A 230,686-nucleotide genomic window follows, 5' to 3' on the forward strand; every position below is an offset into this window, starting at 1 on the left:
AGAAATCCGATTGCATCGCCAATGCCAAACGTCCGGCGTGTGATTGTGATTTGAGCTAGGTCGAGATCATCCTGCACAATCAAAAAGCCCCGCGGCCTGTGCCAGCGGGGCTTTGATGTTCTGGGATGCTTTTGCGTTTGCGTTACTGCGCCGTCCAGCCGCCATCCACGGAAAGGTGCGTGCCGGTCATTTGTGATGCCGCGTCCGAGCACAGGAACAGGGCGGTCTGGCCGATCTGTTCGGGGCTGACGAACTGTTTGGACGGGTGTTTGTCCGACACAAGGCGGGTTGCGGATTCTTCAACCGAGATGTTGTTTTCCTTGGCACGTGCCTCGATCTGGCGTTCGACCAGTTCGGTGCGCACCCAGCCCGGGCAGATGGCATTGGCCGTGATGCCGGTTTCGGCGGTTTCAAGGGCGGTGACCTTGGTCAATCCGATCACGCCATGCTTGGCCGCGACATAGGCGGCCTTCTGGACGGATGCGACAAGGCCGTGGGCCGATGCCGTGTTGATGATGCGGCCCCAGTTTTGTCTCCGCATATAGGGCACGGCAAGCCGCGTGGTGTGGAAGACCGATGACAGGTTGATCGCAATCACCGCGTCCCACTTTTCGGGCGGGAAATCTTCGACATTGGCGGTATATTGGATGCCGGCATTGTTGATCAGGATGTCAACACCGCCAAACTTGGCTTCGGCGTCTTTCATCATCGCTTCGATCTGATCGGGTTTGGACAGGTCAGCACCGTTATAGTGCGCAGTGACGCCATGTTCGGTTTCAAGAGCTTTGCGGGTCGCCTCGATTTCATCGGCGTCGCCAAAGCCATTGAGCATCACATCAGCACCAGCCCCCGCAAGGGCCTTGGCCATGGCAAGGCCGATCCCGCTGGTCGAGCCGGTGACGAGTGCGCGTTTACCTGTCAGCATTTTGTCTTCTCCCTGTGAAATGGGCTTTCTGCCCTTTGATTTAGGAAGATCATGCCGCAGTGCAATGTAAGTGGCAAGAAATGCTGTTGTCGGGTGGTTGGCTTTTTAGGTGCCGATACCGTATTTGCGCAGCTTGTTGGCGATCGAGGTGTGCGAAACGCCAAGCCGTTTGGCAAGTTTGCGCGAGCTGGGATAATCCGGATAGAGGCGGGCCAGCATTTCTCGTTCAAGCAATTCCATGCCGCTATTGAAATCACTTTGCGCCAAGGCGGTGGCGATCAGATCGGCCTGTTCGCTCTCGCCCGAAGGAGAAGCCTCGCCGCTATCCGGCGCGCCATGAGCCTGTTGGGTGTCTCGTTCGGGGGGCGTGGCCGTGCCGGTGGCGGCATCGGCCAAATCACGTGCGCCAAGGACATCGCCATCAAGGAGTGCGACGGCGCGAAACAGGGTGTTTTCAAGTTCACGTACATTGCCCGGCCAGTCGTGGCGGCATAGCCATTCAAGCCCATCGCGGGCGAGGCGCGGTGGTGTCCGCTCGGTCTGCTGGGCGGTGCGGTCGATGAAAAAGGCTGCCAGATCGGCAATGTCTTCGACCCGGTCGCGCAAGGGCGGCAGGGTGATGCCAAGAACATTGAGGCGGAAATAAAGATCTTCGCGAAACGAGCCGTCATGGGACATCGCCTCGAGGTCGCGGTTGGTCGCGCTGATAACCCGGACGTCGACGGTGATTTCATCGGTGCCGCCGACGCGCCGGAACCGGCCATCCTGCAGCACGCGCAAAAGCTTTGCCTGCAAATAGGGCGTCAGTTCGCCGATTTCATCGAGAAACAAGGTGCCGCCATCGGCCAGTTCCAGAAGCCCCGGCTTGCCGCCGCGCCGGGCACTGGTAAAGGCACCGGCGGCATAGCCAAACAGTTCGCTTTCAGCCAGGCCCTCGGGCATCGCCGCACAGTTAAGGGCCAGAAACGGTTGATCAGCGCGCGAACTTGCGCGGTGGCAGGCACGCGCAAACAGTTCCTTGCCGGTGCCGGTTTCGCCAAGGATCAGGATCGGGGCATCAATAGCAGCAAGCCGTTCAGCCTGTGATTTGACGCGCAGCATGGCCCGACTGGTGCCAATAATGTCGTCAAAGCCAGTGTGGCTGCGATCCTGAAGGGCGGTGATGACGCGGCCCAGCCGTGCCGGTCGGTGAAACACCATCACACCGCCCCAGGGCGCATCATCGCTGGCGTCTGAGCCATCATCAACATGGCCGATCGGTTCGACCTGCAAAAGATAGGTCTGGCCACCCAAAACCACTTCGCGTTCCGGCAGACGAAAACCACCTTGGCGCAAATCTTCAATAGATGGTTCACCAAGTATGCTCGATATATCCTGATCACGCAGAGGTTTTTCAGGGGTGGTTGAAATTGCCTGTGCTGCGGGATTGGCCTGGGCAATCAGGCCGTTGGCATCAACCGCGATCACCGGATCACCCAGGGCGGCAAGCGTTGCATGCAACTGTGCGCGACGGCGTTCGGTTGGCAGACGGTCGATTTCGGTAATGTCGAAAATGCCGGGGATTTTCTTCAAGGCGCTTGCCAGTGCCGGAAAGCGTTCCGGGCGGATGGCCGGGATATCTGCATAGATATGATGGGTGGTGACTTCGAATGTGCGGATGTCCAGGCCCTGATCGGTCAGGACGTTGATGACGTCACGCGTAATGCCGAGCCTGTTTTCACCGCGAATTTCGAACCGCATATCCGTACCGATAAGTTTACATTGTATCGATAAATGTACAGTCCTAAGCGACTGAAATCCAGCGTCTTTGCGCTTTCCGATGATGATAGCCGTCGAAGTGTAAGTTAATATTTACGCACAAAGAGCCGACCATTTCCGTAAGCCTTTGAAAACAAGAGATTTTCAAATCTGGCATGGCGATTGCGGTTATCGGGGCAGAATAAACGCATTTCAAGGAGCCTTCCGATGTCTGCCCATGACAAACATAACAGCGCCAAAACCGGCTTTGCCACCCGTGCGATCCATCACGGTTACGATCCGCAAAGCCACAATGGCGCGCTGAACCAGCCGGTTTACATGTCATCGACCTTTGCGTTCGAAACGGCCGAGCAGGGCGGGCGGTTCTTTGCTGGCGACGAGCAGGGCTTTATCTATTCCCGCATCGCCAACCCGACGCTGGATCTTCTCGAAAAGCGTCTTGCGGTGCTTGAAGGCGGTGAAGCTGCCGTTGCGACCGCATCGGGCATGGGTGCGATCACATCTGTCTTCTGGACCTTCATTGCGCCGGGCGACGAGATCATTGTCGATCGCACGCTTTATGGCTGCACGTTTGCCTATTTCCGCCACGGTCTGGAAAAATTCGGTATTAAGCACACCCATGTCGATCTGACCGATCCGAAAGAGCTGGAAAAGGCGATCTCGGACAAGACGAAGATTGTCTATTTCGAAACACCGGCCAACCCGAACATGCGTCTGGTTGATATCGAAGCCATTTCCGACATCGCGCACAAGCATGGTGCCAAGGTCGTTGTCGACAACACCTATTGCACGCCGTATCTGCAGCGCCCGATTGAACTCGGTGCCGATATCGTTGTGCATTCCGCAACCAAATATCTGGGTGGCCATGGCGATCTGATGGCTGGCGCGGTGATCGGAACACTTGAAGACATGACGCAGGTCCGTCTGGTCGGGCTTAAGGACATGACCGGTGCGGTGCTTTCCGCACAGGATGCCAACCTTGTGATGCGTGGCCTTAAAACGCTTGAGCTTCGCATGGAGCGCCATTGCGACAATGCTGAAAAGATCGCCGATTTCCTGGAGAAGCACCCGAAGGTCGAGAAGGTCTTCTATCCAGGGCTTGAAAGCGACCCGCATCATAAACTGGCCAAAAAACAGATGGACCGGTTTGGCGGCATGATCGCGTTCGAGCTTAAAGGCGGGATCGAGGAAGGCCGCAAACTGATGAACGGCCTTAACATGATTACGCGCGCGGTCAGTCTGGGCGATGCCGAAACCCTGATCCAGCATCCGGCATCCATGACCCATTCGACCTACACCGCCGAAGAACGTGCCGAATATCAGATCACCGATGGTCTGATCCGTCTGTCAGCCGGGCTTGAAAGCATTGATGATATTCTGGCTGATTTGTCTAACGCACTCGATGGCGATCAGATGGCGATTGCTGCCGAGTAACGGCAAATCAACTGTGGATCGGGGTGGCCTGGCGCCATTCCGGTCCACTGTTTTCACCCGCCACTAGTCAAACAGACTGTATTGAGCCATTGCTTCGCGCGATCGGTCTGACAGGTGTTTATTGTCGATCCGCATGACTTTCAGATCGTGCAAATCAATCTGCGAGAATGACGGTGCGGTATCGCGATGGGTTTTCAAAAGATTCAGCATCATGCCGTTTGAAAAGGCGCGCTTAAGGCCGGTTTCGATGATGTCGCGCAGATTGGGATTTTGCGGGCTGACAAAGAAATAGATCGGCTGCGGGTAATAAAGTGCTGTTTTATGGCCGATTTCGATACCGGGTGCTTCCCACTTCATCCAGTTCCATTCGCCGGCAATCTGCCAGTAGGCGCGCGGATAAAGATCAAATCGCCTTGCGTCGAGCATACGATGAAGCGTTCGATATCGTCCGCTAACGACGTCAAAGCCGTTATCAGTCAAAATCTCGTTGTCTGGCCATCCAAGTCCCTGACCCATGGAAAGTTTCCTGAGATCGTCAATCGTCTCAATCTGACTGAACGGTTCTTTGAGGTCTTTATGCAGCATGAACAGCCGCAAGCCGGTGGTGCCAAGATAAATCGGGATATAGACGGCAAGCAGCCTTTCTTCGCGCTCTGCATTGGTGCCAAAGAAAACCACATCAAACTGGTCGGCAGCTTCGAGCATGGGGATACGCCGGTCTTCTGTCGGGTAATCCATGCATACCGGCAAAAGGGTGGCGTTGTGCCCGCTCAGTCTCAGGGCCAGTCGCAACAGATCGATGTGATATTCCCGGTGTGCTTCCCAGGTGATCTCGCCGCGGCAAAATTCCGATGTTGTATCCATGGGGATGCGCACGAGGCGCGGATCATTGGCGGCTTCTGGCTGCGCATGGGCAGGGATGCCACCAAACAGGTACGCAGTGAAGACCATCAGCCAAAGAAATTGTCGAGCAACATCTTGGATGGCTGTGAACCGGTTGGCCACAGAGGATAATGCGCCTCGAATTGCTCCGATCCGGACTGTCATCAGAACAGAATAACTTCGGTCAGGGAAAGAGATCTTAACGAGAGAAAGTTTGGCAATTTAGACGTCACCGGAAGCGAACTTTAGGAGAGGCGGTATCTATATATCAGTATAAGATATTTCTGTGCAAAGAGTTTGAGCCGGGGTTGCACCCAAGCCGCAATCTTCCACCCGGCGCTGGTCGAATTTGGCGGTCTTCCGGGTTTGATCGACTCGCACGGGAATAAGTGCGGGGCAGCGATTTTCGGGATTTTTTGCTGGAACGGAAATTCGAGAGTTTCCCTGTGATCGTCGCAGCTGATTCCAACATTTCAGTGAAATTGCCGAATCTTGTGTGAATTGCCGGACCGCCATCTTGATTTCCGCGACGTGCCCCTAAAAATCGGCATTGTGGTGCCGAATTATTGAGACGCCAGACGACATCGCATGAAACCCGCAATATCGGATAAAAAAGAAAGCAATCAGGAAATGTCAGTACAGGAAAGCGCACCGGAAATCGGTGAAATCATCGAAGCAAGCAGCACGGCCGATATCAATGCCAAGGACCTTGAGATGCTGGGTCTGCTTGAAAAGAAAGTGCGCTGGCTGTCAAGCTGGACAATCCATAATGCCAACCATCTGCGCCCCAAGCGCGACGGCATCAAGGTTGGCGGCCATCAGGCCAGCTGTGCGTCGATGACGACCCTTATGACAGCGCTTTATTTCAATGTTCTGCGTCCGCAGGATCGGGTTGCGGTTAAGCCGCATGCAAGCCCGGTATTTCATGCGATCAATTATCTGTTTGGTCGTCAGACCAAGGAAAAGCTCGAAGCATTCCGCTCGTTCGGTGGTGCGCAATCCTATCCGTCACGGACCAAGGATGGCGATCAGGTCGATTTCTCCACCGGCTCCGTCGGCCTTGGCGCGGCAGTGACAAACTTTGCCGCCCTGACGCAAGATTACCTGCGCTACAAGGACATGCTGCCCAAGGATGAAACACCCGGTCGCATGGTCGCCCTTGTCGGGGATGCCGAACTTGATGAAGGCAACATCTATGAGGCGCTGCTTGATACCTGGAAACATGACATTCGCAATGTCTGGTGGGTGATCGACTATAACCGCCAAAGCCTTGATGGTATGATTGATGCCCATCTGTTCCGCGTGATTGGCCGTTTCTTCCGCGCGGTTGGCTGGAACGTCATTACCATCAAATATGGTCGCAAGCTGCATGATGCCTTTGCCAAGCCGGGCGGCAAGTCGCTGAAAAAATGGCTGAATGACGCGCCCAATGACATCTATTCCGCCCTTACCTTCCAGGGCGGGGCGGCATGGCGCAAACAGATCACATCAGACATGCCGGGCGACAATGCGCTGGCAAGCCTTTTGGGCGACTATGACGATGATCAGCTTCATGATCTGATGACCAATCTGGGCGGCCACTGCATGGAAGCGGTGCTAAGTGCCTTTGACGCCGTTCCCAATGACAAGCCGACCGTGTTTATTGCCTATACCGTCAAGGGCTATGGCACGCCGCTTCAGGGGCACAAGGACAACCATGCGGGCCTGATGAACGTCCCGCAAATGGATGCCTTCAAGCTGCAAAACAAGATCGCCGACGGGCAGGAATGGGATGTCGCGGCTGGCCTTGATATCAGTGCCGATGCGCTTCGGGACTACATCGCCAGGGCACCGTTTAACGATGATGCCCCGCGCAACAAGTCGGCCAAGCACATCACCATCCCCGAAATGCCCTATGCGCGTGCCGAAACGTCCAGCACGCAGGAAGTCTTTGGCAAGATTTTGAATGAACTGGCCAAGATGAAGAATAGCGACCTGTCGGACCGGATCGTCACCACATCGCCCGATGTGACGGTCTCGACCAACCTTGGCGGGTTTGTGAACCAGCGTGGTCTGTTTGGCCGCGAAGAACTGGCCGATGAGTTCAAGGAACGCAAGGTCCCCTCGGCCCAGAAATGGATCAGATCGCCGAGCGGACAGCATGTTGAGCTTGGCATTGCCGAAAACAACCTGTTCCTCAACCTTGCCGCCCTTGGCCTGTCGCACAGCCTGTTTGGCGAACGCCTGTTCCCGATTGGCACGCTGTATGATCCGTTCATTGCGCGCGGCCTCGATGCGCTGAATTACGCCTGCTATCAGGATGCGCGTTTCATGGTGGTGGCAACACCAAGCGGCATCACGCTGGCCCCCGAAGGCGGGGCGCACCAGTCGATCAGCACGCCCATGATCGGCATGGGTCAACCCGGCCTGACCAGTTTTGAGCCAAGCTTTGGCGATGAACTGGCTGCCATCATGGGCTGGTCGTTTGAACATATGCAGGACCCGGATGGTGGATCGATCTACCTGCGTTTGTCGACCAAACCGCTGTCACAGCCGGAACGTGACCTGTCACAAACTGAAAAGACCGAAATTATTTCGGGCGGCTATTGGCTGCGTCAGCCGGGCGACGATTGCAAGATGGCGATTGCCTATTGCGGTGCCATGGCACCCGAAGCAATTGCGGCCTGGGAAAAGCTGTCTGAAGATCATCCGGGGCTTGGCCTGTTGGCTGTCACCTCGACCGATCGTCTGTACAATGAATGGCAGGATCTTGAGCGCGCCCGCCTTGAAGGCAAGGCCGATGGTAAAATGGCCCATGTCGAAAATCTGCTGAAACCGCTGGCGGCGGATGCACGGCTTGTCACGGTGATTGACGGCCACCCGGCCGCGCTTGCGTGGCTTGGTGGGGTGCGTGGTCATGCGGTTGCCCCGCTTGGTGTGAATGCCTTTGGCCAGTGCGGCGACAGCATCGCGCTGTATGATCACTACCAGATCGGCACCGATGCGATCCTGCGCGCGGCAAAGCGTTGGGATTGAGTAAGCTGACCCATTGAATTTAGAAAGGGGCGACGTTGTTGATGTCGTCCCTTTTTTATTTTGAACTGGTGACCAAGCGCGCTTGCAAGTGATCGGTCGACGGAACAACTCTTCGCAAAGCATCTTGAAGATGTCGGTTGATGTTTATCGTGGTCTGAAAGGACGTTGGTCATGGAATATCTGATGTTGCTCGGCGGGTTGGCCGGGCTTTTCTTTGGGGGAGAATCTCTGGTGCGCGGTAGCGTCGGGATCGCCCGCAAACTTTCCATGTCATCGCTTCTGATTGGTTTGACCGTGGTCGGTTTCGGGACATCGACGCCGGAACTTCTTGTCTCCATGGATGCGGCATTGCGTGGTGTGCCGGATATCGCGCTTGGCAACGTTATCGGGTCCAACATTGCCAACATCTTGCTGATTGTTGGTGTTTCTGCCGTGGTTTGGCCAATCGCCGTATCTGGCCGCACGCTTGGTCGGGACACCGCTGTGATGCTTGGTGCTGCTGTCGTGCTGGTGCCGTTCTTTGCGCTTGGTGACCTTGGTCGTGTCGCCGGTGGGTTTATGTTTGCGGCGTTGATTGGTTATCTGGTGTTTGCCTATCGCCAGTCGCGTTCGGAACCCGCGTCATCGACGGATCTGCCTGAGGCAGTTTCAAATGTCTGGCTGTCAATTGTCTGGGTTGTTGCGGGGCTGGCCATGTTGATGGTTGGCGCCCATTACCTTGTCGAAGGGGCAGTGACCATCGCGCGCACCTTTGGGGTGTCCGAAGCCTTTATCGGGCTTACGATTGTTGCGGTTGGTACGTCCCTGCCAGAGCTTGCGACATCGCTGATTGCTGCATTGAAACAGCAATCCGAAATCGCGATTGGCAATATTATTGGGTCGAACATTTTCAACATCCTGGGGATTCTTGGCCTGACAGCGGTTGTGTCCCCGATTCCGGTCGCGGACCGGTTCCTGATGTTTGACCTTCCGGTGATGATTGCAGTTTCGATTGGCCTGACGCTGATGCTTCGCCGTCCACAGATTGGCCGGATACCCGGCATCATCATGCTGGTGCTGTATGCCGGTTACGTCTGGACGGCCCAGTAAGGATTGTTAGCGCAGGGCAGGCTGTTTGGCGGATTTTCTAGAAAAACGCCTGCTTTATGCCGTCAATAATGAACTGAACCGCGAGGGCGGCCAGGATCATGCCGAGCAGGCGTGATACCACGGTGGCGACGGTTGGGCCGAGGCGTTTGGCAACCACGTTTGCCAGCAGGAAAAAGACAAAGGCGATCACCATCACGACGGCGACCACGCCAATGACGCTGGCCTGCATGGCGATATTGTCTTCGAACTTGCCCATCAGAAGCATCACGGATGCGATGGCACCGGGGCCGGACAGGAACGGGATCGACATCGGGAAGATCGAGACATCATCGGCCTCGTCATCCGGGATGGTCGGGCCGTCCGCTGTTTTGGTGGCAGCGGGCTTGGTTTTGGCTTTGGCGGTCTTTCCGGCCTTGTCGGTGTCGTGATCTTCTTCAAGTTCCTGATGAACCTGTTCGGCGCGCTGGTTACGTTTCTGGCTGCGCTTTTCAAACAGCATTTCAAGCGCGATCAAAAACAGCAACGTGCCCCCGGCAATCCGGAAAGCAGGCATATGAATGCCAAACACGCCCAGCAATCCTTCGCCGATCAGCGCAAAGGCCGCAAGAATGAAGAAGCTCGTTAAGCAGGCACGGATCGCCATGCGCCGGCGGTGCGCAGCACTGGTGCCTTGCGTCAGGACGATGAAGACCGGCACCAGACCCAACGGGTCGATGATCACAAATAGTGTGACAAAGACCGGGATCAATTCGTTGAGCATATCAAGGCTTGGCATCGGTTCTTCCTGCTTTCGGCGATTGCGCGATGGATGCGTATATTGCGCCCATCTTCGCAGGTAAATGGTTAAATGGGCAGTTCTTTCGGGCGGTTTGCCAATGCTGGGCCTTATCGCCGTTTGCCACGATTGCGCCCATAGCGCCCGGCGCTTTCCGGCCAGTCGACATAATCAACCGGTTTCTTGCGCACCCATTTGACAAACTTGATGATATCGGGACGGGCAAGCAGCTTGTCAGAGCTGTTATAGTCGCGTGCAAGGGTGGCTTCATCAAACAGGCGATGGATCATGCGATGGCAAACGCGATGGAGCCATTCGGTTTCAGTCCCGCCCTGTGATTTCGGGTGCCAGTGATGGCGATCAACACTGGGACCTGCGATCATCGTCCGACCACAGATCGCACATTGTCCAAGATCAGAACGATCAGAATTGCCCGGTATTGCCATGGTCGATTATTGCGGCGGCATCCGCCGGTTTTCAAAGAATTTCTGCCAGGTACCGGGTTTGAGGGCGCGGAGCGCCTTGATCCGCGCGCCAACCGACGGATGGGTATCCAGCAGGCTGGGCGGCTGGGTGCTGCGATAAGGCACAAGACCCAGACGTTTGCGGTTGATCTGATCAATATGCAGCAGTGCATCAATCATGTCTTCCGGGCCATTGAGCAAATCACTTGCCCCGTGGTCGGCGGCAAATTCACGGTCGCGGATGACCGCGCGCTGGAACAGGAAGCTAATCGTCGGCACCGCACCAAACAGGATAATCATCCAGGCGGGTGGATTGAAATCGCCAAAGATGAAAATTGCCAGACCAAACAGCGCGATGGTCCATGTTGCGCGATAAAGCACATCGGTAATCAGCAAGATACGGGTATCGCCATGCCAGGCATGCGCCACTTCATGGGCCAAAATGGCGCGCATTTGACGTGGTGACAGGCCATGAACCGCATCGCTTGAAATCGCAATCGTGGTGTTGTCGTCCGTTCCGGTCGTGATGGCGTTAACACCCTTGCCGGGCAGCAGGAACAATTTTGGTTTGTGACCAAGTTCCGCGCGTTCGGAAAGCAGGCGGCTCATTTCATGAATGGCGGGATAATCTTCCCCCGAAAGCGGACTGGCGCGCAGCATCTTCATCAGGATTTCTGGCGAGATCATCGGTGAAAGTACGAGCATCAGGGCAACCGCAATACCAGCCGAAATCATCATCGATATCCCGCCCAGCATCCATGCACAGGCGGCAAGAACGCCGATCATGCACGCCATCAGCCCGCCCGCGTGGGAGACTCCACCGGGTTGAATGGCGAGAAAGCGTTGAATGAAGTCGGGAAGCTGCGGCGTGTTGTCAGCCATTCGCGATTTGCCTGTCAGGGTTCGGGTTGGGGCCTTATCCAAAGATAGGGATGATCACTGCATATACGCAAATGCAACCTTTGGGATGGTCGGAAAAATTTATGTCAAACAATCGGTTGTTTGCATTGATCCAGCACAGGTTGTTGCCCGCAAGTCGCGGTTGGGTTTCGAGGACGGGATTTGGGAAGAATTGCGCGATGAGATGACGCGGTAAGGCAATGAAATAAAGGGCTTTGCGGCGAAATCTTAACACATCCTTATATATTCGACTAGAATAGTGGGAGTATGCCATTGGCTAGGATACCCGTTGTGGCTTTGCCGCGCGGGTGGTTTGTCATGCGCAATTGCCAAATGGTCAACGGCAACAGATATAAGAGATCTGCCCTTGTTTCATGGGCGGTGGTAGTGGAAGGACTTGATGAGCCTGTTGGATAGAATCCGACCAACCCGCAAATCGGATGCGGGACGCGAAGGGGATCGTACCCCGCTGGAACGGTTGTTCTGGCGGTCGATTGCGCTTGTCGGCGGATTCTCGATGGTGATCAACCTGCTGAACATGGTGATCCCGATATATTCCATGCAGGTGTTTGACCGGGTTCTTTCCAGCCGGTCGGTGGATACGCTGGCCCTCCTTACCCTGGGCATTGGTCTTGTTCTGGTTTTCATCGCCTCAATGGAACAGCTGCGATCACGGGTTTTGATCCGGGTCGGGACGGCACTTGATCTGCGTTTGGGCGGGGAGCTGTTTGCCCACGTTGTGCAGCAATCGGCACGCGGCAGCCAGATGCGCCAGCGACCTTTGCGCGATCTATATGGTTTGCGCGGGTTCCTGACCGGTAGTGGGCCGTTTGCCCTGATCGATTTCATGTGGGCCCCGGTCTATATCGGGGTTGTGTTCATCTTTGATACCCGGCTTGGCATGGTGGCATGTGGTGGGGCGTTGCTTTTGATCGTGATTGCGATTGCCAACGAAGCCGCGGCCAAGATTTCCGTCGACCGGTCCGAAGAAAGCCAGAACCGCGGTATTGCGCAGGAAGAAACCTATGTCCGCAATGCCGAGGCGATGGAAGCGATGGGCATGACCCAGTCTGCCCGTCAGCGTTGGCAGGCGGACCAGTCAGACTCGCTTTATTGGGAAGGTCAGGCCAGCCGCCGTGTTGGCACATCGACCACGTTATCGCATTTTGTCCGCCTTGCCATGCAGGTCTGCTTTATCGGGGTTGGCGCCTATCTGGTTCTGTCCGAAAGCATTACGATCGGCATCATGGTGGCGTCCATGATCCTTGGCATGCGCGGTTTGGCGCCATTTGATGGCGCAGTGACCGCATGGCGCAGCTGGAATGCGGCCCGCAGTTCGTTCGAGCGTCTTAATAATATCCTGCTTGAAAAACGTCAGACGGTCCCGGCACCCATGCCGCGCGGACGCGGCATGTCGGTCAGTGTCGATCGTCTTGTCTTTGCGCCGCCCAACAGCCGCAATGTGCTTTTCAAGGGATTCTCGTTCAAGGCCGGACCGGGGCAGATCATTGCAATCGCCGGGTTCAACGGGGTCGGCAAGACCGCGCTTTTGAAGCTGATCATGGGCATCTGGTTGCCGGGTTCGGGGTCGGTCAAGCTTGACGACGTTGAAGCATCCCGCGCAGATCGCACCGAAATGGGCGCGCAGATAGGGTATCTGGCGCAAAACCCGTTCCTGTTCCCAGGCACAATTGCCGAAAACATTGCCCGTCTTGGCAATGCGGAAATGCGCGACATCATTCAGGCTGCTGAATTGGCAGGCGCGCATCAGTTCATTCTGGATTTGCCAGATGGCTATGACACGCGGGTTGATCGTGGCGGTCGCAATCTTTCGGGCGGGCAGCGACAATTGATCGCACTCGCTGCCGCCCTGTTTTCGCGTCCGCGTTTGTTGTTGCTTGATGAACCGACAACAGCCCTTGATGACAATGGCGTTACCCATATCAGCGAACTGATCGATGTTTTGCGCCGAAACGGCATCACGACCTTTATCGTCAGTCACGAACGCGAAATTCTGGCACGCGCCGATGCCATTCTGGCACTGGCCGACGGGCAAATTCAGGTTGTGCCGGTCAAGGGTGGCGCGAAATCAGCAGTATCAAAACCGGTTCCGGAAAGTGATCAAATTGCGCGTGGCCTGCCACCAATGTCCCGCCCGGCCGAGCCAATGGCCGACGCGTTGCCATATGATGGTCAAATGCGCATCACCCCCAAACAGATTGCCGTGCCCAATCCCGACGCACCGCGCCCGATTGTCGAGAAAAACACGGTCCCCAATACCCATCCGGCAGCAGCCATGAGCGCGCCGGAACCTGAGGTCGGGATCGAGGAAACACCTGAGATCGCGGATTTCGGTGCCACCGGTGAAGCAGGTTCTGGTCGCGCACAAGCTGCGAAGCAGGCGGCAGGTATCGCCAAGACAGAAATGAAGCCACAGCCGACCCCGGGTGGCACGATGATGACCATGCGCCCGGTCAGCAAGAAACAAGCTGCGACAAGGGACGCAGCCCGCAAGGATCCGCCAGCCCGTGCATCGCGTGAAGCCCGTCCGGCAAGTGCCGCCGATCTTGCGCCCAAGCGCGCCGCGACCAAACCAAAGGCCCAGCCGGAACGCACCGCACAACCGGCCCGCAAGCCTGCGCCACAGCGCAAAATAAGTGAAGCCGAGGCCATCGCCAAGGCCCGCGAAGAAGCCGCGATGCGCATGCGCAAAGTGCGTGAGGATGCCGAACGCGCGGCTGCAGCGCGGGCACCGCGCCGCAAACCGGCCGAGGCAGAAGACCGCCCGATGGATCGCGCACAACCAAGTGCACAAAATACCCGTCGCGGTCGTCCGCAATTGCGTGTGGTTGAAGGATCGGCTGAACGTCGACAGGGTGGTGCCTGATGTCTGGTGGTGTGCAACTTCCAACCGCGCGCGAGCTTAGTACCGATGTTAAGCCGTTGGTGCGGATCGGCTTTTTGATCCTGTTCTTGGGCTTTGGCTCGGTCCTTCTGTGGGCCGGTACTGCTGAGGTCAATTCGGCCGCGACGGCCAGTGGTGTGGTTGCGCCATTTTCGGGCCGACAAAGCGTTCAGCATCTTGAAGGCGGCATCATTCGCGACATTCTTGTGCGCAATGGTACGCGGGTCCAGGCGGGTGATGTCCTGATTAGGCTTGATGATACACGTTCACGGGCGAGTTATGATCTGCTCAATAACCGTTATCTCAATGCGCTGGCGACCCAGACGCGGCTGATTGCCGAACGGGCGCAGGATGATTATTTGTCATTCCCGCCGCCGCTTGAAGATCCGCGCTATTTTTCGATCACCGATGCACAACGCACCCTGTTTGACAGTCGCCGCAGTGCGTTTGCCGGTGAGCTTGCGCTCTATGACGAGCGCATCAAGGAATTGCGTCGCGAGATTGTTGGCACGCGCGAGCAAAAGACCGCTGCCGAACAGCAGGTCGGGATCGTCAAGGAAGAGCTCGCCATGGTCAAACCGATGGTTGATCTTGGCTATGCGCGGCGGACCCGGTTGCTGCAACTCGAAAGCCGGTTGGTTGAAACCCTTGGTAATATCGGGCGGTTTTCCGCAGATATTGCCCGGATCGAACAGCAAATCCAGCAGGTCAAGGCCAGCCAGTCACAACTGATGCGTGACCACCTGCAATCGATCAACACAGAATTGCGCGATATCCAAAGCGAGATTTCCGATCTGAACGAACGCCTGCGCTCGGCCGAGGATATCCTGGTGCGTTCCGACATCAAGGCGCCGCGCAATGGCACGGTGACCAACATGCAGTTCACCACGATCGGCGGGGTCATTCCGCCCGGTGCACAGGTGCTTGAAATCGTGCCGGCGGATGATCGGCTTGTGATCGAGGCCCGCGTTTCCCCGAACGATATTGACGTCGTTTCGGCCGGGCTTCCGGTCAATATCCGGGTGACATCGTTCAGTCAGCGCTGGTTTGCGCCGGTCAAGGGCACTGTAACCGATGTCTCGCCGGACCGGCTGACAGACTCCGAAGGCCGATCCTATTTCCAGGCCATGGTCGAGATCGATGCCGAGAGCCTGGCAGAGCATGAAGGCATGATTTTGTCGCCCGGCATGCCCGCCCAGTTGGAGATCGTAACGGGTGCCAGAACGATTCTTGCTTACCTGTTTTCACCGATCACCACCAGCTTTGATCGCGCATTCCGCGAACAATGATTTGGTAAATAACGTATAGGTCATGATGGCAGAATCTATACAACCTGACAGATTCTGACAGACCGGGCTTTTTCCTTCCAAAACGCCGGAAAATATGAGAAAAAACGCATCAACCATCCCCGGGCGAGTCATTTTCTATTGATGATTCGCATAAATCTAATTTATACTACGGTATAAGTCGATTCTGTGGCCGATTGTTCGCCGCAGTACTGGTAAAAATAATTCCCATGTAGGGAGTATGTGTTTTGGTCTCGCCCGCCAACCAAGACGACGGTGTTGGAATTACCGACACCGATATTGATCAGGTTCTTGATGACCGCGCAGAAGGGGATTCTGCTGCGGTCAAAAATGATTCTGGGGCAGGCTCTTCGGGCGAGGGCAACTCACAATCCGCTGCAACGCAGGTTTTCACCAACATCCAGAACGTGATCGGCACTGCCTATGATGATGTTCTGGTGGGCGATGGTGGTGACAACACCCTGATTGGCGGCGAAGGCGACGACATTTTCGAATCGGGCGAGGGTGAGGATGTTGTTACCGGCGGCGAAGGACGCGATACCTTCGTGCTCCAAAGTGGTTTCGAGCAAACCACCATCACCGACTTCAACATTGACAAAGATGTGTTGGCACTTGGCGACCTTGGCGTCGACAGTGTCAGCGAGCTCATGGCGCTGGCCAGCGAAGATGCGTCTGGCAATGCCTTCATCGTGTTTGCCACCGGCGACAAGGTGATTTTCGAGGGCGTGTCGAAGGCAGATCTTGCCAATGTGACGCTGGTGGATGTCCCGCAGATCAACGAAGTTTCTGTCGCGACGGAGGGCGGGGATGCTGCCTCCACCGATGGCGAAGCCAATGTGATTGAAGGTGGGTCAGGCGACGATATCATCATCGGTTCGGATGGCGATGATGTGATTTTGCCGGGCGGCGGCGTTGATAGCATTGATGGCGGTGCTGGCGAAGATACCCTGTCATTTGACGGGGCTTCTGACGGCGTGCGCGCCGATCTTTCGCAAGGTTCCTCGACCGATGCCACTGGTGCCAATCGGACGTCCTTTGAAAATATTGAAAATCTCCGTGGGACATCGGGCAATGATGTTCTGACGGGTGATTCCGGCAATAACAGCCTGTCGGGTGGTGATGGTGACGACACCTTTGCCGCAAGCGACGGTGCGGACGTTGTTGACGGTGGCGCGGGCGAAAATACCCTTGATTACAGCCAGTCTGATAAGGGTGTTGAAGTCAATCTGGAGTCCGGCGCTGGTCGCACAAATGACGCGCAAGATACGCCGTCGCAAAGCGATACCGGTACCGCAGCCGATGGTGCCGCAAGCGGTGATGCGACAGGCGATAGTGGCACAGGCGGTACGGAAGCCGGTGGTACGGAAACTGGTTCCGGCAGCACCGGGGAAGCGGGTTCGACAGATTCTGGTGAAACCTCTGGCGGGGCTTCTAATGAGGCTTCCGGTGATGGCGCGACCGATGCATCCGGCAGTGAAGAAACCACCCAGAGTGATGGCGGGACCGACAGTGATTCCAGCGGTTCCGGTGAAACCACGACTGGCGATGCGGTAACGGAAACCGGTTCAACGGGCAGTTCTGAAGCACAGGAAGATACCACCTCGGGCGAAGCCACATCTGGCGGTTCAGAAAGCACAGACGAAACGGGCAGCACCGGCGATAGCGCGTCGGAAACACCAACCGATGGCGGTTCAGGTGCTGCATCCGGTTCCGAAGCGACCGGTAACGAAACCGGTGCGTCTTCGGGCGAAACTTCCGGATCGACGGACGGTGGAAGCACGACAGGCGAAACCGCATCAGGTGAGACGGAACCTTCCACGGGTGGTTCCGATTCTGGTGACGCAACCGGCGGAGAAGAAGCTTCAGGCTCTGACGGCGGTGAAGTCGTCGACGGTTCTGATACGGGTTCTGGTGCAGGTTCAGAAGCTGGTGCGGGCACCGAAACCTCTGGTGAAGACACATCTGGCGGCGAAACCAGCGGAGAAACTAGTTCCGACAGTGCTTCTGCTGGCAGCGGTGAAGATACGCTGGGTTCCGGCGATACCGAAGGTGGTGCAACCGATACTGGCAGTGCGGATTCCGGTGATGCTGCGGGCGAAGGTACTGAGCAGCCGGTAGACGAAGCAACCGGTGAAACATCCGGCGCTGAGACGACTGAGCCACAAGCTGGTTCTGAAACCACTGGCGAAGGCAGCGACGAAACACCGGCAGAAGGCTCCGGCGAGGCAGGATCAGGTGATGTTGCCGCTGATGGCGATCAGGCGTCTGATGCAGGTTCAACTTCCGATGAGACCCTAGGCCAAGAAACCACATCGGGTGATACCACCGAAGGCGTCGAAGCAGGCGCAGCACCCGAAGGTGACGCCGGACAAGAAACCTCTGGCGATGCAACCTCGGGCGCGGACGCAACGGGTGGTGAAACAACCGGCGGCACCGACGCTGAAGCGGATGGCGACGTAACCGATGCTGATGATGGCGACTCCAACGCCTTTGACAATAATCCGTCAGGTGCGGCCGACATCGTTCAGGGCGACGACGAGCCAGATACCCTCGGGGGGGATAGCGGAAATGACACCCTTCAGGGCAATGACGGCGATGACACGCTTGAAGGCGGCGCTGGCAATGACCTTTTGCAGGGTGGTGGGGGCAATGATGTCCTGCGCGGTGAAAGCGGCAACGACATCCTGCAAGGCGGTGATGGCAGCGACAGCCTGTTTGGTGGCGATGACGACGACGTACTGCAGGGTGGGGCTGGCAACGACCTTCTGGTGGGTGGCTCCGGCAATGATGTTATGGCGGGTGGATCCGGTGACGACTTCCTGCGTGGGGGCCAAGGCGATGATCACATCCAGGGTGGCAGTGGTGTCGATACTGTAAGCTATAGCGATGCCGACAGTGCCGTCACGGTTGACCTTGCCAACGAAACCGCGACGGGCGGTGCGGGCAATGACGTCGTTCAGATGGTGGAAAACGTCGTCGGTTCCGACTTTGACGATCACATTGCGGGGGATGATGCCGACAACATCCTTGAGGGCGGTGCCGGTATCGATACGCTGACTGGTGGTGCGGGGGACGACACCCTGACTGGTGGTTCGGGTGCTGACGACTTTGAGCTGACCGAGAATTTCGGCAATGACACGATCACTGATTTTGCCGATTCGGAAGACATTATAGATCTTTCCAAACTCGGCATTCAGGACTTTGCAACCCTGCAAACCATGATGTCCGATGATGGCAACGGCAACACCGTTATCGATTTCGGGGATCAGGGCACGCTCACCCTTGAAGGTGTCAGCAGCGACAGCCTAAGTGCGGATGATTTCCGCGGTTTCGGTCGTATTTTTGAAACCGAAGACAATGACGTCGGTGCTGGCACTGATGGCAACGACGCGCTTTATGGTTATGGCGGCGACGATACGCTCAGCGGTGGGGGTGGTGACGATGTCATTTCCGGCGGTTATGGCGATGATACGGTTTCGGGCGGTGCGGGCAACGATACCCTGCGCGGTCAGGAAGGTATTGATACTGTCGACTATTCCGGCGCCAATGGCGGTGTTCAGGTTGACCTTGGTGCAGGAACGGCGACGGGTGCCGATGGCAACGATATTCTTGATCGTATCGAGAATGCGACCGGTTCAGCCTATGATGACGAACTTTACGGCGATAACGGTGCCAACGTTTTGCGCGGTGGTGCGGGTAATGACACGCTTGTTGGTCGTGGTGGCAATGACACCCTTGATGGCGGCGACGGCGACGACCTGTTCGTTGGCGAAGAAGGCAACGATACCCTCATTGGCGGTGAAGGCAGTGACACACTTGATCTGAGTGCGCGCGAAAGCGGTCAGGAAGTTAATCTCGAGGATGGATCCGCGCGTGACGGCCAAACCGGCGAAACTGATACACTGGTTAGTGTTGAGAACGTAATTACTGGTGCTGGCGATGACACTGTCATTGCGTCCAGTGACGCCAATGTCATTTCGACCGGCGCGGGGGATGACGTCATTCGCGGCGTTGGCGGTAACGACACCATCGATGGTGGCGATGGCAATGATACGGTTTCCTTTGGCAATGAGTCCGGGCTGAATGTCGATCTTGCGAACGGCACCGCCACGATGGGTTCCGGGACAGCGCAGCTTTCCAACATTGAAAATATTACCGGGTCTGCAAACAACGATGTCATTTCCGGTGACGATGGCGCGAATACGCTTTCGGGTATGGCTGGTGATGACACCATTTCCGGTGGCGGCGGTGATGACGTGCTGTCTGGTGGTGCTGGGAACGATACTGTTGATTATACCGACGTTGATGGCGGTGTGACGGTTGACCTCTCGACCGGCACGGCAACCGGTGACGGCAATGACACCCTTTCGGGCTTTGAAAACGTTGTGTCAGGTTCTGGTAACGACATCGTTTATGGCAACGCTGTCGACAACATCATTAATACCGGTGCTGGCGACGATACTGTCTTTGGCAGTGCCGGTGATGACACCCTGATTGGTGGCGATGGCAACGATACCCTAAGCTATAACGCTGGTGTGACAGGTCCTGGGTCGGCCGTGACGGTTGACCTCGAGGCTGGAACGGTTTCCGGAAACGACTTTACCGACGTTATCTCCGGTTTTGAGAAGATCGAGGGTTCATCGGCCAGCGACACCATGCTGGGCAGCGGTGGTGACGATATCTTCCTCGGTGGTGCGGGCAGCGATACCATTGATGGTCGCGGCGGTGACGATACGCTGACCGGTGGATCGGGTGCCGATACCTTCGTTGTCCGCGCGGACAGCGGTAATGATCTCGTCACCGATTTCGATCCTGTGAACGACGTCATTGATATTCAGGGTATTGACGGTCTTGAGCTGTTCTCCGATGTCGCCGACTTTATCGGCGAAGACGCGGCGGGCAATGCGACGATTTCGGTTGGCGATGCTGTCATTACCCTTGAAGGTGTTAATCCCGATAGCCTGACCTATGCCAACTTCAAGGGCATCCGTTCGCTGGAAGGTACCGAGGACAGGGACGTTCTGATTGGTACTGACCGAAGTGATGTGATTAGCGCCAAAGACGGCAACGATGTGGTTTCCGGCGGTGCCGGAAACGATACGATTGATGGTGGTGCTGGCAATGATTTCATAACCGGTGGAACCGGCACTGACACCATTACCGGCGGTACGGGTGACGATGCGATCAATGGCGGTGCCGGCAATGATGATCTTGATGGTGGCGATGGTAACGATACCCTGAGCTATCAGGGTACTGACGGTGGTGTTGTTGTCGACCTTGCGACCGGACAGGCAACTGTGTCTGACGGCACTGATACAATTGCCAACTTTGAAAATGTCACGGGCTCGTCCTTTAACGACACTCTGGCCGGCGATGACTCTGCGAACGTGCTTGATGGGGGCGCAGGTAACGATGTTCTTGATGGTCGTGCTGGCGATGATGTGCTCAATGGCGGTGCCGGTAACGACACAATTGCGGGTGGCGCCGGCAATGACCGGATTTCGGGTGGTCTTGGCTCCGATACCGTTACCTATGCCGATGCATCCGGTGGCGTAAATGTCGATCTTGCTGTGGGCACGGCATCGGGTGCGGATGGCAACGACACGCTAAGCTCTGTCGAAAATATTGTCGGCTCGGATTTCGATGATGTGCTGACTGGCGATCAGTTTAGTAACGTCATCGAAGGTGGCGCTGGCGATGACACCATCACTGCAGGTGGCGGCAACGATGTTGTTTCCGGCGGTGAAGGTGCTGATACCTTTGTCTTTGGTGCCGAGACTGGCCGGTCCGTCATCACAGATTTCAATCCGGCAGAAGACAAGATTGATCTTGCTGGCTTCAATGTTCCGAACTTTGAAGCACTCAAGAAAATGCTCGGTACGGACAATGCGGGTAATGCAGTCATTACTATAAATGACAGCACTATCGTCCTGAATGGTGTTTCACCCGAAAACCTGACTGCGGAAAACTTTATTGACATTGAAACCCTGGGCGCGACCGAGGGCAATGATGTTTTGCAAGGATCCTTGGCGGCCGAGGTGATTGATGGCCTTGCGGGCAATGATACGATTGCCGGCGGTGCAGGTGACGACACAATTTTCGGTAACAGCGGTGATGACACCATTTCCGGCGGCTTGGGTCGGGATGTCATCGACGGTGGTGACGGCGAAGATACTGTTGACTATTCGGCCGGCGGTGGCGTTTCAGTCAATCTCGAAGCTGGCATCGGCGGTTTCGGGAACGAAGACACACTGATTGATATCGAAAATGTTCTTGGTTCAAACCAGAACGACACGATCATCGGAAATGATGGTGCCAACACATTGTCCGGCGGTGCTGGTAATGACACCATTTCCGGCGGTGCCGGTGATGACGCATTGCTTGGTGGGACAGGCAATGACAGGCTTTCAGGCGGTGAAGGCAATGACACCGTATTGGGCGGTTCGGGCAACGACTTACTCGTCGGCGGCCTAGGCAACGACACCCTTGTCGGCGGTAATGGTACAGATACAGCTGACTACAGCGATGCCGACGGCTCTGTAACCGTTGATCTTTCCGAGGGGACTGCAAGTGGTGCCGCTGGCGACGATACCCTTGAAAGTATTGAGAGTGTTCTGGGTTCAGATCACGACGACACCCTGATTGGTGACGATGCCAACAACATCCTTTCCGGTGGTTCTGGTGACGACATCCTTGATGGTGGTGCCGGCGACGACCTTCTGATCGGTGGCGCAGGCAGTGACACCATCGAAGGTGGCGATGGCGACGACACTGTAACCTATGCGGATGGCGGTGCGGTCAACGTTGATCTGTCGGCAGGAACGGCGAGCAATGCCGGCGGTACTGACAGCATTAGTGGCGTTGAAAATGTCATCGGTTCTGGCCAGGCCGATATCATCACCGGCGATGACGGTAACAACGTTATCAATGCCGGGGCCGGTGCTGATACCATCACCGGTGGTGCGGGTGATGACACCCTGACCGGTGGGACGGGGGCGGATGTTTACGTTGTTGGTCCGGATGCCGGAACCGATACCATCACCGACTTTGCCGTTGGCGAGGACCAGATTGATATTCGTGCTCTTGGTGTTGATACCTACGGCGCGCTTTACGAGATGATGTCCGAAAACGAAAACGGTGACCTTGTCATCGATTTCGGCGAAGGCACATCGATGGTGCTTGAAGGTGTCAGCCTTGAAGATATCACCGCAGACAACTTCATCGGGGTGCGTGACATTGTCGGAACGTCTGGTGATGACACCATGTCGGGGACCGATGGTCGGGACACGATGTCGGGTCTTGATGGCAACGACATCATTGATGGTGTTCAAGGCGATGACAGCATCTTTGGCGGTGCTGGCGACGACACCCTGATTGGCGGTCAAGGTGATGATATCCTGGATGGTGGCACAGGCGTCGATACAGTTGATTATTCCGACGAAACTGCTGGTATCAATGTCAATCTCAACGCCGGGACGGCCACGGCACAAAGTGGCAATGATCAGATTCGGAATGTCGAAAACATCGTTGCCGGTGCGGGCAATGATGTCCTGATTGGTTCTGATGTCGATAACATCCTCGCAGGCGGCGAAGGTGACGACATCCTTGAAGGACTGGGCGGGGATGACACCCTGTCGGGCGGTGCGGGCAAAGATACCGCAAGTTACACCAATGCCGAGGGCGGGGTTACTGTTGACCTTGCTGCACAAACGGCAAGTGGTGCGGCGGGTGAAGACACGCTTGAAAGCATCGAAAACGTCACCGGTTCGGCCCACGACGATATTCTGATTGGCGATGCTGGTGCCAACACGATTGATGCTGGCGCAGGCAATGACTCCCTGATCGCAAGTGGCGGCGATGATGTGCTGCGCGGTGGTACCGGGGTTGATGGCGTTGATTACGGTAATGCGACCGGCGGTATTACGGCCGATCTGGGCGCGGGCACTGTAACCGGGCTTGGCAATGATACGCTTTCGGGTATCGAAAATCTCAGCGGCTCTGATTTTGATGACACCATCACGGGTGATCAGGGGAACAACGTCCTGTCCGGTGAGGGGGGTGATGACATTCTGTCAGGTGGCAAAGGTAACGACACCCTTCTTGGTGGTGTCGGTGACGACACCCTGATCGGTGGCCTTGGCAAAGACCTGATTGATGGTGGTGACGGGATTGATACGGTTGATTACTCCGGTGCAGAGCAGGGGATAACCCTCGACCTTGCGACGGGTAAAACCGACGAAGACACTGGTGATACGGTTCTTAATGTTGAAAATGTAATCGGTTCGAACCGGAACGACGTTATTACCGGTTCGGATAGTGATAACACCATTTTGACTGGCGGCGGGAACGACATTATCAACGGCAGTGCCGGTGATGACGTGATCGATGGTGGCGCCGGTCAGGACGTAATTGATTACAGCAACAGCGAAACCGGCGTTGATGTTGACCTTGAAGCCGGTTCGGCCGCCAAATCTGACGGTACCGATCTGCTGAGCAACATCGAAGACGTGATTGGCTCGGATGCCAATGACAGCATCGGTGGTTCGGATGCGGCAAACACCCTGTCGGGTGGGGCGGGTAATGACACGATTGAAGGTCGCGCTGGCAATGACGTGATTTCCGGTGGCTCGGGTGATGACACCCTGTCGGGTGGTGAAGGGACCGATACCCTTGATTATTCCGAGGCAACCGGGGCGCAGAACATTGATCTGTCTGCTGGAACTGCGACCGGCGCAGATGGCAATGACACGATTTCCGGTTTCGAAAACGTCACCGGTACAGAATTTAATGACACCATCACGGGCGACGAAGCCGATAACGTGATCAATGGCGGTGCCGGTAACGACATGCTGATCGGCGGTGCTGGAGACGACATCCTTGATGGCGGCGCAGGCGATGACAGCTTCGTCGGTGAACTTGGCGATGACACTTATATTGGTGGTTCGGGTGCCGATACGCTTGATTACTCGGATGCTGCGTCCGGCCTGAATATCAATCTGGGCACCAACACGGCAACCGGTGAAGATACCGGTACCGACACCTTTGGTGGCATCGAACAGATCATTGCATCTGACCATGATGACGTCATCACCGGTGGTGGCAACAACGACACCATTCTTGCCGGCGACGGCGATGACAGCATCACCGGTGGTGCCGGGAATGACGTTGTCGAAGGTGGCGCTGGCAACGATACTATTTCCGGCGGTGCGGGTAACGATACGCTTGACGGAGGCGAGGGCGAAGATACCCTCTCGTTTACCGGTGAGTCAGGTGTTTCAGTTGATCTTCAGACGGGCGCAACCAGCACCAGTGATACGATTTCGAACTTTGAAAACATCACTGGTAGCGTTGGCGCGGATACCCTTCGTGGGGATGGGGAACGAAACACACTGTCTGGTGAAGCGGGCAATGACATCCTTGATGGTCGTGCAGGCGATGACGTCCTTCTGGGCGGTGCTGGCAATGATGCGCTGCGCGGCGGTGTTGGTAGCGACACCATCGACGGTGGTGCAGGGAACGATACACTTGATCTGAGTGATCTCTCCGGCGACCAGACCGTTGATTTCACCGACGGCACAGCCACCAATGGCATTGATACCGACACCTTTACCAATATTGAAAATGTCACGACCGGCGACGGCGATGACCTGATCACTGGCGACGACAATGGCAACGTTATCAATGCAGGTGACGGCGACAACACTGTCAATGCCGGCGATGGTAGTGACGTCATCACCACCGGCGAGGGCGCTGATGTCGTCGATGGCGGTGCGGGTAATGACACCATCAATACCGGCGACGGCGCTGATACTATTTCTGGCGGCGAAGGTAACGATGTTATTTCGTCTGGCGGCGGCGATGACCTTGTCGAAGGTGGCGCGGGCAATGACATCATTTCAGGTGGTGCTGGCAGCGATACGCTTGATGGTGGCGCAGGCAACGACACATTGCTGTCGGGTGCCGGTGATGACCGCCTGATTGGTGGCGAAGGCTTTGATACTGCAAGCTATGTCGACTCCGAGGCTGCCGTCACAGTTGATACCAGCAACAATACCGTATCCGGCACAGCAACCGGTACCGATACCCTTGAAGGCATCGAGGCAATCCGTGGTTCCGAGTTCAGCGACACCTTCATCGGTGGCGCACAGAGCGATACCTTTATCGGTGGTGCAGGGGATGACATCTTTGATGCCGGTGCGGGTGATGACACGCTGACACTTGGAAGCGGTTCGGATCAGGTGATCTTCAATCCGGGCGACGGACAGGATACTGTTACCGATTTCAATCCGCTCGTCGATACTATTGACCTGACCAGCTTCAATATTGCCGGTTATGGTGCGCTTGAGAAAATGTTTGGCACGGACGCCAATGGTGATCTGACCATCACGTTTGACAGCGGCGATACCATCACCCTGCAAGGCGTCACCCCGTCAGAGCTGACTGCCGATAACTTCATCGGTGTTGAAGTTCAGCTTGGTTCAGAAAACGCCGATGAAATGATCGGCGGCAGTGGCGATGACATCATCAACGCCCTTGAAGGCGACGACACGATTGATGGTGGTGCCGGGAATGACCGCCTGATCGGTGGCGAAGGCAACGATACCGTCGATGGTGGTATCGGTGATGATACGCTGGTCGGCAATGCCGGATCGGATGTGCTGCGTGGTGGTGACGGTAATGATACCGCCGATTACTCGACCGAAGGCGCAGGTATCAATGCCGACCTTGAGGCGGGAACCGTTACCGGTGGTGATGGTGATGACGTCCTTGAAGGCATCGAAAACGTCACCGGTACCCTGTTTGACGATACTTTGTCCGGTAATGATGAAAACAATACCCTGACCGGCCTTGCCGGGGATGACACCTTTGTCGGAGGTGCTGGTGATGACGTGCTTGACGGTGGCGAAGGTTCCGATACCGCCGATTACAGCAGTGCCGATCAGGGCGTTGATGTTGATCTGGCCGCGGGCACCGCAACCGGTCAGGGCAATGATACGCTGATCGATATCGAAGATGTCGTTGGCTCCGACTTTAACGACAAGATTGCCGGTGACGAGAGCAACAACACCATTTCCGGCGGTGCCGGTGGCGACGCGATTAATGCTGGCGCCGGGAACGACGTTATTGATGGCGGCGAAGGCATCGACGAAATCAGCGGCGGTTCCGGCGACGACATCATCAACGGTGGCACCGGTGGCGACATCCTTCTGGGTGAAGCTGGCAACGACACCATCAGCGGTGGCGAAGGCGACGATATTGTCGAAGGCGGCGCTGGCAGCGACTGGGTCTATGGCGATGCCGGGGATGACATCCTTGATGGTGGCAACGGCGAAAATGATATCGACACCGTTGACTATTCCAATGTCGATGCGGGTGTCACAGTCGATCTGATCAAGGAATATGCGACCGGTGGCGGCGGGGACGATATCGTTCGGAATTTCGAACGCGTCATCGGGACCGATTACACCGATACCCTGATCGGCAGCGACGGGGTCAACACCCTTGATGGTGGTTCGGGCGACGATACCCTTGTTGGCGGTGCGGGTGATGACGTCCTGATCACCGGCGAAGGCGAAGACCTGATCGTGCTCGAGCCGGGCAGCGGCAATGACACCGTGACCGACTTTGACGTCGAAAAAGACATCATTGATCTGTCGGCTTACGGCATCGAGGATTATGCCACCCTTCGTGACCAGATGTCCGATGATGAAAACGGCAATGCCGTCATCACCCTTGGTGATGGCGACAGCATCACGCTTGAAGGTGTCTCGGTCGATGATCTTGGTCAGAAAAACTTCTTTGGCTATGACGCCATCTTTGGCACCGAGTTCGAAGATGACATCACCGGCAGCCAGATCAGTGACGAAATCCATGCCCTTGAAAGCGATGACATCGTCGACGGTCAGGCCGGTGACGATGATATCTATGGTGACGAAGGCAATGACACGCTGATCGGTGGCGCAGGTGACGATACCCTGCGTGGTGGCGATGGCAGTGATACCGCCGATTATTCCGACACGACCGAAGGCGTCACCGTTGACCTGGGTGCAGGCACAGCGACGGGTGAGGCTGGCAACGATACCCTTGAAAGCATCGAAAACGTCACCGGCGGTAATGGCGATGATGTTCTGATCGGTGATGAAAACGCCAACATTCTGGACGGTGGCGCAGGCAATGACACGGTCTTTGGCAAGGGCGGAGATGACACGCTGATCGGCGGCGAGGGCGAAGATGTCCTGTCCTACGAAGACGCAGACAGTGGCGTGAATGTCGACCTTGGTGCCGGTACTGCAACCGGTGGTGCAGGCAATGACACGATTGATGGTTTCGAGACTCTAATTGGCTCCGACCATGATGACACGTTGGCGGGTAACGAGTTCGACAACGTCATTGATGGTGGCGCAGGCAATGACACGCTTTCGGGCGGTGCGGGTAACGACACCCTGATCGGCGGCGACGGCGACGATATCGTCGATTATTCCGACCAGACCGATGATGTGGTTGTCGATCTTGAAAACGGCACGGGCACGACGACCGATGGCACCGATACCCTCGATGGTATCGAAGGTGCGACCGGTGGCGCGGGTGATGACACCCTGACCGGTTCGACGGGCGACAACATGCTTGCCGGTGGTGCTGGTAACGACACGCTTTCGGGCGATGCGGGCAATGATACGCTTGCCGGTGGCGAAGGTGCCGACCTGATTGATGGCGGTGCCGGTGATGACGTCCTGTCGTTTGAAGGTGACAATGTTGCCGCAGAAGGCGACACCACCGACCATGTCGGGAGCCCGACCACCGATGGGACTGGTGAAGTTGCCGATATCTCTGGCAAGAACCTGTCTGATGACAGCTTCGTTGGTGGCGAAGGCAATGACACGCTGGTTGCCGGTTCCGGTGATGATGCGATCATCCTTGATCGCGATCATGAGAACGGTGCGGCCAACCCGTCCATCGTTGATATCGAAAACATCGATGCTGGCGAAGGCAATGACGTTGTCGATCTGACCAGCAACACTCATTCCTATGGCGATGTCACGGTCGATGGCGGTGCGGGCGATGACACCATCTGGGCAAATGATGGTAATGACGTCCTGTTGGGCGGCGAGGGTGCTGATAACATCAATGGCGGTGCCGGCAACGACACCCTTGATGGTGGTGCGGGTGACGACGTCCTGGATGGCGGCGAAGGTTCTGACACCATTGACGGTGGTGTTGGTAATGACACCATTAAAGCCGGTGCTGGCGATGACGTCCTGCTGGGCGGCGACGGCGACGATACCCTTGATTTGTCGGATGCCAATGGCGCGACCATTGATCTTGGCGCAGGCACCGCAAGCAGCGGTGAAACCGGCAGCGACAGCATTTCGGGCTTCGAAAATGTCATCGCGACCGATGGTGATGACACCATTACCGGATCGTCTGGCAACAACACGATTGATGCCGGTGCGGGCAATGACACCGTTTCCCTTGATGGCGGCAATGACGACATCGATGGCGGCGACGGTATTGATACCCTTGATCTGTCTGGCACCACGGGTGGTGTGACGGTTGATCTGGCGGCCGGTACGGCAAGTGGTGCCAACACCGGATCGGACACCATTGCGAACTTCGAAAATGTCACCGGCTCGGATAGCGCTGACGTCATTACCGGTTCGGACGATGCCAACGTGATTGACGGTGGTGCTGGCAACGACACCCTTGATGGTAGTGCTGGTGACGACACGCTTTCGGGTGGTGACGGTGCGGATACGTTTGTCTTCGAAGACGGCACGGACACCGACCTTGTCACTGATTTCGATCTGACGTCGGATACGATTTCGCTGCCGGATCTGGGCATTTCGGCTTGGACCGATCTGCAACCCTTGCTGTCTGACGGCCCTGACGGTGCGGTTATTACCCTGCCAGCTGGCGGTACGGTGACCCTGTCCGGTGTGGCTGTGGGCGATCTGACCCCGGATCACTTCACGGGTATCGACAATGTCGGCACGCCGGGTGAAGACACCCTTGGCGGTGGCGACGGCGATGATTCGGTTGATGGCGGCGGCGGCAATGACAGCGTCGATGGTGGCGATGGCAACGATACCGTTGACGGTGGTGACGGTGATGACTCCGTCGGTGGCGGTAGCGGCAATGATTCTGTTGGCGGCGGCGGCGGTGATGACACGGTCGATGGTGGTGACGGCGACGATACCGTTGATGGTGGCGACGGCAATGACTCCGTTGGCGGTGGCAGTGGTAATGACTCTGTCGGCGGCGGTGCCGGGAATGACACAGTCGATGGTGGCGATGGGAACGATACCGTTGACGGCGGCGATGGTGATGACACTGTCGGTGGTGGTTCGGGCGATGACACCGTCATTGGCGGTGGTGGCAACGATACGCTTGGCGGTGGCGAAGGAACCGACACCCTTGATGGTGGCGACGGTAACGACGTTCTTCAGTTCGAAGCCGACCGTATCGGTCAGGCCGGCGATGAAACCGACCATGCCGGTAGCCCGGGTGTTGATGGCACCGGCGATGTTGCCGACCTTGAAGGCCTTGGTCTGAGCGATGATCAGTTCGATGGAGGCGAAGGTGTTGATACCCTTGTCGGCACGTCGGCCGGTGATGCCATCATTCTTGATAATGATCATGCCGATGGATCGAACGCACCGTCGATTTCTGGCGTCGAAGTCATCGACACAGGAGCCGGCGACGATGTTGTCGATCTGACCAGCCAGACGGAATCCTATGGCGATGTATCGGTTGATGCCGGAACGGGTGACGACACCGTCTGGACCAACGAAGGCAATGACAGCATCAGCGCCGGTGATGGCAATGACCACATCAATGCCGGTGCAGGAAATGACATCGTTGATGCCGGTGCGGGCAATGACACAGTGGTCGGCAGTGCTGGCAACGATACCCTTTCGGGGGGTGACGGCTTTGACACGCTCGATATGTCCGATGTCGACGCGGATGTCGCGGTCAATCTGCAGGATGGCACAGCCAACGGCAGCGAAACCGGTGCTGATGTTATTTCCGGCTTTGAAAATGTCGTTACGGGTGCCGGTGATGACACCATCACGGGAAGTAGCGCCGACGACACCATTTCGTCTGGTGCCGGTGCCGATACCATTGATGGTGGCGATGGCATCGATCTGATTGATGGTGGTGCGGGCAACGACGTCATTTCCGATGGCGCGGGCAGCGACCTTGTTCTGGCCGGTTCCGGTGATGATACGGTCATCGCCGGTGCAGGCAATGACAGCCTTGATGGTGGCGACGGCACTGACACCCTGAATATGTCGAACGCAACGGGTGGTGCTGTTGTTGATCTTGGTGCGGGTACGGCGAGCTCGGCTGAAACCGGCAATGATCAGTTCTCGAACTTCGAAAATGTCACGACCGGTGCTGGCGACGACCAGATTACCGGATCGAACGGAGATAACGTCATCAATGCAGGTGCCGGTGACGACACCATTGATGGCGGTGCTGGTGATGACACGGTTGCCGGTGGTGCCGGTGCGGATACCTTCATCTTTGCCGATGGCACCGATGATGATGTCGTAAGCGACTTCACTCCTGGCGAAGACAAAATCTCGATTGATGATCTTGGCCTCGAAAGCTGGGGTGATCTGGTTCCGCTGCTAAGTGAGAACGGCGACGGTAACGCAGTCCTGAACCTGCCGGCTGGCGGTACGGTGACCTTCGTCAATGTTGCTCTCAGCGACCTGAGTGCTGATGATTTCAACAACATCACTGATGGCGCGACCCCGTACGATGATACCCTGCAAGGGACCGATGATGATGACACCATCGATGCCCTTGCCGGTGACGATACGGTTACGGGTGGTGCGGGTGATGACACCTTGCTTGGCAATGACGGTGCCGACACCCTGGACGGTGGCACAGGCAATGACAGCCTCGATGGTGGTGCTGGCAACGATACCCTGACCGGTGGTGAAGGCGACGACGCCTTAACTGGTAGTGCCGATAACGACGAACTCAGCGGCGGCGCTGGTGACGATACCCTTGACGGCGGGGCTGGTGACGACGTTCTGAACTTCGAAGCCGACGGAACAGCCACCAGCGGTGATACCACCGAAAACACCGGCAGCCCGGGTGTTGATGGCACCGGCGATATTGCCGATATCAGCGGCAAGAATATCTCTGATGATACCTTCATTGGTGGCGAGGGTAATGACACCCTTGATATGACCGATGGCAGTGATGCACTGGTGCTTGATGGTTCCAAACTGGGTGATGGTCAGACCACCACGTCGACGACCGAAACCCGCACCCTTGGCCTGACAGAATCGGCGAGCTCTGCGGATGTCGAGGCGGCTTGGTCTGATGCCAATCTCTATGCCTTTGACTTTGGTACTTCCTATGTCGATGGCGATGGCAAACTGAACCTTGCGGCGGCGGATGACGCGGTCAACTTTGATGGCAATGGCATCGGTAATGACGGCGGCGGTATCGCTGGTGGTCAGATCAACCACGATGCCCAGTCCGGCGAAAGCGAAGCCATCGTTGTCGATCTTGGTGCAGATGCCTCGACCGCCACGGTTCAGGTTTCCAACCTGATGGCCGGTGAAGGCGGCGGCGAGATCGGGTCATGGAAGGCTTTTGATGCTGACGGCAACCTTGTCGCTTCGGGCACGCTTGATGACAGCACGATCGATTACACCAGCAATGGTGTCGGCACGGCAACCATCAACGCCACCGATGGCAGCGGCAATGCGGTCGAATTCCGCTATATCGCGTTTGAAAGCGAGCCCTACGCCAATGGCTCAACAGGTTCGGACAGCAGTGACTTCTTTGTTCGTTCGATCAGTTTTGAGACGACCGTTGATGAAACCACGACCGATGGCGCACGCCTTGACGGGGTTGAGGTCATCAATGCCGGTTCTGGCGATGACGTGGTCGATCTGACCAGCGACACCATTTCGTACGGCGATGTCACCATCAATGGTGGTGCGGGTAACGATACCCTTTGGGGCAATGCGGGTGACGACACCATCAATGGCGAACTTGGCCATGACAATCTGGATGGCGGTGCGGGTAACGATTACCTTGATGGCAGCTATGGCGACGACATCATCGATGGTGGTGTTGGCGATGACACGCTGCAGGGTGGTATCGGCGACGATACCCTGCGCGGTGGTGCGGGCAATGACATCATTGTCGGTGGTGCGGATGAAGACGTCGTCATGTATGACGATGCGACGTCGGCTGTTGATGTTGATCTGGCGAACTACACCGCAACCGGTGGTGCCGGCAATGACGCGATCTATCATGTCGAAAACGTCGTCGGCTCGGATCATGACGACACAATCGCTGGTGATGCGAAATCCAACATTCTTGATGGTGGTGCCGGTGACGATACGCTTTCGGGCGGTGCTGGCAACGACACCCTTGTTGGTGGCGACGGCAATGATACCGCCGATTACAGCAACGCAAGCAACCCGGTAAATGCCGATCTTGCGACCGGTACGGCCAAGGTCGGCACAACCGAAACCGACAAGCTTTCCAGCATCGAAAACCTCATTGGTTCGAACGGCAATGACAGGCTTTCCGGTTCGGACGATAACAACACCCTGACCGGCGGGCTGGGCAACGATACCCTTTCGGGTCGTGCGGGTGATGACCTGCTTGAAGGTGGTGCCGGTAACGACATCCTTGATGGCGGTGAAGGCAATGACACCATTAGTGGCGGTGAAGGCAGCGACGTGATCACTGCCGATGCAGGTGCCGATATCGTCGATGGTGGTGCGGGCAACGATACCGTCATGGCAGGTGCAGGTGATGACACCCTTGCCGGTGGCGAAGGTGACGACACCCTTGACCTCAGTGATGCCACCAGCGGTGCGACGGTTGATCTTGCGGCCGGTACGGCAAGCAGTGCTGAAACCGGCAATGACACCATTTCCGGCTTTGAAAATGTGATCGGCAGTGCCGCGGCAGACACCATTACCGGTGATGCGGCCAACAACACGATTGCTGCTGGTAATGGTGCAGACGTCATTGATGATGGCGCGGGCAACGACGTGGTCGATGCCGGTGCCGGTGACGATACCCTGATGGCAGCGGCAGGCGACGACACCCTTGATGGTGGCGCCGGCGAAGATACGCTTGATATGTCGGCTGCCAACGGTGCGACGGTGGATCTGTCGGCTGGTACTGCGACGTCGGCTGAAACCGGGACGGATGCGATCAGCAACATCGAAAACGTCATCGGTTCGGACGGCGAAGATGTCCTGACCGGATCAAGTGGTGCCAACACGCTGCTCGGTGGTGCCGGTGATGACACCATCGAAGGTGGTGCTGGTGGCGACTATCTTGATGGTGGTGATGGCCGCGACACCATCAGTTACGAAGGATCCGGCGAAGGCGTTGAAATCTTCCTCGGTGACACCGATGCCCATACCCATAATCCGGGTGAGGGCGGGCGTGCCTTTGGCGGCGATGCGGTTGGTGACATCCTTGCAAACTTCGAAAAAGTCATCGCATCCGCTCATGACGACTATGTCTACGGCAACAGCCAGAACAACGAAGTTGATCTGGGTGCGGGCAATGACACGTTTGACAATGTCGAAGCCGACATCAGCGAAGACACCGTCGATGGTGGTGCGGGCAACGACGTCATCTGGACCGGCGATGGTGCCGATACCCTGATCGGTGGCGAAGGCAACGATACGCTGCATGGCGAACGTGGCGACGACTACCTTGACGGTGGTGCGGGCAACGACACGCTTTATGGCGATCAGGGCAACGATACCATCGATGGTGGCGCCGGTGATGACGTCATCCATACCGGTTCGGGTGCCGACGTTGTTCAGGTCACCAGCCTGATCGGTGACAAGGTCGTCATGGACTTCAACACCAGCGTTGATCAAATCTCGCTCGATGCGCTTGATATCAGCACCTGGTCTGACCTGGCCCCGCTTCTGTCCGAAGTGAATGGCAACACGGTCATTGATCTTGGCGATCAGGGCTCTGTCACGCTGCGTGGTGTCCGCCTGAATGACGTTTCATCCGACATGTTTGTCGGTATCGAAAATGATGGTGGCCCGACCCAGTTTGATGATGTCCTGCTGGGCACCAGCGAGGATGATTATATCGATGCGCTTGCCGGTGATGACACCGTCGATGGCGGTGCTGGCAATGACACGCTGAATGGCATGGAAGGCAACGACACGCTTTCGGGTGGCGATGGGAATGACACCATCACCGGCGGCAGCGGCAATGATGTGATTTCCGGCGGGTCGGGTAATGACAGCCTCGAAGGCAACGAAGGCGACGACGTCATCGAAGGCAATGCCGGTGACGATACCCTGATCGGTCATGCCGGGAACGACGTCATGGATGGCGGCGGCGGCGATGATTACATCGACGGTATGGAAGGTGACGACACCATCACCGGTGGCGACGAAACCGACACCATTTACGGATCTGCCGGTAATGATTCGCTTGATGGCGAAGGCGGCGACGACGTTCTGTATGGCGGTGATGACAATGACAGCATCGCCGGTGGCGCAGGCAATGACCTGCTGTCGGGGGATGCTGGCAATGACACCCTTGATGGTGGCATCGGCAACGATACCCTGCTTGGCGGTGATGGTGACGATACGCTTCTCGGTGGTGACGGCGATGACGTTCTGTCGGGTGGCAATGGCAATGACCTTCTCGATGGGGGTACCGGCAACGACACCCTGACCGGAACCGATGGCACCGATACCCTGCTGGGTGGTTCGGGCAATGATACGCTTGATGGCGGTGCGGGTGATGACACCTACACCGGCGGTGCGGGTGCGGACGAAATCATCGTATCGAACAATTCCGGCAATAAGGTCGTTACCGACTTCAACACCAACGAAGACAAAATCAATCTGACGTCGCTCGACATTGATGACTGGGGTGATCTGCAAGGCCAGATGACCCAGGTCGGCAACGACACCGTGATCAATCTCAATGGTCAGGGGACGCTCACACTTGTTGGCATCTCAATGAGCCAGCTTAAGGCGGACATGTTTGTCGGTGTCGAACAGGCCTCCGGCCCGACGCCGTATGATGATCTGCTTTATGGCACCAGCAACAATGACACGATTGCCGCCCTTGCCGGCGATGACACGGTCTATGGCCTGAATGGTCAGGACACCATCAGTGGCATGGAAGGCAATGACAGCCTGTATGGTGGTGACGGCGATGACACGCTTTCGGGTGATGATGGCAACGACCTGATCGAAGGTGGCAGTGGTCAGGACAGCCTTACCGGCGGCACCGGCGACGATACCCTTGATGGCGGATCGGGTGATGACCGCGTCTGGGGTGGCGACGGTGCTGATACCATCACCGGTGGTCAGGGTCAGGACAAGCTGTATGGCGAAGCTGGCAATGACACCATCAATGGCGGTACCGGCGATGACAGCATCCTGGGTGGTGCGGGCAACGACGTGATTGATGGCGGCGAAAACAACGACCGTCTCTATGGCGGTGATGGTGACGACACCATCGAAGGCGGCAATGGCGACGACAAGCTTTATGGTGATGCCGGCAATGACACCCTGATGGGTGGTGCTGGTCATGACAGCCTTGTCGGGGGTGCCGGTCGCGATACTGCAAGCTATGCCAACTCGACCACGGCAGTTGCCGCAAACCTTGAAAGCGGCACCGCAAGCAGCAGCGTAGGCAATGACAAGCTAAGCTCGATCGAAGACCTGATTGGTTCGAACTTCAACGACTATCTGTTCGGTGACGATGGCGCGAACCTGCTGTCGGGCCTTGATGGCAATGACATCCTTGGCGGTGACGACGGGGATGACACCATCTGGGGTGGCGATGGCAATGACAGCATCAATGGTGGCCGCGGTTCGGACCTGATCGATGCCGGTGCTGGCGACGATTACATCGAATACCAGAAGGATGCGAGCTGGACCGGCAGTTATGCTGCCAAAAACGTTGGCGATCCGGGCATGGATGGCACCAACGAACAGATCAATCTTTCGGGCTATAATCGTTCCGAAGACATCATTGATGGCGGTTCGGGCACCGATACCCTGGCAATGACCAGCGGCAACGACGCCCTGTTCCTTGAAGATCGCCTGACCGATCCGGGCACCAGCCCGCGGATCTCCAATATCGAAGTCATTGATGCCGGTAACGGCGATGACATCATCGATCTGACCAGTGATACGCTGTCTTATGGTGATGTCACCATTCTTGGTGGCACCGGTGATGACATCGTCTGGAGCAACGCTGGCGACGACGTGATTGATGGCGGTGCAGGCAACGACACCCTGTGGGGTGGTTCGGGCGCTGATACGATCACGGGCGGTGCCGGTCAGGATGTTCTGAATGGCGGTGCGGGCGATGATGTCCTGCAATACAACGCCGATGGCGTTTGGGATAACAACTGGTACGCCGTCAACAATGGTTCGCCGGGCGAAGATGGTCATCAGAATGACAGTGGCTGGGGTCATCACCATTTCCATGGCAATGGCTGGGGCCATAACGAGGGTGGTGACACTGGCACTGGCGAGACCGTCAATCTGGGTGGCTATAACCAGTCGAACGATGTCTTCACTGGTGGCGAGGGTATCGACACCCTGAAAATGACCAGCGGCAATGACGCCCTGTTCCTCGATGATGACGTCAGCGACGGCGATGCCAATGTCCGCATCAGCGGCATCGAAGTGATCGAGGCCGGTGACGGTAACGACATCATTGATCTGACCAGCGACACCGAAAGCTATGGCGATGTCACCCTTGATGGCGGTGCCGGTAACGATACGCTTTGGGGCAATGCCGGTGATGACCTGTTGCTGGGTGGCTCGGGCGATGACCATCTTTATGGCAGCGCCGGTGATGACACCCTGACCGGCGGGACTGGCTGGGATACCTTCCAGATCGGCAAAGCCGATGGGCATGACATCATTACCGACTTCACGCCGGGCGAAGACATCATCGATCTGTCGGAATGGAACTACAACAACTTCAACCAGGTCCTGAATGACATGCATCTCGATACCGATGGCAATGTCGTCATTGAACTGGGCAACGATGCCTCTGTCACGCTGATGGGCGTCAATGATCCGGATGATTTGGATGCCGATGACTTCGGCTTTGGCAACTGATCAAGGATCAAAAGTCTGATCGAATAAAAACGGGCGGTCGTGATGACCGCCCGTTTTTATTTTTGGATATCTGGCTAGACTGACCGGCTACTCCGCAGCAATAAGGTCACTTGTCCGTTGATTTTCCGGCAAGGCCATATCGTGTTGCAGCTTGGCGCGCAGTTCGTCAATAGAACGGATACGTTTGATCTCGTCAAAACAGGCTTCACCCTGGGTGTGGCTTTTGCGGATCAGGGCCATCCATTGTTTGATACGCCCGGCCTGATGATTTTCCGACGCACCATCTGACGCCATCAGATCGCAATAGGCCAGCAACATGGACAGAACATCCGCCCAGCTTTCCTTGGGCAGGTGTGATCCGCCTTCAAATGCCTTGATCCGGTTGGCAAGGTCAGGGGCGGCAATGGCGCCCCTGCCGATCATAAAGCTGTCGCAGCCCGATATATCGCGGCATTTCTGATAATCCGCGACATCCCAAATCTCGCCATTGCCGGTCATGCCAATGGAAATGGCTTCGCGAATGCGCGCAAGATATTCCCAATGCGCCGGCGGTTTGTAGCCTTCCATCTTGGTACGCGCATGCACAGTCAGGTGCTGCGCGCCGCCGGCCTCAACCGCACGCGCAATATCAAGGAACATTTCCTTGTCGGAATAGCCAAGCCGGACCTTGGCACTGACCGGGATGTGATCCGGCACCGCACGGCGCACGGCCGAAACGATTTCATAAAGGTTTTCAGGACATTTCAAAAGCGACGCACCGGCTTCGCGCTTGTTCACGGTCTTGGACGGGCAGCCGAAATTGATATCAATGCCCGGCGCGCCAAGCTCAACCGCGACAACCGCGTTTTCGCCCATCAGTTCCGGGTCATGGCCCATTAGTTGAACCAGAACCGGCACACCCGAAAGGGTCTTGCCACCGTTCAAAAGTTCCGGGCAATAGCGATGAAACACATGTGCCGGAAACAGGTTCTGCGACACACGGATAAACTCGGTCACGCACAGGTCGAACCCGCCGGCAGCACTCAGCAATTGCCGAACCCGCCAGTCAACAAGTCCTTCCATCGGTGCCAGCACCAAGTGCGTCATCGGGTTTACCCAGTTTCAGAAAATCAGTTGGCGGGTTTTACCACAAACCGTCCAAACCTGTCGGTGAAAAATCACAGATCAGCCTTGCCGTCCTGCGAGGACCCTTGGTGAAATACGGCAGAAATAGCGCATTGCTGACACGGTTTCAGCGAAATTGGCGGCTAGCTTTGAACCATCAAAAACAACAATGAAAGGGCAACTTCATGCTCTATATCTTTGAAAGCGCGCTTGATGAAGTCGAAGCGGTCTCGCGCGAAGCCCGTGAAAAACTCTCCGGCCTTGAACAGGTTTTGCAATCAACCTCCGAAAGCATCCGGGTCCTTCAGGAACGTCTTGAACAGACAGCCGGTTGATAGTTTTGGATCATTCTTGATCCATGTCTTTGAAACGACACATCGGTTGGTCCATGCTGGGTGTTATGTTAACCAGCCTGAATGTTGCCGGTGCCCACGGTGCCGCAGTGACGTCGCCGATAGCAAAACAAGGAGGATTGCAGGATGCTGTATATCGTAGAAAAAGCCCTGGATGAGCTCGAGTCCGTGCCGACCGAAAAGCGCGAAGGCCTCAAGCATCTTGATCAGGAAATCAACGATGCGGTCGAGAAGCTCAAAATCCTGAAAGAAAAGCTGAAAGCGGCTGAAAACAAGTAAGCCAGCCACAGCGAAATGGTTTAAGAGGCCGCGCGTTTTGTGCGGCCTTTTGTTTTGCCTATTTCGCGGCGATCTTGATCAGGCCCAGCAATTCCTCGACCGCGGCGGTCGGGTTGGTAGTGCCCGATAAAACGTCAGCCTCAAGCGCCTGAATTCGGCTTGCCACGTCATCGCGCGCGGTAAAGGTTTCAAGCAACCGGTCACGCAGCATCGTCCACATCCAGTCATGTTGCTGGCGGGCACGCTTGGCGGTGAACTCGCCTTCCTTTTCCATCACAGCGCGGTGCTGGTTGATCAGATCCCAGATGTTATCAAGCCCGTCATTGATCAGCGCTGAAACCATCACCGATTGCGGCCGCCAATATTTGCTGGTGGGCTGCATGATTCGCAAAGCTGAGGAATACTCACGTTTTGCTTCACGCGCCTTTGCCGGGTCGGCATCGGCCTTGTTGACCGCAATCAGATCGGCAATTTCAAGCACACCCTTCTTGATGCCCTGAAGCTCATCCCCCGCACCGGGTAACATCAGGACAAGGAAGAAGTCGGTCATCTGCGCGACCATGGTTTCGCTTTGTCCGGCGCCAACGGTTTCGACCAGAACCACATCAAAACCGGCCGCCTCGCACAGAAGGATGGTTTCGCGCGTCATGCGATTGACCCCGCCCAGATACCCACTGCTGGGTGATGGGCGGATATAGGCATTGGGATCAATCGAAAGTTCGTTCATCCGGGTCTTGTCGCCCAAAATGGACCCGCCGGATCGTGCGCTGGTCGGATCAACCGCAAGCACGGCTACCTTTTTACCAGCCCTGGTCAGGTTTTTGCCAAACGCCTCGATAAAGGTCGATTTGCCAACACCGGGAACCCCGGTAATGCCGATGCGCTGCGATCCGCCCGTGTTGGGCATGAGTTCGGCCAGAACGGCTTGTGCCTGTTCGAAATGTTTGGGATTGCGGCTTTCAACCAGCGTAATCGCACGCGACAAAATGGTGCGATCACCGGCCAGAACACCCTTAACGATTTCATCGGTTGAAAGCACGCGTCTGCGCACGGCCTTGCGCGGGCTGACCGTGCCGCCCGAGCCTGCAGGTATGGTGCGCAGCGTTTCTTTCACCAGGCGTTCCTTGAATATGGCGCGTCTCACGCCAGCAAAGCGTTACGTCGGGTTGGAAGGAAGCGGCGATCAGGCCGCTTCCTCGCCAGACTGATTAAGCTTTTCTAGCAGGTCGCCAGCCGCTTCGGCAATGACCGTTCCGGGCGGGAAGATCGCCTCGGCCCCGGCTTCGAACAGTTTGTCGAAGTCCTGCGGCGGGATCACGCCGCCGGCAACAATCATGATGTCTTCACGGCCAAGCTTATCAAGTTCGGCCCGCAGCTGCGGCACAAGGGTCAGATGACCGGCGGCAAGCGAGCTTGCCCCCACGATATGAACATCGTTTTCCACTGCCTGTTTGGCGGCTTCTTCCGGGGTCTGGAACAGCGGGCCGATATCGACATCAAAGCCAAGATCGGCAAAGGCCGTTGCGATCACCTTCTGCCCACGATCATGACCATCCTGCCCCATCTTGGCGATCAGGATCCGCGGACGGCGGCCTTCATTGGCCTCAAACTGCGTGATCAGGCGATCAACCTTGGCCAGCGCTTCGTTATCAGCGCCGACCTCTGTTTTATAAACGCCGGAGATGGAGCGAATAACCGCCTGATGACGGCCATAGACCTTTTCAAGCGCATCGGAAATCTCGCCAACCGTACATTTGGCACGGGCCGCCTCGACAGCCAGTTCAAGCAGGTTACCATTGCCAGCATCGGCGGCATTGGTCAGCGCGGTCAGGGCACTTTCAACTGCTGCGTTGTCACGCTCCGCACGCAGACGTTCAAGCTTGGCGATCTGTTGACGACGGACTTCGGCGTTATCGACCTGAAGCACATCAACCGGGCGATCATCAGTCACACGGTATTTGTTCACACCGACCAAGGTTTGACGGCCGCTATCAATGCGGGCTTGCGTGCGGGCCGCAGCTTCTTCAATACGCATTTTAGGAATGCCGGCTTCAATCGCCTTGGCCATGCCGCCCTGTTCTTCGACCTCGGCGATATGGGCCCATGCCTTTTCCGCCAAATCTCGGGTCAGGCGTTCGACATAGTATGAACCACCCCACGGATCGATAACATTGGTGGTGCCGCTTTCCTGTTGCAGGAACAGCTGGGTGTTACGCGCAATCCGGGCCGAGAAATCGGTCGGCAGGGCCAATGCTTCGTCCAGTGCATTGGTATGCAGCGACTGGGTGTGGCCTTGGGTGGATGCCATGGCCTCAACACAGGTACGGATGACGTTGTTAAACACATCCTGTGCGGTCAATGACCAGCCCGACGTCTGGCTGTGGGTGCGCAGCGACAGCGATTTCGGGTTTTGCGGATCAAACTGTTTGATAAGCTTGGCCCAGATCATGCGGGCCGCGCGCATCTTGGCGATTTCCATGAAGAAGTTCATGCCAATCGCCCAGAAGAACGACAGACGCGGCGCGAATTTATCAATCGGAAGGCCTGCTGCCTGACCGGCACGGGCATATTCGATGCCATCGGCCAGGGTATAGGCGAGCTCAAGATCAGCCGTCGCACCGGCTTCCTGCATGTGATAGCCGGAAATCGAGATCGAGTTGAATTTCGGCATGTTTTGCGAGGTAAAGGCAAAGATGTCCGAAATGATCCGCATCGATGGTTTCGGCGGATAGATATAGGTGTTGCGCACCATGAACTCTTTCAGAATGTCATTCTGAATGGTGCCCGAAAGCTGTTCGTGCGCAACGCCCTGTTCTTCGGCTGCTGCGATATAAAGCGCCATCACCGGCAGAACCGCACCATTCATGGTCATGGAAACCGACATCTCATCAAGCGGGATGCCATCAAAAAGGGTGCGCATGTCATAGATGCTGTCAATCGCCACACCGGCCATGCCAACATCACCTGCGACGCGCGGATGATCGCTGTCATAGCCGCGATGGGTCGCCAGATCGAAGGCAATCGAAAGCCCCTTTTGCCCGGCGGCAAGGTTACGGCGATAAAACGCGTTCGATTCCTCGGCTGTCGAGAAACCGGCATATTGGCGGATTGTCCAGGGACGTTGCACATACATGGTCGGGTAGGGGCCGCGCAAAAACGGCGGCATGCCCGGCATGGTGTTCAGGTGATCAATGCCATCCAGATCCTTGGGCCCGTAGGATGATTTGACATCAATGCCTTCTGGCGTGGTCCAGGGCGTGCTTTCAAACGGGTCCTTGGCACCTGCGGACGCGCCATCAAACAGCGGAAGGTCGGAGAAATCAGGAATGCGGGTCATGGTTATTTCTCCCCCTGTTTGCCAAGAAGATGATCAAGTGCGGTACCGCAAATGGCAAGGACATCGGCCCCGACAAAAACAAACTCGTTAATGCCGGCTGCTTCGTAATCGGACCTGGCATCGCCCGGCTGGCCAGCAAGATAAACCATGCTTGCCCCCTTGGCTTTCAGCGCCTTGGCAACATCCGCTGCCATGTCGGCATATTGCGCGTCTGATCCGCAAATGATGGCGATTTTCGCCCCGCTGTTGCCAAAGGCGGTTGCAACATCATCGGCATTGGCAAAGCCGTTATTGGTGATCGCCTCGATCCCGCCTGCTTCAAAGAAGTTGCGCGCAAAGGTCGCGCGTGCCGTGTGCTGGGCAACCTTGCCAAGATTGGCCTGGAAGACCTGCGGGAAGGATCCGGTCTTTGCCTTATGCGCATCAGACCGTTTGCGAAGCGCTTCGTAACGTTCGGCAAGTCGATGGGCGGGCAGGGCGCCGATACATGTCGCGGCACTGGTGCCATAAAGATCGGTAAACATGTGCCCGATGGTGGCACCTGCGCGCGCGGCCTCAATCATGGCGCTCAGGCTTTTGCCGACCGTGCCATCAAATTTGGTCTGGCGGGCCTTGGCATCTGCAACGATTGCCTCAAGGTCCGGCTTTTCGCAGGTTACTTTGGCTTCTGTGATGTTGGGAAATTCCGACACACCGGTCAGCGGATTACGACGGGTCGACAGGCGGTTTTCACGCGCATTCCAAACGGTCTCGATCTCGGTCTTGAGACTGCCATTGGCAAGGGCACTTAGAATACCACCCGAAGATTCAAGCGACTGGAATTTCGTCCAGGCGGCCTTCGCCAGCTCCTTGGTCAGGTTTTCAATAAACCACGAACCACCAGCCGGATCGATGACCCGGTGCACGTTGCTTTCTTCCTGTAAAATCAGTTGGGTGTTGCGTGCAATACGGCGTGCAAAGCCATCTGGCAGGCCAATCAGATGATCATAAGGCAGGCAGGTCACACTGTCCGCACCACCCAGACCGGCGGCAAAGCTGGTGACCGTTGTGCGCAGCATATTGACCCACGGATCAACCTTGGTCAGGGCCATTTCGGCTGAAACCGCGTTGACCGTAATCGTCGCATCCTCGGCACCCGATGCCGAAAGGACGCGGCTCCACATCATGCGAAGGGCACGCAGCTTGGCGATCCCGGCAAAGAAGTCGGTGCCGATGGCAACGTTAAACACCATCGCACCCGCGGCCTGATCAACCGCCATCCCGGCATCGGTCAGGGCGCGCAAATAGGTCACCCCGCTTGCCAGCAGGCAGGCCAGTTCCTGACCATCGGTGGCCCCGGCATTGTAATAAGGTGCGCCATTCACTGAAATTGCGGTTGCCAGCGGGAACAGATCAATCAGCTCGACCGCAACGCTTGCCGCATGATCAACCGCATCCTGTGCGCCACAGGGCAGGGTGCCAGTGGACGCAAGGGTTCCGATCGGATCAATGTTAAAGGCCGGTGCGGCTTCGTCGGCACCATCGGTATTTGCGATATGGGCGGCCAGAAGTGCTGCGGCCGGAACACCTGCCGCCCCGGCATCAAGTCCGACGGTGGCAAGGTTGGTGTAAACATCCTCAAGCGCGGCATCGAGATCGGCCAGACAATGAATGGCAATACCGTCAACACCGACCTCGGCAGAACTGATTTCGCGCCCGGCACGGGCGGCGGCATCAAGTTTTAGCGTGATTGAGGTCGCCCCATTTTCAAGGTCCTCGAGGATCGCGGTATTGGTCGCCTTGGGATCGGGATGGGTATGAAGTTGACGGATGTCCCAACCGGTTACGGTTTCGCGCGGCTCGACCGTGGCATTAAGAACTTCGTGGATCAGCCGGGTCGCGTCATCCTGATCGTCATTTGTATAGATCGGCTGAACGGAAAAACCATCAAGCGTATTGGTGACAAGCTTCTTTTCGAACGGGGCCCCTTTAAGGGCCTCTTCGGCAAGCTTGCGCCAACTTGCGTAATCAGCAGATGGAAATTCGGATGCGAGCTTTAGCGGGTCGGACATGGTTTCTCCCGGCTTGGTGTGTCCCGTCCTTGATGCGACTCCATATGGGGTCTTCATATGGCGTCGGGCACGGAACGTTGCCAAATTCTATTCTACTACGGATTCCCAGTACCCGGTACACCCCGCCCGGCCCATTTCATGCCAAGAAAACACCATCGGTATTCTGACTCGCGAGAAAGCCTGCAAAAAGGCCGTCACGCTTACAGTTGCGGGGGCAGTTCCGGGCTTGGCCAAAGTGCGCTAAAGCACGGCCGCACCGGATTCCCGATCCTATTTTCCGGTCACATTCGCGACATGGCGGTTTATAGCACCTGTCCTTAATTCCGTAAATAGGCATGGAAATACCTATTTAGACGGATATCGACCCCGACAAATCAGGTTTCCGTAACGTTATGTCGGCGGAAACATTGGGGTTTTGCACGTCTGTTCGTGGTTTGCGCGCCGCATGGTTCCGATCCTTGCGGCCTTATACTTTCGCGGCACGGGTGCAAGATCAGGGTGAAGCCGGAACATTGCGTGGCAAAAATTTGGCGGGTTTAACCAATTTGACATTTTCGTCTGTCAGTTTGGACTTGTCCCAAAACTCGGAGTATCGCCATCCATGAACGCGCTCAGCGCCATGCCGTCGCAATTCTGTCCTGATGGACTGGTTGCGTTCGCCGACGACAGTCCCAGCGCCAAAGCAGCCCTTGAAACAGTGTTGCGTCGGGCAGGATATGACGTGGCCGGTTTTGATTGTGCCGATGATCTGATTGATCAGCTGGACGGGCTTTATCCCCGTGCCATCATCCTTGATATCGAAATGCCGGGTATGAGCGGCTTTGAAGCGTTCTGCGAAATTCGCCGCCGCTATCCCAACAGCCAAAACGTGCCGGTTTTCTTCTTCTCGGCCCATTATGATGCCGACACCCGCGCACAAGCCGATGCGCTTGGGGCGGCCGATTTCATCAGCAAGGACGCCAGCCCGAAAGTGGTGCTTGAGCAACTCAATCGGGTGCTGGGTCATTCCATCAGTGCCTGCTAGCGGTGCTGCCAGACCAGCCCTGCCTTGATCAATCCTGAACGGATCGCCACGCCCTGCCTTACGCAGGGCGTTGTTGTCTGTGGGTCCTGTGGGTCTCCTCGCCCAGGGAAATGATGCTGTCTGCAGCACCATGCACATGATAAAGCCGGTCTGTCGGCAAGGTGGTTGCCGGATCAATCGCAGGCTTCTTGGCGAGCCGATCATAGATCGGGGCGAGCGGCACATTCATCGCGTCAAACAACTGATCGTAACTTTCCAGAACGAAATAGGTTTTCTGGAAATCATCAATCGCATAATCCGTGCCCATGACGCGTTCAAGCTCGAACGCTACCCGGTTTGGTGTGGGATCGGTCACCGAATAGATGGTTTCGGTTTGCGATGACAACATGCCAGCCCCATAGGCGCGCAATCCATGCGGGGTCATGATCAGGCCAAACTCCACCATGTACCAATACATCCGCGCCAGCTGTTTCAGGCCGCCCATCGCAATGGCCTCTGGGCCCTTGGCGCCATAGGCTGCCAGATAGTCGGCAAAGGTCGGGTCATAGAGCATCGGCACATGACCAAAAAAGTCATGGAAGATGTCGGGTTCGACCAGATAATCCATTTCCTCGGGCTTGCGCAGCCACACCGTGACCGGGAACCGCCGATTGGCAAGATGGTCAAAAAACACATCATCAGGCACCAGCCCCGGAACAGCCACAAGATGCCAGCCGGTCGCCGCATGGAGCTTCTCGCTAACCCGGCCGAAATGCGGAATCTGATCCGCCGCATCAAGTTTCATCAGATTGCGAATGTAATCCTCGGCGGCATAACCGGCCAAAATGCGCGACTGGCGGTCATAAAGTTTGCGCCAAAGTTCGTGCTCGGCCTCGGTATATGTGCTCCAGTCCTGATCGATGGTGTAGTCGTCATTGATGTGGCTGTAATCACCACGCAGATCGTTTCCCTGATTCATGGCCGTCCTCTTTCGGGTTCTATTGCCGATTTACAAGGATCATTTTACATCAACTCTAATGTCATTTTCTGGCCAATAGGGCATCGAAATCGGCTATGATGTGCATATTGTGACCTTGTGTGTTTGATTTGGGGTTTAAAATGACCGACGTGACGCTAAGTGCGACCGATATCCGCATCCTGCAGGCCCTGCAAAAGGACGCCGCCATCAGCAATGTTCAACTGGCTGAAATGGTCGGCATGTCGCCATCGCCGTGTTTGCGTCGGGTCAAACAGCTTGAGGCATCCGGGGTGATCAAACGTCAGGTCGCCCTTCTGGATCGCAAGAAACTCGGCTTTGGGGTGCTGGCGACCATTCAGGTCCGCTTGCAAAGCCATACCGAACAAGGGGCGGAGGATTTCGCCCGCGCGATGAATGATCTTCCGGAAATCCTGTCCTGCTGGGCGATGACGGGACGGCAGGATTTTCTGCTGGTGTCTGTGGCACGCGATATCGAAAGCTTTGGCGATTTTGTTACCCATCAGTTGCTTTCAATGCCCAATGTGCGCGATGTGCAATCCAGTCTGGTTTTAAAGGAATACAAGAACCTGACAGCCATACCGTTGCCGAAAGGCGGTTAAAGGTATCGGAAAGACGTATGCGGGGCCGGGTGCAAATGCACCCGGCCCAGTCTTTGGTGGCAGTCGCAATCAGGTGCCGAGACCACCCGCGATATTGATGGTCTCGCCAGTGATGTACCCGGCATGCGGACCAGCAAAAAAGGCGATGGTTTCAGAAACTTCCTCCAACGTAGCAATACTTCGGATCGGATGCATATCGAGAAGCGCATCCGGGATGTCATCCCCAAGGACTTCAGTTGCCATCTCTGTTGGCATCACACCGGGCTGAATGACATTCACCGTGATGTTGCGTCCACCGAGATCGCGGGCAACACCCTTGGCATAGCCGACAAGGGCAGCTTTGGTTCCAGCATAATCAGCAGCGCCGGCAAATGGAACGTAACTACCAAGCAATGAGCCGATAAAGATGATGCGGCCACCGTTGGAAAGCCTGGGTGCGGCCGCACGGGTATTGGCGATCGTTCCCATGACATTGACCTGCCACTGACGGTTATAATTTTCGCCATCAAGTTCGGGATCATCCACCGACTGTCCCTGTATGGCGATGCCTGCATTATTCACAAGAATGTCGAGTTTGCCGAATTCGGCAATCACGGCGTCAATCAACGGCTTGGCAGAGGCCAGATCGGATTGATCGCTTTTGATGGCGATCGCGCGAACGCCTTTTGATCCGAGCCTATTGACGACGGCCTTGGCCTTTTCGTCAGAGGACGCATAGCTGATGGCAACATCTGCGCCAAGATCGGCAAGCTTTTCAGCTGTTGCCGCGCCGAGGCCACGAGAACCACCCGTGACAAGAGCAACTTTTCCGCTGAGAACTGCGGTCATGATAAAACCTTTCTGTGTGAGGAAACTGGTCGCAGAATTCGGCGACCAATATTTCATAACGATCATTACGATAATGCTAGTTATGAAAACTGGACATGACCTGTCAAGTGGTTTAGTAACGGTCGTTACGAAAAAGAAGGATCGGTTTGATGGGACGTCATCGCGAATTTGATGTGGAAAAGGTACTTGACGCTGCACTGCGCGTTTTCTGGCGTAAAGGCTACGAGGGCGCGTCTTATGCCGATCTGACAGAAGCGACCGGTGTGGAACGCCCGGCCCTTTATTCCGCGTTTGGTAATAAAGAAGCCCTGTTTCGTAAGGCGCTGGACCGCTACTACGAGCACTATCTTGATTTCATTCCGGTTGCGCTCGACCGCCCGACGGCGCGGGAAGTTGCCGCCCACATTCTTTATCAGGCCGCTGAGCTGCATACGCGCTATGCCGACCATACGGGCTGTCTTGGCATCAATGGTGTTCTTGCCGGATCAGACGATGCTGAGGCTGTGCGAAAAGCACTGATTGATGCCCGCGCAGAGGGCGAGGCAATGCTTCGCAAGCGATTCGAAAAGGCAAAGACCGAGGGTGACTTGCCAGCATCTACTGATGCTGCGGCGCTTGCGTCATTCGTTCTCACCGTCCTGCATGGCATGGCCGTGCAGGCCAAGGCAGGCTTCAGCCGCGAACGCCTCGAACGTATTGCCGATCAGGCACTTTGCGCCTGGCCGCAAGCATGACGCTACCTCTATTCATCGTGATCTTGCGACAATCAACGCTCTGCCCTGACAGGGTGTTTTTTATATCTGCGAAGGCTGGTCTTGCTTGCCTTCACGCCCATATTTCGGGCATAGCATGATCAGGGTTCATACCTCGGTCGACCCCAAGTCCATCCAGCCCCGGAGCTTCGCGAAATGCCTCAGTCCCCAGTGCCCCTTGCCGCCAACCCGATCCTTGCAGAAGCCACACGCGGCGATATGGTCGAAAGTTTCCATCGCGGGCGCTACGTCGTGATGACGTCTGACGGGACAGTGGTTGATCAGGGGGGCGATATTGATGCGCTGATGTATCCGCGATCGGCGATCAAACCGCTTCTGGCCATTCCGTTTGTTGAAAGCGGCGCGGTAGAGGCCTTCGGGCTTGAGGACAAACACATTGCCCTTGCCTGTTCATCGCATAATGGCGAGGAAGAACACGCCCAAACCGTAAAGGCGTGGTTGGAGAAGATCGGTCTTTCGGTCGATACGCTGGAATGCGCCCCGCATTATTCACTCAGCCTGAATGCAGCGATTAAACAGGCGTCTGATCATGTGAGCCTGACGAAGGCGCACAACAATTGCTCTGGCAAGCATTCCGGGTTCCTGTCGACCGCGCAGCAGTTGGGCGAAGATCCGAGCGGCTATATCGAAGAATCCCATCCGGTTCAGCAACGCCTGATCAAGGTGTTGGAAGAAATGGGGGATTGCGATCTGTCTTCGACCCCGCGCGGTATTGATGGATGTGGCATTCCGGTGATTGGCATGCGGTTGCGTGATCTGGGCCTTGCCATGGCGCGGATGGCAGATCCGGTGGGCCTTGATGCCAAACGTATTGATGCGATCAAGCGCATCCGCAAGGGCTGTGCAAATGCGCCCTTCATGGTTGCCGGAACCGGGCGTTTTTGCACCGGTATCATGGAAGAATGCGGTGAAGATGCACTGGTCAAGGTCGGCGCAGAGGGGGTCTATTGCGCGGCCTTCCCCAAACAGGGGCTTGGTGTGGCGCTTAAGATCGATGATGGCACCCAGCGCGGGGCAGAGGTTGCGATGGGCGCGATCCTGCGCAAACATGGCGTGATTGATGACGCCAAGGCAGAGGTCCTTAAAAAATACCTGACCCCGGTTCTGACCAACTGGGCGGGCAAATATGCCGGGGACTTGCGCCCGGCCTTCTGATCAAAACGGGGAATAGATGCAAAGCATTGCGGCCTATATCTTTGCGGCGATTGCCGAAATTGCCGGGTGTTTTGCCTTCTGGGCCTGGCTTCGGTCCGGGAAATCGATCCTTTGGGTCGTGCCGGGTGTGGCATCCCTGATTGTCTTTGCCTGGCTTCTGACCCGGGTTGAGGCCGACTTTGCCGGGCGGGCCTATGCGGCCTATGGCGGGGTTTACATCACGGCATCAATCTTCTGGATGTGGGTGGTTGAACGCACCACCCCCGACCGCTGGGATGTAACCGGATTGCTGGTTTGCCTTTTGGGGGCCGGGATCATCCTGTTTGCCCCGCGTTAGGTCTTGGTTTTTTCGGATTTTGCGTCGGACTTTTTGCCGGTGCGGTCTTCGGCGGGCAGAAGTACGCGGAAAGTCGTTCCCTTTCCCATGTCGGTTTCAAACCAGATGCGCCCGCCGTGACGCACCGTGACGATGTCATGGGTGATCGAAAGTCCCTGTCCTGTGCCCTTGCCAACTTCCTTGGTGGTAAAGAACGGGTTGAACACCTTTGACCTGTTTTCCTTGGCAATGCCGGTTCCGTTGTCGGAAATCGAAATCAGGATGCTGTCATCAAGCGACGTGGTCTTGACCGTGATGTGACCTTCATCGGGTTTGCGCCCGGCCGCCTGAATGGCCTGTGCCGCGTTGACGATCAGGTTGAGGAAGACCTGATTGACCTCGTTGATGTGGCAGGGAATATGCGGGATTTCCGGATCGAATTCTTCGGTGATGTCGGCATTGTGTTTCCATTCATTGCGTGAAATCACAATCACGTTCGACAGGACCCGGTTGATGTCGGTGGTGGTTTTTTCCGTCCCGCCGGGGTGGGAGAATTCCTTCATCGACAGGACAATTCGCGCCACCTGATTAATGCCATCAAGGGATTGTTGGGTGGCATGCGGGATTTCCTCAAGCAGGAATTCAAGATCGGAATCACGCATTTGTCGGGCGAAATCCTCAAACGTATTGGGCGGCAAATTTGCGCGGTTTTTCCACAGGGTCTGCAAGGCGAGACCAAGCATGCGTGACAGCGCCCCGTAACTGTCATTAAGGAACTTCAGGTTATCGCGGATATACTGGCTGGGCGTATTAATTTCATGGGCAATGCCGCCAGCAAGATGGCCAATCGCCTCAAGCTTAAGGGCCTCGCGCAGGTCTTCTTCAAGCTTCTTTTGCGCGACTTCCGCGTTCTTGCGTCGGGTGATGTCGCGGAAAATGTAAAGATAACTCATCTCGGAGGCGAAATTGGCCGGACTTACGATGATTTCCATCGGAAAGCTGTCGCCATCAAGGCGCTGCGCCATGGTTTCGGTATAGTCATATTTCAGCACACCACTGCTGATATTGATGCAGCGGTTCAAAAGCTTGTGGCGCACGGTTGCCTTGCGATCAATGAACATCACATCGACCGAAGTGCCCAACAGCTCATCGCCGGTTGCGCGCAGGATTTCGGCGGCTGATTTGTTGAAGTCCTGGATCATGCCGGTGGCATCAATGATCAGGATCCCCTCGACAACGCTATCAAGAATGGTCTTGAGCCGCTGCATGGTTTCGAGCTTGCGGCGCTTCTGTTCCCCCATCAGTGCCAGGAAGTGGGCGCGAACGTCTTCTGGCGCATCAATTTCCTTGGCTGCCTCAAGCAGATCCGCCCCAGATGTCAGATCGGATGTGCCACTCAGGATCTTGGTGTCGTGCAGGTTTTCAATCTTTTCAGACATCAGGCCCCTCCGCCCCCGGCAACCTGGTCATGCCCGCCGCGCCGGACACGAATGGGTTCATGAAACTGGTGAAGTTCCTGAAAAACGCGCAGCCGCTGGATCTGAATTTCGGAAACGTAATTGCCATGGGTCAGCAAGATATGCCCGTCGCGCGTTTCGATATCGGTCAGCAGGAAATCCCCGATCCGCAGGTTCTTGAGGTAAATGTCATGCTCCGTGCCGGTCGGATAGGCAACTTTGTCGTAGGACGGGTCTTCCTGGGCAAGGATCGCCTCGATCTGGTTTAGCAGTTCCGGGTCATAGCGTTCAGGCTTGTGGCGCAACTCGTCAAAGTGCTGTTTGACGACAAGATCACTTTCGACAATTTTGCCAAGGTCGTTGAAAATTCGAAGGACCCGCGCACCCAACGGAATTTCCGTGCCAAGCGGGCCTTCGGCCGGGAAGCCCGATCCGTCAAAATTGCGGTTTTGCAGATAGACAATACCGGCAACTTGTTCCAGCCGCGGGATATTGGAAATCAGTTTGCGTGCCACCTCGGGCGTGCGACGGACCACATCTCGTTCAAGCGGCTGAAGCGGCTTTTCATCGCCAAGACGGGCAAGGATTTCCGGCGGCAGGGAGACATAGCCAATGGGCGCCAGCAACGCGGCCAACCCCAACTCCCACGGATGCGGGTAGCCGATCTGTTTGGCAATGGTATCGCACCAAAGCTTGGCGCGCATGGCCTTGCCAAAAATCGCTGGATTTAGCTGTGCCAGCACTTCGGTCAGGACCTTCACACTGCCTGCCAGGGTCTGTTCGATCAGCGCCTTTTCTGCAGTGATCAACTGATATTGGCGCAAGCCCGCCTTAACACCGGCAATCAGGTCCTCGTCCTCGCACGGCTTGTTGAAAAAGCGGAAAATATGCCCCCGGTTGATTGCTTCGACCGCGGTATGCTGGTCGGCATTGCCGGTCAGCATCATGTTGACCGTGTCGGGGCTGAGTGTGGCAACCTCGGCCAGTAGCTTCACACCGTCCATGTCGGGCATGCGCATGTCGGCAACACAAACCGCATATTTGTTGCCCGCCTTGATTTTCTCAAGCGCCTGAAGCGGGCCGACCGCCGTGTCGAAATCGAACTTGCCGCGCAGCTTGCGCTTAAGTCCCATCAACAGGTTTTCATCGTCATCAACGAAGAGTACAGGGGGATTCTGTGTCATCATCTCTCTCCCTTACATGTCCATTTCGCGGTATTTTTCTTCGACCACGCGGGCAATTTCGCGCCAGACCGGCAACCGGTCGGCTTTTCCCAGACGTTCAAGGTATTCAAGGTCAATGCGGCTTTCGGGGGCCTGGCCGGTGCGGCTTTCAATGGCGACTTCGCGTGCCAGGTGCTGGGCGATATAGATTGCGCTAAGCGCGTTCATTTCGGTATGCCGCGTGTCTTGCGGGCGATGGTGATAGGCAACCGTTTGCACCATGGCGCTTGGAAAACCCCACAGACCCAAAAGGTACGCACCAATTTCCGGGTGGGCTGCGCCAAACTGATCACGTTCGGCAACGTTAATCGGAATATCTTCGGTTTCGACACGCTTGATGACCTCGGCCATTTCATTGGCGCGATAGGCATAAAGGATCAAACTACCCGTATGGCTCAGCATGCCTACAGCGGCCATGACACTGATCACTTCCTTCGAAAGCTTTTCCTGCTCGGCGATCAAGGTGGCGACAACGCCAAGTTGCTGGCTGCGTTTGCACAGTTGCATCATCCGCGTGACCGCCGGCTTGGGGCCGTCAAAACTGCGAAACAGACCGATAAACAGGGCAAGCGCCTTAAGTGTATCGACGCCAATCATGCGGATGGCTTGCGAGACAGATGTGATTTTCTGGCTAACCGCAAAATAGGCCGAGTTGGTCAGCTTCAGGATCTCGGCGGTTAACGCAATGTCCGAGGCCACGATGGCCGTAAGCTGCTCGTTGCTGGTCAGCGGATTTTCCAGTGCCTTGACAAGGTTGGTATAGGTTATCGGCGGGGAGGCAAGTGCATCAATCCCGCCAACAAGTGCACGCAGGTCCGGATTGGTCAGAAGGTTACGGAGATCAAGCGCATTCTCGATGGTTTCGACCAGCATCTGATCATCACACGGTTTGGCCAGATACTGATGCGCCGGGCCAACCGTGCGCAGGATTGCCTCTTCCTCGGCAAAACCCGACAGAATGATACGCGCGCTATGCGGGTGTTTTTCCTGCATCATGGTCAAAAGTTCTGCGCCATCGGTTCCGGGCATGCGCATGTCGGAAACGACGACATCCGGTTCCATTTCGGCAGCCTTCGCCAAGGCGCTTTCCGCGTCATGCGCGAAATGCAGCTCCCAGCCGGACCGGACCGAGCGTAACCGGCGACGCAAACCATCCAGAATATTTTTGTCATCATCGACAAAAAGGATGACGCTCATTTTCACCTCATGCGTGTGCTCCATGGTCTATACATGGGGCCTGCAAAGGATCTTTGATAGTCCGCATATGTGGAGGGTCGTGTCCTTTTTGCCCCTTTTTCCTGAAGACGGAGCACATCAGGACACGTGATCTAGTTGTTGGTCAGTTCGCGGTATTTGCCGGACACAACAGCCGCAATATTGGTCCATTCTTCGATGTGGCTCTGCTTGCCGATCTGGGCGAGATATTCCTGATCGATCGTGCTTTCGACCGTCCTTCCGGCATCACGATCGGCAATTTCACGTGTCAGATGTTGCGCAACATAGATCGCGGTCAAGGCGGTCATTTCCCGGTGCGGTAAATCCATTGGCCGATGATGATAGGCAACCGCCTGAATGACAGGTGCCGGGAAACCCCACAGTCCCAACAAATAGGCACCGATTTCGGCATGTCCGGCCCCGAATTGTTCGGCCTCCGCCTGATCAATTGAAATCCCTTCTTTTTCAACACGGTCAATGACCGCCTGCATCTCATCAGGGCGCTTGGTATAAAGGATCAACGTCCCAATGTGACTAAGCATCCCGATGGATGGCACAGCATGGCAAATTTCACGCGGAAGCCGTTCATATTCGGCAATCAGGGCCGCGGTAACGCCAATCTGCTGGGAGCGGTGGCACAGGCGTTTAAGATTGGCTGCCTGACTGGCCGGGCCGTCAAAGCCGCGATACAGCCCGACAAAAAGGGCAAGCGCCTTAAGCGTTTCCATCCCCAGCATCCTGACCGCATGCGCGACCGACGAAACATTCTGCGTCACTGCGAAATAGGACGAGTTGGTCAGTTTCAAAACTTCGGTGGTCAGCGCGATATCGGACTCAACAATTTTGCTGATGGTATCAAGCGCGTAATTCGGGTTCGAAAAGGCCGTTTCCAGACGCATATAGGTGTCGGGTGGCGAGGCGAGGCTCTTGGAACCAGCGACAAGGGTTCTAAGTTCGGGGCTTCGCAATAACTGACGCAGACCCAGTGCGTTTTCAATACTGTCGACCAGGGTTTCATGATCGCAGGGTTTGCTCAGAAACTGGTGTGCCGGGCCGATGGTGCGCAGATAAGATGCGTTGTCGGCATGACCGGTCAGAATGATACGTACGGCATCGGGATGGGTTTTCTGCAAGGTTTCAAGCAAGGTCACACCGTCCATGCCAGGCATCTGGATGTCTGAAACGATGACGTCGAGATCCTTGTTTTCGGCAAGTTCGATGGCCTCAGATCCGCTATTGGCGAAATAAAGGTTCCACTCGGGACGGGTGCTGCGCAGACGTCGGCGCAATCCGTTCAGGATGTTGGCATCATCATCAACAAACAGAATGTGGTGCATTTTACCCGCTTCTTCTTAAATACATTTTGCAGATGGGGGTGGGCGGAACCCCATACAAGATCGCAATATCACAGGCCGGTTCCCTGCGTGGTCCGGCCCATATATGGCGCTGCCGTTGCAAACACATTGCCCCGCAATATTGATCGCACGATTGTCAGATCCGCAACAGGGCGCAAGAAAACCATGCAACGCGATAAGTATTGTGTAATCATATATTTATGCCAGTGAACCAGGGGCTGAATTGTCATGTTTTGTCAGAATGTTCACTGTCATTGACGGGTATACTTTATAAGAATTCTTGGAACCGCGGCGTCCATGCGCTGTTTCCGATTGATCGGGGGTACCACCCACCAGATGACAACACGCACCGAACTGGTTGATGCAATCAAAAAGCATCAGCTCTTTGTCATGAAGCAGCCCGGCGGTCGGCGATTGCAGCTCCGCAATGGCAACCTGTCGCGCATCAAGATGAGCAAGATCAGTCTTGAAGATGCGGTGCTTCCCGGTGCCAATTTCATCCAGGCCCAGATTCAGGATGTCAAATTTGATTTCTGTGATCTGTTCGGAACCAACTTTGTCGAGGCCAATCTCGAAGGTTCAAGCTTCATGCGCGCCGACTTGCGCGGCGCCAACATGGCGCGTGCCAAACTGCGCAATGCCAACCTGACGGGGGCCGATCTTCGATCCGGTGTGATGGTGATTGTCGATGCCGGACGCGAAAAAAAGGTCAAACGACAAACAGATCTGACCAACGCAGACCTTCAGGGATCGGTGATGTCCGGAGCCAACCTGGCCGAAAGCAACATGTCGGGTGCCAGGCTTGCCGATGCGGATCTGAGCGACGCCAACATGTTTGCCGTTAACCTTGCCGGCGCGGATCTTTCGGGCTGCAACCTGTCGGGCGCAAAGCTCAAGAACGCGAACCTCAAGGGTGCAAAGCTCAAGGATACGCTTTTGCTTGGCACGGACTTGTCGGGTGCCAATCTGCGCAATGTTGATCTGGCGAATGTTGATCTGTCGCAGGCCAATACGTCAAACTCGATTGGCAGCAAGGCGGCAACGCCGTTGCCCGATGATATTCGCATCTTGCTCAATGCCCATACCGAGTGGCTGACAAGTGGCGGCATATCGGGCGCACGCCTTGATGTGACCGGTCGTGATCTGACCGAACTTGATTTCACCGGGTTTGATCTTTCGGCGGCATGTTTTGATGATTGCATCCTGCGCGGTGTTTTGCTGGTCGATACCATTCTGGTCATGGCATCGATGCGCAATGCCGATTTGTCCCGCGCCCGACTGAGCGGGTCGATCATGAACGGTGTACGGATGTCCTATGCCAACTGCACCAAGGCCGTGCTTCAGGGCGTCAAGTTCGGTGGCGTCGAACAACGTGATGCCAAGGGACAAAAAACGGGCGAGGTCTGGCGCGCAGACCTTCATGCAACGGACTTTTCACACGCTGACCTTCGAAACTCGGTTTTCGATGAGCCCCACATGAAGGGGGCCAAGCTTTGCAAGGCCAATATTTCCGGTGTTGCCTTTGGTGAAACGGACTTAAGCGACGTCGATCTTGACGGTACCAACACCGGCTCGATTCTGACCGGAATCATCCCCGGTAAGGTTTAGGATCCAACCCTGTCAGGGTGCGGATTCACTAAGCGTTCGGATAGTTTTTCCCACTTTTTAAAGACTTAAACCGTCCCAATGTCGAGCAATGTCTTAAACAAATTGCGTTGCGGGGAAAGTGCGTCATTCTATAATCCAGAATAATAAGAATCTAATTTAGAATCTCTGGGGTTTTCTACTGAATGTCATCGCGTTCGGAATTGATTGATTCAATCAAAAAGCATCAACTTTATCTCAATCAAAAGCCCGGCGGCGTGCGCATGCAAAAGCGCAACTGCAATCTTTCCCGCATCAAAATGAGCAAGATCAGCCTGAAAGAGGCGGTATTGCCCGGTGCAAACTTCATCCAGGCATCGGCACGCGACGTTTGTTTCGATTTCTGTGACCTGTTTGGCGCAAACTTTGTTGAGGCCGACCTCGAAAATTCGACCTTTGAACGCGCCGATCTGCGTGGGGCCAATATGGCACGGTCCAGTTTGCGCAATGCCAACCTGAACGGCATTGATCTGCGCGCAGGCATCATGGTGGTCCTTGAAGGGGCTCGTGAACGCACGGTCAAACGCGAAACCGACATGTCAAATACCGACCTCGAAGGTGCGATGATGTGGGGGGCCAATATGGCCGGTGCCAACATGTCCGGATCGCGCCTTGCACACACGGATATGAGTGACGCCAACATGTTTGCCGTCAACCTCGAAGGCGCTGATCTGACCGGGTGCAAGATGAATGGCGCAAAGCTTCGCAATGCCAACCTCAAGGGGGCGAAGCTTGCGGGGACGGAACTTGTCGGTGCGGATCTGAGCGGTGCGAACCTGCGCAATGTCGACTTGCAGGATGTCGATTTGTCGCAGGCTAATACATCCTACTCAATCGGTGGCGGTACACCGACGGCCCCGCTGGTTGATGATATTCGCGAACTTGTAAACGGCCATAGCACGTGGCTGGCAACCGGCGGCAAAACCGGCATGCCAATGATTGCTGCCGGTCGCGATTTGTCGGGCATGGACTTTTCGGGCATGGACCTGTCCGGGGCCGTCTTTGACAAATGCATCCTGCGCGGCACGCTTTTTGTCGATACCATTCTTGCCATGTGTTCGATGCGCGAAGCCGACATGCATAAAATCCGCATGAATGGTGCTGTGCTCGATGGTGTGCGCATGGCCGGATCGGACTGTAGCGAGGGCGTGTTTCAGGGCGTTCACTTTGGCGGTGTCGATCAGCGCGACAAGAAGGGTGAAAAGACCGGCGTCGTCTGGAACGCGGATCTTTCGGATGTCAATTTCGAACAGGCTGATTTGCGCAACTCGGTATTTGACGAAGCCAAGATGAAGGGCGCCAATCTGACCAAGGCAAACGTTGCCGGCGTCGCCTTTGGCGCCACGGATCTGAGCGAAACCGAACTTGAAGGTGCCAATGTTGGCCTGATCCTTAACGGCTATATTCCCGGCAAGAGATAACCTCTGCCGATCACGGCCCAAAACGCAAAACGCCGCCCTCAGTGAAGGCGGCGTTTTTTTAGTGCGCAGGACTATGATCGCCTAGCTGCGGTAATCCGCATTGATCGAGATATAGCCATGTGTCAGGTCACAGGTCCAAACCGTTGCCGCACCATCGCCAAAGCCAAGATCGGCATCAATGTCGATATACTGGCCCTTGATGTGGGCCTCGACCGGGCCCTCGTCATAATCGGCAACACGTTCACCGTTCTTGGCCAACGTAATGCCACCGATTGCAACGCTCAGCTTGTTCGGATCCGCGGTTACACCGCATTTGCCAACAGCCATGACGATACGGCCCCAGTTGGCGTCTTCACCGGCAATCGCGGTTTTGACAAGCGGGGAGTTGGCAATGGCCTTCGCGGCAGTTTTGGCTTCTTTTTCGTTCACGGCACCGGTGACTTTGACGGTGATGAATTTCGAAGCGCCCTCGCCATCGCGAACGATCTGATGGGCAAGATCACGCAGTACGTCTTCAAATGCCGCCTTGAACGCGGCAAGTTCCGGATCGTTGACGTCGCTAATCGTGGCATTGCCCGCCTTGCCGGTGGCAGCTACCAGAAGCGTGTCCGATGTCGACGTGTCGCTATCAACCGTGATCGCGTTGAAACTGCGATTGTTGCAATCGGCCAGAATGGCTTGCAGCACATTGTGCGGCAGGGCGGCATCGGTAAACACAAAGCTTAACATGGTTGCCATGTTCGGCTCGATCATGCCCGATCCCTTGGCGATACCGGCAATGGTCACGGTCTTGCCATTGATAGTCGCTTTGGCTGACGCGCCCTTGGGGAAGGTATCTGTTGTCATGATGGCCTTGGCGGCATCAAGCCAGCCAGCCTCATTGGCCAGAAGATCGCCCAGTGCATCGGTGATGCGGTTGGCCGTGGTCGGCTCGCCAATCACGCCGGTCGATGCGGTAAAGATTTCGGTTTTTGCACAGCCAAGCGCCTTGGACGCGGCTTCGACCTTGTCAGCAACGAACTTTTCGCCAGCCTTGCCGGTAAAGGCGACCGAGTTACCTGCATTGACAAAAAAGGCACGTGCCGTACCACCCTTAAGCGCCTCACGTCCCCAGCGGACCGCCGCCGAAGCGGTGGTCGACGTGGTGAAGACACCGGCAACCTGCGTGCCTGGCTCGAGTTCGGCCAGCAGCACATCCGGGCGCCCCTTATAGCGAATGCCAAGGGTTGCGGTATGCAGTTTAACGCCAGCAATCGCCGGAAGGTCTGGGAATGCCGCGGGGGCAAGCGGTGAAATGGCAGTCGCAACCATCAGTGCAGTTTCCTTTATTGGATAAGTCGGTCCATCCTGCCGCAATGGCGACGAAAAGCAAGCGGCAGAATGAATTTACGCGATCAAATGATGTGTAAAAAACGGGGCGAAGCCAATGGCTGCACCCCGTTTTCGAATTCTCTAAGGCCAGACGCGATCAATCGATGCTGACCGCGACGTTTGCGGGATTATTCCGCCGGCTTTTCCTTGGCGGCTTCTTCTGCTGCCTTCGCGGCTTCGATTTCGACATAGTTGACGATTTCGGCATCAGAACGCAGGTCTTCGACAAGTGCGTTAAACGCATCGCGGCTGATTTCGGCCACCAGCTGCTGACGGACTTCGTCAAGCGACGGCTGGGTGCCTTCTTTTTTCTCTTCAACCTTGATCACGTGCCAGCCGAACTGGGTCTGAACCGGCTCGCTCGAATAGGTGCCCGGTTCCATGGCAAAGGCTGCCTCGGCGAACGGTGCAACCATGTCGGCACGGTTAAAGAAGCCAAGATCACCACCGTTCGGGCCGGACGGGCCGGTCGATTTTTCTTTGGCGAGTTCGACGAAGTCCGCACCATCGTCAAGTTCTGCGATGATGGCTTTTGCGTCTTCTTCGCTTTCAAGCAGGATATGGCGGGCGTGAACCTGCGGCTCCGGCTCGTTGGTTTTGATGAATTCTTCGTATTTTGCTTCGATCGCATCATCGGTGATCGCATCACTGAGCGCACGATCCAGATAGGTTTCCGCGATCAGGCGGCGCTCAAGGGCTGCGATCTGTGCTTTGACTTCCTCGTCATCAGCCAGACCAGCTTCGCTACCGGCATCCATCAGCAGGCGCTGATTGATTTCACGGGTCAGAAGGTCCGCCTTAAGCATGTCAAACGGAAGCTGGCGATACTGTTGCGGCAGGCCCTGCTGGGTTGCGCGGACTTCTGATTCAAGAATGTCCTCACCATTGACCGTCGCCAGCACCGGGTCTTCTGCCGGTGCAGCGTCCTGTGCCATGGCAGGGGATGCGAAAATGACGGTTGCCAGGGACGCAGCAAGAAGGGATTTGCGCAGCATAGTTTCTCCAGACTTTGATTTCAGATGGGCTTATGCCCAATGCCTCTGCCCACGGGTAAAACACATAAGTTGTGCCTGCACAAGGCTTCGCCGTGGATGTCGCACCTTTTGGCAAAGCTTTCTGTCTAAAATGTGAAGAAGCTAAATTTGCGTGTCAGCATGTTGTGATGTGTATCTTTGCGCTGACGCGCGCATCACCCGCAAGGCGGGCAATGCTCGGACGACAGTTATGTGAAATTTTGACACGGTTGGGACTGTTCAGGCCCGAACGTCAAACAGCACTTCACCGACCATGCCTTGTGACCCGTCTGTGCGGGTGAAACCCGATTTGGCAACCAGATCCCCGCCGATCAGGCGTTCATCCAATGGTGTGATCAGGGTCAGCGAGATCGATTTGATTCCCTCGCTTGCCAAGCTGCTCTGGCTTCCATCGGCACGTAGTAGAACGAGCGAGCTGAACACAGCATCACTTTCGTCAATCACGCCATCCCGGTTGTCGTCATATTTGGCCAGCTCGGCAAAGCCGTCTTTGGCCCCGTTTTGATCGCCAAACAGTTCGGTACCGTCGTTGATTTCACCATCGCCATTGCGATCAAGCGCTAACAACGCATCCCCGCCACTGACCCAGGCGGTTTGATCAAGCGATCCATCACCATCAATGTCAAACTTTGCACCGTCTTCAAGACTGGTGATGTCGATGCCATTGCCATCCAGATCAAGGATCAACGGATCCTTCTGAAACGCTTGCGCGATTTCAACCCGGATCATTTCGATATGGGCTTTGAACTCGGAGACGGAAATATCGATTTTCCCGGCGGTCTTGGCAAACCGTGTTTCAATCGATGAGAAATCGATCGCGACCTGGCGGGAACTAACCGACACCTGCCCAAGATTAACCTTGGCTTTGCCGTGCGACATGCTGACCGCCAGATCATGAACGGAGTCAACACCGCCGGTGCCACCAGTATTGGCAAGTTTCAGGTCACCCGGATCACCACCCGTCATGGCGTTGGCCATCGCGCGCGCCTTGGCTGGCGGAATGCCCATCATCGCAAGAACGATGAAAGCCTCGCGGTTCAGGCGCGTCTGGGCATCATCTAATGCGGGTTTCAGCCCCTTATAGATTTCAAGCACATCGATCTCGAATTCCAGAACGGGATGCTGGAACGACCCCATTGCTTGTTCGATGCGTTGGTTGGCTTCGATACTGAGATCAATCTGGTCAATGATGGCGCGTTGCTGGGACAGTTCGCCATCGTGATTTCCAGCGGCATCCGAATTGACGGCACCATTTGTCGCGGCACGTGACGCGGCAAGGGCCGCTGCATTCTGGGCAGCGGTCGGATTTGAGAGTGTTGAGGAATCAAACATACAGCACCTCCTTCCTGAAGGGCTGCGGGATGCCGGTCACGACATCCCGTCGCAGTTAAATCAGAACATCCTGTTCCTGTGTCGGGTCAGTGACGGGCACGGTTTCACCATTCGGGAACGTGAAGGTGGCCTTGCCATCATCCTGACCAAAGAGACCCATCGGCATCATCATATCAACGGTAAGCTGAAGCGGACCGGCACCCTCGCCAGTACCGTCAACCGGCTGATTGATGCTGCGCACGATCAGGGTTGCCTGTTCCATGAACTGTTCGGTGATCTGGGCATTGAGGGCCGCCATCCGTTCCGCCGCAAGCGCCTGACCATTGGTCTGCGCAGCACCGGCTGAGTCGCCTTCTTCGGACGTATCGTCAGAACCGACTGTTGCATTCATCAGTTCACGAATGAATTCAGCGACTCCGTTGTCATTGATATCAAACAGAAGTCCGCCATTCTCGGCACTGGCCGGGTTGCCCAGCATATCCACAAGCGACCCGCCACCCAGTCCATCCATAACCGCGCCAAGTGCGCCAAGGGCTGCACCGGCACTGTTGCCAATTGCGATGGCTTCGGTGCGGACAACTTCGATCTTGGCAGCCTCGTAATTAAACGAGAACTCACCGGTTTCGTTGTTGATGCTGATATCAAGCGACTGGACCGCCATCATGGCGGATTCCGATACGCCAACCGCCGCACCATTGGCCCCGGCATATGAAATCGCGGTTTTGCTGTGGCTGGCGATTGCCTGATCAAAGGAAAACTCGAATTGATCCTGCCCGCTGGCAGCATCGCGAATGCCCGTGAACATGGCCTCGGTCGCGACAATCGCTTCTTGTTCGGACATGCCCGACAGTGCAAACATTTCCTCGACACTGCCGCGAATCATCTCAAGCGACGCATCAAGGGCGCGTTCAAACAGTTCTTCGGTTGTCAGGGACTTGTTCGACAGCGATTTGCCTGCCGCAGGGGCAAGCTTCTGGCTGTCATTATGTGCGGCAAGCGCATCGTCTGACAACGCAACCGGATCAACCTGATTGCGGGCATCAGTTCGCGCCTGTGCGGCTGTGTCACCGGCATCGGGATTGCTTTTTGAAATGGGCTGACGCGCATCCTGAAGGGCGGACTGACCCTGACGAAATGGATTAAGCGCTGAGAAATCGACCATAATCCTCCTCCTGAGGATGTGATTTGGCAGCGCTTTCGGGGCAACCCTGCGTGCCAAAACGAGCTACATGCTCTGTTAGGGTTTAAAACTATTAGGCGAATGGTACGCCGATTTCTCGCATTTCTCAAGCAAGAAGGGATCAACAGCAAAAAACGAAAACGTGAAACCGTCCGAATCTGTCCGGAGACTGCGGTGAAAACCGGTAATTTTCAGCCCAACATTAGCGATATTGGCTCGTTCCGTTGACAGATGGCAGGCAGGGTTCTATCTGTGATCGGGCTCCGCTTTCTGTCGGGCCTCATTGTGTCTTAATTTATTTGTTCAGGAACGTATTAATGCTCGGCGCTATTGCCCGGAAAATTTTCGGTTCAGCTAACGATCGTGAAGTCAAAGCCCTGCGGGCCACGGTCGAGCAAATCAATGCCCTGGAACCCGAAGTCGAAAAGCTTACTGATGACGAACTGCGCGCCCGGACCGATTGGCTGCGCGAACGTCTCAAGAATGGCGAGACTCTGACAGATATCCTTCCTGATACCTTTGCCACCATCCGCGAGGCGTCCAAACGCGTCCGTGGCGAACGTCATTATGATGTGCAGCTTCTGGGTGGCATGGTTCTGACATCTGGCAAAATCGCCGAGATGAAAACCGGTGAAGGTAAAACTCTCGTTTCGACCCTTCCGGTTTATCTGAACGCGCTTGAAGGCAAGGGCGTTCATGTTGTGACGGTCAACGACTATCTGGCAAGTCGTGACGCCGAATGGATGGGCGAGGTTTATGGCTTCCTTGGTTTGACCGTGGGCGTGATCATGCATGGCATGACCGATGATCAGCGCCGTGCGGCTTATGCCTGTGACATCACCTATGCCACCAATAACGAGCTCGGCTTTGATTATCTGCGCGATAACATGAAGTTCCGTCTCGAAGACATGGTGCAGCGCCCGTTCAACTTTGCGATCGTCGATGAAGTCGACTCGATCCTGATTGACGAAGCCCGTACCCCGCTGATCATATCCGGCCCTGCCGAAGACAGCTCCGAACTTTACCGCTCGATTGATGCGCTGATCCCGAAACTGATCGAAGAAGACTTCGAAAAGGACGAAAAGGCGCGCGCGGTTACCCTGACCGAAGAAGGCACCGAACACGCCGAACAGCTTCTGATGGAAATGGGCATCCTGACCGAAGGCACGCTTTACGACGTTGCCAACGTTCATCTGGTCCATCACGTCAATCAGGCGCTGCGTGCGCACAAGCTGTTCCAGAAAGACACCGACTATATCGTCAAGGACGACAAGGTCGTCATCATTGATGAATTTACCGGTCGTATGATGGAAGGCCGCCGCTATTCCGATGGCCTGCATCAGGCACTCGAAGCCAAGGAAAAGGTCAAGATCCAGAACGAAAACCAGACTCTGGCCTCGATCACTTTCCAGAACTATTTCCGTCTCTATCCGACCCTTGCCGGGATGACCGGTACGGCAATGACTGAGGCCGAAGAATTCGAGGAAATCTACAATCTTCAGGTTGTCGAAATCCCGACCCATCGCCCGATTGCCCGTAAAGATGCCGATGACGAGATCTATCGCACCGCCAATGAAAAGTGGATTGCGATCTCCGAACAGCTTGAGGATTGCCACAAGCGCGGCCAGCCGGCGCTTGTCGGGACGGTCTCGATCGAGAAATCGGAAATTCTGTCCGATCTTCTGAAAAAGAAGAAAATCCCGCACGAAGTTCTCAACGCCAAGCAGCATGAACGCGAAGCCTTGATCGTGGCCCAGGCCGGTGCGCCGGGTGCGATCACGATTGCAACCAACATGGCCGGTCGTGGTACTGACATCAAACTTGGTGGCAACGTTGAAATGCGCGTTGAACACGAACTGGCCAATGTCACTGACGAAGCCAAACGTGCCGCCGCGATCGAGAAAATCAAGGCAGAAGTCAAAGCCGATCAGGAAAAGGTTCTCGCCGCTGGTGGTCTGTTTGTGATCGGGACCGAACGCCATGAATCACGTCGTGTAGATAACCAGCTGCGTGGTCGTTCCGGCCGTCAGGGTGACCCGGGTGGATCGAAATTCTATCTTTCGCTTGAAGATGACCTGATGCGCATCTTCGGGTCCGAGCGCATGGACGGCATGCTGCAGAAACTTGGTTTGCAGGAAGGTGAAGCAATTTACCATCCGTGGATCAACAAGGCGCTTGAGAAAGCCCAGCAGAAGGTCGAGGCACGCAACTTCGACATTCGTAAGAACGTGCTGAAATTTGACGATGTCATGAATGACCAGCGTAAGGTCGTCTATGAACAGCGCCGCGATCTGATGCAGGCCAAGAACGTTGCCGAAGACGTTGCTGACATGCGCGCCGAAGTTATCGAAGACATGGTCGACAAATACTGCCCGGCCAAGGTCTATCCCGAGCAGTGGGAAGCCGCCAGCCTGCACGAAGAAGTTACCCGTCTTCTGGGCCTTGATCTGCCGATTTCTGATTGGGTCAAGGAAGAGGGCATCGATCAGGAAGTCATGCGCGAACGCCTTGAAAAGGCATCGGATGCGAAAATGGCGGCCAAGGTTGCCAACTATGGTGCTGACATCATGCGCCAGGTTGAAAAAAGCCTCGTGCTGCAGCTTCTTGATCAGTCGTGGAAAGAGCATCTTCTTGCCCTTGATCACCTCCGTCAGGGCATTGGTCTTCGCGCCTATGGTCAGCGCGACCCGCTCAATGAGTTCAAGCGCGAAGCCTTCAACATGTTTGAAGCCATGCTGGTTTCCTTGCGTGAACGCGTGACCCAGATGCTGTCGCATGTCGAACTGCAATCGACCCCGCGCCCCGAAGACCTCGAAGCACCCCGCCGTCCGCAACAGGAAATGCGCGAAAACCGCGACGAACTTGAAGCAACCGAGCAGGGTGTCGATACCGCAACCGTGCAGTCGCGTCAGCCGGGCAATTTCGATCCCAACGATCCGTCGACCTGGGGTCGTGTGGCGCGTAACCAGGCCTGCCCGTGCGGATCTGGCAAGAAATACAAACATTGCCACGGTCAGCTGAACTGATCGGATTGGCCATGGATTAAAGAAAAAGCGCGCTCCTTCGGGATGCGCGCTTTTTCTTTGTCAGTTGCTTGCCGTCAGGGCCTTGGTTGGCAGGTGGCTTTGCAGGAACTGTTTGACCGGACCCAACACCGCATCATCGGTTGTCAGATAAAACCCAAGCGCAATCAGGGTTCCGGCATGACCCGTTTCGGGAACTTCGACAAGTTTTGCATTCGGGGCCAGCTCGGCAAGCTTCCTCGAATTGCGCGGTAAAACCGTGTGATCACGGGTGCCCGTAATCAACAAAAGCGGTGGCATATGTGCAAGATCCATCTCGACTGGCTGGCTCTGATTGGCCGGTGTCTCGCCAAAAGCATTCCGGGTGGCCGCAACATCATAGGGATAAAAATCATACGGGCCAGACAACCCGATGATGCCGGAAATGTCATCGGCATCAAGCCCGACAGCTTGCAGATATTGCTGGTCTGCAACCAGCTGAACGGCGTTATAGGCCCCGGCGGAATGACCGGCCAACATAATCGGGACATCCTTGATCTCATTGGGGTTTTGCCCGGCATAGCTTTTCATAAAGGCAATCGCAGACGCCCCGTCCTCGATAAAGTCCGGAAAACGAACATCGGGGACCAATCGGTAATCATGGATCGCGACCGCATAGCCAAATTCGGTAAAACGTTTGGCAATAAAGGCGTACTTGCCGCGATCACCAGAATCCCATGACCCACCATAAAACCAGATCACAAGTGGGGCGGGCTGAAGGGACGGATCGGGCAGATAAAGATCCACAACCTGCCGCTCATCCGGCCCATAGGAAAGTGCCGCGATATCAGGTTCTAAATCACCCGCCTGCCAGTGATTATAAGCACCAAGTTTGTCACATCCGGCCAGAAGCACCATTGCGACAATGGAATTGGTCGTCATGCTCAGAAACTTTTTGGGAAACATTCGGGGTGCCGATCTATGCAAAAATTATCGTTTATATAGTCAATACGTTAGCGCACTGAATTCCGTTTAAAACAATCAAATGGATGTTTGCGCTGACGACACCGGCAATGTCCCCGGATTTTGACAATCCAGACCTATAAAGCAGCACGTCGCATGTGTATTGTTGGGATGTATTTATTAGTCCTTAATTGCCTGCTCCCTAGACTTTCCGGGCAAAGTTCAAATTCGGAGATCCCGTCAAAGTGTCCTCATTCGATCAACTGTCCAAACGCGCAAAAAAGCTCGAAAATCAGGGCCAGATTGACGAAGCGATCAAGCTGTACGAACAGTTTCTTCAGGATTTCCCGAAAAACACACGCGCAAAGGCGGCTCTTGAAAAGCTTCGTGATGCCGCTTCTGGGAAAGGTGTTTCTGCACAACAGGCTTTCATGAAAGCCTCGCAGCTGATTGAGCGGGGTGGGTTTGCAAGGGCGATTGAACTTGCAAAGCAACTTGTCGAAAGTGCTCCGGAAAATGCTCAGGTGTGGAACCTTTTGGGGTTTGCCTACGCTAAGGATCAAAAACCGGTAGAAGCAGAAAAATGCCTGCGCAAGGCTATTGAGCTCGACAAAAACTTTGCTGCCGCTTGGGTTAATATTGCAAACCTGTTTTCATCCCAAAAGAAATTTGGCCTAGCGCTGCAAGCCTTTCAAAACGCCAGCTATCTTCAGGCCCAAAACGCCAACATTTTGAATAGTTGCGCGACCGTTCTGATGGAAATGCAGCGTTTTGACGAAGCCGAAAGATTCTGCGTGCAGGCGATTACCAACGACCCAAATTTAGCGGATGCATACCATAATCTTGCCGTCATTCTATATCGAAACAAAAAACGTGCTGCTGCTAAACAAGCATTTGAAAAAGTTGCTAAACTTCATCCAAGTAGTATGTCGGCACTGTCTGACTTTTTGTATGCACGTGCGCAAATTTGTGACTGGTCTCTTCTTGCTCCCGAATTTCAAAACGTAAAGGCGATCGGCAATCCGGGGAACTGTGTTTCGCCGTTTTCCTTATTGCATTTTGAAGACGACCCATACGCGCAGAAAAAGCGTTCAGAGAACAGAGCAGGGGAACTGGCCGTACGCGATAGTTTCCCGCAATTCCGGCGACCGGGGTCCCGTCCGCAGAAACTGAAAATCGGTTATTTTTCGGCGGACTTTCACAATCATGCGACGCTTTCCCTGATGATGGGGCTTTTCAGGGACCACGATAAAAGCCGCTTTGAAATCCACACCTACAGTTATGGCGGTGTCACAGATGGCTGGCGTCGCGCTCAGTTGCAAAAACTGGTCGATAGAAACTGGGATGTCCGTAATTTTTCGGACCGGGAAATCGTTCAGCATGCGCGTGGCCAAGGGATCGATATTGCGATTGATCTAAAGGGCTACACACAATCAGGGCGGCCACAGCTATTTGCCTATCGGATGGCGCCAATTCAGATTAACTATGTTGGTTATCCGGGGACTCTGGGGGCCAATTACATCGACTATCTGATCGCAGACCACACCATCATCCCCGACGAATACAAGAATGCCTATTCCGAAAAAATCATCTACATGCCGCATTGCTATCAACCCAATGACGGCGGCCGGGAGTTCCCGGAAAACACGCAAACACGCACCGAGCTGGGCTTGCCCGAAGACGGCTTCGTCTTCTGTTCATTCAATGCCAACTACAAGATTTCGCCGCGTGAATTCGATATCTGGATGCGCTTGCTTAAGAAGGTAGATGGTTCTGTCCTGTGGCTGTTCGAAGGCAGCGAGGACGCAATGCTCAACCTTCGCAAGGAAGCCGGAAATCGCGGCGTGGATCCTGCCCGCCTTGTCTTTGCCGGTTTCTTGCCCGAGGAACAACACCTCGCCCGTCACAAGCATGCCGACCTGTTCCTGGATACCTTTAATGTGAATGCTCATACCACGGCAAGTGACGCGCTTTGGACCGGGTTGCCGCTTGTAACTCTTCCCGGAAAACAATTTGCCGCCCGGGTGGCCGCAAGTGTTCTAAAGGCGGCAAACCTGCCCGAACTGATTGCCAAATCCGGAGAAGAGTACGAGGCAATTGCCCTTGATCTGGCTTTGCACCCGGAAAAGACCGCTGCAATGAAGGCAAAGGTCAAAGAAAACGTCAAAGCCTGTCCGCTGTTTGATACCAAGTCATATACCCTTGATCTGGAGCGGGGCTATGACGCAGCCTATGAGCGCTATCTCCGCCAACAGGCGCCGTGGGACATTGACCTTGTCAGCCAATAACGTGATGGCGAATTTTGCACCGGGAATGAGGAAGCAGTTTTGAGCATTGCGGTGGAACAGGTGGTGTCACGTGCAAAAAAGGCGATGGCGAATAATCAGCCGGATCTGGCCATTTCCATGTGCGAAGAATTTCTGCAAACCCAACCCGACGCGTTTGTGCTCTGGGATGTTTTGGCAAACGCCCATTTCCTCAAAAAGGATAACGGGCAGGCAGCAATATGTTTCGAGAAGGTTGTCGAACTTGCGCCGCAAAACCCCAAGTCTCATCAAAATCTTGGCGTGTTTTATCAAAGCATCGGCAAGTTCAACGAAGCACTTCAATGCTATCAGCGCGCGGCAAGTTGCGACGCCAACTATGCCCCGGCCTATAATGGAGCCGGCATTGTCCTGATGACAGTTGGGCAGCTTGATACTGCCCAGCAGTATTTTGCCAAGGCGCTTCAGCTCGACCCGCAATTCGCCGACGCCTATAGCAACTTGGCCAATGTGTTTTTTAGCAAGGGACAATTACCCGCAGCAGCCCAAAGCTACGCCAAGGCCAATGCTCTGAACCCGGATCTGAAAAGTGCCGTGGCAAACCGGTTCTATAGTTTGGCGATGATGTGCGATTGGTCCTGGCTTGATGCCTTTTCGCGTGTCGCCAAGACACTGGGAATCGAGGGCGAAGAAGTAACACCATTTTCGCTGCTACCCCTTGAAGACGCGCCGGAAAGGCAATTGGCCCGATGTCAAAAATTTGTCTCGGCCAAATTCGGGCAAGGGGCGACGTGGCAAGGCGGCGTTCCATCAGCGCGCCCGGCGAAGTTGCGTATCGGCTATTTTTCAGCCGACTTCCATGACCATGCGACACTATCGCTGATGATGGGGCTTCTCCGAAATCATGATCACGACAAATTCGAAATTCATGGCTTCTCATATGGGGTGGTGAAGGAAAGCCGGAGCCTTGATGAGGCGATAAACTATTTTGATAGTTTCTCAGATGTCTCGGGTTCCTCGGACGAGGCGATTGTGCAGCTCGCGCGTGAAAAGAATATCGATATTGCCATCGACCTTAAGGGCCACACGCGGATGGGGCGGATTGGTATCTTTGCCCGGCGCATCGCCCCGGTTCAGATCAATTATCTTGGCAATCCGGGCTCCATCGGGGCTGACTTCATCGAATATATGATTATTGATAAGGTCACAGTGCCTGAAACGCACAAAAAGTATTTGTCTGAAAAGCCGATCTATCTGCCAAATTGCTATCAGCCCAATGATGACCAACGCCGCATCCCGGAGACGAACACAACGCGCAAGGATTTCGGCCTTCCAGAAACCGGCTTTGTATTCTGTAGTTTCAACAACACCTACAAGATAACCCCGCGGGAATTTGATATCTGGATGCGGCTTCTGAGTAAGGTTGAGGGCTCGGTTCTTTGGTTGTTCAAGGGCAACGATTACGCCGCCGAAAACCTGCGCAAGGAAGCGCAAAAGCGCGGCATTGATCCCGATCGTTTGGTCTTTGCCGACAAGATGCCGGAACCGGAACATCTCGCACGGCACAAGCATGCAGACCTGTTGCTTGATACCTTTAATGTCAACGCGCACACGACGGCGAGTGATGCGCTTTGGGCAGGCTTGCCACTTGTGACCTTGCCCGGAGAGCAATTTGCCGCTCGTGTGGCGGCCAGCATTTTGACGGCAGCCAATCTGTCTGAGCTGATTGCCAAGGATGAAGCGGACTATGAAGCCATTGCACTGGATCTGGCGCTTCATCCCGAAAAGACCGCAGCCTTGAAGCAGAAATTACAGGAACAGATCAAGACCTGTCCGCTGTTTGACACGGTTACCTACACACGAGACATCGAAGCTGCATTCGAAGCCGCATATGCCCGATACCTTAAGGGCCTTGCACCCGATGACATTGATCTGACCCGCGCAAAGTGACCCTCGATGTTTTCTGCACTTGGCGAAGGTTTGATGGCGCGATAAAACAGTGCCATGACAATACAACAACCAGATAAAGGCTGCATGTCGGTTGACCTGCGCCAGGGCAAAATCCCGGAAAAAACCGTGTTCGTCAGTGCGGTCGCGCTGGTCGATATCGATCACCGTGTGCTGATCGCCCAGCGTCCCGAAGGTAAATCTATGGCCGGTCTGTGGGAATTCCCCGGCGGCAAGGTCGAGGCGGGTGAAACCCCCGAAATGGCGCTGGTGCGTGAGCTCAAGGAAGAGCTTGGTATTGATATCACCGAAAGCTGCCTGGCACCCTTTACCTTTGCGTCCTTCACCTATGACGATTTCCATCTGATGATGCCACTTTATCTGTGTCGCGTCTGGAAGGGGGAAATCACCCCGATGGAAGGCCAGCAGGTGAAATGGGTGCGCCCGGTCCGTCTGGGGGATTATCCGATGCCGCCGGCCGATGTGCCGCTTGTTGCAATGCTACGTGATTTTCTGTGAGCCATCTGCGCGTTTGTGGCGTATGAGATCGCGCATTGAAGTTTGAATGATGTTGTGGGGATATGATGTCTGATCCGGTCCGTGCCTGTCTGATTATTATCGGCAATGAAATCCTGTCTGGCCGCACCCATGACAAGAACCTGCCCTATCTGGCAGAGGAACTGAATGCGCTTGGTGTCCGCCTGGCCGAAACCCGCGTCATTCCCGATATTGAAGCCACCATCATCCAAACCGTGAATGAATGCCGGGCAAAATTCGATTACGTCTTTACCACCGGCGGTATTGGCCCGACCCACGATGACATCACATCGGAATGTGTTGCCAAGGCATTCGGGGTGGCGATTGAACTCAATGCAGACGCCCATGACTTGCTTAAAAGCCATTATGAAAACCCCGAAGACCTCAATGAAGCGCGCCTGCGTATGGCACGCATTCCGGTCGGGGCGGAGCTGATCCAGAACCCGATTTCCAAGGCGCCGGGCTTCCGCATGGAAAACGTCTATGTCATGGCCGGTGTGCCGATGATCATGCAGGCCATGTTCCAGGGCATCAAACATCAGCTGATCGGCGGCAAACCGATGGTATCGCGCTCTGTCGGCGGCTATATCCCCGAAGGCACGATCGCCAAGGTGTTGGGCGAAATTCAGGCCGATTTCCCGGAAACCGACATCGGATCCTATCCGTTCCTGCGTGAAGGAAAGCTTGGCACTACGCTTGTCGTGCGCGGGGAGAGTGCCGATGACGTCAATCAGGCATCTGATCGCATTCGCCTTGCCATCATCGAAGGCGGCAAGGACGTGATCGAGGATACCGGTGCTGTCTGATTGCCTTGCCCAGTGGCCTTGAATTGCGTTTGATCAAGGTAATGTCTTCGGGGCTGTGTCTAGAATTGTTCTGACCTTTTACGGGAAGACAGCATGACCGATCAGAACCATGATCCGCAAAATGACGCGCGCAACAGTCAGGCCGCTCGCGAAGCCCGGTCGATTGTGAAATTCATGATCGAACACACAGCTTACGGCGGGTTTGGCGCGCTGGTGTTCGGGGCGTTGGTTCTGTATTTCGATATTGGCGGGATTTACAGTCTTGCGACGTCATCGCGTGATGCGCCGATTTTTATCTTCTTGTTGTTTTTCGGCCTGTTTGTGACCTTTGGCAGCATCAGTCTGGGCATCGGAATCATGACACTTGGCGGCTTTTCCGATGATGACCGCTATCGCGATGAACGGACGCGTAACCGCAATTCAGATGACAGAAAATAAAAAAGGCGCCGTTTTGTGGCGCCTTTCTGGAACGGTGAACACCTGCCTTATGGCCGGTCCGCACCGGATTTCTTGGCGATCACGCGCGCAACCAGCATCCCGATGATCCAGCCCGCCAACGGCACGATGAAAATGTAATCAAACAACGGGTGGCTCGAATCCCCGCCCGACGCCGCCAGAATGATCCCGACCCAACCCGCGGTCAGAAGATAACCCATGATCTTGAAATAGACCCCGTTCGACAGCCCCTTTTTTTGCGGTGGCTGTTCGGGATTGTTCGGTTGGCTTGGTTCGCCAGACATTCGGTATTCCTTGCGTTCTGAAATATGTTTTGGCAATCAGCGTTCAAGTGTCAGCGCATCGGGATCAATGCGATCCTGCCAGCCTTCGCGGACCAGTTCGGGCACGACGTGATCTTCTTCGGGATATCCGATACACAGATAGGCAATGAGGCGCCAATGGTCTGGCACATCAAGTGTCTTGCCAACCACATCGGGCTCAAGGATCGAAACCCAGCCAACCCCGATGCCCTTCACACGTGCCGCCAGCCACAGCAACTGCACGGCGGCGACCGCAGAATAATCAAGCATCTCAGGCATGGTCTTGCGCCCAAGGCCCATGCCTGCTTCGGTTTCTTCGTCGGCAAACACGGCCAACTGTACCGGGGCCTGATCCATGCCCTGAAGCTTCAGCGACGCATAAAGCTTGGCGCGTTCACCGTGATAGTCATTAAGTGCTTCATTGTTGGCGCGTTCGAAACTGTCGCGGATCGATTTGCGGCGTTTCGGGTCATTGACCTTCACAAAGCGCCATGGCTGGCAATTGCCGACTGAGGGCGCCAGACAGGCTTCCTTGATCAGATCGTCGATATCGCCTTTAGGGATCGGGTCGGTGCGAAAACGCCGGACATCGCGCCGCCAGAGCAAAAGATTGATGAACTGCTTTTGAAAGGCCTGGTCAAAAACCGGCGGCGTCAGGTCCGTTTCCGGGGCGCTGTTTGTGGCAATCTGATCTGGTTTGGTCATGGCGCGGGCCTGATGAAATGCGAGGTAAATCTCAATTGTTTTGCACCCTACCCGTCAGCGTCGCTATCGCCAATAGCAAGATGATCTCATCGATCCATCACAGCTGATTTTTGCGCACCATGCGCGTGCGTAAGCCTAGAACGGCACATCTATGGTCAGAAAACCGGTATAGTTGCCGTGCGAGACTTCATAACTCAGTTTTCGCCGCAACTCGAAACTGACACTGGCGGGGAAACTGCCCCATTGCTGGGTAATACCACCCCCAGTATCAAGATAAAGATTGGTGCTTTCAATGCTGACAAACGGCTCAAGCGTCATGGAGGACTGTGCGACATCATGGATCAGGGAAAACTCCGATCGAATGCCGGTAATGTCCTCAGACCCGGTGGCGATGTCGCGAAACCCCTGAATGCTGAGATCAAAACTCAGCGGGTCATAGGCATAATCCGCCCCGGCATAATAGCGCGTCGATCCGCTGCGCCCGTAATTCTGGTTCAGAAGCGATATGGTCTCGTCCTGCCCGGCAAACGGAATGATTTCATGATTGCCAAAGCCAAGGCGATAGCGCGCCTCGACCGAGGCATCAAAAAGTTGCGTGGTCGCAATGCTTCCAGGCACAAGTCCGCCACTGGTGGCGCGCGCCGCATCAACATATTCGCGCGCGGTGGTGATGTCGCCATCAAGCTGGATGCGCAGCGGCACCGCGCCAAACTCATAGTCGGTGCCAAAGCCGATGCTGTTTGAAATGCTGGTGCTGTCAAGCCGTTCGGCATAGCGCAGATTATCTGGCACCGGGCCAATCGGGGATTGGCGGATGGTGCTTTGGCCAAGGCTGATGCTGCCACGCAGGTTAAACCAGTCTGTTACCCGCGAGACGAAATAGGGCGACAGGGCAAGATTGTTCTCGCGATAACCCAATTGCCGGGTGCCGGATTCGCCAACCGTGCTGCCCCAGCCAACCCCGATGCCAAGCACAAGCCCGTCATCAATCAGATAATCCACACCGCTATCAATCGAGATGGTGTCGCCACTGAGGCCCGGATCATAGCCCGACCCGGTGATACGGTTTTCAAGTTCTGAATGATTACCCGCAAGCCAGATACTGATCGGTGCATGCACGCTGCGCGATTGGGTCGGGAACGTCCCCGCCGCACTATCAAGGTCAAGCTTGCGCGCAAGCGATGAAAGCGCATTGCGCCCGGCCAGAATTTCGCTGGGCGTTGGTGTGCCCATGCCAAATTGCAGATGTTCGGTGGCCTGTTGCGGCGGGGAGAGGAAGCCATCAAACAACAAGGGCGCGACCCGACTGTCATAAAGATCTTCGTCCATCTTGTCATACAGGCGGTTCATGTGGCGCTGCTGATTTGCGGTCCGGGTGGTTGTCTTGTTACGCAATACCGGTGCATCAGGCCGTGCGGCATCATCGCGGGCAAAGGCCTGCGGTATTATGGGCGGCTGGCTTATCTCCCGTCGAAGGATATAGGTAACGGCCGCCAGACAGACCGTGGCAATCACGGCAGCTTGAAAACGCCTGTGCATCTGACTTTAAACGTGACTGTTTGGGTCAGTGGTCCAGCATGACAGACGAAAATGCACGGAATATGGAGAAACACGGGCAGTTCTGCCCCATTGCTGTTTAGCTGCGCAAAGGTGCCGATTAGCGCCAATAGAATGTTGCGTCAAAAACCAAGCCGCGCTAGAACGCTTTGCACCGGCTTTGGCCGGTTCCAACGCGCGTCGCGGGCGTGGCGAAATTGGTAAACGCAGCGGACTTAAAATCCGTCAGCCCTAAGGCTTTGCCGGTTCAAGTCCGGCCGCCCGCACCAGCGCATCGGCAAACGGACCCTGTTTAAGGTCCCGGCATCAAATTGCCGAATTCCTGTCATCAAATCCTCTGCTTTGTATTTCATCCTGTGAGCATCCCGGCACAGGTTTGCTGTGGATGTTGTTTTATCCCCAATGCAGGAGAATGAAGATGGTTCACTTGATTGCCATTGGTGTCATTGCCGCCGCCGCACTGGTCGTAACGTGATGATCAACCGGTGACTTCTTGTATGAGATGCTGCAGTGCGATAGGATCTGTGATGTGCGTATTCACGCCATCAACAGGCCAGCATCGCCATGAACAAAGTCGCTGCCAAATCCACAGAACTTTCGGGCGTACCGATCCAGCAGGACGGCGCATGGCACGCACTACCCGCCGATCAGGCCCTTGAGGCTTTCCAAACAAGCCCGCAAGGCCTTGATGCAGGCCAAGCATCAGAACGTCTGGCGCAATATGGTCCCAACCGGCTTGATCCGCCGCGTCGGCGTGGGCCGCTGATCCGGTTTCTGGCCCAATTCAACAATGTGCTGATTTATGTCCTGCTGCTGGCGGCTGTCGTCACGGCGGCACTGGCGCATTGGGTCGACACGTCGGTCATTCTGGCGGTGGTGGTGATCAATGCCATCATCGGCTTTGTTCAGGAAGGCCGGGCCGAAAGCGCGCTTGAGGCAATCCGAAATATGCTGTCGCTTGCCGCCATCGTCGAGCGGGCCGGGCGTAAAATCGAAATCCCCGCCGAAGACGTCGTGCCCGGCGATATCATCCATCTGCAATCGGGTGACAAGGTCCCGGCTGATGTGCGTCTGATCCGGGTCAAGGGCCTGCAAATTCAGGAAGCCATCCTGACGGGCGAATCTATCCCCGTCGATAAGGCCGTGTCCCCCGTGGCCGCGGACGCGGCGCTTGGTGATCGTTTTTCCATGGCCTATTCCGGTACCATGGTCACCCACGGGCAGGGCTGCGGCGTGGTTGTTGCCACCGGGTCAAAAACCGAAATCGGCCGTATCAGCGCGCTTCTGTCCGAAGTCACCACCCTTACCACGCCGCTTCTGCGGCAAATGTCGACCTTCGGGCGTAAACTCAGTGCCGCCATCATGGCGGTCGCCTTTGTTACCTTTGCCATTGGTGTCTGGGTGCATGGGCGCGGGGCGGCTGAGATGTTTGTCGGTGCGGTCGCACTGGCCGTTGCCGCCATCCCCGAAGGCCTTCCGGCGATCATGACCATCGCCCTTGCCACCGGCGTGCAACGCATGGCCGCACGCCGCGCCATCATTCGCCGCCTGCCAGTGGTGGAGGCATTGGGATCGGTCAGCGTCATCTGCTCGGACAAGACCGGCACGCTGACGCGCAACGAAATGACGGTGCAGTCGCTCGCCACCGGCAAGCATCTTTATGCCGTCACCGGTACAGGATACCGCCCCGAAGGCGGCTTTGAACTTGATGGCAAGCCGGTCAAACTGGATGACCATCCGGGCCTGACCGAAATGGCGCGCGGGGCACTTTTGTGCAGTGACGCCGGTCTGCATGAAAGTGATGGTCAATGGTCGGTCGATGGCGATCCGACCGAAGGCGCGCTGGTTGCCCTTGCCATGAAGGCGGAACTGGAACCCGGCACCGAAAACCGTCAATTGCCGCGCCATGACGTCATCCCGTTTGAATCTGAACATCGTTTCATGGCGACCCTGCATCACCATGCAGAGGGGCATGGCTTTATCTATGTCAAAGGCGCGCCGGAACGCATTCTTGCCATGTGCAACTCTCAGGGCGGACCGGATTATCAGGAAGTCCTGGATCGTCCCTATTGGGAAGCCCGCATGCAGGAAATGGCAGAAAATGGCCAGCGGGTTCTCGCACTCGCCTTCCGCCCGACCCATAACGGCCATCACCAGCTGGTGTTTGATGACGTCAAACAGGATCTTGTGTTGATCGGCCTTTACGGATTGGTCGATCCACCGCGCGACGAAGCCATCGCCGCCGTTGCCAAATGTCGTGCAGCGGGCATCGCGGTTAAAATGATCACGGGCGATCATGCGATCACGGCGGGGGCCATTGCCCGGCAACTTGGCCTTGGTGATGGCGAACCTGTGGTAAGCGGCCACGAGCTTGACGGGCTTGATGATGACGCATTGCGCGCCGTCGCCCAAAAGTCCCATGTTTTCGCCCGCACCAGTCCCGAACACAAGCTGCGTCTCGTCAAGGCGCTGCAGGCAGAGGGTCACGTCGTTGCCATGACCGGCGACGGCGTTAATGATGCCCCGGCGCTCAAGCGCGCCGATGTTGGCGTTGCCATGGGCCAAAAGGGCAACGAGGCCGCCAAGGAAGCCGCCGAAATGGTTCTGGTCGATGACAATTTTGCATCGATCGCCGCCGCGGTCGAAGAAGGCCGAACGGTTTACGACAATCTGGTCAAATCGATCCTGTTCATCCTGCCCAGCAGCGGCGGGGAGGCGCTGACCATTGTCATGGCGCTGGCCTTGGGACAGTTGCTGCCCATCACCGCACCACAAATCCTGTGGGTTAATATGATCACGGCGGTGACGCTGGCCTTGGCTCTTGCGTTTGAGCCTTCTGAGCACAACGTCATGAAACGTCAACCGCGCCGACGCGATGCGCCGTTGCTATCGGGCTTTCTGATCTGGCGGACGATTTTTGTCTCGCTCATTCTCGTGGCCGGTGTGTACGGCGTGTTTGTCTGGTCCCAGAACCGTGGGGCGGACCTTGAAGTCTCGCGCACGGTCGCGGTCAACACGCTTGTGATGTTTGAACTGTTCTATCTGTTCAACGCGCGTTTCCTGACCGCATCGGCATTCAACAGACAAGGGCTTTTGGGCAGTCGGGCGGTGTTGATCGCGGTCGCACTGGTCGTGCTTTTCCAGCTGATCTACACCTATGCCCCGCCGATGCAGTATCTGTTTGAAAGCGTCGCCATCCCGCCGCTTGGCTGGGCGATGGCCGTCGGGGTCGGGTTCAGCGTCTTTGTGCTGGTCGAGATTGAAAAGGCTTGCCTGCGATACTGGCAGAAACGCAAGACAGGGTAATGTTTACCGGATGTAAAGCAGATGCCGCCTATCCATAACGCATCGCCGCAATCACGTGTCAGGCTGCCCTATGCCGTTACCAGACCAAGAAGACGAAGGCCCGCGCAAGAAGGAGCGGATTGGCAAATATGTCGCCCCCGAAGAGCGCGCAGCCAATATCGTCAAACAGCTTGATGAATTCCTCCGCAAGGGGCCGAGCAAGGGGCTGAAATATTCCCGTTGGCAGCAACTGGCCTGGTATGAGATCGTCGATGAAATCAAGCGCGCCGAAATGGCCCAGAAAAATCAGGACACCCTGACCAAGTCCGCCTTTCTCAGTCTGGCAATTGGCTTTGGGACGGTCGGCTTCTGGGGGCTGGTGCTGGTGGCGGGCAATGGCTTGGGCGCAATTGCCGCTGGCGTCATTGTGATTGCCGGTCTTGTTGTCTGGCGCGCCTTGTCCAAGGCAAAATGGTTCAAATAACAGCTCTATCACGCAGGCATTCGCACATATGAACAAGGAAGCTGCCGAAACTCTCGCCATTCGCGCCATCGCCCATATCGCCGGCGACGACGAATTGCTTCAGGGGTTGATCGCGCAAACCGGCATGGGGCTTGATGATCTCAAAGCCGGGATCGCCTCGAACGAGGTGCAGTGTGGTGCGCTTGAATTCCTGCTGTCGCACGAACCGTTTCTGATGCGCTTTGTCGAGGAGTCGGACTATGCCCCCGAAGATCCGGCGCGCGCCCAGATTGTGCTGTCCGGCGGTCCCATTTGGCAGGACTGACCCCGGCCCGGCAAAAGACCAGCCTAGGCGGTGATCAATTCAGGCGGATTGGCAATATCGGTCAGGTTGTCGGTGCGCAGAAGCCCGAAAATCACTGAATCACGAATGCCGATATGGGTTTTCCACTCGCCGCGCAAAACACCCTCGCGGGTGAAGCCCAGCTTTTCAAATGTTCTGATCGACGCGCGATTGTCCGGGTCGATATCGGCAAACACCCGGCGCGCAGTGGTATTTTCAAACAGATACCGGATCGCGGCATAAAGACCACGTGCGGCATAATTCCGACCGCGTGCGGCCGGGGCCACCATGCAGGCCGCTTCCCAGATATCCGCATCCCGCCCGGTGTTATAAAAGGCAATAACGCCAAGGGCCGGTCCATCGGGCGTTTCGCAAACGACCCATGAAGTATCTGCAAACCCGGCGTACCATTCCTTAAGCTTCGCGATGGTGGTTTCAATGTCCGGGGTAGCTGGTTCTGGGAGCCACAGGCAGCAATCCGGATCACCAAAAATGCGGTGCAATGCAGCGCCATCTGCCGCCGGGTCAAGGGGACGTAAAAACATGTGGGGCTCTTGGGTCTGCGTTGGACGGTGGTGGTTGATCAGCTCAGGAACGGAAGGGGCGCACCGCCATAGACGTAAATCCACACCAGAAGTCCGCCGCCCAGCAAAATGCGATAGATCGCAAACGGCGTGAAGCTGGATCGTTTCAGCCAGCTCATCAGAAGGGCGATGGCGATCAGGGCGGTGATAAACGACAGACCTGCTGCAAGAAGAACGTCTTCGGTCAGGTTGATGTCACCCGTCTGATGCAAATCGATCCCTGCCAGCAACCCGGCACCGAGAATGACCGGGATCGACATCAGCATCGAAAACTGCGCCGCGTCCGATCGTTCATACCCCATGAAGCGCGCAGCCGTCATGGTGATGCCCGACCGACTGGTACCCGGCACAAGGGCAAGAACCTGTGCAAGCCCGATAAACAGGGCACCGCCCCAGCGCATGTGTTCAAGACGGTTGATCGTCATACCGACCTTGTCGGCAAGCCAAAGCAATATCCCAAAGCCAAGTGTGGTCCAGGCAATGATTTCAACAGAGCGCAGCTGTTCCTCGATCCCGGAAACCTTGAAATAGAATCCGACGGCAATCACCGGGATGGTGGCAAGCACGATGTGAAGGGCAAGACGGGCACCGGGGTTGATTCGCCCGGTAAACAGCCGGACGAATCCGCCAAGCATGGCAAACACATCACGCCAGAAATAGATCAAAACAGCAGCCAAAGTACCGACATGCACCGCAACGTCTACCAACAAACCCTGATCCGCGCTTCCGGTAAGGGCAGGGGCCAGGACAAGGTGGCCAGATGAACTGATCGGGAGAAATTCGGTGATCCCTTGAACGATCGCCAGAAGAATAATGTGCTGTAGGGTCACGCCCGCCTCTGTGGCTGTTCGCTGCAAAAACTGATCGCTTATAGCAGTTTAGCCCATTTTGGCGAAACGCATAAATAGTACCATTATGGTACTATTGAAACAATGTTGCGGTCATTTTCCAAGGCTCTCTTTGAAAAACCGGAAAATTTGTCCGGATATTTAAGTCAGTAATATTGACCTAAATGATATTTTGTGCTGGATTCTTGCCTGTTCGACACGTATACAGAGCAAAACCCGCAACATAAAACCCTTCCAGAGGGCCGTCATGACAGAAAAGATGCTGACATTTGTTCATCTTGAACAAAAATATCCGCACAAAAGAGAAGCGTCCGAGCGCCGCACGGATTTCAACGAAATTTATGCACCGTTTGATGACAATAGTGCCGCCGATCAGTCATCGCGCTGCTCGCAGTGTGGTGTGCCATTCTGCCAGGCGCATTGCCCGCTTTATAATAACATCCCCGATTGGCTGCGCCTGACCACCGAAGGTCGCCTTGAAGAGGCTTATGCCATCTCGGCTGCAACCAACAACATGCCCGAAGTCACCGGTCGCATCTGCCCGCAGGATCGCCTGTGTGAAGGCAACTGTGTGATCGAACAGTCGACCCACGGCGCTGTTACCATCGGTTCTGTCGAAAAATACATCACCGACACCGCCTTTGCGAATGGCTGGGTGAAGCCGCCGAAACCGGCCAAGGAAAATGGCATGTCGGTTGGTATCATCGGCGGTGGCCCGGGCGGTATGGCCGCGGCCGAACAGCTGCGCCTCAAAGGATATGAAGTCCATATCTATGACCGTTATGACCGCATGGGCGGGCTGCTGGTTTATGGTATTCCGGGCTTCAAGCTTGAAAAGGATGTCGTCGAACGCCGTGTGAAGCTTCTCGAAGAAGGTGGTGTTGTCATGCACACCGAATTCGAGGTTGGCCGCGATGCGACCCTTGATGACCTGCGCAAGAAACATGACAGCGTTCTGATCGCGACCGGCGTTTACAAGGCCCGCGAGCTGAAGCTGCCCGGTGCCGGTCTTGGCAACGTCTATCCGGCACTTGAATATCTGACCACGTCCAACCGCCACGGCCTGGGCGACACGGTTCCGGCTTACGAAGACGGAACGCTGAATGCCAAGGACAAGAATGTTGTCGTGATCGGTGGTGGTGATACCGCCATGGACTGTGTCCGTACCGCGATCCGTCAGGGTGCCAAATCGGTTAAGTGTCTCTATCGCCGTGACCGTGCAAACATGCCGGGCTCGCAGCGCGAAGTCGCCAATGCCGAGGAAGAAGGTGTCGAGTTTGTCTGGCTGACCAACCCCGAAGCCTTTGTCGGCGATGACAAGGTAACCGGTGTGCGTGCGGTCAAGATGCGCCTTGGTGCCCCGGATGCCGGTGGCCGTCAGAGCCCGGAAATCATCGAAGGTTCCAGCTACACCATGGATGCCGACATGGTCATCCTGGCGCTTGGTTTCGAACCCGAAGATTTGCCGACCCTGTTTGATGCACCGGAACTGGGTGTGTCGCGCTGGGGGACGGTCAAGATCGACTTCCGCACCATGATGACCAATCTCGATGGCGTGTTTGCTGCGGGTGATATTGCCCGTGGTGCCTCGCTTGTGGTCTGGGCAATTCGCGATGGCCGTGATGCGGCTGACCGGATTGATGAGTATTTGCTGGCGCGCAAAGAAGCTGCTGCTTAAGCCCGCTGCCGCATTAGGAGAGAGACGATATGAACAAGATCGTTCAGGATAAAATGGATCAGAACCGTGGCGCTGCTGACATCGCCCGTTTTGAAAAGAACGCAGCACATCTTGAAGCCAGTGGGATGTACGACCCGGCCGAAGAACACGCCAACTGTGGTGTGGGGCTGGTCGGTGCCATTGACGGCAAACCGCGTCGCGAAGTTGTCGAAGCCGGTATCGAGGCGCTGAAAGCCATCTGGCACCGTGGTGCTGTTGATGCCGACGGCAAGACAGGTGATGGCGCAGGTATCCACCTTCAGATCCCGCAGGATTTCTTCAAGGCTTATTTGAAAGTCATCAACCAGGAAGCCCCGGACAGCCTGATCGCTGTTGGTCAAGTCTTCCTGCCGCGTATCGACATGGCCGCACAGGAACGTTGCCGTGCGATTGTTGAAACCGAAATCCTCAAACAGGGTTACGGCATTCTCGGCTGGCGTCAGGTGCCGGTTGATGTCTCGGTCATCGGCGAAAAAGCCAACCAGACCCGCCCGGAAATCGAACAGGTTCTGATCGGTGTCCGTGATGACGTCGACGAAGAAAAGTTCGAGATCGACCTTTATGCCATCCGTCGCCGCATCGAGAAGGCCGTGCTTTCCGAGGCGATCAAGGATTTCTACATCTGCTCGATGTCGTGCCGTTCGGTGATCTACAAGGGCATGTTCCTGGCCGAAGACGTCGATACCTTCTATCCCGACCTGCGCGATGATCGCTTCATCTCGAACTTCTGCGTCTATCATCAGCGCTACTCGACCAACACCTTCCCGAGCTGGCCGTTGGCACAGCCGTTCCGTGTTCTCGCCCATAACGGCGAAATCAACACGCTGCGCGGCAACGTCAACTGGATGAAAAGCCACGAAGCACGCATGGCACATGATGCCTATGCCGACAGCATCGATGATCTCAAACCGGTGATCCAGCCGGGCTCGTCTGACTCGGCCGCCCTTGATGCCGTGTTCGAACTGATGGTGCGTTCGGGTCGTGACCTTCCGATGGTCAAAACCATGATGGTGCCGGAAGCCTGGTCGAAAAAGGCATCCACGCCAGACAGCTATAAAAACCTCTATGCCTATTGCAACGCTGTGATGGAACCGTGGGACGGCCCGGCCGCCCTTGCGGCCTATGGCGGCAAATGGCTGATGGGTGGCACCGACCGTAACGGTCTGCGTCCGCTGCGTTATGCAGTAACGGGCAACGGTCTTCTGATCGCTGGTTCCGAGGCCGGTATGGTTCATATCGACGAGGAAGCCTGCGTTGAAAAAGGCCGCCTCGGCCCGGGCCAGATGATTGCGGTTAACCTCGCAGAAGGCAAACTGCTGCATGATGCCGAGCTGAAAGATCAGCTGGCAGCACGTCGCGACTGGTCGAAATGGGTTGGCCGCACCAAGGTGCTCGACGATCTGATTTCACCGGAACATGCCGAACCGGCACATTTCGAAAAAGAGCGCCTGCTGCGTATGCAAAAGGCGATGGGCCTGTCCCACGAAGACCTTGAACTGATCCTTCATCCGATGGGTGAGGACGGCAAGGAAGCCATCGGCTCGATGGGGGATGACACCCCGCTTGCGATCCTTTCGGACCGTTATCGCGGCTTGCATCACTTCTTCCGTCAGAACTTCTCGCAGGTCACCAACCCGCCGATCGACAGTCTTCGTGAAGCGCGCGTCATGAGCCTGAAAACCCGTCTGGGCAACCTTGGCAACATTCTGGATGAGGATGAAAGCCAGTGTGACTTGCTCCAGCTCGAAAGCCCCGTTCTGACCAACGCCGAATATGACGCCATGCGCGGCTATATGGGCGAAAGTGCTGTTGAAATCGACACCACCTTTGACATCAGTGGTGGGCAGACGGCCCTGCGTGATGCGATCACCCGCATTCAGCGCGAAGCCGAGGAAGCTGTGCGCGGCGGTGCCCTGCACATCATTCTGACCGACGAAGGCATTTCTGAAACCCGTGCCGCGATCCCGATGATACTTGCGACCGGTGGCGTTCACAGCTACCTCGTCAAGACGTCGCTGCGCACCTATATCTCGCTCAACGTTCGCTCGGCCGAATGCATGGATGTGCATTACTTTGCCGTTCTGATCGGTGTGGGGGCGACGACGGTCAACGCCTATCTCGCACAGGAAGGTCTGCTGGATCGTTATGCACGTGGCCTGTTCCCGAATGTGAACAGCACCGCCGAAGTCATGCAGCGCTTCAAGGCCGCAATTGATGCCGGTCTGCTCAAGATCATGTCGAAAATGGGCATCTCGATCATCAGCTCCTATCGTGGTGGCTACAACTTCGAAAGCATCGGTCTGTCGCGGTCGCTTGTGGCTGAATTCTTCCCGGGCATGCCGTCGCGCATTTCGGGGATCGGCCTTCAGGGTATTCAGCGCCGCACCATCGCCCAGCACAAAGAAGCCTTTAACGGCAATGTCGTGACGCTTCCGGTGGGTGGTCTTTATAAGTATCGTCGCAGTGGCGAACGTCACGTCTGGACCGGTCCGCTGATCCACACCTTGCAGTCCGCTGTGACGTCTGGCAGCTACAACACCTTCCGCAAATTCTCCGAAGGTCTGCGGTCGCGTGAACCGCTTCATCTGCGTGATCTTCTTGATTTCCGCAGTGACCATAGCCCTGTTCATCAGGACAAGGTCGAAAGCATCACCGAAATCCGCAAGCGTTTCGTAACCCCGGGCATGTCCCACGGCGCGCTCTCGACCGAGGCGCACGAAGCCTTGGCGATTGCCATGAACCGCATCGGTGCGAAATCGAACTCCGGTGAAGGTGGTGAATCGCGTGAACGTTTCCGTCCGCGTGCGAACGGTGACAATGCGCGTTCCTCGATCAAGCAGGTCGCATCGGGGCGTTTCGGTGTAACTGCCGAATACCTCAACAACTGCGAAGAAATCCAGATCAAGGTCGCCCAGGGTGCAAAACCGGGCGAAGGTGGTCAGCTGCCGGGCTTCAAGGTCACGGTGGAAATTGCCCAGCTTCGTCATGCAACGCCGGGTGTGACCCTGATTTCACCGCCGCCGCACCATGACATCTACTCTATCGAAGATCTGGCACAGCTGATCTATGACCTCAAACAGATCAACCCTCGCTGCCGCGTCTGCGTCAAGCTGGTGTCGCGTTCGGGTGTCGGGACGATTGCCGCTGGTGTTGCCAAGGCAAAAGCCGACGTGATCCTGATTTCCGGTTATGACGGTGGTACGGGTGCAAGCCCGCAGACCTCGATCAAATATGCCGGCGTTCCATGGGAAATGGGCCTGTCGGAAGTCAACCAGGTCCTGACGCTCAACAACCTGCGTGACAAGGTCAAGCTGCGCGTTGACGGTGGTTTCAAAACCGGCCGTGACGTGGTGATCGGTGCCATGCTCGGTGCCGAGGAATTCGGTATCGGCACGGCTTCCCTGATCGCACTTGGTTGCATCATGGTGCGTCAATGCCATTCGAACACTTGCCCGGTTGGTGTCTGTACCCAGGATCCGGCACTGCGTGCCAAGTTCGTCGGTACAGCAGACAAGCTGGTCAACCTGTTCACCTTCATGGCCGAGGAAGTCAAAGACGTTCTGGCCGAGCTTGGCTATACCCGCCTCGAAGAAGTTATTGGCCGCTCCGATCTGCTTCAGCAGGTTCACCGTGGTGCCAAGGACCTTGTTGACCTTGACCTTAACCCGCTTCTGGCACAGGCAGATGCAGGCGATCATGCCCGCTTCTGCACCATCGAAGGCCGTAACGAAGTACCGGATACCCTTGATGCCCAGATGATCAAGGATGCCCGTCCGCTTCTGGAAGACGGCGAAAAGATGCAGCTGCAGTACAACATCCAGAACACCCAGCGTGCGATTGGGACCCGGATGTCGTCACTGATCACGCAGAAATACGGCATGACCGGCCTGAAACCGGGCCACCTCCATGTCCGTCTGCGTGGCTCGGCTGGTCAGTCGCTTGGTGCCTTTGCCGTGCAGGGGCTCAAGATCGAAGTCCAGGGCGATGCCAACGACTATGTCGGCAAGGGCCTTTCGGGCGGAACGATCGTTCTGCGTCCGCGCCCAAGCAGCTCGCTTAAGACCAACGAAAACACCATCATCGGCAACACCATTTTGTATGGTGCGACCGCAGGCAAGCTGTTTGCCGCTGGTCAGGCCGGTGAGCGTTTCTGTGTGCGTAACTCCGGTGCGACCGTTGTGGTCGAAGGCTGTGGCTCGAACGGTTGTGAATATATGACCGGTGGCACGGCTGTCATTCTTGGCTCCGTTGGTGAAAACTTCGGTGCTGGCATGACCGGTGGCATGGCGTTCATCTATGACCGCGACAATACCTTTGCCGATGTCGTTAATGATGGCTCCATCCTGTATCAGCGCATTGAAACCCAGCATTGGGACGAACATTGCCGTTCTCTGATCGAAGAGCATGTGGCCGAAACCGAAAGTGGTTTTGCGCGCACCATCCTCGATAACTGGGACCGTGAACGCGGCAACTTCTGGCAGATCGTGCCAAAAGAAATCGTCGACAAGCTGGAACACCCCATTCGCTCCGAGAGCGAAAACCAGGCAACTGCGTGATCCCTCACGCTTTTGCGCAAGCTCCCTTGTCCAACACACCTGGACAAACGAACTCGCCCCGTACTTCGGTACGGGGCTTTTTTCTTTTAGGGAGTTGCCTTGCTTGAACCCACGAAAGCACGTCAAATGCCCGCGTTCCTTAAGGGAACGTCACGACGCAACGATCTGCTGGTTAAAGCACGATGTTCAGATAAGTCCCGCGCCGCGCATTATGGTCAATCTGATCGGTTGCGATCAGGTTGCGCAGGCGGGCAAGCTGGGATGCGATGAAACTGTCCGATGACGGCTGGTCTGAATTGGCACCAACGCGTCCCCGCGAAACCATACCGCCCTGCGGACGCGCGCGCGCATCCTGAAGGCCTGTATGGGAGGAGCCTGTGCCAATTCTGTTGGTGGTCATCTGATCGTCCACGATTGATGTTGGGCTTACCCTAGCACGTGGTCAGACGTTTGTCATGATCGCGTGATGCGCCGCATCAAAGCGCAATCCGTGGTCCAGACAGAAAGAAGGGTGGCCATAAAAGACCACCCCGGAGGAAGCTAACGAGAGGGAAAAATCACGTTAGGATATTAACCTTGGTGCCACGATTGCCGCTGGTTTCAAGCGGCTGGTGTTCGGTGACGATGGAGCCGATCACCTTGGCAAGACCGGTTGCCTTATTGATCGCGCCTTCTGCGGCTGCGAAAGGCAAAGACGGGTCTGCACCACCTTTGGGCGTAATTGCATCATTCACGGCCTGTGCCGCTGAACCAAGTCCTGAACCTTGAACTGAGCCGATCATCCTGACCTCTTTATCTGTCCGGGTGGGCGATGCCCATCAATCTTTACCGGGTTCTTCAAATCTGTCTGAAGTTCACGGTATGGGCTTGTTAGGTTCATATAAGTGATGGTTGTCACACTATCCAGTGCTGTCGTAATCCCAACCCCGCCAATTGCTTGGTTTGCAAGCATTTTAACTAATATAGCTGGGTAAGATTTTTTTAACCATTCGGCGAAAATTCCGTGATTTCGCGATGGTCAGGGTTGGGGACTCGATCCGTTGAGCAGCGATGTCAGCTCGACTGCGCCCGTTCGGATGCGAGTTTGAGCGCATCATGCACCGCTTTTTGCAACTTGCCGGGGCGGAACGGCTTTTTGACAAACACGTAATTACCCAAAAGATTGTCCAGTTCCTTGCGTGATCGCGCCGGATAACCGGACATGAACACCACGCCATAGCGCGGGTTCTGGCGCAATGCTTCGATGATCAGTTGCGGGCCACTGCGACCGGGCAAGACGACGTCGGTCAGAATCACATCAAATGCCGCATCACCCGTGTTGGTTTGCAGGATCACCAACGCTTCTTCGGTGCTTTTCGCGATCTCGGTGCGATAACCGGCATCATCCAGGATGATTTGGGCGGTGGTGCGCAGGGCCTGTTCATCATCAACAATCAGAACACGCTCGCCATTGCCGGGGAAGACGCCGATCTCGTCAACTTCGTCCTCGGGCTCCGCGCCGGGTTCCGAACGCGGCAGATAGATCGAGAACGTCGTTCCTTCGCCCTCGACACTTTCAAGATTGATAAAGCCGTGGGCCTCTTCGACCCAGCTATGAACAATCGAAAGCCCAAGTCCGGTGCCCTTGCCCGGCTCCTTGGTCGAGAAGAAGGGCTCGAAAATATGGTCGATCACATCTTCGGGAATCCCGGTGCCGGTATCCTGCACGGTGATGACAACAAACTGGCCTTCCACCTCAGGCGGATAGATATCCTCGTCTTCATCGGCTTCGCGCTGTGCCAGCGGCGGAATATCGGCACTGCTGCATGAAATCTGCAGCGTGCCGCCATCGGGCATCGCATCGCGCGCATTGATCGCAAGGTTGAGGATACAGGCCGACAATTGCGTCGGATCAACCCTTGTATGAAGGTCAGCCTCGTCGGCCCAGATTTGCAGATCAATCCGGTGCTCAAGCAAGGTCACCAGCAGTTTTTCCATCTCCGCAAAGATGCTTTCAACCCGGACATTTTTCGGCTGATCGATCCTGCGGCGCGAGAACATCAAAAGCTGGTCGGCAACACCGGTCGCCCGCTCGCCAAGCGAGATGACGTGATCAAGGTATTCCTTCACCCGATCGGGGTCATCAATCTTGGCACGTGCCACTTCGGCGAAACTCAGGATACCGGCAAGGCAATTGTTGAATTCATGGGCAACACCGCCGGCCATCTGGCCCACCGCCTCAAGCTTTTGCGATGTGGCAAGCTGGCGCTGCAGGGCTTGCTGTTCCTCCGCGGCACGATGCTGTTCGGTAATGTTGCTGCCCGTCCCGCGATAGCCGTTGAAACTGCCATCCAGCGCAAAGACCGGAACGCCATTGATCCGCCCGAACTGCTTTTCACCATCCCGCGATGTCCAGGAAAATTCGACGTTGTAGAACGCGGTATGTTCATCAAGATGGCGTTGCAGATATTGCCACCCCTCCGGGTGTTCCGGATGAAGCCCAAGTTTGTCAAACGACTGCCCCTGCGGGGAGCCGTTGATTTCCTCGATCAGCTGATAAAACTTGTAGGACGCAAAGGCGATTTTGAAATCACTGCCCATCTCCCAGTACCAGTCGGCGGAAGACAGGGTAAAGTCGCGGAAACGCTCTTCGCTGTCGCGCAAGGCGTTCTGGGCAGCCTGATGTTGCTGGGTGCGGCGTTCCAGACTTTCGGCCATGGCATTGAGCCCGCGCTCCAAAATGCCGATTTCGTCACGTCCCATCGGTGTCAGCCGCGAACTCAGCTTGCCGACCTGGATCTTGTTAACAAACTGTGCCGCTGTGATCAGTCGCTTAAGCACCGTGTGCTGGGTAAACAGGAAAATCAGTGCAGAGGTCAGCAACACACAAAGGATCGAGCCGATCACAAGCACCGACTGCATCTGGCGCTGGCTTTCTTCAAGGCCCTTGGTCGACACCTTGAGATAGACATACATGAAGGGCTGATTGGCATTCAGCGCAAAGATCGGCGTGATGCTGACCATGCTGGACCCGGTATCGTCATCGACCGTGAACAGGGTCTGCTCTCTCATGTCGGCGCGAAGCTGTTCGGTCGGGAAGTCCGGTAACGAGCTGATCGACGCACCGATCATCAACGGGTCGGTTGAATGATAGATGGTGCCGTCAAAACCGACAGCCAGCGCTTGCTGCAAATGCCGTCCAAGCAGAAGTTCCATCTGCTCGGGGTCGCTCAGAATAGAGACCTTGAGTTGTTCCTGCTGAATAAGCCGTCCGGGTGTGCTGATCTGTTCCGCAATCCTGCGGTCAATTTCGGCCCCGAAATAGTTCACATAATAACCGCCAAACAGACCAAAAAGGATGGTTTCCACGACAATGATCGCAAATGCGATCTTGAAAACCAGACTGCCGATCAGTCGGTCAAACAGCGTCCTCAAGTTAATTCTGCCCCCATTCAGAATGATGCGTGTTTGTCGTGGATTTTACTCGGGCTGAATAAAATACTGACTTGGATTGGTCGGCGCAGGTGTCGCATAACTCCAGGCGGCAGGCATGACCTTGGGAACGTTGTGGAAGTCCCGTGCCACCACGCCTTTTCTGTTTGGCGGTAATGCAATTCCCATAAGGTAAAACTGATTTGCACTGATGTCGAGAATATCGCGCATCAGTTGATTTTGTTTTTCCGCATTTGCTGTCGCTTTCAGTTGATCATAAAGCGCAAGCTGATCGCGAACATCTTGGGGCGGGGTGATGGCATCGGGGCTTTCCGGGTTCAGGTACCAGTTGGCCCATCCGGTTGCATACCAGGACGATTCAGAAGACATCGGCAGGTAATTGATCGGGGTGAGCATCGCATCAAGACCGCCATCACCACCCCACGCACTGGCATTGTGTTCATTGCGTTCGCGCAAAGCGACAAATTCGTCACGTGCAAGGTTCCGGGCTCTGACATCAATGCCAAGTTCACGCCAATAGCCCATGACCGCATCGAGCATCTGAAAGCGTTCCGCACCCTCGGTATCAATCGTGAATGAAAGCGGCTTGCCATCCGGACGCAACAGGATGCCGTCATCATTGATGGTGGTCAGTCCCGCTTTCGCAATATAGCTCCGCGCCAGTTCGACATTATATGCCATGAACTGTCGCGCCAGCACCGTGTGATATTGCGGGCTTTCCGGTCTTGGTGCCGCCTGATGGGGCAAGGCACCGGGAACAAAGCGATCAATGATGGTCTCGCGATCAATCGCATATGACAGGGCAACGCGAAAATCCTTGTTCTGGAAAATGTCGCGCAGCACCGGGTCCTTGTCATTGAGGTTAAGCGACAAGGTCAGGATATTCATATCGCTCTCGATCAGCGTGAAGGCCTGAAGATCCTTGTTTTGAGCCAGAACTTCGTTGGCGCGCGTGCCGATATGGCGTTCTTGCATATTGACCTTGCCGGCAATTGCCGCATCCCCAGCCGCACTTTTTGACGGCACCAGTGTCATGGAAACCGTGTCGATATAGGGAAGTTGCCGGCCGGTCGGATCAATTTTCCAGTAATAGGGATTGCGCTTGGCGATCAGTGGATCGTCCTTGCCATATACCCCGGTAAGCACCCAGGCATTCAGGGTCGGCACATCGGGATTGTTCCAGCGCGTCGGGTCATCAATCGTACCGGGCTGCCCAAATACGTCGATAAAACGCTCTTTCCAGCCGGCATAACCCATCTTCTGGGCGTCGGCATTGGCATTGGCATTATATTTCGGCAAAAGCGGCTTCAGAAAATGCGCCGGATAGCTTACCGGCTCAACACCTTCGGGGCGGGCAAGGGCGGTCGGGAAAAGGCCGTATGGCTTGCTGAAACGAAACGCAACGGTATAGGGATCAATCTCGTCGACTTGCACGGTATTGCCACCTGATGTCAACCATTCCGGCACCGCATCGGCAAAGGCCGGATTGTTCAGGATATCCTCGTACCAGAAAACGATGTCATCGGCCGTGAATGGCGTGCCATCCGACCACCGCATGCCTTGTCGCAGACGGAAAAAGAACTCGGTTGCATCGCTGCTGGGCTGGAATGACAGGGCGACATTGGGGATGGTCGAAGACCATTGCGGGGTCCAGCGCAGAAGTGGCTCATATCCAATCGTCCTGATCAGCAGGGCATGGTCACGGCTGTTACGCTGCGCCATTTTCCATGTGCCGCCATAGGTTCCGACCCGTTCATTGGGGGTGACGATCATCGGTGCGGTCGGCAAGCGATCCTTGACCGGCGGCAGATTTCCGTCCTCAACCAGTTTGGCAAGTTCGGGTGCTTCACCAAATTCAACGGCATGCGTTTTGGCAACGCCAGTCAGCATTGTGGTCAGTGCAACAATCAGGATAAGAGTATGGTGCCTCACAAAAACCTGGCCCCCCTTTTGGATTTGTGTGCTCTGGTCTAAAGTATTGCGACAACTACCCTAAAGTGGTGGTAAGTTGATCCTCCCAAACTAGATAGAGTGATCGAGTTGTGGAAGTACAAAATTTGCAATCACGCGTTTTTTTGTATCGATTCATTGCGCGGTGAAATTGCTATATGTGAAATGCGTTTCGGTTTTCAAACGCATTTTCATCGGTGATCAAATGATCAAACCGTCCGCTCGATTGGGAAAAATTTAGCGTCGCGCCCATCTTTTTTCTTCTTATTTTAACTCGACCCTAGCATCCGAAACGCCCGGAAATCAAAGTTTCTTTTAAACTAATATAACGATCTGAAGCGGCTGAGAGCCCCTTGCAAGATGGGATTGGATTTGCACTCTGTCGGGGCAGCCCAATATGATGACTGTGTCACAATGCGAACCGAAAGTTGTGCCAATGACGCAATCAGATAACAGCGATAAAACAGGGAATGGACCGTCATTTTTGCCCGGTCCAAAGCCTGCGGCACCGATCCCCCGTTACGAATCGGGTTCGGATTCGCGTTTGCGCGAAAGATTGCGCGCAACAACGGCGGGCGTATCGCCTGTTTCCGGATCCGACGATCAGGACCGGTTCAATCTGGCCGGCATTGAGGGCATGATTGATCGCAAAAAGGCCAATGTCGCCGCCAGGATCGTCGACACCGACCCCGAACAGGCATTGCGCGTGATCCGCAACTGGCTGCTGGGCAACTAGTTTCCACCACAACACACACCCGGCCTACCATCCCATGCTATCCCCTCGGCTGTTTGAAGCCATTTGTCGATAATGCTTTGGATCTGCACGGGTATTTGTCATGGTTTTACATGATCAATATCTTTTGAAATATCGGGGGCAGGGGTTTGACGGATTTTAGTAAACTGATCACGGTGCAGTTCTGCGTTTTTGATCCCGACTATGTCGCGCAGCAAAAAACATATGCCGCAAAGCTGGCCCCGCTGCAGGATAAACTGATCGCCGCCCAGCAAACCGGCAACAGCCTGGCGGCCTCCGATCAACAGATGATCGAATGCAAATGGCTGCTGCAATACACCGCCGACTGGAAGGCGCTTGATCAAAAGCTGGACGGCTTTGCCAGTTCGCTGAACAATCCTGATCAGGCCTGGGCGGAAAAACAGGTCGCAAGCGATGGCTCCTGGGGGCCGTGTTACGATCAATGGTTCCTCAAAGTCGATGCGATGATTGATGCGGTCAATACCCTGGCCGATGAAGGCAAGGCGCCTGAATACCCGCTTGCCTTTCTGGAGCCGATTTCAACACCCGCCAAAATGACGGCCTGGCTTGATGATCAAAAGACATCGCGGATTTTTGCCGATGGTCTGGATCGCCGTGATGCCCTTGGGGCTGTTACGGCGGCACTTTCACAGATGTGCTTTAAAAGCGAAATCCGCGATTATTTCAAAACCAACGTAAAGGGTTTTGATCTGACCGATGATTACATCTCGGCCTATAAGTCATGGCTTGATGACTGGCAGGATGGTCAAAGTGGTTATTGGGGCGGTTGGTTTGACACCACCGATCAGGGCGTTCTCAAAAGCAGCGACCTTAGCCTGACATTCCACAATATCTCTTACCAGCATGGCAAGGTCGATCTGTGGACGCAAATTTTCAACACCACGCTTGCGATCCGCGACGATGCCTATCCGTTCGGCTGGAAGCACAATGGTGATTTCAACAATCACAACAACTATGACGTGACCAAGATTTTCGATCTTGGCTGGTCAAAGGTTGATGGCGCGACACAAGATGCAGCATCCAAAGATATCGCCTTGGTGATTGATTGGTGCCTGACCAAATCCATGACGCCCGATGGCGGCTTTATCGATGACCCGACCTTCTATAACTCGGTCGGGGCCGCCTATTACTACGGCGTTTCGTTCCTGGATCAGGCGGGATATTTCGCCACAACCGCGCCCTTCTGGACTGACAAGCCGTTCCCGGATGGGCCCGCCCTTTGCTGCAAAATCCAGAAAAAGATCAAATCCGAAGGCCTTGATGATGACGAAGCCAAGGCAGCGCTTGAAAAACTCGTCGATGCCTGCGGCAATTGCACGTAATCGGCAAAATCTTTGAATAATTTGATCTATGCATTGGCGAAAGAGGGATCACTGCACCCATATTAATAGCTAAGAACAACAACGTATAATGAGGTTTCGGATGACGGATCGAACAGACATTGATCTTGCGAAATTGCGCACCCGGCTGGAGGAAAGACGCGCCGAGATTCTGGCTCATTCAACCCACTCGGAAGATTATCGCAAGCCGGTCGAACTGGATCAGCAGGCGGTCGGTCGTCTGTCGCGGATGGATGCCCTGCAAAATCAGGAAATGCATCTTGAACAGGAACGCCGCCGCGTGGTCGAGCTGGAGCAGATTGAAAAAACCCTCAAGCGCATGGATGATGACCAATACGGTCATTGCCACAATTGCGGCGAACCGATTGCCGCCAAGCGCCTCGAATTCGATCCGACCACACCGCTTTGCGTCGATTGCGCTGATCATGTGAGCCATGTCTGATCGTTGCGCGTAAAGGGAATATCGCAAACGCTGCGTGCGGGTGTTTCTGTGCGCAGCGTTTTCTTTAAAGCCAGGAGAAACGGTTTGCCAGCTTTCGGGCAACGCAATGATCAGATTGGAAAAGGCTGCATCTTGTGCGCGCTTTTGATCGTTCTGGCTGCGCTGCTGTTTCTTCCCAATTTGGCCCGTGCCCAAGGCATCTGTGCGCCGATCAGTGCGCCCGAAGCCTTCCTTGAATTCAATCACATGGATCCGATGCTTGATCGGCACCGCTCGGTGCGCTGGCTCAACAGCCGTGCCGGGGGCAGTCCGCGTTTTCTCGTGACGGGCCTCACCGAATATGAAGTTCAGGCATCTTTCGATATGCGCTTTGAACCGCGCCAAGTCGGCTTTGGCCGTTATTGCCTTGATCCGGTGCGGGTCAATCCCAAGGTCGATGTCGTCAAACATCTGGTCTATATCGCGTCCGAGCTTGAACGCGGTACCTGCGAATATGATGTGGTTTACGCCCACGAAGGCGAACATGTGAAGATCAATCAAGGCATGGAGGCCGACATTCGTGCCGCCCTTGATGATCTGGTCAATGATGTCGTCAGACAGGTCGGTGCCATGTTCCCGATGCCCGCGGACAATGCACAACGCGCCATGCGGCGGCTGATTTCGGAATATGGCCGGGATTTCAAAAGACGGCTGAACGATATTCGCAGGCGGAGTGCGGAAAAACACAAACGGATCGATACGCCGCAGGAATATGAAAAGCTGTCACTGGCCTGTGGGCCGAACTCGGCCTTTCAGACCGTCTTGCAGGATGCCGCAAGATAGGATTTGTCGGGGATCAGTCGGCGTAATTGCCGTCATCCGCGGCGTCCATTCCCGCAACTTCGCGTAAGCCCCCAAGATCAAGCCCAAAGACATTGCGTGATTTGAATTCCAGCAGGTCATGACGTCTGAAATCGGCGATGATCCGGCTGGCCGTTTCGGTGGTAATGCCAAGCATCGCACCAATATCTTCGCGCCCCGGAAGGGTGCAGGTTTCGGTCACATCATCATGTAAAAACAGGCAAAGCCGGGCGACCCGTTCTCGTGCCGTACCGGTCGACATCTGGGTCAGCCAGTTATCGGATTCCATTACCGCCTGATGCCAGCGATTAAGCACCTGCTTGTGCAAACGCGGGCTTTCGCGATCAAGCTTTTCAATCACCGCAATCGGAATGCGGCACAGCTTGCTGTCCTGAAGGGCCTCGGCGTGGTGGGTGAAACATTCGCTGACCAGGGACTCAAGTCCGATGGTGCCGCCGGGTTTGACAAGGCGCACCACCCGCTGATTGCCATCCGGCAGGTAATGGACAAGTTTGATCAAGCCACTGCGCAGCGTGAAAATCGATTGCGCCTGATCACCGGCATTATAAAGCGTATTGCGTTTGGGCAGGGTGATGTCTTCAACCGGCATATGGACAAGTTTGAAATCCTCATCCGTCAGGTTGTTGAACAGGGCAAATTTCCGCACACCACATTCGCGGCATCGCGCAAGTTCGGGTCGGAATGTATAGCTTGTTGTATGGTTCACGCGTGCCACCCATGACAACGGGCTGATCCGGTTGTCGGTCAGTCCCTGTTACGCAGGTATAAAGAATATAATGAGTCCAGTTTTCGAGCTAATCTACCGTATCAGAATGTGAAATCATTTCATAGTCATGCATGACCACGTCACATGCGCGGACCGTTTCTGATTTCAGCTCGCAGAATCCAGCGTTACCAGACCCTTTTCAATGGCATAGCGGACAAGACCGGCCGAACTGTCGATATCAAGTTTGCGCTTGATATTGCGGCGGTGCGTTTCCACCGTGCGTACACTGATATCAAGTTCGCGGGCAACGTGCTTGTTGCTCGCCCCTTTGGCCAACAGGCGCAAAACCGTGCGTTCGCGCGATGTCAACGGCACGCCGTCATTGTTGCTGTCTTCGCCATCACTGATGCGATCGAATGTGGAACTATACGCCTCACCGCCATTGGCGATGGTTTCAATCGCACGCACCATGTCATTGGATGACACATCTTTCAGGATAAAGCCCTTTGCACCGGCCTGCTGGGCGGTGCGCAGATATTCCGGGTTTTCGTGCATCGACAGGATGACAACCTTGGTATCAGGCAGGGTTTCACGGAACTTTTCGGCGGCCTCCAATCCGTTCATCACCGGCATCGAAATGTCCATCAGGACAATATCAGGATGCAGGTCACCGGCCATGGTCAATGCCTCGGCCCCGTTGCCGGCCTCGCCAACGATATTGATATGTTCAAAACATTCCAGTCGCGACCGGATGCCATCCATGACAAGCGCGTGATCGTCGCAAAGCAAAATCCGCAATGGCCGATGGGTGGAATAAACTTCGTTGGCAATGGTGGCATTGGTCATGGATCAAACGAGTTCCTGTCGCGTGACTGTCGGGTTGTGCGTCATCAGATTAACCGCTGATAGCGTCATGGGGTAGGGCATTCTGGCTGTTGGCGGGAATAAATGCAGTGATTTTCGTCCCGTCGTCCGGTTCGGAGCGCACCGAAAGCCCGCCACCATGGAATTCCATGCGTTCGCGCATGTTGCGCAAACCAATGCCCGCCCGCGGATCGCGGTTGCGGATATAGCGGTTGGTTTCAAACCCGACACCGTTATCGGCAATGCGCATGATGATGCTGCTGCCTTCGCGTTTGATCGAAATTTTCACCACCGTCGCATCGGCATGGCGTTCGATATTGGTCAGCGTCTCCTGCAACACGCGATACAGCGTTGTCTTCTTGTCGATATCAAGCTGCCCGTCAACATTGTCGCATTTCACCTCGATCAGGATGCCGGACCGGTCCTGAAGTTCGGCACACATGCTTTCGATCGCGGGCTTCAGGCCAAGATCATCAAGCACGGCCGGGCGCAAATCGCGCGAAATCCGCCGCACTTCATGGATGGCGTCCTGCAATCGGTTGGCGGCCTTTTCCATGGGCTCGATCGCGTTGTCACGTTTCTGGGTGATGCGTGCAATCGCGGTTTCAACCGCATATTTGACCGAAACCAATATCTGACTGATCCCGTCATGCAGCTCGCGCGACACGCGCAGGCGCTCCTGTTCCTGCACATCGACCACCCGGTGGGTCAGTTCCTTAAGCTTTGAGTCGGCAAGTTTGCGTTCGGACAATGTGACCACCGTGCCCGATATCCCCACCAGCAACACCGCAAGGATCGTCACCCCGATGATCGACATGGTGGTTTCGCGGATATGGGTGGAAACCTCGGCCTCGATCTCGGTGACCTGTTCGGCGATATCGTCGATATAAATGCCCGTACCGATCATCCAGTCCCATTTATCCAGCATCAGGGAATAGGTGATCTTTTCGGTCGGCTCCCCGGTCGATGGCTTTTCCCAGACATGGCGCATGAAATCGCCACCCTTTTCCGCATTGAAAATCAGGCCCTGAATGACTGTGTTGCCATTGATATCGCGCAGGTTCCAATAGGTCCGGCCAAGGCGCCAGGGCTGCGGCGGATCGACAAGGGCCGTGCCATCGCGGTCATAAATAAAGAAGTATCCATCCTCGCCATAAGACAGATCTTCGATGATCGCTTTCACACGTTCTTTTGACACCGCATCCAGCGGGCTTGCCACCGAATAGATGTGGTCGATCGATTTCATCGCCAGCTCAAGGTAGCTTTTCAGCTCGTCCTTTCTGGCCTGAAGAATGTTGCGTTCAAAGGTCCTGATCTCGGCCTCGGCCAGGCGTTCGGCCTGGGCAAACACCAGCCAGGAGATCGCAGATGCCGCCAGAACCAGCGGCAGGATCGAGAGCAGCAAAAACTTTAGTCGAAGATTGAGCTTCGGCATGGGCGTAACCGTTTCGGGAATTTCCGTTTTTCTGATCGCGGACAATAGCATATCCGCGCCAAAAGTCGCTGAAAGATCGCGGTTTTCCCATCGCCCTGATTGAGAAGGCCGGGCTGAGCTGTTCCGCATGGTGAAAAGAAACTGGTCGGGATTTCCAATAATTGGTAATACCAATTTACGAGATCATGCTTTGACAGGGAGAGGGCAATGCGCATATACCAGAACCGTCGCCTGCCCACCGGGCGCCAAAAGCTCTGGATGCATTGCACAAGATCTCAGCGTGCTGGCATCCCGTATCGCCACTATGGATATGGCGTTGCAGGCATCCCGCACCGCAACGCATTCCGGGACCATATCGTGGCGTTTCACTTGGTTTTGGCAGGCGCGCACAGGCACGTTCCTGCCAGGAAATTGTGGTAGGAGCCCGGTGTCCATGACGCGTTCAGCACCAAAGCGTATCCGTAAACTTCTGGTCGCCAACCGTGGCGAGATTGCGATTCGTGTTCTGCGAGCCGCCAACGAACTTGGCATTCGCACAGTTGCGATCTTCTCTGACGAGGACCGCTTCGCCCTTCACCGTTTCAAGGCGGATGAAAGCTACACGGTGGGGAAGGGCAACAAGCCCATTCGCGCCTATCTTGATATCGAAGACATCTTGCGTGTCGCACGCGATGCCGATGTCGATGCGATCCATCCCGGTTACGGCTTCCTGTCGGAAAATCCCGAATTCGCCGATGCCTGTGCCGAGGCCGGCATTCAGTTCATCGGCCCGGACTCAGAAGTCATGCGCACCCTTGGCAACAAGGTATCTGCACGTAATCTGGCCGAAAGTGCTGGTGTGCCGGTCATGCCCGCCTCAAGCGCGCTTCCCGAAGACATGGCAGAAGTCACCCGCATCGCCGAGAAAATCGGCTATCCCCTGATGCTCAAAGCCAGCTGGGGCGGCGGTGGCCGTGGCATGCGGGTTATCGAAAATGGCAAGGACCTGTCGGGTCAGGTGCTGGCAGCACGCCGCGAAGCCGAGGCCGCCTTTGGCAATGGCGAGGTTTACTTTGAAAAACTGATCCGCCGCGCCCGCCATGTCGAGGTCCAGCTGCTTGGCGATAATCACGGCACCCTCGTGCATCTTTATGAACGTGACTGTTCGGTTCAGCGCCGTAACCAAAAGGTGGTTGAACGCGCCCCTGCACCCTATCTCGATGATGATCAGCGTGCCGAGATTTGTGACGCCGCGATCCGCCTTGGCAAGGCGGCCAATTACGTCAATGCCGGCACGGTTGAATTCCTCATGGATGTCGATACATCCAAGTTCTACTTTATCGAGGTCAACCCGCGCATTCAGGTCGAACACACCGTTACCGAATGCGTCACCGGCTTTGATCTGGTCAAGGCACAGATCCTGATTGCCCAGGGGGGGCGCATCGGTTTCCCGTCCGAAACCGGTATCCCCTGGCAGGACAAGATCAAGCTGCGCGATCATGCGCTTCAATGCCGTATCACCACCGAAAACCCGGAAAACAACTTTGTCCCCGATTACGGGATCATCAAGGTGTATCGCGGGGCCAACGGGTTTGGCATTCGTCTGGATGGCGGCACGGCCTATTCCGGCGCAGTAATCACGCCGTTCTATGACAGTATGCTGGAAAAGGTCACCGCATGGGGCAGCACCCCGCGTGAGGCGGTGGATCGTATGGACCGCGCACTTCGCGAATTCCGTATTCGCGGTGTTGCCACCAACCTGGCCTTCCTTGAAAACCTGATCAATCACCCGAAATTCCGCGCCGGTGAATACACCACGCGGTTCATCGATGAAACGCCCGATCTGTTCAAGTTCGTACGCCGGCGCGACCGTGCCACCCGTCTGCTGCGCTTCATCGGCGAGGTTGCGGTCAACGGCAACCCCGAAGTCGAAGGCCGCGTGGTGCCGACCAATCTGCATGATCCGGTGATGCCAAAATCAATCGATCTTGGCGAAATCCGCCCGGGCACCAAGCAAAAGCTTGATCAGTTGGGGCCAGAGGGTTTCTCGCGCTGGATGAAGGATCAGGAACGCGTCCTGATGACCGACACCACCATGCGTGATGCCCATCAGTCGCTTCTGGCGACCCGCATGCGCACCTATGACATGCTCGAAATTGCGCCTTATTACGCGCATGGTCTGCCGGAACTGTTTTCAATCGAATGCTGGGGCGGGGCGACGTTTGACGTTGCCATGCGCTTCCTGAAAGAAGACCCTTGGGATCGTCTGGTCAAGCTGCGCGAACGCGTGCCAAATATCCTGACGCAAATGTTGCTGCGGGCCTCGAACGCGGTTGGCTATACCAACTATCCCGATAATGCAGTCGATTACTTCGTCAAGCAGGCGGCCGAACACGGCATGGATGTCTTCCGCGTGTTTGATAGCCTCAACTGGGTTGAAAACATGAAGGTCGCGATGGAATCGGTGCTTAAAACCGACAAACTTTGCGAAGCGACCATCTGTTACACCGGCGATATCTATGACAAGGACCGCCCGAAATATAACCTTGATTACTATGTGAATATGGCCCGCGAACTTGAGTCTGCCGGGGCCCATATTCTCGGTCTTAAGGATATGGCGGGTGTGCTGCGTCCGGCCGCTGCGACCGAGCTGATCACAGCGCTTAAGGACACCGTCAATATCCCGATCCATTTCCATACCCACGACACCAGCGGCATCTCGGCCGCGACTGTCATTGCCGCCATTGATGCCGGTGTTGATGCGGTCGATGCGGCGATGGATTCGATGTCGGGCCTGACGTCCCAGCCGAACCTTGGCTCAATCGCCAATAACTATATCGGCCAGCCGCGTGATCCTGGGCTCAAGACCGAGGCGCTCAAGGAAATCTCGACCTATTGGGAACAGATCCGTCGCTATTACGCTGGTTTCGAAAGCGATATCCGAAGCGGCACCTCGGACGTCTATGTCCATGAAATGCCGGGCGGCCAGTACACCAACCTGCGCCAACAGGCCCGTGCACTCGGGATCGAGGATCGTTGGCCCGAAGTGTCCAAGGCCTATGCCGCGGTCAACAAGATGTTTGGCGATGTCGTCAAGGTGACGCCAAGCTCCAAGGTTGTTGGCGATATGGCTTTGATGATGGTGACATCCGGTTTGTCTGAGGAAGACGTTCTTGATCCTAAAAAGGACATTACCTTCCCCGACAGCGTCATTTCCTTCTTCCGCGGTGAAATCGGTCAGCCGGTCGGTGGCTTCCCGCCCGCCCTGCAGCGCAAGGTGCTTAAGGGGGCCGAAGCGCTAACGGATCGTCCGGGCAAATCATTGCCGCCGATTGATTTCGAAGCGACCCGCAAGGAGATCGAAAAGAAAACCCATCGCAGCAATATCTCTGACGCCGAGGTTGCATCTTATGTGATGTATCCCAAGGTGTTCCTTGATTACGCCGAACACCGCAGCCACAACGCCGATGTTTCGGTTCTGCCAACCCCGGTCTTCTTCTACGGGATGAACCAGAACGACGAAATCTCGGTCGATCTTGAAAAGGGCAAAACCCTTGTCATCCGCTATCTGACCACGTCCGAGGCCGGTGACGAGGAGGGCAACCGCACCGTGTTCTTTGAACTCAACGGTCAGCCCCGCACCGTCAAGGTCGCCGATAAGACACTGGCGGGCACGGGCAAGACAAAACCAAAGGCCGAAGATGGCAACAAGCTGCATGTCGCAGCACCGATGCCGGGTCTGGTGGTCGAAGTCCACGTGTCCGAGGGCCAGAAGATCAAGTCGGGTGATGTGATGTGCTCGCTCGAAGCCATGAAAATGGAAACCGCGGTTCACGCCGAAAAGGATGGAACCGTGGCCAAAATCCACGCCCCGGCCGGGACACAGGTCGAAGCCAAGGACCTGCTGGTCGAATTAACGGAGTAACCCACCGATGCTTAGGATGCCTGAGCCTGATCAACACACACTTGCACGTCGCAAGGACATTATCGCCGCCATGCGCGATATCATCCCGTCACCGGGCGGGGTTATTGTCGATGATGATCAGCTCAGGCCCTATGAATGCGACGGGTTGATGGCCTATCGGCAATTGCCGATGATTGTGGTCCTGCCGGAAAATACCGCCCAGGTCGCAGCCATCCTGAAATATTGTCATACCAATAAAATCCGTGTCGTTCCGCGCGGTGCCGGTACCGGTTTGTCCGGTGGCGCGCTTCCGATGGCCGATGCGATCACCATTAGTATGATGAAATTCAATCGCGTGCTGGATATCGATTGGGACAACCGGGCGGCCGTCGTGCAGCCCGGTGTCACCAACCTTGGCATCACGCGCGCGGTCGAACACAAGGGGTTCTATTACGCCCCCGATCCATCCAGCCAGATCGCCTGTTCGATTGGCGGCAACATTGCCGAAAATTCCGGCGGGGTGCATTGCCTGAAATACGGGCTTACCACCAACAATGTGTTGGGGGTTGAAATGGCCACCATCGAAGGCGAAATCCTGCGCATTGGTGGCAAGGGCCTTGATCAGGTGGGCTATGATTTGCTTGGCATCATCACCGGGTCGGAAGGCCTTCTTGGCATCGTGACCGAAGTCACCGTGCGTATCCTGCGCAAACCCGAAACTGCGCGTGCGCTGTTGCTGGGCTTTAATTCATCCGAAGAAGGCGGCAATTGCGTTGCCGCCATCATTGCCGCCGGGATCATTCCGGGCGGTCTTGAAATGATGGATGCCCCGGCGATCAAGGCGACCGAGGAATTTGTTCAGGCCGGCTATCCGCTCGATGTCGAAGCCCTTCTTCTGGTCGAACTTGATGGCCCGCAGGTCGAAGTCGATTACCTGATCGACCGGGTTGGCAAAATCGCCAAGGATTGCGGTGCGGTCTATTCCCGCATTTCTGAAAACGAGGAAGAACGCCTGCTGTTCTGGTCGGGTCGCAAAAACGCCTTCCCGGCGATTGGCCGTATTTCACCCGATTATATGTGCATGGATGGCACCATCCCGCGCGGTCGCCTGTCCGAGGTCCTGACCGGCATGCAGGACCTGTCGAAAAAGCACGGGCTGGGCGTTGCCAACGTCTTCCATGCCGGTGATGGCAATTTGCATCCGCTGATCATGTTTGATGCCAACAAGGCGGGCGACCTTGAAAAGGCCGAGGCATTCGGGGCTGACATCCTTAGACTTTGTGTCGCGGTTGGCGGGGTGCTGTCGGGTGAACATGGCATCGGTGTCGAAAAGCGCGACCTGATGGGCGAGATGTTCTCAATCGATGACATGAAGCATCAGGAACGCATCAAGATGGCCTTTGACGAGGACCAGTTGCTCAACCCCGGCAAGGTATTCCCGACCTTGCATGGCTGTGGGGAGCTCAAAACCCTGCATGCCAAGGCGGTGGCCGACAAGTTCCCGGACATCCCGCGCTTCTAGGGTCCTGCCCCTTAAGGCGTGATCAAACGAAACAACAAACAAACACGATAAAACAAAGGTCGGTCAATCGGCTCCCGCAAATCCGATTGATTAGGCTCAGGAGAGGAAAAGAGAGAGTTATGGTGGACGTACTTTCCCCCACCACGCCAGATCAGCTGCGTGACGCGGTTGGTTGGGCGCTTGGATCAGAAACCCCGCTTGAAATCATCGGATCGGGCAGCAAGCGCGCCTTTGGCCATTCTGTTCGGACCAATGCAGTGCTTGATTGCTCCAAACTGTCGGGGATCTTGTTTTATCAGCCCGAAGAACTGGTGATCTCTGCGCGTGCCGGAACGCCGATTGCCGATATCAAGGTGGCATTGGCCGAGAAAAATCAGCAATTCCATTTTGAGCCCGGAAACTTCCCGGCCCTGCTGGATGGATCAAGTGGGCCGGATGCCGGAACCATCGGCGGGCTGGTCGCCTGCAACCTTGCCGGACCGCGCCGGATCAAGGTGGGCGCCGCACGCGATCACCTTCTGGGGTTCGAAGCCGTTTCTGGCCGGGCAGAGGATTTTAAATCCGGCGGCCGGGTGATGAAAAACGTCACCGGCTTTGATCTGTCAAAACTGATGGCGGGCTCCTTTGGCACGCTGGGTGTGATGCATACCGTAACGCTTAAGGTCATGCCAAATGACGAAACATCCGCCACCGTGATTGTCGCCTGCAGCGACCCGCGTGCGGCGGGCAAGGCGATGACCATTGCCATGGGCAGTGAAAACGAGGTCTCCGCCGCCGCCTGGATCGCCCCCGAAGATGCACCGCACCTTGATGTGCCGCTGGCCGGTGAATATGGCAGTGGCCTTGTGGCCCTGAGGGTCGAAGGTCCCAAGCCGTCTGTGGCATGGCGGGCCGATGCCCTGTGCCGGGCGCTTGCCGGTTTTGGCGAATGCCATGAAGTCCCCGAAAGTCACAGCCACAGCATCTGGAAGGTCGTCGCCAATGTCGCGCCGTTCGTGGCATCGGAAAATACCGGCAGCATTTTGTGGCGGGTATCGGTGCCCCCGGCAAGCGGGGGGGATATCTGTGCCCAACTGATCGAAAAAACCGGTGGTCGGGCGATGATGGATTGGGCCGGTGGCCTGATCTGGTTGCAGATTGCCGCATCTGACGCGGCGTGTGCGCCTGATGCAATGGCGGGCACGATCCGCGATATCGTCGCCAATGTCGGCGGGCAGGCCAATCTGGTGCGCGCATCCGATGAAATCCGTCAAGCCACCCCGGTCTTCCATCCCGAAGACCCGGCACTTGCCCGGATCAATGCCCGGATCAAGGAAAACCTCGATCCCAAGGGGATTCTCAATCCGGGGCGGATTGCGCCAGTGTCACTGAATGGGGAGGGCGCGTAATGCAAACCAACTTCACCGCTGCCCAACTTGAAAATCCGGCGATCGCCGAAAGCGAACAGATCCTGCGCAAATGCGTGCATTGTGGTTTCTGTACTGCGACCTGCCCGACATTCGTCACCCTTGGTGATGAACTCGACAGCCCGCGTGGCCGCATTTACCTGATCAAGGACATGCTGGAAAATGACAAACCGGCAACCGAAAAGGTGGTCAAACACCTTGATCGCTGCCTGTCATGTCTTTCCTGTACAACCACATGTCCCTCTGGTGTTGATTACATGCACCTGATCGACAATGCGCGCGCCCATATCGAACAAAACTATGAACGCCCGCTAGGTGATCGCTTGCTGCGCAAGTTGCTATCGATTGTTGTGCCCAATCCGACCCTGTTCCGGCTGTCATTGATCGGGGCGAAATTCGCCGGCCCCTTTGCGCGCCTGATGCCCGGTCGGCTCAAGGGCATGGTCAAGATGGGCGCACGCCCGATGCATCCGCCAAGCTGGGTCGATAAACCACAGGTGATCCCGGCGGTTGGCGAACGCAAAGGCCGGGTTGCCATCCTGATCGGCTGTGCCCAGCAGGTGCTTGAAACCGAAATCAACGAATCGACGGTTCGTCTACTCACCCGGCTCGGGATCGAGGTGGTTGTTGCCAAGGGTGCTGGCTGTTGCGGATCGCTTGTCCATCACATGGGCAAGGAAGAACAATCCCACGCGCAGGCCAAGGCCAACATTGATGCCTGGACGGCTGAGGCTGCGGGCGAAGGCCTTGACGCCATCGTAATCACCGCATCGGGCTGTGGCACCACGATCAAGGATTACGGCCATATGCTGCGCCATGATCCGGCCTATGCCGAAAGGGCCGCGACGGTGTCCGGTCTTGCCAAGGACATTACCGAATATCTGGCTGGCCTTGATATCGATGCCACGGTGTTTGCCGGGGCCAATCACGGGAATCCCCGTGTTGCCTATCATTCGGCCTGCTCGATGCAGCACGGTCAAAAGATCACCCGACCACCCCGTGATCTTCTCAAACAGGCCGGGTATGAAGTGGCTGAAATCGCCGAAGGCCATCTGTGCTGTGGTTCTGCCGGGGTCTATAACCTGTTGCAGCCTGAAATCGCCGGTCAGCTTCAGGAACGCAAACGCGGCAATATCCGCGCGACCCAGCCCGATCTGGTGGCGACGGGGAATATCGGCTGCATGGTCCAGATCGAAACCGACGATCTTAAAGTTCTGCACACGGTGCAGCTCCTTGATTGGGCGGCGGGTGGACCGGTGCCGGAAAAACTGCGGGGCCGGATGACGGCGACCGAACTGGCAGGCTAGGTTTTCTCAAACCCGCATCAGAAAACAAAAAGGACGGCAGAGAATAACCTCTGCCGTCCTTTTGATTTCGTAAGTCCGTGCGACTGGGCGCCTTACTCTTCCTTGCCAAGCAGGCTTTTTGTAATGCCTTCTGCGGCAGAGCTTTCGCTGCTGTCTTCGGCATAGGCCGCTGTCTTGTCACGAATCCACTTGATTGCTTCGGCTTCGTCAACCTCGACCTTCTGGGCCACCAGTGACAGAACGGCCTCGATCGCCAGAACGTGCGATGCGACGTTATTGACCGCAACATGCAGATCATCAATATGGCGCGACGCAGCCTCTGACATGTCTCCAAGTTCGCCAGACAGCTTCTGAATCAGTTCCTGAATTTCGTCGAGTGCAGCGTTGCTCATCAAGTGCTCCTGTTATGGCTGCGCACATTTGTGCGCGGCATTTTTTGGTCCCTACGCACAAGAGTTGCTTGGAAACGGGGTCATGTAAAGGGTTAGCTGGCAATTATCGTCAATTCACACCATTCCCCAACGCCCAAGGCCACCTTTGGGCGAAATGTGACAGTTTTTGTTACAGCCTTTCGCAAACAATCGCGATTTTGCCATGTTGAAGTGAAAAATCACCGTTTTCGGATGGTTATCGTAAAATACTAACTTATTGATTGTATTGGTAATAATTGGCTGTTTTTACTGCTCTGATACGTTGTCACATAACGTTAACAAAAGCGACACAATACCGTAAGCACCCAGCGGTAGAGTCCGCCTCGCAGATCGTTGCACCGTTCCGAAGTGGAACTACCATTGGGGAATTTATGATGAAGAAGACTCTTGCTGTTGCGGCGCTTATGAGCGTTGCCTTTGCTGGCGCTGCCGAAGCACGCGACCAGATTCGTATCGTTGGTTCGTCCACCGTCTTCCCGTTCGCAACCGCAGTTGCAGAAGAATTCGGTAAAACCACCTCCTTCAAAACGCCGGTTATCGAATCTACCGGTTCTGGCGGTGGTCTGAAGCTGTTCTGCGCCGGTGTTGGCGAACAGCATCCGGACATCACCAACGCTTCGCGTCGCATCAAGAAGTCCGAAGTTGAAACTTGCGCGAAGAACGGCATTTCGGAAGTTACCGAAGTTAAAGTTGGTTACGACGGTATCGTTCTGTCGAACTCCAACGCTGCGCCGCAGCTCGACCTGACCAAAGAGCAGATCTTCCTTGCTCTGGCAAAAACCGTTCCGTCCAAAGACGGCCAGTCGCTGATCGACAACCCGTACAGCACCTGGGCTGAAATCGATCCGAGCCTTCCGGACGTTAAAATCGAAGTTCTCGGCCCGCCGCCGACCTCCGGTACCCGTGATGCCTTCACCGAGCTGGTACTCGAAGAAGCTTGCGATGAGTTCCCGGCAATCGCCGCTCTTAAAGACACCAACAAAGACCAGCACAAAGCTGTCTGCGCTGGCGTTCGTGAAGACGGTGCCTATGTCGAAGCTGGCGAGAACGACAACCTGATCGTTCAGAAACTCGAAGCCAACCATGATGCACTTGGCATCTTCGGCTTCTCCTTCCTCGACCAGAACGGCGACAAGCTTCAGGGCTCGCTGATCGGTGGCGTTGCTCCGACCTTCGAAGCAATCTCTGCTGGTGACTATCCGGTTTCCCGTTCGCTCTTCTTCTACGTGAAGAACGCGCACGTTGGCACCATTCCGGGCATCAAGGAATATCTTGCTGAATTCACCGCTGACAAAGCTTGGGGTGACGAAGGTTACCTTGCTGACCGTGGCCTGATCCCGATGGATGCTGCTGAGCGTGAAGCTGTTCGTAACGCTGCGATGAACCTTTCGCCGCTGAGCATGTAACGCGATCTTTCAACCGGTGGCAGCAAATGCTGCCACCGGTTTCTTTGTTTCTTGTATTGATTTCTATATTGTTTCTGTCCTATTGGCCTCACGAACTGATCTTTGCAGGCTCATCTGGCGAACGGATCTCAAATAATGTCCCTGTCTTTCCTGTTGCTCGCGGTTGCCGCACTTTGCGCGCTGTCCTTTTATTTCGGACGCCAGCGGGCTGTTGCCCTTTCTGGTGGCCGGCACAGCAATCTTCATTCCTTGCCGGTTCACTACGGGGCTTACACAGCAGCATGGTGCGGGCTTCCCGCGCTGTTTTTGCTTTTGATCTGGTACATGTTCCAGGGCTCGGTGATTGAAGCCCTGATCGTGTCGGACCTGCCGCAGGAAGTAGTTAGTGACTCCGGTCGTCTGTCGCTGGCGCTCAACAGCATTTCCCAGATCGCCGCCGGTGGCGGTGAACATCTCACCGTGTCGCCGGAAATTGTTGATGCCGGGCGCAGACTTGCCAACTTGCAAACCATCGCCAATGCGGCGCTGGTGGTTGTCATGCTGTCGGTTGCGCTTGCCGGTCTTGTCCTGTCCTATCGACGGATTGAAGCGGATATGCGCGCGCGCAACAATGTTGAACGCATCTCGCGCGCGATCATGATTGTCTGTTCGGCGATTGCGATCCTTTCAACGGTCGGCATCGTGTTTTCACTGATGTTCGAAACCCTGCATTTCTTTAGCAAGATCAACCCGCTCGACTTCCTGTTTGGTCTGGAATGGAGCCCGCAAACCGCGATCCGTGCCGATCAGGTGGCGTCCGAGGGGGCGTTTGGCATGATTCCGCTGTTTGTCGGTACCTTGCTGATTACGCTGATTGCCATGTGTGTCGCGGTGCCGGTCGGCCTGTTTTCGGCCATTTATATGGGCGAATATGCCGCGCCTAAATTTCGTGCTGTTGCCAAACCCGCACTTGAAATTCTGGCGGGCGTGCCAACGGTTGTCTATGGCTTCTTTGCCGCGCTCACCGTGGCACCGTTCTTGCGCGACAATGGCGCGATGCTCGGCCTCGATGTCAGTTCGGAAAGTGCGCTGGCCGCCGGTCTTGTCATGGGCATCATGATCATTCCGTTTGTGTCCTCGCTGTCTGATGACGTGATGTCGCAGGTGCCGAAATCGCTGCGTGACGGGTCCTATGCATTGGGGGCGACCAAATCGGAAACCATCCGGCAGGTGATTTTCCCGGCCGCCTTGCCCGGTATTGTCGGGGCGGTTCTGTTGGCCGTTTCGCGGGCGATTGGTGAAACCATGATTGTTGTGATGGCCGCTGGTCTTGCCGCGAACATGACGGTGAACCCGCTTCAGGCGGTGACCACTGTTACCGTGCAGATCGTGACGCTTCTGGTCGGCGACCAGGAGTTCGACAGTGCAAAAACCCTCTCGGCCTTCGCGTTGGGGCTGGTTCTTTTCCTTGTCACCTTGGGGCTGAACGTATTTGCCCTTAAGGTTGTTCAGAAGTATCGCGAGAAATATGACTGATATGGCATCTCTTATGGAAGACAGAGCTGCGGCCAAAGTGATCTCTGACAATCTGCGCAAGCCGGTTGACTGGGACAGCCCGAAAATCGCCCGTAACATCAAGAAACGTTACGCGGCCGAACGCCGCTTTAAAAGCTATGGTCTGGTTGCGATCTGTTTGGCGCTGCTGGCGCTTTGCACGCTGGCACTTTCCATCGGCTCTAAAGGCTACAGCGCCTTTTACCAGACCTATGTCCAGCTCGAAGTGACCTTTGATCCGGCTGTGATCGATCCGGAACGGACCGGCGATCCCGACGTGATCGGGCGCGCGAACTTTGATGCTCTGATCAAACAGGCGCTGCGTGATCGGTTCCCGGATGTGACCTCGCGCAGTGACAAGCGTGATCTCTATGGCATCGTTTCAGGCGGCGCATCTTATGATCTGCGCGAACGGGTTCTCGAAAATCCGAGCCTGATTGGCCAAACGCGCACCATCTGGCTGATCTCGGGTGATGATTTCGACATGCTCAACAAGGGCTATATCGATCCCACCGTTGACGAAGGCGACCGTCGCCTCAATGACAAGGAAGTCGCTTGGTATAACGAACTGGTTGCTGACGGTGCGGTGGAAAAACAGTTCCACACCCGCTTCTTTACCAGTGGCGATTCCCGCGAACCGGAACTTGCCGGTATCTGGGGCGCGGCTGTCGGCTCGTTCTATACCCTGCTTGTGACCCTGGCATTGTCCTTCCCGATTGGCGTTCTGGCCGCGGTCTATCTTGAAGAATTCGCGCCCAAGAACCGCTTCACCCAGATTGTCGAGGTTAATATCAACAACCTGGCCGCGGTTCCATCCATCGTGTTTGGTCTGCTGGGGCTTGAGGTCTATCTCAATGTCATGCATTTGCCGCGCTCGGCCCCGGTTGTCGGTGGTTTGACGCTGGCGCTGATGACTTTGCCGACGATCATCATCGCATCGCGTGCGGCGATCAAGGCGGTGCCGCCATCGATCCGTCAGGCCGCTCTTGGCCTTGGCGCATCACCGGTTCAGACCGTGACCCACCATGTCTTGCCGCTCGCCATGCCGGGCATTCTGACCGGCACGATCATTGGTATGGCACAGGCATTGGGGGAAACTGCACCGCTTCTGATGATCGGGATGGTGGCCTTTATTGTTGATATTCCGGGCGGGGCGCTTGACCCGGCAACGGTTCTGCCGGTCCAGATCTATCTGTGGGCAGACAGCCCGGAACGTGCCTTTGTCGAGAAAACCTCGGCAGCGATTATGGTGTTGCTGGCCTTCCTTGTCCTGATGAATGGACTGGCTGTGTATCTGCGCAAAAAATTTGAACGGAAGTGGTAAAATGGCTGCTGTATCCCAGAGCGCAATGACGGCGGAGCCGTCGGTCGAAAACCCGAAAATGACCGCGCGCAAGCTCGATCTTTTCTATAGCGACAATCAGGCCCTCTATGAGGTCAACCTTGATATCCCCGAACAGCAGGTAACCGCACTGATTGGTCCGTCGGGCTGTGGTAAATCCACCTTCCTGCGCTGCCTGAACCGAATGAATGACACCATTGACGGTGTGACGATCAAAGGTGACGTTACCCTGGATGGTCGCGACATCTATGACAAGCGGATCGACGTGGTTCAGCTGCGCGCGCGCATCGGCATGGTGTTCCAGAAACCGAACCCGTTCCCGAAATCGATCTATGACAACGTGGCCTATGGCCCGCGTATTCATGGTCTGGTCAATTCGCGTGATGAGCTTGATGAAATCGTCATGACCTCGCTCGAACGTGCCGGTCTTCTGAAAGAAGTCAAAGATCGCCTGCAATCGCCGGCAACCGGTCTTTCCGGTGGTCAGCAGCAGCGCCTTTGCATTGCGCGTGCGGTTGCCGTCAGCCCGGAAGTCATCCTGATGGATGAGCCGTGCTCGGCCCTTGATCCGATTGCGACCGCCAAGGTCGAGGAACTGATAGACGAGTTGCGTTCGAACTACACGATCGTGATCGTGACCCACTCCATGCAGCAGGCCGCCCGTGTGTCGCAGCGCACCGCGTTCTTCCACCTTGGAAAGCTGGTTGAAGTCGGTGAAACCGATCAGATCTTTACCAACCCGAAGGACGAACGCACCAAGGGTTACATTACCGGCCGCTTCGGTTAAGCGACGCCAGGAGTACGCATAAATGGCTGATGAACATACCCATATCGTAAGTTCGTTCGACGAGGAACTGACCCGTCTGAACAACATCATTTCGCAAATGGGCGGGCTTGCTGAAAGCCAGCTTATTTCCTCGATCAGATCCATCGTCAAACGCGATTCCGAACTGGCCGAGAAAGTCATCCTGTCCGATCAGCGCATTGATGTGCTCGAACAGGAAGTCCAGGACTTTGCCGTCCGTCTTCTGGCCCTGCGTCAGCCGATGGCAGATGACCTGCGTCAGGTGGTGACGGCCCTTAAGCTGTCAAACGACCTTGAACGCATTGGCGACCTTGCCAAAAACATCGCCAAACGCGCGCAGGTGCTGAACCAGATCCCGCCGATCCGTCCGGTTCAGGCGATCCCGAACATGGCCAAGCTGGCCCAGGAAATCATCAAGGATGTCCTGGATGCCTATATCGAAAGCGACGCCGAAAAGGCCCACCGGGTCTGGGAACGCGATCAGGAAGTCGACGATATGTACAATTCGCTGTTCCGCGAATTGCTGACCTACATGATGGAAGATCCGCGCAACATTACCGCATCGACCCATCTGTTGTTCATTGCCAAGAACATCGAACGTATCGGTGATCACGCAACCAATATCGCCGAAACGATCTATTACCGGATCAAGGGCGAAGACCTGCCGGGGATTGACCGGCCAAAAAACGACGCAGCGAACTTCGCTGTTGTCGAACCGAATGACTGACACGGGAGCATAGGAAGATGGACCCAACGGTTCTTATCGTCGAGGACGAGGCAGCAATCGTAACCATGTTGCGCTACAACCTCGAACGCGAGGGGATGCAGGTTGTCGAAGCCGGTGACGGTGACGAAGCGTTGAAAATTCTGGCTGAAACCCATGTCGATCTGGTTTTGCTCGACTGGATGCTGCCGGTGATGTCGGGGATCGAGGTCTGCCGTCAGATCCGCCGCAAGCCTGAAAGCCGCGATTTGCCGGTGATCATGGTGACAGCACGTGGCGAAGAAGGCGACCGCATCCGCGGTCTTGATACCGGGGCTGATGACTATGTCACCAAGCCGTTTGCCATTGGCGAGCTGCTCGCCCGTATCCGCGCGCTTTTGCGCCGGTCCGGTCCGGCGCAACCACAAGGGCAGTTGATCTATTCCGACATCGAAATGGATCTCGCCGCCCACCGGGTCAGCCGCAATGGAAAATCGATCCATCTTGGCCCGACCGAGTTCCGTCTGCTGCGCTATTTCCTCGAACATCCGGGGCGGGTTTTCTCGCGCGAACAGTTGCTTAACGCGGTTTGGGGCCCGAATATCTATGTCGAAACCCGCACAGTCGACGTGCATATCCGCCGCCTGCGCAAGGCGCTCAATGACGTCAAGGGCACGCGCGATATCATCCGCACCGTCCGTGCGGCGGGCTATGCACTGGACTCTGAAACCGCTGCCTAAGCCGGTTTCGATACGCGATCTAATGAAAAACCCCCGCTGCAGCGTGCCGCGGGGGTTTTTGTTCTAAGGCCGTAACGTCTTCAGTTTTTTTTCTTCGCCGGTTTGTCCGCATTCTCCGAACCTGACGGTTTGCGCTGCGGGCGCGGCGCCAGTTCGTTCATCAACAGCATGTCCGCACGGCGGAATTTGGCGATTTCGGCATCAATATCTTCCTGCGGCACGTCGCACGCCGCCAAAACGTGATCGGATAACCGCAACCCGGTTTCGAGAACTTCCGGGATGGCGGCATCCGCCCCATGGCGCGACAGCGGCCCGATATGGGTGATGTCCTGCGCGCGGGCAAAGATCTTCAGATGCGGGTAATGCTGGCGCAAAAGGGCGACCGTCTTCTCGGTCGCATGCGGGTTCCCCATGGCAACAACCGCAATTTTTGCCTCATCCGTGTGTGCCGCCCGGAAAGTTTCCGGTCTGGACCCGTCGGCAAAGTAAACCGGAAGGCCTTCTGCCCGGCCGCGTGAAACCTGCTGTGCATCACTATCAAGCACCAGGAACGGAATGTTGCGCGTCTTGAGCAACCGGGCCAGAACCCGGCCAACACGGCCGCTTCCGATCACCAGAACATGCTGGTGGATGCCCTCGGACTCCTCGGCAATCTTGCCAAGCTGGTCTTCTTCCTTGGGATGAAGCTTTTCCTCGATCTTGTGACCAAGGCTGATAAGCGTCGGGGTCAGCGCCATCGAAATCGCCACCACCGGGATCAGCATGGCGGCCATTTCAAGCGGCACCGCGCCATTTTGCGCGGCCAGGGCAAACATCACAAAGGCAAATTCACCGCCGGCGGCCAAGCTCATGGCTACCCGGATGGCAAGGCCGGTTTCAAACCGGATCGCGCGTGCCAGAACGAACAAAACCGCCGTCTTGATCACCAGCAACAGCACCAGCCACATGACGATGGTGCCAAATTCGTTATAAACAACGTCGGCATCAACCGACATGCCCACCGACATAAAGAACAGCGACAGGAACACGCCGCGGAACGGCGAGATATCGGCTTCGATCTGATGACGGAATTCGGTTTCGGCCAACATCACCCCGGCGATAAACGCACCCAGCGCCATTGAAAGCCCGGAAACCTCGGTCAATGTGCTTGCGGCTAGCACAACAAAAAGCGTGCCGATGGCAAACAGTTCCGGGTTCTTGAGCGACGCGATATAGCGAAACAGACGCGGCAACACATACCGCCCGACGAGTAACAGCAACGCGACCGACCCGAAACCAAGCAGGATGCTCATCCACGGGCTGGTTTCCGTGCCGGCATCACCTGCCGCCTGCACCATGATCAGGAACGGACCAACCGCCACGTCCTGCAATAACAAAATGGCAAGGGCCGCACGGCCAAACCGGGTATTAAGCTGCTTGTCATCGGAAAGCTGTTTGAGGATGATCGCGGTCGATGAAAGCGCAAGGGCCCCTGCAATCACCAGGGCCGTCGGCAGCGGGAATTCCATGACAACCAGAAGCCCCAGAAGGGCTGCCATCGACACCAGAATTTGCAAAACGCCCAGACCGGCAAACCGCCCGCCAATCACCCGCAAACGATCCCGCGAAAGCTCCAGCCCGATCATGAACAGCAGGAAAACCACGCCCAGTTCGGCAACGGTGGAAATGTCTTCGCGTTCGGAAATCAGGCCAAAGCCGAACGGCCCGATAAAGAACCCGCCAATCAGAAAGCCGATGATCGAATTCGCACGCAGCTTGTGCGCAATCGGCACCGCAATGATTGCGGCAGTCAGAATAAGAAACAGCTCAAACAGGACGCTGTGATGCATGGCGAAATTCGTTCCGGAAGGCGGTCAAATAATCAATGGGTATCAGGACCTAAATGCCTGAAAATAACGAGATTACAACGATAACGAAAATAACCCTGCCAGTCGTGGGTAAATTTGTGGCATTTGCGAAATTCACGACCCAATCGGGCTATTAAGGGCTGTGGCGATTGTCACCGCCTGATGACTTGCCATTCGCGCTGCCAAATGCCATCTTCCGCGGGCCTGACACCGGGCCGGTTTAATCGCTTTTGAAACGAGCAGATATTTTGGAACAGCTTATCCCCTATCTTCAGATCATCGCGGGCCTTGTATTGCTGACAGCAGGTGGTGAATTCATCGTAAGGGGGGCGGTTGGTCTTGCACTTTTGCTGGGCGTTTCCAAGGTGATCGTCGGTCTGACGATTGTCGCCGCCGGAACGTCAGCACCGGAATTTGTCGTCTCGCTCAATGCATCGCTTAAGGGCACGGCCGATATCGCGATGGGCAACGTTGTTGGCTCCAACATTGCCAATATCCTGCTTATTTTGGGTGCCGTTGCCTTGCTCAAACCCGTGGCGGCCTCGCGGGTCACCGTGGTGCGTGATGGCGGCACCATGTTGCTGGGCACGGTCCTGTTTATTGCCTTTTGCATGTTTGGCGTGATCGAACGCTGGGCCGGGGCGGTGATGCTTTGTGTGTTGGCGGCCATCTGGTACTTCACCTATCAGCACGACAAAAATTCACCAAGCGAAGCCAGCCACCTGCATGAAGAAGAAGTCGACGAAGTCGGCGAAAAGCCCAAAGGCTGGACCAGGCCGATCATCGCGACTGTCGTCGGGATTGTGGCGCTGATGTTTGGTGCGGAATGGCTGGTTGAAGGCGGGGTCTCGGTCGCCCGTCAGTTTGGCGTATCCGAAGCCGTCATTGGCCTGACCCTTGTTGCCTTTGGCACGTCACTGCCGGAACTTGCCGCATCGGTGGTTGCCGCCTTCCGCGGGCATTCCGATGTGGCACTGGGCAATGTGTTTGGCTCGAACCTTCTGAACCTGCTTGTGATCATTGGTGGTGTGTCGCTGATCGCACCGATCCCGGTGCCTGAACAGATCATGAATTCCGACATCTGGATCATGCTGGCGGTAACCGTGGGCTTGCTCGGTGTTGCCTATGCCATGCGTAAGATTTCGCGCATCACCGGCATTGCATTCGTGATTGCCTATCTGGTCTATGTCTTCCAACTTGTCGTAGCATAGACAGTTCAATCAGTTCGCGCGCCGTCTCATGACGGTCCGCACACTTTGCGAAGGATCGAGGCAACAATGACAGGTCAATTCCCGAAATCCGTTCTGATCACCGGTGCGGCAAAACGCATCGGTCGTGCATTGACCCTGGATCTGGCGCGCAACGGCTATGACATCGCCCTTCATTGCAACAGCTCCAAACAAGACGCCGAAGCTGTCGCCGACGAGGTCCGCGACCTTGGCCGAAAGGCCTGCGTTGTTTCGGCCGATCTGACCAACGAAGATGCAACCCATCAATTGGTCGCCGACGCAACCAGGCAACTTGGCTCGATCGGGGTTCTGATCAATAACGCCTCGACCTTTGAATTTGATGATGTGCAAACCGCAACCCGCGAAAGCTGGGATTTGCATATGGAAACCAATTTGCGCGCGCCGTTTATCCTCTCGCAGCAATTTGCAAAGCATCTGCCAGATAACTGTCAGGGTATGATCCTCAACCTGATTGATCAGCGTGTCTGGAACCTGACCCCGCATTTCATGACCTATACCCTGTCCAAAGCCGGGCTTTGGACCCTGACCCAGACGCTGGCACTGGCCCTTGCGCCAAAAATTCGCGTCAATGCCATCGGGCCGGGGCCGGCACTGCCTAGTAGCCGACAAACACAGGAAGATTTCGACGCGCAGTGCGAAAAAACACCCCTGAAAATAGGGACAAACCCGCAAGAGATTTGCGACGCGGTTCGATTTTTCCTTGCCGCGCCGGCCATCACCGGGCAAATGTTAGCGCTTGACGGCGGGCAGCACCTCGATTGGGCGCCCAGTGGCGAAGAAGATGCGCCCAACGAATGATGCCCGGCAGTGATCGTTAAATCGCTGCCAGACATCGGGCCGGAATTGCGTGGTGATTTTTAAGGCACCCGCAACAAAGCAGCACAAGGAAGACCGGAATATGACCGCAGGCCTTAAACAGGATGCCAAAATTACGACATTGCCATTTGCCGATGTGCCCCATGCAGATCGTGCAGGCAACCTGCGCCGTGTCTTCGTGCGTGACATGATCATTCACACCTCCATCGGTGTTTACGAACACGAAAAAGAAGCCCCGCAACGCGTGCGCATCAACCTCGACCTTGCCGTGCTCGAAGGTGACGGTGTCCAGAATGATGATATCACCACCGTGCTGAGCTACGAGGATCTGGTCGTCGGCACGCGCCGCATCTGCCAGGATGGTCACACCAACCTTGTGGAAACCCTTGGGGAAAAACTCGCCGACATGTGTCTTGCCGACCCGCGTGTGCGCAAGGTGATCGTCAGGGTTGAAAAGCTCGACGTTTTTGAAGATGCCGCTGCGGTTGGTGTGGAAATCGAACGCCACAATATCGCGCGCTGATCGATACGCAATTTCCCGAAAAAATTTACTTTTTCAGACGGCCAATCCACGGGACTCTGTGATTCCTCTGGTGCGAATCGCATCCGTGCTTATTCACAAGCATCTGGCGAATGTGATTCAAAGGAAAATATTCATTTTTTACGACTCTATTACCGAATGATTTCACGTTGACAGTATTTTTATTGTTTAAAATCAATAACTTAACTGTTTTGCTCAATAATTGTGCACTTCATAGAACGTTAAGACTCTCAAGGGGTGCAGGAAGTCACCCCCCGATTACCCACATAGTTATCCACAGTCTTGGTGGACATCTTTTTTGGCATGGCGATTCCCCTCGGCGCGGTTGCGATGTTAATCTTTTCAGCTATGTTTCAATTCGCGTTTGCCTGTGACGGCTGTCACAACTTTGAATGTATTTTAGTGTCGATTGCAGCTCGCCTGACCAGCAGCAGCCTCACGTGATCTCGGAGTGCCTTGATGAAGCCACCTGTTTCCCCCGAAAACCCGACCGGGGATGATGCCCCGAAACGGGAAATCGGTTTGTCGCTTGATGGTGATAAAATCGACGGCGGGGCAGCACGCGGGGTGGAGGCGATCAAAAATGCGCTGAAAACCATGCCGGGCTCGGCGGGTGTCTATCGCATGATCGATGACAAGGAACGCGTGCTGTATGTCGGCAAGGCCAAGAACCTCAAGAAACGCGTGGTCTCCTATACCCGCATCATGCAATTGCCGATCCGCATTGCCCGCATGGTGGCCCAGACGGTGCGGATGGAAATCATCACCACCCATACCGAGGCCGAGGCACTCCTTCTTGAATCCAACCTGATCAAAAAGCTCAAACCGCGCTACAACATCCTGCTGCGCGATGACAAAAGCTTCCCCTATATCCTGATCACCGAGGATCACGACTATCCGCGCATCGTCAAACATCGTGGCGCACGCGCCAAGGATGGCAGTTGCTTTGGCCCGTTTGCCTCGGCCTGGGCGGTCAATAACACCATCAACCATCTGCAACGCGCCTTTTTGCTGCGCTCCTGCACCGACGGGGTGTTTTCCAACCGCTCGCGCCCCTGTTTGCTTTATCAAATCAAACGCTGTGCCGCCCCATGTGTCGATCGCATTTCCAAGCCGGAATATGACGAGCTTGTTGATATCTGCCGCGACTTTTTGACGGGGCGCAGCCAGAAAATCCTCAAGCAGCTCGAAGCCGACATGATGGATGCGTCTGAAAAGATGGAATTCGAACAGGCCGCGATGTATCGCGACCGCATCCGTGCGCTCAGCCAGATCCGATCCCATCAGGACATCAACCTCGAAGGTGTCGAAGAGGCCGATGTCATCGCCCTGCATCAGGAAGGCGGGCAAAGCTGTGTGCAGGTCTTCTTCTTCCGCTCGGGCTCGAACTATGGCAACCGGTCCTACTTCCCGCGCCATGAACAATCGGCCGAAATCCCTGAAATCCTCTCGGCTTTCGTCGGGCAGTTCTATGCCGATAAACCGGCCCCCAAACAGATCTTCCTGTCGCATGAAATCGAAGGCCAGGAACTGGTCGAAAACGCGCTTGGCATCAATAACGACCGCAAGATCGAATTGCTCGTGCCCAAGCGCGGCGGCAAACGCAAACTGGTCGAACATGCCCTGACCAACGCCAAGGATGCCTTGGGGCGTCGTCTGGCCGAAAGTGCGACACAGCGCAAATTGCTTGAAGACCTGGCTGACAAGCTTGATCTCGAAAGCACGCCGGAACGGATCGAGGTTTACGATAACTCTCACACCCAGGGGACCAACATGGTCGGTGGCATGATTGTCGCCGGACCCGAAGGCTTCATGAAAAACGCCTATCGCAAATTCAACATCAAGGGCGATATCGCACCGGGTGATGACTTTGCCATGATGCGCGAAGTCTTAACGCGCCGTTTTGCCCGGGCGCAAAAAGAAGACCCGGACCGCGAAAACGGCACTTGGCCGGACCTGTGTCTGATTGATGGCGGTTTGGGCCAGCTTGGCGTGGCACGTGAAGTGCTCGAAGACCTTGGTATCGAGGACGTCATGCTGGTCGGTGTCGCCAAGGGTGTTGATCGTAATGCCGGCAAGGAAGTGCTGCACATCCCCGGCAAGGCCCCGGTACGCCTCGATATGAAAGACCCGGTGCTCTATTTCATTCAGCGTCTGCGCGACGAGGCCCACCGCTGGGCGATTGGCACGCACCGCGCCAAACGCGGCAAACAGATGGGCAAAAGCGTGCTCGACTCAGTCCCCGGTGTCGGCGGTGCGCGTAAAAAGGCATTGCTCCACCATTTTGGCTCCGCCCGTGGGGTGGCCGACGCCGGGCTATCGGATCTCGAGGCCGTCGATGGCATCAGTGCCGCCTTGGCGCGCAAGATTTACGACCATTTCCACAGCAACGACTAAAAAAGCATCGGATGGCATCTTGCTTTTTGCTGCCCGTGGCGCGATACCCGGTACGCCCTGCCGCCCGGTGGGGCATTTTCGCGCGAAACGTCCATAAATAATCGGCTTGCCATAAATGCGATATTTTCCTTCCTGGTCTGTGACCCGGTCTTCCACAGTCATGCCTGATCAACGTCTGCCTTGGGGTGCGATGTTCCCGATGGGTTTGCAGCATCTTGTTGCCATGTCGGGTGCGACCATCCTTGGCCCGCTTCTGATGGGGTTTGACCCCAATCTGGCGATCCTGTTTTCCGGTATCGGTACCCTGATCTTCTTCATCTGCACGGCGGGCCGTGTGCCCAGTTATCTGGGCTCGTCCTTCGCCTTTATCGCGGTCGTCATTGCCGCCACCGGATATGCCGGATCGGGACCAAACCCCGATATTGGCGGGGCCCTTGGCGGGATCATTGCTGCCGGCGCGCTTTATGTCGTGATCGGCCTGATCGTCATGGCAACCGGCACCGGCTGGATCGAAAAACTGATGCCGCCTGCGGTGACGGGGGCGGTTGGTGCGGCGATTGGCCTGAACCTCGCCCCGGTCGGGATCAACGGTATCACGGGTGACAACATGCATATGCTCGTCGCCCTTCTGACCTTGCTGTCGGTGGCCTTAGTCTCGGTCTATGCGCCGATTGCGCTGCGTCGGATTTCCATTCTGGTCGGGATCCTGGCGGGCTATGTGCTGGTGTTGGTTTTGGGCAACGGCTTTGGCCTGATGCCGGCGATTGATTTTACCGAACTTTCCCAAGCCGCGTGGTTTGGCATGCCATCCTTTGTCGCGCCGCGTTTTGAAAGTTCGGCCATGTTCCTGATTGCCCCGGTGGCCTTCATTCTGGTGGCCGAAAACCTCGGCCATATCAAGGCGATTGGCGGCATGACCAAACAGAACATGGACCGTTATATCGGCCGTGGTTTTGTCGGCGACGGTTTGGCAACCATGCTGGCCGGATCGGGCGGCGGTACCGGTGTCACCACTTATGTTGAAAACATGGGTGTTATGGCCGTAACCCGCGTGTTTTCGACCCTGATCTTTGTCATCGCGGCGGTAATTGCCATCCTGCTTGGTTTCTCGCCGAAATTCGGCGCGTTGCTGCACACCATTCCGGGCCCGGTTCTGGGTGGGCTTGGTGTCGCGGTCTTTGGCCTGATTGCTGCTGCCATGATCCGTTTGTGGGTCGATAACCGCGTTGATTTCTCTGATCCGCGCAACCTGTTTACGGTGGGCATCACGCTGATCTTTGGCGCGGGCGACTTCACGGTCAATTTCGGTGGTTTCGCCATGGGCGGGATCGGCACGGCAACCTTGGCGGCCATCATCCTCTATCAGGCGCTCAGCATCGGACGCGGCAAGTCCGCCCATCCGGCCGAGGCAGATGTTGCCTGATCGCGTGCCAATTTGATCGATTTAGGGGCTGCATCCTTGTTTCGGGATGCGGCCCTTTTCTTTGCGTCAAATATGCAGATGCGCATCCATTGCATCATGCAGAACGCGCACGACAAAAACACCATCGCCTTCAATCAGGTAGTAAACCATATAGCGTTTATGATGGTGGCAATACATGCCCGGATGCAGAAAACTCACATCCCGGCCAATATGCGGGGAATTGGCCAGATTGTTCAGGCAATCACGCAAAGACAGGAAATACGCAATGGCCTGCTTTTCGCCAAAACTCTCGTGGGAATAAACGTATATCCCCTCAAGATCTTCATCCGCCTTTTGCGAAAGGATGTAGTTAGCCATCCGTCAGCTTCTTGCGGGTCTCCTGCAAAATGTCTTCTGCCGTGCGGGGGCTGCGGCCGCTGTTAAGCCCCTCATTAAGCGCCGCCTTCAGCAATTTTTGTCTGCGTTGGTCCTGCCGGATCAAATCGCGAATATAGTCGCTTGAACTTGCGTATTCGCCCTGTTCAATCTGGCTCTCGACCCATTCGCGCATAAGGTCAGGCAGGGATACATTCATCGTCGCCATGATGTGCTCCGTTATCAAGATATGGCAAATTATGTCAAATTTTGCCAATGCGGTCTATCACGGACGTGTGCTTGTTTCGCGATGCGGGCTTTTCCTTTGGCTCAGATACGCAGATCGCCCACAGCATCCTCAGCCCCTCAAACCCTCAATCCAGATACGGTGCCAGAACCTCCTCGATCCAGGCCATAAAGGCACGCAGCCGCCGAGACAGATTGCGACGGTGGGCAACGACAAGGTTGACGTCCAGCGGTTCCGGGCGGAGATCCGGCAGGATTTCCACCAAGGCGCCGCTTTCCAGATGCCGGTGGACACCGGTATATGCCGCTTGGATCAGGCCAAGGCCAGCAAGCCCGGCGGCCTCGTAGGCTTGCACGCTGTTTACTTGCAATGCGCCGGGCAGCGGTAATGTCGCATAGGCATCGCCATCGCCATCGACAACCGGATATTCCCAGCCATAGGGCTTTGCGCCCAAGGTCCGGCTGTAATGAACCGTGCGGTGGCCTTGCTTTTGCAGATCATCGAGCGAGAGCGGCGTGCCGTGCCGCGCCAGATAAGCAGGACTTGCCGCATTCACCATGCGCAGCCGCCCCACGGGGCGGGCAATCAGGTTTTCGTCTCCAACCGGGCCAATTCGCAGGACACAGTCAAAACCCTCTTCGACCAGATCTACCTGCCGGTCGGTGCTGGACAGTTCCAGCTCCAATTCCGGACAGGCGGCCATGAAGTCCGGCAAGGCAGGCACCAATGTTGTCCGTGCAAGCTCGGTTGGCAAATCCACCCGCAGCCTTCCGCGCAAAGTGCTGTTATCGCCAGCAAACATCGTACGCATGTCGTCGAAATCGCTCAGCAAGTCTCGCGCACGCTGATGGAACCTGCGGCCATCGTCGGTCAATTGCACGCTGCGTGTTGTCCTGTGCAGCAGCCTGGCACCCAGTTCCTCCTCCAACTGTCGCACAACGCTCGAAGCACGCCCTTTCTGTATGCCCAGGCTCTCTGCCGCGCGGCTAAAGCTGTGCATTTCGGCGATCCGCACAAAGATCATGAGGTGCTCAAGGTTCTGCATATGAAAAAGCTAATTGTTTCTTTTTGAGAAAACAATGCGTTTTTATTTGCATGATTTATCGCATTAATCCGGCGCGATAATTTGGCGGTGAAAACAAAGCTCAAACCGGAGACATCATGCCAGACAACAAGAAACCCAACTTTCTGCCTTGGCTTGGATATGCCGCCAGCGCCCTTGTTGTCTTTGCGCTGCTTGCCGATGGTGCCGTGCAGTTTTTTGTCCCCGCGCTGGCGGGGCCGATGCTGCGCGAAGGCGGATTTGACATCGGTCTGGCACCGCTGATGGGTGCGATCATGGTGTCTTGCGCGATCCTGTATGCCGTTCCGCCAACCGCCGTGTTTGGCGCGATCCTGACAACAGGCTTTCTTGGCGGGGCGATATGCACCCATGTTCGACTGGGCGAAATTGGCTCGCCGCCAGTGATTATCTCGCTTGGGCTGGGCCTGCTGACATGGGGCGGCCTTTACCTCCGTGATCCCCGGATCCGACTTTTGTTGCCGATCCGCCGCAAAGCATGACCTGCGGCATGCTCATTCCCGAAAGGACAAAGATATGACCAAAGACACCATTACAACTGCCATCGTTTATCATTCCGGCTATGGCCACACCCGGCGCGTCGCCGAAGCCGTCGCCGAAGGAGCCGGTGGCATCCTGATTGCCATCGACGCCGATGGCAATATTCCCGACAGTGCATGGGACACTCTGCTGGCCGCTGATGCAATCATCTTCGGTGCACCGACCTATATGGGGGCTCCCAGTTGGCAGTTCAAAAAGTTTGCCGATGCCTCGTCCAAAGCTTGGTTCGTGGATGCTTGGGAAGACAAGGTCATGGGCGGTTTTACCAATTCCGCCAGCCTCAACGGCGACAAGCTCAGTACATTGCAATATTTCATGCTTCTCGCCTGTCAGCACGGGGGACACTGGGTGTCGCTCGCGATCAAGCCTGCGAATACCAAGGCGGCCAAACGCGATGACCTTAATCGGATGGGCTCCCATGTCGGTCCGATGGCACAGGCTGATGCGGATGCCACCCCCGAAGAAATGTCGGTGGGCGATCTGGAAACCGCGCGCCTCTATGGCGTTCGTGTCGCAAGGATTGCCGCCCAGTTCGCTGCCACCCGAGTTGTACAGTAATCAAAGGCGCGCTCCATGATGGATACAAAAAAGTCCCTTCTCATCGGAGGGCACTGGTCTGGTGCCAGCCGTGGGGGAACTTATACCTGCCTTGATCCATACAGCGGTGAAACGGCGACCCTTGCTTCAGCAGCACGGGCGCATGACGTTGACCGCGCCGTTGACGCCGCCAAGCAGGCCTTTATTTCATGGGCAGCATTGGCGCCCAATGAGCGGGGTGATTACCTGATGGCAACGGCCAATGCGGTCGCGGCACGGGCCGATGACATCTCTGCCGCGATTACGGTCGAGATGGGCGGACCTGCTGCCTGGGGTGCTTACAATGTCAAGGTTCTGTGCGAAAAGCTTCGCTTTGCAGCGGGTGAGGTGTATCAGGGGTTGACTGGCGAACTTATCCCCTCGAACAGGCCTGACCGCACGATGATGGCGATCCGCAAACCTGTTGGCGTTGTCGCCAGCATCATTCCCTGGAATGCGCCAGCTTTGCTTGTTGGGGCCTCGGTTCCTGCCGCCTTGGCCGTTGGCAACACCGTGGTGATCAAAGCGTCCGAACAGACCCCGCTGACGCATGCGCTTGTTGCGCAATGCTTTTGCGATGCGGGGATCCCCGACGGTGTCGTCAACCTGATTACCAATGCGCCCAACGATGCGTCCGAAGTGGTCGATGCCCTGATCGCACATCGTGATGTCTGCCGTATTCATTTCACGGGGTCGACGCGGATTGGACGTCTCATCGCCGAAAAGGCAGGTGCGCACCTGAAACGCGCAGTGCTGGAACTGGGCGGCAAGGCACCCTGTATCGTATTGGCCGATGCCGATCTGGGGCGCGCGGTCAGCGCAGCAGCTTTTGGCTCTTTTGCCAATTCCGGTCAGGGCTGCCTTTCGACAGAGCGGATCATCGTCGACCGCGCAATCGCAGATGAATTTTGTGATCGCCTTGCCGCCGTGGCACGGCGGGTCCCACATGGGAACCCGCGCGAGGAAGGCATTGTTCTGGGGCCGGTCATCAATCAGGCTGCTGTGACGCGCTTGATGGAAATGACCGAGGACGCTGTTTCCAAGGGGGCCGAATGTCTTGCTGGTGGCACGGTGAATGGGCGTTGCGTTGCCCCGACGGTGCTAAAGGGCGTGACACCTGAAATGCGCGTCTATCAAGAGGAATCTTTCGGTCCAATCGCCGCTGTGGTGATTGTCGATGGCCCCGAAGAGGCGCTGCGTATTGCCAACGACAACGACTATGGCCTGTCTTCGGCGATCTTCAGTCGGGATGTGACACTGGCGCTCGATATGGCAAAACGCCTGAACGTTGGAATGTCCCACATCAACGGTGCGACGCTCGATGATGAGGCACAGATTCCCTTTGGCGGCGTGAAAGACAGTGGCTATGGGCGCTCCGGCGGCACCATCGGATTCGAGGAGTTCACCGAAATTCAGTGGATCACGATCGAAGGTCCCGCAGCAGGGGGGTACCCGATTTCCGAGTAGGCCAGGTTTTGCGCCTGATCACGATACCGAGGGTGCCACCCTGCCAGAGCAAGAATGGTATTTATCGCACGGGCCGTGTTCTGACGCTAATCCGTCATCAACACGGCCCTTGTGGTATGTGCTTCAAGTCTTTAATAATTGCGCGGCCTTGGGCGATTGCGCATCAGGGCCTTGATGTCATTGCCGTAAAATCCGTCAAACAGGCCCCGTTTATGAAGAACCAGATTCCCAATCTGCTGACCATGTCGCGCATATTCGTAATCCCGGCGCTGATCGCGTCGTTTTACATCAATGGTCCTGTCGGGAACTGGATCGGCTTTGCACTGTTTGCCTTTGCCGGGGTGACCGATTTCTTTGACGGCTATCTGGCGCGCTCGATGAATGTGGTCTCCCCACTTGGTCGGTTCCTCGATCCGATTGCCGACAAGCTGCTGGTGGCTGCCGCATTGATGATGATGGTGGCCTTTGAACGCATTTCTGGTTTGGCGGTATTGCCCGCCGTGATCATCATGTGCCGGGAAATCATGGTGTCGGGCCTGCGCGAACATCTGGCCGAGATTAAAGTGCCCTTGCCGGTCACGGTCCTTGCCAAATGGAAAACCACGGCCCAGATTCTTGCCATCGGGTTCCTTCTGGTTGGCGATGCATCACCCGATCTGATCCCCTCGATCCTGATTGGTGATATCCTGCTGTGGATTGCCGGGATCGTCACGGTTCAGACCGGCTATATCTATCTGCGCACCGGCCTGAAACATCTCGATTAATTCTTGCAATCCGGCAAACCGGGACGGCGACCATGTCACGCGTTTCTGTTCAGCAACATGATTTTGATCCCGGGGCCGAACTTGCGGCCCTGACCGATGGTCGTACCGATATCGGGGCTGCGGTCAGTTTTGTCGGGCTGGTGCGCGATATTCATGGCGGCGAAAATGTTTCGGCCCTGACGCTTGATCACTATCCGGGCATGACCGAACGCGAACTGGAAAAGATCGCCGATGAGGCCGCCAATCGCTGGCCGCTTGATGATATTCGCATCATTCATCGCTTTGGCCGCATGTTGCCTGGCGAACGCATCGTTCTGGTGATCGTGCTCTCCGCCCATCGCCGTGCCGCGTTCGAGGCCTGCGACTTCATCATGGATTTCCTCAAAACCCGCGCACCCTTCTGGAAACGCGAAGAAACCCCGGACGGTGGTGACACGTGGGTGACGGCAAAGGCATCCGATGATGCCGATGCCGATCGCTGGAAATGATGGTGGAAATGACGGTGGAAGTAACCCCAAAACCCGTCAGATAAATTTCGTCAGCACAGCAACCAGTGTCATCAGCCCGGTTTGCAGGGTCGCGGCATTGTTGACCTGCTGGCGCAATTGCTTCATCGCCGCTTCGTCCTCTGCATCGACTTGCTTGGCTTCATCAAGCTGCTTGGCCTGAAGGGCGACCAGTTGGCTGGCGGCCTTATCAAGGGCCGGTTTGGATTTGACCTTCTGGTCAATCGTCGCCCCCTGATAGGTCACAGCCGCAGTCGCATAGGCTTCCTGTGCATCGGCAATCAGGGCACCGAGTGTCTGGCTCATTGTGAAAACTCCCTCTTTTCTAGTTGGTTGCGGTTTCAAGCAGGCCGGTGCCTTGGGTGACGAGTTCCGCCGGGCTCAGCTTGCCGATCTGGCTCGAAAGTTTGATGCCGTCTTCGACTGCAGTAATCAGCGACCCGACATCAAGCTTGGCATAGTTATCGATCTGTCCCTGCAACCTGTTACCAAGGGCTGAGGCCGTGACAAAGGCGCGCAGGGTATCGGTCTGCATCGCGCGTTCGGCCGCGATCAGGCTGTTCCATTGCTGCCACCAGGCCTCGATCAGAAGGCTTTCGGCCTCGGGGTTGTTGTGGTCCTTGGTGCGGATCAGGTTCAATTCGGCAATCAGAGTGCTGCGCCGGGTCAGGAATTGCGGCGGGGTGCGCGCGAACTCATCGCTGATGGTGGCAAGCTGGGCGCGCAGTTTTTCCAATATCGGGCCGGATTCTGTGACCGCCGACGCACCGAATGCCGATCCGGCTTCGATATTATCGAAGATCGCAACAAACTGCTGATACTGGCTGCGCAGGCCCTTGAGCGTGTCCTGCCATTGGCGCGCGACGCTTGGATCGATTTTTACCGCATCGGGATCAAGCAATGTATCGATATTGGCCGGTGTGATCGTGCCGGTGAAATCGGTGATGTTGGTGACAAACGCGCTGCGCTTTGCCGTGTCGGATTTCGGGAAGGGGGCAAATTGTGTGCTATAGGCCGCGTCATAATGATCGAACGCCTGCTCGGTCGCGCTGCCAAACTGGGTGACCGAAAGTTTCAGCGTCTCGGCCTTCTGCGAACAGGCCGCAAGCAGGGTGATCGCGCCGATCAGAATGCTACGTCGAACAAATTGTATGAGGATTGAATTGGTCATATCGGCCCCGTCTGATGAAGTTGCCCGATCGGGCATCAGATTTCAGACGGGGGCGCGATCAGTTTGTGATCGGGTAGGGGGTATTGTTCAATGAAAACGAATAATCGATCTGATTATTTGCTTAACATGAAAAGTGCCTGATTGCCCAAAAAGTTGGAAAATCGGGTCTGGCTGCCGAGGCTGAGCTTCGAGCCCGCTTCATTGAGAACCATCGACCGTTCAATCGTCAAATCCATTTCCTTACACAGCGCAACGAAGTCCAAAACCGTACAGAAATGGATGTTTGGCGTTTCGTACCACATGATCGGAAGGTTGGGGTTCTGCGGCATACGGCCCCGGAACATCAGATCAAACCGTGCGCGCCAATGGCCGAAATTCGGAAACGACACAATCGCCTTGGTACCAATGCGCAGCAACTCCGACAGCACCTCTTTCGGGCGCTGGGTTGCCTGCAAGGTCTGGCTGAGGATGGCGTAATCAAACGCCCCGTCCGGGTAATCGCTCAGATCGCGATCCGCATCACCCTGCATCACCGGCAAACCCTGTGCGACACAGTTGCGCACCCCTTCGTTGGACAGCTCAAGGCCGCGGCCATCAACCTTTTTGGTGCGCGTGAGGTAGCCCAGAAGTTCACCGTCGCCACAGCCGATATCAAGCACGCGCGTGCCCGGCTCGATCATGTCGGCAATCAGTTGCAGGTCAACACGGATGCGGTCGCTATGCGCGACATTGGCTGCGCTGTTTGGGTTCAAAGTCTCATTCATGATTATTTCAGCCCCCGGCCTTCGGCGGCACCTTCGATGAAGCCACTCAGCACCATGTGGAAATCGGGTTCATCAAGCAGGAACGCATCATGGCCCTTGTCGCTTTCGATCTCGACGCAGCTGACATTGCACGACGCAGCATTGAGCGCATGGGCGACAATCCGGCTTTCAGCGGTGGTAAAGCACCAGTCGCTGGAAAACGAAATGACGCAGAACCGGGTCTTGCAGCCCTGAAAGGCCTCGGCCAGCCGCCCGTCATATTCAAGCGATAGATCGAAATAATCCATCGCACGGGTGATATAGAGATAGCTGTTGGCATCAAAGCGATCGACGAAGCTTTTACCCTGATGGCGCAGGTAACTTTCGACCTGGAAATCCTGATCGAAGCTATAGGTGATGGCACCACGGTTTTGCAGCTTGCGGCCGAATTTGCGGTGAAGGGCTGGTTGCGACAGATAGGTGATGTGCGCAGTCATGCGCGCCACAGCCAACCCGCGTGACGGTTTCTTGCCTTCCAGCAGGTAATTGCCCCCGCACCAGTCCGGGTCAGCCATGACGGCCTGACGCCCGACTTCGTGGAAGGCGATATTTTGCGCCGAATGCCGGAACGAGGTCGCAATCGGGGCGGCGGCATAAACCCGTTCGGGATAGCTTTTGCACCATTCAAGAACCTGCATGCCGCCCATCGAGCCACCGATAACGGCAAACAGCATGTCGATGCCAAGCGCGTCAATCAGCATGGTTTGCGCACGCACCATATCGGCAATGGTGATCACCGGGAAATCAAGACCCCACGGCTTGCCGGTTGCCGGATTGATTTCCTTGGGCCCGGTACTGCCAAGACAGCCGCCGATCACGTTGCTGCAGATGACGAAATACTTGTTGGTATCAATGATCTTGCCGGGGCCGACGATTTCAGACCACCAGCCTTCCTTGCCGGTGATCGGATGCACATCATCGGCAACATATTGATCCCCGGTCAGGGCGTGGCAGACCAGAATCGCGTTGGATTTGTCAGCATTAAGTTCGCCGTAGGTCTGATAGGCCAGGGTAAACGGACCGAATTCCACACCGCTATCAAGGCGCAGCTTTTCCGTTTCACCAAGCACCATGTGGTGGCCTGGAAGCGGGGGGCGCTTTTCCGTGTTGGTCGCGGTGGACATGAATTGCGGTTTCCTTGGTTATTCGTTGTTTCCGTGCGCAAACCGACAACGCGCCGTGCTTTCGTCGTCGGTTTTGCGGAAATTAGTTCTCTAGGGTCAGGACCCATTAATTTGATATCAATGGCAGACGTTATATTTGTGAAATCCAAGGAAAATGCCGTAGAGCGGGGTGGCTCCCCGCGCAAGGGATTTGACGCCGGAGTTTGCAAATATAACGTCTGTCCTTCGGATTCATCGGATTTGCACGGCCTACTTTGTCGCAAAGCCTTGAAAGATACATATCTTCCTGCGGCTTTGCTTCGCGTATCCGCACAAATCCGATGAACCATTGAAACCAAATTAATGAGTCCTGACCCTAGCTATGAAGCAGAGCCGGGGTTAGTCAATCTTTTCTTTGCATTTCTGCGGCCCTGTCCTAATACTGTGCGCCGTTCAAAAGAAGAGTAGATTATGGCGTCTGACGATAAAAATTTGGCAAATCTTGACCTGAATGAGCTGCGCGGAGAGATCGACGAGATCGATCAGGCTTTGCAGTCGCTGATCATTCGCCGGACAAAGGTTGTGCAGGCCGTCGGGGCCTACAAGGACCGGATGATCGCGGCGGGTGGCAAGGTCAAGGTGCCCTATCGCCCGGCCCGTGAAGCGCGCATCATGCGCACGCTTGTTGAACGTCATGAAGGGGCCTTTCCCAAAACCGCCCTGATCCAGATCTGGCGCGAAATGATCGCGGCCGGAACGCGGCTTGAAGCGCCGTACACGGTGGCACTTGGCCGCAATGCCGACGGGTTGGATTGCTGGGAACTGGCACGCCTGAATTTCGGGTGCCTTAACGAAATCATTGAATTTGATACCCCGCGCGAAGCGTTCAACGCCGTTGAAGACGGGCGGGCAGCAGTTGGTGTGTTTCCCAAACCGCAATTGGGCGAGGCCCAGCCATGGTGGGTCCATCTGAGCGAACAAAGCCCGGTGCGTGTGGTTTCAAAACTGCCCTTTGGCGGGCGCCCGGTTGGACGCGGCGAAGATACCGAAGGTTTCGTTCTGGCAGCCATTGAACTTGAAGACAGTGGCGATGACCGGACTCTGTTTGTGGTCAGCCTGTCAAAAGAGATTTCGATGGATACCGTGCGCAAAAAAATTGCGGATGGCATCGACGGATCGGTAATCCTTGGCTTTTCTGACGATGAGGCGACGGATCGGCGTTTTGTGCTTGTTGATGTGCCGGGATTCTTTTGTAATCGCACCAATGCGTTTCAGAGCACACTGGACGCGCAAGGCCTTCGCCCCGAGAGTTTGCGGGTTGTTGGGGCCTATGCCGTGCCGCTTGCCGAAGACGCACTGAGTTAAACATGCTTGGCAGCCGCGACTGGCTGCAATTTCCCCAGGGAGAATATACCTGATGTCTGCGCCCACCCCACGCCCCGGAATTCTTGATATCGCGCCGTACAAAGGCGGTAAATCCAGTGCTGACAGTGCTCAGCGCGTGATCAAATTGTCTTCGAACGAAGGCGCACTTGGCCCGAGCCCCAAGGCCATGGAAGCCCTGCGTAACACGGCAACCCGTTTGCATCGTTATCCGGATGGCGGTTGCGACGTTCTGCGTCACAAGCTGGCCGAAAAATACGGTCTGGAATTTGATCAGCTTATCTGCGGTAACGGTTCTGATGAACTTCTGACCCTGTTGATCCGTGCCTATGCCGGTCCGGGCGATGAAGTGCTGTATTCGCAGCACGGCTTTTTGATGTATCCGATTGCGACCATGGGCGTTGGTGCAACGCCGGTAACCGCGCCTGAAACCAACATGACGACCGATGTTGATGCGCTGCTGGCGGCGGTGACGGACAAAACCAAGATCGTGTTTGTTGCCAACCCGAACAACCCGACCGGCACCTATATTTCGGATGCGGAAATGAAGCGCCTGCGCGATGGTCTGCGTGAAGACATCGTTCTGGTGGTTGATGCGGCCTATGCCGAGTTCATGACCGGTCAGGAAGATTATTCGGCCGGTGAGGAGCTTGTGAAAGCAGGCAACAATACCGTGATGACCCGCACATTTTCCAAGATCTATGGTCTTGGTGGTATCCGTCTGGGTTGGTGCTATGCGCCGCCGGCGATTGCCGATGTGCTGCAACGCCTTCGCAATCCGTTCAACGTGCCGCTGCCGACACAGGAAGCCGGTGCCGCCGCCCTTGATGATGATGACTTCGTCAATGAATGCGTGCGCCACAATGCCGAAACGCTTTCGTGGTTCCGCGACGAGGTGAACGCGATTTCGGGCCTTAAGGCACATCCGAGCTATGGCAACTTCGTTCTCGTTGAATTCCCGGCAGAAGAAGGCAAGAACGCCGATGCTGCCAATGATTTCATGATGGCCCGTGGCGTGATCCCGCGCAAAATCGGTGCCTATGGCCTGCCGCAGATGCTTCGTATTTCCATCGGTACGAAGGAAGAAATGGAAATCTGCCTGCAGACCATCAAAGACTTTGTGAACGCATAAAATGACCAATACTGCATCCCAGCCGCTGTTTGAAACTGTCGCCTTTATCGGCATGGGCCTGATCGGCTCGTCCATGGCCCGTCGCATCAAGCGTGACGGCCTTGCCAACAAAATCACCTGCGCGGTCCGTTCTGAGGCGACCCGTGACCGGGTGCTTGAACTTGGCATTGCCGATGCGGCCTATTGCGACATCAAGCAGGCGGTTGGCGATGCGGATTTGGTTATGGTGTGTGCCCCGGTCGGTGCCAATGAAGCCATTGGGGCACAATTGACTGGTGCATTGAAAAAAGGTGCGATTGTTTCCGACGTTGGTTCGGTCAAACAATCGGTCATCCGCGACATTGCCCCGCATCTGGACGAAGGTGTGCATTTCGTGCCCGGTCACCCGTTGGCCGGTACGGAGCATTCCGGCCCGGATTCCGGTTTTCCGGAACTGTTCGAAGAACGCTGGTGCATCCTGACCCCGATCCCGGGCGAAAACGAAGCTGCCATTGCCAAGGTCAAAGCCCTTTGGGAAGCCTGCGGGATGTATGTTGAATGCATGGATGCCGATCATCATGACCGTATCCTTGGTATCACATCGCATCTACCGCACCTGATTGCTTACACGATTGTCGGAACGGCAACCGATCTTGAAGACGCACTGCGTCAGGAAGTGATCAAGTTTTCCGCAACCGGTTTCCGTGATTTTACCCGTATTGCTGCGTCTGATCCGACCATGTGGCGGGACGTGTTCCTGAACAACCGCGAAGCGGTGCTTGATGTGCTGGGACGTTTTCAGGAAGACCTGATGGCCCTGCAACGCGCCATTCGCTGGGGCGAGGGCGACAAGCTGTTTGAGCTGTTTTCGCGCACCCGTGAAATTCGCCGCGGCATTGTTGATGCCGGTCAGTATTTCGCCAATTTCTCGGCCGAAGGCGAAGACCGCAAAAGCGACGAAAAGAGCAAGAAAAAGCCTGCTGAGTAATTTGGGAGTGACCGGCATTCTGTCGGTTATCCTGTGCGGTCCATCAAGCAGCCCCACCACGCTTTACGGACCGACCTTAGGGGAATGAAATGTCTGCCACCGATCATCCGGCGTTCGCCCGGATCATGCCATTTGTGTTCGTGTTCCTGTGGAGCACGGGCTTTGTGGGCGCCAAGTTTGGCCTGCCCTATGCAGATCCGTTCGTTTTCCTTTTTGTCCGATTTGTCATCGTCCTGATCCTGATGATCCCGGTGATCTTCCTGATGGGCGCGAAATGGCCAAAAACCTGGCGTGAGGCGGCCCATATCGGCACCACCGGGGTGCTGGTGCATGGTGTGTATCTGGGCGGGGTGTTCTGGGCGATTGATACCGGGTTGCCGGCGGGGCTAGCCGCGCTGATCGTTGGCTTGCAGCCGGTTGTGACCGCATCGGTCGTTGGGTCCATTTTGGGCGAACGGGTTTCGATGCGGCAATGGGGCGGTTTGATCCTGGGGCTGATCGGGGTGGCGCTGGTTTTGCTGCCCAAGATTGGCGATGGTGTCGGCATTACCCCGTTTGGCATCGGGCTTGCGGTTTTTGCGCTGTTTGGCATGACCGCGGGCACCCTTTATCAGAAGCGTTTTTGCACCGGCATGGAACTGATGAGCGGCACAGTCGTTCAATATGTTGCTGCCAGTGTGTTTGTCGGCGTTGTCGCGCTGTTCAAGGAGCCGCTGCATGTTGAATGGAGCATGGACTTCATTCTGGCGATGGCGTGGCTGGTGCTGGTTTTATCCATCGGGGCGATCATGCTGTTGATGGTTCTGATCAAGCAGGGCGAAGCCACCCGTGTGGCCAGCATGTTCTACCTTGTGCCGCCGACAGCCGCGTTGTTTGCCTGGCTTCTGTTTGACGAGCAGCTTGGCGTGCTTGGCTTTGCCGGGTTTGCAATTGCCGCCCTTGGGGTGGCATTGGTGATCATGAAGCGTTAGTTTCGCGTAATTCTAAGAGATCAGAAAGCTAGTTAGCGGAGGAATGCGTGAGCGACGCGCGCGAAAAATGGGTGTTTGGATACGGGTCGCTGTTGTGGCGGCCGGGCTTTGAATTTGTCGAGTGCGCACGTGCGTTGCTGCCCGGCTATCACCGGTCGTTTTGTATCTATTCCCATCATTATCGCGGTACGCCGGAAAATCCGGGGTTGGTTCTTGGCCTGAACAAGGGCGGGGAATGTGTTGGCAACGCGTTTCGCATCGCGCACGAAAACTGGTCAAAGGTGAAAGCCTATCTGGATGAGCGCGAACTTGTGACCAACACCTATATCCCGGCCGATGTCGAGGTCGAGCTTGCAGACGGGCGCAAGGTGATTGCGCACACCTATGTTGCCGATCCGACCCACGAACAGTATGCCGGCAACTTGCCGGTCCGCACCGCGGTTGAAATCATTGTTGCGGCCCATGGCAATGTCGGGCCGAACCTTGAATATCTGGAAAATACGGTGCGCCATCTTGATGAAATGGGCATCATTGATCCGCCCCTGCACGATCTGATGGATCTGGTGCGGCGCGAATATGGCGAGATCAATATGGGGGCGGGAATCTGATGAGCCAGTCAAACGGAACGACTGTTTCTGCCACCCAGACCGGGTCGCAGACGCCACTGACGATGGCCTATCTGATGTTGGTGGCCTGTTCGTTGATGTGGGGTTCAAACCACGTGGTGGCGCGCGGCATCAATGAAACGGTCCCGTTCGAAGCACTTTCATTCTGGCGCTGGATCGTTGCGATCTGTTTGCTGTTGCCGTTCTGCTTTAAATATCTGCGTCGCGATCTGAAAATCATGGCGGACCACAAACTGTCGATGTTCCTGATCGGCTTTACGGGTGTGTTCCTGTTTTCGGTGGTGATTTATCTCGCGGCTTATAACACGACGGCGGTCAATACCGGGCTTTTGAATGCGACCACGCCGATCTGGGTGCTGCTGTTTGCAGCCCTTTTGACCGCAGACAAGCCACGGCTTGGTCAATGGCTGGGCGTGCTGGTGGCCGGGGCTGGTACCGCAACCATCATTGCCAAGGGCGACCCATCGGTTTTTGCCCGAATGGACTTCGTTCTGGGGGATGTGTTGGCAATGTTGTCGGCCATGGTTTGGGCGGCCTATTCGATGTTTCTCAAACGCGCGCCCAAGGGTGTGCATCCCCTAAGTTTGGTGTTTGTTTCAGCCCTGATCGGTTTGTGTTTCCTGACCCCGCTTTATATCTGGTCGCTGGTGGTCGATGGAAAGCCGTTCTTCACCAGTCTTGATCCGGTCTGGCCGGATATGCTGAAGATTTTCTATATCGGGGCGGGGCCGGCGTTTCTGGGATACATGTTCTGGAACCGGGGCGTTTCGATGGTTGGTCCGGCAAAGGCCGGGGTGTTCATGTATCTGATCCCGGTTTGCTCAAGCGGCCTTGCCATCGCCTTTCTGGGTGAGGCGCTGCATCTTTATCATCTGGCGGGGATTGTTTTGATCGTGTCGGGCATCTGGCTTGTCACGCGTAAAAAGACAGAGCGCGTTCGCGTCACAAAGCCTTAAAGCTTCTTAGCAATAAAAAGGCCCGCATACCAGATGGTGTTGCGGGCCTTTTTATTTGTTGTGACGCTACACGCAGGCGGTTTTAGGATACCTTGTCGCTGCTTGTGTCCTTCACAGGGGCGACGCTTAGTTGCGCGTCCTCTTTTTCCTGTTTCGCGTCAATGTCATCAGAGGTCAGCATCGGCAGATGGAATTCTGTTTGTGCCTCAGCCTCAAGCTCGCGCGTGCGGGTATCGATGCGGTGCTTGATTTCCTTCATGAAGGTCTTGCGATCAAGGCCCGGTTCCATGGGCGGCAAGAATTCCATGGTGACCCGACCGCCATATTTCATAAAGCTGTCGCGGCCCCAGAACATGCCGGAATTAAGTGCGACCGGAATGACCTTGGTGTCCGGGAAGGCCTTATACAGCGCGAAAATGCCCGGGTGATACGGACGGTTGGAGCCGGGCGGAGTGCGCGTACCTTCGGGGAAAATGATCACCTGACGGTTTTCCTCAAGCGCCTTGGACGCACCCTTGATCATATCTTTGAGGGCCTGACTACCCGCCGACCGATCAACGGCAATCTGGCCCGAGAGGATCAGGAACTGCCCGACGAGCGGAATGCGGGTGAGTTCCTTTTTCAGGATATAGGCCGGATCAGGAACCACCGTATGGAAGGTCAGGGTTTCCCATGCGGACTGATGTTTGGCGACAATGATGCACGAACCATCTGGCAGATTTTCCAGACCGGTGAAGCGTTTGCGCATGCCCACCGAGTAGCGCAGCATGAACTGAATGAGGCGACACCAGGCATGGCCGACAAACTGGTTGGCCTTGCGCCCAAACAGCATCAGCGGCAACAGAACAATGCACAAAAGTGCCGTTCCGCCGAAAAACAACACGTTAAACAGTAACGCGCGCAGGGTAATCATTCAGACAAATTCCTTCACAGGCCAAGTTGCTCGCTGTTTTGTAACAGCAATATGACGATCAGAAAATGCCGATTGTTCACCCATCCTTGCGCGCCGCGTTTGAGGCGGAATAGTCATCAAGGTCCGGTGCATCCTTCAAAGGACCACCGGGGCTGCGCAGTGCGGCGCGGTCACCGTTTGGCAACCAGTTGAGCAGCGCGTTGCGCAGGCTGGCAAAGACGTATTTGTTGTATTCACTGGCGATCAGGGCGCTGCTGCCGGGGAAGCGCCACCAATTGTCGACCTTGACGTTATCGGGAAATACCGGATGGGCGACGATTTCAACATCGGGCATCAGGCTTTTGAATTCCAGAAGTGACCTGGGCATATGGTAATTCGCGGTCACAATGCGCAGGCTTTTGAAACCTTCCTCATACATCCAGACGGCGGTTTCAATTGCATTGCCGCGGGTGTTTTCAGCAACATGGCCCAGAACAACACAGCAGGCAATCAGGCGCGGATCGGATTTGCCGACGGACAGAAGTTCGTCGACTTCAACCCCGCGATAGACACCCGATATGAACAGCTTGTCGGCAAGACCGCGCACCAGAAGACGGCGGCCTTCGGACAGACGTTCGCTGCCACCGGTCAGAACGACAATGGCGTCGGTGCGTTGGGTCGTGTTTTCAACCGTTTTGGGGATGTAATCGACATACCAGATAAAGCCCGCCGCCCAGACCAGCGCGCAGAAAATCAGTGTGGAAAGCAAAAAACGAAACCGCCGGAACCGGCGACGATGTTGCACACTCAGCGGGGGCTTGTTCATGAAGGCGTGCCTGAATAGCGGCGGTCTGGCATGAATTCGGATCTCCTCAAGGGGACAAAGAGGGCCAAGGCCATGATCCCAAAAGGGAAGTGGTAACAACCGACTATACGAAGACCGCGAGCGGGTTACAACATCCGGTGTAGGACACGAAGCACAGTTCGGTTGGCGGTGATGCCCGCCACCAATGCGACAATAAACGGAATGGCGACAATCAGACCAATAAAGGTCGGGCTGAGAACCAGTGATGGCACCGGCCAGCCCGCCCGCAATCCAAGCCAACCAATCAGGGCGGAAACCGGCAGCGCGATCAAAAGACCGATCAGTGCGCCAAAGAAGGCAAGGCGTCGATTATGGCGGCCGAACTGACTGGCGATATATCCATCCTGTGCGCCAATCAGATGCAGCAATTCAATGATGCGATGATGGATCGAAAGGCCTGATCTGGTGGCAAACACCACGGAGAGCATGGTCGCGCCAAACAGCACGACAATCAAAAGGGCCAATGCCAGTTCAACCGAAAAGGCGACATCGGCGATGCGTTCGATCCAGATGCGGTGATCATCAAGCACGGCCTCGGGCGCGATGACGCCAAGACGGCTTTCAAGCGCATCAAAGTTAAACCCGGTTTCAGGCGTGACTTCGATAATGCGCGGAATGGGCAGTTCGCTGATGACTTCGTCCGGACCCAGCCAGGGTTCAAGCAGGGCGGCCATGGTATCGGGGCTGAGTTCCTCGATCCGGGCGATGCCGGGCAGGGTGGAAATCTGTTCGATGATGCTGTCGACCGTGCCTTGCAGGGCGGCTTCACGTTCGGCGGGGGATCGGTTGGCAAGCTCGGTCGGGGGAACCTGGATCGACAGGCTGCCTTCGATCTGGCCGGACCATTGACCGACACTGTCATGCAGGGCGGCAAGCCCGACGATGGAAAAGGTCAGGAGCGCAACCATCAGGGCGACGATGCTCGGCAAAAAGCGCGAGGACGAATCGCTTTCAAGAGGGAGGTGCGATGGAGGTGCGCGAAATGCCATGATCGTGTGTTGGTCCTGTTGATCCCGTGTTTACGAAGCTTGGACTTGGTGTGTCGGATTTCAGCCGCTGTTGGTGACGTCGTGCAAGGTACCACCTTCGAGCAGCCATTGGGTATGGCCAAACCGCCGGACAAGTTGTCGGTTGTGGGTTGCGATCAGAACGGTGGTGCCGAGTTTGTTGAGCTCTTCAAACAGATAGAGCAACCGCATGGCGATTCGATCATCGACGTTCCCGGTCGGCTCATCGGCGAGAAGCAGGGCGGGGCGGCCAATGACGGCACGCGCGATGGCAACGCGCTGTTGCTGCCCGCCGGACAGTCGCGATGGCACTGCGTTGATGTGATCGCCAAGCCCGACCCATTCGAGAAGTTCGGTGACGTTTTTGCGAATCTGCAGGTCTTCGACACCGGCGACACGCAGCGGCAGGGCGACGTTTTCGAAGGTCGTCAGATGGTTGATCAGTCGGAAGTCCTGAAACACCACGCCGATCTTGCGGCGAATCGCCGGCAGTTCTTCGCGCGGGATGCGGATATTATCGCGTCCAAAGATCGAAATTTCGCCGCGTGTCTGGCGCAAGGCCAAAAATAAAAGTCGCATCAATGTCGACTTGCCCGCCCCCGATGCCCCGGTCAGGAAATGAAAACTGCCGCGACCGAGCGTAAAATTAAGGTCGCGCAGGATTTCCGGCCCGGATTCATACCGGACTCCGACATTCCTGAAACTGACAACGTCGGTCAAAATTCTTGCTCCATCTGGGCGAATGACGGTTGATACATCGGTGTTTATATCGGCTTTCGTCATGATCCGACAGGGTTGGAAAGTAGCCTTGTCGTGACAATATCGAAAATGAATTAACCGGTTTGGACGGTTTGTCGTCTATTTTGGATACCATTAACAGCCCGATCAGCCAGAGGTTTGATACCCAAATCCGGGCAGCTTCTGTTATCTCTGCTTAACAGTCTGTTAAATCGCCGCTATTTACATATAGTGTAAGGCTTCACTGACGGCACAGGGGGACCGTCAGTCGCAGACAGTTTCACGCCTTCCCCCGTGTTTGATGCCGCCGTCATCGATATGCCAGGTTTGCAATGATCATTACTTGCCCAGAGTGTTCAAAGAAATACTCAGTTAAAACAGAAGCAATCGGTCCGAAAGGCCGAACCGTGCGCTGTAAAAGCTGCGGCAATAGCTGGCATCAGGACCCGCCCGGCGCAAAGAAGCCAGCCCCGGCACCTGCACCGGAAAGTGATATTCCGGCCCCGTTCAATGAAGAGGGGTCGCTGGGTGCTGATTTCAATGCAGATCAGATGGGCGGTGGGCCGGTTGATCCGGGCTTTGAAGAAGCCGACAAGATCCCCGATCCGCCCCCGATTCCCCAGCAGCTGATTCGCAACAATCCAAAGCCGGAGCCCAAAAAGAAAAAGGGCATTGTCGGCTGGATCATCTTCCTGCTGGTGTTGGGCGGGATTGGTGCGGGCGGCTATTTCGCCAAGGATCAGATCATCGAACTGTGGCCGCCGATTGCCAAGGTTTATGACATGGTCGGGCTTGATGTGCCGCATGTCGGCGAAGGCCTTGATATCCGCGAATTGCCGCCGACCCGCGAAGAAGAGGACGGCGTTGACGTTCTTGTTGTTCGGGCCGAGATCGTCAATATCAGCGAAGAACCGCGTGCGCTTCCTTACCTTTTGATCGAGCTGCTTGATCCGCTTGATCGTGTGGTACAGCGCAAGAAGGTGCCGCTGATTTATGATGAATCTCTGGTTCAGTCCGGTGCGGAAATGCCAATGGTGCAACAGATGCTGCCGGTCGGCGAAAGCATGGAAGTCGAAACCAAGATCCGGCGTCCAAACCCGACGGCAACCCGATTGCAGGTCACTTTCCTTGACCCGCGCGAGGCGGTCGAGCCCTAAGCGGTTCGCGCAAACATTCTGATTATGAGAAAGGCAGCACAACGCGTGCTGCCTTTTTTGTTTTGGGGGGGCAGTGGCCTGGTCAGAACCGTTTGAGCAAGCGGTCGATATATTCCTGTTCGATTTCCGGGCGTTCGGGATCGCCGGACCGGCGGCGGAGTTCCTGCAAGATGCGCCAGGCCCGTTCAAGCGTGTTCACATCCGGGATGGTGGTGGTGCCATCGCCACCGACGGGCCGCCCCAGCGGATCGCGGCGCCCGGATCCTTCGAGGTCTTCGAGCATCGGGGCGAGCTGGCTGAGCCCTTCAAGTGCACGGCTGATTTCGCCAATGCCCTGTTGCAGGGCATCCATGGCCTGTCGCTGATATTGCAGGGCCTCGTGCGATCGGTTGTTGCCAAGCGCCTCTGCCGCGCCGTGCATGGCATCAATCACCGAATTCATGCCACTGACATCGCCAAACTGGCCAAGACCGGGATCGTTGAGGATTTCACCGGCATCGTCGGCAAGGCCCTGTTGCTGGTTTGCACGCGGACCATTGCCGTTCTGGGTGGATGCATTATCGCCTTCATTCATCAGGTCCTGCTGACGGCGCGACAGATCGCGCATGCCGTCCAGCATTTCACGCAGCGTCGATGTGATATCCATGCCGCCCTGACCGGTGGTGACCTGCATGTTTTCGACCAGTTCGCGCAGACGATCGATCAACTGGCGGGCCTGATCACGCGCACCTGCGCGCATCAAAGCATCGATCTGATCGATGATGCGTGACAGGTCCTGTTGTTCAAGTGTCGCACTGCCGGGCGGGAGTTCTTCTTCGGCCTGTTCGGGGCTTTCGCGCATCATGGCAGCAAGATATTCATTCAGCGCCTGACGATATTCTTCAATCAGGCGGGCAATTTCGCTTTCGGTGACATCGGGGTTGGCAAGGGCCTCCAGCAGGCGTTCCTCGGCCTCCATCAAATTACGCTCGGCAATGCCGTAGGAACCCCGTTCGATCTCCTCGGCGACATGCCACAGAAGGCCTGCGACATCCTGATGGGTGGCGCGGTTTTGCAGGTTGGACGCCAGCCTGCTTTCGGCGACCGAAAGGGTCAGGAACACACCGAGATGGCCGTTAAAGGCCTGCGGGGCGAACAGGATCGGCAACAGTGCCTGATGCATTTCAAGTGCGCGGTAGGGATAGCGCAGCAAACCACGCCGGATATCAATCAGCTTTTGCGCCACCGGATGGCTGAATTCCCGTTCGGGCAGCATCAGGGAGCGGATATCGCTCTCGCCGCGCTGATCGGCGTTATCGTTTGATACCATCTGGATATTGACCGGCAAACCCGCCCAGGGATGGGCGACAAGATCAATAAAGCGCGGGCCTTCGATGCGGGTCGGCATGGCGCCGGCGCTGCTTGTAACGCCAGCGGCGTCGCCCTTGAGATCAATTACCACCTGATCAATCGGGCCATATTGCTTGATGGTGCCTTCTTCGGCCGCAGGCGTGATCACCAGATCAAGACTGGCGAGGCCATAATCATCACTGGCGACGTAATCAAGGCGCACATGATCGCGTCGGGTGATGGTCGGCGGGCTGACGAAGGACAGGCTTGGCACATTATCGGCCAGCAATTCGATATCAAGGGTCAGGCGATCATTGCCCCAGACCGATATGCGCCACTGGCCGGGCTGATCAATGGCGGTGGAGAGCACATAGCTGTTCTCGGCACCCTCGGTAAAGGATTGCGTGCCGGTCGGCGTGGTCAGGGTCGGTTCCCAGATGCTTGTGATGCTGCCATCAAGGGTCGATCCCGCCGGGACCTGAACACGGATGACGTCACTGGTCTTGTCAGATGTCGTATTACCTGTGTTTTCGGATTGGCGGGCACCTGTGGCATCGGTATCGGACAGCGCACTGAACTGCAAGATGCGCGGTATTTGCCCGGTATAGGCCGGTGGGGTGACCCAAAGGGTGGCACTGAAGTCGGCGGCACCAAGGCGCTGAAGCGGGCTGAAGGCCTTTGAAAAGCGTTCCTCAGCATGGTCAAGGCCGGTCATCAGGCCGACAAACACCAGCAATACAGGAATGGCGGTCAGGCCAAAGCGGTCAACGCGGGTAATGGCGGGCAGGGGACGCGACAACCGGAGCTTTGCCAGTGCGGCTTCATGCAGGCCCAGTTGACGCTGCCAGAGGTAGCTGGTCAGTGGGTCGTCGGTTTCGGGGACGTGATCTTCAAGGCTTTGCAGCGGGTTGTTATCAAGCTGGTTGTCCACCTCGATCCGGTGCAGGACGTCCCGGCGCGTGGGCATTTTGAAATTGCGCCATGGCGCGACCACGGCAACCATGACCGCGACCGACAGGACGGACAGCAACATGATGTGCCCGGTGGCGGGGAGAAGTTCAAATGTTCCGGTCAGGGTCAGACCAACGACCAAGAGCCCGATCGAAAGGGCCGGGATCAGACAGGGCCAGACAGATTCCCACACCATCACCAAGCGCGTCTTGCGCACATGGCGTTCCATCTTGGGATAGGGTGGTATCAAGGACATGCCTTTGAGCCCTGCTTGCCGACATATTGCGCGTTGTATCCGGCATTCTGGCACAACCCGCTTCTTTAAAGCTTGGTCTTTTGGCGGGGCGGGTCAAGCAATTCGACGGGATTGGGCAAAATAAAAGGGCGGCTGACAAATGGCCAGCCGCCCCGAAAGCGTTAAAAACCGAAACGGAATGCCGGTCTTATGCGTTGCTGAGCCAGGAGGGTACCTGATCCATGTTGATCAGATCGTCAATTTCCTGACGCGGGCGGACGATGGCAAAGTTGTTGCCCTTAACCAACACTTCGGGTGTCAGCGCGCGGGTGTTGTAGGTTGAAGACATGACCGCGCCATAGGCCCCCGCCGACATGACGGCGACCAGATCGCCGGCCTTGAGATCATCGGGAAGGTCGCGGTCCTTGCCAAAGGTGTCACCGGTTTCGCAAACCGGGCCGACAACATCAACCTTGACCTGCTTGTCACCGTCAGTCTGTTCATCCACCGGGATGATTTCGTGATAGGCGCCATACAGCGTCGGGCGGATCAGGTCGTTCATCGCGGCATCAAGAATGACAAAGCGTTTGGCTTCGCCGTCTTTGATATACATGACGCGCGACACCATGATCCCGGCATTGCCGGCAATCAAACGACCCGGTTCCAGCGTGATGTGGCAGCCAAGATGGCCGACGGTTTCGCGCACCATCTGACCATAGGCATCGGGAAGCGGCGGCGTTTCGCCCTGATAGGCAATGCCAAGCCCGCCGCCGAGATCGAGATTGCGTATATCGATGCCCTCAGATCGCAGCTGTTCAACCAGCCCGGCCAGACGCGTAAACGCCTCGCGGAACGGGGCAAGGTCGGTCAACTGGGAGCCGATATGCATGGCGATCCCGGTGACCTCGATGCCATCCATGGCAGCGGCTTCGCGGTAAACCTCGATCGCGCGGGTCCAGTCGATGCCGAATTTGTTTTCGGCCTTGCCGGTCGCGATCTTTTCATGGGTTTTGGCATCGACATGCGGATTAACACGCAGCGCAATGCGCGCCTTCTTGCCCATGTCGATGGCAACACGGTTCAGCTCAACCAGTTCGGGGATGCTTTCGACATTGATCTGGGCAATGTCGGCGTCAAGGGCTTCGCGCATTTCGGCATCGGCCTTGCCAACCCCGGAAAAGATGATCTTGGCCGGGGGCATGCCCGCACGAAGCGCACGGCGCATTTCACCAACCGAAACAACGTCCGCACCCGCACCAAGATTGGCGAGTGTTTTCAGGACTGCCTGGTTGGAGTTTGCCTTAACGGCAAAGCACACGGTGGCATCAAGGCCGTCAAAGGCGTCGGCATAGACTTTGTAATGGCGTTCCAGGGTCGCAGTCGAATAGCAGAAGAACGGGGTTCCGACCTTGTCAGCCATTTCCCGGATCGCGACGCCTTCGGCGTAAAGTTCGCCGTTGATATATTCAAAATGGTTCATTGGGCCGGGTAATCCCTTGGATATTCATAACCTTTGTCGGTCGGCGGTTCGAGCGGGCCTTTTTTGCCACAGGCCGCAACTGAAAGCCCCAACATGATGGCCAGCGTGATGACGGTGCCGCGTTTCAACAGGCTGTTGTTCATTTCAGGAACCTTTCCTTTGCGGCCGCAACGGATTCCTTCACACGGACCGGGGCAGTGCCGCCAAAGCTTTGGCGGGCGGCAACCGATGCCTCGACCGTTAGTACATCATAAACCGCATTGGTGATTTTGGGTTCGATGCCTTGCAGGTCTTCAAGCGACAGCTGATCAAGATCGCAGCCCTTGGTTTCGGCGAGTTTCACGGTCGCGCCAACCACGTGATGGGCATCACGGAACGGCATGCCAAGTTCGGCAACCAGCCAGTCTGCAAGGTCGGTGGCGGTGGTGTAACCCGCACCGGCAGCCGCACGCATATTATCGGCAAACACCTTCATGTCGGCGATCATGCCGGTCATGGCGGCAACACACAGACCAAGATGGTCATGGGCCTGGAAAACCGGTTCCTTGTCTTCCTGCATGTCCTTGGAATAGGCCAGCGGAAGCCCCTTCATCGACAGCATCAAGCCGTTATAGCAACCGACAATGCGCCCGATCTTCGAGCGGATCAGTTCGGCCGCATCCGGGTTGCGTTTTTGCGGCATGATCGAAGAGCCGGTCGAGAATTTGTCAGACATGCCGATAAAGCGGAACTGGGCGGAGCACCAGATGACCATTTCTTCGGCCAGACGCGACAGATGCATGGCAGCAATCGATGCGGCATTAAGGTATTCAAGCGCAAAGTCACGATCCGATACCGCATCGAGTGAGTTCGCCGTCGGGCGATCAAAGCCAAGCGCACTTGCCGTCATGTGACGATCAATCGGATAGGGCGTACCGGCAAGGGCCGCAGAGCCCAGCGGGTTTTCGTTGATGCGTGTGCGGCAATCGGCAACGCGCCCGCGATCACGGCCAAACATTTCGACATAAGCCAGAAGATGATGACCAAAGGTGACCGGCTGGGCGGCCTGCAGGTGGGTGAAGCCCGGCATGATGGTCTCTGCGTGGGTTTCAGCCTGTGCGATCAGGGCTTCCTGAAGGCCTTTGAGGCCGACTTCAAGATCGGCAAGTGCAACGTCACGGACCCAGAGTTTGAAGTCGGTCGCGACCTGATCATTGCGTGAACGTGCAGTATGCAGGCGACCAGCCGCCGGGCCGATCAATTCGCGCAGGCGGCTTTCGACATTCATGTGGATGTCTTCAAGGGCGGCGGAGAATTTGAAAGCGCCGCTCTCGATTTCTTGAAGAATCTGGTCTAGACCGTTGGTGATCTTTTCGCCATCTTCAGCAGGAATGATGTTCTGCTTGACCAGCATGGCGCAGTGGGCCTTGGAGCCCTGAATGTCCTGGGCGTAAAGGCGCTTGTCAAAGCCGATGGAAGCGTTGATTTCTTCCATGATGGCTGACGGGCCCGCTTCGAAGCGGCCGCCCCAAAGGGAGTTTGCGTTTTTCTGGTCAGTGGCGTTTTGATCGGTCATCGTGATCCGCAGTCTTGGAAAGGTGGGTGTTGTGAAAGCATTGCTTCGTTACGTAAAACTTGGCGTGATTGTCGCCATCTCGGGCATTTATGCAACCCCTGCCTTTGCTGATACGCAATTCCCGCAAGAACTTTCAAAGATGGTTATGCCATCCGAAGGGGGTTCTTTGCCCGAAGATCTGGCGTTTGTCGATGAAAATGGCAACGAGGTCGCCTTTAACAGCCTGAAAGGACAGGTTGTTCTGGTCAATCTGTGGGCGACCTGGTGTGTGCCATGCGTCAAGGAAATGCCCGATCTGGATCGCCTGGCGGTCGAGATGGCCGATAAGCCGTTTCGTGTTCTGGCCCTTAGTCAGGACCGCGGCGGGGCGGATGCCGTCCGCGAATTCTTTGAAACCAATGGAATCGACAACCTTGATATCGTTCTGGATCCGCGTGGGGCGATTGCGCGTCAGATGGGGGCACGCGGCCTTCCGACCAGTTTTGTCTATGACGCCAAGGGTGATTTGCGCGGCAAGCTAGAAGGCATCGCGCGTTGGGATGCGCCAGAGGTCATTACTTATTTCGATCAGTTGATTGATCAGACGTCCTGAGCGCAAGTGACGCAGTCTTAGGCGTTGCCTTCGATCAGGGACAGAACATCAGCAAGGCGTGGTGCGGCCTCGGCTGCACCATTGTTGGTGGTGGAAAGCGCACCGGTGGCACAGGCAAAGCGCACGGCATCCTTGAGCGGCTGACCACCATGCAGGGCGACAGCCAACCCGGCATTGAAGCAATCGCCAGCGCCCACCGTATCAACCGTGTTGACCACAAAGCCCGGAACCATGCCGGTTTGCCCGCCCGATGAATAGAACGCACCATCACCGCCCATTTTGATGATGACGGTTTCCGGGCCCATGTCATGCAGCTTGATGCTGGCGCTACTTGCGGTGGCCTCATCGACCGGATCAATACCGGTGAGGGCCAAGCATTCGCTTTGGTTAGGGGTGACGATGTGGGTCAGGGCCAGCAGGTCGCGCATGACGACCAGATCGGCGACCGGGGCCGGGTCAAGAATGACCTTTGCATTGCCTTCGCGGGCATATTTGATCGCGCAGTCAATGGCTACCACCGGACATTCCAGCTGCAACAGCAGATAGTCGCAGTTGCGCAGGAGTTCCTGTTTTTCATGCAGGTCGTTTCGGGTCATGGTCATGTTGGCGCCACCCACGACCGTGATCATGTTTTCGCCCGCCTCATCGATCGAGATCAGGGCAATGCCGGTTTGTGCTTCGTCGGCGACGATCAGGTTGGTGGTATCCAACCCCTCGGTCGCAAGGGTTTCGATCAGTTGTTTGCCCAGCATGTCATCGCCAAGTTTGGAGATGAAGACAGGGGAAACACCAAGTCTGGCGACGGCAAGTGCCTGATTGCATCCTTTGCCGCCCGGTCCGGTCTTGTAAGCCCGGGAGGAAACCGTTTGTCCTCGAACAGGAAGCTTCGCCACACGGGCCGCAAAATCAAAGTTCGAGCTTCCAACAACTGCAATCGTCATAATCGTCCGCGTTTATAAATGAATTCCACTAAGTTAATGTTGTTCTCAGATCAGGGGTTTAAAGGGCGATGTCGCCAAAATCTATCGAGATCATCAAAATGTTATGGATCGACGCAACAGCCGGTCTGTCTGATCAGGCGATCAGACGGTCAGTCAGGGGTGAATTCGTCTGACAATGCAGCGTAAATGCGCTGGAATTTGGCAAAGCGCGGCTGGTAGGCATCATGGCGGGTTAGATCAGGTTCAATCACTTCTTCGATTGCGGGTTTGACGCAAACGTCGGCAACCGGTTCTTTGGTCAGGGCCAGACGGGCCAGTCGGGCGGCACCAAAGGCGGGGCCCTTGGTTGCGCCTTCATAGCGGGCAAGTGGCTTGCCAAGGATGTCGGCAATCATCTTGATCCAGTAGCGACTGCGGGCACCGCCGCCGATCACGCCGGGCAGGTCGCACTGGGTTCCGGCCTTGTGCAGACGGGACTTGGCATCGCGGAGTGCAAAGCCAACCCCTTCGAGTACCGACTGAACCATGGTTTCGCGGTCGGTGTCGCTGCCCAGACCAAAGAACACGCCACGGGCATGCGGATTGTTGTGCGGGGTGCGTTCCCCGTTGAGGTAGGGCAGGAACAGGATATCAGATGGGGCGTCGTGTTGGGCCTCTACCCGGTTAAGCAATGCGGTAATGTCGGCCTCGCCCAGAAGGTCAGCCGCCCATTTCAGGCAACTTGCCCCGTTAAGCAAAACCGCCATCTGGAACCAGTGGTTCGGGATGGCGTGGGCAAAGCTGTGTAGCAGTTCTTCGGGCTTGGGACGGTATTTGTCCGAGGCGACAAAGATCTGCGACGAGGTGCCGAGCGAAATGAAGCCATCGCCATGGGAAACCGCCCCGACCCCGATGCCACCGGTCGCCGCATCACCGCCACCCCCGGCAATGATGACGTCGCCCCGCATGCTCCAACGGTCGGCTAGTGTCGCGCGCAGCGTACCTGTGATGTCCGATCCTTCGACCAGATGTGGCAGTTGATCGCGGGTCAAACCACAGGCTTCGATCGCACTTTGGTTCCAGCTTCGGCTTTGTTCATCAAGCCAAAGCGTACCCGCCGCATCCGACATTTCGGTGGCCTTGTCGCCTGAGAGGCAAAAGCGGATGTAATCCTTGGGCAGCAGGATGGTTTTGATTTTGGCAAAAACATCCGGTTCGTGTTTTTGTAGCCAGATCAGTTTGGGTGCGGTCATGCCCGACATGGTGGCGACACCCGCGCGCTGGCCCAGATCGGGCAGGGCGGCATCAAGTTCGGCGCATTCGCGGGTTGCGCGACCATCATTCCACAGGATCGCCGGGCGAAGTGGCTTGTCATCCGCACCCAGCAATGTCGCGCCATGCATCTGACCCGACAGGCCAATTGCGCGGGTTGCGGCGATTGCCGACGGGTTTTGGCGGTGCAAGTCATCGATGGCGCGCAGGGTTGCGTCCCACCAGTCGGTGGGGTTTTGTTCGCTCCAGAACGGTTTGGGGCTGGACACGCGTAAAGGGACATCAGCCTCGGCAAGGGTGACCGAGTTTTCGTCAATCAGTAGTGCCTTGACTGCCGATGTGCCGACATCAATTCCGAGATACATGTTCGGACGGCCTCCAGAACCGTTTGATTTTTCCCGACATCATGATTGCGCGGGTTAGAGCAAGGTCTATTCCAGATGGTTGAAGCACGGAATGCAACAAAAAAAGCCGCTGCGGGGCAGCGGCTTTGATGTCGTAGCGCCAGTCCTGGCGTGCAACCGCTTAGCGGGTCGGGGTCGGTTCGTCGCCGCTATAGTCATAGAAGCCACGGCCAGCCTTGCGGCCAAGCCATCCGGCTTCGACATATTTGACCAGAAGCGGGCACGGGCGATACTTGGTATCGGCCAGACCATCATGCAGGACATGCATGATCGACAGGCAGGTATCGAGACCAATAAAGTCTGCCAGTTGCAGCGGGCCCATCGGATGGTTCGCACCCAGGCGCATCGCGGTATCGATGGACTCGACATTCCCCACGCCTTCGTAAAGGGTGTAGATCGCCTCGTTGATCATCGGAAGCAGGATGCGGTTGACGATAAAGGCCGGGAAGTCTTCGGCGCTTGCCGTGTCCTTGCCGAGCTTTTTGGTCAGTTCATGAATGGTGCGATAGGTGGTTTCGTCCGTGGCAATACCACGGATCAGTTCCACCAGTTTCATCAGCGGCACCGGGTTCATGAAGTGCATGCCCATGAACTTCGCCGGGCGGTCGGTATAGGACGCCAGACGGGTGACCGAAATCGAAGAGGTGTTGGTCGCGATGATCGCTTCCGGGCCGAGCACCGGGCACAGAGCCTTGAAGATCTGTTTCTTGATCTCTTCGTTCTCGGTGGCCGCTTCGATGACCAGGTCACAGTCAGACAGGAAGGTATATTCCGTTCCGGTTGAGATCAGTTTCAGTGCCGCATCTTTTTGCGCTGCGGTAATGATCTCTTTTTTGACCTGACGGTCCATGTTCTTTTCCATCACGCCGATGGCCTTATCAAGGGCATCTTGCGAGATGTCGAGAATTCGGACGTCGTAACCGGCCAGTGCGATCACATGTGCAATACCATTGCCCATCTGACCGGCGCCGATTACGCCAATGGTTTTGATATCTTCCAACGAAGCCATTTGTTCCCCACTCGTCCCCAAGGGTCAAAACAAGAGTATGCGTTGTCTTGACCCTAAAGGGGATCAGATTATTTGTCGAGTTCGCTCGCCAGAGCGGGAAGGGCCTCGAACAGGTCACCGACAAGTCCGTAATCCGCTACCGAGAAGATCGGCGCTTCTTCGTCCTTGTTGATCGCGACAATGACCTTACTGTCCTTCATGCCGGCAAGGTGCTGAATAGCACCCGAAATGCCTACAGCAATGTATAGCTGCGGTGCAACAACTTTGCCGGTCTGGCCGACCTGCCAGTCGTTGGGGGCATAGCCCGCATCAACCGCCGCGCGAGAAGCGCCAATCGCAGCGCCGAGTTTGTCGGCAATCGGTTCGATCAGGTGGAAGTTTTCACCCGAACCCATGCCACGACCGCCAGAGATGACGATGCTTGCAGCGGTGAGTTCCGGACGTTCCGACTCGGTCAGTTCCTGACCAACGAAGGTCGACTTGCCTGCATCAGATGCAACAGCAACGTCTTCGATGGATGCAGAACCGCCTTCGGCGGCGACCGGATCAAAGCCGGTGGTCCGGACAGTGATCAGCTTGAGGCTGTCGGCCGACTGCACGGTTGCCATGGCGTTACCGGCATAGATCGGACGGACAAACGTATCGGCATCGACAACATCGGTGATGTCGGAAATCTGGGCGACGTCTTTTTTGGCAGCAACGCGCGGCATGAAGTTTTTGCCCGACGAAGAAGCCGAGGTGAGAATGTGGCTGTAATCGCCCGCCAGTTCACCAACCAGACCCGCCATGTTTTCGGCAAGGAAGTGGCCATAGGCTGCGTTGTCTGCGAGGAGAACCTTGGAGACACCTTCGACCTTGGCAGCGGCTTCGGCAACGGCCTTGCAGCCCTCGCCAGCCACGAGAACGGTGATGTCGCCACCGATTTTCTGAGCAGCAGCAACGGTGTTAAGCGTGCCACCCTTCAGTTCGGTATTGTCGTGTTCGGCAATAACAAGAATGCTCATTTGATTGATCCCCGCTTAGATTACTTTTGCTTCGTTGCGGAGCTTGTCGACAAGCTCTGCGACGTCGGCAACTTTGACACCTGCCTGACGTGCTTCCGGTTCGGAAACTTTCAGGGTTTTCAGGCGCGGCGCGGTATCAACACCAAGGTCGGCCGGGCTCAGGGTATCGAGCGGCTTTTTCTTGGCTTTCATGATGTTCGGCAGCGACGCATAACGCGGCTCGTTGAGGCGCAGGTCGGTGGTAACGATTGCCGGAAGATCAATCTTGATGGTTTCAAGACCACCGTCGATTTCACGCGTGACATCAAGCTTGCCGTCAGCAACGACAACCTTGGACGCGAAGGTGCCCTGCGGCCAATCCAGCAGCGCGGCCAGCATCTGACCGGTCTGGTTGGCATCATCGTCAATTGCCTGTTTGCCGAGGATCACGAGATCCGGGCTTTCCTTGGCAACGACTTCTTTCAGAAGCTTTGCAACAGCCAGCGGCTGGAGTTCGTCCTCGGTTTCAACCAGAATGCCGCGATCGGCACCCATGGCGAGGGCCGTGCGCAGGGTTTCCTGGCACTGTTTAACGCCGAGCGACACAGCAACCACTTCGGTGGCGGTGCCCGCTTCCTTGAGGCGGATGGCCTCTTCAACGGCGATTTCGTCAAACGGGTTCATGGACATCTTAACGTTGTTCAACTCAACGCCAGACTGGTCCTGTTTGACACGGATCTTGACGTTGTAATCCACAACGCGCTTAACGGCGACAAGAACCTTCATGACAGACCTGTTCGTTTTTGTTGTCGAAACTGCGGGTTTGCTCCCTGCCAAGGCAGTTTGCGTTGGCCCGCATGGTAATGTTTTCCCCGCGACGCACAATAGGTAGTGCTACGCAGGTTGTCAATTTACGTAAAGGTGTTGACGTTAACGACAACTACTTCACGAAAATCTTGATGCCCTTCGCCGTCTTGATACGGCAAAAATCCGCAAGGGAACAAGGATTTTGTCCGATAATCTTGTTATCACGTCAGTTTATCGGGTCAGCCCAGGCTTCCAGAGAACATCATCCTTGCCGCCATTATTGGCGTGGCGGGCCAGAACAAACATGTGGTCTGATAGTCGGTTGATATAGCGCACGGCCTCGGGATTGATCGTCTCGATCCCGGCCAGCTCGACAATAAGGCGCTCCGCCCGGCGCGAAACGGTGCGCGCGACATGCAGTTGTGCCGAAAGCGCACTGCCGCCAGGCAGGACGAATGATTTCAGCGGATCAAGGGCTTCGTTGATCTGATCGATCTCGGCCTCAAGCCGTTCGGTTTGCTTGGCGGTAATGCGAAGGGCTGGCCGTTCGGGGTTATCGTCGCTGCCATCGCCCGGTGTGCACAGATCAGCCCCCAGATCAAATAGATCATTCTGGATTCGGGCCAGTATTTCATCAATGTTGCCGTCCGCATGCAGGCGGGCGACACCAATCACGGCATTGGTTTCATCAACGGTGCCATAGGCCTCCACGCGCACATCATTTTTGGCAACGCGCGTGCCATTGCCAAGGGCGGTTTTGCCCTTGTCACCGGATTTTGTATAGATACGAGTCAGTTGAACCATGTGCCGTCCGTAATCTTGGTTTGTGTGTTCAAGGCGTATGCCTGGCTTAGGAACCGACCGCCATCAGCGACAGGATGAAAAGCAGCAACAGGGCCAGGCCCTGCAAAAGGACGCGCATTTGCATCAGTTTGTTTTGTTTGCGTGCATCCTTGCCACGTGCCATCGAAACGATGCCCATGATCAGGACCCCGGCGACAGCTGCCATCGCAAGCAAAACACCAATCTGTAAAAAACCAGCCATTCCTGTTTCTTCCCTGTTTCTGCCTGCTGACTTATACCGCGTCCGGCGGTGACATGCTGCGCCAAACGGACGCAACAGGCAACCAGACGATGGCAATTTTGGCAATTAGTCGATGGTTTCGTTTGCCGCAAAGCTGCGACGGTCGATTTTGAATTTCTTGATACGCGAGGCCAGCGTGGTTGGTTTGATATCGAGAAGGGCCGCCGCACCATTTTCACCAAACACCTTGCCCTTGGTCATGGTGAGCGCATGGATGATGTTGTCATATTCGGTCTGGCGCAGCTCACCCCGGGTCAGAACCGTTTTTTCCGGTTTGCTGTCGGGCTCTGTCGCCGGCGCTGCTAATTTGCGGCTGTCGCGCCCGCCCTGTTCGGGCAAATCAAAATGCAGCTTGCCATCATGGGCCAGGATCGCAGCCCGTTCGATGACATTTTCCAGTTCGCGGGCATTCCCCGGCCAGCCATAGTTTTGCAGGGTGCGGACCTGCCCCTTGGTGAGTGTTGGCTGGGCGATATTCAGGCGCTGACAGATATTGCGCAGGAAGTGCGATGCCAGCGGCGGGATATCGTCGGGCCGTTCGCGGAGTGGTCGGCATTCGATGGGGAAAACGTTGAGGCGGAAATACAGGTCTTCACGGAAACGTCCCTGACGGACTTCTTCCTTTAGGTCGCGGTTGGTCGCGGCAATCAGACGGACATTGACCTCGCGGGTGCGTTCTTCGCCGATGCGTTCGAACTTCTGGTCCTGCAAAACGCGCAGCAACTTGCCCTGAAGTTCCAGCGGGATTTCCCCGACTTCATCGAGAAACAGCGTGCCACCATCGGCCAGTTCAAAGCGCCCGACACGATCACGCACAGCACCGGTAAAGGCGCCACGGACATGGCCGAAAAACTCGCTTTCAAACAGTTCGTGCGGGATTGCGGCACAGTTCACACGCACCAGAACGCGATCAGACCGCGCGCTGGCCTGATGGATGGCGCGCGCAATAAGTTCCTTGCCGGTCCCTGACTCGCCGGTGATCAGAACGTTGGCATCGGTGGGGGCAACAAGGTCGATCTGTTTGAGTGCACCCTGAATGGCATCGGATTGGCCGATGATTTCGTGGTGGTTGTTGGTTGAAAGGATTTCTTCCTGCAGATAGGCGTTTTCAAGCTCCAGCCGTTCACGCAGGCGATCAACCTCGGCAAGGGCGGCGTGCAGCTTTTCCTCGGCGATTTTACGTTCGGTGATGTCACGAAAAACAATCACCGCCCCGATCACCAGCCCATGGTCGCGGATCGGGGTCGAGGTATATTCCACCCGGATCGGTTTACCGTCGCTGCGCCAAAAGACCTCGTCATCAACCCGCCTGACGATGCCTTCGCGAAAGGCGTTGTAAATCGGGCATTGTTCGGCGTGATACGGGTCGCCATTGACGTGGGAATGGTGGATAATCGAATGGATTTCGCGGCCAACCAGTTCCTCGGCCGTCCAGCCCAGCATGCGTTCGGCCGCCGGATTGACGAATGTCGTGATGCCGTCGCTGTTGACCCCGTAAATGCCTTCGCCAGCGGCACCCAGGATCAGCTGGTTTTCGCGCTCAATCTCGCGGAAAAACCGTTCGGCACGGCGCCATTCGGCGATGCCTTCGCGTAAGTAATCATCGGCTTCCGAGTCCACATCTCGGCGATGGCGGGCATCAAGATCGGAAATCGTGACGGTCAGGTATTCTTCGCCGTCCAGGATCAGCGGCCGGGCTTCGTGCTCGAGTTTCAGTTCGGTGCCGTCGGGGCGGGTCAGGTCCAGTCCGCGGGTCCAGGCAAAACCGTGATAAAAGGCGGCCTCGCTAAACACGACCAGACTGGGCACCTGACCTTTGTGCAGCGCACTCATAGAGGTCGCCAGAAGCTCTTCAATGCTCCGCCCCAGCAGGTTCGCAGCGGCCTGATTGGCAAAGACAATCCGGTCCGTTTTGGGGTGAATCAGCAAAGTTGGATGGGTGTGGGCGAGCAATGCCTGCAAGCGCAGGTTTTCAATCATCACCGGTAGGGGATTGATTTCACTGATCCTCATCACATACTCCTACGAAATATCGTAATATTTACTACGATATTTCGTGAATTACGATTTTTCGTATGTGGTTAGCGTCTCACTCAAAGCCGCAAGAGTCCAGCGTTTTCAACGAAAAATGACGCATTGCACAAAATGGCACGCCCGTTGCTGTGGGGACTGTGAACATCTGGTGCTGCCTTTCTGGCGGCGTAACAACACAGGGGGTGATCACATGTCAGTCAAAAGTCTGGGCAATCCATTTAGTGGCGATACCGATCTGCGTCACAGCAAATCATGCGGCTGTGATGTCTGTTCGTCAAAAGATGGGCATACACATGCATCACATAAAGACCATGACCATGGCGTAAAACACGATTTGGCCAGCATGCAGGCCCATAGTGATATGGGCGATATGGACGCCAAAACGCCGGAAAGCAGCGAAGAAATGCTTGATCGTGCCATCGACAGCGCAATTGTGCGTTCGGTGTTTGGTCACAACGACATTTCGCGTCGATCGTTTGCCAAAATGGTCGGTGGCAGCACCATGATGGCAGCCCTTGCCTCGGTCCTGCCAATCGACAAGGTCAAGGCGGCCATCCTTGATGATCTGGGCACGCCGGAAAAATCCAAGCTTAATATCGGCTTTGTGCCGATCACCTGCGCAACGCCGATCATCATGGCCCAGCCGATGGGCTTTTATGAGAAATACGGCCTTGATGTTGATGTCATCAAGACAGCCGGTTGGGCAGTTGCCCGCGACAAGTCGCTGAACAATGAATATGACGCGTCGCACATGCTGACCCCGATGCCGCTGGCGATTTCGATGGGGGCGGGTTCGACCGCAACGCCGTTCCTGATGCCGGCCGTTGAAAACATCAATGGTCAGGCGATTGTCCTGCATAACGATCACCTTGATAAACGTGATCCCAAGCAGTGGAAGGGCTTCAAGTTCGGTGTGCCGTTCGAATATTCGATGCACAACTTCCTGCTGCGCTATTACGTCGCCGAGCATGGCCTGGACCCGGACAAAGACATCCAGATCCGTGTCGTTCCGCCGCCCGAGATGGTGGCAAACCTGCGTGCCGGTAACCTTGATGGTTATCTGTCACCCGATCCGTTTAACCAGCGTGCGGTTTGGGAAAAGATCGGCTTCCTGCACACGCTGACCAAGGATATCTGGGAAGGCCATCCGTGCTGTGCATTCGCATGTTCCAAAGCGTTTTCCGAAGAGCTGCCGAACACCTATGGCGCGCTTTTGAAATCCATCGTGGATGCGACCCAGTACGCCGCCAAGGCGGAAAACCGCAAGGAAATCTCGGTTGCGATCGCACCGGCGAACTATCTGAACCAGCCGGTTCCGGTGATCGAGCAAGTCCTGACCGGTCGTTACGCCGATGGTCTGGGCGAGGTCAAAAACGTGCCGGATCGCATCGATTTCGATCCGTTCCCGTGGCACTCGATGGGTGTCTGGATCCTGACCCAGATGAAGCGCTGGGGCTATATCGAGGGCGATGTCGATTACAAGAAGATCGCCGAAGAAGTCTATGTCGCGAGCGATTGCGCCAAGATCATGAAAGAGCTTGGCTATGAAGCGCCGACCGAGACTTACAAAAGCTATACCATCATGGGCAAGACGTTCGATCCCGATCAGCCTGAAGCCTATGTCAACAGCTTTGCCATCGGCAAAGGGGTAAGCTGATATGCTGGCATCGCTCAATGCCAGGGCGTTGGTGTTGTCACTTGTACTTCTGGCGGTCTTCCTTGGTCTTTGGGAGGCCGCCAGCCCAAAACAACAACTCGCTGGCGAACTTACGGAATATGAACTTCTGATGGGCGGGGCAGAGCCAAAGGCCGCTGTGCCGCCCCCTTCGGATGTGATCGCCAAGGCATGGGAGGAGCTCAGCAATCCGTTCTATGACGCCGGTCCCAACGACAAGGGCATTGGCATTCAGATCGGCTATTCGCTTTATCGCGTGTTGAGCGGTTATTTCCTTGCGGCGGCAATTGCCATTCCGGTCGGGTTCCTGATCGGGATGTCGCCCCTGATGTACAAGGCGCTTGATCCGTTTATTCAGGTCCTTCGCCCGATTTCCCCGCTGGCATGGATGCCACTTGCGCTGTTCGTCATTCAGGACAGTCAGGCATCGGCGATCTTTGTGATCTTCATCTGTTCGATCTGGCCGATGTTGATCAATACCGCCTTTGGTGTGGCGGGGGTTCGCAAGGACTGGGTCAATGTGGCGCGTACCCATGAACTGGGCCCACTCAAAACCGCCTGGATTGTCATCCTTCCGGCTGCGGCCCCGACCATCCTGACCGGCATGCGGATTTCAATCGGCATTGCGTGGCTTGTGATTGTTGCCGCCGAGATGCTCGTGGGTGGGACGGGGATTGGCTACTACGTCTGGAACGAATGGAACAACCTTGATCTGACCAGCGTGGTGTTCTCGATCCTGATGATCGGTGTTGTCGGCATGTTGCTTGATACCGCGTTTGCCTATTGCGCACGTCTTGTGCAGTACCAGGAATAAGGAGACCTGATATGTCGAAACCATTCCTGAGTTTGCAGAACCTGACCAAACGTTTTCAGGCGCCCAAGGGCGGTGAAGCCCTGACGGTGTTTGAAAACGTCAATCTGGGGATCGAGAAGGGGGAGTTTGTTTGCATCATCGGCCATTCCGGCTGTGGCAAATCGACGATCCTGAACATCCTGGCTGGTCTTGATGAACCGACCGAAGGGGCGGTCATCATGAATAGCAAGGAAGTGTCGGGTCCCAGCCTTGATCGCGGGATCGTGTTTCAGAACTATTCCCTGCTGCCGTGGTTATCAGCGCTTAAGAACGTCACCTTTGCCGTTCAGGCCCGATACAAATCCTGGAGCAAGAAACAGGTTCACGACCATTCGATGAAGTATCTGGAAATGGTCGGGCTGGCTGGCGGGGCGGAGCTTCGCAAGCCGTCGCAATTGTCGGGTGGTATGCGTCAACGTGTATCAATTGCGCGCGCCTTTGCGATCCAGCCGGAATTGTTGCTTTTGGATGAGCCGTTCGGGGCCCTTGATGCCCTGACACGCGGCAGCATTCAGGATGAATTGATCCGCATCTGGTCGGGGTCGGACCAGACGGTCTTTATGATCACCCATGATGTGGATGAAGCCATCCTGTTGGCGGATCGTATTTTGCTGATGACCAACGGGCCCTATGCCCGTGTGGCAGAATCGGTTCAGGTTGATATCCCGCGCCCGCGCGAACGGGCCAACATCATTCACCATTCCGACTATTACGACATCCGAAACCACTTGGTCGAATTCCTTGCCACCCGCTCAAAGGCGCTTGCCGGCAAGCAGGAGGAAGGCACGCCAAGCGAGCCATCCATCGTGCGTTTTGGCGCACATGGGGTGGTTTCAGATCCCAAAGACAACCGCAAACCGGCCACCAGCCCGGTGGAATAAATCACCTGCACGCTGATTACTTAGAAGGAGAAAAGCTGTGAAAAAAGCAGATGTCAAAGAAATGATCATCGAAGCCAAAAAGGCCAAAGGCCTTGGCTGGGAAGAAGTTGCCAGCAAGATCGGCATGTCGCCGGTGTGGACGACTTCGGTCTGTTTTGGCATGATTTCCGCGCCAAAGGACAAGGCCGACATGCTGGTCGCCCTGTTTGACCTGCCGCCCGAAGCATCGGCTGTCATGCAGGAATGCCCGATGAAGATCTGGGATCAGGCAGTGCCGACCGATCCCGCGATCTATCGCCTTTATGAAATCGTCGGTGTTTACGGCGAGACCATCAAGGAAATCATCCACGAGAAATTCGGCGACGGCATCATGAGCGCGATCGACTACGAAATGTATATCGAGCGCAAGGAAGACCCGAAGGGGGACCGCGTTGTCATTACCCTTGATGGTAAATTCCTGAAATACCGCGCCTGGTAATTCAAGCCAATCGGTGGTTCGCAGTCACCTGGTACGAGCAGTCGCAGAAGACGAAACCGGTCTGATTCACGCAGGCCGGTTTTGTTTTTTTGTAAGGTTCCAAAGCAGCGAGCACCGGACAGGAAACAATAAGTTGCCAGATTTCCGGTGGCGCATTTCGAAGGATCATCTAAATGTTATGGTCAACACTATAACGATTTCAAAAGGGCTTTATCATGGCTGATCTGTCGAGCTTCGAGATTACCAAACGCTGGCCTGCGCAAAATCCGGACGTTATCCAGCTTTATTCCCTGCCGACGCCCAACGGGGTGAAGGTTTCGATCATGCTGGAAGAAACCGGTCTGGACTATGAGCCGCATCTGATCAATATCGGCGAAGACGAAACCTGGACGGCGGAATTCCTGTCGCTGAACCCGAATGGCAAAATCCCGGCGATCATTGATCCGCATGGACCAAATGGCAAGCCGCTTGGTCTGTTTGAATCGGGTGCGATCATTCAGTATCTGGCGGAAAAAACCGGCAAGTTGCTGCCTGTCGATCCGACCAAGCGCATTGAGGCGATCCAGTGGGTGTATTTCCAGATGGGCGGGCTTGGTCCGATGTTTGGGCAGCTTGGCTTCTTCCACAAGTTTGCCGGCAAGGAGATCGAGGACAAGCGTCCGCTGGATCGGTATCGCAAGGAATCAAAGCGGCTTCTGGGTGTGCTTGAAACCCGCCTTGATGGCCGTGACTGGATCATGGGCGACGAATACAGCATTGCCGACATTGCTTCGCTTGGCTGGGTGCGCAACCTGATCGGTTTCTATGACGCGGGTAGTCTTGTTGATTATCACGAATTTAAAAACGTTCCGGCATGGCTGGAGCGCGGTCTTGATCGTCCGGCCGTTCAGCGTGGACTGAACATCCCGGCCCGCGATTAATCCCCGTTGATTTTGACCGGATGGAGACAAATGCTTTTCATCCGGTCAGGCTGGCCTTAATTAGGAGGGCATTCATTGTCCCACGAAGTTAAGAGACCAATTCATGACCAGCCGCATCAAGGACGCCGCCCTTGCCCAACAGATCACTGACGAGACCCTTGCCTGGCGCGAGGTAATTTGCCCGGTGACGGCAAAATACGGAAACTATGTCGCCAAGCGTGATCTGCGCGACAAAACCATCGTCAGTTTCCAGCACGTTCTTGAAGACACCATTCCCACATTGCTGCCGTTTGTGAAGGCCGGGGCCAAGGTCAAGGTTGGCGCATGTAACCCTGATAGTACTGATGATGCGGCCGCCGCCTACCTTGCCGCCCATGGGGTCGAGGTCCATGCCTTTTCCGGCATGACGCCCGATGAATATGCCCAAAGCATCGATATCCTGTCGTCCGAGCCCGCTGACATCATTGCCGATATGGGCGGGGAGCTGATTGAGGCGTTTGTCAAAAAAGGTCACAAGGTCGACGGCGCGCTTGAAGCGACCACGACTGGTGTGCATCGCGTTGAGAAGCTTGATTATTCCTTCCCGGTGTTTAACTGGAACGATATCGCCATCAAGGACCGCCTGCATAACCGCCACCACGTTGCACAGGAAATGTGGCCGGTCTTTTCGAATGTGACGGGGCTTGCGCTTTATGGCCGCTCCGTCCTTGTGATCGGGTTTGGCCCGGTCGGGCGCGGGGTGGCCGAACGCGCGCGCAATCTGGGGGCGGTGGTGTCGGTCGCCGAACGCGATCCGGTCCGCGCGCTTGAGGCGCAGCATCATGGCTGCCGGGTTGTCAGCCTTGAAGATGGCCTGAAAGAAAACGCGATCATTGTGACCGCCACCGGCCTTTCGGGCATTCTGGGTGCGGCGCAGATCAAACAGTGCCGCCGCGGCGCGATCCTGGTCAATGTCGGGCATTCCAATACAGAGATTGACGTCAAATGGCTGGATACCCAGACGCGCACGAAAATGCGCCGCCATATCGAACGGTTCGAGCTGGATAACAGCCGCGAGGTGTATCTTCTGAACCGCGGCAGCCTACTTAACCTTGCACCCGGCATGGGGGGATCGGGCAAGGATCTGTTTGATCCGTTCTCGGCCATTCTGATCCGCGGGATCGACTGGCTGGCATCGGGCGGGGCGGCATCATTCAAGCCGGGCTTTTATCCCTATCCGGAAGATGTCGAACGCGAAATTGCCCAAGCGATCCTGCAATCGCACAGCTGATCAATTTTGCTGAACTGACGAATCGCAACGAACCACCCGGTGCGGTCTGGTAACCTTAATGGGTTGATGTCGGGGCGCGCGCAAATATTTGCGCTCAATCGCCCACGGCATCACTCATTTGAGGATGGAGGCCGGTCATGAGAACGATTTCAAAGGTCTTTGTTGGGTTCGTTCTGGCGGTGACCGGTATCTGGCTGGTTTCAAATCCCGATCTTTTTGCGGCATCCAGTTTCATCAGCCTTCGCCATTTTATGGTTCAGTATTCAGGCTTCCTTGCGATCAGCATGATGAGCCTGATCTTGCTGTTATCGGTTCGGCCTGTGTGGCTGACGCGACGGTTGGGCGGGTTGGACAAGGCGTATCGCCTGCATAAGTGGCTTGGCATTGCTGTGCTGATCGTTGCGACCCTGCACTGGACCTGGCGGATGGCGCCGAAATGGGGTGTTGCGCTTGGCCTTCTGGAACGGGGCCGGCGTGGGTCAAGGCCGGATGGGGCGGGCCTGCATTGGGCGCAATCGCTGTTTAATGAGCAGCGCGGGATGGCGGAAACGGTCGGGGAATGGGCGTTTTATATTGCCGTTGCCTTGATCCTGATCGCGTTGATCAAGCGCATCCCGTATCGCTGGTTTGCCAGAACACACACGGTTCTGGCCGTGATCTATCTTGTGCTGGTTTATCACAGCATCGTTTTGCTTGATTTCACCAACTGGGCGACGCCGGTCGGCTATGTTTTGGCGGTGATGTTGCTGGTGGGCACGGTGTCATCCATCATTGTGCTGTTTGGCCAAATCGGGGCCGGGCGCCGATCCACCGGCGAGGTGATTGACGTCGATTATCTTCCGGAAATGAAATCGCTTCAGATCGCGATCAGATCGGATGGCGGGTGGAAAGGCCACCTTGCCGGGCAGTTCGCCTTTGTCCGGTTTGGCAATAGCAACGAAGCGCATCCGTTTACCATTGCGTCTGCCTGGCGCGACGGGGTTCCGGGCCTGACCATTATCGCCAAGAAGCTAGGCGACTATACCAGCAAGCTTTACGAAACATTGAAGCCGGACGACCGGGTGCGGCTTGAGGGGCCTTATGGCACCTTTGTTCTGGATCGGGAAAAACGCCATCAGATCTGGATTTCCGGCGGAATAGGACTGACGCCGTTTGTTGCCTGGCTTGAGGATCTGGTGGCCAATCCGGCAAAGCTTGAGATCGATTTTTATCAGGTTGCGCCGCATTGCGATCCTGAACTGATGGCGCGGATCAACGATCTTGCCCGGCGTGCCGGTGTTCGCTTGCACGAATGGCGCGATGCGCGTGACGGTTTCCTGACCGGCGAGAAAATCCGTTCGGATGTGGCTCATTGGCAAGAAGCCCAGGTCTGGTTCTGTGGGCCGCGCCAATTTGGCGAAGATGTCAAAAACGATCTGGTGGCCGCCGGGTTGCACAGCGATGCCTTCCATCAGGAGCTGTTTGATTTCAGATAGGAAAACCAGAGTTTGGCGCTGAATAGAGTGCGGGCGGTCCGTTATGGAACCGCCCGCTTTTCGTTTGCTCGTTATCCAGATTGGTTTGGCAATGCCTAGGATTTGTAACCGATCCGAAGGTTGCCCCACTGTTCGCCATTGACTATGATCGGCACGTCGCATTCCTTCATGAAGACGACGGTGTTGCCCATGTCACGGAAATAGGTCTGCAGCAGGTGGGGCTTGGTGTTGCGCCCGGCCATCAGACCGGCACGGTCATCAAAGATGCGCCGGTTGCGGCAGTTGCCCATATTCCAAGCGGGTTCGCCCGGTCTTTGCGGTTGGCTGTAAACCTTGTTGTGGGTCGGCAGATAGCCGTTGGTATCCACCCCGGCGGCAAAGACAATATGTTCGTCCTTTGCAAGAATGGCTTCTTGCAGCGGGGTGAAATTGCGGTCGGTAAAGGGTACGTAGGGTGTCATGAACTGTTTTGGATCGGTGCCGTCAATCGGCTCGTAGCGGGTGTTGAACAGATCATCATGGGTGAATTCATGACTGCGCAAACCGCCTTCAAGAACCTTGCCCAACTCGCCGGCCAATTGCTTGCCGAGATCGGCAATCTTGGCGTCATGTTCGTGGGTTTTCTTAAGCAGTCCCAAAATGACCTTGGTTGCTTCGTCGTCGATTTCGGTGAACTGGATGTGGGTTCCGAGTGTCGAGTACGCTTTGACCGTCCCCTTAAGCCGGGTGCCATCGGTCATCGTGATCGTGATTGCTTTGTTGCGGTCATCTTCGCTGGCATCAATACGCGCAAGCAGGCCGGCAAGCGACATGTCCGCGGTCACACCCTGGCGCACATCACCGTTGCCAAAGTCGACCTTGATATCAACCGCAATCGGAACCCGTTCTTCGTGACGGCGGTTGGTGTTGTCTGCACTGCGCAGAACCATGCGGAAGCGCGTTTCCATCTCGTTGATATCATTGCGGATATTCGAAGACAGAATGCGAAGGTTTTCCGCCGTCTGGCTGGCATTGTGCGATTTGTGGCTGGCCAGTTCGATGTCGCCGGAAATGCCCTGCATGTGGGTGGAGACTTCCTGCGCACTTGTCGAGATTTCGGCGATCGCCGCTGTTTGTTGCTCGACCGATGCCGAGATATCGCTTGAAAGCTGGCTGACTTCGTCAATCGCGCCACCGATGCCCTCAATCGCGGTAACCGCCTCGGATGTGGCGCCCTGAATGGCGGTGATCTGGGCGTTGATATCAAGGATGGCTTTTTCGGTCTGGGTGGCGAGGTTTTTGACCTCGTTGGCGACGACCGCAAAGCCCTTGCCAGCGTCGCCGGCGCGCGCGGCCTCGATCGTGGCGTTGAGTGCCAGCATCTTGGTCTGATCAGAAATGCGTTTGACGATATCAACAACCTTGCCGATTTCGGTCGCGGTTTCCGACAGGCTGCCCATGGTGGTGGATGTTTCCTGGGCGCGGGTGACGGCCTGACTGGCAATGTCATTGGTTTTGTGGATGCGTTCGGCAATTTCGTGGCTGGATGCCTGCAATTCCTCGGTCGCGGATGCCACGGTTGCGACATTGCTGCTGGCGACTTCCGTGGTGGCAGTGATGCGTTCGACCAGTTGGGACAGTTCACTGGCGTCACTTTCCATGGCCTGCGCCACGTCATTGGTGCGCCCGGCCTGGAAGCCGACCTCGGAAATGATATTGTCGGTTTCACGTTCGATGATTTCCGACATCGACTGGATTTCAGAGGCGGAGCGCTGGTTGGCCAAAACGGTCTGGCGCGCCGATATCAGGCTGCCCATATCGGCCATCAGCAGGCATCGCGCCGCATCAGCCGCCGCAGTGCCGCCCTTGGACCGCGCGGCAAGCGTTGCGCAAAGTGCCGAAACCTTGTGGTAGGCCAGTACAATATGATCGGGAGCCAGTCCGATGACCGCATTGGCCAGAACATGCTCGTTAAAGCATTGGTTGAATGCATCGGAGCTGTTTGCATTGATCAGTGTTGCAAAACGTCGGGACAGTTCGGCAACATGATGTTGCGGATCACTTGGCGCAGCACTGCTTTGGCCGGTCCCCAACAGTTCGGTGACCAGATTTTCTGCAAGCTGTTCTCCATGTTGCGCAAACAAATCCGTGGCGGCATTTATACGCGCATAGATTGTACTTTCTGGCATTGCAGAGCTGTGATTCATTTGCCATTCTCTCCCTTATTCCCGGCGGACCTTTTGGCCCGATTTTTTCACAGACTTTCAGTGGTCTGTGTGTGCTTTTGGGGAGTGTATCACTACTGGTAAGTCCAAAATATATCATACTTTAGGTTGATATGGAAAAAGGCCCGCCAGTGTTGGCGGGCCAAGTTTGCCCTCGTTGTTCACAGGGGCCACGGTTCGGATGAGAATTTCATCAGTATTTCAGAATGTTATGTCGTTCACCGGGTCAGAATGCCGCGCGTGACCACCTGTGCCTGAATTTCGGCAGCCCCTTCGAAAATGTTCAGAATGCGCGCATCACACAGCACGCGGCTGATCTGATATTCAAGCGCATAGCCGTTGCCGCCGTGAATCTGCAGGGCGTTATCAGCATTCGACCATGCGACGCGTGCGCCCAGAAGCTTGGCCATGCCGGCCTCAATGTCGCAGCGGATATCCTGATCCTTTTCAAAGGCCGAGAAATAGGTCAGCTGGCGGGCGATCATGGTTTCAACCACCATCCATGCGACTTTGCCGTACACCCGCGGGAAGGCGTAAAGCGGCTTGGAAAACTGGATGCGATCCTTGGCATAACGCATGCCGATCTCAAGCGCGTTCTGGGCGACGCCGACAGCACGGGCTGCGGTCTGGATACGGGCCGACTCAAAGGTCGCCATCAGTTGTTTGAAGCCCTGTCCTTCTTCGCCGCCCAAAAGGTTCTCGGTCGGGACTTCGAACCCGTCAAAGGAAAGCTCGTATTCCTTCATGCCGCGATAACCAAGCACCTCAATCTCGCCACCAGACATACCGTTGGCCGGGAACGGGTTATCATCGGTGCCACGTGGTTTTTCGGCCAACAGCATCGACAGGCCGCGATAACCGGACTCGTCGGGGTTGGTGCGGGTCAGAAGGGTCATCAGGTCAGACCGCGCGGCATGGGTGATCCATGTCTTGTTGCCAGTGACCTTATAGGTATCGCCATCCTTCACCGCACGCGTGCGCAGGTGTGCCAGATCCGATCCGTTATTGGGTTCGGTAAAGACGGCGGTCGGCAGGATTTCACCCGATGCCAGTTTGGGCAGGTAATGTTCCTTTTGCGCGTCGGTTCCGCCAAGGCGGATCAGTTCGGCGGCAATTTCAGAACGTGTCCCAAGCGACCCGACACCGATATAGCCACGTGATAGTTCCTCGGTGACAACGCACATCGCGGTTTTGCCCATGCCAAGGCCGCCGAATTCTTCGGGGATGGTCAGGCCGAAAACGCCGAGTTCGGACATTTCATTGACGATTTCAATCGGGATCAGCTCGTCACGTTCGTGCCAGCCATGGGCATGCGGCGATACCTTTTCCTCGACAAAGCGGCGGAACTGATCGCGCACCATATCAAGGGTTTCGTCTTCAAGACCGGTTTCGCCAAAGCGACCGGTATCAAGGCTGTCTTCGATTTCAGCGGCAATCGCCCGGCGTGCGGCATCGGAATTGCCACCACGTGCAAGGGTCGCGACCGATGGGTTGGCGGCAAGGGATGCAATCAGGTCATCAGAAACGCCAAGGGTCGAAAGACGGATGATCTCGCCCTGTGACATCGGAATGCCACCGATGATCTGCGCCAGATATTCCCCAAACGCCGATTGCAGGATCAGTTGTTCGAGATTGCCGAATTTGCCCTGGTCCTTAAGGCGATTTGCCCATGCCTTCATCTGGCCAAGGGCGGTGACATAGGTGGTAAACCAGGCAAAGCCGTGTGCGGCAAACTGGTTGTCATCAAAGGCATCGGCATTAACCCGGCCATCGACCGTTACAGCTGTCCGCAGCGCATATTCGGCCGCATCATAAACCGGGCTGAGTGCCGCAAGGGCGTCATCGCACAAACGTTCGAGGTCAGGCAAAAGGGCGTTGTTCGTCATTCTTCGGGTCCTCGGATCAGGTCCTCGTCGTGCAATCTTGTGGGGCGATTGCGCGGATCAGTTATGAGTGCATCAAAGCATCAAGGGTGGTGGCACCCCATGCGCAGATCGGGCGAGAATGCGCTCGGGGTGCCAGCTATCAGTCGAAGATTAATGTGGGACTAGCCTTCGACTGCTTCTTCAAGGGTGCGCATGCCCGGGCGCTTTGCCTGCACCAGAACGGCCATGTTGCCGGGTTTGTGTTCGTTGCGCATCATCTTCATGTGAGCGCGCGGAATGTCTTCCCAACTGAACACTTCAGACATGCTCGGATCCAGACGGCGTTCGATCACGAGCTTGTTGGCCTGCGCCGCCTGTTTCAGGTTGGCGAAGTGGCTGCCCTGAATACGTTTTTGGCGCATCCAGACAAAGCGCGCATCAAAGGTCAGGTTAAAGCCGGTGGTGCCGGCACAGAACACAACCATGCCGCCGCGTTTTACAACGTTGCACGATACCGGGAAGGTCTGTTCGCCGGGATGTTCAAAGACGATGTCGACGTCATTGCCCTTGCCGGTGATGTCCCAGATCGCCTTGCCGAATTTGCGGACTTCTTTCATGTAATCGCCAAATTCCGGGCCGTTGACGGTGGGAAGCTGTCCCCAGCAATTGAAATCCTTGCGGTTGATCACGGCCTTGGCACCCAGTCCCAGAACAAAGTCGCGCTTTGTTTCATCGGAAATGACACCAATCGCGTTGGCCCCGGCCGTTGTAATCAGCTGGATCGCCATCGAGCCCAAACCACCCGATGCGCCCCAGACCAGAACATTGTGCCCCGGACGCAGGATGTGCGGACGATGGCCAAACAGCATGCGATAAGCGGTGGCAAGGGTCAGCGTGTAGCACGCACTTTCTTCCCAGGTCAGATGTTTGGGACGCGGCATGAGCTGCTGTGCCTGAACACAGGTGAACTGCGCGAAGGATCCGTCCGGTGTTTCATAGCCCCAGATGCGCTGGGTCGGGGACAGCATCGGATCGCCGCCGTTACATTCTTCGTCGTCGCCGTCATCCTGGTTGCAGTGAATGACCACTTCGTCGCCGACTTTCCAACGGGTGACTTTCGATCCAACCGCCCAGACGATGCCCGATGCATCCGATCCGGCAATGTGGAACGGGCAATCATGGACGTTGAAGACCGAGATCGGTTTGCCAAGGGATGCCCAGACACCGTTATAGTTCACCCCGGCCGCCATCACGAGAACAAGCACTTCATGGCTGTCGGGTTGGGTCACCGGCAAAACTTCGCACTGCATGGCCGTATCGGGCTCGCCATGGCGTTCTTCGCGAATCGCCCATGCATACATATTCTTTGGCACATGGCCCAATGGCGGGATTTCGCCAATTTCATAAAGATCTTTTTCTTCCTGACCGCCACGGAAAGGCAGCACTTCAGCAGACGTATTCATGGCCTTCACTCCTTGTTCGGGGTCGATCCGGTTTGCAGGGTAATTAAATTACCAATGCTGCGTTGCGGTCGACGGATCCTCCAAGCCACGGAATTTATTTTATTTTCCCCGGGCATCTCCCGGTTTCCTGCGGAATTTCAGCAAGGATAACCTGGGCGATATTTGTTTTCGCTTTTATCGCGTTGCACAAATTGTTATATAATTACCCAAGTGATGTCTAGTAGATAATTTAATAACGTTCAGGCGTAATTATCGTAAAGACATTGAGTAATAAAAATACAAGAGGTCGCGATGTCGATGGAAAACAAGCGCAACGCAGCAAAGCCGGAACGCGATCGCCCGTGGCTGATCCGGACCTATGCCGGGCACAGCTCCGCACAGGCATCGAATGCGCTATATCGTCAGAACCTGGCAAAGGGGCAGACCGGGCTTTCGGTGGCCTTCGATCTGCCGACCCAGACGGGGTATGATTCTGACCATGTTCTGGCACGCGGCGAAGTCGGCAAGGTCGGCGTTCCGGTGTCCCATCTGGGTGACATGATGACGTTGTTTGACGGTATCCCGCTTGATCAGATGAACACGTCGATGACGATCAACGCACCAGCCGCCTGGCTTTTGTCGCTTTATATTGCGGTGGCCGAAAAGCAGGGCACCGCGCGCGCCAGCCTGCAGGGCACGACCCAGAACGACATCATCAAGGAATATCTGTCACGCGGGACGTATATTTTTCCGCCAGCGCCCAGCCTTAAGCTGATTACGGATGTCGCGGCCTTTACCTATCGCGAGGTTCCGAAATGGAACCCGATGAATGTGTGCTCCTACCATCTGCAGGAAGCCGGGGCGACGGCCGAGCAGGAGCTGGCCTATGCGCTGGCAACGGCGATTGCGGTTCTGGATGCGGTGCGCGATTCGGGTCAGGTGCCCGAAGAGGACTTTGCCAAGGTGGTCGGTCGCATTTCGTTCTTTGTGAATGCCGGGATTCGCTTTGTTACTGAAATCTGCAAGATGCGGGCATTCTGCGAACTTTGGGATGAAATCACCCGTGATCGTTACTGCATCGAAGACGCCAAATATCGCCGGTTCCGCTATGGCGTTCAGGTCAACTCGTTGGGCCTGACCGAACAGCAACCCGAAAATAACGTCTATCGTATTCTGATCGAGATGCTGGCAGTGGTTCTGTCAAAGAATGCGCGGGCGCGCGCCGTGCAGTTGCCCGCCTGGAACGAGGCCCTTGGCCTTCCGCGTCCATGGGATCAGCAATGGTCGCTGCGCCTGCAACAGATCATGGCCTATGAAACCGATCTTCTGGAATATGAAGACCTGTTTGATGGCAACCCGGCGATTGAACGCAAGGTCGGCGCGCTTAAGGAAGGTGCGCGGGCAGAACTTGCAAAGATTGATGAGATGGGCGGGGCGATTGCCGCAGTTGATCGCGGCTATATGAAACAGGAACTGGTGCGGTCCAACGCGCTGCGTCTGGCCGATATCGAAAGCGGGCTGACAAAGGTGATCGGTGTAAACGCCTTTACCGAAACCGAACCTTCGCCGCTGACATCGGGGGAAAAGTCGATCCTGACCGTCGATGACATGGCCGAACAGGACCAGATCGAAAAACTTAAAGCCTGGCGGTCAGAGCGCAATCAGGCCGAAGTCGATGCCACGCTGACCGATTTGAAGTCAGCCGCCAGCGAAGGTCGCAACATCATGGAAAGTTCCATTGCCTGCGCCCATGCCGGGGTCACCACCGGCGAGTGGTCGGAAACCCTGCGCGACGTGTTTGGCGAATACCGTGCGCCGACCGGGATTACATCGATGATCGTGACCGGGGATGCCGAAAACCTTCAGGATTTGCGCAAACGCGTTGATGAGGTTTCCGACAAGCTTGGCGAACGTATGAAGATGCTGGTCGGCAAGCCGGGTCTGGATGGTCATTCCAACGGCGCCGAACAGATTGCGGTCAAGGCGGGCGAAGCCGGGATCGAGGTTTTGTATGAAGGCATACGCTGGACGCCAGAGGAGCTGGTGCGCAATGCCATCGAAGACGGCGCGCATGTCATCGGTCTTTCGATCCTGTCCGGGTCGCATGTGCCGCTGGTGCGTGAAGTGGTCAACGGGCTGCGTGCCCAAGGGGCCGGTCATATTCCGGTCGTTGTCGGCGGGATTATCCCGGAATCTGATATGCTGGTGCTGCGCCAGATGGGCGTTTCCGCGGTCTATACCCCCAAGGATTATCAGTTGGCCAAGGTGATTTCCGAGATTGTTGATCTTGTGGATCGCAAGTCATCTGACAAAACAGCGGTTTCATCAAATGGTGCCAGCGATGCGCATGGGGATGCAGCGCTTTATTAACGTCCATGCGGGCAGAACCATCTGACAAAAAAACGGTCGGACCCAACAACGGGTGCGACCGGTTCTTTTTGGATGTGCCCGGATCAGGACTTGGCTGAAACAGTTTCCTGTTCGGTGCCATGGCGCTCGTTGACCCAGCTTTCAAAGGTCGAGGCGGGCAGTGGTTTGGAGAACAGGAAGCCCTGGATAAAGTCGCAGCCCTTTTCCTGCAGATAGACAAGCTGTTCGACTTCTTCCACGCCCTCGGCAACGACTTCGAGGTTAAGGCTGTGGCCAAGGCCGATGACGGCATCGACAATCGCCTTGTCATCGACATCGACATGAATGTCGTTCACGAAGGATCGGTCGATCTTGATCGAGGTCACCGGGAAACGTTTGAGATAGTTCAGCGACGAATAGCCGGTGCCAAAATCATCAATCGCGATCAGAACACCAAGTTCCTTGAGTTCCTTGAGCGTCGAGACGGCCTTTTCCGGGTTGTTCATCAGAATGGATTCGGTGATTTCAAGTTCCAGCGTGCCATGCGGCAGGGCAGTTTCCTTGACGATCTTGGTCACACTATCAACCAGTTCGGCATCCTGGAACTGTGCCGGGGACAGGTTGACGGCAATCCGAAGATCGGAAAGTGATGAGTCGCGCCAGATGCGTGTCTGACGGCAGGCCTTTTCAAGAACCCATGCACCCAGACGGTTGATCAGGCCGCATTCCTCGGCAACGGAAATGAATTCGCCGGGCAGGATCAGGCCGCGTTCCGGGTGATGCCAGCGTACAAGCGCCTCGGCACCGACGACGCGTTCGGTGCGGCAATCGATTTTCGGCTGATAGTAAAGTTCGAGTTGATCGTGTTCGAGCGCGTTGCGCAGATCTTCCTCGATGGTTTTGCGTTCCTTGACCCGTTCGTGCATCGACGGCAGGAAGAAGCGGTAATTATTGCGCCCTTCGGCCTTGGCGGCATACATCGCCATATCGGCGTTCTTGACCAGCTGTTCGGGGTTTTCGCCGTCTTCCGGGAACAGGGTGATACCGACACTGGCGGTCGAATGCAGGCGGATGCCGCGGCAATCAAATGGCTGGCACAGCTCGTCAATGATGCGTTGGGCAAGGGCGATGGTGTCTTCGATGTTCTGGACATCGGTCTGGATGATTGCGAATTCATCGCCACCAAGGCGGGCGGCGGTATCCGAATCCCGGATGATACGCGACAGACGCTGCCCCATTTCCTGGATCATCAGATCGCCAACATCGTGGCCGAAGTGGTCGTTGATATCCTTGAACCGGTCAAGGTCGACAAACAGAACCGTCACGCCGCGCTGGAAACGACGGGCCGACAGCAGCGCCTGACGCAGGCGGTCAAGGAACAGGGTGCGGTTCGGCAGGCTGGTCAGAACGTCATGGACCGCAAGGTGACGCATGCGGGCTTCGGTCTGTTTACGTTCGGTAATATCGGTGTAGGTCGCAACGTAACCGCCGCCCGGCATCGGGTTGTGATCAACCTGAATGACACGACCATTCGGGCGGGTCCGTTCCATGCGATAGGGTTCACGACGCCGGGCAATCGCAACGCGGTCGGAAATCAGTGCCTGAATGCTGACATCGCCGTATTCGCCGCGTTCGCCGTTATAGCGCAGGATATCGGAAAGCGGGGTGCCTTCCTTGACCAGATCGCGCGGCAGGTTCAGCAATTCGATATAGCGTTCGTTCCAGACCATCAGGTTCAGGTCCTGATCGAACAGACAGATGCCCTGACCGATATTGTGAAGGGTTGCTTCCAGCAGGGCCTGTTTGCGCTGGGCTTCTTCCTGCGCCTGCCCCTGAAGGGCGACCATTTCATTATATTCGCGGATCAGAAGCCCGAGTTCGTCCGAGCTGTTCCATTCCACCGGACGGCGCAGACGGCCGTGCTTGGTCATTCGAATGGAATGCAGCAATCGGTTGAGTGGTTCCTTGATCGAGCGTTTGTTGGCGATCAGAAGGCTTGCGGCCACGACCGAGATCAAAAGCCCGAACAGGATCATGTCGATCGCAATACGGCGGAACAGCAAATCCTGAACGCGGGCGTCGGTGAAGTAAATCACCAGTTCGCCAACGTCATGGCGGACGTTGTTGCGTTCGAAATAGACACGGCGCGAAAGTCGAAGCGTGTCGGTCAATTCGGATTGCGATACGCCGGTATGGGCAAATTCGGTGCCGTCTGCGCCCAGTGCCTGCACGGCAACGATGTCGCGATCGCGCGCCATGGCGTTTAGGGCAGATTCAATATTATCGACGTCGAGATACCAGAAAGGTGTGGCCAGAACGCGGGCGTTGATGTCGGCGGTCTGTTCGACTTTGCCATTCAGGTCGTCGCGCAGCACCTTGTAGCTGACATAGCCAAAGACGATGAAAAGCGCGAGCGAGAACAGCGAAACCAGCGGCAATGCGATAAACAGCAGCCGACTGCTCAAGGACTTTCGTTGTAAAAACCCGTACGATCCGCGTGACAAGCGTTCTCTCCCTGACACCCACTTTAGGCTAGTCGAATATAATGTACTCGACCTTTGTATGGGTGCCAACACCCCCTTGAATTAGTCTCAAGTCAAACCGCAACTTGATGAAAACGCAAGTTTGATTTCGTTAAACATTCAATTATCTGACACAAGCCAGCAAAGCTATTTATCTTGTAGCGAAGTCCCTCAGCTTCAAGCGGTTTTCCCGATAACCGCGAAAAATTCGTTATCGGGGCACGGCTTGGCGGGCCAATTCGTCGCATCTTTCGTTTTCCGGGTGACCGGCATGACCCTTGACCCAGTGCCACTCGACCTTATGCGGTTCAAGGGCTTGGAGCAAACGTTGCCATAGTTCCACATTCTTGACCGGCTTTTTATCGGCGGTTTTCCAGCCACGTTTCTGCCAGCCGAAAATCCATTTGGTAATGCCGTCGCGGACATAGCTGCTGTCGGTGTAGATATCGATGACACAGGGACGTTTCAGGGCTTCCAGCGCACTGATGGCCGCCATCATTTCCATACGATTGTTGGTGGTTTCCGGATCGCCGCCCGACATTTCCTTTTCGACACCCTTGAAGCGCAAAATAGCGCCCCAGCCACCGGGGCCGGGATTGCCGCTGCACGCGCCGTCCGTGTAAATCTCGACGCGGTTATCGTCACCGTTACTTGAAGTCATATTGTCGTGTTCCCCGCCTTTGTGCCTAATCCAGGCCATAGGCTGTTGCGTTTTCCACACGTTGGTGGAACCGCAATTTGTTGATGTATTCGCGCGGGTTCTTCGGGGTGACCAGCGCATCCTTGGGTGTATTCACCCAGTCATACAGCCGTGTCAGAAGGAACCGAAGACTTGCGCCGCGCGCCAGAATGGGCAGGGCGGCCTTTTCGACGTCCGAAAGCGGACGGACCTTGCTGTAATGCGACAGAAGGTTTTTGGCCTTGGTTACATTGAAGCTGTTGTCTGGTTCAAAGCACCAGGCATTCATGCAGATGGCAACGTCGTAGCAAAACAGGTCATTGCACGCGAAATAGAAGTCAATCAGCCCGGAAACGGCTTCCTTGTTTGGAAAGAAGAAGACGTTATCGGGGAACAGGTCCGCATGAATGACCCCTTTTGGAAGGGCGTGCGGCCAGTTTTCTTCAAGAAATGCGAGCTCTTCGCCAATCATCTTGCCAAGGCCGGGTTCGACATCGTCGGCATGTTCAGCGCAGCTGTCAAAAAGCGAACGCCATCCCTTGATGCTCAGCGCATTTGGCAGATGCATTTCGAAGTCCTGACCGGCTGAGTGCAACTCTGCCAGTGCGGCGCCAACCCCGGCACAGTGATGGGGTTGAATGCGCCTGGGCGACATGCCCTGCAGGAAAGACGTGATGGCAGCCGGGCGACCACAAAGGCGTCGCAGGGCAACACCGTCCTTGCCGTGGATCGGGGTCGGGCAATTCAGTCCCTTGGCCGACAAGTGATCCATCAGGCCAAGATAGAAGGGCAAATCATCGGGATTTACCCGCTTCTCATACAGGGTCAGGATATAAGGAGCCTTGGTCGTCTGAAGCAGGAAATTGGTGTTTTCGACGCCTTCTGCGATCCCCTTGAACGACACCACGTCACCGATATCGTATTCGGCCACAAAGCGGGAAATATCTTCGTCTGAAACGTCGGTATAGACGGCCATGAGTTCTATCGTCGTCCTGAGCTGAAAATAAGCATGTCCGCAGACCTAGCTGGCAAGCTGACGCGGCAGTTTGAAGGTGACATTCTCGTTGGTCAGCGTGATTGTTTCGACCGTCACGTCAAAGCGTTCGCGGCAGGCATCAATGACTTCCTCGACCAGGATTTCGGGCGCGGATGCGCCGGCCGTGATGCCAAGGCTTGAAATACCGTCAAGCTTGGACCAGTCGATATCCTTTGCCCGTTCGACCAGAACCGACCGTGTGCAGCCTTCGCGCTTGGCGACTTCGACCAGGCGGTTGGAGTTCGAAGAGTTCGGCGCGCCAAGGACCAGAATGGCATCGGCCTTTTCCGCGATCAGTTTGACCGCATGCTGGCGGTTGGTCGTGGCGTAGCAGATATCTTCCTTTTTCGGCACCGCGATTGACGGGAAACGCCGTTGCAGGATTTCAATGATCTTGGCGGTGTCATCAAGTGACAAGGTCGTCTGGGTCACGAAGGCCAGATTTTCCGGATCGCTGATTTCGATGGTTTCGGCGTCTTCCTCGGTCTCGACCAGGGTCATGCTGCCGGGCGGCAACTGGCCCATCGTGCCGATGACTTCGGGATGACCAGCGTGACCAATCAGAAGAATATGTTTGCCATCGGCGTGATGGCGTTCCGCCCCGCGATGGACTTTGGAGACCAGCGGGCAGGTCGCATCAAGATATTCAAGTTTGCGGGTTTCGGCCGCCTCGGGCACGGATTTCGGGACACCATGGGCCGAAAAGATCACCGGCACGCCATCGGGAACGGCATCAAGTTCGTCAACGAAAACGGCACCCATATCGCGCAGGCGATTGACCACGAATTTGTTATGCACGATTTCGTGGCGGACATAGACCGGTGCGCCATATTTTTCGAGTGCCTTTTCGACGATCTCGATGGCGCGATCAACCCCCGCGCAGAAACCGCGCGGATTGGCAAGAACGATCCGAAGGCTGGCTTTGTCAGACATGATACAGGTCCGGCTTTCCCAATTGCGTGCGGGCGTTGCCGACGCATTTTTCAAACATTCACGTTACATAACCTGCCTGATCATGCGGTGCAATGACTCTGGGGTAAATGGTCGGTGCGGGTTGGCCGAATTTTTGACGTTTTACACGGCCCAAGGCCTTTGAAGCGGGTTGTGCCGACATCCGCGACAGAATAGACTGCGCGCGGGCCGGTCGTCGCGATGCGGCCCGAAAACATTTGGTTTGATAGAGGCTTGGATGACAATCGGTAACGGACTTCGGCGCGTTTATGCATTGGGTATGGTCTCGCTTGGTGGATTGCTAAGCGCATGCGGCGGTGGCAACCCGTTCGAAGAACAGCCGGTCCCGGTTTGTCCGGCGGCCTATCTGCCAAAGGATACGGCAAAACTTGTCCAGTTCAGTGGTGCTGGCCGTGACCTGACCGATGTGATCGTCGAAGCCGAATTTACCGGATACCTCGGTGATTGCGGCTATGACCTTGATGACAAGGAACTTGATGTCATCATCAGCCCGATCATTACCGCCGAGCTTGGACCGGCAGCCCAGAACCGCAACGTTCAATTTAAATATTTCGTCGCCCTGCGCGACCCGAACGGCACCTTCATTCAGAAGTCGGTGTTTGACGTTAATATGGCGTTTGCCGACAATCTGAACATGGCACGCATCCGGGACGAACAGGTGACCCTGTCGGTGCCGCTGGACGATGTCTGGACCGGTCCGGATTACGAAATCTATCTTGGTTTCCAGCTGAGCGCGGACCAACTTGAGTATAATCGCCGCTTCGGAACCGATTGATTTTATTCGGGTTTGGTCATCTGAGACGCGGCAGGCCGATCGTGCCCGAAAAATAGGGGCTGGTCGGTTTGCGCGGAAACCCGTATAACAGAAACATACCCAAATGATGCACGTGGGAGAGGCCGCAGTCCTTATCGGATGAGCGGACGCCGAAGGAGCAACCACCCCGGAAACTCTCAGGCAACAGGACCGCGTGGAGATGGGACTCTGGAAAGCAGGTGACCTGAATTTCTGATCAGGAACACCTCGCCGAAGATGTAAGCAGACCGGCTTCCTACCCCGGATGTGATTCTTTCAGGCTCCAAAGACAGAGGGGGAATGTGGTTGGCCACTGGTCGGCTATATTTCGCAACGATTGTCCTGGAGAACCTGATGGCGGATCAAGAATCCGAACTTCTAAAAACTGCCCTTTATGATTTGCATGTGGAACTCGGTGCCAAAATGGTGCCGTTCGCTGGCTATGCCATGCCTGTGCAATATCCGCTTGGTGTGAAGGGCGAACATCTTCATACCCGTGCGAAGGCAGGCCTGTTTGATGTGTCCCATATGGGGCAGGTGCGTTTGACCGGCGAGAACCGCGTGGCGGAGCTTGAAAAGCTTGTGCCCGGTGATATCGCCATCCTCAAACCCGGTCGCACCCGCTATTCCGCGTTTACCCAGGACGACGGCACGATCCTTGATGATCTGATGATTACCAATGCGGGTGACAGCCTGTTTCTGGTGATCAATGCGGCCTGCAAGGACGATGATATCGTTCACATGCGTGCCAACCTTGGCGATGGTGTATCGCTTGAAGAAATCGATGACCGCGCGCTTCTGGCGCTTCAGGGCCCGGACGCGGCCAAGGTTCTGGCACGCTTTGCACCATCGGTTGCCGATCTGAAATTCATGAGCTTTGCCGAAGTCGACATCGCTGGCAGTCCGTGCTTTGTCACCCGTTCGGGTTACACTGGCGAAGACGGCTTTGAGATATCTGTACCCAACGCCGATGCCGAGGCGCTTGCACGCAAGCTGTTGGCCGAGGAAGAGGTCGAGGCGATTGGCCTTGGTGCACGTGATTCACTGCGCCTCGAAGCAGGTCTTTGCCTGTATGGTAACGACATTGATACCACCACGACCCCGGTTGAAGGGGATCTGAACTGGATCATTAATAAACGTCGCCGGGCCGAGGGTGGTTTCAAGGGCGCGGATGTGATCCTTGATCAGCTTGAACACGGTGCGGATCGCAAACGTGTCGGCATCAAGCCCGAAGGCAAGGCACCTGCACGCGAACACACCCAGATTTTGAACGCGGATGGCGAAGAAATCGGCGAGATTACATCGGGCGGGTTTGGCCCGACCGTCGATGGCCCGATTGCCATGGGGTATGTCGCAATTGAATTTGCCGAACCGGGTACCAAGGTCGATCTTATGGTGCGTGGCAAGGCGCGCCCGGCCGAGGTGGTCGAACTTCCGTTCGCGCCGCATCGTTATTTCCGCGGTTGAGAACCAGAATTTATCATAGAGAGAGCGGCGCTACGCTGCATTGGCACTGAATTGATCAACAGGGACAATGGAAGATGACTAAGAAATTTTCGCAGGAACATGAATGGATCGAGCTTGAAGACGGTGTGGCAACCGTTGGCATTACCGATTACGCGCAGCAGTCGCTGGGCGATATCGTCTATGTCGAGCTGCCGGAAGTTGGCAAGAAACTGACCAAGGATGGCGACGCCGCAGTTGTTGAATCGGTCAAGGCCGCCAGCGACGTTTACGCCCCGCTCGATGGTGAAATTGTCGAGGTTAACGAAGAGCTCGATGACAATCCTGCACTGGTCAATGAAGCCCCGGAATCGGATGGCTGGTTCTTTAGAATGACACTGACCGATGAATCCCAGCTTGATGAGCTGATGGATGAAGCTGCCTACAAAGACTTCGTCGAAGGCCTTTAAAACATGCGTTATCTCCCACTGACACGCGCTGATCGTGCTGCGATGCTTGATACCATCGGGGCATCATCGGTTGATGAACTTTACTGTGATGTGCCGGACGGCGCGTTGCTTGATGCACCTGTTGATTTGCCATCCCACCTTGGCGAAATGCAGGTCGAACGCGATATGATGGCCTTGGCCGCCAAAAACATGGGCGCATCAAGCGTGCCCAGTTTCCTGGGTGCCGGTGCCTATCGCCACCATGTTCCGGCGACGGTTGATTACGTGATCCAGCGCGGTGAGTTTCTGACCGCCTATACCCCGTATCAGCCGGAAATCGCGCAAGGCACGTTGCAATACCTGTTTGAATTCCAGACCCAGGTTGCCTCGATCACCGGGATGGATGTTGCCAACGCGTCGATGTGGGATGGTGCGACATCCTGTGCCGAAGCGGTGCTGATGGCCTGCCGTGCGACCCGTCGCAAGAAGGCAGTTCTTTCGGGTGGTTTGCATCCGCATTACCGCGAAGTGACCGAAACCTATTGCCAGTATAGCGACACCGAAGTTGCCGGACGTGATGGGCATCCGGAACATCAGGCAACTGCCGAAGAACTCAACGATCTGATTGATGATCAGACGGCTTGCGTTGTGGTGCAGTACCCGGACGTCTTTGGCCGCATTCAGGATCACACCCAGTTGGCCGATCTTTGCCATGCCAAGGGTGCGCTTCTGGTGGTGGTCTTTACCGAGGCGGTGGCGTTTGGTGCAGTGAAATCACCGGGCAGCTTTGGCGCAGACATCGTTTGCGGCGAAGGCCAGTCGATCGGTAATGCGCTGAATTATGGTGGGCCGTATGTTGGCCTGTTTGCCACCACGCAAAAGCTCGTGCGTCAGATGCCGGGCCGCCTGTGTGGTGAAACGGTCGATCAGGACGGCAAACGTGGCTTTGTTCTGACGCTGTCGACCCGCGAACAGCATATCCGCCGTGAAAAGGCGACCTCGAACATCTGCACCAACTCGGGCCTGTGTTCGTTGGCCTTTACGGTGCATATGAGCCTGCTGGGTGAAGATGGTTATCGCCGTCTGGCGACTTTGAACCATGAAAATGCCTGCAAGGCAGCCGATGCGATTGACGCCGTTGAAGGCGCATCTGTGGTCAATGACAGCTTCTTTAACGAATTCACCGTGAAGCTTTCCAAGCCGGCCGCCGAAGTGGTTGAAGCACTGGTTGCCAAGGGCGTCCTTGCCGGTGTGCCGCTGTCGCGCCTGTATCCGAACCGTTCGGATCTGGATAACTACCTGTTGGTTGCGGTCACCGAAACCAACACGGACGAGGATATCGCGGCCCTTGCGTCCGCATTGAAGGAGGCGCTGGCATGACCTTTACAACCCATACCGGCAACCGTGGACTTGTTCTTGAAGAACAGCTGATTTTCGAGCAGGGCCAGCCCGGCCGAACCGGCGTTGATTTGCCGGAACCAAAGGGCACCAAATCGCGCCTTGGCGGTCTTGACCGTGATAGCGACGTTGGTCTTCCGGGGCTTTCGGAGCCGCAAGTCGTGCGTCACTTCACGCGCCTGTCGCAAAAGAACTACGGCATTGATGCCGGTTTCTTCCCGCTTGGTTCGTGTACGATGAAGCATAACCCGCGCCTGAACGAAAAAGTCGCCCGTCTGCCCGGTCTTGCCGATCTGCATCCGATGCAGCCCGAAAGCACCGTTCAGGGTGCGCTGGAACTGATTGATCAGTGTGCGCATTGGCTTCTAGTCCTGACCGGCATGCCGGCGGTTTCCATGTCCCCGGCAGCGGGTGCGCAGGGCGAGCTTTGCGGCATGATGGCCATTCGCGCGGCCCTTGATGCACGCGGTGAAAACCGTCGTCGTGTTCTGGTGCCGGAATCAGCCCACGGGACCAACCCGGCAACCGCAGCCGCCTGTGGCTTTACAGTTGATTCGATCCCGGCGACCGAAGATGGCCGGGTTGATCTGGCGGCGTTTGAAGCCAAGCTTGGCGACGATGTGGCTGGCATCATGCTGACCAACCCGAACACCTGCGGTCTGTTTGAACGCGATGTGCGCAAGATTGCCGATCTGGTGCATGAAGCGGGTGGTTACTTCTATTGTGATGGTGCGAACTTCAACGCCATTGTCGGTCGGGTGCGCCCGGCAGACCTTGGCATTGATGCCATGCATATCAACCTGCACAAGACGTTCTCGACCCCGCATGGCGGCGGTGGACCGGGTTCAGGACCCGTTGTCTTTTCCGAGGCACTGGCACCGTTTGCCCCGATCCCGTATGTCGTGAAAAAGGGTGAGGGTTTCCATCTGGTCGAAACCGCAGACGAAGAAGACGGCATGAAGCCGTTTGGCCGTCTGAAGGGCTTCCATGGTCAGATGGGGATGTTCATTCGTGCCCTGACCTATATGAAAAGCCATGGTGCAGATGGCCTGCGTCAGGCATCGGGTGATGCGGTTCTGAATGCCAACTATTTGCTGGCGCGTCTTAAGGACAAGCTCAGTGTGGCCTTCCCGGGCTATTGCATGCATGAAGCCCTGTTTGACGACGGCTTCCTGAAAGATACCGGTGTTTCGACGCTGGATCTGGCCAAGGCAATCATCGACGAAGGGTTCCACCCGATGACGATGTATTTCCCGCTGGTGGTTCATGGGGCGTTGCTGATCGAACCGACCGAGACCGAAACCAAGGAATCGATCGATCAGTTCTGTGATGCGATTCTGTCGCTTGTGGCCAAGGCCGAGTCGGGCGATGCAGAATTCTTCAAGAATGCACCGTACCTGACCCCGCGCAGACGCCTTGATGAAACGGCGGCTGCCCGTAAGCCGGTTTTGCGCTGGAAGCCTGAAACAGCTTGATAACCAACGCAACCTGACCTTTTGGAGCACCCCGGTCTTTTGGCCGGGGTGTTCTTTTTCAAAGACTTGGACTTGAAACCCATTGGACTTGTCGCAATCTGCACCCTTATACTTGCCGTAATAGTAATGAACGCCGTCAAAAAGGTGCGTTTGGGGATTTAGTGATCGGACGCATGTCCGTTCCGGAGGGTTAAAGTCAGTTATGTCTCGTCGCGTGCAAAAAGTATTCACTGCCGAACGTCGTCTTAAAGAACGCACCGGTGGTGTTGTTGAGGATTGGTCTGACTCCTTTTTTGACCCGACGCTGGAAAGCGGCATGGGGGCAGGGGAACCGATGCAGGCATCCTTGCCGGCAGCGACGAATGCCCCGGAAACATCCGGTATTACCCAGGCTGTTCTTGATGAAATCAGAGCCCTGCGTGGTGAAGTTTCACAACTGCGTCAGGCGGTGGCAGCCGGTGGTGTTCCGGCCAGTGATGTCGCCGCCCCGTTTGCATCAAACGATGCGCCGATGGATGAATTGCCCGAACCGGTTTCAAGTAACCCAAGTCACTCCAATCGCCCGGGTGCGGCAGAGCCCGATCGTGACGATCTGGAACTGATCCGCACCCAGATCGCGGAAATGAACGAGCACATCCACCGTGCCAAGGTTCAGATTGCGTCGCTGCGCCATCCAAAGGCACAGGATGACCGATTGGTAAGTGCGACCTCGGAACTTGATGCCATCGTCAAAGATACCGAAATGGCGACCCACACCATTCTGGAATCCGCCGAGCAGATTGACGATCTGACGATGACGCTTAAAAACTCGGCGCCGAGCGATTTTGTCGCCGATCACGTCGAACAGATTGCCTTCATCGTGACCAAGATCTTTGAAGCCTGTAACTTCCAGGACATTACCGGCCAGCGCATCAACAAGGTGGTCAGCACGCTTGAGTTCGTTGAAGAGCGCGTCCACAACATGATCTCGATCTGGGGTGAAGATGCGTTTGCCGAACTGCCGGTTCCTGAGGTCGAGGAAGAATCACGGCCCGAGGATGCAGATCTTCTGAATGGTCCGCAGCTCGAAGGGGAAGGCATCAGTCAGGACGATATCGACAAGTTGTTCGAATAATTCGAAAAATGCTTGGTTTTGTGCTGTGATTTAAGGTAGTAGCGTGAGCTATATCTTCTTGGCAAAGAGCGCCTCGGGCGTTTTCGCCCAGTCTTTTGTCAATCAAAAGTTTACATATGTAAGGTAAGTTCTTACCTATAAGAATAAGAAGCTATGTTGGGATGCGTGTGACATACGGTTGCACGCGTTTTGGCGTGCTTGGAGGTTAATATGGGATTTTGGTCTCTCGGTGCTATTCGCCAGCCAAAGGCACAAGATATAAAATGGCGAAAAAGCCCACGTGGGGAGTACTACCGCCTGTTCATGATCGACGATATTTCAGAGCTTAGCCTGGATGGGGTCGGTGGCGTTTACTTGCTGTGGCATGGTGGCCTGAAGCCGTCTTGGCTGGTGGCTGGTGCAACAGAAGATCTTGGACACAGTTTTTCTGAACTGATGCGAGATCCGGATATTCGCGAATATGACACCCGTGGCGGGGTCTATATGAGCTGGTCACCGATCAAAGACAGTTTCCGGGAAGGTGTTGTGCATTTCATTGCCAAGCACACCAACCCGACCTTTGAATGCGATTATGACAGCAAGGAAGACCCGATACCGGTTCTGCTTCCGCGCTGATCAGGCAATAATATTCCCTACATTCAAAGCAAAAAGCTCCGCAAATGATTGCGGAGCTTTAAGCGCTTGTTCCGGGAAAGTTTCCGGTTTTAAAGCTTTTTCAGAACAGCTTCGGCACTTGAAACTTCAAACGCGCCCGGTTCTTCGATGGCAATGTCGGTGACTTTGCCGTCTTCGACAATCATGGCGAAACGGTTGGCACGCTTGCCAAGGCCGCGGCCGGTCAGATCAAGTCCAAGCCCGGTTGCGTCGACAAACGCCAGATCCCCGTCCGAAAGCATGGTGACGTCGTTGGCCTTTTCCGCATCGGCCCATGCCTGAAGGACAAAGGCATCGTTTGATGCAAGGCAGGCAATCTCATCGACACCTTTGGCTTTGATCTCATCGGATTTGGCAACAAAGCCCGGAAGGTGTTTGGCCGAGCAGGTCGGGGTAAAGGCGCCCGGTACGGCAAACAGGACAACTTTGCGACCTGCGAAGAATTCCTTGGAATTGACGGCTTCCGGACCGTCGCTGGTTGCGCGGAAAAGGGTAACTTCCGGGAGTTCGGAACCGACTGAAATGGTCATGGGTATCTCCGTTATTTGGCGCAATCCCGTTGACTGCGCGCTGGATCGCATGCCGGAATCAAACACCAAATCTGCTTGGCATTCAATGCTTTCACGCAGAGTTTTTAACAGGTTTCATCTGCCTGACTTCAATTGGCAGCAATTTTGGGCCTGTGTGTGCCTTAGCGCCTGCCTGCTGACCGGCGCCAAATCACTACGCGTTCTCAATCAGATGTGATCACTTTGCGGAACTGGCAAGGCTTGCCGAACCGTTTGCATCTTCAAGCGCACCAAGAACCTCGTCCACACCGAGCAATTCTGAAAGCAGGATGCCATCCGGTGCCCCCGGACCAAATACCGCATTGAACGGGATGCCAAACCGGCCATAAGAGGCAAGGTAGTCGGCAATCTTTTGATCCGGGCGGGTCCAGTCGGCCTGCATCAGAACCACATCATCCTGCATCAATGCATTTCGGACGTCGGGTTTTTCGAGAACCAGCTTTTTGTTGACCTGACAGGTCACACACCATTCGGCGGTAACATCGATCACGACCGTTTTTCCATCGGCAACCAAACCATCAATGGTTTCAGGTGCAAACGCCTGCCAGACAAGTGTGCCATTGTCCGATGATGCGCGCGGCGACGACGGCGGTTGTGAAAAGCCGGGCGCAAACAGTGCAACAAGGAAGCCCAACACGGCCAGTGACGTAAAGGCAAAGCGTGGACGCAGGTTTGATGTGCGTTTGCGGGCCCAGATAAAGACACCGCCCAAAATCAAACCAAGCCCGACAGCAATCGCACCACCCATGCCGATCTGGACCGACAGAATACCCAGAAGCCAGATCGCCGTGCCGATCAGGGCCAGACCCAGAACAACTTTGACACCATTCATCCAGCGTCCGGGTTTGGGCAGGATATGGGCGACACGCGGCTGGATGGCGATGGCAAAATACGGCAGGGCCAAGCCGATCCCCAGCAAGGTGAATATCCAGAAGATATCAAACACACTGCCCGCCAGTGCAAAACCAACCGCCGTGCCAAGGAACGGGGCAGAGCAGGGGGTTGCCAACAAGGTGGCAAACATACCGGTCAGGAAGTTGCTGCTGATATGGTGGCCGTGGCTTTCGCTGCGTGTGATGGCGTCATTTGCCGCGTTGCCAAGCTGATCCGGGCCGGAAATTTCAAACAGCCCCCACATATTCAGCGCAAACAGGGCGAGTATGATCGTCATAACCGTCAGGAACAGAGGTTGCTGGAACTGAATGCCCCAGCCAATGGTGCCCCCGGCCAGTTTGATGCCGACCAGAACAGCGGCAATCACCCAGAAGGATGTGATGATCCCGGCCGCACTGGCAAGGAAACCGATGCGCACCCGATTGATGTCCTGTTCGCGGGCTTTAAGGGCTGACATGACCTTGATCGACAGGACCGGCAACACACAGGGCATGACATTCAGGATCAGGCCGCCAAGCAGGGCAAACAATCCGATCATCGCGAAACTCATGCCCGCCGTTGCGCCCGCACTGGATGCTGTGCTTATGGCGGCTTTGCCATTACCGACAACAAGGTTTTGCTCAACAGAAAGCGGACCGGCGATGACGGTGACGGTGACCGGCTGATCTTTCAGTGTCTGGTCTTCGGCCAAGCCCATGACGGTCAGATCGAAATACTGAATATCCTCGTTGCTGCCCGTCGCGGTCGTTTGCGGTTCGGGCAGACCGAAACCCGCACGCAGGTCGCTTTCAATCAGGATGTCATCAATGTCGACCCCGGCATCATCAAGGCCGCGAACACCCAGACGCAGGCTGTGCGCATCGCCCTGACTGATGCTGGAAACGCTGGTGACTTCGATGGGAAGGCCGGTGCCACGCAGCGGCACCTTGGAAACAAATTTTTCGATCTGGTGGGCGTGATTGCTGGCGATCGAGGTGCCTGCACCTGCGGACGCGCCTGCCGGGACATCAAGATTAAAGCTGGCATTTGCCGGAATGCAGATGTCGCTGCACACCAGATAATCGACATCAAGGCGGATCGCGACCGGCTGGGCCGGATCGGGGATCGCAACATCAATCGGCAGAATGATGTGATCCTTGTAGCCGAATGTTTCGAGGCCAAAGATCGAAAAGCGGTAAGGGGCCGGCCAAAGGATGTTTGCGTCGCCGACATTTTCGGAACCGGTCCAGTCAAGTTGCGGCGGGAAACCGGCATCGCCTGCGCTGCGCCAATAAATCTTCCAGTCGGGTTGCAGTTCGTATTCAAGACCAAGACGGAGTGTCTGTTTGCCACCGGTTTCGGTTTGCGCACTGATCAGGCGGACTGATGTGAAGTCCTCATCGACCCAGTCGGTTGCCATATCCGATGCCGCCAGTGCAGCAGAACTTGCACCGATGGATGAAAGGCAGATGGCAATCAAAAGAGCCAAGCGGGTGATAAGGTGGCGGAGCACGTGTTGTTCCTTAAGCACGAAAAACCGATTTGCGCAGTGTTGGCCAAACTTGTGGCACAGAAGAGGCGTAATTCCAGTCCCCGTTCAAATCAAGCCACGACTGTGTGAACGCCCTATCACTAGCACATGCAGGCAGGGGCTTGTCCTGATCCAACGCAAAACGAGATGGATCCATTGCCATGGCAGTGCGTTCCTACCTACATGAGGTATATGGGAATCCGGAATGTCAAACGACAAAAAACACGGTTTTCCGGGTTCTTGATGGAAATGGGCAGGTATTCGCGCTAGGCTCTGTGAAACAGGATAAAGAGAGTTGCGACATGGCAGAAGGTATAGGCACGGGTGATTATCTCGGCGGCAAGCTGTTGGTAGCGATGCCGGGCATGCGTGATCCGCGCTTTTCGCAAAGTGTGGTCTATATCTGTGCGCATAACAAAGACGGTGCGATGGGGCTGGTGATCAACCGCCTGATCGACAGCATCACTTTCCCGGAATTGCTTGAACAGCTTGGCATTGCACGCCCGGCACCGACCATCGAAGACATTCAGGTCCATTTCGGTGGACCGGTTGAAAGCAGCCGTGGCTTTGTTCTGCACTCGACCGATTTCTCGAACGAGGCGACCCTTCATGTTGATCGTGGCGTGTCGGTGACAGCGACGGTTGATATTCTTGAACAGATTGCCGTCGGCGAAGGTCCGCAAAGCCGCATCCTTGCCCTTGGTTATGCCGGCTGGCGCAGCGGTCAGCTTGAAAGTGAAATCCTTGCCAATGGCTGGCTTCATGTCGATGCCGATGCGGATCTGCTGTTTGATACCGATTGCGAAGACAAGTGGGAACAGGCGTTTTCACGGCTTGGCTTTGCGCCGGAACTGCTTTCGGGGGAAGCCGGACACGCTTAAGGCGTTCTGTGCTGAAACCCGAGGAACCCGCCATAAGAAAAGCCTGCCAGATTGGCAGGCTTTTGCATTTCGTAGCGTCGTGATCGATCAATCAAACAGGGCGTCGATTTCTTCCTGTGAGAAGATCTGGTCGACTTCATCCTGGGACACGCGATTGGCATTCTGCGGTGCCTTGGTGACGGTTTTGTCCAGGTTGTCGAGGCCTTTGGGATCTGGCGGCAGATCAAAGTCGCCAAAGTCATCCTCACCCCAGATTTCGATCACGCGGTTCACGCGTTCCTCGATATACTTCATGGTATTGACGACTTTGGTAATCCGCTGCCCGGTCAGATCCTGGAAGTTACAGGATTCAAAGACTTTCACCACCAGTTCGACAATGTCATCGGCCAGCCCTTGCGTGTAGTCATCCGGGGCGGCGGACCGAATATTGTGGGCAACCGCGTCAATCTTTTCGACGGTTTCAAGGATGTTGGCAGTCGCATCCTCGGTGGCGGCGACGACGGAATCAAGTTCACCCTTTACGATATTAAGACGCGTGCCGCTGTCATCTTCGGGCGCGGTATAAAGGGCCGCGATTTCGCGTTTTGTTTCCTGAATGGAATTGGCAAGGGCGCGAACTTCGTTTTTGACCAGACGCAGCTCATTGCGGGCGTCGGCCTGTTCGTCGTCTTCCGGGTCGATTGCCTTGTTCGCCTTTTTCTGCTCCTCGATCATCACGCGGATGTCGGTAAGCAGTTCAAGCTTGAGATCCTCAATCGCGGTATGCAGGCTCGAAATGTCGGCCCCGCCGACAGAGCCATTCGCATCAGTCGGCATGTCGGTCGGCAAGGCGACCATGTCGCTCATGGTTTCGAGTTTGTTGAGCAACCGCATTTCCGCGGTAAATAGTCTTTTACTTCCTGAGCGTGCCATAGACGAACCTCTGTCTTTGAACCGTCTGCATCGGGCAGCAACCTGGCTGGTTGCGGTGCACGGAACATCGGGAATGCATACGTTTTGGTAGAATAGTCCGCAAAGCTGATATATCCAACCGAATTTCTATCCGTGATATTGGGGAAAAGTCCGCTCAATTAAAGGGTTCGGACAGTATTTTTGCATTTGGCTTTTTACGGCTTGCGTCAAGCCCGTGTCCGAATCGTTGGCAAAATCGATCCTGGAGCGGTCTGTTGCGAAAAATCAGCCCGGATCAGGACGCTGTCAGGATGACGTAACGTCGTGTTGATCCGGTAATGTGCGGATCGCGTAGGATTTGAAAAGAAACGGCTTTAGCCATTGGTTGAAGTGATTCTAACGAGTTTTGCGCATATATTGCAAAGCAGCATTCGTTGGGAAGGTGAAAATCGGCCATGCGGAATGGCGGTTTTTCTATCCAAGGGTGGGTGTTTAGAACGATTTCAGCCAAAACCACTGCGCTAATTTGATGGATTATCAAATACATTTTTTGTGCAACGCAGCGAGGTTTTTTCTGGAACAGGTGTCGAAGATACGCTATTTGCCTGCGTTACCAATGTACTTTCATGTGCAGGCTATTTAAGAATAAGATATGTCAGAGGAAATGCTCCGGCCCGTTGATTTTTAATCTTTGGTTGAAGCGGTGAAATGTCCCCCGCAGGGCACATGACGCCGGGTCAACAAAAGCACACGGGGGTGGGGAAGAGTGAGGCATATCGCCTTGAGATGTAATGCGAGGGGGCAGATTCGCATGTCGATCAAGAAGCTATTTCCCATTCTGTTGTTGGGATTGGCGGTACTTACCGGGTTAGACAGTGCAGCGATTGCTGCCGTTGGTCAGCCCGAGCCGTGGCAGCTTGGGCTGCAGGACCCGGTTTCACCGGTGGCTGTTGAAGGCCAGAAATTCTTTAATCTACTGATCTGGTTGATGACGATCATTACCGTGATCGTTTTGTTTTTGCTGCTGTATGTGCTTTTCCGCTTCAGTGCGAAACGCAATCCTGTGCCGTCGAAAACGACCCACCATACCCTTCTTGAAGTGGTCTGGACGGTTGTTCCGGTACTGATCCTCCTTGTTATCGCGATCCCGTCTTTCCGCCTTCTGTATTTTGCAGACCGCGTTGAGGATGCCGATCTTACGCTTAAGATCATTGGCAAGCAGTGGTACTGGACCTACGAATATCCCGATAACGGCAACTTCACCTTTGATTCTTTGATGATCGATGAAGAAACTGCCGTTGCCGAGGGCATGAACCGCCTTCTGGATGTGGATAATCCGGTCGTCTTGCCGGTGGATCAGAATATCCGCCTGATCATGACTTCTGACGACGTGATCCATAACTGGGCCATGCCATCGTTGTTCATCAAGCTTGATGCCGTTCCTGGCCGACTGAACGAAACCTGGACCCGCATTCCAGGCGAGTATGCCGGTACGACATTCTATGGTCAGTGTTCCGAGCTTTGCGGCGTAAACCACGCCTATATGCCGATCGCTGTCAAAGCTGTTACGATGGAAGAATACGAGGCCTGGGTAGCCAAGGCCCAAGAACAGTTCGCATCTGCTGATTTGCCGTCTGCGGTATCAGTGGCATCGGCAGAGTGAGGGAGAGATTGATGGCTCACGCTGACACACATGATCATACCCCCGGCTTCTTTGCCCGTTGGTTCCTGTCGACCAACCACAAGGATATCGGGACGCTTTATCTTATCTTCTCTGTGATCGCCGGTTTGATCGGTGGCGCTTTCTCGGTCTGGTTCCGTATGGAACTGGCTCAGCCGGGAACGCAGATCATTGAAGATCACCATTTCTTCAACGTGCTCGTGACCGCACACGGCATGATCATGGTGTTCTTTGTTGTCATGCCGGCCATGATTGGCGGTTTTGGCAACTGGTTCGTTCCGATCATGATTGGTGCGCCGGATATGGCGTTCCCGCGTTTGAACAACATTTCGTTCTGGCTGATTGTTCCGGCCTTCATCCTGCTGATGCTCTCTGCCGTTGTCGGCAGTGGTGCCGGGACCGGATGGACGGTTTACCCGCCGCTTTCGGGCGTGCTTGGGCATCCGGATGCGTCGGTTGACCTTGCGATCTTTGCGCTGCACCTTGCCGGTGCCAGCTCGATCCTTGGTGCGGTGAACTTCATCACCACCATTTTCAACATGCGTGCGCCGGGCATGACCCTGCACAAGATGCCGCTGTTTGCATGGTCGATGCTGGTGACAGCCTTCCTGCTTCTGCTGGCGGTGCCGGTTCTTGGTGGCGCGATCACCATGCTTCTGACCGACCGTAACTTTGGCACGGACTTCTTTAATCCGGCCGGCGGTGGTGACCCGATCCTGTATCAGCACCTGTTCTGGTTCTTCGGTCACCCGGAAGTTTACATCATGATCCTGCCGGGCTTTGGCATCATCAGTCACATCATCTCGACCTTCTCGCGCAAGCCGGTCTTCGGCTATCTCGGGATGGCCTATGCGATGGTAGCGATCGGTGTTGTCGGCTTTATCGTGTGGGCGCACCACATGTACACTGTGGGCATGGATGTTGACACCCGGGCATACTTCACCGCGGCAACGATGGTGATTGCGGTGCCGACCGGGGTTAAGATCTTTTCGTGGATTGCGACCATGTGGGGCGGCTCGATCTCGCTTCGCGCTCCGATGCTTTGGGCGATCGGCTTCATCTTCCTGTTCACTGTGGGCGGTGTGACAGGTGTGATGCTGGCGAACTCGGGCATGGATCTGCCGTTGCATGACACCTACTTTGTTGTGGCGCACTTCCACTACGTGCTGTCGCTTGGTGCGGTCTTCTCGATCTTTGCGGGCTTCTATTACTGGTTCAGCAAAATGTCGGGCTACGAGATTTCCGATCTCGGTGCGAAGATCCACTTCTGGCTGTTCTTCATCGGCGTTAACCTGACCTTCTTCCCGCAGCACTTCCTGGGTCTTGCTGGCATGCCCCGTCGCTATGCCGACTACCCGGATGCGTTTGCAGGCTGGAACATGGTTTCGTCCTATGGCGCTTACATCTCGTTTGCCGCGACCATCTTCTTCCTCGGTGTGGTGGCGCATGCCTTCATCCGTGGCAAGAAGGCCGAGGCAAATCCGTATGGTGAAGGTGCCGATACGCTGGAATGGACTGTGAGCTCTCCGCCGCCGTTCCATACCTTTGACGAACTGCCGCGTATCAAGTAAGTGATCCTGGTTTAAGTCCCCCGCAGACCCCGGTTTGCGGGGGACATCCTACCGCCCCGAAAGAGAAGACCAGAGTTCAAATGACCAAGCAGGCTGCCAACCAGACCATCGCACTCGAAAACGCAGTATCGCTGCCGGTTTCGGATGTGCGCGACTATATCGCATTGCTTAAGCCGGGCGTGATGACCCTTGTGGTTTTCACCGGTGCTGTTGGTCTGTTGATTGCCCCGGGTTCCATTCATCCGTTCCTTGGACTCGTCGCAATTGCCTGTATTGCAGTTGCCAGTGGTGCGGCTGCATCGATTAACATGTGGTATGATCGCGATATCGATATCCACATGAAACGTACCCAGAACCGACCGATCCCGGCCGGGCGGGTGCCCGCAGACGAGGCTTTGTCGCTTGGCATTGCCCTGTCGATCGTTTCGGTAACCGTCATGGCGGTTGCCATAAATTTTGCAGCTGCGGCTTTGCTTGCGGTGTCGATCGCGTTTTACGTGTTCGTTTACACCATGTGGCTTAAGCGCAGCACACCACAGAATATCGTCATTGGCGGTGCCGCCGGGGCCTTTCCCCCGATGATCGGCTGGGCGTCGGTGACCGGCGGGATTGATATCAATTCAATCGCGCTGTTCATGATTATCTTTATGTGGACACCGCCGCATTTCTGGGCGCTGGCACTGTTCCGTTGTGGCGATTACGCCAAGGTCGGCGTGCCGATGATGCCCGTAGTCGCCGGTGAAGCCGCAACCAAAAAGCAGATGCTGGTTTATACCATCCTGCTGTTGCCGGTGACGCTTGTGCCGGTTGCGACCGGATTGCTTGGTGTCTTTTACGCCGTGACCGCTGGCCTGACCGGGCTTTGGTTCCTGCGTCATGCGGTTCGTGTTCTGCGCAATGCCGAGGAACGCGCCCCGCACAAGATGTTTGGCTATTCGATCCTGTATCTGTTTGTCCTGTTCGGGGCGATGGTTGCAGACGTCTGGCTTGGCGGGTTGATCGCATGAGTGAGGAACCCAAAATGAACAAGGCGGAACTCGACGCGTTCTATGCCAAGCGCAAAAAGAAGAACTGGGCCTTTCTGGTTATCCTGACCAGCCTGATCGTCCTGTTCTTTGCGATCACGATTTTGAAGATGAGCTAGGAAACCATGGCTGATCAGAAACACACAGATAGTATCAAGGCACGCAACAAGCGCGTTTTGCTGAGCTGTGTTGTCGTCGTTGGCGGTATGATCGGTCTGTCCTATGCATCCGTGCCGCTTTATGAACTGTTCTGTCAGGTCACCGGCTTTGGCGGGACGCCGCAGGTGGGTAAAGACACCGGCGTTGAAGTCTCGGAAAAGACCATCAAGGTCCGGTTCAATGCCGATGTGAATTCCGGCCTGCCGTGGCAGTTCAAACCCGAACAGCGTGAAATCACGGTGCGTCTGGGCGAAGATAATCTGGCCCATTACGTGGCCGAAAATATGTCGGTCAAGCCGATCACCGGTCAGGCTGTCTATAATGTGACGCCGCTCAAAGCCGGGCAGTATTTCAGCAAGATCGCGTGTTTCTGTTTTGACGAGCAAACCCTTCAACCGGGCGAGCGCGTTGATATGCCAGTCAGTTTCTATGTCGATCCGGCAATTGCCGACGACATCAATACCCAGGACGTGAAGACGATTACCCTGTCATACACTTTCTTCAAATCCGAGGCATCGGTTGAAGCAAATGACGGGAACGAAGATCAGGGAGGCTGACAGAACACGGTTTCGTGGACTGGACGGTCTTTGGTTAACAAAGCGAACTTAGAGTTTCTTTTGTAAGGATTGAGGGGGGCAAGGAATGAGTGATCATGCACAAAAGCATCCGTTCCACCTGGTAGACCCGAGCCCGTGGCCGTTGGTGGCTGCGGCGTCCGCCGGTCTTTTCACCGGTGGTATGGTCATGTTCATGCATTCGGACCGTGCGCCGGCTGACTTCTGGCTGGCGGCGATCGGCATTGCAGGCATTCTGTTTGTGATGTTCCGTTGGTGGAGCAACGTGATCAGCGAATCACACATCTATCATAACAAGGTTGTTCAGATCGGCCTGCGCTATGGGATGTCGCTGTTCATCGCATCCGAGGTGATGTTCTTTGTCGCCTTCTTCTGGGCATTCTTCCACAACGCGTTTGTGATCTTCAGCCCCGGCGTGACCGAATGGCCGCCCGCAGGCGTTGAAGTGCTTGATCCGTGGGATCTGCCGTTCCTGAACACCCTGATCCTGCTGCTGTCGGGTTGTACCCTGACCTGGGCGCATCATGGCCTTCTGGAAGGCAAGAAAAAGGACCTTGTTCAGGGGCTGACACTGACGGTTGGTCTTGGCGTTATCTTCCTGTTCCTGCAGGCATATGAATACAGCCACGCGGCATTTGGCTTCTCTGACAACATCTATTCCTCGACCTTCTACATGGCGACCGGTTTCCATGGTTTCCACGTGTTTGTCGGAACGGTGTTCCTGGCGGTCTGCCTTGTGCGCGCGATCAAGGATGGCTTCACGCCGGATCATCATTTCGGCCTTGAGGCAGCAGCCTGGTACTGGCACTTTGTTGACGTTGTCTGGCTGTTCCTGTTCTTTGCCGTTTACATCTGGGGTGGCGAATAAGCCGTCGTCAGGTGACACAAAAGATCATGGATGATTATTATCCAAACCTTTCCCCCATTAGTACCGGGTTGTCATGCAAATGCCCCCGCTGCGGTGGGGGAAAGTTGTTTTCGGGCTATTTGACAGTGCGCGAAACCTGCGAGGTTTGCGGGCTGGATTTGTGCGGCCATGATTCCGGTGATGGTCCGGCTGTTTTCATCATCTTTATTCTCGGATTTCTGGTGGTGCCGATGGCGCTATGGGTCGAAATGACCTATATGCCTCCACTCTGGCTGCACGCGGTTGTGTGGGGACCGGTGATCATTGGTTTGACGCTGGTCTTGCTAAGGCCGCTTAAAGGCATCATGGTGGCGCTGCAATACCGCCACCGATCGACATCCGAACAGGACTGACCCTTCATGCCACTTCTTAAAACGCGTCCGAGTCTGGCGATGAAAATTTCCGCCGGACTGTCTCTGATCATTCTTTTGGGGCTTGGTTCCTGGCAGGTTGACAGACTGTTCTGGAAAAAAGACCTGATCGAAATGCGCCAGGCGCAGGCACAGATGCCACCAATTGCCGTGCCGACCGATACCACCCTTGATCCCGATATGGCATTTCGCGCGGCCTATGCCGAAGGTCGTTACCTGAACGATCAGGAAAAATACCTGATGGCGCGCACTCGGCGCGGCAATGTCGGTTTTCAGTTGATCACCCCGCTTGAACAGGAAGATGGCCGCATCATTCTGGTTAATCGCGGCTGGGTACCCCAGGATTACCGCGAGCCTGAAACCCGCCCCGAAAGCCTGATCGAGGGCCCGGTGCGTGTATCGGGTGTGTTGCGCCTGCCAAGCGAAAAGCATTGGGCGCAGCCGGAAAACGATGCGATCAAAAATCAGTGGTTCTATGTCGATGTCAATCACATGGCTGAAGATACCGGTGCCGACCTTGCAAGCCCGTATTATCTCGAACTCGACGATACGCCGATCCCGGGCGGATTGCCGATTGGCGGGCAGGCCAAGGTTGAGTTGCCCAACAACCATCTGGAATATGCCATCACCTGGTATAGCTTGGCACTTACCCTGATCGTGATGTTTGTCCTTTATCACCGCCGCCCAACCAGCGATGACGAAAAAGACGCGCAAGCCTGATTTTGTCGCCACCAGTTGAATGATAATTTGCGGACAGCGGCCGGACTGCCCGCGCAGGAGTTCCCATGACCGAAGCGTATAAAAAGCTCGAAGCCCGTTTTCATCGTATGAGTGTCCTGTCCGGTATTGGCGGGATGTTGCACTGGGATATGGCTGTGATCATGCCGGATGGCGGTGCAGATGCGCGTTCTGAACAGCTTGCGACATTGAGTGTTCTGGAAAACGAGCTGATCAATGCACCGGATCTGGGCGATTTGATCAGCAGTGCGGAAAGCGAGCAGCTTGACGATTGGCAGCAGGCAAATCTGGCGGAGATGAAGCGTGCATGGGTTCATGGCACGGCGGTGCCAGTCGACTTGGTGGAAAAGATGTCACGGGCGGAAACCCGCTGTGAAGTGGCATGGCGCAAGGCGCGCGCCGACAACGATTTCAAGGGGCTTCTGCCGCACTTGCAGGAAGTACTTGATCTGTCGATTGAGGCTGGCAAAGCCAAGGCAGAGGCATTGGGTACCTCGGTATACGATGCGCTGTTGGATCAGTATGATCCGATGATGCGCTCTGATCGGATTGATAGCCTGTTTGCCGAGCTGGAAAGCTTCCTGCCCGATTTTACCGCCGATGTGATTGAACGCCAGAAATCCGAAGACAAGCCGGTTAAACCAACCGGTCCGTTCGCGATTGAAACGCAGAACCGCATTGGCCTTGATCTGATGAAGGCGGTTGGTTTCGATTTTGATCATGGGCGGCTGGATATTTCCCATCATCCGTTCTGTGGCGGCATTCCGGAAGATGTGCGTTTGACCACGCGCTATGACGAGAATGATTTTACCTCGGCCATCATGGGGGTTCTTCACGAAACCGGTCATGCCATGTATGAGCGCGGATTGCCCGCCGATTGGCAAAACCAGCCGGTGGGCAAGGCGCGTGGCATGACCATGCATGAAAGCCAGTCGCTTCTGGTGGAAATGCAGGCCTGCCGGTCGGAAGAGTTCCTGACCTATGCTGGCCCCGTGTTCAAGGAAGCCTTTGGCGGTGACAACGCCGCGTGGGGGGCTGCAAACCTGCATCGCCTTTATACCCGCGTTGAGCCGGGCCTGATCCGTGTTGATGCTGACGAGGTGACCTATCCGGCGCATGTGATCTTGCGCTATCGGTTGGAGCGCGCGCTGATCGAAGGCGACATGAAGCTTGCCGATCTGCCCGGCGCCTGGAACGAGTTGATGCAGAAACTTCTGGGCATTGTCCCCGAAGATGACCGTAATGGCTGCATGCAGGATATCCACTGGCCATCGGGCGCATGGGGATATTTCCCGACCTATACGTTAGGGGCGATGGCCGCAGCGCAAATCTTTGCCGCAGCCAAGGAATCCAACCCTGAAATACCCAACGCATTGTCGCGTGGTGATTTCGCCCCCTTGATGGGCTGGCTTCGCACAAACATTCACAGTCAGGCCTCAAGCAAATCCACCGATGCCATCCTTGAGGCCGCGACCGGAAAGCCCCTTGGCGTGGATGCCTTCAGGACCCATCTTGAGAATAGGTACGGCCAGTAAATTCAATTGAATGGGCCCGGCAATCTGCTAGCATTGATTTATTGATCGGTGATACACGCGGCCATCGATCCTCGGGACAAGAAGTTCCCAAACCTTTCATGGGCTCTGCAAACACATGGGCATAACCGACGGCAACAAGAAGGTGATGGACCGACAGGTCTTTGCCATCGATCAGGTTATTTTCCGGGAAGGAAAGCCTGGAAACGCTGCCTATGTCGTGCAGGAAGGCAAAGTCGAAATCTTCAAGACGCTGGGCGAAGGCAAAGAGGTTATTCTCGGCTCGATCGAGGCCGGTGGTCTTTTTGGTGAACTTGCACTTGTCGATAATCAGCCGCGCATGGCCTCTGCCCGGGCAAAAGAACGTACCGTTTTGATCGCGATCAGCCGCCAGACGTTTGAAAAGAAAATGTCGGGGTCGGACCGGTTTATCAAAGCCGTGTTGCGAATCCTTCTGGGCAACTACCGTACGGTCGTGCGCCGGGCGGCATTGGCTGAGTCGAAGCTCAAGGAACATGGCATTCCGCTTGACGGTTAGGGTGGGCTTAATGCGGGGTGGGGCCGTGGCTTGCGCGATAATGCGTAAAGCACGGCAGGCTTGCTGCATTGTCCCTTGACTATATCTGCTCAAACCCTCACTAAATCAGGCTTTGGCGTGTTGTTTGGGGGCGATTTGCGCCCAAATGCACGCAACCGATATTCGCCTTATGCAGGAGCAGGTCTAGTGCGCTATGTCAGCACGCGGGGAAGCGCCCCCGTTTTGCAGTTCGATGAAGTTCTTCTTGCCGGTCTGGCCCGTGACGGGGGGCTTTATGTTCCCGAAACATGGCCGACCTTTTCCAAGGATGACATTCGTGCTCTGCGAACTCTGACTTATGCCGAAGTGGCCTTCAAAGTCATCCAGCCGTTTGTTGCCGGCACTGTTGATGACGACGCCCTTAAGACCATTCTCGAAGACACCTATCGCGGCTTTGATCACGAAGCGGTCGCACCGCTTAAACAGCTTGGCCCGAATGACTGGGTGATGGAGCTGTTCCATGGCCCGACGCTGGCGTTCAAGGATTATGCGCTTCAGGTGGTTGGCCGTCTGTTTGATCATGTTCTGGCCAAACGTGGCGAGCGCATCACCATTGTTGGTGCGACGTCGGGTGATACCGGATCGGCCGCGATCGAGGCCTGCCGCGATCGCGAAAATATCGACATCTTTATCCTGCATCCCAAAGGCCGCGTTTCGGAAGTTCAGCGTCGTCAGATGACGACGATCCTTTCGGACAATGTGCACAACGTTGCCGTCGAAGGATCGTTTGATGATTGCCAGGATCTGGTCAAGGCGCTGTTTAACGACCATGGCTTTCGCGATGAAGTTGGCCTGTCGGCGGTGAATTCGATCAACTGGGCGCGCATCATGTGCCAGATCGCCTATTACTTCTGGGCGGGGGTGCAGCTTGGCTCGCCGGAACGCGAAATTTCCTTCTCGGTGCCCTCGGGCAACTTCGGCAACGTTTATGCCGGTTATGCCGCCATGCAGATGGGGCTTCCGATCAAACAGTTCGTTGTCGGTGCCAACCGCAATGACATCCTTGCCCGTTTCTTTGAGACCGGGACCATGAAGATGGAAGGCGTTAAGCCGTCGCTCAGCCCGTCGATGGATATTCAGGTCAGCTCGAACTTTGAACGTTTGATGTTTGATCTTTATGACCGCGATGGGCTTGCGATTGCCGAGATGCTGACCAAGTTCCGTGAAACCGGTGTTATGGAAATGTCGCAGGGCCAGTTTGGCCGCGCGCGTGAACATTTCGATGGCTATCGACTGGATGACGAAGAAACGAAAGCCGCGATCAAGGATGTGTTGGCAACCAGCGGCGAACTGGTGGATCCGCATTCGGTGATTGGCATCGTGTCGGGCCGTCAGTGCAATCGGGACAAATCGGTACCGATGGTGGCACTGGCAACCGCACATCCGGCGAAGTTCCCCGATGCGGTCAAGCAGGCGTCGGGTATCTACCCGGACTTGCCGCCGCGTCTTTCTGATCTATATGACCGACCTGAAAAGGTCGAACCAATGTCCAACGATGTGGCTGCCTTGATGGCGCATGTCCGCAAGAACCGGCGTGCAGCCTGAAGACCAGCCATGGTTGGGAAAAGAATGCGAAACAGGAGTAATGCTATATGACAGTCGAGCTCACCCAGCTTGACAATGGAATGATTGTCGCGACTGACCGCCTTGATCATGTGCAGTCGGTTGCCTTGGGCACGTGGGTTGATGTCGGGGCGCGTAACGAGACGCCCGACATTAACGGCATTTCCCATATGCTTGAACATATGGCGTTCAAGGGCACGCGTCGTCGTTCCGCGCTTCAGATTTCCGAAGAAATCGAAGCAGTTGGCGGGCAGATGAATGCCTATACCTCGCGCGAGAACACGGCCTATTATTGCAAGGTCCTGCATGAAGATCAGGAACTGGCGATTGATGTGATTGCCGACATCCTTCAGCATTCCACATTGGATGCAAAGGAACTTGAACGCGAACGTCAGGTCATCCTGCAGGAAATCGGTCAGGCCAATGATACGCCTGACGACATCATTTTCGACTATTTCCAGGAAACCGCCCTGCCAAATCAGGCACTGGGGCGTTCGATCCTGGGCAGTCCGGAAAATGTATCGTCGCTCAGCCGTGACCATCTGTTTGATTTCATGTCGCGCCGCTATAGCCCGAAACGCATGGTGTTTTCGGCATCGGGCAAGGTCGAACATGACCGCGTTGTCGATATGGTCGCCAAGAAATTCGACAGCCTTCCGGCCCATGAAGATCACGATATGGAGCCGCTTAAATACGAAGGCGGCAGCCGGATCGAAAACCGCAAGCTTGAACAGGTGCATGTGATTTTTGGTCTGCCGACCGTGTCCTACACCGATGACAGTTTCTATGACCTGCAGGTGTTCAACACCCTGCTGGGCGGTGGCATGTCATCGCGCCTGTTCCAGGAAATCCGCGAAAAGCGCGGTCTGGTCTATTCGGTCTATAGCTTCTCGTCGCACTATGTTGATGGTGGCTTGTTCTCGATCTATGCCGGGACCGGTGCCAATGACGTTGGCGAATTGATGCCGGTCATGTGTGATGAACTGGTCCGCGCGACCGAGGATCTGACCGAAGAAGAAGTCGCGCGTGCACGTGCGCAGCTTAAGGCATCTGTGGTGATGGCGATGGAGAGCAATTCCGGCCGCTGTGAAACACTCGCCCGTCAGATCCAGATTTTCGGCCGCCCGCAAAGCATGGAAGAAATCGTTGAAAAGATCGACGGCGTCGACCTTGAAAGCGTGCGTCGTTCGGGCAAGGCATTGCTGGATGGGACACCGACGGTGACGGCCCTTGGTCCTGTCGATCAGATGCCGTCCTACGACGATCTGGCAGCACGCCTGCGTAGCTAGGCTCACGCGATCTTTGAACACATTAACGGCACCTGCCTGAACCGGCTGGTGCCGTTTCTTTTTGCGGCGGTGCTTCGGCTGGTGTATCCCGATAGCAGGACAGTTCGTGGAAAGTGCAGTATGCAATATGCCTTTGACATAGGGGGCTCGAATATCGAGTTCAGTGTTTTTGATGCGGGTGGGGCGATGGTGCTTCATCACAAGGCATCGACACCGCGTGATGACCGCGATGCCTTTGTCAAAATCCTGGCGGGCTTTGTGCACGAGGCTGACGAGCAATATGGCAGATGCGATGTTGGCATCAGCCTTGCCGGTGGGATGGATCCGCAAACCGGGTCGGTCATTTCTGCCAATATTCCGGCCATCAAGGATTGGCCGCTGGCGGCCGAGCTTTCAGCCATTCTGGACCGTCCTGTTCTGGTCGAAAATGACGCCGATTGTTTTGCCTTGGCCGAGGCAACAACAGGTGCCGCCCAAAACGCACGCACCGTCTTTGCCATAATCCTTGGCACTGGGGTGGGTGGCGGCATTGTGTTCAATGGCCAGTTTGTTGGCGGCAACAGCGGTATCCGAGGTGAATGGGGGCATGGCAATGATGTCACCGGTAGCCTCATCAAATATGGCCTGTCGGCGGTTGCCTGCGGCTGCGGGCGCACAGGGTGCCTTGATAGCTGGGGCGGGGCGCGCGGGCTTGAACGGATTTACGCGCAACTCCATGATCAGGCACCTGCAAGCCACGACATCACAACTGCATGGCTGGCCGGGGATGACAAGGCGGCGCGGGTTATCGACATCTATTGTGATCTGGTTGCCCGTGAATTGGCACTGATGGTCAATGTTCTCGATCCGGACTGTGTCCCGGTGGGCGGCGGATTGGCATCCGAGACGGCCTTGATCGCAGAGATCGACACCCGGGCGCGAAAGCATGCCCTGGGGCGCTATGACGCGCCGCTGGTGGTGCCCGGCGCCCATGCCCGCGATGGCGGTTTGCGAGGGGCGGCCCTGTTGCATCAGATGGCAGCACGACCGAAATCCGCATAACCGACCCGGTCATATCAGAAAAATATTATCCAATCAGAAGAATGGCCTATGCCTTGGTATGCTTACGGTTTAGAATTTGCCGTATGCGATTATCGGACTTAATTGTCGCACTATAACAAGGCTTTATGACTGGCGTTTTTGTGCACGGCGGTGCCAGTCAAAAAATGGGAAATCACATGACCACCGAGTTTGAGACCGATCATCAAGGCGAAATGGCCAAAATGTTCGAACAGCGTGTTGAGGCGATCCTGAAGCTCGGTATTGAGCAGTTCGGTCTGCCAGTCGGCATCTTTAGTGCGATTGGCGAACAGACCTATGAAATTCGACAGGTGTTTCATCCGGAAAATGCCCTGACCCCGGGCATGGAATTCGATCTTGATGAGACATTCTGCAGTCAGGTTATTTCGGCCAGCAAAGTCTTTGCCTTTCATGATGTCAGTGACAGCGAACTGGGATCGCATCCGGCCGGTGAAAAATTCGGGTTTGCCGCCTATCTTGGCGCACCGATTGTTGTCGAAGGCGAATGCATCGGGACCCTTGCATATGGCAGCCCGGTACCGGTGAAGGCCTTTACCAAGCATGATATCGATCTGGTGCAGCTTTTTGCCGACTCAATCGGGCAGGCGGTTGCCCATATCCATGATCGCAAGGCACTTGATCAGGCGCGCAAGGATATCGAGCTTTCGGCCAATACCGATCCGCTGACGGGGCTTTACAATCGCCATTACATGGAAGGTATTTTGCGCACGGAGCTTGAACGTTCAAACCGTTATGGCAATGCGGTTGTGATCGGGATGGTCTATTTCGACAATCTCAAGAACCTGAATGAGAAGTTTGGCTATGATGCCGGTGATGCCGCGCTAAAACTGTTTGCCAAGGTGGCCTCGGGCATGAAGCGCGAAACCGACGTCATCGCGCGCTGGAGCGACAAGGAATTCATCATCCTCATGCCTGAAACCGGGGCGGCGGGTGCGCTTAACTATCTGCAACGCCTGACAGAGCGCGTTGGTGTCGAGGATTTCGAGGCCGGGAGCGCACACCCGAAGCTTACACTCAGCGTCGGCCTTGGCATCGCCGAGGCGGGCGATACGCTTGATAAACTGGTGTCGCGCGCCAGCATTGCGATGCATCAGTCAAAGCAGTCCTGAACGGATAATATGTGGCCGCGCATTCGTGTGCGGCCATGTTGCATCAAGCGGGCAAAAGAAAACCGCTTTGAGGAAAACCTCAAAGCGGTTTGTCTTGGCTGGGGCGGTAGGATTCGAACCTACGGTACACGATACCAAAAACCGATGCCTTACCACTTGGCCACGCCCCATCAGCGTGCGTGGCGCGGAAAATAGCGCCCTCATGACAAGAGTGCAACCCTCTATTTGAAGGTTTTTTTATCTCGCGCTCAGTCGGGGAAGGCCGCGCCCATATCTGCCTGCTCGCGGCTCTTTTCCGTCAGGATATGGGTGGGCGAAATCCACCAGTCCGGGTTCTGTGCTGCAATGGCATTTGCCGCACATTCTGCCTGATCGTTTGTGTCGTAAATTCCGAAACACGTCGCCCCGCTGCCCGACATTCTGGCTAGCAAGCATCCCTCTTCGCGGGCAAGGGCATTTAGCACATCACAAATTTCCGGAAGGATACCGGTGGCCGGCAGGGTCAGGTCATTACCGCATTCCGACAATGCATCGGCAAGGGCCGCACCACTTTGAAAGGTTTGCTCGGTATCCCATGCGCCGGTCGCACTAAACCCCTCGTCCGCCCGGGCCTTGAAGATTTCTGGTGTTGAAACCGCCTTGCCGGGATTGATCAGTACCATTGGGACGGACGGCAGGTCGGGCAGTGCGGTGATTTCTTCGCCGATCCCCGACATCAGACAGGTTCGACCATGCAGGCAAACCGGGACATCTGCCCCAAGTGTTAGCGCCATGCGCGACAAGGTGTCTTCGTCGAGATCAAGTTTCCACATCTCGCACAACAACCGGATCGCCGCCGCCGCATCCGCCGATCCGCCACCGATCCCCGATGCAATTGGCAACCGCTTATCAAGAATCAGGTCAGCCCCCTGTGTCGTGCCACTTTCAGCCCGGAGCATCCGGGCGGCACGCATGACAAGGTTGTCACTGGTGTCTTCAAGGGCGAGGTTGGCGGCCATGGGGCCTGTGATCGAAAGGGTGATGGCGCCATCGTCGCGCAATTCACCACTCACCACGTCACCGGATGCGGTAAAGCAGACGAGGCTTTCAAGCAGGTGATAGCCGTCATCGCGTTTGCCGGTGACGTGCAAAAACAGGTTAACCTTGGCAGGTGCCTGCTGGCGATAGGTCGCAGACATGAACGTTTCTTCCCAAATGCGTCAGTTTACGACGGTCGGGGCCACGCTTGGTACCTGACCATTGATCTTGGCTTCGACGGTACTGCGCAGTTCTTCGGTCGGATTGAAGGACAGGGCACGGTGCCACTGGAAGCGGGCCTCGTGATAGCGCCCGATCTGCCAATAGGCATCCCCCAGATGATCATTGATGGTCGGATCGTCGGGTTTCAGTTCGACCGCCTTTTCAAGCTGTTCGACCGCATCTTCGAACCGGCCAAGCTTGTAGTAAACCCACCCCAGACTATCGACGATATAGCCATCATCAGGCTGCAATTCGACGGCGCGTTTAAGCATGTCTTCGGCCTGATCGAAATTCATGCCCATATCAACCCAGCTATAACCAAGATAGTTGAGCACATAGGGTTGTTCCGGTTCGATTTCGAGCGCCTGAAGGAAATCTGCCTCGGCCTTGGCCCAGTCCCCGGCACGTTCGTGGGCAATGCCGCGACGATACAGCAAACGCCAGCCAACCTGGGTCTGGCCACCAAGCCGTTCAATCGCCTTGTCATAGGCGTCTGCAGCCGGGCCATATTGCTGCTGAATGCGGAGGATATCGCCAAGCTGGATCAGCGCATCCGGGCGATCTCGGCGTTCGCTGACCATGTCTTTTAGGATATCAATCGCCTCATCCGCGCGACCGATCTGCTCAAGGCTTGAGGCGGTGCGAAGCCGCGCGTTCCAGCTATGCGGGGATGAGCGCGGGATCCCTTTGTAAACCTCAATTGCCGTTTCAAAACGGTTCTGAATTTCCATCACTTCGCCAACCAGAAGGCGGGTAATGTCATCATCGGGACGTAGCGACAGCGAATAGCGCGCCATCAGCAAGGATGGATCAACCGCGTTTTCCTGACTAAGCAGGGTGGCGATATCGAGATAGGCCTCTGCCAGACCCTCTGCCGGGGTCAGCATGGTGGCGATCGGCGGTTCTTTGCGATCAAGCCGCGCCAGATGGAACGGCATGGCAAGCGATTGCGGATGCCGATCCATATAGCTTTCATACAGAAGGGACGCCTTTTGCACTTGGCCTTTACGCTCATAGACGGCACCAAGGGCCTCGGCAGCGCGAAGCGGCGCGTCGGCCGGGTCGCCATAGGCACTGGCAAGGGCGCGTTCGGCAGCATCAAAATCACCAAAATGCGCCAGGATCAGACCGCGATGGTATTCCGACAGCGGGTTAAGCGCGCCATTGCCCTGCATGCCATCAAGGGCGGTCATTGCCGCGTCTTTTTGATCAAGGCCGGTGTAAAGCCAGGCCTTTGCCAGCGGCGCAATCAGGGCATTGATGCCCCGTTCGGGCAGGCTTGAGACAATATCAAGCGCATCCTGATAACGATCTTCGCGAATGGCGGCATCCATTACGGTCAGGGCGGCAAACAGGTCCTGATCGTTTTCGGTTTGCAAGCTGGTGGCAATGTCGACGGCATCGCTGATGCGCCCGTCGCTGATCAATGCCAGGAAGGCACGGCGGCGCAGCTCGGCATTGTCAGGGTCGAGTTGATGGGCGCGCAATAGATATTGCGCTGCGTAGTCCGACCGGCTTTCCATCTGGGCGGCCTTGCCAGCCAGGAAATTGCCCGAAAACCCGTTGGATTGCGGATACTCGAAAACGGCATCGTCGCTGTTCTGTGGCATGGTGCCACAGGCCGAAAGCGCAATAGCCGTCATCGGGATGAGGAGATGTAACAATTTACGTTTCAAAGGCTTTTCCTGCGTCCGCAATTCGGGTTCGGCGACGCCAGATCTGGCGCGTCGCCATAGTGAATTTCGGGATTAGCCTACTCAGTCGGCAATTATAAGGCAAAGCATTTGCAACAACGACAAACCGCTATCTTTGAATGGGATCACTCACACGGGAATGCGGCGCGCAGGATAATATGTCGTCAGTCCTGCGACAGGGCTTCTTTGACCAGTGCAATCCAATAGCTGACACCATGCGTGATTGCGTCATCATTGAAGTCATATGCGGCGTTATGAAGCAACCGGTCGCCATCCGTCGGGCCATTACCGAGCCAGATATAGCAACCCGGTTTGACATTCAGCATGAAGGCGAAATCTTCGCTGGCCATGGACGGTTCAGGATTGGTGTCCACCTGATCTGCGCCGACAATCTTCGATGCCACCGCAAGGGCGATTTCGGATTCTGCCTGGCTGTTGATTGTTGCCGGATAGCGGCGTTGATAATTCACGCGGGCATCGCAGCCCAAGGCCTGTGCGGTGTGTTTGGCTGTGTCGACCAGACGCGCTTCGATAACATCCTGAATATCAGGGTCGAATGTGCGCACAGTGCCGCGAATGGTCGCGCTGTTGGGGATTACGTTCCAGGTGTCACCGCCGAAAATCTGCGTGGGCGAAATCACAGCGCTTTTCAAAGGATTGATTTCGCGTGCGACGATGGTTTGCAGTGCTAGCAGAACCTGACCTGCTGTTGTAATCGGATCATGTCCGAGATGGGGCATGGCCGCGTGGCACCCTTTGCCCTCAATCACGATTTCAAACACGTCATAGCTTGCCATCATCGGGCCAGCCTTGACGGCCATGGTGCCGATATCGCGGCCCGGCCAGTTATGCATGCCATAAACCGTATCGACCGGATGGCTGTCAAACAGGCCCTCTTTGACCATTTCGCGTCCGCCGCCTTCGTTTTCTTCGGCAGGCTGGAAAATAAAATCAACCGTTCCGGCAAAATCCGGGTTTTCAGCAAGAATTTTGGCGGCACCAAGCAGCATGGTCATATGGCCATCATGACCACAGGCATGCATTTTCCCCGGATGCTTTGACGCGTAGGGCAGATTGGTTGTTTCATGGATATCAAGTGCATCCATGTCGGCGCGAAGCCCGATCCGCTTTCCAGCCCCTTTGTTGCCATGCAGGGTTGCGACAACGCCTGTCTTGGCGATGCCGGTTTTGACTTCCAAGCCAAAGGATTTCAGCTTTTCTGCGACAAAGGCACTGGTCAGGTTTTCTTCAAATGCGGTTTCAGGGTGAGCATGCAGATGGTGACGCCAACTGATGAATTCATCGACAAGTTCGGTGGCGCGAGGATGAAGGGAGCAAGAAGGGACAGACATCTGCATACTCGATTTTGGATGATATGTGCGGGCGTGAACCCGGTAACTTAACACCGGGATCACCATATTTCAGATGGTCCCGGTTACACGATGTGATCAGATACCCTGAAGTTTCAGGATCGCTTCGGCAACAAGAACCGAACCGGCATAGGTGCCAAGGAAGACAAGGCAGGCAACCAGTGCCAGTTTCCAGCCGGAATGTTTGGCAACTTCGATTTCCTTTTTGGCAATCGCAAAGCCGGCATAAGCAAGCGCCGGGGTGGCAAGGGCCAGGAAGTTAACCGACTTGGCCTGTGCGACGATCCATTCCGAACCCGGGGTCCAGGGAAGGGTCGCGACAATGCCGACCAACGAAATCCATGCAACGCTTGGCAGATAGAACGGCGCAAAGCGGGTCAGGATAAGGCCAACCATCGAGATCAAATAGATCACGATCATGCCCATAAATCCGTCCATCAACGGTATCGCCGGTCCGACTGTGTTCATCACCAGTCCGACAAGGCAGACAATGATCAGGACGACAGCATGATCGACAAGATCAATTTTCGGGCGGGTGGTTTCTTTTGCAACAACGCTATCAGACATGATCAAGCCCCCTTGTTGTCAGCAGCGGCAAGGTCACGCTTACCAGCCGTCGCGTTATAGAGTTTTTCAACGATCGGAAGAGCAATAAACAGTCCGGCATAAAGACCTGTTGCATAGGTTAAAAGGTTGCTCGCCCCGGCAAGTGCAAGGATTTCGTCCTTCATGGCCGGGACAACTTCGGTCAGCGCACCAGTGCAGGCCGCCATCATTGATCCGCTGCCGATCCCGCATGCCATTGCAAGCGCGCGCGGATCAAAAACATCAATGCTGGCAAACAGTGACGCCAGAATGGCGAAAATGAAGGTCCCGAAAAGCGTACCGATCACATAAACGCCCATGACACCCGCACCTTCCGGGCTTTTAAGCGTGTAACGGTCGGCAATGATGGCAAGGTTCGGTTCACGTGCGATCGAGAAGGTCGCACCAATGGCCTCACGGCCCATTTTCAGACCCCAAACCGCAAGCGGGAATGCCAGAACAATCGTGCCAAGGTTCCCAAGTTCCTGAAGCAACAGCGCAGGACCCGCTTCGATGATGGTTTCGATTGCAGGGCCGATGGTGGTTCCGAATTTGGCGATGAACGGCATGATCGCAATGACGATCAGCGGTGAGGCCGCCTTGACTTCTTTTTCACCGATGAACTTGCCAAATTTAGGCATGACATTCGGATTCATAAGGGCAGCCATGATAAAGGCATAAAGCAGCGGCAACAGAAGAATTGCCCCAATTCCCAACGGAATTTTGCGGATGCCGATCAGTTCGGCGATTGCCCCAATGATGATAACGGCTAAATGAAGCTTCCATAGCCCCATTTGTCCCCGAAGCGCATTCATTTCCCAGTCTCCTTGACAGACAGTGGCGTTTACGACGCAAGGACACCTTTCCCATTGTTGCGGGAAACCAAACGCGCCTTGTCATCCCTGTAAAATCCGGCGACGCAAAATTCATCGTTTTGCCATTTTTAGATCCGGAATTTCCGACCGAGAATGGGAACATGCCGATTCATGGGCAAGTGCCATTTTGGGATGCTTCTGTTGCCGAAATGGCAACAGGTCACGCAAGGTTATTCGTGTTCTTCGGGATACCATGCAGAGCCAAATGCCTCCATCCGATCCCGGATCATGCCTGTAACAGCCCGCACTGCGGCGGTTTTGGGGCGCTCCTTGCGCACCAGCAAGTGTGAAGGAACACGCGCGAGGAAGGGATCGGTCATCGGGATGGCGACGACTTCTCCTCTGCGTAGTTGTCGTGATACCGCAAACGCAGGCAGATAGGTAATACCGCCCCCCGACAGGACAAAGTGAATGGCAACATTGATCGAATCGGCGGTCAGAAAAGCATCCCGCGCAACGCGATTTCCCGGATCGGCATTTGCCAAAAGTTTGGACACCCCGAAATTCTGATCCAGCAAGGCGGCCGGATAATTCAGCGTTTCATTCAGTTTGCAGCTTTGCTTGGAGGCAAGGGCAAATTCCGGCGGGACCAGCACGCAAAGCGGGCTGTGGTTTTCTGCAAGTAATTCAAGCTCTGGCGTGCGCGGCGGGTTGAAAACCAGCCCCAGATCATAGTCATCGCGCAGAATGCCATGGGTGATCTTTTCGGTTCCGGCAACATCGACTTCAAGCCGAATATCGGGGAACTCGTCGCGCAGAGGGCGGATCACGTGATTAACAAGATCGACAACAAAGCCTTCCCCGGTTGCGATGCGCACCGTCCCGGCAATGGCGCCACGGGCGGCGGCAAGATCAACCGCAAATGCTTCGTCGATTTCAATGCGCTTGCGTGCATGCGCCGCAACCATATGCCCCGTTTCGGTAAAGATGATCCCGCGTTTGGTGCGTTCCATCAAAAGCGTATTCAGATGCGCCTCAAGGCTTGAGATCTGTCGACTGATTGCGGAGGGGGCAATACGCAAGTTCTCGGCAGCAGTCCGGATCGAGCCGGCTTCGAAAACAGCCAAAAAATAACGGAGAGGTTTGTCATCGATCTTCATATCGGGGCTTCGAATTGTGGGGCGATGTCGTAATCAGAGCATATCTGTTGCTGTTTCGGCAACAACATGTTCCGGCAATTGATCTTGAAACAGCGGTGCTTCCGCCGGAAGTTGATCAGGAAATCAAAACAGAAAAGGGCGGAAAAGGGCGTTCAAAGGTGAAGATTGTCACCTTTGATACAGCGCGTAACGACCCCAAAGCAGCAAAGAGGCAGCAATCGTGACACAAACACACATCAATGGCAGCGGAACCGTCGGGGTCATTGGGCTTGGAAATATGGGACTTGGTATGGCGCGCACACTTTTGCGCGAGGGCCACGCGGTAACCGGGTTTGACCTTTCCGTCGAACGCCAGGCGGATGCTGCGCGCGATGGTGTGACCATCGTTGCCACCCAACAGGAACTTTTTAGCGCCTGTGAGACCATAATTCTTTCCTTGCCGACAGCACGCCACGTGCAAACCGTTCTGACCGGGGATAATGGCCTTGCATCTTGTGATCTTGCGCCGCGCCTGATCATTGATACGACAACGTCTGAACCCGATGTAACCCGCGAACTTGACGCGGCTTTGCGTGTGATCGGTCATGTCCTGATTGATGCGCCGGTCAGTGGTGGCCCCGCTGGTGCCAATAGTGGGCAACTGACCATGATGGTTGGCGGCGATGATGCCGGCTTTGCCAAGGCGATGCCGATCCTTTCAGTTCTGGGTGGCAAGATTACCCATGTTGGCCCGGTGGGGGCTGGTCACGCCGTCAAGATTATCAACAACATGCTTGTTGCGACCCATCTTTTGACCATGCGCGAGGCTGTCGCACTGGGCAAGGCGGCCGGGGTGGATACCAACTACCTGATATCCGCACTTAATGCCGGTTCAGGGCGCAGTGCTGTCAGCGAAGTCAATTATCCGAAATGGGTTCTTACCGGGCAGTTTGACAGTGGCTTTAGCATGGGGTTGATGCGCAAGGATATGCGCCTTGCCATGGCCTTGGCATCGCAAAAGGACGTGGCGCTTCCGGTCAGTGAACTGGCGGGACAGATTTGGCAGGACAGTGCAGCGGCGCTTTCCGATGACATGGATTTCAATCGCATCACCGAATTGACTGCAAACACCAAGACCGCCAAGGCAGGAGAATGACAATGAGCAGCGCAGATAAACTGATGACGCGTGACTATGCCATGGCCATGGCACCGTTCTTTGCGGATGGTGTTGTTGGCAGTTGGGTCAATGGTGCGATCATGCCGGGCACAGGTGATGATGTCCAATTGATCGATCCTGCAACCGGCAAGGCTTTTATGACCTTCAAGGATGCTGGTGGCGATGTCGTGGACGCTGCTATGAAGGCGGCGGTTGCCGGACAGCGTGCCTGGTGGGCAATGACGGCAGCTGAACGTGGCCGTATTCTTTGGAAAATTGGTGCCCAGGTCCGCGATCATCTTGAACAGCTGGCACTTCTGGAATGCGTTTCTGCCGGTAAACCGATCCGCGATACGCGGGTCGAGGTGCTTAAAGTCGCTGAGATGTTTGAATATTATGCCGGTTGGGCGGACAAGCTTCATGGCGATGTCATTCCGGTGCCGACAAGCCATCTGAACTATACCCGCCCCGAGCCATATGGCGTTGTTACGCAAATAACGCCCTGGAACGCGCCGATCTTCACGGCCGGTTGGCAGTTGGCCCCGGCCTTGTGTGCGGGCAATGCAGCGGTTCTTAAACCGTCGGAAATGACGCCGCTGACCTCTGTTGCGCTTGGTGTTCTGTCGAAAAAGGCAGGTTTGCCTGATGGGGTGATTTCGGTGCTGGCAGGATTGGGCCATACCACGGGTGTTGCGGCGACAACCCACGATGCCACCCGTAAGGTTGTCTTTGTCGGATCCCCCAAAACCGGCTCTGTTATCGCGGCCCAAGCCGCCCAGAATATCGTGCCTTGTGTTCTTGAGCTTGGCGGGAAATCGGCAAACATCGTGTTCGAAGATGCCGATCTTAAGCGTGCCGTGACTGGCGCGCAGGCCGCGATCTTTAGCGGAGCCGGGCAAAGCTGTGTTGCCGGTTCGCGCCTGTTGGTTCAGCGTTCCGTGTTGGATCAGTTCCAGGAAATGCTGGTTACGGGTGCCAATCATATTCCGGTGGGCGATCCGCTTGATACCGCAACCCAGATTGGCCCGATCAACAATGATGCCCAGTATCAGACGGTAAATCGCCTGATCGCGGCGGGGCGTGCCGAAGGGGCCGAAATTCTTGCAGGTGGTGCCCGCCCGGATGGGGGCGCTTGTGCCGATGGGTATTTCTTGCGTCCGACGGTTCTTGGCAATGTCCGCAACGACATGTCGATTGCGCGTGACGAAATCTTTGGCCCGGTTGTTTCGGTCATTCCGTTTGAGGACGAGGCCGAAGCCATTGCCATCGCAAATGACAGCAAATTTGGCCTGGCCGGTGCGGTGTGGACTGGCGCGGTGGATCGCGCGCACCGGGTGGCAGCCAATGTGCGGGCCGGGACGTTCTGGATTAATAGCTATAAGACCATCAATGTCATGTCGCCATTTGGCGGGTTTGGACATAGTGGCTATGGCCGATCCAGCGGCAAGGAAGGTTTGATGGAATATATGCAGCCCAAAAGTGTCTGGACCGAAACCGCGGCAAATCCGCCGGTTGCCTTTGGCTATGCGCCGGAATGATCAAATGACCAAGTGATCAAATCATCAGACTAAATAATAAGGGCCGCAAGAAGCGGCCCTTATTTGTATGAGGAAAGCCAAAAAGGCTTACATATTCGGGTAGTTCGGGCCGCCGCCACCTTCGGGGACGACCCAAACGATGTTCTGGGTCGGGTCCTTGATGTCACAGGTTTTGCAATGCACGCAGTTCTGCGCGTTGATCTGCAGGCGCTTGCCACCATTGTCTTCGTCTTCGACGAATTCATAGACACCGGCCGGGCAGAAACGTGCCTCGGGCCCGTCATAGACGGCAAGGTTGGTGTTGACCGGAACACTTGCATCTTTCAGCGTCAGGTGGATCGGCTGATCTTCGCTGTGGTTGGTGTTGGACAGGAAGACCGATGACAGCTTGTCGAAGCTGATTTTCCCATCCGGTTTCGGATAGTCGATCTTTGGCATTTCTGCTGCTGGCTTCAGGCAGGCATGATCCGCATGGTTTTTAAAGGTCCATGGGGCCTTGCCGCCGAACAGGTAGGTATCAACCGCACTGTAGGCCATGCCACCCCAGAAGCCCCATTTGGCGAAGCTCGGGCGGATGTTACGCACCTTGTGCAGTTCCGGATAGACCCAGCTGTCTTTCAGACGCTGCGGGTAGCTGTCCATCTGTGCAGGCGTTTCGTCGGCAGTCAGGGCCTCAAACGCGGCCTCGGCGGCCAGCATGCCGGTCTTCATCGCGGTGTGCGAACCCTTGATTTTCGGCACGTTCATGAAGCCCGCCGAACAGCCGATCAGACAACCACCCGGGAAGACAAGATCGGGGATCGACTGGAAACCGCCTTCGTTCAGCGCACGTGCGCCGTACGAGATGCGACGACCGTTTTCGAAGATCTTGCGGATTTCAGGATGCGTCTTGAAACGCTGGAATTCATCAAACGGGCTGAGATGCGGGTTTTCGTAATCAAGACCGATCACGAAACCGACAACCACCTGATTGTTATCAAGGTGATAGAGGAACGACCCGCCATAGGTGTCCTTATCAAGCGGCCAGCCAACGGTGTGCTGGATCAGGCCTTCCTTGTGGACTTCGGGATCTACTTCCCAAAGTTCCTTGATGCCGATGCCATAGGTTTGCGGATCGGAATTTTTGCGCAGATCAAATTTCTTAATCAACTGTTCGGACAACGAACCACGGCACCCTTCGGCAAAGAAGGTGTATTTGGCATGCAGTTCCATACCCGGTTCATGGTTCGGGCCCGGCGTGCCATCACGCGAAAGGCCCATATCACCCGTGGCGATACCCTTGACCGATCCGTCTTCGTTAAACAGAACTTCGGCGGCGGCAAAGCCCGGATAAACTTCAACACCAAGGGCCTCGGCCTGTTCGCCAAGCCAGCGGCAAACATTGCCAAGGCTTACGATATAGTTGCCTTTATTGTGCATTTGCGGCGGGGTCGGCAGCTTTTTAGCGCCGGTTTCGCTCAGCATCATGAACTGGTCTTCGCCAGCCGGCACGTTCAGCGGTGCGCCGCGTTCTTTCCAGTCCGGGAAAAGTTCATTGATCGAGCGCGGCTCCATCACGGCCCCTGAAAGGGTGTGTGCGCCGACCTCGGAACCTTTTTCAACCACACAGACGGTGATTTCTTTTTCCTGTTCCTGGGCGAGTTGCATCAGCTTGATGGCCGCTGACAGACCGGATACACCGGCGCCAACAACGACCACGTCAAATTCCATGGATTCCCGTTCCATTTGGCCTCTCTCCTTTGGCTGGCGACCGTATCGAACTGTTTCCGTTCGTTGGCCGTGAGCCGGTATTCACCGTTCAGAGTCTCGCCCAAGCCCTGAATTCTCTCATAATTCTCTATGAATACAGCTATACCGATCATGGGATCAGTTGACAATCCATAGTCACGAACGGTGTCGCGTTTGTACTCTGGCACAAAGGACCCAAAATCGTATAAGGTCGTCCCAAGCAGCAGCTGCGATCCCGTTCGCGGTGCAACATACATCGCCTTAGTGTAGATGAGCAAACCAATTACAGACTTTGATGTAAATAATCTCGACCCGTTCGAGGCCCTTGTCTGGCAATTTGAAATGGGCGCGGACGAGGCCATCGCCGACGAGCCGCTTGACCGTTTCAAGGCGTCCGAAAGCCTGCGTCAGAACGCGGCGAACCGGCCCGGTTTTGGCGCGAATGCGGGCACCAACCCGCAGCGTCCGTCAGGGGCGTCGGCCCGTCCGGCACAGGCGGCTGGCAACGGTCCGGCACCAATCCCGGCTGGCGCGGATGGTGGTTTTTTACTGTCTGACACGCCGCATGAAGCACGCCAGTCCGCACGTGATGCGGCGGCCGCGGCAAACAGTCTTGAGGAACTCAAGGCAGCAATTGAAAAGTTTGAAGGCTGTGCCCTTAAGAAGTCCGCCAGCAATACCGTTTTTGGTACCGGCAATGTCGAGGCCAAGCTGGTTCTGGTCGGTGAAGCACCCGGTGCCGAAGAGGACCGACAGGGACTGCCGTTCGTCGGGCCAAGTGGCAAGTTGCTGGATGCCATGTTGCGATCCATCGGCTTGGCGCGCGAAGAAGTTTACATCACCAATATCCTGCCATGGCGGCCACCGGGAAACCGCCAGCCGACCACAGCCGAAGTCGCGGTGTGTGAACCGTTTGTGCGCCGTCATCTTGAATTGATCGGGCCAAAGGTTGTGGTGTGTCTTGGCGGTAGTTCGGCCAAAACCCTGATGGAAGAAGATCGCGGGATCACGCGTTTGCGCGGCACGTGGAAGGAAGTTTCCTTTGCCGATGGCAAAAAGGCTGACCTGACCGCGATGTTCCATCCGGCCTATCTTCTGCGCACGCCGGAACAGAAACGCCTTGCCTGGCGTGATTTGCGCGCGATTGCACAAAAGCTTTAAGGAATTGGCGATAAACTGACTGTATGCATGGGAGATATGCATGCGTTCGGGATGCATATTCTGGAGTGCGCCAAGTGCTTGATTCCAGATAAATGATTTCGCGGTTTGGCTGTTTGCTGCTATAAGGGACGCCGTTGCACGAGGGGGAACACCGCAGGCAACGGGTTGCGAGACCAAACTGCTTCGGGATAAACACGCGGCTTGAAAACAAGTCTCGTTGGGGAAACTAATTTTGATCGAAGCAATAAGAACACGCCTGCCGGGTGTCAAAAGCACCTTAAGGCAGGGCCTATTCTTCGCGTTTCTTGGCACCATGACCGTCATGGGGGCCACGTCACCTGCTGCTGCCAGCACGCAGGAACAGGCAGCCCTTGGCAGCCCGGTTCTGGATGACGCGCTTTCGACTGTAATCCCCAAGCCACTTTCCGAACGTGACGCCGAACTTTACGAACAGATTTTTGCCGTTCAGGAACAGGGCCGTTGGCAAGATGCCGACCGCCTGATTTCGCGCCTGTCTGATGATGTCCTGATGGGGCACGTGATGGCGCAGCGTTATCTGCATCCGACGGCCTACCGTTCGCGTTACAAGGAACTGAAAGACTGGCTTGCCAGTTATGCCGATCATCCGCAGGCACCGCGCATCTACAAACTTGCGCTGACACGTCGCGGATCGGCCAATTATCCGAAAAAGCCTGTGGGCAGCTATGTTTCGGGTGCCGGTTATGATTACGAGAACATCACGCCCTATTATCACAAGTCGTCTAAGAAGCTGTCATCCAAGCAACGTTCGCGCGTCGCGACCCTGAAAAGTCGCATTCGCCATCGCATCGGCAGTGGCTGGCCGACCGGCGCGCTGGAAGTTCTTGAAAGTGACGAAGCACAGCGTCTTTTTGATGCCTATGAGCAGGACCATGCCAAGGCGGCAATTGCCTCTGGTTACTATTACTTTGGTAAACCGGACCTTGCGTTGAAATATGCCGGTGAAGCGGCAAAGCGTTCGGGCAAGTATCTGCCGCAGGCGCATTGGACGGCGGGCCTGACCGCCTGGCGTCTGGGCAAGATGGATGAATCGCACGCCCATTTTGCAGCGCTGAGCACCAATAAATATGCATCCAGCTGGACCCGGACCGCCGGTGCGTTCTGGGCAGGGCGTATTGATCTGGCCGCAGGCCGGTTCGAAGAGGCCGATGCCATGTTGAACCGCGCGGCGGAATATCCGCGCTCGTTCTATGGTCAGTTGGCGATGCGCGCACTTGGCCGTGATGACGTCTTTGACTGGGATAGCCTGGAACTTGATGAAAACCGTGCCAACAAGCTGAAGCTTGATCCGCATGGGCGTCGTGCGCTTTCGCTGTTGCAGATCGGGCAGCGCGATGAAGCCGAACGTGAATTGCGCAAGGCCGCGGCAAAAGATGATGATTCGCTGCGCCGTGCTGTTCTGGCGCTGACCGATACCGCCAACTTTGCATCTCTGACCATGCGCCTTGGTAGTTACATCGCGCAGAAGACTGGGGATGTGTTTGTAAACGCGCTTTATCCGGTCCCGCCATGGGAGCCGGAAGGTGGTTACGAAGTTGACCGGGCGGTGATTTATGCCTTCATGCGTCAGGAATCAGGTTTCAACACCGACGCCCGCAGTCATGCCGGTGCGCGTGGTTTGATGCAACTGATGCCGGCAACGGCAAGCTATATCGGCAATACCCGTTACCGCGGTGAAAAGCGTGCCGAGCTGTATCAGCCGGAAATCAACCTGTCACTTGGGCAGAAATATGTTGATCACCTGCTTGAACAGAATGGCGTTGATAACGGCTTCTTGCAGTTGATGGCGGCCTATAACGGTGGCATTGGCAATCTTGGCCGTTGGCAGAAGGCGCTTAAGGATAATGTCGATCCGCTGTATTTCATCGAAAGCATTCCGTCGCGCGAAACCCGACTGTTCATCGAACGCGTGATGGCAAACCTTTGGATGTATCGTTCGCGGTTCGGTCAGGAAACGCCGTCGCTTGATCTTCTGGCGGCCGGTGAATGGCCAACCTATCAGCCGCAGGATCAGGAAAATGATCGCGGCCTGACAGCGCAGCGTTAAGCACAATCACCTGAGATGACAGCCAGTAACGGCGATACCCCGCAAAAGCACCCATCACATGACAAGGACCGTCGCCCCGATCAGGGGACGGTCCTTGATCGTATCAAGATGCCGCCCATGAGCGGCGAAGAAGCGTTGCGACGGTTTAACGAGGGGCAGTCATCGGCAAATGGCGTCGGGAATGCGCCGCAGCCGGGCGAACTTGATAATCTTCATCCGATCATAAAGCTGATGGCACTGGGCGGGACATTGGTTCTGATTGTCGCGGTGTTGCTTGGGGTGCTTTATCTGTTCGCGGCCTAGTTCCCGCAATTCAGACTAGTCGGCGCTGATGACGGCATCTGCCCTGGATTGCAGGGCCTTGATTTCGCTTTCGGTGGCGTTGCCAAGCGGGTCGTCCTTGGGAAGGTCGCGATAAAGGTCACTAAGCACGCGAAGCGCCTGATCGGATTTGCCATTTTGTTTCAGCATCATGCCGTAATAGTAGCGCGCCAACAGATGGTTGGGCATTTGCCCAAGGGCATGAAGCACAAGATCGCGTGATGTACTGTCGATCTGGCCATCTTGGGCGGTGATGCGGGTATCGGCATATTCGATGGCAAGCAACGGATTGTGACCCGAAAGGGCATAGGCCTGCGCAAAGGCGGCAACGGCCCGTTCAATATTGCCAAGGCGGAGCGATCCACGTGCGAGCGCGACCCAGCCTTGAAGATTGCGCGGGTTTACCTCAAGCGAGACGACAATCTGATTAAGCAAACGCCTGATCTGTTGATCGGTTTTGAAATCCGGGTCGGTGGCGTTGTCGGCAACGGCCGCGGCTGCGGCCAGGTTGCGTTCACCGGCACGGTCTGCATAGGGCCGCGATGGCAGGGTTGGGCTGCCAATGATCGCATAAAGACCCAGTGCCGCGATGACCGGCAGTGCGGCAAACGTCAGACGGCGCGCACGCGATCCGTGCCCGTCGGATTTCGGCAGGCTCGCATAGAGTGCAGAACCCGCCAGAACTGCCAGAACCGTCAAGCCAACCCAGATCACGCGAAACCTCCGACCGGTTGACGATATGTCAGGCGATCACGTTTCATCAGGACTTGCCGTCATCATTTGAAGTGCCAAGAAGTTCGTCCAGACGTTCCTGTTCGTCTTTTGACAGGGATGCAGATGCCGTTGAACCTTCGCGCTGCTTGCGGCGATAGAATGCAAAGACCGCCAGCAAAGCCAGCACCACCAGTACAGCCGGGCTTGCCCACAGAATATAGGTTTCCGGTTTTAGCGGCGGGTTCAAAAGGACATAGTCGCCATAGCGCGCAACGATATAGTCAATGACCTCTTCATTATCGTCGCCGGCAACAAGACGTTCACGCACCAGCACGCGCAGATCACGCGCCAGTTCGGCATCAGAATCATCAATCGACTGATTCTGACAGACAAGGCAACGCAGTTCCTTGCTGATTTCGCGCGCGCGTTCTTCAAGAACCGGGTTGGACAGCATTTCATCGGGGTTGACCGCAAATGCCGGGTTCGATGCAATGACCGGAACCAGAATGGCAAGTGCCCCAAAAACAAGTTTAAAGCGGCTTATCATCCCTTTAACTCCGCGATTTTCGGCAGCAGGACTTTTTCAAGGACTTCGACCGTAACAGGCCCGACATGTTTGTATCTGATTTGGCCGGTGCCATCGATGATGAAGGTTTCCGGAACGCCATAGACACCAAAATCAATGCCGGTCCGGCCCGACAGATCCATGCCGACAGCAGCATAGGGATCGCCAAGTTCGGCCAGCCATTTCACGCCGTCCTCGGGATCCTTTTCCTTGTAATTCAGGCCATAGACCGGAACGTCGGCTTCGCGTGACAATCGTTTGATCAGCGGATGTTCTGCGCGGCACGGGACGCACCAGCTTGCAAAGACGTTCAGAACCGATACCTCGCCCTTGGTTAGGTCAGCGCGCGACAGGCCCTTGTCCCGACCCGGTAGTGGCGGCAGCGAGAATTCCGGTGCCGGTTTATCGATCAGGACCGATGGCACAACCGATGCATCCTTGTCGATGTTTAACAAGAACACCCCGGCCAGTGCGGCAAACAAAACCAGCGGAATGACAGCGATCGAAAATCTCATGAAGCGGGAACTCCAGTCTTCTTGAAGCGCAGGATTACGCGCGTGAGGATGCTGAAACATCCACCGATCAACATCAATAACATGCCACCCCAGACCCAGGGCATCATGGGCAAATAATGAACCGTTACCACCCGGCCGCCGTCATCATCACGGTCACCGATCGAGACATGCAGATCGCCATCGCGACCATGCCAGATATCGGCTTCGCGGGTTTCAACGCCACGGATCGGGTAATAGCGAATTTCAGGGAAAAGTTCGGTGACCGGCAGGGAGTGCCGATACAGGATAAAGGTCGCCTGACGGGTGGCATAGTTTTCACCAGCCAGAAGCGAGACACCTTCATATTGCAGGTTATAGGGGCCTGCCTGAATGCTTTGTCCGGCACGGGCAGAGACAACAACCTGTTCTTCCCAGATGCTGCTGGCCGATCCACCTGCAATCAGGATTGCAAGGCCGATATGGGAAAGGGTCATGCTGATATAGCGCGGACCCAGAAGTTGCAGATTGCGATATTTGCTTTCGCCGTATTCAGGGTGACGCCAAAGCCGCGCCCACAGATCACTTAGCGACGCGGTCAGAACCCAACCGGCAAGACCGATACCGATCAGCGGTGCGGGGGACAGGTCGATAAAGCGGATGGAAACGAACAGCACCGTGATGAGCGACAGGATGGCTGCAAGCTTCATGCGCCGCCCGATCATCCAGACTTCATCCTGTCGCCAGCGCAGTGCTGGCGCAAAGGCCATCAGAAACAGCAAGGGCAGAACAATCGGGATCAGAGCTTTGACATAGAACGGCGCACCGACCGTGATCGGGTCGCCCGTAATCCATTGCAAAACCAGTGGATAAATCGTTCCGATCAGCACGACAGCAGCAACCAGCGACAGCATCACGCTGTTAAGGAACATCGCACTTTCGCGCGAAATGACATCAAAACCGCGACCATCGCCCATCTGATCGACAGATCGCCAGAACAGGTAATAGGCGACCGCAAACACCAGACAGAACGCGACCAGAAGTCCGGTACTGTCAATCGGCAGAAGCTGTGTTTCGGGCAGGGGCGCAAACAGATCTGATCGGGTCAGGTAGACCCCGAACCATCCCACCGCAAGCGTAGTGATGCCCAGAAAGGCTGTCCAGGCGCGCAGGGTTTCGGTTTTTTCCAAAACAGCCCGGCAATGCAAAAGGGCGGTTGCCAGCAACCATGGTAACAGAAGGCTGTTTTCCGCCGTATCCCAGTACCACCAGCCACCCCATGCCTGTTCGCTGTAGGAGCGATAGGCATTGATCGCAATCGCGGTGCCAAGGCAGACCCAGGAAATAATGGTCCAGGATCGCATGGTTTCGGCAAACCGGCGGTCAATCTTGCGGTCAAGCAACCCGGCCAGTGTCATGGCAAAGATACCGGCAAGCCCCGCCAGACCAAGATAAAGAAACGGTTCACGCAGAACTTTAAGAAGGTCCTGGCTTTGCGGGTTCATCCCACGACCGTCAAGTGGCGCAACAGTGACGCGCAGGAACGGGTCGGCATCAATCAGTGTCACGACACCAAGAATTGTGATCAGTGCGCCAAGAACGGAAAGGGCATTGCGCGCAAAGCGATCGGTACAGATGGCCGCAGAACTGCGCAGTTGGATGGCAATCAGAAGATTGACCAGTGAAAGGGCCAGAAGCCACAGCAGCATGGCCCCGCCATCGGGGGTAAAAGCCGCCCCAATGCGATAAAGCAATGGTGTCGATGAATGACTGACGTTCGAGACGATGGGCAGGGTGAAGTCACTAACGATAAAGGCATTGATCAACGCCCCCTCGGCCAGAAGGCCAAGTATCAGAATGACCGCAGGCAAAAGAAACAGACTGGCCGGTTTTACCGTAGTCTGCCCGAAAGCACCGTCATTATCATCGTCATCGGAAAAGGCGGGGCTGCCTGCCGGTGTGGCAGAAGCCCGTTGCGGGGAGAGCATGAGCAGCGATGCACGTAGCCAAAGCGGGCTGAACAGGATCGCCTGTCCAATTCCCGTGACCACCATCAGCAGCAGGGCAAAATGTCCTAACTCTGCAAACATGTGCGTCTATGACTTCCCCAATAGTTCCCCTGCGCCCTATTGCCCGATCGGTCGGGTACAGATCAAGGGGCAATGGTCGCGGCTATGTTTTTCTTGCGCGTATGGTCGGGCTTTATGGCGGCAGAATGTGGCTTAATTGCGCATTTGTTCGGCGTTCTTGGCTTCGATTTCTTCCCAATAACCGCTTTTCTTAAGCGATTCGGCGACTTCAGGCGGCATGTAGTTTTCATCATGCTTGGCCAGAACTTCGGATGCGACAAAGGTACCGTCGCTGTTCATATGGCCTTCGGCGACAACACCCTGACCTTCGCGAAACAGATCAGGCAAGATCCCGCGATAGGAAACCGGCACACTTTCGGCCATGTCAGTGACGACGAAGGCGATGGTTTGCCCATCATCCTGTTTTGCAACCGACCCTTCAACCACAAGGCCGCCAATCCGCAAACGCTGATCGGGGTCAATCGGTGATTTCTCGGCGATTTCGGTCGGGCTGAAGAAGAACACCACCGAATCTTCAAATGCCGTCAGCATCAGGGCCGCGGCACTGCCAACCGCGAGCAAGATCGCCCCGATGACATACATGCGTTGGCGTTTACGGATTTTTGCGCGGGAAAGTGACACAGTCGTTCTCCGTTCAGGATGCCTGTTGGGTCTTTTTGGTTCGGCGGGGGCGCCGTGATTGCAAAACCGCTTCAAGCTGTTCGCGTTCGATCCGGCTACTGCGTAAGCCGCGTAGCGTTGCAATCAGCAAAACGATCATGGCTAGGGCGGTAACGCCGTAACTTGCCCAGATATAGCCGCCATAGCCGCCCATTGAGAAGAATTCACTCATTGCTTGGCCTCCGCATTGTGACCCGCTTCATAGGCTTGTTCTTTTGCCGATGCCGGGGTTTCGGGATCTTCAAACATGCCTGACAAATGCAGGGCGCGAATGCGTCGTTCGTTCAGTTCCAGTCGAACCCTGAGGATCAGAACAACGAAGTAATAGCAGGTGAAACCAAGGATCATCAGGGCAAGCGGCAATTGCATGCTCGGATCGACGGCCGGGCCATCCATGCGCACGATCGAGGCTGGTTGATGCAGTGTATTCCACCAGTCGACCGAGAATTTGACAATCGGCACATTGACCGCCCCGACCAGTGCCAGCGCCGATCCGGCCTTTGATCCGCGTTCCGGATCGTCAAAGGCATTCACCAGCGCCATGTAACCGAGATACAGGAACAACAGGATCAGCATCGATGTCAGACGCGCATCCCACACCCACCAGGTGCCCCACATCGGTTCGCCCCACAGCGATCCGGTAATCAGGCAAAGGGCGGTAAAGGTCGCGCCGACCGGTGCGGTGGCGCGCGCGCAGATATCAGCCAACGGGTGTTTCCAGATCAGGCTCATCGCGCCGCAAATTGCCATACCGACATAGCAAAACAGCCCCATCCATGCGGCGGGGACATGGATATACATGATCCGCACGGTGTGGCCTTGCTGGTAATCAACCGGCGATCCGATCAGGGAAAAATAGAGGCCGGCCGCGATCAGGATCACGGTCAGAGCCGACAGCCACGGCAGGATCGGGGCTGTAAATTTCAAAAACACACTTGGTTTAGCAAAGCGATGCATTTTTCTTATCCTTGGTGCGGAAATCCGCAAAGGGTCATCCCGTCTCGTCGTCTTGTTGTTTTATTCCATGGCCTGGCGTACGGCATGGGCGGTGGCAAAGGGTGCGGCTGCCAATGTCAAAAGCAGGATGGCGGCCATGATCTGTAATTGCGCGGTCGCCGAAATTCCAAGCAGGGCGGCCTCAACTGCACCGGCCCCAAATATCAGTACCGGAATATATAGTGGTAAAACTAGAAGTGATACAAGAACTCCGCCACGTCGCGCGCCAAGTATGAGTGCTGCGCCAATCGCCCCGATCAGGCTAAGTGCCGGTGTACCAAGCAACATGGCGATCATTAAAGTGACAAAACCGTCCTGATCCATATTGAGCATCACCGCCATCAGTGGGGCCGCAATGATCAATGGAAGGCCGGTTGTCAGCCAATGTGCAAGCACCTTGCCCAGGATCAGAAGTTCGAGTGACACCGGTGACAAGGTCAGAAGTTCAAGCGTTCCGTCTTCGTAATCGGCCTGAAACACGCGTTCGAGCGACAGCATGGCTGCCAGCAGGGCAGAGACCCAAATCACCCCCGATGCGATACGTGCCAGAATATTGACTTCCGGGCCGACACCGAACGGGAACAGCGTGGTGGTAACGATAAAGAACGCCACGACCATCACGGAATCCGCGCCCTGTCGCAGGGCAAGGCGGAGATCACGTTGCAGAATGGCCAGAAAACCGTTCATTGCGCGGCCTCCTGCGATGAGCCTGCACGCTTTGTCGGCGCCATGTCTTCGAGGTCGTCCTGCTCGGCCAGCCATTCGACCATCGGGATGGCAAAATCATCAAGATCGAGAATGGTCGGGTTTTCGACATCAAGATCGATATGGGTTGAATAGACGACAATGCCACCGCGGCCACGAAATTCGGTGATCAGTTGGGCCAGCTCGGCACAGCTTTCGCGATCCAGCCCGACGGTGGGTTCATCCAGCAACCAAAGATCGCTTTGCCCGATCAGAACGCGGGCAAGGGCGGTGCGCCGTTTCTGGCCACTTGAAAGATACCGACCGGTAACCCGTGCAAGATGATGGATTTGAAGGGCTGTTAACGCCCGGTCAATTGCAGGTTCAAGATCACGAACACCGCGCAACTGGCCCCACAAACGCAAATTATCATGCACCGTCAGAACCGGTTTGATCGCATCCTGATGACCCAGATAATGGGTGCGCGCATGATGGGCGGTGCGATCCTCTGCGATGTCTTCACCGTTCCAGCGAAGGTCACCAGAACGCGGTGCCACAAGGCCTGCCATCAGGCGCAACAGGCTTGATTTCCCGGCACCATTTCGACCGCGCAGCATCACGGCGTCACCGGATCTGGCCGAAAAGGACAGGCCGCCAAATACCAGTCTTTCGCCGCGGAGGCAGGTCAGATCAGAACCGCTAAAATCAGCCATATAACCCGTTAGATTGTCTGAAATTCATTCTGTAACACGTCATGATATAACGCGTTACAGCGTATTATTCATGCAATAACCGACAATCGACGGGTTGGCATTGTTTCAAATCAATCCAAACTCACGATCAAACAGGGAATCAGTCGTCGAAACGGACCATGGACGCACCGATGATCGGGCCGCCACGCCCGTTCTGGATCAAGACGGCGATCCCCCCGTCATAGGCGGCTTTCATGGAAAACGGGATTTTCTGCTGACTGGTGCCATCCCATTGGCCAAGGCTGATCATGTCGCGTACGACATTGGCATTCACCAGTCGCTTGCCGGCGTTTTCGCCTGAAAGCACATCGCGCTGATGTTCGCGATCAAAGCCGATCAACCAGATCTGCGAAATCTGTCCCGGGTTTGGTTTGCCAACACCGTGCAAGGAAACAGTGCCCTTTGCCGGAAGCGTGTGATCAATGGTGCTTAGATGGATATCCGCAAGGTCGCGCAACGGGGCAACCGTGGTGCTGGTGGTTTCGATCTGCTGTCTGGCGGTGGCGCGTACCACGTGATCACCATTGATGATGACCTGCGGGGTATAGACGTAACGTTCACGCATGCGATTGGCATAGTCGCGTTGACGTTCGCTATATCGGGCGTCGGAGAACGGATCTTCCCAACCAAGATAGTTCCAGTAATCAACGTGATAGGACAGCAACAAAAGATCATCATGCTGATCTGCCAGATCATGCAGAACCTGATCGGCTGGCGGGCAGGAGTTACATCCTTGGGACGTGTAAAGTTCGACGACCGCGCGCGGCAAAACACTTTCAGCAGCCCTTGCGGGTGAAGATACGGTCATGAGCAACAGTGCAAGCGCACTTAAAAGGGGGCGAGGGTTTTTCATGACATTGATCATGCCTGAAAACCACCATCACCGACCAATCACAAGGCCTTGAAATCAGCAGTAGGTGTAAAGTGGAAGATATTTGCGCGTTTGCGTGGATCTTTGAAAGGAGATTTCCAAAGATTGATGCTATGAGCTGCGGACCAATCGGAACCAGTTCTGGGGAGCTGTCCATTGCAAAGGAACAAACGACCTTTGCGTTAAATGAAAAATGCGGAACTGATCTGCTGGTGGGAGCTTAATCTGGCAAGATCGGTCCAATACGAGGTTTGCAAGCGAATGATGAAACGCGAACACTGGGGCTCACGCCTTGGATTTATTCTGGCGGCCGCCGGGTCGGCTGTTGGACTGGGGAACATCTGGAAGTTCCCGTATATGGCTGGCGAGAATGGCGGTGGCGCATTCTTGGTGATCTATCTCGCGCTGGTCTTTACCATCGGTATTTCGGTCATGCTGGCCGAATTCGTGATCGGCCGCATGTCGGAAAAGAACGCGATTGGCGCATTTGCCAAACTTAAAGGTGGGCTTTGGCCGATCGTTGGTTTGTTTGGCGTTGCTGCCGCCTTCATGATTTTGTCGTTTTATTCGGTCGTTGCCGGCTGGACGCTGTCCTACATGATCAAGGCCGTCACCGGGGCGCTTTTGATCGAAGATCCGGCAGCCCTTGGCGATATCTTTGGCAGCTTCATCAGTGATACGACCTCGCCGTTGATTTTCCATGCGATCTTCATGGCACTGACCATTTTCGTTGTGCTTTCCGGTGTTGGCGCCGGTATTGAGCGCGCGTCGAAAATCCTGATGCCAGCCCTGTTTGCGCTTTTGATCGTTCTGATCGTACGGTCGGTTACGCTTCCGGGCGGCATGGAAGGTGTGGCCTTCCTGCTGTCGCCGGACTTTTCGAAAGTGACCTGGGCAACGGTTTCGGATGCACTGTCGCAGGCCTTCTTCTCGCTGTCGCTGGGGATGGGGGCAATGATCACTTATGGCTCTTACCTTGCTAAGAAAGAAAACCTTCCGGGCTCTGCCGGTTGGGTCACCCTGCTGGACTCGGCTGTTGCCGTTCTGGCCGGTCTTCTGGTTCTTCCGGCGGTGTTTGCCTTCGGCTTTGATCCGAGTGCCGGACCGGGCCTGACCTTTATCACTCTGCCAGCTGTGTTCGCGCAGATGCCGTTTGGTTCGTTCTTTGCCTTCCTGTTCTTCCTGTTGTTGGCGATTGCGGCTTTGACCTCTGCGGTTTCGATCCTTGAAGTGGTTGTTGCCTATTTCGTCGATGATCGTGGGATCAATCGCAAAACCGCGGCTGTGGTTCTTGGTTTCGTGATCTTCCTGCTTGGTATTCCGTCGTCGCTTTCGATGGGGGTCATGGCGGATGTCGAGATCCTGTGGGGCAAGAACTTCTTTGACCTGATGGACTTCGTCAGTTCGAGCCTGCTTTTGCCGATTGGCGGGTTGTTGATTTCGCTGTTTGTGGGCTGGATCGTCTGGGGCAAGGCCCAGGAAGAAATCGCAGCACATAACGGAATTGTACCGGTATGGATCGGTGCGTGGGGCTTGATCGTCAAGTTCGTCGCACCGCTGGCGATTGCCTTTATCTTGCTTAAAGGTCTTGGCGTTTTCTAAGTCAGGTTTGCTGATAGGCATATGCGAAAGGGCGGGGAAATTCCCCGCCCTTTTTTGTTGTTTGCTGGTCGTCTTGGTTCTACAGGGCGGCTTCCCTGGCAAGCTTGGAAACAGATTCTGCGCTCATCGGTTGACCCAGCAGATACCCCTGGATCAAGTCACATCCGGCCTTGCGCAGCACGTCAAGCTGATGCTGGTTTTCGACGCCTTCGGCAACGCAGGTTTTGCCAAGGTTACGCGCCATATTTATGATCGTAATCGGCAAGGTTTCACCATCCGGGCCGTCTTCGATGTCCCAGACAAAACTGCGATCAAGCTTGATCACATCAAAGGGCAATGTGCGCAGATAACTCAGGCTCGAAAATCCGGTCCCGAAATCATCAAGTGCGATGCGCACGCCAAGATCACGCAGGCGCTGCAATTTGGTCCGCATATCGTCGATATTGCGCATGAACAGGCTTTCGGTGACTTCGATTTCCAACCGGTCGGCAGCCACACCCTTGTCAACGATGATGGCGCGAAGCTGTTCGGCAAAATCCATCGATCCATAGAACTGCTGAACTGACACATTCACCGCAAGGCGCAGGTTGTGTAAGCCTTCCTGACGCCAGGCAACCAATTGCTTGCAGGCGGTGCGAATGACCCAGCGGCCCAACTCGCCGATTACACCCATTTCCTCAGCAATCGGGATGAAGGTCGAGGGCGGAATGGTTTTACCCTCGGCCGTCGTCCAGCGCAGCAAGGCTTCTACCCCGGCGATTTCACCGGTTTTTGCATCAAATTGCGGCTGATAGACAAGATGGAGTTCTTCATTGTCGATCGCGCGGCGCAAGGCAGTTTCAAGGGCAAGGTCCGCCCCCTTTTGACTGTGCAGATTGACGCTGTAAAGTCCGACCCGGTTACGTCCCTGTTCCTTGGCCTGAACCATTGCCAGTTCGGCACAGCGAATGATGTTGCTGGTGTCATTGGCATCTTCGGGGAAGGACGCAATGCCAATACTGGCCGAAAGGTAAACGTCTTCGCCCTTTCGGGTCAGATGGGCTTCGCCAAGGCGCATCAGAAGACTTTCTGCGATCCCGACGGCTTCCTGTTCGGTGTTCACATTTGGCAGGATTGCGGCGAATTCGTCGGCACCGATACGGGCGATGACAGCATCCTGGCCAAGTTCGCGGCTGATGCGACGTGATACTTCGACCAGCACATCGTCCCCGATATTATGACCAAGGGCATTGTTGACGCGCTGGAAGTTGTCGATATCGAGCATGGCAACCGTGAGCGGGCGTCCGACCCGGCGGGCGCGTCCGATATGAAGCGACAAAAGCTCCGAAAACCGGCGGCGGTTTGGCATGCCGGTCAACTCATCGGTAAAGGCAATCCGCAGGACATCTTCGCGGTTTTTCTCACGTCCACTGATGTCGGTGAAAATCGAAGCGTAGTGGGTGATTGTGCCTTCGCCATCCCGAACTGCCATGATCGAAAGCCATTCGGCATAAATCTCGCCCGACTTGCGTCGGTTCCAGATTTCGCCTTCCCATTTTCCGGTGCGTGCCAAATCCGCCCAGAGCTTGGCATAGAAAGCCTTGTTCTGGCGTCCCGACTTCAAAATCGCCGGTGTCTTGCCGATCACTTCTTCGGCCTGATAACCGGTGACGCGCGTGAAGGCCGGATTGACGGCCTCGATCTCTGACTGCGCATTGCAGATCATCACACAGTCCGGGGAATTTTCGATCAGTTTGTTGGCAAGGGCCAGGGACTGGCGCGCCTTGGTAATTTCGCTGCCACTGTCTTCGGCCAGACTGCTTAGATGGATCAGGTAATCCTGTTCGATAAATTCAAGCAGATCGGCAAAGGACAAAACCCCGATGGTTTCGCCGTTGTGGTTATGAACCACAAGATGACGGAAATTGTCGCGCATCATCATTCTGCGCGCGTCATCAAGGTTCATGTCCTGACGAATGAAGGTTACCGGGCGGGTGGCGATGTCACCTGCAGTCAAGTTTTCATGTTCTTCTGCCAGATGGCGCAAGATATCACGTTCGGTGATAATGCCGGTTTGCAGTTCTGCCGGTTGGTCGTTCGGGAAACCGGAAATGATCGCGCTGTCGCATTTTTCGGAATGCATGCGCTGACGCAGTTCCCAGACCCGAATGTCCTTGTGGGCAAACACGGTGGATTGGCGAACCGCATCGGCAACATCGTTGGCAATGAACGGCTTTTTGTCACCGACATGACGGATGAGGTCGGTCTGACTGATGATCCCTACAAGGCAGCCATGCGCATCAATGGTGACAAGATGGCGCACGCCACGATCGCGCATGCGCACGATTGCCGATTGCGGGGTGGCATGGACCGAAATTGTATGTACCGGTTGGGACATACGCGTTGAAACCGGTTCAGAAAGGGCGGCCGAGGTTGACGGTGGCAACGATAGCAAATCGTGTTCGGTCAGAATTCCCACAGGCTTGTTGTCCACCACAATAATGACGGAGCTGCTGTTGGCCT

The 230,686-nt window shown here is 55.8% G+C and carries 182 protein-coding genes, 2 tRNA genes and 3 riboswitches (2 of these 187 cut by a window edge); of the genes, 97 read left to right on the forward strand and 87 right to left on the reverse strand.

Going from position 1 to position 230,686, the window contains the following annotated elements; all coding sequences use genetic code 11:
* On the forward strand, positions 1 to 59 hold the 3' portion of the coding sequence (locus WBY09_RS03490) for a YegP family protein (protein ID WP_008888404.1). It extends 124 nt beyond the left edge of the window; only the last 59 of its 183 coding nucleotides appear in the window; the start codon falls outside the window, past its left edge; it ends in the stop codon at positions 57 to 59.
* An 83-nt stretch (positions 60 to 142) separates the two neighbouring features.
* On the opposite strand, the gene WBY09_RS03495 is transcribed toward WBY09_RS03490, so the two are convergent.
* On the reverse strand, positions 143 to 925 hold the full coding sequence (locus WBY09_RS03495; protein WP_336232000.1) for a 3-hydroxybutyrate dehydrogenase: 783 nt from the start codon (positions 923 to 925) through the stop codon (positions 143 to 145).
* 105 nt (positions 926 to 1,030) lie between these two features.
* Positions 1,031 to 2,665, reverse strand: a complete 1,635-nt coding sequence (locus WBY09_RS03500) for a sigma 54-interacting transcriptional regulator (RefSeq protein WP_336232001.1) — start codon at positions 2,663 to 2,665, stop codon at positions 1,031 to 1,033.
* A gap of 225 nt (positions 2,666 to 2,890) precedes the next feature.
* Between WBY09_RS03500 and WBY09_RS03505 the strand changes: the two genes are divergently transcribed.
* Positions 2,891 to 4,117: a methionine gamma-lyase gene (locus WBY09_RS03505; protein WP_296989541.1), complete on the forward strand. Its 1,227-nt coding sequence runs from the start codon at positions 2,891 to 2,893 to the stop codon at positions 4,115 to 4,117.
* Positions 4,118 to 4,180: 63 nt separating this feature from the next.
* Here WBY09_RS03505 and WBY09_RS03510 read toward each other — a convergent pair whose 3' ends face one another.
* A complete protein-coding gene (locus tag WBY09_RS03510) occupies positions 4,181 to 5,068 on the reverse strand; it encodes a hypothetical protein (RefSeq protein ID WP_336232002.1) in 888 nt (295 codons plus the stop codon).
* Between the two features lie 561 nt (positions 5,069 to 5,629).
* Between WBY09_RS03510 and WBY09_RS03515 the strand changes: the two genes are divergently transcribed.
* Together WBY09_RS03515 and WBY09_RS03520 are read left to right on the forward strand one after the other, a co-directional pair.
* Positions 5,630 to 8,014: a transketolase gene (locus WBY09_RS03515; protein ID WP_336232003.1), complete on the forward strand. Its 2,385-nt coding sequence runs from the start codon at positions 5,630 to 5,632 to the stop codon at positions 8,012 to 8,014.
* A gap of 171 nt (positions 8,015 to 8,185) precedes the next feature.
* Entirely contained in the window at positions 8,186 to 9,103 is a 918-nt protein-coding gene (locus tag WBY09_RS03520; RefSeq protein ID WP_336232004.1) for a calcium/sodium antiporter, read from the forward strand.
* Positions 9,104 to 9,140: 37 nt separating this feature from the next.
* On the opposite strand, the gene WBY09_RS03525 is transcribed toward WBY09_RS03520, so the two are convergent.
* From WBY09_RS03525 to WBY09_RS03535, 3 genes are all read right to left on the reverse strand, one after another.
* Positions 9,141 to 9,878: a MarC family protein gene (locus WBY09_RS03525; RefSeq protein ID WP_336232005.1), complete on the reverse strand. Its 738-nt coding sequence runs from the start codon at positions 9,876 to 9,878 to the stop codon at positions 9,141 to 9,143.
* Positions 9,879 to 9,988: 110 nt separating this feature from the next.
* Positions 9,989 to 10,261, reverse strand: coding sequence for an HNH endonuclease (locus tag WBY09_RS03530; RefSeq protein WP_336232006.1), 273 nt, complete (start codon positions 10,259 to 10,261; stop codon positions 9,989 to 9,991).
* 69 nt (positions 10,262 to 10,330) lie between these two features.
* A complete protein-coding gene (locus WBY09_RS03535; protein ID WP_286792819.1) occupies positions 10,331 to 11,224 on the reverse strand; it encodes a M48 family metalloprotease in 894 nt (297 codons plus the stop codon).
* 418 nt (positions 11,225 to 11,642) lie between these two features.
* Here WBY09_RS03535 and WBY09_RS03540 point away from each other — a divergent pair, with 418 nt between their 5' ends.
* The 3 genes from WBY09_RS03540 to WBY09_RS03550 all read left to right on the forward strand — a co-directional run bounded on the left by WBY09_RS03540 (position 11,643) and on the right by WBY09_RS03550 (position 37,575).
* A complete protein-coding gene (locus tag WBY09_RS03540; protein WP_336232007.1) occupies positions 11,643 to 14,129 on the forward strand; it encodes a type I secretion system permease/ATPase in 2,487 nt (828 codons plus the stop codon).
* Positions 14,129 to 15,436: an HlyD family type I secretion periplasmic adaptor subunit gene (locus WBY09_RS03545; RefSeq protein WP_197146101.1), complete on the forward strand. Its 1,308-nt coding sequence runs from the start codon at positions 14,129 to 14,131 to the stop codon at positions 15,434 to 15,436. The genes WBY09_RS03540 and WBY09_RS03545 overlap by 1 nt, the downstream gene beginning before the upstream one ends.
* Before the next feature lie 245 nt (positions 15,437 to 15,681).
* Positions 15,682 to 37,575, forward strand: a complete 21,894-nt coding sequence (locus tag WBY09_RS03550; protein ID WP_336232009.1) for a M10 family metallopeptidase C-terminal domain-containing protein — start codon at positions 15,682 to 15,684, stop codon at positions 37,573 to 37,575.
* 87 nt (positions 37,576 to 37,662) lie between these two features.
* Here the strand turns inward: WBY09_RS03550 and WBY09_RS03555 are convergent, their stop codons facing one another.
* Positions 37,663 to 38,661, reverse strand: coding sequence for a tRNA dihydrouridine synthase (locus tag WBY09_RS03555; protein WP_286792822.1), 999 nt, complete (start codon positions 38,659 to 38,661; stop codon positions 37,663 to 37,665).
* Between the two features lie 203 nt (positions 38,662 to 38,864).
* On the opposite strand from WBY09_RS03555, the gene WBY09_RS03560 reads away from it, so the two are divergent.
* The gene (locus WBY09_RS03560) at positions 38,865 to 39,014 is read left to right on the forward strand and encodes a hypothetical protein (protein WP_157097702.1); all 150 of its coding nucleotides are present in this window, start codon (positions 38,865 to 38,867) and stop codon (positions 39,012 to 39,014) included.
* 144 nt (positions 39,015 to 39,158) lie between these two features.
* Positions 39,159 to 39,311: a hypothetical protein gene (locus tag WBY09_RS03565; RefSeq protein ID WP_157097701.1), complete on the forward strand. Its 153-nt coding sequence runs from the start codon at positions 39,159 to 39,161 to the stop codon at positions 39,309 to 39,311.
* Positions 39,312 to 39,369: 58 nt separating this feature from the next.
* On the opposite strand, the gene meaB is transcribed toward WBY09_RS03565, so the two are convergent.
* The 3 genes from meaB to WBY09_RS03580 form a co-directional block, all read right to left on the reverse strand.
* Positions 39,370 to 40,425 carry a methylmalonyl Co-A mutase-associated GTPase MeaB gene (gene meaB, locus WBY09_RS03570; RefSeq protein ID WP_286792823.1) on the reverse strand — a complete coding sequence of 352 codons (1,056 nt, stop codon included), beginning with the start codon at positions 40,423 to 40,425 and terminating at the stop codon, positions 39,370 to 39,372.
* Positions 40,426 to 40,494: 69 nt separating this feature from the next.
* A complete protein-coding gene (scpA, locus tag WBY09_RS03575) occupies positions 40,495 to 42,648 on the reverse strand; it encodes a methylmalonyl-CoA mutase (RefSeq protein ID WP_336232013.1) in 2,154 nt (717 codons plus the stop codon).
* A gap of 2 nt (positions 42,649 to 42,650) precedes the next feature.
* A complete protein-coding gene (locus WBY09_RS03580) occupies positions 42,651 to 44,699 on the reverse strand; it encodes a methylmalonyl-CoA mutase family protein (RefSeq protein ID WP_336232015.1) in 2,049 nt (682 codons plus the stop codon).
* Positions 44,700 to 44,835: 136 nt separating this feature from the next.
* A riboswitch (cobalamin riboswitch) is annotated at positions 44,836 to 45,014 on the reverse strand.
* A 286-nt stretch (positions 45,015 to 45,300) separates the two neighbouring features.
* On the opposite strand from WBY09_RS03580, the gene WBY09_RS03585 reads away from it, so the two are divergent.
* Entirely contained in the window at positions 45,301 to 45,723 is a 423-nt protein-coding gene (locus tag WBY09_RS03585; RefSeq protein ID WP_008888386.1) for a response regulator, read from the forward strand.
* A gap of 58 nt (positions 45,724 to 45,781) precedes the next feature.
* Here the strand turns inward: WBY09_RS03585 and phhA are convergent, their stop codons facing one another.
* Positions 45,782 to 46,681, reverse strand: a complete 900-nt coding sequence (phhA, locus tag WBY09_RS03590) for a phenylalanine 4-monooxygenase (protein ID WP_197146096.1) — start codon at positions 46,679 to 46,681, stop codon at positions 45,782 to 45,784.
* Between the two features lie 140 nt (positions 46,682 to 46,821).
* Here phhA and WBY09_RS03595 point away from each other — a divergent pair, with 140 nt between their 5' ends.
* Complete coding sequence (locus WBY09_RS03595; RefSeq protein ID WP_197146095.1) at positions 46,822 to 47,301, forward strand: Lrp/AsnC family transcriptional regulator; 480 nt, start codon at positions 46,822 to 46,824, stop codon at positions 47,299 to 47,301.
* A 69-nt stretch (positions 47,302 to 47,370) separates the two neighbouring features.
* On the opposite strand, the gene WBY09_RS03600 is transcribed toward WBY09_RS03595, so the two are convergent.
* Complete coding sequence (locus WBY09_RS03600; RefSeq protein WP_336232017.1) at positions 47,371 to 48,129, reverse strand: SDR family NAD(P)-dependent oxidoreductase; 759 nt, start codon at positions 48,127 to 48,129, stop codon at positions 47,371 to 47,373.
* Between the two features lie 149 nt (positions 48,130 to 48,278).
* Between WBY09_RS03600 and WBY09_RS03605 the strand changes: the two genes are divergently transcribed.
* The 3 genes from WBY09_RS03605 to WBY09_RS03615 all read left to right on the forward strand — a co-directional run bounded on the left by WBY09_RS03605 (position 48,279) and on the right by WBY09_RS03615 (position 50,394).
* Positions 48,279 to 48,863: a TetR/AcrR family transcriptional regulator gene (locus WBY09_RS03605; protein ID WP_197146093.1), complete on the forward strand. Its 585-nt coding sequence runs from the start codon at positions 48,279 to 48,281 to the stop codon at positions 48,861 to 48,863.
* Between the two features lie 174 nt (positions 48,864 to 49,037).
* Entirely contained in the window at positions 49,038 to 50,057 is a 1,020-nt protein-coding gene (locus tag WBY09_RS03610; RefSeq protein ID WP_197146092.1) for an asparaginase, read from the forward strand.
* Positions 50,058 to 50,073: 16 nt separating this feature from the next.
* The gene (locus tag WBY09_RS03615; protein ID WP_120224147.1) at positions 50,074 to 50,394 is read left to right on the forward strand and encodes a YnfA family protein; all 321 of its coding nucleotides are present in this window, start codon (positions 50,074 to 50,076) and stop codon (positions 50,392 to 50,394) included.
* Here WBY09_RS03615 and WBY09_RS03620 read toward each other — a convergent pair.
* The 4 genes from WBY09_RS03620 to WBY09_RS03635 all read right to left on the reverse strand — a co-directional run bounded on the left by WBY09_RS03620 (position 50,391) and on the right by WBY09_RS03635 (position 55,605).
* Positions 50,391 to 51,812: a two-component system sensor histidine kinase NtrB gene (locus WBY09_RS03620; RefSeq protein WP_197146091.1), complete on the reverse strand. Its 1,422-nt coding sequence runs from the start codon at positions 51,810 to 51,812 to the stop codon at positions 50,391 to 50,393. The two genes, WBY09_RS03615 and WBY09_RS03620, sit on opposite strands and share 4 nt — an antisense overlap.
* Positions 51,812 to 53,014: an HD domain-containing phosphohydrolase gene (locus WBY09_RS03625; protein ID WP_197146090.1), complete on the reverse strand. Its 1,203-nt coding sequence runs from the start codon at positions 53,012 to 53,014 to the stop codon at positions 51,812 to 51,814. Before WBY09_RS03625 ends, WBY09_RS03620 begins: the two co-directional genes overlap by 1 nt.
* Before the next feature lie 12 nt (positions 53,015 to 53,026).
* Positions 53,027 to 54,250, reverse strand: a complete 1,224-nt coding sequence (locus WBY09_RS03630) for a response regulator (protein ID WP_336232018.1) — start codon at positions 54,248 to 54,250, stop codon at positions 53,027 to 53,029.
* A gap of 131 nt (positions 54,251 to 54,381) precedes the next feature.
* Positions 54,382 to 55,605: a response regulator gene (locus WBY09_RS03635; protein WP_064779906.1), complete on the reverse strand. Its 1,224-nt coding sequence runs from the start codon at positions 55,603 to 55,605 to the stop codon at positions 54,382 to 54,384.
* Between the two features lie 354 nt (positions 55,606 to 55,959).
* Here WBY09_RS03635 and WBY09_RS03640 point away from each other — a divergent pair, with 354 nt between their 5' ends.
* Together WBY09_RS03640 and WBY09_RS03645 are read left to right on the forward strand one after the other, a co-directional pair.
* Complete coding sequence (locus WBY09_RS03640; RefSeq protein ID WP_064780030.1) at positions 55,960 to 57,231, forward strand: pentapeptide repeat-containing protein; 1,272 nt, start codon at positions 55,960 to 55,962, stop codon at positions 57,229 to 57,231.
* Between the two features lie 182 nt (positions 57,232 to 57,413).
* On the forward strand, positions 57,414 to 58,688 hold the full coding sequence (locus WBY09_RS03645; protein WP_008888376.1) for a pentapeptide repeat-containing protein: 1,275 nt from the start codon (positions 57,414 to 57,416) through the stop codon (positions 58,686 to 58,688).
* 81 nt (positions 58,689 to 58,769) lie between these two features.
* Here the strand turns inward: WBY09_RS03645 and argJ are convergent, their stop codons facing one another.
* From argJ to WBY09_RS03665, 4 genes are all read right to left on the reverse strand, one after another.
* Positions 58,770 to 59,999, reverse strand: coding sequence for a bifunctional glutamate N-acetyltransferase/amino-acid acetyltransferase ArgJ (gene argJ / locus WBY09_RS03650; RefSeq protein WP_336232019.1), 1,230 nt, complete (start codon positions 59,997 to 59,999; stop codon positions 58,770 to 58,772).
* Positions 60,000 to 60,187: 188 nt separating this feature from the next.
* Entirely contained in the window at positions 60,188 to 61,054 is an 867-nt protein-coding gene (locus WBY09_RS03655) for a peptidylprolyl isomerase (RefSeq protein WP_008888374.1), read from the reverse strand.
* 258 nt (positions 61,055 to 61,312) lie between these two features.
* Positions 61,313 to 62,425 (reverse strand): hypothetical protein, encoded by a 1,113-nt coding sequence (locus tag WBY09_RS03660; RefSeq protein WP_336232020.1) that lies wholly within the window; start codon positions 62,423 to 62,425, stop codon positions 61,313 to 61,315.
* 55 nt (positions 62,426 to 62,480) lie between these two features.
* Positions 62,481 to 63,587, reverse strand: a complete 1,107-nt coding sequence (locus WBY09_RS03665) for a hypothetical protein (RefSeq protein WP_336232021.1) — start codon at positions 63,585 to 63,587, stop codon at positions 62,481 to 62,483.
* A 335-nt stretch (positions 63,588 to 63,922) separates the two neighbouring features.
* Between WBY09_RS03665 and secA the strand changes: the two genes are divergently transcribed.
* The gene (secA, locus tag WBY09_RS03670; protein WP_336232023.1) at positions 63,923 to 66,631 is read left to right on the forward strand and encodes a preprotein translocase subunit SecA; all 2,709 of its coding nucleotides are present in this window, start codon (positions 63,923 to 63,925) and stop codon (positions 66,629 to 66,631) included.
* 60 nt (positions 66,632 to 66,691) lie between these two features.
* Here the strand turns inward: secA and WBY09_RS03675 are convergent, their stop codons facing one another.
* Positions 66,692 to 67,549: an alpha/beta hydrolase gene (locus tag WBY09_RS03675; RefSeq protein WP_336232024.1), complete on the reverse strand. Its 858-nt coding sequence runs from the start codon at positions 67,547 to 67,549 to the stop codon at positions 66,692 to 66,694.
* A gap of 266 nt (positions 67,550 to 67,815) precedes the next feature.
* Between WBY09_RS03675 and WBY09_RS03680 the strand changes: the two genes are divergently transcribed.
* From WBY09_RS03680 to WBY09_RS03700, 5 genes are all read left to right on the forward strand, one after another.
* Positions 67,816 to 69,858 carry an O-linked N-acetylglucosamine transferase, SPINDLY family protein gene (locus WBY09_RS03680; RefSeq protein ID WP_336232025.1) on the forward strand — a complete coding sequence of 681 codons (2,043 nt, stop codon included), beginning with the start codon at positions 67,816 to 67,818 and terminating at the stop codon, positions 69,856 to 69,858.
* Between the two features lie 39 nt (positions 69,859 to 69,897).
* The gene (locus WBY09_RS03685; protein WP_336232026.1) at positions 69,898 to 71,784 is read left to right on the forward strand and encodes an O-linked N-acetylglucosamine transferase, SPINDLY family protein; all 1,887 of its coding nucleotides are present in this window, start codon (positions 69,898 to 69,900) and stop codon (positions 71,782 to 71,784) included.
* A gap of 84 nt (positions 71,785 to 71,868) precedes the next feature.
* Positions 71,869 to 72,300, forward strand: a complete 432-nt coding sequence (gene mutT / locus WBY09_RS03690) for an 8-oxo-dGTP diphosphatase MutT (RefSeq protein WP_063088498.1) — start codon at positions 71,869 to 71,871, stop codon at positions 72,298 to 72,300.
* Positions 72,301 to 72,362: 62 nt separating this feature from the next.
* Complete coding sequence (locus WBY09_RS03695) at positions 72,363 to 73,124, forward strand: competence/damage-inducible protein A (protein ID WP_414716649.1); 762 nt, start codon at positions 72,363 to 72,365, stop codon at positions 73,122 to 73,124.
* A gap of 93 nt (positions 73,125 to 73,217) precedes the next feature.
* Positions 73,218 to 73,562 carry a hypothetical protein gene (locus tag WBY09_RS03700; RefSeq protein WP_336232027.1) on the forward strand — a complete coding sequence of 115 codons (345 nt, stop codon included), beginning with the start codon at positions 73,218 to 73,220 and terminating at the stop codon, positions 73,560 to 73,562.
* Positions 73,563 to 73,609: 47 nt separating this feature from the next.
* On the opposite strand, the gene WBY09_RS03705 is transcribed toward WBY09_RS03700, so the two are convergent.
* The 3 genes from WBY09_RS03705 to WBY09_RS03715 form a co-directional block, all read right to left on the reverse strand.
* Positions 73,610 to 73,864, reverse strand: coding sequence for a hypothetical protein (locus WBY09_RS03705; protein ID WP_008888363.1), 255 nt, complete (start codon positions 73,862 to 73,864; stop codon positions 73,610 to 73,612).
* A 36-nt stretch (positions 73,865 to 73,900) separates the two neighbouring features.
* Entirely contained in the window at positions 73,901 to 74,587 is a 687-nt protein-coding gene (bluB, locus tag WBY09_RS03710) for a 5,6-dimethylbenzimidazole synthase (RefSeq protein ID WP_082923349.1), read from the reverse strand.
* A gap of 135 nt (positions 74,588 to 74,722) precedes the next feature.
* Entirely contained in the window at positions 74,723 to 76,126 is a 1,404-nt protein-coding gene (locus WBY09_RS03715; protein WP_143588674.1) for an autotransporter domain-containing protein, read from the reverse strand.
* 200 nt (positions 76,127 to 76,326) lie between these two features.
* On the opposite strand from WBY09_RS03715, the gene WBY09_RS03720 reads away from it, so the two are divergent.
* From WBY09_RS03720 to WBY09_RS03735, 4 genes are all read left to right on the forward strand, one after another.
* Positions 76,327 to 76,413: transfer RNA gene (locus tag WBY09_RS03720), tRNA-Leu, on the forward strand.
* 295 nt (positions 76,414 to 76,708) lie between these two features.
* Positions 76,709 to 79,450: a cation-transporting P-type ATPase gene (locus tag WBY09_RS03725; RefSeq protein ID WP_336232028.1), complete on the forward strand. Its 2,742-nt coding sequence runs from the start codon at positions 76,709 to 76,711 to the stop codon at positions 79,448 to 79,450.
* Positions 79,451 to 79,520: 70 nt separating this feature from the next.
* Positions 79,521 to 79,913, forward strand: coding sequence for a hypothetical protein (locus WBY09_RS03730; RefSeq protein WP_008888359.1), 393 nt, complete (start codon positions 79,521 to 79,523; stop codon positions 79,911 to 79,913).
* A gap of 28 nt (positions 79,914 to 79,941) precedes the next feature.
* Positions 79,942 to 80,217 carry a DUF3572 domain-containing protein gene (locus WBY09_RS03735; protein WP_008888358.1) on the forward strand — a complete coding sequence of 92 codons (276 nt, stop codon included), beginning with the start codon at positions 79,942 to 79,944 and terminating at the stop codon, positions 80,215 to 80,217.
* A gap of 23 nt (positions 80,218 to 80,240) precedes the next feature.
* Here WBY09_RS03735 and WBY09_RS03740 read toward each other — a convergent pair whose 3' ends face one another.
* Positions 80,241 to 80,780 (reverse strand): GNAT family N-acetyltransferase, encoded by a 540-nt coding sequence (locus WBY09_RS03740; RefSeq protein WP_336232030.1) that lies wholly within the window; start codon positions 80,778 to 80,780, stop codon positions 80,241 to 80,243.
* Positions 80,781 to 80,818: 38 nt separating this feature from the next.
* A complete protein-coding gene (locus WBY09_RS03745; protein WP_008888356.1) occupies positions 80,819 to 81,649 on the reverse strand; it encodes an undecaprenyl-diphosphate phosphatase in 831 nt (276 codons plus the stop codon).
* Between the two features lie 265 nt (positions 81,650 to 81,914).
* On the opposite strand from WBY09_RS03745, the gene WBY09_RS03750 reads away from it, so the two are divergent.
* A complete protein-coding gene (locus WBY09_RS03750; protein WP_008888355.1) occupies positions 81,915 to 83,345 on the forward strand; it encodes an NAD(P)-dependent oxidoreductase in 1,431 nt (476 codons plus the stop codon).
* Positions 83,346 to 83,374: 29 nt separating this feature from the next.
* Positions 83,375 to 87,940: a glutamate synthase large subunit gene (gene gltB / locus WBY09_RS03755; RefSeq protein WP_120224164.1), complete on the forward strand. Its 4,566-nt coding sequence runs from the start codon at positions 83,375 to 83,377 to the stop codon at positions 87,938 to 87,940.
* A gap of 172 nt (positions 87,941 to 88,112) precedes the next feature.
* On the opposite strand, the gene WBY09_RS03760 is transcribed toward gltB, so the two are convergent.
* The 4 genes from WBY09_RS03760 to WBY09_RS03775 all read right to left on the reverse strand — a co-directional run bounded on the left by WBY09_RS03760 (position 88,113) and on the right by WBY09_RS03775 (position 93,304).
* On the reverse strand, positions 88,113 to 88,340 hold the full coding sequence (locus WBY09_RS03760) for a hypothetical protein (RefSeq protein WP_064787560.1): 228 nt from the start codon (positions 88,338 to 88,340) through the stop codon (positions 88,113 to 88,115).
* Between the two features lie 157 nt (positions 88,341 to 88,497).
* The gene (locus WBY09_RS03765; RefSeq protein WP_062956730.1) at positions 88,498 to 88,722 is read right to left on the reverse strand and encodes a hypothetical protein; all 225 of its coding nucleotides are present in this window, start codon (positions 88,720 to 88,722) and stop codon (positions 88,498 to 88,500) included.
* Between the two features lie 271 nt (positions 88,723 to 88,993).
* Positions 88,994 to 91,354 carry an ATP-binding protein gene (locus tag WBY09_RS03770; RefSeq protein ID WP_336232031.1) on the reverse strand — a complete coding sequence of 787 codons (2,361 nt, stop codon included), beginning with the start codon at positions 91,352 to 91,354 and terminating at the stop codon, positions 88,994 to 88,996.
* Positions 91,355 to 91,399: 45 nt separating this feature from the next.
* On the reverse strand, positions 91,400 to 93,304 hold the full coding sequence (locus WBY09_RS03775; RefSeq protein WP_336232032.1) for an ABC transporter substrate-binding protein: 1,905 nt from the start codon (positions 93,302 to 93,304) through the stop codon (positions 91,400 to 91,402).
* Positions 93,305 to 93,806: 502 nt separating this feature from the next.
* Between WBY09_RS03775 and WBY09_RS03780 the strand changes: the two genes are divergently transcribed.
* The 4 genes from WBY09_RS03780 (at position 93,807) to WBY09_RS03795 (ending at position 96,701) form a co-directional block, all read left to right on the forward strand.
* Positions 93,807 to 94,058, forward strand: a complete 252-nt coding sequence (locus tag WBY09_RS03780; protein WP_336232033.1) for a hypothetical protein — start codon at positions 93,807 to 93,809, stop codon at positions 94,056 to 94,058.
* A gap of 146 nt (positions 94,059 to 94,204) precedes the next feature.
* Positions 94,205 to 95,419, forward strand: a complete 1,215-nt coding sequence (locus WBY09_RS03785) for a hypothetical protein (RefSeq protein WP_336232034.1) — start codon at positions 94,205 to 94,207, stop codon at positions 95,417 to 95,419.
* Positions 95,420 to 95,519: 100 nt separating this feature from the next.
* Positions 95,520 to 95,879 (forward strand): TraR/DksA family transcriptional regulator, encoded by a 360-nt coding sequence (locus tag WBY09_RS03790; protein ID WP_064779891.1) that lies wholly within the window; start codon positions 95,520 to 95,522, stop codon positions 95,877 to 95,879.
* 84 nt (positions 95,880 to 95,963) lie between these two features.
* Positions 95,964 to 96,701, forward strand: a complete 738-nt coding sequence (locus tag WBY09_RS03795) for a hypothetical protein (protein WP_336232035.1) — start codon at positions 95,964 to 95,966, stop codon at positions 96,699 to 96,701.
* A 13-nt stretch (positions 96,702 to 96,714) separates the two neighbouring features.
* Here WBY09_RS03795 and WBY09_RS03800 read toward each other — a convergent pair whose 3' ends face one another.
* The 3 genes from WBY09_RS03800 to WBY09_RS03810 form a co-directional block, all read right to left on the reverse strand.
* Positions 96,715 to 97,446: a Crp/Fnr family transcriptional regulator gene (locus WBY09_RS03800; protein WP_336232036.1), complete on the reverse strand. Its 732-nt coding sequence runs from the start codon at positions 97,444 to 97,446 to the stop codon at positions 96,715 to 96,717.
* A 165-nt stretch (positions 97,447 to 97,611) separates the two neighbouring features.
* A complete protein-coding gene (locus tag WBY09_RS03805; protein WP_296987480.1) occupies positions 97,612 to 98,292 on the reverse strand; it encodes a response regulator transcription factor in 681 nt (226 codons plus the stop codon).
* Between the two features lie 49 nt (positions 98,293 to 98,341).
* A complete protein-coding gene (locus tag WBY09_RS03810; protein WP_008888343.1) occupies positions 98,342 to 99,745 on the reverse strand; it encodes a cache domain-containing protein in 1,404 nt (467 codons plus the stop codon).
* Between the two features lie 433 nt (positions 99,746 to 100,178).
* Here WBY09_RS03810 and pyc point away from each other — a divergent pair, with 433 nt between their 5' ends.
* From pyc to glcF, 4 genes are all read left to right on the forward strand, one after another.
* On the forward strand, positions 100,179 to 103,649 hold the full coding sequence (gene pyc, locus WBY09_RS03815; protein WP_008888342.1) for a pyruvate carboxylase: 3,471 nt from the start codon (positions 100,179 to 100,181) through the stop codon (positions 103,647 to 103,649).
* Between the two features lie 16 nt (positions 103,650 to 103,665).
* On the forward strand, positions 103,666 to 105,150 hold the full coding sequence (locus WBY09_RS03820) for an FAD-linked oxidase C-terminal domain-containing protein (RefSeq protein WP_336232366.1): 1,485 nt from the start codon (positions 103,666 to 103,668) through the stop codon (positions 105,148 to 105,150).
* Positions 105,151 to 105,269: 119 nt separating this feature from the next.
* Positions 105,270 to 106,538, forward strand: coding sequence for a glycolate oxidase subunit GlcE (glcE, locus tag WBY09_RS03825; protein ID WP_336232037.1), 1,269 nt, complete (start codon positions 105,270 to 105,272; stop codon positions 106,536 to 106,538).
* On the forward strand, positions 106,538 to 107,863 hold the full coding sequence (glcF, locus tag WBY09_RS03830; RefSeq protein ID WP_336232038.1) for a glycolate oxidase subunit GlcF: 1,326 nt from the start codon (positions 106,538 to 106,540) through the stop codon (positions 107,861 to 107,863). Before glcE ends, glcF begins: the two co-directional genes overlap by 1 nt.
* A 92-nt stretch (positions 107,864 to 107,955) precedes the next feature.
* On the opposite strand, the gene WBY09_RS03835 is transcribed toward glcF, so the two are convergent.
* Positions 107,956 to 108,255, reverse strand: a complete 300-nt coding sequence (locus WBY09_RS03835) for a hypothetical protein (protein ID WP_008888338.1) — start codon at positions 108,253 to 108,255, stop codon at positions 107,956 to 107,958.
* Positions 108,256 to 108,665: 410 nt separating this feature from the next.
* On the opposite strand from WBY09_RS03835, the gene WBY09_RS03840 reads away from it, so the two are divergent.
* The 6 genes from WBY09_RS03840 (at position 108,666) to phoB (ending at position 114,823) form a co-directional block, all read left to right on the forward strand.
* Positions 108,666 to 109,700, forward strand: a complete 1,035-nt coding sequence (locus WBY09_RS03840) for a PstS family phosphate ABC transporter substrate-binding protein (RefSeq protein ID WP_197146067.1) — start codon at positions 108,666 to 108,668, stop codon at positions 109,698 to 109,700.
* Positions 109,701 to 109,835: 135 nt separating this feature from the next.
* Positions 109,836 to 111,215 carry a phosphate ABC transporter permease subunit PstC gene (gene pstC, locus WBY09_RS03845; protein WP_197146066.1) on the forward strand — a complete coding sequence of 460 codons (1,380 nt, stop codon included), beginning with the start codon at positions 109,836 to 109,838 and terminating at the stop codon, positions 111,213 to 111,215.
* Positions 111,208 to 112,557, forward strand: a complete 1,350-nt coding sequence (gene pstA / locus WBY09_RS03850; RefSeq protein ID WP_197146065.1) for a phosphate ABC transporter permease PstA — start codon at positions 111,208 to 111,210, stop codon at positions 112,555 to 112,557. Before pstC ends, pstA begins: the two co-directional genes overlap by 8 nt.
* A gap of 1 nt (position 112,558) precedes the next feature.
* Positions 112,559 to 113,362: a phosphate ABC transporter ATP-binding protein PstB gene (gene pstB / locus WBY09_RS03855; protein ID WP_008888334.1), complete on the forward strand. Its 804-nt coding sequence runs from the start codon at positions 112,559 to 112,561 to the stop codon at positions 113,360 to 113,362.
* Between the two features lie 22 nt (positions 113,363 to 113,384).
* Positions 113,385 to 114,107: a phosphate signaling complex protein PhoU gene (gene phoU, locus WBY09_RS03860; protein ID WP_008888333.1), complete on the forward strand. Its 723-nt coding sequence runs from the start codon at positions 113,385 to 113,387 to the stop codon at positions 114,105 to 114,107.
* A 17-nt stretch (positions 114,108 to 114,124) separates the two neighbouring features.
* The gene (gene phoB, locus WBY09_RS03865; RefSeq protein ID WP_008888332.1) at positions 114,125 to 114,823 is read left to right on the forward strand and encodes a phosphate regulon transcriptional regulator PhoB; all 699 of its coding nucleotides are present in this window, start codon (positions 114,125 to 114,127) and stop codon (positions 114,821 to 114,823) included.
* 80 nt (positions 114,824 to 114,903) lie between these two features.
* On the opposite strand, the gene WBY09_RS03870 is transcribed toward phoB, so the two are convergent.
* Positions 114,904 to 116,652 carry a cation:proton antiporter domain-containing protein gene (locus tag WBY09_RS03870; protein ID WP_286792858.1) on the reverse strand — a complete coding sequence of 583 codons (1,749 nt, stop codon included), beginning with the start codon at positions 116,650 to 116,652 and terminating at the stop codon, positions 114,904 to 114,906.
* A 266-nt stretch (positions 116,653 to 116,918) separates the two neighbouring features.
* Between WBY09_RS03870 and WBY09_RS03875 the strand changes: the two genes are divergently transcribed.
* The 5 genes from WBY09_RS03875 (at position 116,919) to WBY09_RS03895 (ending at position 123,097) form a co-directional block, all read left to right on the forward strand.
* On the forward strand, positions 116,919 to 117,881 hold the full coding sequence (locus WBY09_RS03875) for a calcium/sodium antiporter (protein WP_286792859.1): 963 nt from the start codon (positions 116,919 to 116,921) through the stop codon (positions 117,879 to 117,881).
* Positions 117,882 to 117,947: 66 nt separating this feature from the next.
* A complete protein-coding gene (locus WBY09_RS03880) occupies positions 117,948 to 118,718 on the forward strand; it encodes an SDR family oxidoreductase (RefSeq protein WP_286792860.1) in 771 nt (256 codons plus the stop codon).
* Positions 118,719 to 118,818: 100 nt separating this feature from the next.
* On the forward strand, positions 118,819 to 119,259 hold the full coding sequence (folB, locus tag WBY09_RS03885; RefSeq protein ID WP_008888328.1) for a dihydroneopterin aldolase: 441 nt from the start codon (positions 118,819 to 118,821) through the stop codon (positions 119,257 to 119,259).
* 477 nt (positions 119,260 to 119,736) lie between these two features.
* Complete coding sequence (gene uvrC / locus WBY09_RS03890; protein ID WP_443082654.1) at positions 119,737 to 121,674, forward strand: excinuclease ABC subunit UvrC; 1,938 nt, start codon at positions 119,737 to 119,739, stop codon at positions 121,672 to 121,674.
* A 160-nt stretch (positions 121,675 to 121,834) separates the two neighbouring features.
* Complete coding sequence (locus WBY09_RS03895; protein WP_336232039.1) at positions 121,835 to 123,097, forward strand: solute carrier family 23 protein; 1,263 nt, start codon at positions 121,835 to 121,837, stop codon at positions 123,095 to 123,097.
* Between the two features lie 66 nt (positions 123,098 to 123,163).
* On the opposite strand, the gene WBY09_RS03900 is transcribed toward WBY09_RS03895, so the two are convergent.
* The 3 genes from WBY09_RS03900 to WBY09_RS03910 all read right to left on the reverse strand — a co-directional run bounded on the left by WBY09_RS03900 (position 123,164) and on the right by WBY09_RS03910 (position 124,743).
* Positions 123,164 to 123,454 (reverse strand): type II toxin-antitoxin system RelE/ParE family toxin, encoded by a 291-nt coding sequence (locus tag WBY09_RS03900; RefSeq protein WP_336232040.1) that lies wholly within the window; start codon positions 123,452 to 123,454, stop codon positions 123,164 to 123,166.
* Positions 123,447 to 123,680 (reverse strand): type II toxin-antitoxin system ParD family antitoxin, encoded by a 234-nt coding sequence (locus tag WBY09_RS03905; RefSeq protein ID WP_064779876.1) that lies wholly within the window; start codon positions 123,678 to 123,680, stop codon positions 123,447 to 123,449. Before WBY09_RS03905 ends, WBY09_RS03900 begins: the two co-directional genes overlap by 8 nt.
* 145 nt (positions 123,681 to 123,825) lie before the next feature.
* Positions 123,826 to 124,743 (reverse strand): LysR family transcriptional regulator, encoded by a 918-nt coding sequence (locus tag WBY09_RS03910; protein WP_336232041.1) that lies wholly within the window; start codon positions 124,741 to 124,743, stop codon positions 123,826 to 123,828.
* Between the two features lie 116 nt (positions 124,744 to 124,859).
* Here WBY09_RS03910 and WBY09_RS03915 point away from each other — a divergent pair, with 116 nt between their 5' ends.
* The 5 genes from WBY09_RS03915 to moaE all read left to right on the forward strand — a co-directional run bounded on the left by WBY09_RS03915 (position 124,860) and on the right by moaE (position 128,614).
* A complete protein-coding gene (locus tag WBY09_RS03915) occupies positions 124,860 to 125,261 on the forward strand; it encodes a DoxX family protein (protein ID WP_008892344.1) in 402 nt (133 codons plus the stop codon).
* A gap of 34 nt (positions 125,262 to 125,295) precedes the next feature.
* A complete protein-coding gene (locus WBY09_RS03920) occupies positions 125,296 to 125,877 on the forward strand; it encodes a flavodoxin family protein (RefSeq protein WP_008892345.1) in 582 nt (193 codons plus the stop codon).
* 15 nt (positions 125,878 to 125,892) lie between these two features.
* The gene (locus WBY09_RS03925; RefSeq protein ID WP_336232043.1) at positions 125,893 to 127,362 is read left to right on the forward strand and encodes an aldehyde dehydrogenase family protein; all 1,470 of its coding nucleotides are present in this window, start codon (positions 125,893 to 125,895) and stop codon (positions 127,360 to 127,362) included.
* Positions 127,363 to 127,574: 212 nt separating this feature from the next.
* Positions 127,575 to 128,126: a CDP-diacylglycerol--glycerol-3-phosphate 3-phosphatidyltransferase gene (pgsA, locus tag WBY09_RS03930; RefSeq protein ID WP_040822814.1), complete on the forward strand. Its 552-nt coding sequence runs from the start codon at positions 127,575 to 127,577 to the stop codon at positions 128,124 to 128,126.
* A 32-nt stretch (positions 128,127 to 128,158) separates the two neighbouring features.
* A complete protein-coding gene (gene moaE, locus WBY09_RS03935; RefSeq protein WP_336232044.1) occupies positions 128,159 to 128,614 on the forward strand; it encodes a molybdopterin synthase catalytic subunit MoaE in 456 nt (151 codons plus the stop codon).
* A gap of 36 nt (positions 128,615 to 128,650) precedes the next feature.
* Here the strand turns inward: moaE and WBY09_RS03940 are convergent, their stop codons facing one another.
* The 4 genes from WBY09_RS03940 to metX all read right to left on the reverse strand — a co-directional run bounded on the left by WBY09_RS03940 (position 128,651) and on the right by metX (position 131,730).
* Positions 128,651 to 128,938 carry a hypothetical protein gene (locus WBY09_RS03940; protein ID WP_336232046.1) on the reverse strand — a complete coding sequence of 96 codons (288 nt, stop codon included), beginning with the start codon at positions 128,936 to 128,938 and terminating at the stop codon, positions 128,651 to 128,653.
* A gap of 19 nt (positions 128,939 to 128,957) precedes the next feature.
* Positions 128,958 to 129,803, reverse strand: coding sequence for a hypothetical protein (locus WBY09_RS03945; RefSeq protein ID WP_336232047.1), 846 nt, complete (start codon positions 129,801 to 129,803; stop codon positions 128,958 to 128,960).
* 113 nt (positions 129,804 to 129,916) lie between these two features.
* A complete protein-coding gene (metW, locus tag WBY09_RS03950; RefSeq protein WP_336232048.1) occupies positions 129,917 to 130,567 on the reverse strand; it encodes a methionine biosynthesis protein MetW in 651 nt (216 codons plus the stop codon).
* Between the two features lie 2 nt (positions 130,568 to 130,569).
* A complete protein-coding gene (metX, locus tag WBY09_RS03955) occupies positions 130,570 to 131,730 on the reverse strand; it encodes a homoserine O-acetyltransferase MetX (protein ID WP_040822680.1) in 1,161 nt (386 codons plus the stop codon).
* A gap of 471 nt (positions 131,731 to 132,201) precedes the next feature.
* Between metX and WBY09_RS03960 the strand changes: the two genes are divergently transcribed.
* The 6 genes from WBY09_RS03960 (at position 132,202) to WBY09_RS03985 (ending at position 137,744) form a co-directional block, all read left to right on the forward strand.
* Positions 132,202 to 133,074 carry a chorismate mutase gene (locus WBY09_RS03960; RefSeq protein ID WP_231959620.1) on the forward strand — a complete coding sequence of 291 codons (873 nt, stop codon included), beginning with the start codon at positions 132,202 to 132,204 and terminating at the stop codon, positions 133,072 to 133,074.
* Between the two features lie 52 nt (positions 133,075 to 133,126).
* Positions 133,127 to 134,224 carry a histidinol-phosphate transaminase gene (hisC, locus tag WBY09_RS03965; RefSeq protein ID WP_008889145.1) on the forward strand — a complete coding sequence of 366 codons (1,098 nt, stop codon included), beginning with the start codon at positions 133,127 to 133,129 and terminating at the stop codon, positions 134,222 to 134,224.
* A 1-nt stretch (position 134,225) separates the two neighbouring features.
* Complete coding sequence (locus WBY09_RS03970; RefSeq protein ID WP_336232049.1) at positions 134,226 to 135,191, forward strand: prephenate/arogenate dehydrogenase family protein; 966 nt, start codon at positions 134,226 to 134,228, stop codon at positions 135,189 to 135,191.
* Positions 135,192 to 135,280: 89 nt separating this feature from the next.
* Positions 135,281 to 136,162 (forward strand): DMT family transporter, encoded by an 882-nt coding sequence (locus tag WBY09_RS03975; protein ID WP_336232051.1) that lies wholly within the window; start codon positions 135,281 to 135,283, stop codon positions 136,160 to 136,162.
* A 47-nt stretch (positions 136,163 to 136,209) separates the two neighbouring features.
* Positions 136,210 to 136,770, forward strand: coding sequence for a gamma-glutamylcyclotransferase (locus WBY09_RS03980; RefSeq protein WP_336232052.1), 561 nt, complete (start codon positions 136,210 to 136,212; stop codon positions 136,768 to 136,770).
* Positions 136,770 to 137,744: a DMT family transporter gene (locus tag WBY09_RS03985; RefSeq protein ID WP_336232053.1), complete on the forward strand. Its 975-nt coding sequence runs from the start codon at positions 136,770 to 136,772 to the stop codon at positions 137,742 to 137,744. Before WBY09_RS03980 ends, WBY09_RS03985 begins: the two co-directional genes overlap by 1 nt.
* A gap of 82 nt (positions 137,745 to 137,826) precedes the next feature.
* On the opposite strand, the gene WBY09_RS03990 is transcribed toward WBY09_RS03985, so the two are convergent.
* The 4 genes from WBY09_RS03990 to ftsE form a co-directional block, all read right to left on the reverse strand.
* Positions 137,827 to 138,657 (reverse strand): lysophospholipid acyltransferase family protein, encoded by an 831-nt coding sequence (locus WBY09_RS03990; RefSeq protein ID WP_336232054.1) that lies wholly within the window; start codon positions 138,655 to 138,657, stop codon positions 137,827 to 137,829.
* A 76-nt stretch (positions 138,658 to 138,733) separates the two neighbouring features.
* Positions 138,734 to 139,462, reverse strand: coding sequence for a YdcF family protein (locus WBY09_RS03995; protein WP_336232055.1), 729 nt, complete (start codon positions 139,460 to 139,462; stop codon positions 138,734 to 138,736).
* Between the two features lie 125 nt (positions 139,463 to 139,587).
* Complete coding sequence (locus WBY09_RS04000; protein WP_336232056.1) at positions 139,588 to 140,490, reverse strand: cell division protein FtsX; 903 nt, start codon at positions 140,488 to 140,490, stop codon at positions 139,588 to 139,590.
* A gap of 60 nt (positions 140,491 to 140,550) precedes the next feature.
* Positions 140,551 to 141,228 carry a cell division ATP-binding protein FtsE gene (gene ftsE / locus WBY09_RS04005; protein ID WP_008889155.1) on the reverse strand — a complete coding sequence of 226 codons (678 nt, stop codon included), beginning with the start codon at positions 141,226 to 141,228 and terminating at the stop codon, positions 140,551 to 140,553.
* Between the two features lie 350 nt (positions 141,229 to 141,578).
* Between ftsE and WBY09_RS04010 the strand changes: the two genes are divergently transcribed.
* Positions 141,579 to 142,403 (forward strand): DUF3426 domain-containing protein, encoded by an 825-nt coding sequence (locus WBY09_RS04010; protein WP_083952689.1) that lies wholly within the window; start codon positions 141,579 to 141,581, stop codon positions 142,401 to 142,403.
* Positions 142,404 to 142,485: 82 nt separating this feature from the next.
* Here the strand turns inward: WBY09_RS04010 and WBY09_RS04015 are convergent, their stop codons facing one another.
* From WBY09_RS04015 to argH, 4 genes are all read right to left on the reverse strand, one after another.
* The gene (locus WBY09_RS04015) at positions 142,486 to 144,939 is read right to left on the reverse strand and encodes a DUF4175 domain-containing protein (RefSeq protein WP_336232057.1); all 2,454 of its coding nucleotides are present in this window, start codon (positions 144,937 to 144,939) and stop codon (positions 142,486 to 142,488) included.
* A 187-nt stretch (positions 144,940 to 145,126) separates the two neighbouring features.
* Positions 145,127 to 146,398 (reverse strand): diaminopimelate decarboxylase, encoded by a 1,272-nt coding sequence (gene lysA, locus WBY09_RS04020; RefSeq protein ID WP_336232058.1) that lies wholly within the window; start codon positions 146,396 to 146,398, stop codon positions 145,127 to 145,129.
* Positions 146,395 to 146,541, reverse strand: coding sequence for an LPS translocon maturation chaperone LptM (lptM, locus tag WBY09_RS04025; protein WP_336232059.1), 147 nt, complete (start codon positions 146,539 to 146,541; stop codon positions 146,395 to 146,397). The genes lysA and lptM overlap by 4 nt, the downstream gene beginning before the upstream one ends.
* Positions 146,538 to 147,953, reverse strand: a complete 1,416-nt coding sequence (argH, locus tag WBY09_RS04030; RefSeq protein ID WP_336232060.1) for an argininosuccinate lyase — start codon at positions 147,951 to 147,953, stop codon at positions 146,538 to 146,540. Before argH ends, lptM begins: the two co-directional genes overlap by 4 nt.
* A gap of 31 nt (positions 147,954 to 147,984) precedes the next feature.
* Between argH and WBY09_RS04035 the strand changes: the two genes are divergently transcribed.
* Positions 147,985 to 148,545 (forward strand): TlpA disulfide reductase family protein, encoded by a 561-nt coding sequence (locus WBY09_RS04035; RefSeq protein WP_286792868.1) that lies wholly within the window; start codon positions 147,985 to 147,987, stop codon positions 148,543 to 148,545.
* Between the two features lie 17 nt (positions 148,546 to 148,562).
* Here the strand turns inward: WBY09_RS04035 and rbsK are convergent, their stop codons facing one another.
* The 8 genes from rbsK to WBY09_RS04075 form a co-directional block, all read right to left on the reverse strand.
* Positions 148,563 to 149,486, reverse strand: a complete 924-nt coding sequence (gene rbsK, locus WBY09_RS04040; protein WP_064779862.1) for a ribokinase — start codon at positions 149,484 to 149,486, stop codon at positions 148,563 to 148,565.
* 149 nt (positions 149,487 to 149,635) lie between these two features.
* Complete coding sequence (xylB, locus tag WBY09_RS04045; protein WP_336232061.1) at positions 149,636 to 151,102, reverse strand: xylulokinase; 1,467 nt, start codon at positions 151,100 to 151,102, stop codon at positions 149,636 to 149,638.
* Positions 151,103 to 151,262: 160 nt separating this feature from the next.
* Entirely contained in the window at positions 151,263 to 152,150 is an 888-nt protein-coding gene (locus WBY09_RS04050) for a 3-hydroxybutyryl-CoA dehydrogenase (RefSeq protein WP_064779860.1), read from the reverse strand.
* Positions 152,151 to 152,218: 68 nt separating this feature from the next.
* Entirely contained in the window at positions 152,219 to 153,154 is a 936-nt protein-coding gene (locus WBY09_RS04055; protein ID WP_336232062.1) for an electron transfer flavoprotein subunit alpha/FixB family protein, read from the reverse strand.
* 15 nt (positions 153,155 to 153,169) lie between these two features.
* Positions 153,170 to 153,919, reverse strand: coding sequence for an electron transfer flavoprotein subunit beta/FixA family protein (locus WBY09_RS04060; RefSeq protein WP_008889166.1), 750 nt, complete (start codon positions 153,917 to 153,919; stop codon positions 153,170 to 153,172).
* Between the two features lie 252 nt (positions 153,920 to 154,171).
* On the reverse strand, positions 154,172 to 154,744 hold the full coding sequence (locus tag WBY09_RS04065; RefSeq protein ID WP_336232063.1) for a cob(I)yrinic acid a,c-diamide adenosyltransferase: 573 nt from the start codon (positions 154,742 to 154,744) through the stop codon (positions 154,172 to 154,174).
* A gap of 46 nt (positions 154,745 to 154,790) precedes the next feature.
* A complete protein-coding gene (locus WBY09_RS04070; protein ID WP_008889168.1) occupies positions 154,791 to 154,985 on the reverse strand; it encodes a twin transmembrane helix small protein in 195 nt (64 codons plus the stop codon).
* Between the two features lie 105 nt (positions 154,986 to 155,090).
* The gene (locus WBY09_RS04075) at positions 155,091 to 157,037 is read right to left on the reverse strand and encodes a sigma 54-interacting transcriptional regulator (RefSeq protein ID WP_336232064.1); all 1,947 of its coding nucleotides are present in this window, start codon (positions 157,035 to 157,037) and stop codon (positions 155,091 to 155,093) included.
* 211 nt (positions 157,038 to 157,248) lie between these two features.
* Here WBY09_RS04075 and WBY09_RS04080 point away from each other — a divergent pair, with 211 nt between their 5' ends.
* From WBY09_RS04080 to WBY09_RS04110, 7 genes are all read left to right on the forward strand, one after another.
* Positions 157,249 to 158,715, forward strand: coding sequence for a CmpA/NrtA family ABC transporter substrate-binding protein (locus tag WBY09_RS04080; RefSeq protein WP_336232066.1), 1,467 nt, complete (start codon positions 157,249 to 157,251; stop codon positions 158,713 to 158,715).
* Position 158,716: 1 nt separating this feature from the next.
* Complete coding sequence (gene ntrB / locus WBY09_RS04085; RefSeq protein WP_008889171.1) at positions 158,717 to 159,547, forward strand: nitrate ABC transporter permease; 831 nt, start codon at positions 158,717 to 158,719, stop codon at positions 159,545 to 159,547.
* An 11-nt stretch (positions 159,548 to 159,558) separates the two neighbouring features.
* Positions 159,559 to 160,467 carry an ABC transporter ATP-binding protein gene (locus tag WBY09_RS04090; RefSeq protein WP_336232068.1) on the forward strand — a complete coding sequence of 303 codons (909 nt, stop codon included), beginning with the start codon at positions 159,559 to 159,561 and terminating at the stop codon, positions 160,465 to 160,467.
* A 37-nt stretch (positions 160,468 to 160,504) separates the two neighbouring features.
* Complete coding sequence (cynS, locus tag WBY09_RS04095; protein ID WP_336232069.1) at positions 160,505 to 160,945, forward strand: cyanase; 441 nt, start codon at positions 160,505 to 160,507, stop codon at positions 160,943 to 160,945.
* 215 nt (positions 160,946 to 161,160) lie between these two features.
* On the forward strand, positions 161,161 to 161,865 hold the full coding sequence (locus WBY09_RS04100; RefSeq protein ID WP_336232070.1) for a glutathione S-transferase N-terminal domain-containing protein: 705 nt from the start codon (positions 161,161 to 161,163) through the stop codon (positions 161,863 to 161,865).
* A gap of 103 nt (positions 161,866 to 161,968) precedes the next feature.
* On the forward strand, positions 161,969 to 163,135 hold the full coding sequence (locus WBY09_RS04105; protein ID WP_336232071.1) for an adenosylhomocysteinase: 1,167 nt from the start codon (positions 161,969 to 161,971) through the stop codon (positions 163,133 to 163,135).
* A gap of 137 nt (positions 163,136 to 163,272) precedes the next feature.
* Entirely contained in the window at positions 163,273 to 164,610 is a 1,338-nt protein-coding gene (locus WBY09_RS04110; RefSeq protein ID WP_336232072.1) for a ferredoxin reductase family protein, read from the forward strand.
* Positions 164,611 to 164,705: 95 nt separating this feature from the next.
* Here the strand turns inward: WBY09_RS04110 and WBY09_RS04115 are convergent, their stop codons facing one another.
* The 3 genes from WBY09_RS04115 to ccrA form a co-directional block, all read right to left on the reverse strand.
* Entirely contained in the window at positions 164,706 to 166,796 is a 2,091-nt protein-coding gene (locus WBY09_RS04115) for a methyl-accepting chemotaxis protein (protein WP_336232073.1), read from the reverse strand.
* 236 nt (positions 166,797 to 167,032) lie between these two features.
* Complete coding sequence (locus WBY09_RS04120) at positions 167,033 to 168,700, reverse strand: acyl-CoA dehydrogenase family protein (RefSeq protein WP_197146045.1); 1,668 nt, start codon at positions 168,698 to 168,700, stop codon at positions 167,033 to 167,035.
* Positions 168,701 to 168,861: 161 nt separating this feature from the next.
* Complete coding sequence (gene ccrA / locus WBY09_RS04125; protein WP_063088554.1) at positions 168,862 to 170,142, reverse strand: crotonyl-CoA carboxylase/reductase; 1,281 nt, start codon at positions 170,140 to 170,142, stop codon at positions 168,862 to 168,864.
* 291 nt (positions 170,143 to 170,433) lie between these two features.
* Between ccrA and WBY09_RS04130 the strand changes: the two genes are divergently transcribed.
* Positions 170,434 to 172,491 carry a protein meaA gene (locus tag WBY09_RS04130; RefSeq protein WP_197146044.1) on the forward strand — a complete coding sequence of 686 codons (2,058 nt, stop codon included), beginning with the start codon at positions 170,434 to 170,436 and terminating at the stop codon, positions 172,489 to 172,491.
* An 83-nt stretch (positions 172,492 to 172,574) separates the two neighbouring features.
* Here WBY09_RS04130 and WBY09_RS04135 read toward each other — a convergent pair whose 3' ends face one another.
* The 4 genes from WBY09_RS04135 to ispH all read right to left on the reverse strand — a co-directional run bounded on the left by WBY09_RS04135 (position 172,575) and on the right by ispH (position 177,640).
* Positions 172,575 to 174,935: a putative bifunctional diguanylate cyclase/phosphodiesterase gene (locus WBY09_RS04135; RefSeq protein ID WP_008889181.1), complete on the reverse strand. Its 2,361-nt coding sequence runs from the start codon at positions 174,933 to 174,935 to the stop codon at positions 172,575 to 172,577.
* Positions 174,936 to 175,203: 268 nt separating this feature from the next.
* Positions 175,204 to 175,653, reverse strand: a complete 450-nt coding sequence (gene rnhA / locus WBY09_RS04140) for a ribonuclease HI (RefSeq protein ID WP_008889182.1) — start codon at positions 175,651 to 175,653, stop codon at positions 175,204 to 175,206.
* Between the two features lie 25 nt (positions 175,654 to 175,678).
* Positions 175,679 to 176,647 (reverse strand): homoserine kinase, encoded by a 969-nt coding sequence (locus WBY09_RS04145; RefSeq protein WP_008889183.1) that lies wholly within the window; start codon positions 176,645 to 176,647, stop codon positions 175,679 to 175,681.
* A gap of 45 nt (positions 176,648 to 176,692) precedes the next feature.
* Positions 176,693 to 177,640: a 4-hydroxy-3-methylbut-2-enyl diphosphate reductase gene (gene ispH, locus WBY09_RS04150; RefSeq protein ID WP_008889184.1), complete on the reverse strand. Its 948-nt coding sequence runs from the start codon at positions 177,638 to 177,640 to the stop codon at positions 176,693 to 176,695.
* A 256-nt stretch (positions 177,641 to 177,896) separates the two neighbouring features.
* Between ispH and WBY09_RS04155 the strand changes: the two genes are divergently transcribed.
* The 7 genes from WBY09_RS04155 to WBY09_RS04185 all read left to right on the forward strand — a co-directional run bounded on the left by WBY09_RS04155 (position 177,897) and on the right by WBY09_RS04185 (position 184,966).
* Entirely contained in the window at positions 177,897 to 178,454 is a 558-nt protein-coding gene (locus tag WBY09_RS04155; RefSeq protein WP_063088556.1) for a hypothetical protein, read from the forward strand.
* 103 nt (positions 178,455 to 178,557) lie between these two features.
* Positions 178,558 to 178,656, forward strand: a riboswitch (glycine riboswitch).
* A gap of 3 nt (positions 178,657 to 178,659) precedes the next feature.
* Positions 178,660 to 178,767: riboswitch (glycine riboswitch) on the forward strand.
* A gap of 59 nt (positions 178,768 to 178,826) precedes the next feature.
* Positions 178,827 to 179,939: a glycine cleavage system aminomethyltransferase GcvT gene (gene gcvT / locus WBY09_RS04160; protein ID WP_197146043.1), complete on the forward strand. Its 1,113-nt coding sequence runs from the start codon at positions 178,827 to 178,829 to the stop codon at positions 179,937 to 179,939.
* A 74-nt stretch (positions 179,940 to 180,013) separates the two neighbouring features.
* Positions 180,014 to 180,385: a glycine cleavage system protein GcvH gene (gcvH, locus tag WBY09_RS04165; RefSeq protein WP_008889187.1), complete on the forward strand. Its 372-nt coding sequence runs from the start codon at positions 180,014 to 180,016 to the stop codon at positions 180,383 to 180,385.
* 3 nt (positions 180,386 to 180,388) lie between these two features.
* Entirely contained in the window at positions 180,389 to 181,744 is a 1,356-nt protein-coding gene (gene gcvPA, locus WBY09_RS04170) for an aminomethyl-transferring glycine dehydrogenase subunit GcvPA (RefSeq protein WP_210515033.1), read from the forward strand.
* Positions 181,741 to 183,237 carry an aminomethyl-transferring glycine dehydrogenase subunit GcvPB gene (gene gcvPB / locus WBY09_RS04175; protein ID WP_197146041.1) on the forward strand — a complete coding sequence of 499 codons (1,497 nt, stop codon included), beginning with the start codon at positions 181,741 to 181,743 and terminating at the stop codon, positions 183,235 to 183,237. The genes gcvPA and gcvPB overlap by 4 nt, the downstream gene beginning before the upstream one ends.
* Positions 183,238 to 183,439: 202 nt before the next feature.
* Entirely contained in the window at positions 183,440 to 184,351 is a 912-nt protein-coding gene (locus WBY09_RS04180; RefSeq protein WP_336232074.1) for a protein phosphatase CheZ, read from the forward strand.
* Positions 184,352 to 184,561: 210 nt separating this feature from the next.
* Positions 184,562 to 184,966, forward strand: coding sequence for a hypothetical protein (locus WBY09_RS04185; protein ID WP_040822685.1), 405 nt, complete (start codon positions 184,562 to 184,564; stop codon positions 184,964 to 184,966).
* Positions 184,967 to 185,055: 89 nt separating this feature from the next.
* Here the strand turns inward: WBY09_RS04185 and WBY09_RS04190 are convergent, their stop codons facing one another.
* Together WBY09_RS04190 and WBY09_RS04195 are read right to left on the reverse strand one after the other, a co-directional pair.
* Positions 185,056 to 185,535, reverse strand: coding sequence for a peroxiredoxin (locus tag WBY09_RS04190; RefSeq protein ID WP_197146039.1), 480 nt, complete (start codon positions 185,533 to 185,535; stop codon positions 185,056 to 185,058).
* Positions 185,536 to 185,752: 217 nt separating this feature from the next.
* Complete coding sequence (locus WBY09_RS04195; protein WP_336232076.1) at positions 185,753 to 187,960, reverse strand: protein-disulfide reductase DsbD family protein; 2,208 nt, start codon at positions 187,958 to 187,960, stop codon at positions 185,753 to 185,755.
* A 320-nt stretch (positions 187,961 to 188,280) separates the two neighbouring features.
* On the opposite strand from WBY09_RS04195, the gene WBY09_RS04200 reads away from it, so the two are divergent.
* Positions 188,281 to 188,859: a YqgE/AlgH family protein gene (locus tag WBY09_RS04200; protein WP_008889194.1), complete on the forward strand. Its 579-nt coding sequence runs from the start codon at positions 188,281 to 188,283 to the stop codon at positions 188,857 to 188,859.
* Between the two features lie 87 nt (positions 188,860 to 188,946).
* Here the strand turns inward: WBY09_RS04200 and WBY09_RS04205 are convergent, their stop codons facing one another.
* A complete protein-coding gene (locus tag WBY09_RS04205) occupies positions 188,947 to 189,732 on the reverse strand; it encodes a hypothetical protein (RefSeq protein WP_064779841.1) in 786 nt (261 codons plus the stop codon).
* A gap of 829 nt (positions 189,733 to 190,561) precedes the next feature.
* Between WBY09_RS04205 and coxB the strand changes: the two genes are divergently transcribed.
* From coxB to WBY09_RS04275, 14 genes are all read left to right on the forward strand, one after another.
* A complete protein-coding gene (gene coxB / locus WBY09_RS04210; protein ID WP_197146036.1) occupies positions 190,562 to 191,413 on the forward strand; it encodes a cytochrome c oxidase subunit II in 852 nt (283 codons plus the stop codon).
* 11 nt (positions 191,414 to 191,424) lie between these two features.
* A complete protein-coding gene (ctaD, locus tag WBY09_RS04215) occupies positions 191,425 to 193,002 on the forward strand; it encodes a cytochrome c oxidase subunit I (RefSeq protein WP_336232078.1) in 1,578 nt (525 codons plus the stop codon).
* Positions 193,003 to 193,082: 80 nt separating this feature from the next.
* Complete coding sequence (gene cyoE / locus WBY09_RS04220; RefSeq protein WP_197146034.1) at positions 193,083 to 194,009, forward strand: heme o synthase; 927 nt, start codon at positions 193,083 to 193,085, stop codon at positions 194,007 to 194,009.
* On the forward strand, positions 194,006 to 194,146 hold the full coding sequence (locus WBY09_RS04225; RefSeq protein WP_157097699.1) for a hypothetical protein: 141 nt from the start codon (positions 194,006 to 194,008) through the stop codon (positions 194,144 to 194,146). The genes cyoE and WBY09_RS04225 overlap by 4 nt, the downstream gene beginning before the upstream one ends.
* Before the next feature lie 6 nt (positions 194,147 to 194,152).
* Positions 194,153 to 194,743 carry a cytochrome c oxidase assembly protein gene (locus WBY09_RS04230; protein WP_197146033.1) on the forward strand — a complete coding sequence of 197 codons (591 nt, stop codon included), beginning with the start codon at positions 194,153 to 194,155 and terminating at the stop codon, positions 194,741 to 194,743.
* 85 nt (positions 194,744 to 194,828) lie between these two features.
* A complete protein-coding gene (locus tag WBY09_RS04235; protein WP_336232079.1) occupies positions 194,829 to 195,629 on the forward strand; it encodes a cytochrome c oxidase subunit 3 in 801 nt (266 codons plus the stop codon).
* Between the two features lie 26 nt (positions 195,630 to 195,655).
* Positions 195,656 to 196,021, forward strand: a complete 366-nt coding sequence (locus WBY09_RS04240; protein WP_336232080.1) for a DUF983 domain-containing protein — start codon at positions 195,656 to 195,658, stop codon at positions 196,019 to 196,021.
* 6 nt (positions 196,022 to 196,027) lie between these two features.
* Positions 196,028 to 196,759, forward strand: a complete 732-nt coding sequence (locus tag WBY09_RS04245; RefSeq protein ID WP_336232081.1) for an SURF1 family protein — start codon at positions 196,028 to 196,030, stop codon at positions 196,757 to 196,759.
* Positions 196,760 to 196,824: 65 nt separating this feature from the next.
* Positions 196,825 to 198,312, forward strand: coding sequence for a carboxypeptidase M32 (locus tag WBY09_RS04250; RefSeq protein ID WP_286792889.1), 1,488 nt, complete (start codon positions 196,825 to 196,827; stop codon positions 198,310 to 198,312).
* A 115-nt stretch (positions 198,313 to 198,427) separates the two neighbouring features.
* Positions 198,428 to 198,847, forward strand: a complete 420-nt coding sequence (locus WBY09_RS04255) for a cyclic nucleotide-binding domain-containing protein (protein ID WP_063088567.1) — start codon at positions 198,428 to 198,430, stop codon at positions 198,845 to 198,847.
* Positions 198,848 to 199,033: 186 nt separating this feature from the next.
* On the forward strand, positions 199,034 to 200,431 hold the full coding sequence (gene thrC / locus WBY09_RS04260; RefSeq protein WP_336232082.1) for a threonine synthase: 1,398 nt from the start codon (positions 199,034 to 199,036) through the stop codon (positions 200,429 to 200,431).
* A 47-nt stretch (positions 200,432 to 200,478) separates the two neighbouring features.
* Positions 200,479 to 201,738 (forward strand): M16 family metallopeptidase, encoded by a 1,260-nt coding sequence (locus WBY09_RS04265; protein WP_336232083.1) that lies wholly within the window; start codon positions 200,479 to 200,481, stop codon positions 201,736 to 201,738.
* A gap of 120 nt (positions 201,739 to 201,858) precedes the next feature.
* On the forward strand, positions 201,859 to 202,779 hold the full coding sequence (locus WBY09_RS04270; protein WP_336232084.1) for an ROK family protein: 921 nt from the start codon (positions 201,859 to 201,861) through the stop codon (positions 202,777 to 202,779).
* 176 nt (positions 202,780 to 202,955) lie between these two features.
* Positions 202,956 to 203,927 carry a sensor domain-containing diguanylate cyclase gene (locus WBY09_RS04275; RefSeq protein WP_336232085.1) on the forward strand — a complete coding sequence of 324 codons (972 nt, stop codon included), beginning with the start codon at positions 202,956 to 202,958 and terminating at the stop codon, positions 203,925 to 203,927.
* A gap of 95 nt (positions 203,928 to 204,022) precedes the next feature.
* Here WBY09_RS04275 and WBY09_RS04280 read toward each other — a convergent pair.
* The 7 genes from WBY09_RS04280 to WBY09_RS04310 all read right to left on the reverse strand — a co-directional run bounded on the left by WBY09_RS04280 (position 204,023) and on the right by WBY09_RS04310 (position 210,790).
* Positions 204,023 to 204,097: transfer RNA gene (locus WBY09_RS04280), tRNA-Gln, on the reverse strand.
* Between the two features lie 78 nt (positions 204,098 to 204,175).
* The gene (locus WBY09_RS04285) at positions 204,176 to 205,105 is read right to left on the reverse strand and encodes a 4-(cytidine 5'-diphospho)-2-C-methyl-D-erythritol kinase (protein WP_336232086.1); all 930 of its coding nucleotides are present in this window, start codon (positions 205,103 to 205,105) and stop codon (positions 204,176 to 204,178) included.
* A 21-nt stretch (positions 205,106 to 205,126) separates the two neighbouring features.
* Complete coding sequence (locus tag WBY09_RS04290) at positions 205,127 to 206,842, reverse strand: tetratricopeptide repeat protein (RefSeq protein WP_336232087.1); 1,716 nt, start codon at positions 206,840 to 206,842, stop codon at positions 205,127 to 205,129.
* Between the two features lie 182 nt (positions 206,843 to 207,024).
* A complete protein-coding gene (locus tag WBY09_RS04295) occupies positions 207,025 to 208,212 on the reverse strand; it encodes a M20 aminoacylase family protein (protein ID WP_336232088.1) in 1,188 nt (395 codons plus the stop codon).
* A gap of 96 nt (positions 208,213 to 208,308) precedes the next feature.
* Complete coding sequence (locus WBY09_RS04300; RefSeq protein ID WP_008889212.1) at positions 208,309 to 208,797, reverse strand: hypothetical protein; 489 nt, start codon at positions 208,795 to 208,797, stop codon at positions 208,309 to 208,311.
* A 2-nt stretch (positions 208,798 to 208,799) separates the two neighbouring features.
* Positions 208,800 to 209,630, reverse strand: a complete 831-nt coding sequence (locus WBY09_RS04305) for a DUF3100 domain-containing protein (protein ID WP_120224224.1) — start codon at positions 209,628 to 209,630, stop codon at positions 208,800 to 208,802.
* A 230-nt stretch (positions 209,631 to 209,860) separates the two neighbouring features.
* Positions 209,861 to 210,790: a LysR family transcriptional regulator gene (locus WBY09_RS04310; protein WP_008889214.1), complete on the reverse strand. Its 930-nt coding sequence runs from the start codon at positions 210,788 to 210,790 to the stop codon at positions 209,861 to 209,863.
* A 14-nt stretch (positions 210,791 to 210,804) separates the two neighbouring features.
* On the opposite strand from WBY09_RS04310, the gene WBY09_RS04315 reads away from it, so the two are divergent.
* The 3 genes from WBY09_RS04315 to WBY09_RS04325 are packed head-to-tail and all read left to right on the forward strand — an operon-like array spanning position 210,805 to position 213,463.
* A complete protein-coding gene (locus WBY09_RS04315) occupies positions 210,805 to 211,014 on the forward strand; it encodes a hypothetical protein (RefSeq protein WP_336232091.1) in 210 nt (69 codons plus the stop codon).
* A complete protein-coding gene (locus WBY09_RS04320; RefSeq protein WP_336232092.1) occupies positions 211,011 to 211,925 on the forward strand; it encodes an NAD(P)-dependent oxidoreductase in 915 nt (304 codons plus the stop codon). The genes WBY09_RS04315 and WBY09_RS04320 overlap by 4 nt, the downstream gene beginning before the upstream one ends.
* 2 nt (positions 211,926 to 211,927) lie before the next feature.
* Complete coding sequence (locus tag WBY09_RS04325) at positions 211,928 to 213,463, forward strand: aldehyde dehydrogenase family protein (RefSeq protein WP_336232093.1); 1,536 nt, start codon at positions 211,928 to 211,930, stop codon at positions 213,461 to 213,463.
* A gap of 87 nt (positions 213,464 to 213,550) precedes the next feature.
* Here the strand turns inward: WBY09_RS04325 and WBY09_RS04330 are convergent, their stop codons facing one another.
* Positions 213,551 to 215,188, reverse strand: coding sequence for an electron transfer flavoprotein-ubiquinone oxidoreductase (locus WBY09_RS04330; protein ID WP_336232094.1), 1,638 nt, complete (start codon positions 215,186 to 215,188; stop codon positions 213,551 to 213,553).
* Between the two features lie 273 nt (positions 215,189 to 215,461).
* Here WBY09_RS04330 and WBY09_RS04335 point away from each other — a divergent pair, with 273 nt between their 5' ends.
* From WBY09_RS04335 to WBY09_RS04345, 3 genes are all read left to right on the forward strand, one after another.
* The gene (locus WBY09_RS04335; protein WP_336232096.1) at positions 215,462 to 216,352 is read left to right on the forward strand and encodes a uracil-DNA glycosylase; all 891 of its coding nucleotides are present in this window, start codon (positions 215,462 to 215,464) and stop codon (positions 216,350 to 216,352) included.
* Positions 216,353 to 216,584: 232 nt separating this feature from the next.
* Positions 216,585 to 218,438, forward strand: a complete 1,854-nt coding sequence (locus tag WBY09_RS04340; RefSeq protein WP_197146016.1) for a lytic transglycosylase domain-containing protein — start codon at positions 216,585 to 216,587, stop codon at positions 218,436 to 218,438.
* A 15-nt stretch (positions 218,439 to 218,453) separates the two neighbouring features.
* On the forward strand, positions 218,454 to 218,741 hold the full coding sequence (locus WBY09_RS04345) for a hypothetical protein (protein ID WP_064779824.1): 288 nt from the start codon (positions 218,454 to 218,456) through the stop codon (positions 218,739 to 218,741).
* 15 nt (positions 218,742 to 218,756) lie between these two features.
* Here the strand turns inward: WBY09_RS04345 and WBY09_RS04350 are convergent, their stop codons facing one another.
* The 10 genes from WBY09_RS04350 to WBY09_RS04395 form a co-directional block, all read right to left on the reverse strand.
* Positions 218,757 to 219,473, reverse strand: coding sequence for a tetratricopeptide repeat protein (locus WBY09_RS04350; protein WP_336232097.1), 717 nt, complete (start codon positions 219,471 to 219,473; stop codon positions 218,757 to 218,759).
* A 46-nt stretch (positions 219,474 to 219,519) separates the two neighbouring features.
* A complete protein-coding gene (locus tag WBY09_RS04355) occupies positions 219,520 to 220,020 on the reverse strand; it encodes a cytochrome c-type biogenesis protein (RefSeq protein WP_336232098.1) in 501 nt (166 codons plus the stop codon).
* Positions 220,017 to 220,553 carry a DsbE family thiol:disulfide interchange protein gene (locus tag WBY09_RS04360; protein ID WP_008889223.1) on the reverse strand — a complete coding sequence of 179 codons (537 nt, stop codon included), beginning with the start codon at positions 220,551 to 220,553 and terminating at the stop codon, positions 220,017 to 220,019. Before WBY09_RS04360 ends, WBY09_RS04355 begins: the two co-directional genes overlap by 4 nt.
* Complete coding sequence (locus tag WBY09_RS04365; RefSeq protein ID WP_197146012.1) at positions 220,550 to 222,619, reverse strand: heme lyase CcmF/NrfE family subunit; 2,070 nt, start codon at positions 222,617 to 222,619, stop codon at positions 220,550 to 220,552. Before WBY09_RS04365 ends, WBY09_RS04360 begins: the two co-directional genes overlap by 4 nt.
* Positions 222,620 to 222,751: 132 nt before the next feature.
* A complete protein-coding gene (ccmE, locus tag WBY09_RS04370; RefSeq protein WP_008889225.1) occupies positions 222,752 to 223,240 on the reverse strand; it encodes a cytochrome c maturation protein CcmE in 489 nt (162 codons plus the stop codon).
* A 13-nt stretch (positions 223,241 to 223,253) separates the two neighbouring features.
* Complete coding sequence (ccmD, locus tag WBY09_RS04375; protein WP_008889226.1) at positions 223,254 to 223,451, reverse strand: heme exporter protein CcmD; 198 nt, start codon at positions 223,449 to 223,451, stop codon at positions 223,254 to 223,256.
* Positions 223,448 to 224,236 (reverse strand): heme ABC transporter permease, encoded by a 789-nt coding sequence (locus WBY09_RS04380; protein WP_197146011.1) that lies wholly within the window; start codon positions 224,234 to 224,236, stop codon positions 223,448 to 223,450. Before WBY09_RS04380 ends, ccmD begins: the two co-directional genes overlap by 4 nt.
* 60 nt (positions 224,237 to 224,296) lie before the next feature.
* Entirely contained in the window at positions 224,297 to 224,962 is a 666-nt protein-coding gene (ccmB, locus tag WBY09_RS04385) for a heme exporter protein CcmB (protein WP_008889228.1), read from the reverse strand.
* Entirely contained in the window at positions 224,959 to 225,672 is a 714-nt protein-coding gene (ccmA, locus tag WBY09_RS04390; protein ID WP_197146010.1) for a heme ABC exporter ATP-binding protein CcmA, read from the reverse strand. Before ccmA ends, ccmB begins: the two co-directional genes overlap by 4 nt.
* Before the next feature lie 139 nt (positions 225,673 to 225,811).
* Entirely contained in the window at positions 225,812 to 226,564 is a 753-nt protein-coding gene (locus WBY09_RS04395; RefSeq protein ID WP_252723984.1) for a DUF1223 domain-containing protein, read from the reverse strand.
* 279 nt (positions 226,565 to 226,843) lie between these two features.
* On the opposite strand from WBY09_RS04395, the gene WBY09_RS04400 reads away from it, so the two are divergent.
* Positions 226,844 to 228,184 carry a sodium-dependent transporter gene (locus WBY09_RS04400; protein WP_252723983.1) on the forward strand — a complete coding sequence of 447 codons (1,341 nt, stop codon included), beginning with the start codon at positions 226,844 to 226,846 and terminating at the stop codon, positions 228,182 to 228,184.
* Positions 228,185 to 228,263: 79 nt separating this feature from the next.
* On the opposite strand, the gene WBY09_RS04405 is transcribed toward WBY09_RS04400, so the two are convergent.
* Positions 228,264 to 230,686, reverse strand: the 3' portion of a protein-coding gene (locus WBY09_RS04405) for an EAL domain-containing protein (RefSeq protein WP_286792906.1). Its footprint extends 124 nt past the window's final position; only the last 2,423 of its 2,547 coding nucleotides appear in the window; its start codon lies beyond the right edge, outside the window; the stop codon is at positions 228,264 to 228,266.

This window comes from Thalassospira sp. CH_XMU1458 (assembly GCF_037027205.1).
In the GTDB taxonomy this organism is placed as follows: Bacteria; Pseudomonadota; Alphaproteobacteria; order Rhodospirillales; family Thalassospiraceae; genus Thalassospira; species Thalassospira tepidiphila.

Coding starts and splice junctions, on each gene's coding strand:
- lysA (WP_336232058.1), bottom strand. CDS start 146,398: ATGAACCATTTTGAATATATCAACGGCGAACTTTACGCCGAAGGCGTC.
- WBY09_RS04225 (WP_157097699.1), top strand. CDS start 194,006: ATGAGTGAGGAACCCAAAATGAACAAGGCGGAACTCGACGCGTTCTAT.
- WBY09_RS03975 (WP_336232051.1), top strand. CDS start 135,281: ATGTCTGCCACCGATCATCCGGCGTTCGCCCGGATCATGCCATTTGTG.
- WBY09_RS04080 (WP_336232066.1), top strand. CDS start 157,249: ATGTCAGTCAAAAGTCTGGGCAATCCATTTAGTGGCGATACCGATCTG.
- WBY09_RS03595 (WP_197146095.1), top strand. CDS start 46,822: ATGACCGACGTGACGCTAAGTGCGACCGATATCCGCATCCTGCAGGCC.
- WBY09_RS03530 (WP_336232006.1), bottom strand. CDS start 10,261: ATGATCGCAGGTCCCAGTGTTGATCGCCATCACTGGCACCCGAAATCA.
- WBY09_RS03500 (WP_336232001.1), bottom strand. CDS start 2,665: ATGCGGTTCGAAATTCGCGGTGAAAACAGGCTCGGCATTACGCGTGAC.
- phoB (WP_008888332.1), top strand. CDS start 114,125: ATGGACCCAACGGTTCTTATCGTCGAGGACGAGGCAGCAATCGTAACC.
- WBY09_RS04115 (WP_336232073.1), bottom strand. CDS start 166,796: ATGAATCACAGCTCTGCAATGCCAGAAAGTACAATCTATGCGCGTATA.
- rnhA (WP_008889182.1), bottom strand. CDS start 175,653: ATGACTTCAAGTAACGGTGACGATAACCGCGTCGAGATTTACACGGAC.
- WBY09_RS04325 (WP_336232093.1), top strand. CDS start 211,928: ATGAGCAGCGCAGATAAACTGATGACGCGTGACTATGCCATGGCCATG.
- xylB (WP_336232061.1), bottom strand. CDS start 151,102: ATGTATCTCGGAATTGATGTCGGCACATCGGCAGTCAAGGCACTACTG.
- metX (WP_040822680.1), bottom strand. CDS start 131,730: ATGTCCACCGCGACCAACACGGAAAAGCGCCCCCCGCTTCCAGGCCAC.
- phhA (WP_197146096.1), bottom strand. CDS start 46,681: ATGAATCAGGGAAACGATCTGCGTGGTGATTACAGCCACATCAATGAC.
- glcF (WP_336232038.1), top strand. CDS start 106,538: ATGCAAACCAACTTCACCGCTGCCCAACTTGAAAATCCGGCGATCGCC.
- WBY09_RS03640 (WP_064780030.1), top strand. CDS start 55,960: ATGACAACACGCACCGAACTGGTTGATGCAATCAAAAAGCATCAGCTC.
- WBY09_RS04110 (WP_336232072.1), top strand. CDS start 163,273: ATGAGAACGATTTCAAAGGTCTTTGTTGGGTTCGTTCTGGCGGTGACC.
- WBY09_RS04235 (WP_336232079.1), top strand. CDS start 194,829: ATGAGTGATCATGCACAAAAGCATCCGTTCCACCTGGTAGACCCGAGC.
- moaE (WP_336232044.1), top strand. CDS start 128,159: ATGTCACGCGTTTCTGTTCAGCAACATGATTTTGATCCCGGGGCCGAA.
- ccmA (WP_197146010.1), bottom strand. CDS start 225,672: ATGGCTGATTTTAGCGGTTCTGATCTGACCTGCCTCCGCGGCGAAAGA.
- phoU (WP_008888333.1), top strand. CDS start 113,385: ATGGCTGATGAACATACCCATATCGTAAGTTCGTTCGACGAGGAACTG.
- WBY09_RS04285 (WP_336232086.1), bottom strand. CDS start 205,105: ATGTCTGCGACCTATCGCCAGCAGGCACCTGCCAAGGTTAACCTGTTT.
- WBY09_RS03565 (WP_157097701.1), top strand. CDS start 39,159: ATGCTGTATATCGTAGAAAAAGCCCTGGATGAGCTCGAGTCCGTGCCG.
- WBY09_RS03505 (WP_296989541.1), top strand. CDS start 2,891: ATGTCTGCCCATGACAAACATAACAGCGCCAAAACCGGCTTTGCCACC.
- WBY09_RS03540 (WP_336232007.1), top strand. CDS start 11,643: ATGAGCCTGTTGGATAGAATCCGACCAACCCGCAAATCGGATGCGGGA.
- WBY09_RS04265 (WP_336232083.1), top strand. CDS start 200,479: ATGACAGTCGAGCTCACCCAGCTTGACAATGGAATGATTGTCGCGACT.
- WBY09_RS03925 (WP_336232043.1), top strand. CDS start 125,893: ATGATGGATACAAAAAAGTCCCTTCTCATCGGAGGGCACTGGTCTGGT.
- WBY09_RS03730 (WP_008888359.1), top strand. CDS start 79,521: ATGCCGTTACCAGACCAAGAAGACGAAGGCCCGCGCAAGAAGGAGCGG.
- WBY09_RS03915 (WP_008892344.1), top strand. CDS start 124,860: ATGCCAGACAACAAGAAACCCAACTTTCTGCCTTGGCTTGGATATGCC.
- WBY09_RS04205 (WP_064779841.1), bottom strand. CDS start 189,732: ATGCGGTTGCTCAACAAACTCGAAACCATGAGCGACATGGTCGCCTTG.
- mutT (WP_063088498.1), top strand. CDS start 71,869: ATGTCGGTTGACCTGCGCCAGGGCAAAATCCCGGAAAAAACCGTGTTC.
- WBY09_RS04015 (WP_336232057.1), bottom strand. CDS start 144,939: ATGTCCTTGATACCACCCTATCCCAAGATGGAACGCCATGTGCGCAAG.
- WBY09_RS03990 (WP_336232054.1), bottom strand. CDS start 138,657: ATGATTACCCTGCGCGCGTTACTGTTTAACGTGTTGTTTTTCGGCGGA.
- ispH (WP_008889184.1), bottom strand. CDS start 177,640: ATGTCTGACAAAGCCAGCCTTCGGATCGTTCTTGCCAATCCGCGCGGT.
- WBY09_RS03835 (WP_008888338.1), bottom strand. CDS start 108,255: ATGAGCAACGCTGCACTCGACGAAATTCAGGAACTGATTCAGAAGCTG.
- argH (WP_336232060.1), bottom strand. CDS start 147,953: ATGACCGATCAAAACGCCACTGACCAGAAAAACGCAAACTCCCTTTGG.
- WBY09_RS03765 (WP_062956730.1), bottom strand. CDS start 88,722: ATGATCGGCTCAGTTCAAGGTTCAGGACTTGGTTCAGCGGCACAGGCC.
- ntrB (WP_008889171.1), top strand. CDS start 158,717: ATGCTGGCATCGCTCAATGCCAGGGCGTTGGTGTTGTCACTTGTACTT.
- gcvPA (WP_210515033.1), top strand. CDS start 180,389: ATGCGTTATCTCCCACTGACACGCGCTGATCGTGCTGCGATGCTTGAT.
- WBY09_RS04360 (WP_008889223.1), bottom strand. CDS start 220,553: ATGAGATTTTCGATCGCTGTCATTCCGCTGGTTTTGTTTGCCGCACTG.
- WBY09_RS03535 (WP_286792819.1), bottom strand. CDS start 11,224: ATGGCTGACAACACGCCGCAGCTTCCCGACTTCATTCAACGCTTTCTC.
- WBY09_RS04240 (WP_336232080.1), top strand. CDS start 195,656: ATGGATGATTATTATCCAAACCTTTCCCCCATTAGTACCGGGTTGTCA.
- gcvH (WP_008889187.1), top strand. CDS start 180,014: ATGACTAAGAAATTTTCGCAGGAACATGAATGGATCGAGCTTGAAGAC.
- WBY09_RS03895 (WP_336232039.1), top strand. CDS start 121,835: ATGCCTGATCAACGTCTGCCTTGGGGTGCGATGTTCCCGATGGGTTTG.
- WBY09_RS03585 (WP_008888386.1), top strand. CDS start 45,301: ATGAACGCGCTCAGCGCCATGCCGTCGCAATTCTGTCCTGATGGACTG.
- WBY09_RS03900 (WP_336232040.1), bottom strand. CDS start 123,454: ATGGCTAACTACATCCTTTCGCAAAAGGCGGATGAAGATCTTGAGGGG.
- WBY09_RS04330 (WP_336232094.1), bottom strand. CDS start 215,188: ATGGAACGGGAATCCATGGAATTTGACGTGGTCGTTGTTGGCGCCGGT.
- WBY09_RS03600 (WP_336232017.1), bottom strand. CDS start 48,129: ATGACCGCAGTTCTCAGCGGAAAAGTTGCTCTTGTCACGGGTGGTTCT.
- WBY09_RS04190 (WP_197146039.1), bottom strand. CDS start 185,535: ATGACCATTTCAGTCGGTTCCGAACTCCCGGAAGTTACCCTTTTCCGC.
- WBY09_RS03760 (WP_064787560.1), bottom strand. CDS start 88,340: ATGACCACCAACAGAATTGGCACAGGCTCCTCCCATACAGGCCTTCAG.
- WBY09_RS04060 (WP_008889166.1), bottom strand. CDS start 153,919: ATGAAGGTTCTTGTCGCCGTTAAGCGCGTTGTGGATTACAACGTCAAG.
- metW (WP_336232048.1), bottom strand. CDS start 130,567: ATGAATGAGACTTTGAACCCAAACAGCGCAGCCAATGTCGCGCATAGC.
- WBY09_RS04270 (WP_336232084.1), top strand. CDS start 201,859: ATGCAATATGCCTTTGACATAGGGGGCTCGAATATCGAGTTCAGTGTT.
- WBY09_RS03805 (WP_296987480.1), bottom strand. CDS start 98,292: ATGACCAATGCCACCATTGCCAACGAAGTTTATTCCACCCATCGGCCA.
- WBY09_RS03985 (WP_336232053.1), top strand. CDS start 136,770: ATGAGCCAGTCAAACGGAACGACTGTTTCTGCCACCCAGACCGGGTCG.
- WBY09_RS04130 (WP_197146044.1), top strand. CDS start 170,434: ATGTCGATGGAAAACAAGCGCAACGCAGCAAAGCCGGAACGCGATCGC.
- WBY09_RS04400 (WP_252723983.1), top strand. CDS start 226,844: ATGATGAAACGCGAACACTGGGGCTCACGCCTTGGATTTATTCTGGCG.
- rbsK (WP_064779862.1), bottom strand. CDS start 149,486: ATGACGATTGCAGTTGTTGGAAGCTCGAACTTTGATTTTGCGGCCCGT.
- WBY09_RS03635 (WP_064779906.1), bottom strand. CDS start 55,605: ATGCACCACATTCTGTTTGTTGATGATGATGCCAACATCCTGAACGGA.
- WBY09_RS03810 (WP_008888343.1), bottom strand. CDS start 99,745: ATGCCGAAGCTCAATCTTCGACTAAAGTTTTTGCTGCTCTCGATCCTG.
- WBY09_RS03495 (WP_336232000.1), bottom strand. CDS start 925: ATGCTGACAGGTAAACGCGCACTCGTCACCGGCTCGACCAGCGGGATC.
- WBY09_RS04345 (WP_064779824.1), top strand. CDS start 218,454: ATGACAGCCAGTAACGGCGATACCCCGCAAAAGCACCCATCACATGAC.
- WBY09_RS03615 (WP_120224147.1), top strand. CDS start 50,074: ATGCAAAGCATTGCGGCCTATATCTTTGCGGCGATTGCCGAAATTGCC.
- WBY09_RS04310 (WP_008889214.1), bottom strand. CDS start 210,790: ATGAAGATCGATGACAAACCTCTCCGTTATTTTTTGGCTGTTTTCGAA.
- WBY09_RS03920 (WP_008892345.1), top strand. CDS start 125,296: ATGACCAAAGACACCATTACAACTGCCATCGTTTATCATTCCGGCTAT.
- gltB (WP_120224164.1), top strand. CDS start 83,375: ATGAACAAGATCGTTCAGGATAAAATGGATCAGAACCGTGGCGCTGCT.
- WBY09_RS03880 (WP_286792860.1), top strand. CDS start 117,948: ATGACAGGTCAATTCCCGAAATCCGTTCTGATCACCGGTGCGGCAAAA.
- WBY09_RS04065 (WP_336232063.1), bottom strand. CDS start 154,744: ATGGTTCAACTGACTCGTATCTATACAAAATCCGGTGACAAGGGCAAA.
- WBY09_RS03675 (WP_336232024.1), bottom strand. CDS start 67,549: ATGACGACCAATTCCATTGTCGCAATGGTGCTTCTGGCCGGATGTGAC.
- WBY09_RS04075 (WP_336232064.1), bottom strand. CDS start 157,037: ATGAGGATCAGTGAAATCAATCCCCTACCGGTGATGATTGAAAACCTG.
- WBY09_RS03555 (WP_286792822.1), bottom strand. CDS start 38,661: ATGACGCACTTGGTGCTGGCACCGATGGAAGGACTTGTTGACTGGCGG.
- WBY09_RS04155 (WP_063088556.1), top strand. CDS start 177,897: ATGACAATCGGTAACGGACTTCGGCGCGTTTATGCATTGGGTATGGTC.
- WBY09_RS03940 (WP_336232046.1), bottom strand. CDS start 128,938: ATGAGCCAGACACTCGGTGCCCTGATTGCCGATGCACAGGAAGCCTAT.
- WBY09_RS04000 (WP_336232056.1), bottom strand. CDS start 140,490: ATGGCATTTCGCGCACCTCCATCGCACCTCCCTCTTGAAAGCGATTCG.
- WBY09_RS04145 (WP_008889183.1), bottom strand. CDS start 176,647: ATGGCCGTCTATACCGACGTTTCAGACGAAGATATTTCCCGCTTTGTG.
- WBY09_RS03620 (WP_197146091.1), bottom strand. CDS start 51,812: ATGTCTGAAAAGATTGAAAACCTGCACGACACCAAGATCCTGAGTGGC.
- WBY09_RS03580 (WP_336232015.1), bottom strand. CDS start 44,699: ATGTCCGACCCGCTAAAGCTCGCATCCGAATTTCCATCTGCTGATTAC.
- WBY09_RS03525 (WP_336232005.1), bottom strand. CDS start 9,878: ATGCCAAGCCTTGATATGCTCAACGAATTGATCCCGGTCTTTGTCACA.
- WBY09_RS04090 (WP_336232068.1), top strand. CDS start 159,559: ATGTCGAAACCATTCCTGAGTTTGCAGAACCTGACCAAACGTTTTCAG.
- WBY09_RS04255 (WP_063088567.1), top strand. CDS start 198,428: ATGGGCATAACCGACGGCAACAAGAAGGTGATGGACCGACAGGTCTTT.
- ccmD (WP_008889226.1), bottom strand. CDS start 223,451: ATGAGTGAATTCTTCTCAATGGGCGGCTATGGCGGCTATATCTGGGCA.
- WBY09_RS03995 (WP_336232055.1), bottom strand. CDS start 139,462: ATGAACAAGCCCCCGCTGAGTGTGCAACATCGTCGCCGGTTCCGGCGG.
- WBY09_RS04355 (WP_336232098.1), bottom strand. CDS start 220,020: ATGATAAGCCGCTTTAAACTTGTTTTTGGGGCACTTGCCATTCTGGTT.
- hisC (WP_008889145.1), top strand. CDS start 133,127: ATGTCTGCGCCCACCCCACGCCCCGGAATTCTTGATATCGCGCCGTAC.
- WBY09_RS04295 (WP_336232088.1), bottom strand. CDS start 208,212: ATGTCTGTCCCTTCTTGCTCCCTTCATCCTCGCGCCACCGAACTTGTC.
- cyoE (WP_197146034.1), top strand. CDS start 193,083: ATGACCAAGCAGGCTGCCAACCAGACCATCGCACTCGAAAACGCAGTA.
- WBY09_RS03705 (WP_008888363.1), bottom strand. CDS start 73,864: ATGTCTGGCGAACCAAGCCAACCGAACAATCCCGAACAGCCACCGCAA.
- ctaD (WP_336232078.1), top strand. CDS start 191,425: ATGGCTCACGCTGACACACATGATCATACCCCCGGCTTCTTTGCCCGT.
- WBY09_RS03905 (WP_064779876.1), bottom strand. CDS start 123,680: ATGGCGACGATGAATGTATCCCTGCCTGACCTTATGCGCGAATGGGTC.
- WBY09_RS04245 (WP_336232081.1), top strand. CDS start 196,028: ATGCCACTTCTTAAAACGCGTCCGAGTCTGGCGATGAAAATTTCCGCC.
- WBY09_RS03645 (WP_008888376.1), top strand. CDS start 57,414: ATGTCATCGCGTTCGGAATTGATTGATTCAATCAAAAAGCATCAACTT.
- WBY09_RS03740 (WP_336232030.1), bottom strand. CDS start 80,780: ATGTTTTTACGTCCCCTTGACCCGGCGGCAGATGGCGCTGCATTGCAC.
- pgsA (WP_040822814.1), top strand. CDS start 127,575: ATGAAGAACCAGATTCCCAATCTGCTGACCATGTCGCGCATATTCGTA.
- ccrA (WP_063088554.1), bottom strand. CDS start 170,142: ATGAATACGTCTGCTGAAGTGCTGCCTTTCCGTGGCGGTCAGGAAGAA.
- WBY09_RS04230 (WP_197146033.1), top strand. CDS start 194,153: ATGGCTGATCAGAAACACACAGATAGTATCAAGGCACGCAACAAGCGC.
- WBY09_RS03700 (WP_336232027.1), top strand. CDS start 73,218: ATGACCGATCAGAACCATGATCCGCAAAATGACGCGCGCAACAGTCAG.
- WBY09_RS04395 (WP_252723984.1), bottom strand. CDS start 226,564: ATGAAAAACCCTCGCCCCCTTTTAAGTGCGCTTGCACTGTTGCTCATG.
- pstC (WP_197146066.1), top strand. CDS start 109,836: ATGTCCCTGTCTTTCCTGTTGCTCGCGGTTGCCGCACTTTGCGCGCTG.
- WBY09_RS03665 (WP_336232021.1), bottom strand. CDS start 63,587: ATGGTCGATTTCTCAGCGCTTAATCCATTTCGTCAGGGTCAGTCCGCC.
- WBY09_RS04300 (WP_008889212.1), bottom strand. CDS start 208,797: ATGTCTGATAGCGTTGTTGCAAAAGAAACCACCCGCCCGAAAATTGAT.
- folB (WP_008888328.1), top strand. CDS start 118,819: ATGACCGCAGGCCTTAAACAGGATGCCAAAATTACGACATTGCCATTT.
- WBY09_RS03715 (WP_143588674.1), bottom strand. CDS start 76,126: ATGCACAGGCGTTTTCAAGCTGCCGTGATTGCCACGGTCTGTCTGGCG.
- WBY09_RS03655 (WP_008888374.1), bottom strand. CDS start 61,054: ATGCTGCGCAAATCCCTTCTTGCTGCGTCCCTGGCAACCGTCATTTTC.
- ccmB (WP_008889228.1), bottom strand. CDS start 224,962: ATGAACGGTTTTCTGGCCATTCTGCAACGTGATCTCCGCCTTGCCCTG.
- WBY09_RS04200 (WP_008889194.1), top strand. CDS start 188,281: ATGGCAGAAGGTATAGGCACGGGTGATTATCTCGGCGGCAAGCTGTTG.
- WBY09_RS03695 (WP_414716649.1), top strand. CDS start 72,363: ATGATGTCTGATCCGGTCCGTGCCTGTCTGATTATTATCGGCAATGAA.
- argJ (WP_336232019.1), bottom strand. CDS start 59,999: ATGGTTGCGACTGCCATTTCACCGCTTGCCCCCGCGGCATTCCCAGAC.
- coxB (WP_197146036.1), top strand. CDS start 190,562: ATGTCGATCAAGAAGCTATTTCCCATTCTGTTGTTGGGATTGGCGGTA.
- WBY09_RS03870 (WP_286792858.1), bottom strand. CDS start 116,652: ATGCATCACAGCGTCCTGTTTGAGCTGTTTCTTATTCTGACTGCCGCA.
- WBY09_RS03545 (WP_197146101.1), top strand. CDS start 14,129: ATGTCTGGTGGTGTGCAACTTCCAACCGCGCGCGAGCTTAGTACCGAT.
- WBY09_RS03610 (WP_197146092.1), top strand. CDS start 49,038: ATGCCTCAGTCCCCAGTGCCCCTTGCCGCCAACCCGATCCTTGCAGAA.
- pyc (WP_008888342.1), top strand. CDS start 100,179: ATGACGCGTTCAGCACCAAAGCGTATCCGTAAACTTCTGGTCGCCAAC.
- WBY09_RS03970 (WP_336232049.1), top strand. CDS start 134,226: ATGACCAATACTGCATCCCAGCCGCTGTTTGAAACTGTCGCCTTTATC.
- WBY09_RS03630 (WP_336232018.1), bottom strand. CDS start 54,250: ATGAGCGTCATCCTTTTTGTCGATGATGACAAAAATATTCTGGATGGT.
- WBY09_RS03790 (WP_064779891.1), top strand. CDS start 95,520: ATGACGGATCGAACAGACATTGATCTTGCGAAATTGCGCACCCGGCTG.
- WBY09_RS04070 (WP_008889168.1), bottom strand. CDS start 154,985: ATGGCTGGTTTTTTACAGATTGGTGTTTTGCTTGCGATGGCAGCTGTC.
- secA (WP_336232023.1), top strand. CDS start 63,923: ATGCTCGGCGCTATTGCCCGGAAAATTTTCGGTTCAGCTAACGATCGT.
- WBY09_RS03945 (WP_336232047.1), bottom strand. CDS start 129,803: ATGACCAATTCAATCCTCATACAATTTGTTCGACGTAGCATTCTGATC.
- WBY09_RS04250 (WP_286792889.1), top strand. CDS start 196,825: ATGACCGAAGCGTATAAAAAGCTCGAAGCCCGTTTTCATCGTATGAGT.
- glcE (WP_336232037.1), top strand. CDS start 105,270: ATGGTGGACGTACTTTCCCCCACCACGCCAGATCAGCTGCGTGACGCG.
- WBY09_RS03840 (WP_197146067.1), top strand. CDS start 108,666: ATGATGAAGAAGACTCTTGCTGTTGCGGCGCTTATGAGCGTTGCCTTT.
- WBY09_RS04380 (WP_197146011.1), bottom strand. CDS start 224,236: ATGCATCGCTTTGCTAAACCAAGTGTGTTTTTGAAATTTACAGCCCCG.
- bluB (WP_082923349.1), bottom strand. CDS start 74,587: ATGACCAAACCAGATCAGATTGCCACAAACAGCGCCCCGGAAACGGAC.
- uvrC (WP_443082654.1), top strand. CDS start 119,737: ATGAAGCCACCTGTTTCCCCCGAAAACCCGACCGGGGATGATGCCCCG.
- pstB (WP_008888334.1), top strand. CDS start 112,559: ATGGCTGCTGTATCCCAGAGCGCAATGACGGCGGAGCCGTCGGTCGAA.
- WBY09_RS03910 (WP_336232041.1), bottom strand. CDS start 124,743: ATGCAGAACCTTGAGCACCTCATGATCTTTGTGCGGATCGCCGAAATG.
- lptM (WP_336232059.1), bottom strand. CDS start 146,541: ATGAACAACAGCCTGTTGAAACGCGGCACCGTCATCACGCTGGCCATC.
- WBY09_RS03725 (WP_336232028.1), top strand. CDS start 76,709: ATGAACAAAGTCGCTGCCAAATCCACAGAACTTTCGGGCGTACCGATC.
- WBY09_RS04275 (WP_336232085.1), top strand. CDS start 202,956: ATGACCACCGAGTTTGAGACCGATCATCAAGGCGAAATGGCCAAAATG.
- WBY09_RS04100 (WP_336232070.1), top strand. CDS start 161,161: ATGGCTGATCTGTCGAGCTTCGAGATTACCAAACGCTGGCCTGCGCAA.
- WBY09_RS04185 (WP_040822685.1), top strand. CDS start 184,562: ATGGGATTTTGGTCTCTCGGTGCTATTCGCCAGCCAAAGGCACAAGAT.
- WBY09_RS04305 (WP_120224224.1), bottom strand. CDS start 209,630: ATGAATGCGCTTCGGGGACAAATGGGGCTATGGAAGCTTCATTTAGCC.
- WBY09_RS03515 (WP_336232003.1), top strand. CDS start 5,630: ATGTCAGTACAGGAAAGCGCACCGGAAATCGGTGAAATCATCGAAGCA.
- WBY09_RS03560 (WP_157097702.1), top strand. CDS start 38,865: ATGCTCTATATCTTTGAAAGCGCGCTTGATGAAGTCGAAGCGGTCTCG.
- pstA (WP_197146065.1), top strand. CDS start 111,208: ATGACTGATATGGCATCTCTTATGGAAGACAGAGCTGCGGCCAAAGTG.
- WBY09_RS04365 (WP_197146012.1), bottom strand. CDS start 222,619: ATGTTTGCAGAGTTAGGACATTTTGCCCTGCTGCTGATGGTGGTCACG.
- WBY09_RS04120 (WP_197146045.1), bottom strand. CDS start 168,700: ATGACGAACAACGCCCTTTTGCCTGACCTCGAACGTTTGTGCGATGAC.
- WBY09_RS03660 (WP_336232020.1), bottom strand. CDS start 62,425: ATGTTTGATTCCTCAACACTCTCAAATCCGACCGCTGCCCAGAATGCA.
- WBY09_RS04335 (WP_336232096.1), top strand. CDS start 215,462: ATGAGCAAACCAATTACAGACTTTGATGTAAATAATCTCGACCCGTTC.
- gcvPB (WP_197146041.1), top strand. CDS start 181,741: ATGACCTTTACAACCCATACCGGCAACCGTGGACTTGTTCTTGAAGAA.
- WBY09_RS04050 (WP_064779860.1), bottom strand. CDS start 152,150: ATGGCTTCGTTGGAAGATATCAAAACCATTGGCGTAATCGGCGCCGGT.
- WBY09_RS04010 (WP_083952689.1), top strand. CDS start 141,579: ATGATCATTACTTGCCCAGAGTGTTCAAAGAAATACTCAGTTAAAACA.
- scpA (WP_336232013.1), bottom strand. CDS start 42,648: ATGACCCGCATTCCTGATTTCTCCGACCTTCCGCTGTTTGATGGCGCG.
- WBY09_RS03605 (WP_197146093.1), top strand. CDS start 48,279: ATGGGACGTCATCGCGAATTTGATGTGGAAAAGGTACTTGACGCTGCA.
- WBY09_RS04180 (WP_336232074.1), top strand. CDS start 183,440: ATGTCTCGTCGCGTGCAAAAAGTATTCACTGCCGAACGTCGTCTTAAA.
- WBY09_RS03510 (WP_336232002.1), bottom strand. CDS start 5,068: ATGGTCTTCACTGCGTACCTGTTTGGTGGCATCCCTGCCCATGCGCAG.
- WBY09_RS03625 (WP_197146090.1), bottom strand. CDS start 53,014: ATGACACAGAATCCCCCTGTACTCTTCGTTGATGACGATGAAAACCTG.
- WBY09_RS03820 (WP_336232366.1), top strand. CDS start 103,666: ATGCCTGAGCCTGATCAACACACACTTGCACGTCGCAAGGACATTATC.
- WBY09_RS03750 (WP_008888355.1), top strand. CDS start 81,915: ATGACAGAAAAGATGCTGACATTTGTTCATCTTGAACAAAAATATCCG.
- WBY09_RS04105 (WP_336232071.1), top strand. CDS start 161,969: ATGACCAGCCGCATCAAGGACGCCGCCCTTGCCCAACAGATCACTGAC.
- gcvT (WP_197146043.1), top strand. CDS start 178,827: ATGGCGGATCAAGAATCCGAACTTCTAAAAACTGCCCTTTATGATTTG.
- WBY09_RS03520 (WP_336232004.1), top strand. CDS start 8,186: ATGGAATATCTGATGTTGCTCGGCGGGTTGGCCGGGCTTTTCTTTGGG.
- WBY09_RS04055 (WP_336232062.1), bottom strand. CDS start 153,154: ATGAGCATTCTTGTTATTGCCGAACACGACAATACCGAACTGAAGGGT.
- WBY09_RS03735 (WP_008888358.1), top strand. CDS start 79,942: ATGAACAAGGAAGCTGCCGAAACTCTCGCCATTCGCGCCATCGCCCAT.